This window comes from Paenibacillus sp. 19GGS1-52 (assembly GCF_022369515.1).
Taxonomy (GTDB): Bacteria; Bacillota; Bacilli; order Paenibacillales; family Paenibacillaceae; genus Paenibacillus_AQ.
The window spans coordinates 5,478,440-5,709,125 of record NZ_CP059724.1; the positions used below are offsets into that span (position 1 = coordinate 5,478,440).

Below are 230,686 nucleotides of genomic sequence, written 5' to 3' on the forward strand. Positions count from 1 at the left end.
ATCGACAGTACATGGTCATTACATTGATCCAGAAATAATGTTGCTAATAACTCCTCGTCATATAGCAGAGTGCTCATGTTCCCCGCCGGATAGGTCTGATTTAATGATTTCTCCATTAATATTTGGAAATAGGCGAGATTTTCCGACTTGAATTTTCCCTTTATAAACTCCGGATATACTTTTTGTGAGTCAGCAAAGCTGTGAAAGCCTAATACGTTCATCTCCTCTATTTGCTTATCCACAATAGTGCTCAATTGTTCTATTCGCTTATTAACCTCACTATTAAAACGTTTCAATAGACCATAAGCCATATCACTCAAAAATATATCATTATCCTTGTACATCTCATTAACAAACTTATCAATAATATCATTGAGACCTAACTCCGCAAGTAAATAAAAGCTGTTATATTGCTCATATAACTCCAGCCAGTTCACCTGTTCAAACCACTTTTTTCCATACCGTTCCCTTTCAGTTTCCAAGCGTTTAATGATTACGTTTTTCCGGTGATCATAATACTTATCAATTTCCAAGTGGAATAGTTTAGACCAACTCTCGTTACTTTCAGCATTTATATATTGTTTTTTTGGCTTCAGAAACACCTAATATATCTCTTACCCGCGCATCCTTTATTCCCAAAAAATCCTTCAACAGACGCACCTTAGCGATAATTCGCGCTTCTTTTTCACCAAATAATATTTTTCCGGATTCATTTTTGTTTACCTTAAAGTATTTAGCTTTCTCTACATATTCTCTATCAATTCCTTGTCTAGTAATATCTACCCCGTATCTCATTAAAAATTTCGCAAGCTGCTCCGAGCTCATTCCTTCATTTTCTATGTGTTTTTCCACACCATTCATCCTTTCTCAAAGTGCATTGGAAATATTCCAACATGCTCATTTCATATTTTTATTCTACTAGAATGTAACCTGGTTACCGCAACTCTTTCATACTTAATTTATGAAATTGACGCAAAAAGCCCAAGCTTGTCCCACTTGAGCTTTCCCATCCACTTAAATCTATTTATTGTTCTTTAACAGTACAAACTGATTTTGCCTACCCATCTTTTTAAGCACTAACTGTTCCGAAAATATAACGATTTTACGCTGGAGTTTGTTCACAACGTCTTCACTATATGGGCGACTAATCTCAAGTTATGTTCAATCAGCAAATTCCGGGCCTTAGCATCCCCCTCAGCCATCATCCCTAAGTATTTGCTTTCCTCCTGCTCCGTGAGCGGCTGTGGAAAAGCATTATTCCTTACGTAAGATACCAGCAGCGTCAGTTCTTTGATCAGCAGCGCAATCGTGCTTATAATTCCTGGCAACTTGGCGACACCTCCCGCACATGTACAATGAAACCGGCCGTTTGCTTTACGGGTTCATGGTCATTTTATTGTATGTGGGCAGGAGCCTATAAGTGCCTGTACGGGGAAATTGTACGAGGCATAAACGAAGAATACTGTATTAATCATCTTCTACTACATCTATGTAAATCCCACCCCCTTTATAAACCCAAAGGATGGACCCATCTGACATCGCTATCCTTAAGCTTCGGAATCCAACCGTTTGGAGGCGCTTGATCTGAGACGATAATATGCACATCGTGTAGATCAACAATTTTGGCTAATGTTCGTTTAGCGATTTTTGACTCATCCGCAACTACTATCACGGTCTCTGAACAACGAATTAATTCCCTTGTGAGTACTGCTTGCTCGTAGTCGTAGCTTGTAATCCCATACTCTAAGGAAACACCATCAACAGAAATAAAGGCTTTATTGACATAGAAATCTTCCATAATTTTCTCAGCAATTGGACCCGATACCCGCAGATGTTTCACGTTGACTTCCCCGCCTATCAAAATAATCTTACCGTCGAAGGACCCGCGTTTTTTATGTTCGATAAGTAACATAAGCGCGGGGATAGAGTTGGTCAATATCGTTATATTATGCTTGCCCTCTAAGAAATGAATGATTTGCAGCGCAGTACTTCCTTCATCTACTATGATCACATCATTGTCATCAATTAACTCCGCGGCCAGAGACCCAATCTTGCTCTTGGCCTCTGCGTTAATTAATTCTCTTTCATACAGCGGAGGCTCAATTTCTACTTTAAACTTAACCGCACCGCCATATATTTTTTTTAATTTATTTTCTTTTTCCAGCTCATCGAGATCCCTGCGGATCGTTTCCGTTGTAACTTCAAACAGCAAAGCGAGCTCGCGCGCGATCACTTTCCCCTTCTCATTCAACAGCGTCATAATACTTATTTTTCTGTCTTCACCCGCTAGCGACACCTGGGTCCCTCCTTAACTCACCTATTCTGGCCTTAATACGTTCTGGAATTTCATTATACAGCTCGTTCCATGTAGTATACAGATTATACGGGATAGAGTAACGTACAAATTTCATTGATGGCCTAAACCTACGCCCCTGTAAATAACTAGTAACCATTGTATTGATTTCGTCATTGGTTTCAAAGACACCTTTAAAGATTCCAGGTACAAGCAAACCTCCATCCCCCGCTTCTTCATAAGCTGCACTGTACAAGTTTGGCACTAATTCCATAAGTTCGATCATTGGAGCGAAGGCGTGTTTACCAGGTTGCGAATAGAGCCTTACATGCGTATTATGCTCCAGATTGCTGCGATCTTTCAGTAAAGCCTTAAAGTACCAGCCATGAAAGCTAGCCTCTGCGTCCACAACAGAACCATCTTTGCCTATGTACACCCAGACATGTTCCAATTCATATAAATGGCCGATATCATAGTCAAAATAGATCGCATACTCAATGACATAATCGGTCATTTCATTAGTAAATTCGATATACCGATCTGTGACGGAAGGTGAATTTCCGGGTTCTCTAAATAGGGTAACACCAATTCGCACGGGAAAAAACGGCTCATTCGCATCAAAGTAAATAGATGGACTATAAGTGGCCCAATTCATACTCATTAGGTTATCACCTTGCCGGTTTCTTCATCGAAAATATGAATAGCCTCAGAGTCAAGAGTAAGATAAACGCGTTCATCATACGTTACATTGAGCTCAGTTGGACTCAATATACGAATAAAATTCATCGTGTTTTCACTATCTCCTAATACTACCTTGATCAATTTCTCCCGACCAAGCTGCTCCACCAGAACGACCTTAGCCGGAATTGTATTCTCCTGCGGCACTTTGGAAATCTGAATATGATGAGGCCTTGCCCCTAGGGCTACCTTTGATCCTTTAAATTCACTACTTAATTTTTTGGTCGATTGAATTTTATAAACAAAGCCATCTCCACTTAATATGCGTTCATTGCCGTTACGAAGGAAGTCACATTTTAATATATTCATCGGCGGATTGCCCATAAAGTGCGCGACAAACAAATTAACTGGTTTCATAAATAATTCTTCCGGTGTACCGTACTGCTGAATTTTCCCGTTTTGCAGGATCGCGATTTTATCGGCAACCGCCATCGCTTCTTCCTGATCATGTGTCACTATTATCGTTGTAATTCCCAGTTTCAGCTGCAGTCGACGAATTTCATCGCGGACATCCACCTTTAAGCGTGCATCGAGATTGGACATCGGTTCATCCAACAGCAGGAACAAGGGGTCTTTAGCAAGAGCTCGAGCCATCGCAACGCGCTGCTGCTGTCCACCTGAAAGCTGGCTTGGCATCCGATCGGTTAATTGATCAATTTGCAGCATAGCAGCAATCTCTTGGGCTTTTTGATATCGTTCCTTCTTCTTTACTTTACGTTGCTTTAACGGAAATGCGATATTATCGATCACCGACATATGAGGATAAAGGGCGTAACTTTGAAATACCATACCAATATCTCTATCCTTTGGTTCCACATCATTTACCATTTTTCCGTCAAAATAAACTTTCCCGCTGCTCGGTCGCAGAAGTCCGGCCAGGATCATTAACGTGGTGGACTTGCCGCAACCAGATGGTCCTAGTAGAGCGACGAATTCACCTCGCTTAATATCCAAGCTGACATTTTCAAGCGCCGTTGTATCGCCAAATTTCTTCGATATTGCCTCTAGTTTTATCATACGCCTTTGGAACCTCCTATGGTCACCTTCATCATAGTACTTTGGGTGAATAGATAAAATATGCCGATCGGTATGGTATAGAAGAGTCCAATGGCTGTTATTAATCCAATATTCGTAACCTTATCATCATCCGTGAAAATAACTTTGGCCAAATATCCGGCCAGCGTCAACTTTGTGTTATCGAAAATAAACAGCTTAATTAGCAGCCATTCTCCATAAGCACCCATAAAAGCGTAGATGGCGATCGCAGAAATTCCTGACAGCATATTAGGAAGTATAATTTGATAAAGACATTTGAAACGACTGCATCCATCAATCATGCCGGAAAATTCCAAGTCCCAGGATACTTCATCAAAGAATCCCTTTAGGATATAAACATGCCAAGGAATCATTCCTGCTGCAGATAGAACAACAACCGCAAATACGGTATTGAGCAATCCTAAGTACATCATTATGAAAAAACTTGTGATCAACAGCGTAATGCCAGGAAATGACCCCATGATAAACAGAAATTTCAAAGCAAATCCCTTGCCAAAAAAATTTAACCTAGAAAAGGCATACGCTGCTGGAATAGCGACAAGGAGGTCAATCACCGTGATAAGAAGCCCAAAAACAACTGTGTTTAGCACAATCGGCCAAATGATGGGGAAACTTATTCCTTCAAGTTCAAATGACCTCGTTAGAAACTGCCAATTCGCCCAAGAAAATCTACCTGAGTTATAGTTGTATACAGACGATACAAATAACCAAATGATCATAAAAACGATAGGCAGCATTAAGAGGATCATAAAGAAATGAATCAGGTTCTTTTTGCTGAATTTCCATAAGTTCATTGGGTTTCACCACTCTTATCTAGTTTGGTCAGTCTTCTATCCGGGGAGGACGAATCAGTTTATTGAAATCAAACAAGCGGAACAATAGCAGCGTTAGAAGAAGTGAAATGACCACGACAATGACCGATATGGCTGCGCCATATCCATATTCCAATCCATTAAATGCCTGCTGGTAACCATAAAGAGCCAATGTTGTCGTATCCACCACCGGGCCGCCTCTTGTAGCAAGCAAAATAAAGTTATAACTTGCAAATAACCCAATCGTTGAAGTCACGGTAACGTACATAATCGGCCATTTTAACGCAGGAAGAATGATGTCCCTAATAATCGATCGATCTTTGGCTCCATCTACCCTTGCTGCTCTATATACATCTTCGGGAATGGAATTGATCGAAGCAGAGAATAGAATCATGCCTCCCGAAGCCCCTGAGATCACCCCGGCAATAATAATAATGAGCAGTCCTGCATCATTAAACCACGATATCGGTTGTTCGAGTCCAAAGTACATTACCACTTTATTGGCAAATCCGCCTGGTGTCGGGTTAAATATATATTTCCAGAATACAACATACACTAAGCCAGGCATGGTGCTTGGAATTAGCCAAATGACACGATAAAGGGCACCTAATTTTTTATTCTTCACCAGATACTGTGTGCAAATGGCTAAGAGCAAGCTGAAGGCGACAGTAAGCACTAATGAGAAAAACACATAAATCAACGTTACCTTGATGATCGGCCATAAATTAATATCAGCAAGTATTCTTTGGAAGTTCCCAAACCCGATGAAATCGGCTTTCATCTTACGATCTAAATTGGTTGCGGCCATCCATAACGTTGCTAATGCAGGAATGACAAAGAACAGTAGGGTTAAGACAGCAAACGGTGCCAAAAACAAATAGGGGTAAGATTTTTTTTTCAATCTAGCTAAATTCATTGGCCCCTTCCTCTCTCCTATGTACGACTTGCAATTGGAGAGACTGAACAATCCTCACCTATGCAAGCCGTTGTTTCTTCTATTTTATTTACCGTTATCTATCTGAAAATGACTTGATCCTGCTCAACACCTTGTTTATAATTTCCTTCGAATAACGCATAGGCTTCTTCTACCGTCGCACCTTTAACCATCAGTGCCTCAAGACCTTTAATTTGTTGTTGCAAATAACTAGGGTAGGCAAGATGCGGCGGACGTACTTTGGTATAATCCAACATGTAAGCTACATCATTTAAGAATCTGGACTCACTAAACCGTGGATCTTCCTGCCCCGATCTTGTTACTGGCAACTTACCCGATGCAATGGTATGATCCATTTGTAAATTTGGAGCCATTGCTAATTCAATGATACGTTGTACATAAGGCATTTTCTTCTCATCTACCTTGGAACTTACGTAATACAGACGCGGATTCGCCAGTGAACCCGGTTTACCACCCTTAATTCCAGCCGGAATCAGACTGAAGGTATTGTTGGCATAGAACCAATCCTCGAATTCCTTATCCGATTTCCCATAAGCTTCTTTCATATTATTGTAGGATCCGGTACCACCAATGAAAAACATGACATCCCCATTAACAAAATATCCAAATCCAACATCTTCCAATGCGGCAAAATCCTTCGTGATTGCTCCACTATCAATTCCTTTTTTCCAAAAACTATAAGTATCTGTAATGCCTTTTTTATCAAAAATCACTTTACTTTGTTCCTGATCATAAGGCTCAAAGCCCATGATTTGATTGTTGATATCCTGAACACTGATGTTATCTAGTCCATCACTAACCAGGCCGTATTTCGTCACTTTTTTCTCAACGGCTTCAGTGGCAATGTTCAACATATCATCCATCGTAAAATCACCTTTAAGCACACGATCCGGAAGCCCCTTAATATCAGCATCAGACCAACCCAGTGCTTTCAAAGCTGTTTTGTTTATATACAAAGGGGAAGCATCCATATCCTGGATCGCACCATATACATGTCCTTGGTATTCCATGATATCCCACAAATTTTTTGGAAGTGTTTTAAATACTTCCGAGTCCTTAAGCCAATCAATCGGTTGAATAAGTCCTGCATCCAATTCCCAGCCGATATCCAGACTTGAATTCATGGAAATATCGCGCCATTGACCGGCTTGAGCCTGTAGAACAAGCTCATCATCACCCACGGCTGGCAAGATGTCTTCTACTACTTCAACATTTTTGCCTTCTGCAACTAACTCTGCATTTAATGCTTTAAAAGCGGCTGCATAGTTTAACATCCGAGCGCCGTAATCATCCTCGCCTACGCTAATTTTAATAGTTTCTTTAGCACCAGCGTTTTGCTGAACATCTGCTGCAGAAGCTGTTTGTTCCCCAGTATTGTTATTCGCACTGCATGCTCCCAATACTAAAGTCAATCCTAGCAATACTACAAACAACATGGATAATTTGGTGCGCATTTTCATTTCCCCTTATCTCATTTTTTATACTCTCGTACAATATCAGTATAAGATTGGAGTGTCATAAGAGGATTAATTCCACGTTAAATATATGTTTTCTTGTTGTTTTATTATTGCTTTCTTGTTGTTTTATGCTATTTTCCTGTTGTTTATGGTGTGAAAACTTCTGAAATCGCCTTTTCAATATAATAAAGGGCCTGTTCCAGCTGTTCTTGGGTCGTAATTAGGGGCGGAACCAAGGTTAATACGTTGCCATTAGAAACCTTAAAGCTTAAACCCATCTCCATACAGCGGTACATAACCTTTTCAGCGCCCTCTACTGCCTCTTCCTTCGTTTGGCGATCAGTAACTAACTCAATTGCCGCGAGCATTCCAATCACTCGAACATCCCCAATGACTTCATGTCTATTCTTCATAGCCATCAGCTCCCGCTCTAGAACAACACCCATTCGCTCAGCGTGTTCAAGTAGTCCGTTCTGCTCAATATATTCGATTGTCGCCAAAGCAGCGGCACAACCCACAGAGCTCTTCTCATGGGTATAATGCCCGAGGGAAATATCGTGAGCAACATCCAAGCCTTCACGAGCAATAATGCCCGCCATTGGAAATAATCCGCCTCCAAGTCCTTTTCCAATAACAACAATATCCGGAATAATATCGTAATGCTCGTGAACGAACATTTTGCCTGTTCTCCCGAGTGCTGTCGGAATTTCGTCCAACACTAGCAGAACACCGTATTGATCGCATAATTGACGTAACCGTTGGAAGTACGCTTTGGGTGGAATCTGAACATCTGTGCTGCGGACCGGCTCCATGATGACTGCTCCAACATCGGTCTCCCGCTTCAGCATATACTCGAGATAATCAAGCGTTTTCGAGCCGTCATGATCGGCATCTCCGTAGAAACTGCGATAGGAATTATAGGGCATCATATGCTCTGTTCCTGGTAACAGAGGGCCCATGTGGTTTCGAAATATGCCCTCTCCTCCTACAGAAATCGCATCTAGGCTAGCACCGTGGAAGGAGTCCCAAGTAGAGATTGTTTTGAAATTGCCCGTTGCTTTACGAACAAGCTTCATGGCAATTCCAATGGCACTTGTACCACCAGGTGTGAATAGCACCTTATTCAGATCACCTGGCGCCAACTCAACAAGCTTGCGTGCCAATTGAACCGCAACCGGATTCGTATAACGCCGTGGCAGAAAAGGTAGATCATCCATTTGCTTCTTAACGGCATCGATAACATAACTGTTCTTATATCCAACCTGATGCACGCTGTTGCCGTGAAAGTCCATATATTTGCGACCGTCTAAATCTTCTAAATAGATGCCTTCCGCATTGGTTATCACATTCAGACAAGGCGAAGACATCGATTGATGCAGAAAGTAACGACTGTCTTCTTCTAGAACATCCCTAGTTTGGCGACTTAAATGTGATTCTTGCCAGCGCTCGCGTTCTATCGATAGATTAATATCTCCTTCAGTTCTCTGATATGCTTTAATATCCATGAGGTCTGCCTCCTCCCAGCAAAGTGATGTTAATGGCTTCGATGAGTTTAGGCAGTTGTGACATATCCTCGATGACATAATGCGCTCCGTACTCCATAAACTGCTGCTTGGCTGCTTCAACTAGGTTCTTCAAAGTAGCTGGCTCCATCTCGTTAACTTCTTCCTGCGTCAAACCTAATATAGAGCTGCCTTTAACGATGCCAACTGCCCATACCCCGGCGTTTCTGGCCTCTTGCATGTCTGACTTCGTATCTCCGACTTTAACGATTTGTGAAGGCATACCCAGATCCAGTTGAATCATATTGGCGTAGATCATATAAGGATACGGACGTCCTCTGCCCTTGACCGAATCAGGAGTCAGCCAGTAATCTGGTGCGTAACCGTTCAGCTCTGCCTTGCTTGCGACTATTTGCATCATGGCGTCGTTATATCCTGTCGTCCCACCAATCCGCAACCCTAATCCCCTAAGCTGCTGCACAGTATCGACAACATGCTCAATAGGTTCGGCGAATCGAGGTAAGATTTCAAGCAATTTGGGTTCAAAAGCATCGTGTAACTGATCCACATCGCTATCGGTGAATGGACGCTCCATCTTTTCTTCAAACAATCTGCTTATCCGCGGCATTTCCAGCATCATTTTAATATGATCCCATTTCAAGGACCCCATTGGTGCCCGTACTTCTTCTATTGTTGGTTCGATTCCTATCATTCGGAAAATATCGAAGAACACATGCACGGGAGCCATACATCCATAATCAACCGTTGTTCCTGCCCAATCCAAAATAACACCTTGTACTTTCATAAGTTCTTCGCCCCCCGATTCATTCCCCATTGTTTGTCGCATAGGATAATATTGCCGCACACAGACTTACCATATCTTCTACATGTACATCTCCAATTGAACCGATTCGGAATACCTGTGTGTCGCTTAATTTACCAGGATAGATTACATACCCTTGCTCTTTAAGAAAAAGATACATAGACTCAAAGGTAAAATGTTCTAAGTCCGGATACAAAAACGTGGTGATAATCGGTGATTGCAGCGCTTCCGGCAGGTAGGCCTTAAATCCTGCATGCTCCATTAAACGAACTAACGTTTGTTGATTCTCAAGGTATCTTGCATAACGCCGCTCTACTCCGCCCTCTGCTTCTAATTCAAGCAAGGCCTGATAGAAGGCCCGTACCACATGCGTCGGAGAGGTGAACCGCCATTTCCCCTCCTCTTGATCCATCACTTGCCATTGATCATATAGATCTAAGGATAATGACCTTGCATTATCCTTACACTTGGCCAATTCTTCCTTTTTACTGAGAATAAAACTGAAGCCAGGTACGCCTTGAATACATTTATTCGAGCTGCTAATCAGATAATCAATGCCCCACTTCTCAACTTCTATTGCAAGGCCTCCGAAGCTGCTCATCGCATCTACAATCGCTATTTTTCCGTGCCTCTTTATCGTGTGTACCAGCTGTTCGAGCGGATTTAGAATACCTGTTGTTGTCTCACAATGTACGAAGGCCACATGGGTAATCGCTGTATCCTGCTCCATAACGGCATTCACTTGCTCTACATCAACCCTTTGATTCGGGGCAAATTCTAAAGTTCTGTAACTGATTCCGAGTACCCGCGCAATTTCCTCGATCCGTGTGCCATACACTCCATTAGCCAGAATGAGGAGTTTTCCTGCCTGAGGAATCACTGTGCCAATCGTTGCTTCGATTCCGAAGGTTCCACTTCCTTGCATTAACACTGACGTATAACGGGTTTCAGAGGCCCTGCCTAAATGAAGCAATTTGCTGCGAATCAACTGAACGATATGTTTATAAGTATCATCCCAGGTACACCAATCCTTCAGCATCACTGCTTTGACGGAAGGTGTTGTTGATAGCGGGCCCGGTGTTAATAATAAATAGTGTTCTCTCATTGAAGTACCTCCTACATATTGCGGACAAGATTTCTAGCCCATTTATTCGATCTATATCTGAAATATCCAATTCCAGCCTTCGCAACTTCCTCGAAGACGAACATCATATACACGATCTCGACGGACAGGTGAAAGATATACACTCCGGCAAATACTAACGGCAGGGCAATCAGCCATGTGGTGACCAAAATCAACTTCATCGTGTATAGATTATCGCCGCCTGCTCTGAACATTCCGACAATCCACAGGTTGTTTAAGAAGAACATGATCATGACTACGGCTTGAATAACCATCACATTACGGAATGAGGTTTGTACCGCTACACTAATATTGGGGAATAGATATACAATGTACGGATTTAACAGCAGAATAAGAGCTCCTACGATTACACCCGAATAGAGGGCAATCCGTGTAAATTTACGTGCATAGATAAGGTATTCGCCCGAATCGACTTGACTGAGCTTCTCGCCAATCATGACTCTAGCCGCGTACGCAAATCCGAAAATCCCGATCATGAAATATCCGTTAAACGTGAGGGCTAATTGATAAGTAGCTAGTGCTGCGACTCCTAAATGACCGAATGCTATCGCATATAACATATTCCCAACTGACCACAGGCCTTCATGGAACAAGAGCGGCAGTGTTGTTCTATATATTTCCCGGATAAATGGCCACCGAATGGAGAGTATTTCTGTCAGAGTGACGTTGAAATAATATTTGTTCCAATAGACGTAACCTAATAGAATAATCGCACTGAGCATAGATGACACTAAGCTTGACCAAGCGGCTCCAACAATACCGTACCTAGGAAAACCAAACTTCCCATAAATAAGCGCATAATCTAGTAAAATATTGACGAACATAGCCATAATCCCAACAATCAGAGTCAATTTCACCTTACCAATAGAACCCAGTGCGTTGCTATATACATCCTTGATAGCGTTAATCAGAAAAACGAATGCGATCACAGATAAATAGTGGATGCCATATGCGATGGCCGCTTCATCTTTTATAAAAAGGGAGATTAGCGGTCCTTTAAACATAGACACAAGCATAAATACAATGGATGAAAGAATGAGACTTGAGATAAGCATGAGACCAAACGATTTTTTAACATTCATAAAATCTTCTTTGCCGAAAAATTGCGTAATATAGGCCGAAATCCCATAAATTGCGGTAAGAAGCATCCCGAGAATAAAGCTGATTTGACCCACCGCAGCGGTTATGGCAATCGCAGTGTCCCCTAACCCTCCAACCATTAGCGTATTGATCAAAGAAAATGAATTTCCAAGTAGCATCTGAAGTATGGAGGGGATGACCAGTCTCTTCATGTCTTTACGAAATTGCATATCTAAAGCGTTCATCTATGCCCCTACTGCAATTCATCCGGGAAAATTGGATTGGACCAAGCGATATTCCCTTCGAAATCGATGCATTCCACGCGAATATACTGTTCATCGCCTTTGATCCTGAACTCGCCACTGCTAATGGGAGAAGCATCTTTGTTATATAACGCACGCCCATTGAATGGATGAGTAATAAATTTGATGAACTTTACCGGTGAGCATTTGACTTGTAAGAAGCCATTCTCGACCCGCAAATCCTGAATTTCCGGACCGTTTGAGGAATAGAAATGACCGCTCTTTAGCGAGGAGATCAACGATTGCTGCTCCAGCTTCTCTCCATCGACAGTAATCCATCCACCAAAAAATTCTGAAATAACGTCATCTATTAGTCCCCCATGAGCATCATCTGCAGCAATACCGAACACTTTACGCCCGTTCTTCAATAAATAATCCCAATGGCGAACGCCGTAACCGACCGCTTCATCGATTTCGGACTGATGATTATAAATTTCAACTGCGAAATAGTCTTCTAGCTTCAGCAAATCCTGAGCGAGATTTCTGGACCACTCCGGATGATTCATAATAATCAAATTCCCTTTATCCCTCATCTCATTAATCAGGCTCTGGATCGTATCCAAGCTTTCATAATCCGGCTTCGCATGTTCCTCATCGTGCTCAAATTCACAGTCCGAGCCTAGCGATTTATCGAGAAGCCCGTGGATATGGTATTGTTGGCCGGTATCCTTCCAGCTCATTTCGCAGGCCATTTCATAACCATCCAACATGATAAATTTTTCATCATCATAGCTATCCGATTTGAAATAAATTTCATGATCACTTAAACACATGAAGTCATAGCCCTTTTTCTTATAGGCGTCGATTACAACCTCAGGGGCATATTGCCCATCGCTGCGAGTAGAATGTGTATGGAGATTCCCTTTAAATTTGCGCTTACGCTCGTCTAGATAGATCTTTGATTGCATTTCTATTCCCCTCCCTGCAGTAAATCGGATACAAATATAGGATTGGACCAGGCTACATTTCCTTGGAAGTCAATACATTCCACGCGGATATAATGCATATCCTGTTCGACCTTCATGGACGCATGCGCCATTGGCTCACCACTGTCGAAATTCACCAAGAATGCTCCTCGTTGGGGAAAGGATTTAAACATAATAAACTTACAGGGAGAGCACTCAATCGTGAGTTGACCGTCTACCACTCGCAGATCGTAAATTTCCGGACCACTACTAGAATAAAAATCACCTTGCTTCAAGCTTTTTACGATCTCCTCTGGGTTTAACAATGCCGTTTGCACCTGCACCCAGCCTCCTCCGAATTCAGGAACTTTCCAATCTGGATCATGCTCGTGAGAATCATCTGCGGCAATACCGAATACACGTTTGCCATTCTGCAGCGCATGATCCCAATAAGCTGCACCATAAGAGCTTGTGGTTGACCACTCCGTAGCATGGTTGTAAATTTCTATCGCGAAGAACCCCTCATATTTCACCATATCTTCAAAACGTGTCAAGTGCCATTCCGGATGGTTGAATATGACCAAATTCCCATGCGCGCGCATTTCATCAATAAGCAACTGGGGCGAATGATCCCCTACCCAGGGAATCGGCACAGGAAACTGCTCTAAATGTCCAAATCTATCCAACTCTGCATCTACTGTAGGATCATTTAATACACCGAAATGATATCCTGGATTTTTGTCTGCAATCGGGTTTAATCCCCCTCGTTCCATTCCTGGGAGAGTGACGAAGTCAACCGTGTTGAATTCATCCGTTCTAGCATAAATATCGTGGTCAGTAATCGAAATAAAATGATATCCCTTGGCTTTAAATGCTTCCACCACTTGCACTGCAGGTAAACTGCCATCTGACCATGTTGTATGAAGATGCAGGTTGCCTTTAAATGTAGGTTTTTCCCGGTCTAAATAAACCTTATTAATCATAACGTCTCCTCCAAATTACATACATTGTTTTTGTGTGTTTTTATTTTGTTTGTTGTTGTTTTCATCATACAGCTTGAAGTTAGAGCATTTCAACCGATTCTCTTAGAATTAACAGTGGGTTAACAAAATTCATCATCCGATAATAAAACAAAGAATTTCCGATACAAAAAACGGGTGACATCCTTTTATGGACGTCACCCGTTTCTCGTAGAAAGATAAGGAATAATTTCTATGTGATTTGATTTGATTTGATTATATTGCCTGAACATTTAATTTGTGATTAAGTTCCTCCACCAGATCGATCAACTCGAGTGGGGTACTAATCGTATAATTCGGTACTTCAAGATCGTCCGTAGGGACTTTGGGATATCTTGTCGTCCAGCTTAAAAAGACGCTCGTAATCCCCATTTGATTGGCTCCTTTAACATCTCTGCTGAGATTATTTCCTACCATTATGATTCTGGAGCAATCCCGCTCACTCAGATCCATTGCACCCAGCGCTGCCTTGAACATTCGAACACTCGGCTTGGAGGCTTTTATCGTCTCTGAATAAATCAGCGTTTCAAAGCAATCGTACAGATCATGCTGAGTGAGTAAATTCTTAAAAGATTGAGCGGTTCCATCAGCTACGATGGCAAGTCTGTATCCCCGTTCCGCTAGTGTCTTCACCATCAGATCTGCTCCAGGAATCACCTTTCCACGAATAACGGTATCCTCTCCATCGCGTATTTCGGTTCCCTCATCAATGATTGTATCTCCACAATCCAAAAAAATAATTAAGTTCTTCTGCTCCACATTCGTTGCACCCCTCAGCTTGAATTCTGGAAATATACTTAATTTTATATTACTCCAGTACATTCTTCCAGAGATTAATTGACAGCAATTACAGGCTTACTCGAAGCTCCATGCCAGCGTCTTCTTTCCAGCGTTACCAAGGCGATACCGTGAGTTGCTGTGATGTTTGTATCAGGCTGCCCATTCATCAGCTAGTCGATCAGCGCTGGCGAGAGGGCTTTTTCATAGATACGAAAAGTTCATCCTGCTTGCCCCTTCCCCGCCTTATTACGGATGCCGTCCCCGCCTCAGGTCGAGACTACAAAACCGCCTCAAGACCGTTTTGGTTCATACGGTAAAGCCGTACAATGAATACATAAACATCGGAGGCTTACAGAATACATTCTGGTTCAACCCTATGAGAGGAAGCGATTTGTGATGAAAAAATTATACCGTTCCCAAGGAGACAAAAAAATCAGTGGTTTGTGTGGAGGCCTAGCTACCTGGCTCGGCATTGACGCTACCATTGTAAGACTTCTAACCGCGGCTGTTGCCTTGTTCAGTCTTGGTACAGCAGTTGTTCTCTATATCATCGCTAGTATTATTGTTCCAAAAGAGAATTATAGCGGTTTCAATGGCGGACCAGACTTCTATTAAAAAAATAAAAAACATTCAAAGGAGAGATTATGATGAGTATATTCGATAGAATCGCCACCCTAACCAAAGCAGCAATCAACGAAGGCCTGAACAAATTAGAGGACCCGATCCTGCTGACCGGACAATATCTGCGCGATCTGGAGGAAGGTATCATAACCTTGGAACGCGACGAGCGCGACCTTAAAGCAGCAGCGGCTGTACTTGAGCAGCGTAAACAGGAATATCAACTGCTGGCTGATCGTAGCGAAGCTGAAGCAGTTACGTCGATGGGGCAAGGAAATGAAGATGCAGCCAGATTTGCAGTATTAGCCAAGCTAAAATATATGGAGAGCGCACAGGAATGTGCCACTGGTCTGGAAGAAACCCGTCATAGACTAGCATCTTTGGAAGCAAATATCCATAGCGCCAAAGAAGAGCATACCCGGCTGAAAGCGAAAAGAAACGAATTGGCCGCCCGCGCCCGCAAAGCGGCAGGCAAAACAAGCCCTCCAAACACAGGTCATGGACAAGGCCATAACGTCAGAGGCCGCGTTCATAACTTAAATACCAGTGCGGCCTCGCGCGGCTTCGAGCGAATGGAAGATAAAATTACGGAATGGGAAGCTGCCGCAGCCAACTTATTCCACCCTTCCGATACAACTGCAGAGAGCAAAAATATAAACGCAGATTCCGCCTTGAACAGTGTTGTGGATGCCGAGTTGGAACGTATTCGCGCTCGGAAGAACGACAGTAACAAGTAGGCGATGGCCAAGTATCTATCTGCCACCAGGCTTTCATATAGCTGGTGGTTTTTGCGTGGCGAAACACCAATCTACAATTCCATGAGTCATTTCAACAACTACCGCACGCACCTTGGCGGAATTCCGACTTAGGGTATCCAGAGTTACTTAGGGATCTTCCTCTCATTCCCGAAGAATCCCTTTTTCCTTCGCCGCCTTAAGCCACTGTGGAAATTCATTCAGCAACTGATCATAGAGTTCCTCATCAGACACTTCCTCGATCCGGTCCAGATGTATAAAGCTGGCGTTATCGACCAGCCGACCTGTCATTGTATCCAACTGCTTCAGCACCTCAAAGTCTGAATCTCCGATCCCCACAAACTGCCAGAAGATAGGCTGGACGGAAGAGGACATAATCACTTTGGCTCTTCGCTCTACTGGATGGGTAACGCTGCATAGAAATAGCTTCATAGATACTTTGGTATCCATAGATTCTTAAGGAAATGGTATAAATGGAAAGGGGTAAAGACCGGTTTAGGACCTCTGTGCGGCAAGCGCTGACAGTCGATTTTTGTTAGCGGTCATGTATACCATTGCGATTAAATTGTGGACGTTTCTATACCCGCGTGCTTTTCGTTTGGACGCTTGCACCAATCCATTAATGCCTTCAAGCAAGCCATTGGTCATCCGGCTATGGAACCAACGAAGAATGCCTTCTTCATGTTGCTTTACGGTCTTGGCCAGATCCATCATCGGTTCCAACTGCGAACGTCTAGCCCAGCTTAACCATTCTCGCAAGTAAACGTCAGCAAACACATGTGGAGTTATCCATAGCTCCTGCATTGCTAATTTCAAGCGATAAGCTCGTCCGGTTTTTAAGTTTTGGTCCTTGAGGCTTTGTAGGGTTTCTCGTTGTTCCGCCTTCAAATGAGCTTCATTCTTTAACCATAAAAATTTGCTCCGTTTGAGTCTAGGCTCTTCTTTCTGCTCGGTTTTGCGCACCTCATCTACAGCATCATTAACCATCTTCATGACGTGGAACTTATCAAAAGTAATTTCAACTGTAGGGAAATGCTCTTTAATTCCTCCAATAAAGGAGGGAGACATATCACAACATATTTCCTGTATTTGCACGGGTTCTACGCCTTTTCGAAGGAGATGCTGCTTGAAACGTGCCAGGGTATCTTTCCCTTTTCCTTCCGTTGCGAAAAGTATCGTTTTGGTATCCACGTCCACAAACAAGGTAATATAACGATGACCTCGGCGTGAGGACGTTTCGTCGATGGCGATCCGCCGAACAGAGGTCAAGTCCAGCTCGTTCATGGCTTGTTCAACGTAGTGATGAAAGATTCGCCACATCCGTGTATCGTGCTCTCGTAATTCACGCGCTGCTGCATTCACCGGCATTTCAGCCATTAATCGCATTGCCCAAGCGTCAAAATCCAAAGTGAAATGCGACAACGGACGTGACCACTTCACCGAAATCATCGTGATCTTATTGCATTTTTTGCAGTCGGTTCGAGGAACCCGAGCATGAATATAGGTTTTCCATTTCCAAACATCAAGATGGCGCCACTGCTTTTTTTCTGCATCGTAGGCCTTGCAAAGTGTCCCACAATGCGGACAGGGAAAGAGGGCTCCACGTTCAAAGTCAATAAATAAGTGCCACGCTTCTTCTTGCGGATCATGCTCAATATCCACTAATTTCCATGGTTCTTCCAAGTCTAACATGATCTTGAACACATCATTCATTAGATTATCTTGCTTGCTTAATGGGGTCCACATCTTCCATCCCGCCCTCGTAATTTTCTTACTAGACAGTATGGACACTTTCTCTATTAAACAGACATGTAACATTCACTTTAGCGAAGAAGCATCACTTTCTTGGTGGGCCTCACCACACCTCCATCGTTGATAAAGATGATAAATACAGGTGTTGGATCATTTTCTTCCACTGTATACTTGCGAATGACATCCTCCATCACAGGTGGCTCATTATTACGACCAAACTTGTGAATGGCATTATTGTTCATAATTTGTGTGAATACATATCGGCCAAACTCCTGCTCAGTGACCGGTGGCAAACGGCTAAATTCGGTATCATATACCCATACATCCAGCGAACCGTTATCGTCAAATTTAGAAGCTACAGCCAAAATACGCTCAACCACTTCTTGCACCGTTCCATTATTGTATAAGGTTTTCATCGACCCCGTGATGTCCAGCACAATACCGACCCTAGCGGATACCCCTGTCAACTGCTTCTTTTCTAGCGTGAACTGGACAATTTTTTTGCGTAAATCAATAGAGGACAAGATGTTCTTCCCAGCCACTGCCTGCTCAGGTACAGCTTCTACAATTTCAGTAGCGGCAGCAATCTCGGCAGAATCTGCTTCTTCAAGCTCAAGCCCGTAGTGGGTGCATAATGATGCCAGGCCTCCATTAAATCCACTGCCAATGGCGGTAAACTTCCATTCACCAGCATGCCGATACAATTCCCCCACCACGATAGCTGTTTCTGCTGATAAATCCAACCCATACTCAAAACGGAACAATTCTTCCCCACTGTCATGATCCATAATCCGCAGATAAGGGGCAACCATATCCTTCATGGAATGGCCTAATTTCTCCCCTTCATAGATCGTCAACGATAGTGCTATCTTGGTAATATCTGCGGGAAGCTTAGACAGTGAAATAGTGACAGCTTCTTTATCCCCTTGATTTAAAGCAGAGTGTGCCACCGCCCCATTCGTGGACAACGGATTACCGTAAAATATAAAATTCTCATCCCGTTCACAGCGACTCTGCTCTGATAGTAGAAAAGCTGCCACATCTATGCCGACCTCAGCATTAGAAGTCGACCAACCGAAATTTAAAGAAAGGCTAGATACCTTTCGCCCTCTAGTAATATCTACCTTCTGACCTTTTAAGAGCTGCACTCTGTCATCTCCTTTGTATATTCACTAGATTGTGTTTAGCATCTCACTCCTTTAATATAAACATATATACGATAGATAAGGGGCTTTACTATGGACTTTACAGCAATAGATTTTGAAACAGCTAATTCCAGCCGCTCCAGCGCATGTGCCTTGGGCCTTGTTCAAGTTAGAGCGGGGATAATTGCGGCAGAGCATGACTGGCTAATCGATCCACAACAGCGCTTTGATGGCATGAACATCGCTATACATGGCATTACTCCATCAATGGTGCGTGGCAAGCCTACTTTCCACGAACTATGGCCTGCTATTGAGCCATTGTTGCAAGGTGAAATTGTCGTGGCGCATAACGCCTCCTTTGATATGAGCGTCCTGCGGTATTGTCTGGATGGTGCTTCTTTGACCTACCCTGACTTCCAATATCTCTGCACCTATTTGCTAGGCAAAAAAATACTGCAAGACCTGCCCTCGCATAAATTGAATGTAATCTCCGCACATTTCGGCATCACTCTAAAGCACCACGATGCTCTTGATGACGCCCGCGCTTCTGCCGCCATTCTACTAAAACTTATGGAGCAGGAACAGCATAACGATCCCCTGCTACTAGCCGGCAGCCAAGGCTATAAGAGCGGCAAGATGTACGCAGGCGGCTACAGCGCATTTTCGGCTCCGGTCAAGAAACCTCTTAATAAACAGTCTGCTAAAGCGAAAAGTCTAGTCATTAAGAAAACTTTAATAACAATACCGCATACCCCTTACGAGTTTTAGCCGGAAAAACAGTGAAAGGAAGGCTCAGTATGGATTTCAAAGAGATTAAAAAAGACCTGTTCACTTTGCCAGAAGATTATTACTTGGCTCACTGCATTTCTTCCGATGCCAAAATGAGTGCAGGTATTGCTGTAGAATTCAGAAAGAGGTTTAAGCTTAAATCTCTTCAAGATATAGCAAATCAGAAGCCATTAGAAATAGGTAAATGTTATAGGGTGGGTAGAGCCTTTAATCTGGTAACTAAATCAAAATACTGGCACAAACCTACATACGAAACAATTACACAAGCTCTTATTTCTGTGAAGAATAATTGTCTGGAGGAAGAGATTACTAAACTCGCAATGCCGCAGATTGGCTGTGGTCTTGATAAACTGCAATGGGGAAAAGTCAGAGAGATCATTAAAGAGGTTTTTAGTGACACCCAAGTTGATATTGTAGTGTGTACCTTATAGATATTCATACTATATCGAAAGCACAAAGAAACCTCTTCCCATTTTACTAAGGAAAGGTTTCTTTGTGTATTTCATATTTCAAAATAGATTATTACTTAAATCTTCAAACGATAAACCGCCTTATTCTCCAGTCCCCTGATAAAAGGAGTCCATTCCTCTGTCTCTGGCGTTGTATCCAGTGCATCCTCTACCATCTGCAATTTGGCATCCATGGCATCAATGTGATGCAGAGCTACCGCCTCAGCTGTTTGTGGCTGAACAGGACTGCCCCATTCACCCAGATTATGGTGAGACAGAACCAAATGCTGCAGGCCGAGTACTTTTTCTGAATTCAGGTCAATATTTGAGCGTATAGCTGCTTCTGTAATCCAGCTGGAAGCCATGGATATATGACCGATCAGCTTGCCTTGCACGCTATAATCCGAAACAATTCCGAGCTGTGAGATCATCTCTTCAGGCTTGGCGATATCGTGCAGAATGATACCTGCCGTCATAAGGTCTGAATTGAGAAACGGGCGTTGCTTGCACAGAAATTCACCAATCTCCAGCATACGTACCATATGATAAGCAAGTCCGGCAAAATAAGCATGATGATGTGTCTTAGCCGCTGGGTAATGCATCAGCTTCTCTTCCACCTTGCCCACACAGAATGCGACAATCGTGGCAATTTCCTGATCCGAAATACTGCCCATTGCTACTTTTATAGTATGAACAAGATCAACGGGGCGAACAGGAGCGGAGCGGATAAAATCCGTTATGGCGACTCCATCGGTATCGTTAGCCAGTCTAATTTTGTTAACTTTAATTTGCAGCTTCTCACGATACGTATGTGCTATGCCGCTAACTTTAACGAGTGCCATAGGGAAAAAGGTTTCTTTATCGGTCGTGCTGACATCCCAATACTTCGCAGACAGCTGCCCGCTGGAATCACCCAAAATAAGGTCAAAGTAATCCTTTGGAGGAGTACCGTTTGTTTGTTTGAGTGTCAGCTCTCGTAATAGATAAAAGCCAACAAATTCATCTTGTGGAGATAGCTGATTAATAAGTGTCATTTTTGAAGCCTCCCATTAATAACAGGCTTTGAACCTGCTGTGTATATTATACCTTTGACACGCACCTCCAAAATCCCTTTAAATCACTATACGATCACTTCCCAGAATTATGTGCTAGAGTAAAGGGCTGAACAAATTCAGCCCCTCCTCATCAAACCGTACGTGAGGTTTTCCCTCATACGGCTTTCCGATGTTCGTCATTCATGGGCATGCAGTTTACAATAGCGTTTTTAGTCCATACTGGACGGCAATATATCTAACCTCTGAGAGTGAACCCATCCATCTTCTGCGTTGTCTTTTCTTGGCATACCACCGGGTTAATCGCTGCAAAATATACCAGTCCAACTTGGCTAATCTTTTTTGGCTGTAGTTCGTGTAGTAATAATTTCTCCATCCTTGGATCTTTGGATTGAGCCATTTCACCTGTTCCGCAAACGATTTCGAGCGCATGCTCGGGGGTGCTAATCTTTCTTTGACCACCTCTCGAATGCGTTCCTCTGCCTTTTTCGTTAGCCACTGTTGGGTGGTGTAGTACACCTTACCTTGGGAGGTTTCTGCTTTGGTTTTTCGGTGATGCATCCCTAAGAAGTCGAATCCTTCGTCTCCCGTCCATAATCCAACAATGCGGGTTTTGGTCGGGTGTAGGGTTAACTCCAAACGCTCCATAATTTTGCGTATGAGCTCATACGCATGTTCCGCGTCCTTCTTGGTTTTGCATACCACTACAAAGTCGTCTGCATACCTTGTGAGCTCCCCTACTCCTTTCCCGTGTTTCTCCCACAGTTGGTCGAAGTAATTTAGATAGATATTCGCAAGGAGCGGTGAAATCACGCCTCCTTGCGGAGTCCCTAAATCCGAGCGTCTTACCGTTCCTTCTTCCATAACTCCCGCTTGTAGCCACTTCCTCATTAATTTCAGTATCCTCCTGTCATTGATACGCATCTGCACCAATTTCATAAGCTTCTCTTGATTAATGTTGTCGAAGTAACCTTGGATATCGACGTCGACTACCCAATTCCCTTTACGGTTGCAGGCTTTACGAATACGTTCCAACGCCCCTTTAGCACTTCGTTTCGGGCGAAACCCGAAGGATACTTCCTCAAAGTCAGCTTCAAAGATAGGCTCAATCACTAGTTTGGTTGCCATCTGTAGGACTCGATCCCGCACAGTGGGTATACCTAATGGCCTTTGCTTGCCATCCTTCTTCGGGATATAGTGTCTACGTACAGGTTGCGGATGGTAGTTGCCTTCTTTAAGCTCTCGCTCACATACCTTGAGAAACGGTATTTCTCCTTGTTCCTCAATATCTGCTAGCGTCACGGCATCTACTCCTGCGGCCCCCTTATTGGCTTTCACTCGTTTCCACGCTTCGCACAGTACATCCCACCGATAGATCTTGTCATACAATGCATGGAATTTACGCTTTTTGTTCGCCTTGGCCGCATGACCTAGCTTTTCTTGGAGTTGTTGAACTTTTTCCTTGGGTGTCGTTAGCCGGTTGGCATTCACTCACTCGTACCTCCTCCAAAAGCATAAACAAAGCAGGGCTCCTTCCCTCCCTAAGGTTATGTTGTCCTTAGGTTCTTCGGTACTATGAGCCCCTCGGACTCCCTTCCCACAGACGGTTCACTTCGTCTTTTGGGCTTATAGAGCGTCTCTTTACGGATTCCGAAAAAAAATTCCGTGTGGGGGAGGGTCTCCCCAGTTCACTGCATTATCTTTCAACCCATGCCGTTCCCTCTACGCCGGAGGGTTCTTCACTGTTGTCCCAAGTTCTGCACAGTTTCCTTGGCTTTCGTCTATGTTCGCGAGACTCGGCTCCCTCTTTTCCCCCTTGCAGGGCCTTTTTGACGACGCGGCAGGATTCACTTCATGTTGCGGCCTGGATTGTCGCTCGCCCTGTCTCAGACAGGTACTTTTGTCGATGCGCTTTTACACACAGATTTCGCCATGTGCAAGCATCCTAGCTACCAAGGTGGCTTGGACCCTCCTTGGGTTGGACTTTCACCAACTAGATAATGCGTGCCTCTGGGCACGCCAAGCAGAAAAAAGGGGTTATCCCCCAGCCACTTTTCATGGCTTTTGGGACAACCCCTTCATTTCTAATGAAACGACTTATTTACCAGCTGTTTCAAGTGCGAATTTGATTGCCTCTACTATCTTAGCAGAAACAGCCTTCTCAGCGTCATTATTTCCGAATGCCGCTGCATGGTAGCCATATTTGTGCAAGCTGTTACCATTCGAAGTCGACTCGATCTCGCTCTTCACTGCCAGTTCAGCATCCGTTAATTGATATACTGTTTTTACCTTGCCATTAATATCAAGGTAATAGACAACCATTTTAACAGGAATACCATGTTCAACTGTAACCATAACGTTAACGGTCTTGTCGTTACTTGCACCGATGAAAGTTCCATCGAAGTAAGCCGCTTTGTTCGCTTCTACTAACTCAGCTTTTCCGTAAGCTCTATCAACCGCAGTTTTGAAGCCTGTGCTGCTGTTAGTCGCACCGGAAACTGCGTCTACATTTTGTACTGCTTCTCTTGTACCTGCAGCAAGGAAATTAGTAGTCAGCAATGGAATAGCTTTTTGAACTTCAACATAAGCTGCCTTTCCTAAATCTACAAGGTTCATCCCTACACGAGTAAGTGCAACATTAACAATTACACCATTACGAAGTGTAACGTCAGCTCTGTTAGTTCCTTTATCATAGGCATCACCATAAGCGGTGAAAGTACCGTCTTTATAAGTTCCTTGCACCTTGGAAGCACTTGTTAAAGCATCTGTCAGTGCTGCTCTAGCCGCTGCAGACAACGCTTCTTGACCCTTGATATCAGCTAATTGAACGCCTTTTTCCATCAAGCCAGTGGTTAATTGATCAACCAGTGTTTTTTGTTCAGGAGTCAGCTTATCATCAGCGATCAGCTTCTTGTCAGCTCCGAACAGGCTTACTTTAATGCCAGTTACTTGGTCTGAAGCGATATCAACCAATAACAGCATAGTGGATTTGCTATCAACGCCGCCAAATTTGCCGTCAAAATATTGACCTGCTGTAGGAACCTTCAGAGCTTTTTCAAATGCTCTTTCTACAGACTGGTTCCAACCTTCGCTACTTTCAGTAGCTCCGGAGATTCCATCTACTTTTTCATCATAATTAGCAATATAAGAACCGTTTGCCAGCAATTTAGCTGTCATTGGTGCATTTGCCTTTACAACTTCTGCATAAGCAGTAGTGCCTCTGTCGATCAGGTTAGTTCCCAATCTGAACAATTTAACATCAACAAGCTTGCCGTTGCGAATCACAACGTCAGCTCTTTCTACGCCAACGCTTCTAGCAGTACCGTAAGAGGAATAGAAACCATCTACGTAAGCAGAAGTATTGTTAATTGTTGCGTTCTGTTCAGCATCCCAGAATGCATTAACTGCTGCTTTGAATTCAGCTTCAAGGCCTGCTGTAGCTTGTGCCTTTGTTCCATTAGCAAGTAATGCAGGAGTGATCGCTGCGATTGCTGCTGTTTGTGCAGCAGTGTAAGTCTTCTCATCAACGAAATCTCCAGCGCTGTTTAATGGGTATACCTTAACAGCTGTGAGCTTGGTAGCATCATAAGAAGCGAATACCGCATATTTGCCTTCAGGATCTACACCCATGTGATCGCCTTCGAAATAAGTTGCATCTGCTGGTTTAACTTCAAGCGATCTTTCGAATGCTCTGTCAACCGCCAATTTCCAACCTGTACTAGAGCGAGTTGCACCGGAAACTGCATCTACCGCTGCTGCTCCATCTCTTGTCTTGCCGAGCAGTCTGTCTTTCATTAATGAATAAGCAGGCCATACGCCACTGTAATTGTTACGGGCGTCTCTGTCGATTATCTTAGGACTTGTTCTCAAAAGCTCAATGCTAATGATCTTTCCGTCTTTGATTGCGATTTTGGCACCTTCAGTACCCTTGGAGTAGGCATTGCCATAAGCTACGTAAACTCCATCTTGGTATACGCTTTCTTTTACAGTAGCTGGTTTAGCCGTTGCTACTGGTTTTGCAGTCGCTTTTGGCGTTGCTGCTGGTTTTGCAGTCGCTTTTGGCGTTGCTGCTGGTTTAGCTGTTGCTTTCGCCGTTGCTGCAGGTTTTGGTGTTGCTGCTGGTTTTGCTGTTGCTTTTGGTGTTGCTGCTGGTTTTGCTGTTGCTTTTGGTGTTGGTTTTGCTGTTGCTTTTGGTGTTGGTTTTGCTGTTGGTTTTGCTGTTGCTTTTGGCGTTGGCTTTGGTGTTGGTTTTGCTGTTGGTTTTGCTGTATATACCGGTGCTTCTTCCGAAGCTGCTGATACGGCATCCACCTTCAAGTTAAGAGCAGGTGCATTAATCGTGTAAGCGATTGGCGACAACAATAGTGCCGCGCTGATAGTTAAAGTAATTAGTTTTTTCAATGCTTATTCTCCTTTACCAAATCCCCAGTAATATGTAGCTTTTCTAAAAAAAATTCCACCATTTATGATGTTGCACCTTTATGATGTTCCGCCCCTTCTTATGAAGAAACATATACTCTTCATAAGAGGTCATCCCCCCTCTCACACTCTTGCTAGATCCATCCCACAAACAAAAAAGAATGCATCTATTTCTTCAAATTCTTTTAAAAGGTGAATTAATTCACATAAGAAGATTTACGTCAACATTCGTCAATTTCTGGCTTGATGTTATCAAACTTATCCAACTTTTCTCTGTATATAAAATCACATACCCTATAAGAAAGATCACTATTTGCTATTAACATTAAATACACATATTAATTATCGCTCAAATTCTTCCATCTCCTCCTTCTTATGAAATGAAGAGAGTTAGATTTTTTGTATATTGATAAGCGAGCAAGCCGGCTATACACAGTTTCTCTTACAAGGTATAGACGGCTTATTGGAATGGAATAAACTCTATTTAGAAACAGGTGTGGTCTTAGGCAGTCAATTGTTTGTATTTCTCAGTCAGCTCCTGAAACCACTGCTTATCCTGCAGAGCCAGTGCGAAATCAATCAGCTCCGCGATCTCACCAGGCTGTAATTCGGGTGAATCATGAAAGCTCACCTCAGCCGTGGCATTGGCTTCACCATTGGCACCATCTGCGAAATTAAATGAGAAGCTCAGCTTAATGTCGCTCTCTAGAAATTCGTTACGCAAGAAATACAACACTTCACACATCAGAACGGGTCTAATATGATTATCAGCGAAGACACATTCCATAACCTTTGCCCAATAATGCTGGTTGCTGAGGTGAAGCTTATCATTCGTCAAGAGATATTTCTCATCTTGAAAATCGTTAACAAATCTCAGCTCCATTGGCTCCATTTTAAAAATACCGGCAATTTGCTTTTTTGTAACATTCACGATGTCCTGCGTTTCTAATCTGATCATCTCTCATGCACCCCATCTCTCTTATTTGGACTTTCAGTAACTTCTCTGCAAATTCGCAATTTAATTATAATTTTAATTAATTTAACATTAATATCGTCACTTTGCAGCAGTTTGTTAATATAATTCATAAAAAATGTTTCAAATTATGTTGAAGTGGTTAATTTTCTATCATTTTTTCGAATTTTCAAACTAAATGTATAGTAATTCCTAAAGAAACGGCATTTCGTAGGTTATAAAAGAATAAAAAACGGAATGTTCCCCGCAGCCATTTCTGACGCTGGAACACTCCGTTTCTTGAATAATAAGGTCTGAGATTGAAGAATATATCCTGCAGTCCAATCTTAAGAGGGTAGCTCTTCGCAAAATAAAGGCACTAACTGTATTCCTTCTTCCGGGGAAATTCGTACCAGACCTTTGTCGGATAAGCGCAAAGTTGGAATAACCGCCAGTGCCAACAGGGACAGTGTCATAAATGCATAATTTAGAGTGCAGCCTGCATCGTAAAGCGCTTTGCTGATCGCAGCCGACTGAGCCGCTACAATTTCAAAGAGCTCCGCAGACATTAGACCCGCGATAACGAGTGGGAATAGGGTTACCCCGTTTGCTGTAATAACAGCAACACCACCTTGTGCATCTGCTACAGCGTTAGCAGCCTGGGCCATCAGCTCATCATCATTCCCGATGACAAGCACATTATGACTGTCATGGGCCACGGTCATGGCAATAGCCGCTGGCTCATGGAAACCAATCCCTTCAACCACACCCACCGATTTGTTGCCGATGCCTTTATGACGTTCCAATACAGCGATTTTGCATAGGCCATTTCCCGCGCCCACCTGCAGCATACTCTCGATCACCGGAAGGTTCACAATCAATTCGATGGTCTCCACATGATTCTCCAAGACTTTAATAACCCGAGTAGCTAGAGAACCGGATACAATAGGTGCATGTATTACAAAGTCTTCCGCGGTGGGACGTGTTGGCAAGTGAACAGAGGCCAACACTTCAGTTGGATATTGGAACGAAGGCAGAGCGACCGTCATTACGCCATTCTCAGCAACAACAACACCCGCCGCAATGGTGAGCACAACGTTGACATCTGCCAAGTTTCCGTCCAGCAAAATAATATCGGCATAGGAGCCGGGCGTAATCGAGCCGATATCCCTGCTTAAACCGAAACGTTCAGCCGTATTAATCGTCGCCATCTGAAAGGCGGTGACAGGCTTTACCCCTTGTGAAATGGCATGACGAACTACAAAATCCATATGCCCTTCGTCCCGCAGCGATTCCGAGCTGCGATCATCGGTGACCAGCATCATTCGCCGCGAATCAAGTCCATGCTCCGTATGAGCTGTAATCGTCTTCGCTACATCATGCCAGGCGGAGCCACGGCGCATTTTGGCATACATCCCCAGTCGGACACGCTCAATTACATCCTCCGCAGTAACACACTCATGGTCGCCGGTCACTCCTGCCGCTGCATATACCGGAAGTCTCCAGTCACTGGATGGCCAAGTAAAGTGACCATCTGCATATCTGCCTGCGCGCAGCGTAGCCTGAATTTCACCAAGCATTTTCTCGTCACCATAGACAACTCCGGGGAAGTTCATCACTTCGCCCAGACCAATCACATCTTCGCCCCAGGTATAGGCTTCCGCCACTTCTGCCGGTCCAATGGAGGCTCCAGTTGTTTCGAATTCCGCCCCTGCAGAAGGTACGCATGAGGCTACCTGCATATAGGCGGCCAACGGTGTGCCGCGCATCTCATCCAGCATTAGCTTAATACCCTTTAGCCCAAAGACGTTCGCAATCTCATGGGCATCGAAGAAGCCTCCAGTAGTACCAAGCGGCAGCACTGCGCGGGCAAATTCAGTTACAGTCAGCTGTGTGCTTTCAATATGACAATGTCCGTCTAACAACCCTGGGGCTATATATTTACCGCCCGCATCTATCACCTGTGTTCCTGCACCAATCATATGGGAGACATCTTTGCCAACATACGCGATTCGTCCACCCTGAATGCCGACAGACATTCCTGCAAGGATTTCACCTGAGCAGACATTGACCAGCTTTCCACCTGTTATAACCAACGTTGCCGGCTGATCGCCACGAGCTGTAGCTACAAGCTCGGGTACACAATCTGCCAAAGGTTTTCTTTTAAAAGTCATATCCATTCCTCCTCCGTTATTTCTCATTATATTGAGACCTATAATTTCTTATATTTCAAGAAGAAACGGCTTCAACATCCCTTGCGGGACGAAAGCCGTTTGTGTGCTAAAGTGAGACAGTTCCTTACTGCGGTACTGCCCGATTCATACTCTTCCATCGGCTAGTGTATTCCACCGATTATCTTATGTTTGCCTCATACACGTCAAGTGCTGCCTGAACGGCAAGGCCGTAGGGTAGCGAAACTCCGTGACGCAGCAGAGTGGCTTCGAGTGCACCCAGCACCCGCAGCACGTTGTTCTCACGGCAGCTGAAGCCCATTGTTCCAATGCGCCAGATTAAGCCTTTTAAGGGTCCAAAGGAACTGGCAATTTCTATCCCGAACCTATCCAACAGCATGGATCGCACCGACTCCCCGTCCACTCCCTCCGGGATGAGTATACAGGTGACAACCGTCAGCTTGCAGGAAGGGTCTCCATACAGTTCAAGCCCCATCGCCGTTAAGCCCGCTACCAGCGCCTTCTCATTTAGTACATGTCTGGCAAATCTCTCCTCAAGCCCTTCCTCAAGGGTCAGCCGCAGACCTTCCCGCAGCGCATAGAGCATAGAGGTCATCTCTGTATGATGATTCAATCGCAAAGGACTCCAGTAATCCTGTAACATACTTAAATCGAAATAATTGCTGCGTACAAAAGAAAGCTCTCCCGGCTGTACTTCGCTGGTTCTCAGGCCACGTTCCACCCGTTTGCGGGTTAATAGCTTAGCTTCAGCGCGCTCATTATACGTAATCGGTGCCATTCCCGAGGGGACGGACAAGCATTTTTGCGTACCCCCAATAACCGCGTCCAACATCCAGGCATCCGTCTCTACAGGAACACCGCCAATCGTGGCTACAGCATCCACAATGAACAAAGCGTCCAACTCACGGCAAGCCCGCCCGATCTCTGCCAGCGGCTGCACACGCCCTGTAGAAGTCTCACCATGGACCATCGTTACCACATTTGGCTTAAAGCTGTGCATGGCCGCTATAACCTCGTCCGGTTCAAACACACTCCCCCAAGTCTTCTCTATAACGAACACCTCTGCGCCGCAGCGCTCGGCAATCTCATGCAGCAGATGGCCAAACCGGCCAAAGATCGGGATCAGTACGCGATCTCCCGGTGCAATAAGGCTGACCATTACCGCTTCGATGCCGGAGCGCGAGGTCCCATCAACAGGATAAGCCCACTGGTTGCCTGTAGCGAACAATTCCCGCAGCATTTCCATCGTTTCGTTCATGATACTGGTAAACTCAGGATCAAATTGTCCTAATACTGGAAATGACATCGCCCGCAGTACTCGCGGATCAACCTCCACCGGTCCCGGGGTCATAATGCACCGCAGTGACGGCGACAAATCTTCGTACCGCTTCATGATATCTCTCCCTTTCAATTCTCCAAATAGGCCAAATCATATAAAAGTGCTGTCAGTACATTGAGCCCGGCAGCGAGCTGTTCCGGTGTTGAATACTCCTCTGGGGAATGGCTGATGCCAGCGCGGCTTGGCACAAATATCATCGCAGTGGGACATCGTGGTGCGAAGAGCTGGGCATCATGCCCCGCACCGCTTACCATATTGCGGTATGTCCTGCCCTGACTCTGGCAAATGTCCTCCAGTACTCCGCACAGCCCGAGATCCATAGGAGCCGGAACTGTATTTAGCCTTGTAGTAATATCTATATCCAAGCCACGTCTCGCAGCAATCCCGTTAAGGGTTGCTAGAATGTAGATGCAAAAGTTCTCCAGTTCAGTTGCTTCACTATGGCGTATATCCAATGTAAACAGAACCTCACCCGGTATGACATTTGGTGTATTAGGAAATACCTCCAACCTGCCCGTTGTAGCCACGAGAGGAGCACCTGCTTCTGCTGCGGAGCGTTCCAGCACAACCAGCATTTCCGCTACACCGGCAAGTGCATCCTGCCGCATCGTCATGGGTGTCGTACCCGCATGGTTGGCGGTACCGCCAACCTTGACTACATAACGTCTTTGTCCGACAATCGCCTGCACAACGCCGATCTCTGTGCCAGTCTTTTCAAGTAAAATCCCCTGTTCAATATGCAGCTCCACAAAAGCACCGATATCATCTCTGACACCTGAACTCCCGTCAGTATCCTCATCAGCCTTTATTACTGTGTCGCTTTCCAAGCCGCAATCTGCCATTGCAGTCTTCATCGTTATTCCATCAGCATCGGCGTTATCCTCTGCCTCACTTCCGTTATACATCCCATTAACATAACCAGAGCCCCAGTAAGTAAGTGGAAACCGGCTGCCCTCTTCTTCACAAAAGGAGACCACCTCCAGTGTTCGCAATGGCTGTCCAAAAGTTCGTCGCAGATAATGAAGCGCAGTCATAGCAGCAGCTATTCCATAACTCCCATCATAATCTCCGCCATTCACAACAGTATCGATATGAGAACCAGTTAAGATTACCTTTTCTTCTGGCTTACGTCCATTCAGCCGTCCATACACATTGCCAACCTTGTCAGCCCTAACCTCAAGACCGATCCGGGCCATTCTCTCCTGCAAAAAAGCTTGGGCCTGGCTCCACTCCGGTGTATACAGCAGTCTCGTAACCCCCGGCCCTGGAGCACTGAAGGCTGTCATTTCCTCAAGCAGCTTCAGCATTTCTAGGGTCGGTGCCTGAATTATAGGTGCGTTCATACGTTAAATAATCCCCCCCGTGCTTGCAGCCATTCCCCACTATCCGTCGACACCACTCCATCTTCAGCAGTATAGACAACTGTACCCCGGCAGATTGTAGCAGCTACCTTGCAGGAAAGGGTCATACCAATATAGGGACTATGCTTGTGGCGATACTTCAGGTCCTCTGCAGCAAGCGTATACGATTGTTGTGGATTCAGCAGAACCAAATCAGCATCAAGACTGAGGGCTATGGAGCCTTTGCGATCCTGTAATCCAAAGCGCTTAGCTGGCAACCCAGAGAGCAGCTGTGAAATCAACGTTATCGGTAACCCGCGTACGTTCACTCCTTCATGGAACATCAGCTCCAGACTGCTCTGCGCACCGGAGATGCCACCCCAGGCTTCAGAAAAAGAAAGCCCAGGCGCAACCTTAAGCTCTGTTGGGCAAGGGGAATGATCCGACGCGATGAGGTCAATTTTGCCTTGAGCCAATACCTCCCATAACTTCTCTTGCTCCTCCGTACTTCTCAGTGGCGGTGCGCATTTGGCTACGGGTCCGAGATCTTCCATATGTGTTTCATTCAAGATTAGATAATGGGGACATGTTTCTGCCGAAACATCCAGCCCGCGTTGCTTGGCATCATAAATCATTTCGATGGCTGCGGCTGTACTAATATGAACAAAATGCAGACGGCACCCTGTTCGTTCACTATAGAATAGCGCTCTGGCCACGGCTTCCCATTCTGCTTCAGGCGGACGAGAAGCCACGAAATCGCGCGCGCTGTTCAAGCCATTACGCAGCGCATCTGCCGACAACGCAGCAGTGATATCCTCACTTTCCGCATGCAGGGCCAGAATTCCACCAAGCGAGGCGATTTTCTTCATCCCTTGATATAGGGTATCATCATCTACCTCACGGAACCGCCCCTCACCCTCGCCCCCAGGATTGGACAAAAAAGCCTTAAACCCCGTAACTCCAGCCGCTGACAACTCCTCTAGATCTTCCAGATTGCCGGGAACAAGACCGCCCCACAATACGTAGTCTACTGCGGAGTTCCCGGCTGCGGCTTCTGCTTTGAGGACAAGTGCCGCCTTGTTCACCGTGGGTGGATTCCCATTTAAGGGCATATCCGCATAAGTCGTACATCCGCCAGCCGCCAGTGCCGCCGAACCGCTGCTAAAGCCTTCCCAATGTCCAAAATTCGGTTCATTAAAATGAACATGCATATCTATCATACCTGGCAGCACATATAATCCTGTTGCGTCGATGACCTTGGTATCCGGAGAAATATGAAGCTGTTCGCCTAATGCGACGATCTTCCCAGCAATCACTCCAACATCCAAACCCAGCACTTCATCAGGCAGCACTACATTCCCATTCTTGATTACAAGCTCATACATATCCTTCATGAAGCGGTCATCTCCTTCTTCTAGTATCCTCTAGCTGCCCCGATACGTACTGTACCCTCCGGGAGCAACAAGAAGAGGCACATGGTAATGGTCCATAACGTTAGTTATATTAAAACGAATAGGTATTTGTTCGAGAAAAAAAGGAGCCACAACCTCCATCTCATCTTTAGCACTCGTTGAGTCCGTACCCAGCCTAGACTGGGTGTTGCGAAAATAATCACCAGCCATAAACAACAGCTCGTAGCTTCCAGTTTCCATCTCGGTGCCTTCCAGTAGTGGCTTATCAAGTCTGCCATCAGCATTGGTTACAACCTCAAGCAGTAGCCTTCTTTGACTACTCTCAAGCCACCAAAGCTGAAGTACCAAACCTGCTGCTGGAAGCCCCTGAGACAGATCAAGCACATGTGTAGTCAGCCGTCCGCTCATGATAGGGTTCCTCCATCCATTAGCAGATCCTGCAGGCGGAACTTGGTTATTGCGCCAATTTCATATAGCGCCTGCTCCCATTCCTCCTGTAGCGAACGGTTTACTCTCTCTGATATGGCATTCATAATATCCTCTTTGATTTTACCTCTTACAGCTAAAATGAAAGGAAAATGGAATGTATCTGTGTACTTTTTATTCAAATCATTCAATAACGTGAATTCTTCAGGGGATAGCTGATCTAGACCGGCTCCCTGTTGCTCCGCCGCAGACAACGGGCTAACCTGCAGTTTCGTAGCTAGATCCGGGTGGGCTCTCAGCAGGGCTTCGACTTGGCTCCGTTCAGCTGTCCTTGCTATTTCCAACATAGTGTCATGCAATTGGCCCACTGATCGAAAGGGGCTATGCTGGAAAGCTCCTTCTGCTACCCAGGGCGAATGCTCAAAAATCCCCCCAAGACTTTCCACAAATTCCGTCCTGCTCATGTTATTAATCCTATCCAATGTTACGGAAGATGCAGACATCCCCATATTAAGCCACCTCCGTCACTCATATTATTGAAAATATGCAATTATATTCCTGATTAGATGAAGAAAAATCCAGTTTCTTGTATTCACAACATCTATCAGTATCGCTGCCCAAATCCCGTTAGCCTGCCCTGCTTTTAGATGTACGAAATGCAATTACTGGATTGATAAGTTTAAAACCGTTGTTCGCGAATATAAGGTACTCCCAACGCTTCCGGTGTTCCGGAAGGTTTATTGCGGTTGCGATAACCCAGGTACATTAATACCAATATGGTTACAATGTACGGAATCATTTTGAGGAAATAAGACGGAACCACACTTCCTAACAGTTGGATACGGAAGCCCAGCGAGTCCAATGCACCGAAGAAATAAGCGCAGAATAACGCACGCAGCGGATTCCATCTAGCGAAAATAACCAACCCAACCGCGATCCAGCCACGACCCGCAGTAAGCCCTTCATTCCAGGTTGGTGCGTAAGCCAGCACCATATCGGCACCAGCAAGACCAATTAAAGCCGCACCGGCTATAACATAACTGTAACGGATCAGTTGGACGCGAATTCCCATAACATCTGCCGTAGCGGGGCTATCCCCAACCGCCCGCAAATGCAGGCCCCATGACGTACGGTGAATTAGCAGATGCAGTACTAATACTAACAAGAGGCTGAACCATGTCAAGTAATCCATGTTGCTGAATATTTTTCCGATTACAGGAATCGGCTCCAACCAGCTCAGGTGCAGCTTAGGCGATGTTCCCGGCAGTGGAATACCGCTGATTGGCTTACCCAGATAGGCGCTCAGCCCGCTGCCAAACAAAGTCATGGCAAGTCCTGACATCGTCTGGTTCGCCCTTAGCGTGACACATAAGAATGAATGCAGCAGACCCAGCACAGCGGTCACCGCCACCGTAGCCAGCAATGCGACAATCAGACTACCGGAGCGGATATAGACGATACAAGTGATCACCGCCCCCATCAGCATGAGCCCTTCGGCACCCAACTGGATAATTCCAGCACGTTCGTTCAGAATTCCGCCCAGTGTCGCCAATAACAGCGGCGTTCCTGCGGAAATTGCAGCTATTAATAACTGTGTAGTAAAATCCATGGGTTAAACTCCTTCCTATTGTTTCAAACTATGCGTTCCGGCGTATGCGGAAACGATGAATCATATCGCCGGCAATCAGGAAAAACAGGATGGAGCCCTGCAGCATTTCCGAAATAGACGAAGGCAATCCTATGGTCTGAACACTAAAGCCGCCGACGATCAGGCCACCGAACAGGATAGATGTAACTATTAGGCCAACGGGATTCAGCTTGGCGAGCCATGCGACTATAATAGCCGTGTATCCATAACCTGGAGAGATGCCCTGCATTAGCTTATGGGTAACACCAGATACCTCAGCCATTCCGGCTATACCTGCCAGTCCACCGCTGATTAGCATTACGATAATAATATGTCGTTTGATATGAATGCCTGCATAACGAGCAGCCGTGGGATTGGCTCCAATCAATTTAAGCTCGTAGCCCCACTTGGTAAATTTGATCATCAAATAATAAATAATTACAGCAACAAGACCAAACAACAGCCCTATATGCAGTCTCGACGTTCCGAGAACAGGTAACGACTGGGCATCCGTGAACATGGGGGACCCGGGGAAATTAAAGCCCTTTGGATCTTTCCAGGGGCCAAACACCACATAATCAAGTGCCAGCAAAGCCACATAATTCAGCATCAACGAAGTAATCAGCTCATTGACCCCAAAATGCGTCCGTGGAACCGCAGTCAGTAGACCCCAAAACGCTCCAGCGGCAAAACCGAACACCAGCATCAGCGTGATTGCCCAGAACGAAGGCAAATCCGGAAAATAAATCGTTACTGCCGTCGCAGCCATCGCACCCACTGTAAGCTGACCTTCGGCTCCAATGTTCCAGACCGATATACGGTAGGCTACAGCAATTCCAAGACCGCACAAGAGCAATGGGATCGCTTTAACCATTGTTTCAGTGAATCCATAGGCAGTCCCGAAAGCGCCATGGAACATTTTTTGATATACCGTAACCGGACTCATGCCATTTGCAGCAATAAAGATGGCACACAGCAGCAATGCCAGAATGACAGAGAGAATCGGTGTCCACCATGGGGAGCGAATCCGGCTTGAATCATATTCCAAGCGAAAAGACATCCGTTTTGCGGGTTTTGCGGGAGTAGGCTCGAGTACTGCAGTATTACTTACATCTTTTGGACTCATACTGCGCTCCCCTCTCTGCCCCTAATACCAGCCATTAATAAACCAATGGTCTGTCTATCTGCGTCTTCATGAGTTTCTTCACCAATAATCGAGCCGTTATAAATGACCAGTATCCGGTCAGAAAGCTGAAGCAATTCATCCAGATCCTCTGAGATCAGCAGCACACCGCTGCCCGAGCTGCGCAGCTCCATCAACAGATCATGAACACCTGCAGTTGCGCCTACGTCCAGTCCTTGAGTCGGGTGAACAGCGACCATCAACTTGGGGCGATGACTGATTTCACGAGCGAACAGCAGCTTCTGCTGGTTACCGCCTGACATCTGTTGCACCGGTGTATCCAGCTCGGCTGTTTTGACGTTGAAGCGTTCAACCAGTTCTTGTGACCATATCCGGTTCTTTGCTGCCTTCAGGAACCCGAACCTGGAATGCTCTTCACTGCGGTAGGACTTGAACAACAGGTTATCTACAGAGCCTAGTCGTCCGGCTAAACCACTCTTCATCCGGTTCTCTGGCACATGGGAAATACCGGAATCAATTGCACCCCGTACCGAGGCTGATTTTACTGTATTGCCATCAAACGTAATTTCTCCGTTCTTCCATGTCCTAAGCCCCGTCAACACTTCTGCCAGCTCCTTCTGCCCATTGCCAGCTACACCGGCTACACCTACTATTTCTCCATTGCGTACACTCAGAGACAATCCATCCAGAGCCTTGCGGCCATGATCGGCGAATACATCAAGGTCCTTCACAACAAGCAGTGTTTCACCTTCCGTAATCTCCCGCTCCTGCCGGGTGATCGTCACTTCTCTACCTACCATCAGGCGGGCCAGCTCCAGCTCATCCGTGTCTGCCGTTGTTAGTGTAGCGATCATTTTCCCTTTGCGCATGACGGAAATACGGTCTGAAGAGGCCATAACCTCTTTCATTTTATGGGTGGTCATGATCACTGTCTTTCCTTCACGCTTCATGACCTGCAGTGTCTCGAATAGTTGTTCCGCCTCGCCTGGAGTTAGAACAGAAGTCGGCTCATCCAAAATAATAATATCAGCGCCGCGGTACAGCGTCTTCACAATTTCAACACGCTGCTGTTCTCCTACAGATAACTGCCAGATAGGGCGATCTACCGGGAATTTCAGTCCAAAACGCTCTGCCAGCGCCTCAATCTCTTTATGTTTGTTCTTGATCCATTTGCTTCCGCGCCAGAAAGACGACTTTTCGCCAAGCACGATATTTTCCGCTGCCGTGAGACTTTGCACCAGTCTGAAGTTCTGAAACACCATGCCGACGCCGAGCTGTGCCGCATCCTTGGGGGAACGAATTTTGGCAATTTTACCGTGAATGAGGATTTCTCCTTCATCTGCTCTATATACGCCAGACAGCATGCTCATGACCGTGCTCTTACCTGCACCATTCTCACCAAGCAGCGCGTGAATCTCACCCGCATTTGCCGAAAAGTCGACTTGATCGCTTGCCGTCACTGAACCGAATTTCTTCACAATCCCTTGCAGTTCAACCGAATGTTCCTGCATCAATGAACGCCTCCTTTCCCACTCTCGTTGTAGTACGGGTGGGGAAGGTCCCTGACTATAAGGAACCCGCCCCACCCATAGGTGTGCATAAATATATTATTTGAGACTATTATTGAGGGATGGTTCCTTCTACACCTTTGACAAGCCAGTTCATAGCAAGCACTTCTTCAAGTGTCAGCTTTTGGCCTTCTTGGACCTTAACATTGCCTGCATTGTCGGAGATTGGACCTGTGAAGACATCGAGATCACCACTGATGATTTTGGCCTTGGCCTCCTCTACCAGCTTCTTCACGTCATCCGGAACCTTATTGCCAAAAGGAGCAATATCGATCATACCGTCCGTCATATCGCCGGAGTACTGTTCGCTCTTCCAAGTACCATCCATTACGGATTGTACAGCTTTCACATAATAAGGGCCCCAATTCCATACTGGGTTAGTCAAATAATTGTCTGGAGCGTATTTGCTCATGTCAGAGTCATTCCCCCCGGCAAAAGCACCACGTTCCGCAGCTGCCTGCAGCGTAGCCGGTGAATCCTGATAAGCCAGAAGCACGTCTGCACCTTTGTCCAGCAAGCTGATTGCTGCCTGACGCTCTGTCGTTGGATCATACCAGGTATTTGTCCATACTACGCTTACTTTAACATCAGGGTTAACACTTTGTGCCCCAAGGGTAAAGGCATTAAGGTTATAAATAACCTCGCTGATTGGAAAAGCCCCTACATAACCCAATTGGTTGTTCTTGGTCATTTTTGCTGCTGCAATACCCGTCAGATAGCTGCCTTCATAGTTCTTACCGAAATAAGTACCCATGTTCTCAGATGTCTTGTAACCGGAAGCATGCATGAATTTTACATTAGGAAACTTCTTGGCCACATTAAGGGTAAAGTCCATATATCCAAAGCTTGTTGTGAATACGATATCATGGGATTGTGCAAGCTCCGTGATAATGCGTTCAGCATCGGCACTTTCTGGAACATTCTCTACGAAGTCTGCTTTAATGCCAAGCTCCTTCTCCATATACAGTCGGCCTTGATCATGCTGATACGTATAACCGCCGTCACCTGGAGGACCGATATAGACAAAAGCAACTGTTGGCTTCTTAGCCGCCGGCTCGGTTGTTGCTGCCGGTGCCTCTGTTGCTGCATTTGCTGCAGGCGCTTCGGTCGCATTAGCATTAGACGCAGCGTTATTATTGCCGCCACAACCTGCCAGAACCACCGCCAATAGGAATATTAATACGAAACTGAAAGAAAATACCCGACCCCTTTGTATCATAATTCTCCTCCTCCAATGCAATCTCTCATAATGGCTACAGCCAATAATGTATCTCTACTATACTTACGCATAGTCGCTACGTAAATTTATATAACATACGTTTGTATCATACTATAAAAAAAATCACTTTTCTTGTGCTTTATGCACGAAAGGCGGCGAAAAACTACTTAAAATATGTGATATTTTATAACATTAATCTGGAAATCGAGCTAATCTACCCTCTTTCCAGTTCCTCAGATTCCATTCTTCACAAGTTTCATCGAATTCCCGTTGCATGTCAGCATCCATAAAAGAGTGATTAGAATTTGTCTCCAGAGTAATCCCCTTATAATCAGGCGAATGCAGAATTCCAACTGCTCCATTGTCCCCATCCAGACCCTGAAGCACAGGAAACAGGGCACTGGAGAACAATGTAGGAGGCATACCCGAACCTTGATTAGGGCTAGCTACAAAATCCAGCTCTGGTGATTGTTCAAAGGTTTCTATTAATCGATTCACCAAAGTCGTAGTAATAAAAGGTTGATCCGCTAACGCTACAATAACTGCATCTGGCTGCATAGGCAGCACAGCATTAAGTCCACAGCGCAGCGAGAAAGACAACCCCAAGTGAGCAGTCAGACAAGTTTCAGTACGTCTAGCCCCCATTTTGCCCACAGTGGGGGGCAGCCATGTTAGTGTATCATCGGCCCGTACTACAACAATTAGCGGCTCCAAGTTACATCGGTCCAGTTCACTAAGGATGACGCTCCTGAGAGAAGCCTCCTGCGACAGCTGGAGTAAGATCTTTGACTCTCTCATCCGCCTGTTCTGCCCCGCCGCCAGATATATTCCTGCTATTTTCATGTTTCCCCCTCCTTTATAGAAGTTTACGTGACCTGCCCATCTAACCCGTATCATTCCAGCGATTTTTTCAGTCCCGTCCCAGCATTCTGCGGAACATAAACACTAACTTCAATCTCATTAGATCACTTATTTTTTTGAAATCGACATCCAGCAATTCACTAAGCTTCTCAATCCGGTAGGTAGCCGTATTGCGATGGATAAACAGTTTTTTGGCAGTCTCATTCACATGACCATCATTCTCCAGATAGACCTCCAGCGTGTGCAGCATTTCCTTTACATATTCCGGCTCCCGGCTAAGCAAACCTCGCAGGCTTCCATTGATGTATTTCTCCATAATTTCTGCAGGTAGCTGACTCAGCAGCAGTTCAAGTTCAAGCTGCCGATAATGCACAACGTTCCCGTGTCCACCCCACTTTTGGACCATTCCCATACATTCTTTGACCTCTGCAAAAGCTTCTTTAAGTCCTTCGGGCTTCGTCTTGCAGCTACTGACCGCCGCTCGCGGAACATAGCCATTGTCAAACTTCAGGTTATGAAGACATGTATTGATCAGGTCACGAAATTGCTCTGGACTGTGTCGGTCTCCTGGGTAAAGTGAAAGAAGTCCTTCATCGACAATAACATGTATCGCCTTCATCGTAAGCAGCACAGGGTGTTCGATATACTCTTCCTTTAATCTAAGCAATTCGCTTTGTCGCGCTTCTCCGGTTGCAATCGTATCAGACAGCACAAGCTGAAAAGGTGACGATAGCAACTCAACCTCCAGTTTGACTGCAGCCTCTGCCAATTCCCCGCAGGACATCCCTCCGTTCAGACAACGCCGCAGCAAGCCACTGAATTCCCGATGCTCTGCCTGCTCAAAATAATCCTCATAACCAGATTGGATATGAAATGATATAAGCTCAGCCCCCTGAACGAACAAGCTTTCTTCTACAGGAAGCAGCAAAGGATCAATAGAACAATAGATAAGATAACCGGAGCATTCATCCCCTTGTAGAAGCGGTATACGAAAGCCCGGCTTATCGCCCATACGAAAGCGTTGATTCCTCTTCTGCCAAGGCCAGCCTTCCAGCAGCTGTGGCTCCGTATATTCAGAATTATTATAGACAACGCCACCCCGGGCGCTGATTATGGCAAGCGGATGCTCGATCACCTCAGACACGGATTCAAACAACGGACGATTACGACCAGAACGTAAGGCAAACCGCATCAGCTTTCTCTGTTTCTCCATGATGCTCTGCAGAACATTGGTGCTGCGCGCATGCTCGGCGCGAAACAGCCCATTCATCTGATCGGAAAAGGTAAACTGGAATGGCAGCTCGATCAAAGGAAAATTCAGCATTTCCGCCTCGGCAATCAGCTTCTCCGGCACAGCATTCCAAAAGCGTCCCAGCTTGATGCCCAGTCCCGCGGACCCTCTTCGGTTCAATGTCTGCAGCAGAGCAGAAGCATCTTCCAAATTATCTTTAATCAAATACGCTGTCGTAAGCAGCATTTCTCCTTCCTTGATCCAATCTGAAATGTCGGGAGCATCCATCACATTAATTGACTTGATAATCCGGTGCTTTCCTTTGGATCCGGCAATAAGTTTCGCTTCGGATAAAGGATAAATGGACAACGCTTCTTCAACCGTAAGATGCATGCCACCCCTCCTTATATAAAATCATTTTCAATTATACGTTCCACAATGTTACTTTATGTAACATTATAGAGAAAATGAATCCTATTGAAAAGAGAAAGTTAAAATTATCACTAAATTATGTTAGATAATATTACGTAAGACACACAATATTAGAAAATTCCCTTTGGCAAAACAACCCTTCTTGCGATTCTAAAGCTCTTCTGTTCTGCTGCTGGCTGAATACTTTTTTTATTTTTTCGCAAAAAAACTTCCGAGCTCCACTAAAATAGCGGTGCAGGAAGTTCTATAGAAGGCATTCTTTTAGGTCATTGCCATATATTCTTAACCCAGGACAGCAGGCGTTGATCCTGACCATGTCCTCCAATCACAGAAAGTCCCAGCGGCAGACCACTGTCCGAGATCACTGGCAGCGTGATCTGTGGGAGACCCGCCAACCCAGCGATACAGCTCAGCATCATCGCTCCGCTGCGGTTCTGCTCCAGTTGCTGCAAATCTCCACCGAGCAACGGCGCGGGCCCGGGTACTGTCGGAATCACGAGACATTTCTCCTCCCCGAGCAGAAGCCTCAGCCTGGCTGATATAGTCTGGCGCATCGTCTGTGCCAGACTATGATCCTTACCCGACAGACTGGCTGCCCAAGCGAAGCGAGCAGCAATATCCGGCCCGAAGGTGGGCTTCACCTTCTCAATCCAGGCGCCATGAGTCGCCCATATTTCATCGCCTTGCAGCTCTCGGAAGACATCCATCCAGCCTTTAAGTCCCTCCGGTGCGATTACCGTTTCGCTTGTGCTATCTGCTCCAGCCTGCAGTTGTCGCAGACCTGCACTTAAGCTTGCCGCACTCTCCTGTCCAGCAAGTGCCCAGCAGTCCGTAGCAACAAAAACCCTTGCCATTGTACTCTTCCTTATTTCTTCTGAGCCCAGCAACGCTGTTCCTACCTTCTGCAGCATGTTAACACTATCTGCTATCCAACCTACCGTATCAAAGCCCGGAGCGAGCGGAATTACTCCTTCCATCGATACCGCTCCAAGTGTTGGACGGAAGCCGTATACCCCGCAATAGGCAGAAGGTACACGAGTGGAACCCCCGGTATCTGTACCAAGGGCGAAATCCACGCTTCCAGCCGCTACGGCTACTGCCGAGCCACTGGAGGAGCCACCGGGGATGCGGTCCGATGCACGGGGATTTACCGGCGTGCCGTAATGATAGTTCTCGCCTCCGAGACTGTACATCAGTTCATCTGTATGTGTTGCGCCCTTCAAAGACGCCCCTGACAGCAGAAGCTTCCGCACCGCAGCCGCATGCCCTGATGACGGCCCATGACTGCGCAGCCAGTCTGGATTACCGGCAGAAGAGCTGTGGCCAGCAACTGCGAATACATCCTTTACCGCGAAGATCAGTCCGTCCAGCGTCCCGTGTCCAAGGTTCGGAACCGCAAGCTCTGGCGTTATATAAGCACCATACCGATTGTTCATAAGCGTCGCTTCCCCTCCTTATCTCCCGTAAGCCCGGGGACCCTTCCTTTTGTATCTATCCTTCACATTTACCATCCAATTGCCGCCCCGTCACAACGCGGGTCAGTTCCGCCGCTGCGGTAGCCGTTGCTATCAATGGAGATGATATGGGCGTGGCCGACTATCCCATCATATCCGTCCACCTCACGCACCAGATGTCCAGCTTCCTTAAGCTCTGACAACACTTCGTCAGCCACCCTGTTCTCTACCTTCAGCTCTTGCGTAGGCTCGCCCCAAGTTCTACCCCACACAAATCGTGGTTCATCTACAGCCGCTTGCGGATTCATGCCATAATGCAGCATCCGTGTAAGCAGCAGCGTCTGAGTCTGTGGCTGTCCTTCGCCACCTTGAGTGCCGTATAGAATAGCAGGTTTGCCATCCCGGCATGCCATGGCAGGCATCAGTGTGTGAAAGCTGCGCTTATGCGGCTCCAGCGTATTGATAGACCCAGGATCAAGTGAGAAGAATGACCCTCTATTCTGCAACAGAATTCCCGTATCTCCGGCCACGACTCCTGATCCAAATTCAAAATACAGGCTCTGGATAAAGGAGACCGAATTTCCCTCCTCATCCACTACTGCCGCATAAGCCGTATCCCGGCCAATCGGCTCGCTGCTAAGGTCCGCCGCCTTTTGCAGGGAAATTGTAGCGGCCAACTCGGCTGCATAGCCCTTATCCAGCAAATGATCCAGTGGAATGTGGCTGAACTCCGGATCGGTAAGCACCTTATCTCGATCGCGGAAGCTCAGCTTCAGCGCCTCAATCAGCAGATGATAGTATTCATAGGAACCGTGCTCAATTGCACCAAGATTGAAATTTTCCAGTATATTCAGACTCATCAACCCGGCAAACCCCTGCGAATTAGGGGGGACTTGATAAACCGTATGGCCATGATACTCCGTTGAGATCGGCTCAACCCAGTTGCCCTGATGATCAGCAAAATCATCCCGAGTAAGGAGCCCGCCGGCAGCCAGCATAAAATCACAAATATCCTCCGCGATCTTGCCTTTATAAAAAACATCCCGGCCACCGGCGGCCAAACTTCGCAGCGTCGCCGCCAACTGCCTCTGGACAAAGCGGTCGCCCGACGCTGGAACCACTCCGCCCGGAATATAGATTGCAGACGCTTCCGCTGACAGTGCAGCACCAGCGAGAAGGGTATTGTTTCGTTGGTCCGGTGACAACGGAAATCCATCAGTCGCGTAGCTGATCGCCGGCTCCAGCACCTCTGCCAAGCTGAGTCGACCATATTGTCGCAGCATGGCCTCCCAGCTGTCCACCATCCCAGGAACCGTAATTGCGCTGCTGATTCCCCTTCTTGGGATTGAGGATTGACCGGCATAGCGGCCCCTGTTGACTCCATAGCCTGAGCGTCCACTACCATTGTAAGCCCTGACACGCCCTTCAGCGGCGCTATAGGTTAACCAGAAAGAATCGCCTCCAAGCCCCGTCATATGCGGATACACAACAGCCAGCGTGGCACTGACGGCTACCGCTGCATCAAAGGCATTTCCCCCTAGCTGCAAAATACGTGCACCTGCTGCAGAAGCTAAATAATGGGGGCTGACTACCATCGTCTTCGTGCCTATTACAGGTCTCTTCGTCATTCTTCCCATCCCCCTATGAACGTGTCGCCTAGTTAGTGCTATTTAACATTACATGAAATTCATCTGTCAATCGGTTAAGAGAGAACGTAAATTCCAGCAGCGCTTTTTGTGATCCATGCACAAAGATTCTGTTCTATGTATTGTAATTTCTAGTTAGAATCATACGATTTGTATAGAATAGTTCTAAAGTAGGGAGGTCTCATATGAAATCGATTCACAATGATTATGTAGAATTAACGGTGGCTATGTTCAGAACCGGGATACTCGGCTACGGTGGAGGACCCTCTGTAATTCCTCTGATCCGACATGATGCCGTTACCCGTTACAACTGGTTAAATGATGATGAATTTGGCGATACACTGGCGATAGCCAATGCACTTCCGGGTCCTATCGCTACCAAAATGGCTGCTTACCTAGGCTACAAGCTACTGGGTGTAAGAGGTGCTATCCTGTCTGTCCTGGCCCATATCCTGCCCAGTTGTATTGCAATGATCGCATTACTGTCAGCTGTCAATTATTTAAGTGGCTCTAAAGTAGTGGCCGGGATGATTGCGGGGGTATCTCCTGTAATCGCGGTGATGCTTGGAATGATGGCTTACGAATTTGCGCAAAAAGCCTATAAAGGCTTGGGGAAAATTATGGGTATCTCCTTATTCCTGCTCGCCTTGCTATTACTTGAAGTGCTGCATGTGCACCCGGCTATTGTCATTCTGCTCTATCTCGCTTACGGAACGGTCCATTATCGAATACTTGCCAAGAAGAATCAAGGAGGGACATCATAGATGGAATGGCTAAAACTGATTTACGGCTTTTTCATGGCTAATCTGCTCGGTTACGGCGGTGGCCCCTCTTCTATTCCACTGATGTATCAGGAGATTGTTCCACATTATGGCTGGCTCACCAATGAGCAATTTTCCAATATGCTGGCACTAGGCAACGCCCTGCCCGGTCCGATCGCTACCAAAATTGCCGCTTATGTGGGCTATGATGTTTATGGCTGGATCGGGCTGGTCGTCGCTTTACTGGCTACCATCGTTCCTTCTGCAACGGCGCTTATCATTCTGCTCCAAGTGATGCAGAAATATAAACAATCGCCTGTAGTTAAGGGAATGACCTTGCTGGTACAACCGGTGATTGCCGTGATGATGGCTGTGCTAACCTGGAAAATGGCCAAGGGTCCCGCGGACTCCATCGGAATTTGGCAGACTCTGATTATCGCTGCGATTGCTTTCTGGGCCATGAAGCATCTCAAGCTTCACCCTGCGTTAGTGATCCTTGTCGCTTTTGCCTATGGCGGGCTTGTGCTCCGTTATACTGTATAGCTGCTATTTCAATATATAATGCGATAGTACTGCCTGTACCTCGTAGATATTCACAGATTTATTGAACGTCTTCTTTACCGGCACTGTACTGCTGGAGATATAGAGACATAACTCCGCATCCAGGTCGAAGTGTCCGGCAGTCTCGACAGAATAATGTGAAATACTTTTGTAGGGGATGGAATGGTATTCCGTTTTCTTCCCGGTTATTCCTTGTTTATCTACCAGAATAAGCCGCTTATCCGTAAAAATAAACATGTCTCTAATCAGCTTATAGGCTCGTTCAATCTTCTCCTGCGGGGCAAGAATCTGTGCATATTCTTGTTGTACTGCAGCAATATCCACCTGAGAAGCGTTACCGAGCAACCCGTCAAAAAGTGCCATTGGTCATCCTCTTTTCGCCTAATAGATTTAGCGGGTTGTCCTCCGCCATAGAACCATATTATTGTAAATATAATAATATATGCAATGGAAATCTTCTTTATTTGCAAGAGATAGAATCGATTTTCAGCTTTGCCCCTTGCTTATTATGTGATAATTGAATAATATGAATATAAATTTATCAAGAAGGAGGTGTGGTAGGAATGGATCATAATTGGACCAACAGTGTTATTAGCCGGCTGCCGATAGCTATGGCTGGCATCGTTCATGTAAATGGTACTAACGGGAGAACTCTGTCCATTTTCAAGAATCCAATAACACTAAACAATTGTGAAATACCTTTCCTGCCTTCACCTCGACGGATCTAATAACCGGAGAATGATCAGGCCGTGGGGAAATTTCCCTGCGGTCTTTTTTATATTCAATTACGGACTAGAGCAATATTTCCACTTTGAGGGATAGATCACAGAGAGAGGGTATTCCTAAAGGAGAATCCTAATGATTATTCAATGTCAAAATGTGCAAAAATACCATGGTGCTCAGCTCGTGCTGAACGATATTACCTTCGATATTCGCCAAGGCGAAAAAATCGGTCTCATCGGCCGCAACGGCTGCGGCAAAACTACGCTCTTCCATTTGCTGAATGGTGAGGAGCGGCCTGATCAAGGGCAAATCTCGCTTCGCCGAGGTAGTGTAATCGGACTGCTGTCGCAGATCCAGGAGGTTAGTGGACAAGAAACTGTATATAGCATCTTACAGCGAAGCTTCGCTGAACCCCTGCAATGGCAGAGCCGTCTGCGGGAGCTGGAGCAAGAAATGTCCGCTTCGAATGTGGAAAATGACCAACAAAGCTGGAACAAGCTACTGCAGGAATACGGCAGCCTACAGGATAAATTCGAAACTGCCGGCGGTTATGAGATTGAATCCTCCATCCAGCGTATATCTGCAGGTCTCGGGATTGGAACCGGGTATTACGACCGCAGCTTCGCCTCCCTCTCCGGTGGTGAGAAGACGAAGGTAGGGCTTGCAGAGCTGCTGCTGCGCAAGCCTGATGTCCTGCTATTGGATGAGCCAACCAATCATCTTGATATGAACGCTATCGAATGGCTGGAGCAATTTCTACAGAGCTATGAGGGTACCGTGCTGGCCATATCTCATGACCGCTACTTTCTGGATGCAGTAGTCAAAAAAATCATCGAGATTGAAGACGGAGAGGCTGTTACTTTTCATACGAATTACAGCGGTTATCAAGTCGAGAAGGAAACCCGATTGCTGCTACAGTTCGCTGACTATCAAGAGCAGCAGAAGAAAATCAAGCAAATGCAGGAGAGCATCAAACGACTGATTGAATGGGGAAACCGTTCCAATCCGCCTAACCCTTCCTTCCATCGCCGAGCCGCGTCAATGCAGAAGGCACTGGATCGGATGGTCAAGGTCAAGCGCCCTATTCTGGAGCGCAAATCCATGGATTTGCAGCTGGAGCAGAAAGACCGTTCTGGAAATCAGGCCGTTATATTAGATCGAATTTCTAAATCTTATGGAGATCGTTGCTTGTTTCAGGGAGCCAGTGAAGTACTGCGATACGGGGAGACTACTGCGCTCATTGGCGGCAACGGTGCTGGCAAGAGTACGCTGCTGCGCATTATTCTTGGTCAGGAAACTCCGGACAAGGGGACCTGCACACTCGGTTCACGAGCAGTCATTGGTTATCTCGCCCAAGAGGCTGTTCCGGACGATAGCGGACAATCCGTATTGCGCTATTTCCGTGAGGAGGCAGGACTGGAGGAGGGGGAGGCTCGGGGGCAGCTAGCTAGGTTTCTCTTCTATGGCAGTGATGTATTCAAAGATATTACTAATCTCTCCGGTGGAGAATGGACCCGGCTGCGTTTCGCAATATTAATGCACCGCCGCCCAAATCTGTTGATCCTTGATGAGCCGACTAACCATCTGGATATTGATTCTCGAGAGGCACTTGAGGAAGCACTGGAGGATTTCCCCGGCACCGTACTGGCCGTGTCGCATGACCGTTATTTCATTAATCGCCTCTTCCATAAGCTCTGGTCTATTGATGAAGGCAAATTCACCGCATTCTCAGGGAATTATGAGTATTACAAGGAAAAGCAAGCAGAGAAAACTGAAGCTTCCCAATATCTAAAAGAAGCGAGCTATAGCAAACCTGCTTCTCAGTCAGCGAGTCTGCTTGTAGCTCAGGCTGACAACTCTGCTCGTATGGAGCGAGCACAGAGAAGTAGTTCTGCACGAGCCTCTTCCCTTGCATCCCGTAAGTCACGCTCTCAGACCTCCTGGGAGCAGGATATCGCAGAATCCGAGCAGCTTCTGGGCATGATCGATACCGACATGCTTAATCCCCTGATTAGCAGCGACGCTGAAGGGCTGACCCGACTCCAGCAGCAGCGGGATGCCGCGCAGGCAAAGCTTGATAAGCTTTATACAAGCTGGTTAAACGCAAGCGATACTGTGGAATAACGGTAAAATAACGCAAAAGCTGCTTCTTCTATACGAAGAGGCAGCTTTATTTTATAATTCTGTTCATAATTTATAGTAATGTTCGGTAGTTTAGCGCCAAATCCTCATAAACCAACCTATTAACGAGATCCATAAAGGAATGCTGATTAAGATGCCCCATACCAGCCCAGTGGCAATATTACCCTCTGCAGGACGCAACACACCTTCCTGTTGTAATGGAAGTCTCAACTCTTCTTGTTCCATGCGATCCCCTCCTAAAATATGTATCGACAATTCAGAGGAAAAAATGTAGACCGCTTGACCCAAAAATCAAAGAAATTAATAATTTTTTTAGATATAAAGGCTCAGCGGTTATTAATGTAAGTGCTTTCGTCCAACTATTTAACCATAATCTCTCTCATTAGAAACAATTCTCTTAGAGCAGCCATATATTATATGTACTACCTCTAGTCCAATATAACCGATTTATCAGGGTTGTGTAAATATTGAAATAGGGTATGCAGCTGTTCCTCCGTATTCCGCTCCTCTGAAAGTTCAGGCAGTTCATCCTCTGCAAAAAACGAAACTCCGCTCGTCTCCAGACCTTCCGCAGCTGCTCCGCCAACAATCCGGCACAGGATAAACAGCTTGTAAATATGATAGGGCTCAGGAGGATGATTATGGAATTTCTTGTCTAGCAAGGCGAGCAGGCGTATAGCTTCGGTCTGAAATCCAGATTCCTCGATAATTTCCTTGACCACTACCTCACTCGGGGAAAGCCCGATATCTGCCCAGCCACCAGGAAGCGCCCATTTTCCGTCCAATTTCTCACGTACCAACAGAATCTTTTCGTCCTGAAAAACAACTCCCCGAACGTCTACCTTAGGTGTCGCATAGCCATCGTCACCTGCAAATACTAGTCTGATTTTCTCTTTGCTCTGAAACGTGTAATTCGCCAGGATATCCACACTCAGCTCGCGCAAAGCCTGATAACGCTCTATATCATATACATCCTTGCCATAGGCAAGCCCTGTCTGCGCAATCGCCTGAATCTCTTTGGCCCAAGATAACCATTTCTGCTCCATAACTGCACCTCTCGATTAATATCCTATAGTCTATTGGCAAAGCATTAAATGACGTGAGAATAAGCCTTTCTTGGCCACACAACGGTCAATAATCGTAAATCCTGCTTCTGTAATCATCTCGTCCATCGCTTCAATCGCCACAATCACAATCCGATCCGTAATCCGACGGGCATTAACTAGAATAGACAGCTGTTCCTCTGGTGTAATTCGGGAGTATAAATTATAGGGCATATCCACAATTGCTGCGTCATAATGCTCCGTAATGTCAGCAATATCACCAAGGGTTACCTCCGCGGTGAACCCAAAATGCTCGATATTCGTCCGTGCTCCAGCAGCAATCTGCGGATTAATATCACGGCCTACTATATCCATTTCCATCGAGAGTGCTTCTACCATCACCGTCCCAATTCCGCAGCAGGGATCAATAACCCGGATACCTGTGGGCTGCGGCACGGCAATATTGGCAGCAGCCCGCGCTACACGTGTACTGAGTGCTATAGAGTAGCTGCGCGGTTTTTTCATATGCCTGAACCAGGTCGCCTTATTCTTGTGATAGGTCCCAAAGTACCAACGGCCCCCCAGCGTTACAATACCATATACCAGTTGCGGGTGATTTACATCTGCCGCTCCTTCGATGTGCAGGCCAATTTCCCGCTCAATCACTCTGCGCTCATCATATTCTATTTTGTCTGCAGGAGACAGGTCATTCGTCTTTACGAAAATAGCTTTGAACGTCATACCATTCACTTCCACCTGCTCCACTTGCGTATAGATCTCGGACAGGTTATCTCCTGCATACCACACGTCAATCCTTTCCTTGATAAAGGGACTGCGACTGACATCTATCTCAAGCTCACTTGCAAAAATAGAGGATGACACCTCCTGGCCGAACAGACAACGCAGCTCCATCTGACATAAAGAGACTTCATCCGCCGAACAGGCGTAGGTATATATAAATGCGGGTTTTATAACTTCATTAAGCAATTTGATCTCATCCTTATCCTTGTAAAATGTTCTATGCTGCTGCCCTTTATTCCGTTCCTACAGGTTCATGCTGACTATCGTAGACGGTACGTGCTTCAGCGATTGCTGCCCGATTCCCGTTAACCCACTCCACAAGCGCCTGTAGCGGATAAAGCAGCGATTCCCCGAGTGCTGTGAGACCATATTCGACGGTTAATGGCACTGTCGGCGTCGCTTTACGCCAGACCAACCCGTCCCGTTCTAAATGGCGAAGGGTCTGGGTCAGCATACGTTGTGAAATCCCACCCGAACGGCGTTGCAGTTCCTTAAAACGCAGACTCTGCACACCCAGATTCACAATAATAAGCACGCTCCATTTATCCCCAACCCTATCCAGAATCTGGCGGGTGATTGTACAGTCCTCAAGAATCGACAGCTGCCCGTATGATTGATCTAATGTATTGTCCAAATGAGGTTACCTCCAAGTAACTTAAGCATGTAATAGTGCCTTCTTGCTGCTTTAGTTCACTGTAGTCTATCATGGTTACTGATCGTAATCAACAACCTGAAGGGAACTGATAAACAATAACAACTCAAGGTCTCAATATTGAAGCTGCAGCATTTCCAGCCGACTTGTACAATAAAGAGTAATTGGCTACTGCCTTCCATGCGATTAAAGAGAGATATGGGTTTATCGATGTGCTTGAATTCAGCCCGACCAGCGGGAACTGCCCGCCCACTCCTGCATCACAAGTCACTGAAGAGCATGCCCTGGACGTTTTTCAAGGTCTGGTTATAGCAGCCATCAGAAGCGTCGAGCAAGTATTACCAGAGATGTTGGAACAGAATAGCGGAGCTATTTTATTCACAACCGGTCTTTCCTCCATTTATCCCATACCCATGATGGACAATATCGGTATCGCACTCAGCGGATTGAGAAACTATGCTCACAACCTGCACAGTGATCTGGCTCCAAAAGGCATTTATGTCGGCCATTTGGCCCTGGGAGTATTCATCAAACCAGGTACCTCGACAGATCCGGGGCTCATTGCTGATGTTTGGTATGACATGTACCTGAGCAAAAGTGTGCCGGAGGAAACCTTTCCACATGGTGTAACACCGGAAACCATCGTGTGGTAAAGCTCCTTCGCTAATCATTTTGATCCATAGTAAGTTCTCCAGTATAATGGTGCGTATAGATTGCTAAATTGCTTTAGCAAAACTTCAAGGAGGTACATACTCACTATGTCATATGAAACTTATTTTCAGGAGCAACGGGAAGCGCATCTAGAGGAACTGAAACAATGGCTCACTATTCCCAGCATTTCCGCTTTGTCCGCTCACAAGGATGATATCCAAGCAGCAGCACATTGGCTGTTGGATACGCTGAAGCGTGCCGGTCTGGAGAACATTGAACTTTACCCGACAGCGGGACATCCCGTTATATATGCCGATTATCTTCATGCTCCAGGAAAACCGACCCTTCTAGTCTATGGCCACTATGATGTACAGCCAGTTGACCCACTGAACCTGTGGACAACTCCACCTTTCCAACCGGAAATACGTGATGGCAAGCTCTACGCGCGTGGAGCAACGGATGATAAAGGGCAGGTATTCCTGCATATCAAGGCTATCGAAGCGATTCTGAAGCAGGAAGGCACACTCCCGGTCAACATCAAGCTATGCATTGAAGGCGAGGAAGAGATTGGTAGTGTGAATCTGCCTCCATTCCTGGAAGCTCACAAGGAGCAACTAGCTGCAGATGCGGTACTTGTCTCGGACACTTCTCTGTTGGAGCGCGGCCGCCCTGCTATCTGTACCGGTCTGCGCGGACTATGTTCTCTTGAAGTTAGCATAAATACCGCTTTAACGGACCTTCACTCCGGCTCTTACGGCGGCGGAGTTCCGAATGCACTGCATGCGCTGGTTTCTTTGTTAGCTTCTCTGCATGACGACAAGGGCCGTGTAACGGTAGAAGGCTTCTATGAGGGTGTTCCAGAGCTTTCCCCACAACTGCGCGAAGAATTTGTGAAGCAAGGCATAAATGAAGAGAACATCCGTAAGAGTTTGGGACTTGTTGCTTTATACGGAGAAGAGGGTTATTCCTTCGTAGAACGCGTAGGCGCTCGTCCAACACTGGAACTTAATGGTGTATATGGCGGATTCCAAGGTGAAGGCAGCAAGACCGTTATTCCGAAGGAAGCACATGCCAAGATTACCTGCCGTTTGGTTGGAGATCAGGACCCACAGCATACTCTCGATGCCATTGAAGCTCATCTGAAGGCTAATGTTCAAGCCGGAGTACAGCTGCATGTGAAACAATTGGAGAAAGCACGCGCCTTCAACATTGACCCGTCGAATCCTATTTTGCAGACTGCGGCTGACGCATACGGCAAAGTATACGGTACTCGTGCCCTCTTCACTAAAGACGGTGGCTCCATTCCAATTATGGAAAGCTTCTCCCGCGTTCTGGAAGCGCCGGTTGTTCTGATGGGCTTTGGCCTCGATGATGAGAACCTGCATGCTCCAGATGAACACTTCAACCTGGAGAATTTCGATAAGGGATTACTTACTGTTGTTGAGTTCTTGAAAACTGTGTAAGCAACCGATCAACTGTTCATTTTCAGTCTGTATCAGGCTTCCGCTTTCGTAGAATTAGGTTGTACAATAAAAGCCAGGCATCCCAACATTTTGGGCAGCCTGGCTTATTTTTTGAAATAGGGGGGGACAGCACTTGCTACAATTAAATAATAATGAAATTTTGCTAACCAAAAGGGAGGCAACCTATTATTTAAGCATGGGTTATCAGGTTTTCGGCGACTTGCATGTGACCAATCAACGCACTATTTTTGCACCTAAATTGCTTCGCAACAAACAAGGGGACTATATTGAATTTCTGAATGCTGAAATTAAGAATGTTGAGACATTCAACTCTTTTCGCTATGTGCCTGATGGATTAAAAATAACTTTACATTCTAATCAGGAGTATAAGTTTAAGCTGTTTGACAGAGAGCATATTCTAGAAAAATATAGAATTAATAATGTTGCTATAATCCAAAAATAAGCAAAGAAAAAACCCTTGCATCACAAGGGTCTCAACACATTAGAAAGGATAAGCGGGTGATGGGAATCGAACCCACGCTATCAGCTTGGAAGGCTGAAGTTCTACCATTGAACTACACCCGCAACTCAAGTGAACACAAAAAATATTGTAGCACCACTCGATATAAAAAGCAACTTTCTTACGTTCAGGAAGGCATGCCCAGTATAGGCTGCTTCAGAAAAAACATTTCAAATTCTTCCGCTTTTATCGGCTTACTAAACAGAAATCCTTGAGCATCATGACAGTGCTGCTGCCGCAAGAACTGCAGCTGTTCCTTGTTCTCAACGCCTTCAGCTGTGACCTTCAATTTGAGGTGATGCGCCATCGAAGTAATGGTAGACACAATTGCCGCGTTATTAGTATCCTCCATCACGTCGGAAACGAAGGATCGATCAATTTTCAGCCGATCAATCGGCATATTTTTTAAATAATGAAGAGAGCTATAGCCCGTGCCGAAGTCATCTATACTTATAAATACACCAAGCTCTTTTAGCCGTTTCAGCTGTTCAAAGGCCATCTCTTTATCCAGTGTCATGCTTTCCGTAATTTCCAGATCGACATAACAAGGATCCAAGCCAATATCTTTCAGAATAGTTCCAATCTTACCAGCCAGATTGGGCTGCAGAAACTGGCGCATCGACAGGTTAATGGAGACACACATCGGACGGTAACCTGCTAGCTGCCATAGTTTATTCTGTAGGCAGGCTGTTTTCAGAACCCACTCCCCAATGGGAACAATCATTCCGCTCTCCTCGGCGATCGGAATGAAATCCACTGGTGAGATGAGACCACTTTTGGGATGATTCCAGCGCAGCAATGCTTCCATCCCTACAATTTCTTCCGTTTCCAGGTTTACCTGCGGCTGATAGACTAGATAGAATTCCTTGCGTTCAAGTGCTCTCCGCAAATCATTCTCCAGCTTCAGTCGTTCTTTCGCCTTCATCTGCATAGCAGGTATATAGCGGCGAATTTCAACGCCTTGATCTTTAGCATTATGCACAGCGGTATCCGCATTCTGAATGAGCTGTTCAGCAGTATCTCCGTCCTCTGGGTAGATGCTCATGCCCAGACTCAGTGAAATGTGATATTCTCCTGATTCCAGACTAACTGGCAATTCGAACAACTGCAGCAGCTCTGAAGCCCGTTGCATGCAGCCTTCAAGGCTGGCTCTCTCCAGCATCAGAAAGGCAAATTCATCCGCTCCCATGCTGAACAGCTCTTCATTATCCCTGGCCTCAATAGCGATCCGCTGTGATACCTTTTGCAGCAAATGATCCCCGGCATAATGTCCGAGAGAATCATTAATATTCTTAAAATGATTGATATTCATAATGACTAGCGCTGAGAAGCCTTGATTACTATCCTTCTCTCCAACCGCAGTCACAATCATTTCTTCTACACGTTGCATCAGATTGCGTCTGTTCGGAAGTCCCGTTAAATCATCATGATAAGCCAAGTAATTCATCCGATCTTCAACTTGTTGCTTCTCATGAAAAGGTTCTTCAATCGTCAACCGGTATACTCCAGTAAGCAGTAAATAGTAGGCAACTCCACTGCACACCATACCAAAGAGCGGGTCCACATCACCAAGGCGCAGAGGGTTCATAAAGAAAGCTTGGCCCAGAGCAAAAAAGATAAGTGAACGGATAATAATAAGCATCGAGGCTGACTTTTCAACTTTGCCTGGATAAACAATGACCGCAACACCTATCAGATAGATAAAGAGCACAGCCATATCAACCAACCGCTTCAGTGAATCCGTCCACTCTTGGCTATGCAGTTGTGGAATAACCGAGTGGCCGAATACGAATATAACCAAAGAGACCACAATCAATAGTAGGGCAATTCTAAATACCTTTCCCTTCTCAGAGATAGATACCGGCTTATCCACTCTACTAAAAATAAACAGGATGCCTAGTGCACTGGAGAGACGTGAGAGCGCAAGTAGCCAGAGCGATTCCTCAGAGCTGACAAATGAAGATATCCATGGAATTCCTACAAAGCTGAGCGTGTGCAAGAAATCAAATGTACATACCCCTAAAAAAAGCGCAGAGGCATATAATCTTGCTCTTGATAACCGATCGGAGAAAAATAGCCAACCCTGCGCAAAAATTGCAAAACCAAACGCAATATTGCAGCATCCGGCAATAAGGTATAATGCTGAAATCAGATCCCAGTCATCAATCTGGTCTAGTGGTGTATGGAAAATCTGAATTAGAAGGAACAATATACCCCCTAAAATAGCCGTTCGAATTGTCTTTTTCTCTTCTTGTCTCATAAGTCCCTCGCGTCTGAAAATGATATCTATCATATTATTGGATATATTTATGTCCTATGTATAAATATCGGCTGAATGGGTCACGAAAGTTACAGCGTTCCCCTACAATATAAAAGAAAGCACTGCCCCCATACTCAGAGATCAGTGCTTCTGTAAAAAAAACTATTTATTTTCACCAAAAGTAACCTCGGGTGTTGTAAGCAAGTCATAGAACTCAACTGCTTTATCCTTATCTTCCGATGAACGAAGGGCCATAGCAGAACGTGGATGCTCGTCCAGCGTACCTGTGATCATATAAGGAATAATATATCCCCACTCCTCCTTCTCGCGCAATGGAGTCATAAGACGTTCAACGACATCCAGCACAGGACGAAGATTGTAATGTGTGTTTTTCAGATGAGTAACAAGCAGTTCAGTAGGACAATTGCCAGCTGCACGCCCCATGCCATAGCAGGAAGCATCCAATAATTCCACACCTTTTTCGGCTGCAATTAGTGTATTGGAGAAAGCCAATTGCAAATTGTTGTGGGTATGTACTCCCAGGCGTTTGTTGGGCAAATGCGTTTTGAACTTATCAACCAGATAAGTGATATCGTTATGATCCAAGCTGCCATAAGAATCTACTATATATACAACGTCAACAACGCTCTCGCGGATCTGTTCGAAGGCTTCAAGTAGTTCGTTATCCATAACATTCGACAGTGCCATAATATTGATGGTCGTCTCATAACCTAGATCATGAAAAGTTTGCACTAGCTGCAGAGCTTTGTCCACATCCTTGCTGTAGCAGGCTACACGGATCAAATCCAGCATACTTTCACTTCGTGGCAGAATGTCAGTCTCATCCACGCGGCCGATATCCACCAAAGCGGAAAGCTTAGTATGGCCTTTTTGCGGAATTACTTTGCGCAGGAAGTCATCGTCAAGGAATCGCCAAGGTCCGGCACCTTCAGCGCCTTTAAGCAGCTTCGGTGAATTCTTGTAACCAATTTCCATATAATCAACACGAGCTTCATTTAAACCGGCATACAAATTCTGTACAAACTCCACACTAAAATCCCAGTTGTTCACTAGACCTCCATCACGGATGGTGCAGTCAACAATTTTGCTTTGATTCGTCTTCACAATTTATTCTCCCTTCAACTGTAAGCAATCATAATTTCCTTGATCCTAAGCTTTACTATGCAATTATTATCGCTTAATCATACTTTAATGATGAATACAATGTAAAGAATATTCGCCGCGCCCTCCATAACCGTTTGCAATATAACTACGCAATGACAAATATCACTGCTATTCTTTGATTATCGTGCTACAGTACAAGAAAACAATTGAGATTGATTATCAGTCTCTTGTCGGAGGGATTAAAATGGCTTCTACTTCCTGCTCCTTGCTGCGCTTACAGCCAGGTTCTACTGGTTCCATCCATAGAATTGAAGGAATGAACCCCATCTTACAGCGCCGACTAGCTGATCTCGGAGTGGCGGAAGGCGTTGTCATCCGTCTTAAGGGAAAGGGACCCTTTCTAGGACCTATTACGTTAGAATGCAACGGCCAATTGTTCGCCATCCGCCGGAAAGAAGCTTCCATGATTGAGGTGAATGTATCTTGAGTTCTATAGCGCTCGTAGGTAACCCGAACACTGGTAAGACTTCGCTTTTCAATACGTTAACCTCATCCTATGAATATGTAGGGAACTGGGCGGGTGTAACCGTTGAGAAAAAGGTCGGCAGCCTAAAGAACGGTGCTGGCAAGCTGATCGATTTGCCTGGCATCTACTCCCTTCACCCACTATCGCGCGATGAGGGCGTTGCTGCTCAATATCTGATTGAAGAATCACCTGAAGCACTCATCAATATCGTTGATGCGTCACAGTTGGAACGAAATCTGCTGCTCACACTCCAATTACTGGAATATGGTAAGCCGACTCTATTGGGGCTGAATATGATAGACGTGGCCAAAGCGCGTGGTATTCATGTCAATGCTGAAATCCTGCAAGCCCATCTTGGTATTACCGTCCTCCCGCTTGTAGCAAGAACCGGCAAAGGCACTGGTCAGGTACTTAGCATTCTGGAGAAATCCTCAGCTATCCCGCCAGTAACCTTTAAACTATATTATGGAGAATTTGTTGAAGAAGCCATCTCTTCTATTATAAAAGAATTGCAGCATACTCCGGGTTTACCAACCCTCCGCTGGGTTGCTCTACAGCTGTTGGAGCAGAATCCCGTCATTCTCCAGTACCTAAAGAAGCGTGTGGATATCACTCGATTGCTGGCCATCTGTGATGCCTGTCAGAGCGAATTGCAAATCAAAAAACTTGCATTGACGCTTCCCCAATGGATTCGCTCAACCCGAATGGATTATATCCGTTCTTTATGCGATGCAGCACTTGATACCTCTGCACAAAAACCACACAACCTGACTGAAAGATTGGATTCCCTGCTGACTCACCGCTTTTTGGGATTGCCTCTGTTCATTGTCTTCATGTATGCGCTATTCAAGACAACCTTTGACTGGGCAGGTGGACCTTTATCGGATCTTGTCGATGGATTAATATCCGGCCCCATCAGTGACGGAACCGTTTCTATGCTGCAGTACCTTGGGGCCTCCAACTTTACACACGCCTTGATTGTGGATGGCATTATCGGTGGTGTTGGCGGCGTACTGGTTTTTGTTCCCCAAATCTTCATTTTGTTCCTGATTATCTCCTTTCTTGAAGATTCCGGTTATATGGCGCGGGTCTGCCTGCTGATGGATAGTACCATGGAACGAATGGGACTTAATGGAAAAGCGTTTATTCCTTTCATTATTGGCTTTGGCTGCAACGTACCGGCCATTATGGCTGCACGCAGTATTGAGCAACCGAAGGATCGGATGCTAACTACACTGCTTATGCCACTGATGTCTTGTTCTGCAAGATTGCCAGTCTACCTGTTGTTCGCAGCAGTATTCTTTCCGGAGCGGCAAGCAACAGCAGTTTTATCCATGTATGTAATGGGGATTGTGTTCGCACTGATCCTGTGTAAAGTATTCTCTAAATATTTGTTCAAAAATGAATCCTCAATCTTCATCATTGAGCTGCCTCCCTATCGCTTACCGCAAATCAAGACACTATCGCGCAGCACCTGGGAAAAAGGCAAAGGGTTCCTACGCAAAGCAGGAACGATTATTCTTGCAGGTTCCGTAATTATCTGGCTGATGTCCTATGCCGGACCTGGTGGGTTTGATGTAGCCATGGACAGTAGCTTTCTGGCTAAATTCGGCGGTATGATTGCACCACTGCTAGCGCCGCTCGGCTTTGGAACATGGCAGGCTGGTTCCACACTGGTTCCCGGATTTTTAGCTAAAGAGGTTGTAGTCTCAACCATGAATATCATCTATCATGCGCCGGATTCTGCCGGACTGGAAAGTCAGATTTCACAAGTCTTTACACCACTCAGTTCTATCAGCTTCATGGCCTTTATTCTACTCTATATTCCTTGTCTGGCAACTGTAGGCGTTATAAAGAAGGAAACTGCATCCTGGAAATGGACTTTCTTCTCCATGGGCTACTCCGTTGTTCTAGCGTATAGCGTATCTCTGATTATTTTTCAAGGTGGTAAACTATTGGGATGGTCATAATGCTTTCGTTATATTTTCGAATATATACTTAAAGAAAGCGGGTTACAACAATGATAAATGTTCTGATTATAGCACTTGTATTCGGATATTCAGGTTGGATGATCTACCGCCATGTTCAGAAGGGGAAAGAGGGCGCTTGTGCAGGCTGTGACAAAGGTAAGTCTTGCTCGGCAGCTTCTCTCGATTCTCCCTTTTCCTGCAGTGGAAAAGCTGCTGACAGCAAACATTAGAGTATAAATCCAACCAATCTATAAAGACAGCACCAAAGCTCACCTTTATCAGGGGCTTGGTGCTGTTTTTGGGTAACCACATATATTATTTCTCTTCGTTTTGACTTAACAGCCATTCCAGCAGGGTACGAACCATAACACCGGTAGCTCCCTTGGGATTAACTCCACGCTCCTTGGACAGGAAGGCCGTTCCGGCAATATCCAGGTGAATCCACGGCAGCCCTTCAGCGAACTCACCAATAAACAAGCCGGCTGTACTGGCTCCACCATATCTTCCCGCAGCATTGCGAATATCCGCAACCTCACTTTTTATCATTTCACGGAATTCAGGATACACAGGCAACTGCCATATATATTCCCCTGAATCTCTGGAGGCTGCTATTAATTCCTGCAAAAATGTCTCGTCATTTGTTACCGCACCTGTAGCTATATCTCCAAGTGTAGTAAGCACCGCACCGGTCAGCGTCGCCAGATCAATAATCCGCTCTGCACCCCATTCCCGCGCATATGTGAGTGCATCCCCTAATACAACTCGGCCTTCAGCATCTGTATTCAACACCTCTATCGTCCGCCCACTAAGCGTAGTAATAATATCGCCAGGTTTAAAAGCATTCGCTGATGGCATATTTTCTGCAGACGGAATGACCATAACAACATTAATCTGCGGCCGTAGTCTGCCCAAGGCTTCCATAACTCCAAGCACAGCGGCAGCGCCGCCCATATCACTAATCATTTCTTCCATGCCAGGCGCTCTCTTTAATGAGATTCCACCTGTGTCAAAGGTGATCCCTTTGCCGACCAGACCTATAACATGATCCCATTGTTCTCTGCCCTGATAGCGAATAACGATCATTCGCGGAGGATTAACGCTGCCTTTGCCGACTGCCGTCAATCCCCCCATTCCTTTTTGCTCGATCTCACGCTCATCCAGCACCTCGGTTGGCAAGCCATAACGCTCTGCAACCTCTACAGCCGCCACCGCAAGATCGGAGGGGGTCAGCAGATTTCCAGGGATGTTGGTCAGATCCCGCGCTAGATTAGTCGCCTCAGCAAATGCCTGCCCCCGCTGAATACCCTGAATCCAGCCTTCACGCTCTACTTCATCGGTCTGTTGCTCTATATTAAAAGTAACAGCGGCCAAGCCCGTATAAGAAGCCTGCTCCAGCTTATAGTGTCTGCGGCGGTACGCTCCAAGCATTAACCCTTCCGTGAGCGCACAGGCGATTGTAACTAGCGTCTTCTCCTCAGTACGAAGCGTTATCTCCCCCGGCAACTGAAATACAATTTTCTCAGCTTTTAACCTGAGCGCAGCACGAGCAATATTCGCAGCCATTATACGCAGTTGATCAGTAGTTAGCAGCCCGTCTCCGCAACCGCACAGTATGATGACGGGAAAATCGTATTGATTCTCCAAAGGCAGGACATAGGTCTGGTTCAACTTGCCTCCAAACAGTCCTGTTTTACCTAACACAGCAATTTTATCATTCCACTGGGCAGCTAAGCCCCCTTGCTCAACATTTGATTCAGATACAATCAGAACTAGCGCATCCGCTGTTAGTGCATCTAATGCTACTCCACTGCTATAATCAATATTCAATTTTCATTACCTCCGTTTGTCGTCACACGTTAAGTTTCATATTTATTGTAGCATAGCTAAGGCTGATCTCCCGCAGCGATAATACACCACAGGAATCAGCCTCTAAAGAGAATTTATTATTAACAGATATTATTCAATCTGTTAGTGTGTAAGCGGTAGAGAGATCACAAAACGTGTGCCTTCATTAATCCTGCTGCTGACAGAGATACATCCGCCGTGATCCTTGATGATTCGATCACTCACAGACAAACCAAGTCCCGTCCCATTCTCCTTCGTCGTAAAAAAAGGATTAAATAATCTGTCTAATGTGCAGGCATCCATCCCTTTACCATTGTCGGAAATAAAAATCCGAACCTCTGCGCCTTCTCTCCGCGCTCCAACCTCAATCTTCCCCAGTTCATTATCAGCTTTCTCCGCAATCGCTTCCATTGCATTTCTAATCATGTTAAGGACTACCTGCTTTAATTGCTTTACATCTACCGATATAATCAGCTCACTCTGAAGTGGATGCAGATTAATCTGACAACCTTTCATCAAAGCTTCGCTCTCGGTCAGCAAAACAACCTCCTTGAGTAATGCCGAAACTGGAATTGCGCCAACTTGAGGAACAGAGGGTTTAGATGAATTTAAAAATTCATGAATAATATCGTTCGCACGATCAATTTCTGCCAAAATAATCTTTGCGTACTCCTCTTTCCCCAACTGCTGCAGATGAGGGCGGAGCAACTGAATAAATCCCCGAATCGCAGTTAACGGATTACGGATTTCATGAGCAATCGAGGCCGATAATTTGCCCAGCATAGCCAAGCTATCATTCTGGTAGGCCGTTTGCTCGATAAGCTTGTAATCAGAGATTTCTTTGACTGTAATCAAAGAATAACCTTTTATTTGCTCACCAGCACTCAAGGTGACCCGCCAGTAACGCCCATATTCGTCTACAAATTCATATTTGGGCTTTACCTTACAGACCAAATCCCGGTAGCCGCGCAGCAATTGCTTCTTCTTGAAGCGGCTTAACTGGATATGGGATAACAGATGAACCATAGAGCAGCCCAAAATAGAGTGACGCTGCATTTCGAGTATGGCATACATTTGTTTATTGGCAAAACTCAAAATTCCTTCTTCATCAAAAAGCATAATCCCACTATCAAGGTTTTCCAAAACATCCTCATATGTAGTATCCATAGGTCCGGAGTGAAACGTTCTTGCTGATAAAAGCAAGCTTTCCTGGTATTGACTTATCACGATACGAAGTTCCCCCTTTAACTGCATTTGACGAAGACGCTCAAGTGACATCAAATTACTATGTATTTGAGTATATGACGAAGACGCCAGAACATTCGGTAATCGCTACTATTATCCAACCATTTCAACTATATTCCAATCATATCCAAGTGGAGAAGACAACGCAATCAGAGAAAGTGTCGAATGGCTAAAAAAAGGATAAAAATGATTCCTAAGTCACATTATTTTACTGTAAAAGAGTTGTTTTATAGATCCACCAATTTTCAAAAACATACGTGCAAAAGAGCCTTCGCAAATGCGAAGGCTCTTTTTGACGAACTATTTTGTGCTGACACCAGCATCGAGAATAATCGGTTCTTCCTAAGCTTTCTGTTGCAAGCGGTGACGCCGCTGGCTCATCACAGCCAGTCTCTTCTTCAGTTCCCGTTCCCACTTTGTGTCCCCGATCTGCTTGGCAACTGCCAACAAATCAAGCGCCATATCAATCTGGCTACGCACAATGGTTAGAGGATCTTCACTCTCGACATTAATAACATTCTCAAAGATCGCCGTTTCGTCCTCCAAGACATAGTCTTGAAAATCCACATCCGTAACTCCGTCTCCATGAGCGTATTCTGCGAGAATCTCATATTCATTTTCGACCTTGTAATGAACCTCTACCCGGTGACATACCGGACAAAAAAGCAGGGGAACATTATGAACTTGCGTACGATAATGTTTAAGGGTTCCCTTTGTTCCTACCATACTTGCTCCACAGCAAAAGCTCATGCTTGTTCACCCTCCTTGGTTGATTCCAATGTTTTCTTATTATTGTATTACACTATGTCTCTGGAGATTCCTCTCCTTGAAGCTATTCATTAACCTTTACGCCCATTTTCAAACAATAATCTTGTGAATTTAGATTGTATCTTTGCAAAAAACCCCCTTGGCGGGTTAATGCTCCCGCAAGGAGGTTCTCATTAGTATCTCAAAGATCATTTTGAGGGACTGGAATTTACAGGTTCTTGTCGCCCGGTTTCCAGTTCATAGCGCATAATCCACCGGATTGCAGAGCTTGCAGAACACGAAGAGTCTCTTCTACGCTACGGCCAACGTCATTATGGTTAACTACTTGATATTTAAGTTCGCCTTCAGGATCGATAATGAACAATCCGCGAAGTGCGATACCTTCTTCTTCAATTAGAATGCCATAGTCACTCGCAACCTTCTTCGTGATGTCAGATGCAAGAGGGAAATTGATTGGGCCAAGGCCATTGGAATCCTTAGGTGTGGTGAGCCATGCCTTATGACTATGGATCGAATCGATGCTGGCACCAAGAATTTCTGTATCAAGTGCTGTGAAATCAGCTGCAGCGTCACTTAATGCTGTAATTTCGGTTGGGCATACAAAAGTGAAATCTAGTGGATAAAAGAAGAATACAAGCCATTTGCCGCGATAGTCGGACAAACTCACTTTACCAAAATCCTTGCCATCGCCCGATACTGTTTCCAATGTAAAGTCCGGAGCTGGTTTACCTACTAAACGTTCTGCCATTGCTTAAATCCTCCTTTGATTATGTAAGAAAAACAATCATTCGCTTTTCTTGATAGTATGGTTTAGCTAATGTCTTTCTGCTATAACCAAATGTTATCATCGTACAAAATCAAAGTCAAGATTATATTCATTACTTATTTATAATAATTATAAATAAGTAACCTTTTGTGACATTTTCTTTTTTCTGCATCCCCTTAATGGCGTTTAAGATAGACCGAGGTAATTATGCTTTGCGAATAGCCGCAACAATTAGATCGCCCATTTCAGTTGTGCTTATCGCCTTGCTCTTGTCTACCGCGATATCACTAGTGCGGTGACCTGCATCCAGCACTTCTGCCACGGCAGCTTCAATCGCTGTTGCTGCATCCTCATAACCGAAGGTCATGCGGAACATCAGTGCCACGGACAATATAGTTGCGATTGGATTCGCAAGACCTTGTCCTGCGATGTCAGGTGCGGAGCCATGTACCGGCTCGAAGAGACCGTAGCTACCTTCGCCCATTGATGCCGAAGCTAGCATTCCGATAGAACCTGTCAGCATAGCTGCCTCATCGCTCAAGATATCTCCGAACATATTCTCCGTTACGATTACATCAAAGCTGGAAGGACGGCGCAACAGCTGCATTGCACAGTTGTCTACCAGGATATGCTCCACCTCTACGTCCGGATATTCCGGAGCAAGCTTATTCACAACCTCACGCCACAAACGCGATGTTTCAAGTACGTTAGCTTTATCCACACTAGCCAGTTTCTTGCGGCGTTTGCCGGCAATTTCAAATGCCTGGCGGACAATGCGCTCCACTTCCATAACGTTGTATACGCAAGTATCAACTGCTTCCTCACCGAACTCGCCTTGACGACGCAGCTTCTCACCGAAGTAGATCCCGCCTGTCAGTTCACGCACAACCATAAGGTCTGTACCTTCCAAAACTTCCGGTTTTAACGTCGAAGCATCCTTCAGACAATCGAACACCACTGCTGGACGCAGGTTAGAGAAAAGACCAAGTGCTTTACGAATACCCAGCAGGCCTGTTTCCGGCCGCAGCTCCTTTGGATTGTTATCCCATTTAGGTCCACCAACGGCCCCAAGCAAGACTGCATCCGCACTGCGACATATTTCTAATGTATCCTCTGGCAGCGGTGTTCCTCTCTCATCAATGGCGATTCCCCCAAACAGTGCATGCTCTGTTTCAAAGACATAGCCGAATATTTCTTCGGTTACCTTCAATACTTTTTCCGCCTCAGCTACAACTTCAGGTCCGATACCGTCTCCAGCAATTACGGCGATTTTTTTTACTTCACTCATTTAAGTCACTCCTCAAGTGTTCTGCGCTTAAGCAGACATAGTTCTTCTGTATATTGTTGTATCATAACGGGGAACAAAGGACAAAGATATAGATTCTATGGAGCTGATAGTCAAAGCCTATAAGTAGAAGAAACAGCTATTTGCCCTTGTCTCTCAAGTTGGTTACAATTAATAAGTAGTTGTTATAATTATCCTGATTATAAATCCATTGAAGGAGTGGTTGCGAAGTGCAATACGCTAAACTTGGCAAATCCGGCCTGAAGGTTAGCCGGCTTTGTCTGGGAACGATGAATTTTGGTCCAATTACGGATGAGAAGGAAGCCTTCCGTATTATGGATGCTGCGCTGGATGCCGGAATCAACTTTTTTGATACCGCTAACATTTATGGCTGGGGCAAAAATTCCGGACTTACAGAAACCATTATTGGCCGCTGGTTTAAGCAGGGTGGCGGACGGCGGGAGAAGGTCGTACTGGCCACCAAAGTTTATGGTGCAATGAGCGACACCCTTGACGGTCCTAATGATGAGGGTGGCCTTTCCTCCTACATTATCCGCCGCCACTTGGAGGGATCGCTACAGCGGCTACAGACAGATCACATTGAACTCTATCAGATGCACCATGTTGACCGTTCAGTCCCTTGGGACGAGCTGTGGGGCGCTTTCGAGCTTGCTGTGAACCAAGGCAAGATCGGTTATGTTGGTTCCAGTAATTTTGCGGGCTGGGATATCGCGATAGCACAACAAGAAGCTAAAGCGCGTGGTTTCCTTGGCTTGGTATCGGAGCAACATAAATATAGCCTAACTTGTCGTCTGCCTGAACTTGAAGTATTGCCCGCTTCCAAGAGTCTCGGACTGGGCATTATTCCATGGAGTCCACTTGATGGAGGACTTCTTGGGCGCAATGCTCTCAAGAAAATCGAAGGCAGCCGCAGCGGCGGAAACTCTGAGCGTGTTGAGCAATACAAGAGCCAGCTCGAGGCCTTCGCAGCTTTAAGTATGGAGCTTGGCGAGCCGCAGGATAATATCGCCCTGGCTTGGCTGCTGGCCAATCCTGCTGTAACCGCACCGATTATCGGACCACGCACACAAGAGCAATTCGAAAGTGCTTTGCGCAGCCTTGAGATTATACTGGACGAATCTGTAATGAAACGTCTTGATGAAATATTCCCTGGTCCGGGCGGAGAAGCCCCCAAAGCTTACGCCTGGTAGGTTCTAAAAAATAAATAAGAGGCCACTATTCACAGTATGCTTCACAGCTGTGAATAGTGGTCCCTTATTCTTCATAAGAAGAATTTGTTACTTTGCAGTGTCCACTGTCACGCTTCCATTGCTTGTAGACAGATCAATCGAATGAGTACCGCTGCCAAGCAGTGCCGTCCCATGACTATCACCATCACGGTCCCAGGGCAGATTACCATTCAGCGAGCCATTACTCGTATCTGCTGTGATCTTGGCATCGTTCACTGCCGGCAATTCAATTACAATCTTGCCATTGCTTGTTGTGCATTTCCAGTCACCCGTCACTGCTGAATTCACACTGACTTTGCCATTGCTGCTCTTGGCTGACAGGGAGCCATCAATATTACTCAGCGTAACCGCTCCGTTCGAGCTGACCAGTTCTACCTTCCCCTGAATATTTTGCACAGTAATAGTGCCGTTACTAGAATGTGCCTCCACACCACCGGCAATATCATGAATATCCAAGACTCCATTAGAAGTATCAGCCTCTATACCTGATTTCAGACTTTGGGCTTCAATAGAGCCATCACTGGTTTCTACCTCTACGGCCAGATTGCTCGGCACCGTGACATTCAGGAAAGGATTCTTACTATAGAACCCAAACTGAAGATTAGAGAGCCAGTTCGACTCCTCATCCAGCTTCATGACCAGTGTATCTCCATCCGTCGTGACTTTCCATTTTTTCTCCAGTGTGCTTGCAGCTTCGCTTTCAGAACTGCCGGAAACGAGCAAACTGCCCTCATAATTCAATGTGCTTCCGTCAACACCATCTACCTTTACTTTTCCGTTAGGGAGTACAATCTTCACTGTCTTTATAGTCGCTTTCACCTCTACGGTTCCGCTAAGGGGGGCAAGCTGTTTATTATTAAACAAAGAGCTCAGTGAGCTATCTCCTAACAAGACCGACTGTACTCCGCTTGCTACAACTAATAAGATGATTAGAAGGACAGCCCAGCCACTCACGCGGCTTTTGACATCCGATTTGATAAAGAGCCTGATTAACATTTCCAACCCAAACAGGATTAGAAGTGCGGGCCATACATAGCTCAGTGCTGCGTAAGTTACTACATCATATTGGGCAAGCCCAACAATAACCCCCAGAGCAATACAGCCTAATGCCGCCGTGAAACTCCCGATTTTCCATCTCCCCATAGCGAATTCCCCATTTCCCTATACTCTCGAATTATTCTTCAGCATCCTCAGTCCATATCCGATTAAAGCTAATGACAGCAGGATAGTTCCGATATTGATCTCAGTGAGTATTCTCCACAGTGTTGGGAAAGCCGTAATCAGCAGCAGTAAAAAGCCAGCTACGACGCATCCGATGCCCACCCAAGCCGGGTTTACCTCATCATGTGGATAACCTGGAATCGAATGCATATCCATGCTCCAAGGCGCTCCGAAATTGTCCGGATGAAACATCATCCGCTCATGCTCCTCCGCAGATAATTTCATCCAGGTCGCTTTTTGTAGCGCATCAAACAATTGATAAAACCACAGAGCGGCTAGTGCAAAGGGAAAGACCATGGGCATGGACGGAATAAAAATAATGCACACAAATGCCCCGATCATAAACTGCATCCCCTGTTTTTTGAATCCTAAGTACAAATGGCCTACTCCTGGCATCATAGCCAGCATAAAGGTAAGCCAGCGCTTCTTCTTGATCATAAAATACCCTCCTAAAAGTTTTGTAAGCATTTGCTTCACTGATATTACTTCGTACAAAACTACTTCGAAAGCATGTGCTTCTCTATTTTGAATATCTGTTTTATTTCCCTTGAGGACCAAACAACGCAGTGACCGAACTCGACATCTGACCGTTGATTTCCGTAATCCCATATGCCAAATGCTCAAACACACCAAACTGCATTAACAAAAAAGTCAGACAAGCCGCAACGCCATAGTGTATCCATGAAGTTCTGGGGGCAGAACGGCGTCTTGCCATCGTCGCTTTAACGGTACGCTCTCTTCGCCCATTCTCCAGCAGATCAATTTGCGCCATTACACCAGCCGTCAGATCGGGAAAGTCCATAAGCTCCAATTGATCCTGATTAGAATCCATTTCCACCCATAAAGCTGACAGTTCACGGGCTTCCTCCAGCCACTGAGCACAGTTAGGACAGGATTCTATGTGCAGTTGGATACTCTGCTCCATCTCAGAAGACAGTAAACCTTCGATATAATGTGGCATCCATTCTTTCACTATTGCACAATTCATCGCCATTCCTCCCCTTTCCCACGCATCATCTGTCTGGCGCGATATAGCTGTGATTCAACGGTTTTGACTGAAATCCCCTTTTGCTCGGCAATTTCCTGATAGGAATTCCGCTGAAAATAATACAGCTGCACGACCGACCGGTACGGTTCGGCAAGACTGTTTAGATTCTCGCCTAGTTCAGCGGATGCCTCTTTACGAAGTACCACATGTTCAGGCGTTTGCGACGTTACCCAATCATTCTCTGTATAATCTGCCGTGCTGCGGTGCTTCCATTCCCTGTCATTCGCCCGTTTCCAGTCTAAGCAGGTTCGATAAGCTATCCGATACAGCCAGGTGGAGAAAGAGGATTGCCCCCGGAAAGAGGGGAGGGCTTTATAGGCTTTAATAAAAACCTCCTGGGCCATGTCCTTAGCCGACTCGGCTTCTCCAGTAATCTTAATGCATACTCTATACACCATGCCCTGATAGCGCGTCACCAAAGGCCCAAAAGCCTGATGCTGACCGCTTAGCACAGCTGAAATCAACTCCGCCTCTTCCAGTTTTCTCCCCTCCTCCAGCTACATAAAGTTAGACGCCGGTTAAGCGAAATCCCCTGCAACCCACTTAAATTATTTATGAATAGCTGAAGACAGCTTCTAATTTGTTGTAATCTGTATTTATTATGGCAAATAGAATCGTAAATAGACATAGCAAATAGAGCTGCCCCTAAATAGAATTCATCTATTGTAAGGACAGCTCTAGGAATATAAACAATCTATACCGGCTTAGAGGCTAGCATGATCGCGCTGGGTATAGGTTTTACGTTTCTCCAGCAGCTTATTTAGTGCATTCAGATAGGCTCTGGCACTCGCCTCCAGAATATCGGTGCTCAGTCCACGGCCCTGTGCGGCAACATCTCCCTGCGACAGTACAACATGAACTTCACCCTGTGCGTCCTTGCCGCGGCTGACGGCTTTGATCGAGTAGTCTCCGAGGGTAACTTCCTCTCCGGTAGCCTTATCAATAGCATTGTAGATCGCATCAACCGATCCGTTACCCTCAGCAACAGCAACAATGGGCTGCGATTCCGGTCCGTTAATAATAACCTTGGCCGTTGGTGTCGCTTCATTGCCATAAGTGACATAGATGGTCTGTAAACTGAATACTTCCGGCGTATCAATCAGTTTCTCTTCAATCAGCGCCAGAATATCCTCGTCAGATACTTCTTTTTTCTTGTCTGCCAGATCTTTGAACTTACCGAATGCCGCATTCAGCTCTTCTTCAGACACATCGTAGCCCAGATCACTTATCTTATCGCGGAAAGCATGGCGCCCGGAGTGCTTGCCTAGTACCAACTTACTCTCTTTAAGTCCGATCGTTTCAGGAGTCATAATTTCGTAAGTGGTCTTCTCTTTAAGCATACCATCCTGATGAATACCCGATTCATGGGCAAAAGCATTTGCGCCTACAATCGCCTTATTGCCAGGAACCACCATCCCGGTGAGCTTACTCACCAAACGGCTTGTGCGGGAGATTTCGGACAGCACAAGGGAAGTTTTTGCCCCGAAAAATTCATTGCGAGTCTCCAGTGCCATCGCCACCTCTTCAATGGCTGTGTTGCCGGCACGTTCACCGATTCCGTTGATGGTTCCTTCGATCTGATCCGCACCGTTCTGAATAGCAGCGAGTGTATTCGCCGTTGCCATTCCGAGATCATTATGACAGTGTGCACTAAGCTGCACCCGTTCGATGTCAGGCACATTTTCCTTCAGATATTTAAAAATCGCTCCATATTCGGCAGGGTTCAAATAACCGACAGTATCCGGAATATTCACAACGTTAGCGCCTTCACGAATAGCCATTCCAACCATTTCAGCCATGAAATCCAGCTCCGTACGGCCGGCATCCTCCAAAGAAAATTCCAGCTTGGAAAAATACTTTTTGGCATAACGTATCGATGCTTGTGCGGTTTCCAGCACCTGAGCCTTATCCATCCGCAGCTTGTGCAGCCGGTGAATAGGTGAAGTAGCCAGGAAAATATGAATACAAGGGTCTTCTGCTCCTTGCAACGCTTCTCTTACAGCATCGATATCTCCCTCTCTTGAGCGGGAAAGGCCGATTACTGTAACTTTTTTCACCGCTCTGGCTACCGCGTTTACTGCGGCCAGATCGCCCGGTGAGGCAGCAGGGAAACCTGCTTCCATCCGGTCAATCCCCAGCTTTTCCAGCTGATAAGCGATTTCTACCTTTTCACGCGTGTTAAGGTTCACACCCGGCGACTGCTCTCCGTCACGCAGCGTCGTATCGAACACATATATTTTGCGCATGCTGAGCACCTCCTAGAGATTGTGCTAGAACCTTCAAATGCGGCTCGCATATGTACGGCCGCATCTGAAAATTACAATATAGGTTTGATCTTTATCTTAAATATATGTTATTACTTCTTGATCCAATGCATCATTTCACGCAATTGTCCGCCAACTACTTCTACCGGATGAAGAGCTTCGTTACGGCGTGTAGCCGTCAGGAAGGCACGTCCTGATTGGTTCTCAAGGATAAAGTCACGAGCGAATTTACCTTGTTGAATATCGGTAAGCACGGCTTTCATCGCTTTTTTAGTTTCACTTGTGATTACGCGTGGACCAGATACATAGTCGCCATATTCAGCTGTATTACTGATGGAATCACGCATCGTAGCCAAGCCACCTTCGTATACAAGGTCAACGATTAGCTTCATTTCATGCAAACATTCGAAGTAAGCCATTTCTGGAGCATATCCGGCTTCAGTCAATGTCTCAAAACCTGCTTTGATCAATTCAGACACACCGCCACACAGAACGGCCTGCTCACCGAACAAATCTGTTTCGGTTTCTTCACGGAAGGAAGTTGCGATAACGCCTGCACGGGTACAACCAATCCCTTTTGCATAAGCAAGACCGATTTCTTTCGCTTTGCCAGTTGCATCCTGCTCAATAGCAATCAAACCAGGAACGCCAAAGCCCTCTACATAAGTGCGACGAACCATGTGACCCGGTGATTTTGGTGCAATCAGCAGCACATCAGAACCTTCTGGGGCAACGATTTGACCAAAATGTACGTTAAAGCCGTGGGAGAACATAAGAGCTGCTCCACTTTTAAGATTTGGTGCGATATCATTCTTATACACAGAGGCCTGTGTTTCATCTGGCAGCAAAATTTGCACTACATCTGCACGTGATACTGCTTCAGCTACTGAGAGTACTTCGAAACCGTCATTCTTGGCCGTGTCAAAAGATTTACCTTCACGCAAGCCGATGACAACCTGAAGACCACTGTCACGCAGGTTTTGCGCTTGAGCATGTCCTTGGCTACCGTACCCGATTACCGCGATCGTCTTGCCTTTCAATACACTGAGCTCTGCATCCTGTTCATAGTACGTTGTCACTGCCATTGTCAAAATCCTCCTTTAATTTGGGACCCATCATAAAGAGCGGGTGCTTCAAGAGCGCTAGACAGACAGAATTCGCAAGCGGCTCTTCAAGCTCCCGCTCTTTAGGCGGGAATTTCCGTTCATCAACTAACCAATGTAATGCCAAAAAGCAGCAATTCGCTAAAGCCGTAAAATAAAATGTTAACCATTACCCCGAATCATCGCTGTAACACCGGTACGCGAGAGCTCCTTAATTCCATAAGGCTTAAGCAGTTCAATCATCGCGTCTATTTTCTGAGTATCTCCTACGGCCTGAACCAGCAGGCTTGTACTGCCGATATCAACAACCGAAGCTCGGAAGGTTTCGATTACCCCCATAATTTCCGGCCGCTCTGCTGGCTCTGACTTCACTTTAATCAGAGCAAGCTCGCGAGCAACCATAGGTCTCGAACCAAGATCGACTACCTTTATAACATCAATCAATTTATACAGCTGTTTCTCGATCTGTTCTAGTGTGCTTTGGTCTCCTAGAGTCACAATAACCATTCGGGATAAACCTACCTCTTCAGACTGTCCCACCGTGATGCTCTCAATATTAAAGCCCCGGCGTCCAAACAAGCCCGATACCCGCTGCAGTACACCTGGCTGATCATTTACAAGCACAGCAATCGTATGTTTCATCACTGTTATTCATCTCCCATCAGCATATTATCGATGGTCGAACCCTGAGTTACCATCGGGTAGACATTCTCGTCTTTGGGAACAACGAACTCCACCAATACTGGACCTGGTGTTTCCAGTGCTTCCTGCCATGCTGCATTTGCTTCCGCTTTATTCGTGGCCCGAAGGCCCTTCACTCCATAGGCTTCAGCCAGCTTCACAAAATCCGGGCTGCCTCCTAGGTCAGTATAGCTGTAGCGCTTCTCATAGATGAGATTCTGCCACTGACGAACCATGCCAAGCACCTGATTGTTAATAACAACTATTTTGACCGGTATATTATTAATAGCACAAATAGCGAGCTCTTGCGAACACATCTGCATGCCGCCGTCACCATTAATCGATACTACCAACCGTTCGGGAAAGGCCATCTGTGCACCGATTGCTGACGGAAATCCGAAGCCCATCGTACCCAAACCACCCGAGGTAATCCAGGAGCGCGGTTTATTAAATTTATAATACTGCGCGGCCCACATCTGATGTTGTCCTACATCTGTAGTAACGATTGCTTCCCCTTTAGTGGTTTCATTGATCATCTCAATAACCCATTGCGGTTTAAGCTCCGTCTCTGAATCCTTATAACGCAGTGGTTGATCCTGCTTCCACTGAGCAATTGTCTTTCTCCAGGCATCCGCTTTCGTTGCGCGGCCAACCTCAGGATTCAGCATTTCCAGTACGGTCTTCACATCGCCAACAATCGGAATATCAGGCGATACGTTCTTGCCAATTTCAGCCGGATCGATGTCGATATGAACAATCTTGGCTTTAGGTGCAAATCCGTCCAGCTTGCCGGTAACACGGTCATCAAACCGGGCTCCGATATTAATCAGCAAATCGCATTGCTGAATGGCATTATTGGCGGTATAGGTACCATGCATGCCCGGCATTCCCATCCACAAATCCTCTGCACTCGGGAAACACCCAAGGCCTAGCAAAGTAGTCGTAATCGGGATCTCCGTTTTTTTCACGAACTCGAACATTGCTTCATGCGCTCCGGAGTAGATAACCCCGCCGCCTGCTATTATAATCGGACGTTCAGCAACAGCGATCGCACGCACAAGCTTATCAAGCTGCAGCTTGTTCGGAACAGTACGCGGATTATAACCACGCAGATTAACCGTTGTTACTGGAGTAAATAATGTCTTTGCTGCAGAGACATCCTTCGGAATATCGACAAGTACCGGTCCTTTGCGGCCTGTATTAGCAATATGGAATGCTTCATGAATGACACGCGGCAGATCCTCTACATCCCGTACCAAGTAGCTATGCTTCGTAATCGGCATTGTTATACCCGTAATATCCGCTTCCTGAAAAGCATCTGTTCCAATCAAAGAGGAGAACACGTTACCTGTAATCACAACCAGCGGAACAGAGTCCATAAAAGCCGTAGCAATACCCGTAACCAGATTTGTTGCCCCTGGTCCTGAGGTCGCTATACAGACACCCGCTTTTCCACTCGCTCTAGCGTAACCATCAGCGGCATGAATTGCCCCCTGCTCGTGACGTGTCAAAATATGTTTGAAATCCGTGAAACCATGCAGAGCATCATAGATATACAATACAGCCCCACCAGGATATCCGAATACAGTGTCTACTCCTTCCAGTACAAGACTGCGAAGCAGAATCTCCGACCCAGAAATCACCTCTGGCTTATTCCATTTCTCACGTAATTCCTCTGTAGACCGCACTTCCGGTATCTGCGCGCTCATCCAAATTCCTCCTCTGATATTTAACATTCATTATGCAAACGACGAGCCGTCTTTTATACATCAGGTGAATGAATGGACTTTCTTGACAACAAAAAAACCTTTCGCCTCCCACGCACAGACTTAGCGCGTGAGGGACGAAAGGTTGATCTTCCGTGGTACCACCCATGTTTGCATTACATCTCACGATGCAACGCCTTATCAGGTATACAAAAATCCATCGATGTAGGCTGGGCCCAAATCTCTGTAACCTGAAGTCCCTAACGCGGACTAAACGATTCCCCCTAATAATTCCACCACTCTAGCCAGTGGACCTTTCAGGGAAACAGCTCCGAGGTGAGCTCGTATATAAGGGGTTTTGGTGGAGGTTGCAGCAAATCCTCTCACTCTCTGATCAAAAGAGCCCTTAAAACTTCGTCCTCTTCATAGCTGATACATGTATGATCGATAAAATGTTTAGACACATTATATGATTCCTCACACGGTTAGTCAATACCCATATTTTAAAAATCGTCACAACTACTTATTCTATGGGGTCTGGAACGCCCAGCTCTTCGTCAACATATGATGTACGACAATGCGTGGAAAGGGGGCGCTTTATGATCCGTTTTCGTAGACCCAAACAGGACGATGCAGTTATCCTCGATTTAATCGAGAGTCAGCTTGTACCCTTGTCTCATCTGCCACATTCCGTGATCAGTCAGGTCCGAAAAGATTTACCTCGGCGTATGGGTCACGGAGTCACCTTGGTAGCTTGTCCCGACTATGAAAGCGATCCACTGGGGTTTGTCCACTTTATGCTGCATGGTGATCTGCTCTACATCGATATGCTGGCCATAGCACCCGCAGCTCGTCGCAAGCGCTGGGGAAATCTGCTCATGGTCCGAGCTGAGCGGTTTGCACTATCACGCGGATGTCAGCGGGCTAAGGTAGCCGTTGATATAGGCAATACGGCTGGTCTTGTCTTTTATCAAAAATTGGGCTACATCGTAGCCCGTTATCAACCACAAAACTTTTGTTACGAACTGGAGAAACGTTTCTCTTGAATGCAAAAGCTCTATTTATTTCTTAAAAGAATCCATATGGAGGGTAGGGTGCTCCGCCATAGCCATGACCGCCACCGTATGGTACTCCACCATAACCGTAACCGCCACCGTATGGTACTCCGCCATAACCATAGCCGCCACCATAAGCATATGGTGCAGTGCCCACAGCCAGCAAATCAAATAGCACTAGTGGAATGATTGCTTTCGTTTGCACTCTTTTACCATTTGTACGTTGTAAAATAAGGCGGTTTCCAGAAATCCGCAGCAGTTTTCCTGTTACCCTCGTGCCGTCTTTTTTTATCGCAACAATATTTTTTCCCACCAGCTTCATGACCTGCTTCTTCGTCACCGCTTGTGTCATAATATCCCTCCTATAAGATTTACTTAACAGCATATCTTCCTCTTCAAAACAGTCTATTCATTGGAAAAGCCTTTGGCCTGTTCATCAGCCCACTTTTTGTGATAACACAAATAAAAGCCGCATCCCCGGAAAAAGACCGGAAAAGCGGCTTTCGAAAACATGATTTTCATAAAAAAGATAATCTGGACTAGCGCTTACCAGGATCGTAAGGCTGGCCCAATGCACTTGGAGCCGAGGAGCGTCCTACAGCACTTACAAGCACGATAATGGTCAACACATAAGGAATCATGAAGATGAATTCCTGTGGTATATTTTTGGACCATTCAAACAATTGGACATAATTACGGATAGCTTGGGAGAAACCGAAAAAGACTGCTGCAGCAAAGGCACCAAGCGGATTCCATTTACCAAATATCATCGCTGCGATCGCAATAAATCCCTGACCTGAAATAGTATTGTGTGCAAAGGTGCTTGTAGTCGTTAAAGTGATCGTGGCTCCGCCCATTCCAGCAAGCATACCACTCAGCATTACGCCAATATATCTCATCCGATTAACATTGACACCCAGCGTATCTGCAGCACTTGGATGTTCGCCGACAGCGCGTAGACGCAGACCAAAAGGTGTCTTGAACAGAACAAAATAAATAACTAATACCAGCACAATTGCCAAGTAGGTTGTAGGATAGGAATCAAAAATCCCTTCGCCGATGATTGGAATTTTAGAGAGCCATGGGACTGAGATTTTGCTGAAGCCATCGATCAGCGGAGTTTCGCCTGCACCATCAAATAACAGCTTGACCATATAAAGCGTACTGCCTGCAGCTAAAAAGTTAATGACCGTGCCACTGATTGTCTGGTCAGCTTTGAAGGTGATGGACGCAACGGCGTGAATCAATGAGCCGAGCACACCTACAGCCATAGCGCATAGGACACCAATCCAAGGAGCCCAAGCCCCCATCCCTGCATCTTGAGCGTAATAGCCACCCACTGCAGCTGCAAAAGCACCAAACATCATCAAGCCTTCAAGTCCGATGTTTACAACACCGGAGCGTTCAGAGAAGATGCCGCCGAGTGCGGCAAAAATAAGCGCCGTGGAAAATACAAGCGTAGTATTCAGCAATTGGCCTAGAACATCCATCTATAACACCTTCTCTTTCTTGCGCTTGAAGTAAAACGGTTTGAGCACCCAACGTACAATACCTTGTGCTGCAATAAAGAATATGATGGAACCTATAACGATGCGGATAAGCTCAGGTGGTACATCAGCACCGAAGCTCATGCCTGCCGAACCATAGGTCAACGTACCATAGAGGATCGCAGCCAGAATAACTCCTAGTGGATGAGTTAAACCCAATAGAGCAACAGCAATACCGTCAAAACCATAACCCGGAGATGCTGCAAAAACAGATTGATAATGGAATACGCCCAATACCTCTCCTGCCCCTGCCAGACCTGCAAAAACACCACTAATGAACATTGCCTTCACAATATTACGGCCAACATTCATTCCAGCATACTCAGCAGCATGCGGATTCAAACCCACTGCCCGCATTTCGTAACCCTGCTTGGTCTTCCATAAGAATATATAGAAGAAGATAGCTGCAGCAATGGCAATTAATGTACCCCAGTGCAAACGGGCATTATCGAAGGTCGAGTTCAGGAAGGTCATAGATAGTGAAGCTGGGATATTCTCGGAGCGATTCTGACCCGGAAGCAGTAGAAACGTTCTTACGATATAATTGGCCAAAAAGAGCGCAATCCAGTTCATCATAATTGTTGTGATAACTTCATTAATCCCGCGTTTAGCCTTTAGGTAACCTGCAAATCCAGCCCATAGACCCCCGCATAAACCCGCTGCAATGACTGCAAGTGGAACCAGAAGGAATGAAGGCAGGAAAGCCAGCTTGATGCCCACAACGGTTGCTGCGGTCATACCAATCATGACTTGGCCGTCCGCACCAATATTGAACATGCCGGAACGAAATGCAAAAGCTACAGCCAGACCCGTTAGCATTAACGGAGTCATCTCACGAACAGCTTCTCCGAAATCATAAGGGCTGCCAAATACACGTTTAAATAGGGCAGCATAAGCAGCGATTGGATCATATCCGCCAACCAGCATAACAATAGCCCCAACGAGGAAACCCAATACAATTGCGACTAAGGGGACAATATAACTATCCGTGGTAAATATCTTTTTAAGTCTATACACCCGCATTACCTCCCCGCTTCAAGCTGCCTGCCATCATAAGTCCTAGCTCTTGATCGTTCGTATCCTGCGGGAATACTTCACCAACAATTTGTCCTTCATAAATAACGACAATTCTGTCGGATACGTTCATAATCTCATCCAACTCAAATGAAATGAGCAGCACTGCTTTGCCTTTATCACGTTGTTCAATCAACTGCTTCTGGACGAATTCAATGGCCCCCACATCAAGACCCCGTGTAGGCTGGGCCGCAATCAGCAATGTCGGATTTTTGTCTATTTCCCGCGCAATAATCGCTTTCTGTTGATTACCGCCTGACAATGAACGGGCTTTGTTCTCAATAGAGGCTGTGCGAACGTCGAATTTCTTGACTAGTCCCTCTGCATATTGATTGATGACTTCATTGTTAAGAAAACCATTTTTGTTATACGGACTTTTATAATATGTTTCCAGTACCATGTTCTCACTCACAGTGAAATCAAGTACTAGACCGTGCTTATGGCGATCCTCAGGAATATGGGAAACATTCATCTCCGTAATTTTACGAGGAGATAAATTAGAAATTTCTGTCCCAGACATATTAATAGAGCCGGAATCAATTTTGCGCAGTCCCGTTATGGCCTGAATCAGTTCACTTTGTCCATTTCCATCCACACCAGCGACGCCTAATATTTCCCCTGCTTTAACTTCAAAGCTCAACCCATTCAGCACCGAGACACCATCTTTGTTCTTACTGCTGACATCTATAAGCTTCAGAACGGCTTGTCCAACAGTTGGTGGTTTTTTCTCCACCTTGAACGTAACATCACGTCCGACCATTTTCTCTGCCAGTTCATTGGGATTGGTCTCCGAGGTTTTAACCGTATCGATAACTTTCCCACGGCGAATGATGGTAACCCGATCGGAAATCTGCATAATTTCTTTCAGCTTATGTGTGATCAGAATAATAGATTTGCCCTCTGCAACGAGCCGCTTCATAATAGCCATCAGTTCGATAATTTCCTGCGGCGTTAACACAGCAGTCGGCTCGTCGAATATAAGTATATCCGCTCCGCGGTATAGGGTTTTCATAATTTCTACCCGTTGCTGCATGCCCACCGAAATGTCATGGATTTTGGCATTCGGATTGACTTGAAGGCCGTACTGCTCCGATAGCTTGCGAACCTGCTCCGCAGCGGATTTATAGTCGATTTTAAGACCTTTCTTTGGTTCCATGCCAAGGACAATATTTTCAGTTACCGTAAACGGATCAACAAGCTTGAAATGCTGATGAACCATACCAATGCCAAGCTCAATTGCTTTGTTGGGATTATCAATAATAACTGGTTTCCCATCGATTTCGATGCTGCCTTCATCGGGCTGGTAAAGTCCGAATACGATATTCATCAAGGTAGATTTGCCTGCCCCGTTCTCACCAAGCAGCGCATGTATCTCCCCCTTCTCCAAAGTCAGACTAATGGAGTCGTTGGCGATAATACCGGGAAAGCGTTTTGTGATTTGCTTCAACTCTACGACAGGAGCCGCAGCACTCATGGAATCACCCTCATCACAGAATATATTACCATGTAGACACGGCTGTACCGCCCCTTGCGGGACGGTAGCGCTATGCCATACTTATGCCAGTACTTTAACAAGGAACAAGGCCAGCACTAAACCGGCCTTGTTCCTTGTTCATTATTTGTAATGCAAGAAAATAGTTGAGGCGATATTACTCGGAAGGAACTGTGATTGTTCCAGCAATGATTTGTGCTTTATATTCTTCAACTTTTGCCAGAATGTCAGCAGATACATTAGCTTTAGATGTTTCCGGAAGACCTACACCGTTATCTTTCAAGCCCAGTACTGTAGTAGTACCACCTTTGAAAGTACCATCGACAACTTCTTGGGAAACTTTCTTAACCGCTTCGTCAACATGTTTGATCATTGAAGTCAAAGTAACGTCATCGCCGAATTCCAAAGATTGGTCTTTGTCTACGCCGATAACCCATACTTTAGTTCCGCCTGCTTTATTACGGGATTTGGCTTCATTGAATACGCCATTTCCTGTTGCGCCAGCAGCTGGGAAAATGATATCTGCGCCATCATCATACAATGTAGCAGCCAAAGATTTACCAGTGTCTGGCTTGTCATACGCACCTGCATAAGTGATCTTCACTTCAGCAGATGGGTTAACAGCTGCAACACCAGCTTTGAAGCCTACTTCAAAACGTTTGATAACTGGGCTTTCCATACCGCCAATGAAGCCTACTTTGTTAGTCTTAGTTGTCAGACCTGCAACAACACCAACCAAGTAAGAACCTTCATTCTCCGAGAAAGTAACAGATGCAACGTTTGGAGCATCTACTACGCTATCGATTATAGCCAAGTTAGCAGTAGGATTCTCAGTAGCTACTTTAAGAACTGCATCCCCAAGGTCAAAACCAATACCCCAAGTCAGGTTATAGCCATCTTTTACAAATTGGTTAAGGTTCGGCTCGTAATCAGCATTTGATTTACTTTGCAGATATTTAACTTCAACACCTGCTTCAGTTTTAAGAGCTTCAAGTGCTTCCCAAGCGGATTGGTTAAAGGATTTGTCGTTAACTCCGCCTACGTCAGTAACCAGGCCGACTTTAACATCAGTCTTAGGAGCATCCGTTGGTGCTTCTGTTGGTGCATTAGTTGCTGCATTAGTATTTCCTTCTGCGGCATTGCCAGTGTTAGCGTTGTTGTTGTTTCCGCAACCCGTTAAAATAACTGTGAATGCCAGCATCGTAACAAGAGATAGCTTGAAAATCTTTTTCATCGATAGTGATCCCCCTTAAGAATTGGATGTCTTCTGTGTTCTGCTTGGACATTCCATTAGAACAAATTATAACTGCAAAAAAGCCTAAAATCCAGTGCATAAATGACCTCAGGTCAATAATAATTTGCATTTTTCTGCAAGAAAACGCTTTCTATGACATTGCATGTTATTATCATGTCGGAAACGTGTTAGAAAACCTCGAAATTCCTCTGCTGCCGTATATATATCATTTATATTATTGCACACTGAAGTGTTTTCTATTATTATGAGTGCTTAGTAATTGTACTGAAAGGAAGTTATCGGAATGTTAAACGAAGACAACAAATTAAAAGAAAAACCTGCTTTCAAATACTGCCGTGAATCACGCGTATTTAAGACTGGCCGAGTCTTCCCAAATGATGTAAATAACCATAAGACTTTATTTGGCGGCAAACTTATGAGCACTATTGATGAAGTTGCTTCTATCTCTGCTATGCGCCATTGCCGAACTAACGTTGTGACTGCTTCTTCTGATTCAGTTGATTTCTTACGGCCGATCAGACCTACAGATTCCGTTTGTTTCGAATCCTTCGTCTCCTGGACAGGGCACACAAGCATAGAAGTATTCGTAAAGGTTATTTCGGAGAATCTATATACCGGAGAGCGTGCCGTCGCTGCCACCTCTTTTATAACCTTTGTGGCCGTTGAGGAAGATGGCACTCCTTCTCCTGTCCCAGCCATCATACCTGAGACGGACGAAGAGAAGCTAATCAGCGAGTCAGCCAACGAGCGTTCTGAACTGCGTAAGGTGAGACGGACAAGCAGCAAGAAATTAGCCTCTCAGCTGAATACAAGCAAGTACTGGGAATAGGCTAGCAAGCTAGCCAGCATTACATAAACCAGCCTTGATCTATATTGCCTGGTGTGGCTCAATAATGGACCTCACACCGCACAAAAAAAAAGCACCGCTGCACGGGCAATCCGCAGGCGGTGCTTTTCGGTTATATTATAGGATTCTTACGCGTTAATCTTCTCTTTAGCTACAACAGCCAGTGAGTTGAATGCGTTAAGATCATTTACAGCCAAGTCAGCCAGCATCTTACGGTTAACTTCTACACCAGCCAATTTCAGGCCATATACAAGTTTGCTGTAAGACAAGCCGTTCAAACGTGCTGCTGCGTTAATACGCACAATCCACAGTCTGCGGAAGTTACGTTTAGTCTGACGACGGTCACGGTAAGCATAAACCATCGATTTCATTACTTGTTCTTTAGCAGTTTTAAAAATGCGATGCTTGGAACCGAAATAACCCTTTGCCAGCTTCAATACTTTTTTATGTCTACGACGAACTACAAATCCGCCTTTAACTCTTGCCATATTAATAAACCTCCCAAAAATGTGTGATAATTATCTCTTTAAGTTAGCCAAACCTTGTCTCAAACGTCTTACATCCCCAGGGGCCATTACTGGATTACCATTCAGAACACGCTTAGCGCGTTTCGATTTGTGGGACAGCAAGTGATTCTTGTGAGCTTTGTAACGTAGTACTTTACCAGTTCCGGTAATTTTGAAGCGGCCTTTAAGGCTGCTATGTGTTTTCATTTTAGGCATGGTGTTTCCTCCTTGAATATTATGCGGCGTCAATTTGCTGGGCAAGTGACTCCATATTTATTGGGCTTTCGGAGCCAAAATCATAATCATGCTGCGGCCTTCTAGCTTAGGTTGGCGCTCAACAACAGTAATATCAGCCACTTCGTTCTTAACACGCTCTAAGATTTTCTGGCCGATACTTGCATGTGTAATCTCACGTCCGCGGAAACGTACGGAGCACTTCACTTTATCGCCTTCACCCAGAAATTTAAGTACATTGCGGAATTTAGTTTGATAATCATGTTCCTCAATGTTAGCACGGAACCAGACTTCCTTGATATCAACGATCTTCTGGTTTTTGCGTGCTTCCTTCTCTTTCTTCTGTGTTTCATAACGGAACTTGCCGTAATCCATGATGCGGCATACCGGCGGTTTTGCCTGTGGCGCAACGTTGACTAAATCCAGATTAAGATCAATCGCCATTTGCAACGCTTCGCGGATCGGTTTAATTCCGATTTGTTCACCTTCTGCACCAACCAACCGAACCTCTTTGGCCCGAATTTCATCATTGAGCATATGTTCCTTACTGATAACTCTCCACCTCCGGATCTTCTTAAACGCTTTGCTGTAATTCTCCATAAAAACGGGGTGCCGGTAACTCCCGACACCCCATTTGATCAACGTTCATGAATTCTAACATTCATAAATCATTGAGATCAAACCAGCTGGCAAATGACCAGGCAGGTGAGAAGCCGGTGCTTCTTCTTACAATCTCTATGCTTTTGACACTTGATTACTATACACCTCTGAACACATTGTGTCAACACTTATTATACTTGTTTACTCTGAACTTCTTCAAGTCTTACGACACGCGTATGCTTGGTGTGGCTCCATTGCTTGTTGTTCTGCGTAAAGAACGCATAGAACGTGATTGGATACCAGGAGATCAGGTAAATAGGGAATAGCAACAGATAGAAATATACTTTTTTGTACTTGACCTTCTCCAGTGCCATTGCAAGGATGAAGGTAAAGATATTAGCGCCAACTGCTATATAACTAAGCCATATAGGTAGATGTCCATAAATGTTGGCGATATTAGGTCCATTAAACATTGTTATATCAATGAACATTACCGCAGGCATCAGAAAGGTCAATAATACAATATAAACATTTGCTCCATACAGAGCAAGGTCAAACTTCGTCAAGCTGCGCTCTTTAATACTCTGCCACAGCAAAGGGAAAAAATAGCGGCGAGCCACCGTAAAGTGCCCCTGCATCCAGCGCAGGCGCTGTACGGATGAAGCCTTGAACGTCAAAGGCTTCTCATCGAATACCTTGGCATCATAATTAAACCTCGGGAAGATACCCTTGGATGCACTGCGCATCGTGAACTCCAGATCTTCAACCAGGCTTGTAGCTCCCCAGCCAATCTCCTTTAGAAGCTTGGTCTCAAAGCACATTCCGGTTCCACCAAGGAAGTTGGCCATCTGCAGATTATGACGTGACAGCTGCCATAAACGGTTAATATACCAATACGAAACGCCGTAAGCAGCAGTAATCCAGGAATCTTCCGGATTCTTCGTATCGATATATCCTTGGATAACTCTTGCGCCTGAACAGAGATCATTATTCATCTCCAGCAGGAATTCCGTATGCGCCAGGTTGTCGGCATCGAACATTACAACACCATCATACTGGCGCTCCATGCCCCATAGTTCTTTGAGCATCCACTCGATGGCATATCCTTTGCCTCGCAGATTCGAATTGGTACGAACACAAGCATTCATGCCGTGCTCCCGTACAATTCGGGCCGTTCCGTCTGTACAATTATCGCAAATAACAAATACATCGTACAAGTCAGCCGGATAATTCAATTGCTTCAGATTCTCCATTAACGCGCCAACGACTTGTTCTTCGTTATGCGCCGCAACCAACACAGCAAAAGACTTTTCTGGCTTGAAATGCGCCTTTTTCTTTTTCTTGTGCAGTCCGAATAACGAAAATGAAAATTGATAAACTGCAATTGCCGCCAAGATCACTTGGAGCGTAACAAACAGTGCGTCTGTCATGATCTTTTGATGCCCCCTTTTTCAATCTTTGTGTTCTTTTTTTTCTCTCTGAACTGTTTTAGTACTGACCCTTTTGTTGCATCCCTTACAATAGACCAAGTGCATTCCCATATTGTTGGTAGGCTTCTGAAAATTTATATAATGTTTAAAAGGCTGTACGGATTCATCATCTTTTGGAATCCCTTTATTTCTCTGTATCCTTTTAAACCTGTTTGGCCTGCTTGAATCATTGTACGGCGTAAGGGTGCCGGAAGTCAAAAGTGGCAACTTTCGAGCAAAGTCGAGCTTTTTCTTGAAATGAAGCACTCTAAAAAAGTATGATGAAGACAGTTGTATGCTAAAAACGGATTGTCGCAAGAGCGCCTAATATCTGTAGCCGAACTAACGGAGGGTCAAGATATGAGACATTTATTCATGAAGTTGCATCTCTGGGAGCGGCATCTTTTTCAATGGATTAACGGACGAATGCACAATCGATTTTTGAACTTCTGGTTATTTTATCTCACCCATCTGGGAGGAGCTACAGGCGCAGTTGGCATCAATGTTCTCCTGTGGGCATTTGCGCCTCAGCCTTTGAGAAACACAGCGCTGCAAGCGCTAGTAGCTCTAGCTATCAGCCACCTGCCCGTTGCGGTCGCCAAGAAGCTGTATCCGCGCATGCGCCCGTATCTGGCGCTTCCGGGCACCCATACGTTCCACAATCCGCTGAAGGATCATTCTTTTCCTTCCGGCCATACCACTGCTATATTTGCCGCTACAGTACCTTATATGGCTGCTTATCCGGCCCTGACCGTTATTCTGTTGCCGCTAGCCTGCACTGTTGGTTTCTCCCGGATTTATCTCGGATTACATTATCCTTCCGATGTTATTGCGGGTGCGGCCATAGGGACCAGTGTGGCAGCAGGCACACTAGCATTATGGATCTGAGACCTACGGCTACAACCGTGAAAACCTTTGGGAACAGGTGAATTAAACATTGCGCAAAAAAAGAGTGTTATTACTATCAGAAGGCTTTGGCGCAGGTCATACTCAGGCAGCGTACGCGCTATCCAGCAGCCTGCGCAAATTATCGCCTAATGTACAAACCAAGGTGCTGGAGCTAGGGAATTTTTTAAATCCCAAGATGGCTCCACTTATTGTATCAGCATACCGTAAAACCATTACCACTCAGCCCCGACTGATGGGCTACGTATACCGTCATCAGAAATCATTCAATCGTCTTACAACGCTTGCCTTGCATCGCATCTTTTATACGCATACCAAAAATATTGTAAAACAGTTGAAGCCGGATCTTATTATCTGCACACATTTTATTCCGAGCGCAGTAGTTTCTCGTCTGAAGCGGCTGGACCCTGCCTTTAAAGTTCCGCTCGTGACGGTGATTACCGATTATGACGCGCATGCCAGTTGGATCAGTAGAGAAGTTGACCGGTATCTGGTATCCACACCAGAGGTGAAATCCAAGCTGCGCCTGCGTGGTGTTTCTGCCGCAGCCATTCAGGTAACCGGTATTCCAGTGCACCCAAATTTCTGGGAACATCCCGGAAGAAAGGACATTCTGGAGAAGTTCAAGCTGCATGATATGCCGACTGTTCTAGTCATGGGCGGTGGCTGGGGAATGATGAACGACGAAATCGTTAATTCTTTTCTGGCTGGCTGGCGGGAACAGATTCAAATCGTCTTTTGTCTTGGCAATAATGAAAAGCTCCTGCTCAAAATGAAAGAGGACCCGCAATATAACCATCCTCATATCTCACTGCTCGGCTTCACTCGCGAGATCGATAAACTTATGGAAGTATCCGATCTGCTGGTCACGAAGCCCGGTGGTATGACTTGCAGTGAAGGACTAGCCAAAGGCATTCCCATGTTATTCCATCATCCACTGCCCGGTCAGGAAGAAGAGAACTGCCGCTACTTTACCGCCGCGGGAATCGGAGAGCCCATCGACTCTCTAGATGTTGTCGTCAAATGGATGAAGCGGCTGTTAAACAACTATGAAGATGTGCAGAACACACGTAACAGCAACCTTAAGGTAATTGACCGCTATCATCCACTGCAAAGCGCGCAAAGTATCATCGATATGCTTGAACTATAAGAACCTGTTAGAAAAAAATGCTGCAGGGCCCGAAATACAGAATGGCAGTCAAGGAGTAACTACCTTGGACTGCCATTTTTCACGAACTATAGCCTGTATTTCTCCAGTCTATTGGCTTGATAGAGTTCGAGCGCCTCTGCCCCCACGATCGCCTCACAACGGTGAATATTGACCCCACGACCCGTAAACTTCGTCTCGTATTCGGTCATGACATGTTCCTCGTTAATAATGCCATCCGCATGTAGGTCTAGCGAAATGTTCTTCATCTGCAGCCCGTAATCAGCAAAAGCATTCAAGGAGAATTCGAAAAGACTTCTTGAATCTGTCTTCAGATGAATTTCGCCGAGAGTACTGAGCAGCCCGCGGTATTTGTCGAGAAAGCGCGGGTGCGTCAACCGGCGGCGCGCATGCTTACCCTTAGGCCAGGGATCGCTAAAATTAAGATAAATGCGTTCAAGCTCTCCAGGAGCAAATACTTCCTCTGCATAATTAATATTGGCGAGGGCCAGCTTCAGATTCGGCGGTGTCTCTTTCCCTGCTGGCTCCCATACTGCTCTAGCCTTCTCACCTGCTCTGCGGACCAGCTCATCATACATATCCACTCCGATAAAGTTAATATCAGGATATTTAAAGCTCATCTGGCTAATAAATTGTCCCTTACCCATTCCGAACTCCACATGGATCGGGTGGTCATTGCCAAACAATTCAGACCATCGTCCCATAAGACTGCGAGGGTCAAGAATGACCAAATCAGTCTGTCCTTCCAGACTTTCACGTATTCCTTTTCTTCCACGTAAACGCATATGGTATTCCTCCGCTTATCTCTAATGCTATAACTATCACTTGCAATATTGTGCCGAACTTGTTCCCAAAAGTAAAGGGATAAAAGTAAAAAAGAGAAAGAAACTCTCCCGCCAACACCGCAAAACGGCGGGCAGAAGAGTTCCTTTCTTGTTGTATTTTGGAATTGGGGTCCATTATTTCAACAGTCCATAGTCTACCTTGCTGGAGGATTAAAATCAAATTTCTTCTCGAATGCGCTGCGGATCTTGCGCTGTGCTTCTATCTTAATCTTATGGTTGCCATTAAATTCCACACCTGTCAATGAAAGAGCTTCATCGGGAGTTAACAGCACCTCAATCGAACCGTTTCCCTCGGCTACTACTGTTTGAGAATTCATCGTTATCACCTCACGGTTATTATTATGGACCGGACGACACGAAAATATGAATTCAAGAATGAATTTCCTTTGGCTGCAGTGGCTTTTGATACTTTGAATATAACATAATGTGTAAGCATTTACAAGATGAATCCACCTTTCTCAGGACCTATTTTCAGCAGGGTTTCAGGGAGTAAATGTTACGCTATGCGCTGATTTTTGATACAATAGATGGGATTCAGAAAGGAGCTACCCATGTCTAACCTTTTACAGACTTCCTCTGCGCTATTATGGGGGGATAAACGTTTCCATACCTGGAATTACGAAATGCGCGAAGAAATGGACACGAAGGTGTTCAAAGTATCGCTTGATGCAGGTTTTACCTGTCCGAATCGTGACGGTTCTATAGCTAAAGGAGGCTGCACGTTTTGCAGTGCCAGAGGCTCCGGTGATTTTGCTGGCAGCCGCCGTGACGACCTTGTTACACAATTTAATAAAATACGAGACAGACAGCATCTGAAATGGCCAAACGCTAAGTATATTGGCTACTTTCAAGCCTACACCAACACCTACGCACCTGTAGAGGAGCTTAGAGAATATTACGAAATTATTTTGCAGCAGCCAGGTGTTGTTGGACTAGCCATTGCTACGCGTCCAGACTGCTTGCCGGATGATGTTGTTGAATATCTGGCAGAACTTAATCAGCGCACCTACCTTTGGGTAGAAATGGGCTTACAGACGATCCACAACTCCACCTCGGAGTTAATCAACCGCGCTCATGATACCCAATGCTATATAGAGGCTGTTGCGAAGCTACGGCGGCACGGCATCCGGGTCTGTACACATATCATTCACGGGCTTCCACAGGAAACGCATGAGATGATGCTGGATACGGTATCCGCCGTAGCCAATATGGGTGTGCAGGGCATCAAGATCCATCTGCTGCATCTTATGAGCAAGACCCCAATGGTCAAGCAATACGAAGCTGGACTGCTGCGTTTCATGGAACGGGATGAATATGTAAAGCTAATCGCTGATTCGCTGGAAATCCTGCCGCCAGAGATGATCGTACATCGCCTGACCGGGGATGCCCCACGAGAGATGCTGATTGGACCCATGTGGAGCCTCAAGAAATGGGAAGTGCTCAATGCCATTGACGATGAGCTGCTTGCCCGTGATACTTGGCAAGGTAAGTATTGGAGGAAAGGCTAATGGGCTTCTTGTCCGTTCTTAGCTATGCTCATAAACTAACCACCGAGCGGCTAGCGCTCGGTGATCGCGCGATTGATGCGACCGTAGGCACGGGTGCAGATACGCTTTTTTTGGCAAAAACAGTCGGAAAACGCGGGGCTGTATACGGCTTCGATATCCAGGCTGCTGCGCTTGGGCTGGCCAATGAGCGCCTTCGGCTTGCCAGAGAGGAAGCCCCTCTGGCAATCTCTTCAGTGACCTTGCTGCAACGCAGTCACGCTGATATGCTGGAAGCTATTCCAACTGACTGGGCGGAAACGGTCGGTGCCGTGATGTTCAACCTTGGCTATCTGCCTGCAGGCGACGCCGATAGGAGCATTATCACTCAGCCAGACAGCTCCCTTCAAGCTCTGGAAGCCGCGCTAAGGCTCCTTCGTCCAGGGGGGATTATCACAGCTGTGCTTTATCCGGGTCACGCTGGAGGAGAATTGGAAGCCGCTGCCGTAGAGTCATGGGCGGCGGCCGTTCCTATCCATGTAGCGCAAAGTATTATTTATCGTCAGTTGCAGCGTGCCGATGCACCTTATTGCTTGGCGCTAGAGAAGAAAAAAAGCAAGGACCATTAAATTAAATTTGATAAACGGAAGGAAGTTGTAAAAATGACATTACCTTATCCTTTGAAATTTCAACCTGAATTTAAAGAACGTGTCTGGGGAGGCCGAGCATTGGAGAAATTCGGTCTGGACTTGCCCGAAGGACATATTGGTGAAGGTTGGATGATTGCCGATCATCCTAACGGAACCTCTTCCGTAGTTAACGGAGAATTGGCTGGACAAGGCCTGGACCAAATTCGCGAGCAATTTGGCCACGAATGGTTCGGCAGCAAAGGAATTTCGGAAGCTGGTGGAAGATTCCCGCTGCTGATCAAACTGTTGGACTGCAATGACAATCTATCCATCCAGGTGCATCCTACGGATGACTATAAAGGATTGCCACAAGGAGAACTGGGCAAAACAGAAATGTGGTATGTGCTGGACGCCAAACCAGATGCCAAAATCATTTACGGCCTCAAAGAAGGCGTAACCCGTGAGACCCTGAGGGAAGCACTGGAGAAGGGTACTGTAATGGACAGCCTTCAGGAGGTATCCGTCTCCGCTGGTGACTCATTCTACATCCCAGCCGGAACCGTTCACGCCTTATGTGCTGGTGTTGTCGTTGCGGAGATCCAACAAAACTCAGATACTACATATCGGATTTATGATTATGACCGTCCCGGCCTTGATGGCAAGCCGCGTGAGCTTCATATCGAGGATTCCCTCAACGTTACGGCTTACGAAGGCGCAGGAGCTACTTCGATGAAGACCGACAATGCGGTTCCTGGTGAGTGGCTGCAGCTCGCAGCTTCACCTTATTTTATTGTGGAAAAGGGACTCGTGCTTGGAGAATGGGATCTTTCCACTACACCAGACAGCTTCACCATTCTAGTGATCTGCGAAGGCAGCGGACATCTGAAATGGAACGGCGGCTCCCAGCCCTATGCTGCAGGAGAATGTTATTTATTGCCTTCAAGCCTAGGCTCCTACTCGATCGAAGGCCAGTCCACCGTGCTTCGTTCGTATTTACCATAAGCCATAACTTTCAGGAGGAAAGGCTATGAGGGAAAATAGCTTTACTATGACTGATCCCGTAGGAGTAACCATTCATGTCTATGAATGGTTGCCGGACATAGAAACACCCGTCAGGGGAATTGTGCAAATTTCTCATGGCATGTGCGAAACGGCTGCCCGTTACGCTCGCTTTGCGGCCGCATTAACTGGGAATGGCTATGCAGTATATGCCAATGACCACCGGGGCCATGGCCAAACTGCGGGTGAAGTCGATCTGCTAGGCGATACTGGAGAGAACGGCTTCTACTGGATGCGGCGCAATGTGCTCCAGCTCTGCGCCATTGCCCTTTCCAGACATGTTGGACGACCCATTTTTCTCTTCGCACACAGCATGGGTTCCTTTCTGGCCCAGAAGATGATGTGTGAAGAAGGTAATGAGATCTATGCGGGTTATATTCTCAGCGGGACCAACGGCCCACGCAGCATGCTGCGGCTTGGCGAGTCGCTGGCTGATATACAGTTAAGGCTCCAAGGTAATCGTCATCGCAGTGTTTTACTAAACGGCATCGTATTCGGTGGTTACAACCGCGCCTTCCTCCCGATAAGAACAGCGTTTGATTGGCTAAGTCGTGATGAATCTGAAGTAGATAAATACATTGCCGATCCCTTTTGTGGTGCGATCTGCACCACCTGCTTTTTCCGTGATTTCTTCCGGCTGCTACGTGATATCCACTCGAGGAAATCTCTGCGTACATTACGTACAGACAAGCCTGTATATCTTTTTTCCGGAGCAAAAGACCCCGTCAGCACAAATGGTCAGGGGGTCCTGCGTCTTGTAAAGATATACAAGGAGCATGGGATCTCGGATGTGGAACATAAGCTCTATCCAGAAGGCAGGCACGAAATGCTGAATGAGGTGAATCGGGAACAAGTCACGGTTGATGTGCTTGACTGGATCGCCCGACATCTCCCCTCAGAAGAGAAACCGCAAACGGCGGGTGTAATAACCTCCTAAGCAGGCTAAAGACAGGCCATTTCAGCTTTTCCGGAATGCCTGTCTTTTCTTTTATATGCTACAAATCTACTAATGATCCATTTTTTAACAAAGTCAATATGATATAATTTAACTGTACAACACTGCATGTTTGAGTACCCGGTCATCCCCTTAATAGGGAGGTGATAGAAATGGAGGTACGTGATGCAATTGCTTTAATGTTCGCATTCGGCATGTTTATATTAGCGCTTCTTGCCTATATCAAAAAGAAATAGACCGCCCCGGCAAGGTAACGGTCTATCTCATCCGCAAAACTAACGACCGGCTGCTCATTCAGCAGTGGTTGTACGTGGGGCCATGCTCACGCAAGGCTCCTTTTTATACTTATTATAACATAACCCATTTTATTACAGAAACACAACATATGCGCTCAACCATTCAGTTGACTGCTACTCAATAAGGAAGATGGTGCAACTATGGACATTACCCAAACCGAGAAGCAACAAATTCTGGATTTCTATAACGCTGGAGCAGAACAGGGACGATTGGAACGTGGGATCGGGGTCATCGAATGGGAACGAAGCAAGGAAATCATCAGCCGATATCTTCCAACCAGTAAAACGGTCATCTACGATATCGGTGGCGGAACAGGTGCTTATTCCAGATGGCTGGCGGCCTTGGGCCATGAGGTCCATATGTTTGAGCTAGCACCTGAAGCTGTTCTTTACGCACAAAAGCAACAAGCCTCAAATGATATCCCGGCTATACATACCATCGAGGTCGCTGACGCACGCCATATCGCAAGAGCTGATGAGAGCGCTGACTTGGTACTCCTTATGGGTCCTCTCTACCATTTGCCAGACCGAAAAGAGCGGCTAGCCGCTTTGCATGAAGCCACAAGATTACTTAAGCCAGGTGGAACACTGCTCGTCGCAGCAATTTCCCGGTTTAGCTCTACTCTGTGGGGGCTATCCGTATTTGGTGGTCAGAATAATCTAATCGATGAGGCCGCGTTCATGACAATGATCGAGATGGAGCTGACAGAAGGCCAGCATATCCGGCCCGCAGAGTACCCTAAATTTATCTCACGCGCATTTTTCCATCTTCCGGCAGATTTACGAAACGAAATTGAAGCGAGTGGATTAACGCATCTGGCCACGATTGGTGTGGAAGGTCCGGTGTGGATCGTACCTGCCTTTACTGAAAAGTGGGAGAATAAGCAGAGCAGAGAAGCCTTACTCAAAATAAGCTCTCTTGTCGAAGACCAAGAGAGCTTACTGGGGATGAGTCCACATATGTTGGCTGTGGCTAGGAAGAAGATATGATATCCTACAAAAATTTTAAATTACAAGGACGAACCCATGTAGAATTATTTAACATGAATTACTGCTGCTAATATGAGTCATGTAGCTCTTGAAAGCTATTTAACATGAATTTCTGCCTCTAATTCGGGTTTTGGACCCTGATTTCCTGAATTCGTAGGAAAATAACGGCATAATTTGTTGTTAATTTAATGTTCAGGGCATGAATCCATCGATTTAGAGGCATAAAATGCTGTTAAAAAACACTCCTAAAGCTCACCTAACGCTAAGGAATATTCGCCCTTGTAGGATCACTGTACTTCCTTACGTTCGCAGTCAATCCCCCCAAGGAACAATCTGCAACTCTGGCCATAACTTCTTCCATTTCTGTGCTTTGCTGAAATATATGCTTTCGTTTATGAGCACTTTATTAGGTCTGACAATCAGGCCGAATAAATCTCCCAAGCCAAATGGAGCGTATATGTGCCAGCTGTCATCATCATTTAACCTCGCGCCAAGACAAGTGGCTGTAGTCGGCCACTTGTCAATTGCGGACTCCAAAGAGCGATAAGGCTGAAGATCAATCCCGAATTTTTCACGGTACCATAGATGTACTCGGGCTTGATTCTTAATGTCCACCGGAAACGGAGTCCCGGCAAAAATCTTTTCCCCCTTCGTGATCATTGCATCTTCTGCATCGTAGCTGAGATCAGCCTCATCATAATAGATGATGTCTATATCACCAATGCCATATTCCGGTGGGCGTTCCGTTAGCTTATTCCATACAGTCTGCACAAGACAGCCTGCTCCAATGTAATAGGGATGTGGGCCTAATGACCTCGCTTCTCGGAATAAAGACATTAGCGTTTCATTCTTAGTAAAAATATCAATCAGCCTTTCCTTGTATTGCTCTTCATACAAGGATAGGAAAATCTGTTCCTTCACGTCCAAGGCCCCCTGTATTATAGCGGCAGCGTATAATATTGCGCCCGCTGGCTCTCATCCTGCTGGTATAGCACGATGAGCAGTGTGTTTCCGGTTCCAACTATGCTGGATGGTGCTTCAGCTACAGCTGTAGAGACACCATCCACCATCGCAGCCGCAAACGTGATATTCGCCTCGCTGCCTGCTAATGCTGTGACATTATCGCTTTCCAACTCACCGCCGGAAAGGGTGTCCACGAAAGCTGGAGCCTCAGCTCCAGCCCTCATGCCGCTGATGGATTCCAGCACCGTCTCCAGTGAAAAAGGCAGCACCTCGAGCATAATAACCTTTTGCAGTTCCCGTTCATTCAGCTTGGCCTCTGCCAGTTTCGCCGAGATCAATTCCGGGTGGCTGACAATCTCCCTCAAATGTAGCGACCAATCCGCTTTCTCGAGTGTGTAATCCCACCAGATTTTACGCGGCTTATATTTGTGTCCAAGGAAATAATCGAGCTTCATAAGTCCTGTTATAACCTCCATGTACGGCGTCCCCCGGTCAATCAGGAACGACTGCAGGCGGGTGAATAGATCCTCCAGCTGATGGCCGATCTTCTGCCAGCCCCGCTCTTCCCAATAATCTCCGAATTCCTGAAAGAAATCGAAGGGCGATTCGAAAACATGGCGGATCAAATATTTGGCCGTATGGTCGAGTCTATGACTGTTCCAGTATTTCTCCAGCACATCCTCCAGCCGCTTCAAGCGGATAATATCAGAGAAGGGCATCATATGGCTGCTCAGAATCTCATAGGGTGCATGCTCCATGTAGGTATAGTCATATTTTGCTGCCTGAGCCCGCAGCCCAGTACCACGAAGCATCTTCAAGAAGCCCAGTTGCAGCTCTTCCGGCTCCATGGCGAAAACATCATTGAAGGTTTTGCGGAAGGTGGAATAATCCTCCATTGGCAGTCCGGCAATCAAATCCAGATGCTGGTCAATATTGCCGCTCTCCTTAATCTTCATCACCGTGCGGGACAACTTCGTAAAGTTCTGGCGGCGTTTGACCAATTCATTGGTCTCGTCATTGGTGGACTGCACGCCAATTTCGAATCTAAACACTCCTGGCGGGGCATTATTGGACAAAAAATCCAAGACCTCCGGCCGCATAATATCGGCTGTTATTTCGAACTGAAACACACATCCTTGGTGGTTATCGATTAGAAATTGGAACATTTCCATGGCGTAGCTACGGTTGATATTGAAGGTGCGATCCAGAAACTTAATGATCTTCGCGCCATTTTCAATCAAATAGAGCAGATCCGACTTTACACGTTCAATATCATAGTAACGTACGCCTACCTCTATACTAGACAGACAGAAGGAGCAACTGAAGGGACAACCCCGGCTGGTCTCAAAATATACAATACGTTTGCCCAGATCCGGCAGATCATCGGCAAAGCGATGCGGCGTAGGTAAGGTGTTGAGATCACTTTTGGGGCGCGGCGGATTAACAATCAACTCTTCCCCCTGACGGTAGGCAGCTCCAAATACAAAGTGGAATTTGTGGTCATCGCGCAGCTCCTGCAGCAAGTGGTGAAAGGTTTCTTCCCCGTCTCCGTTAACAACAAAATCAATACCGGATTCCCGTTTCATCCAATATAGCGGCTCGTACGATACCTCTGGTCCACCCAAAATAATCTTCACTTCAGGCATAACCTGTTTGAGAATACCGATCAGCTTGACCGTCTCCTCGATATTCCATATATAACAGGAAAAGCCGATCACATCCGGCCGTTTCTGAAACAAATCCGACACGATATTCATCAAGGGATCTTTGATGGTGTACTCTGCCAAAAGAATATCCTTAAATTCATGTTCACTGTAAGCCTTAAGGAGACGGATCGCCAGCGAGGTATGGATATATTTAGCATTTAATGTAGCCAGGATGATTCTCATGCTTATGCGACCTTCTTTACATTTCATTTTGGAAAAAATCAAGGAATTCCTTGCCGTACTTGCGATACTTCACTTCCCCGACACCCTTCACTCTCAGCATTTCACTTTCTGTCTGCGGGCAAATCACACTCATCTCACGTAAGGTCGCATCATTAAAAATGATATAGGATGGCACATGCTCCCGACCTGCCAGCTCCCGCCGGATGAGGCGCAACTGCTCGAATACGGTCTCATTAACAGCTGAGGGTGACAGATCGTGGCCACGGCCGCGATCCCGCGAACTGGAGGCTCCCGTGCGGGAAGGCCGAGCCACACGCTGCAGAACCTCACGCTGGCCGCGCAGCACTTCAGCAGCAGGGAGCTGCAGCCGCACAACTGGATATTGCCCTTCCGACAAGGCCAGATAACCTTCCGAGATCAGCACATTGATGATCTCGGAAATCTCCTTCTCGCTCTTGCTGGACATCATGCCATGTGTGGGCAGCTTGTCGAAACCATACTGCACCACCTTCTGATTACGGGAGCCCTTTAGTACCGAGGCTACCAGTGCCACACCGTAGCGCTCCCGCATGCGGTGAATGCAGGAGAAGATTTTTTGCGCATCTACGGTCATATCGACCAATTCCCGCTCATCCGTGCATGAGCTGCAAATCCCACAAGGCTTGTCCTCATGCTCTTCCCCGAAATAATCCAGATGTGCATTACGCAGACATCGGGTGGTATAGCAGTAATCAATCATCGCTTGAAGCTTGCGGTATTCGTTGGCTTTGCGCTCCGGGTCTTGCGGGTTCTGCTCAATCAGGAACTTCTGTGTCATGATATCCTGCGCACTGAACAACAGAATACATTCACTTGTCTCTCCATCTCGACCCGCACGTCCTGCTTCCTGAACGTAGGCCTCCATATTCTTCGGCATATTATAGTGAATAACGTAACGTACATTAGACTTGTCGATCCCCATGCCAAACGCATTCGTCGCCACCATGACCCTGATATCATCATAGAGGAAACCTTCCTGACTATCGGCCCGTTCCTGATCGTTCATTCCGGCATGATATCGGCCTACTGCTATTCCAGCAGCCTGCAATCTTTGATGCAGATCATCTACATCTTTGCGAGTAGCGGCATAAATAATGCCTGGCTGATGTGAATGTGTTGCCGCGTAGTCCATAACGAACTCCCGCTTATTCTCACCTCGCAGCACTGACATCGCCAGATTGTCCCGTCCAAGTCCAGTCATGAAGACACTCGGCTTGCGCAAACGCAGCAGGCGGACCATATCCTCCATTACCTCCGGCGTTGCGGTTGCGGTAAATGCAGCCAGAATAGGCCGGTTGGGCAATTCCTCCACGAACGGAGAAACGGAAAGATAACTCGTGCGGAAATCATGTCCCCATTGCGATACGCAGTGAGCTTCATCGACAGCCACACAGGAAATAGATAGTCCCGCCATTTCCAGACGGAACCAGTCCAGTTCCAGCCGTTCTGGCGCAACATAAAGTAGCTTCAACTCGCCCCGGTGGGCGGCGCGAATCCGCTCGTTGACTTCCTTTCCGCTCAGTGTGCTATTAATAAAAGCTGCCGGTATGCCGGCTGTGGTCAATGCGTCCACCTGATCCTTCATTAGCGAGATCAGCGGTGAGATTACAAGCGTCAAGCCCGGCAGCAGCAGCGCCGGAACCTGGTAGCAGATCGACTTCCCACCTCCGGTTGGCATAATGCCCAGCGTATCTCGGCCTTCCAGCAGACTCTCAACTATCTTTTTCTGACCCTCGCGGAAGTCGGAATAGCCATAATATTTTTGCAGTTCAGCCTGCGCCTGTTCCATAGTAGGGGCTTGCATCTTCATCTCTATCATAACTCCTTAAGCGTTTCTATCTTTAGTTTAGCGGGCAACGGAGCAATGAGCAACCGCCGGAGCTATAGAAGCTGCTTCTCCTTATAAATAATTACATAAATAATGGAGTTCTGAGGAACTCTTTATAGTGAGACCGCTAATGAGTAAATCGAGGGCGCTAACGGACCAAAGAATGGTGTCTACTGTATTGTTACCTAGGTGTAACAGGAATCGAACGGAGCGTAAATATGATCAATGTATACAGTTATATGGCCATGGTACTTCTGTTCTCCGGGCTTATACTGCTAACGATCGACAGTAAGATCTATAGTGTCAATGGATGGGTCCGCGAAAAAAAGGCGGCTTCTGTAGTAGGCTGGATCTATAGTGCACTTTCCCTATTAGTAATTATTTTCGTGCTTTTTTTTATGTAAAAAGACTCTAAAGGCCTATGGTCCTCTCCATAGTAATTCTTCCCCACCCATGGTATATTGAGGAGTACAATATCAGAGGACGGAGAATGTAGTCATGAATACAAGAAGAAATCCTAAAGAAGCATCCAAACGAGGCGCGAAGCCCGATTCCACAACAAAATCACAGTCTAAATCTAAATCAAGTGTTAGAAATAGCAAGTTTAATGATAAGTCCAAAGCCAAAACAGTAACCCCGGTTAAGCCCTTTATAGTAAGTGAGCCCTCTGAGTTGCTGCCTTTTTTACTGACTCATATTACTGGTCATGGACGAAATGCGATCAAATCCATTCTTTCGCGTGGACAAGTGTCGGTGAATGGTAAAGTTGTGACACAGCATAATCTCCAATTGCACTCCGGTCAAACGGTGGCTATTGATAAGGAGAAGCCAATTCAAGCAGAAGAAATGATTGGGCTCACCATTGTCCATGAAGATGATGATCTGATCGTCATTCAGAAGGATGCAGGTTTGCTGTCCATCGCCACTGCGGAGGAGAGTGAATTGACGGCTTACTACCAGCTTATGGAGCATGTGCGTCTCACTAATTCCAAGAACCGAATTTTTGTCGTGCACCGTCTAGACCGGGATACATCAGGGTTAATGATGTTTGCCAAAAGTGAAGCTATTCAACAGACCCTGCAAAACAACTGGAAAGAAACGGTAAAAGAACGCTCTTATGTGGCGCTTGTGGAGGGTGCGGTTAAACGGCCCGAGGGTACGATCAGCTCTTGGCTAAAAGAAACTTCCACCCTCAAAATGTATTCCAGTCCTCATGAAGGTGATGGACAACATGCGATCACTCACTATAAGCTGATTCAGATGAACCGCCATTTCTCCTTGTTAGAAGTACATCTGGAAACAGGACGCAAGAACCAGATTCGTGTGCATATGGCGGATATTGGACATCCGATCGCTGGCGATAAGAAATATGGTGCGGAAACCAAAACAGTTGGCCGGCTGGGACTGCATGCCCGTGTGCTCTCGTTTATTCATCCGACGACTGGTAAGCTATTGACCTTCGAAAGTCCCATTCCCAAGACCTTTTTGAAATATACCGCTCCTTCAACTACGCCGGCGCCAGCAACACCAAAGAGTCAGCAGTAGTCACACAAAAAACTAACGATAAGAAAAAGGCAGTTCAAGGGACTTTCCCTGAACTGCCTTTTTCTTATCGTTTTGTAATAAATTCTCCAATCTCCAATAACGGCGGGCTCACCTGTACCGTGTCGGGATATTTGATGCCCGCACCGGTATTTAGCACAACGACCGTTTCGCCTTCTTTGATCCAGCCTTGATGCGCCAGCTTGCGTGCCGCCGCAAAGGCTGCTGCGCCTTCCGGACAAATAAATGAGCCTTCCAAGCGGGCTATTTGGGCTTGTTCGAGGCTCATCTCATCGTCAGAGACAGCAATAGCCACGCCATCCGTCTCATAGATGGCCTTCAGCACCAGAAAATCTCCGAGCGCCTTCGGTACGTTGATCCCGAAAGCGACGGTAGTGGAATCCGGCCAGAACTCCGACCGTTCTGCCTTCTCTTGCCAAGCCTTGACTATAGGCGCACAGCCTTCGGCCTGCACGGCGACGAGTCTTGGCAATTTGCCCTCCACCCAGCCAATTTCCTGCAGCTCCTGCAAAGCTTTATAAATACCAATAAGTCCAACTCCACCACCGGTAGGATATAAAATAACATCCGGCATTTTCCAGCCCAACTGTTCAACAATTTCAATGCCCATCGTCTTCTTGCCCTCAATACGATAGGGTTCTTTCAGGGTAGATGCATCATATAGTCTTTGGTCCGCTACCTCTTGGGCTACGATTTTACCAGCATCGCTAATCAAGCCGTTTACCAGATACAACTTCGCTCCGGCCAAAGCCACTTCACTGCGGGTAATCTTGGGAGCATCCTGTGGCATAACAATGGTAGCTTCAATACCCGCCCTAGCTGAATAGAGTGCCCAAGCAGCACCAGCATTACCGTTGGTTGGCATGGCCAGTTTCTCTACTCCCAGCTCTTTCGCTTTAGATACCCCCACCGCGGCGCCGCGTGCTTTAAAGCTGCCGCTGGGTACAAGGCTTTCATCCTTCATTAATAAAGTAGTGATGCCATAATCGGCACCCAGCCTCGGAAGCTCCAACAACGGCGTCATTCCTTCACCCAGAGTCACTACGTTATTGCTGTCCAGCACTGGGAGAAGCTCATGGTAGCGCCATAAGTCGGGTTTCCGGCCCAGCAAGGCTTCACGGCTCCATTCCTCCTTCAGATTGTCAAGCTTATAACGAACCAGCAGTGGTGAACCGCAGACGCATAGCTGTTGAATCGAGTCTGCCCCGTAGTTCTCCCCGCATTGTGGACATTCTAAATGTGACAAATAGCTGTAACTCATGCTACACTCCCGCTTTCATTGGTTTAATATAGAAGATACATCCATTCACTATAGAATAAATCAGTTCTTCGCAGGTGGCCAAATTTCATCCATACAGTTACAGTATCAGGAACATTTTCACTCCTTTTTACGTCATGGTACAATAAAGAGAAACAAAACTGAGAAGGTGCCTCTATTGTTCCATCCTACTGTCTTTGATAATATAAAAACCGCTTTCGAGAATCAAATCTATGATCTAGATAATCTAGAAGGAACGCTCATGGTTACGGATCGCACAGATCTCTTGGATTTGGCTATCATGTCCAGAGAATTTAGTCTCTCCTTCCAACTGACCGAGGGCGGGAATGTAACAGCCGAAGTTGTACTTCATTCAACACTCAAGGATTTGGGCGACGAAATTCTGGAAACGCCGGATACAACTCCAGGTTGTAATCTCCTGCTTCGCTTTTATATGGAAATAGAGGATGATGAAACGGAATGCCTAGCTATCCAAAATATCCTGAGTTCCATATGGGGGCCGGAGCTTACGCCAGTGCAATCCTTAAGTTTTATTTATGGTCAAGACAGTGAAACTTATAATAATTGCATTGAGCTTAAATTCAAACGGCAAATTACTGAGGAACAAATGGAAGATATTCCAAATCTGCTGAAGCATCTGCTGCAAAGTGCAGAGGAGTTAGAATCGTTATAACTATCGAAGGGGTGAACAACTAATGGAATTCATGCCTCCTACCAGAAGCTCGCGCTGGTTCCTCTGGATACCGTGTTATGCTTTACTGCTATGGCTGCTCTTCATTCTGCACCGGTACGTCTTGCTCGGACAGACGGCAAACGGGACCTTTCTGCTGCGCTTCGCCCTATTATCCCTTGTCATATCCACGATTCTTAACAGCTGTGGTTGGCTGGGTGCAAGGCTGCTATGGCTGATTACCACGGGCGGGATTATTATCGGACTGGGGCTTATGTTCATCTATTCCTATAGGGACATGTCTGGCTGGGAGGACCTTGCGGGCTTTCTCACCTTCGCCATATTTATGCTGGGCGGATTTGCACTCGGCTTATTGGCGGAAGTCGTTCAATGGTTGATGAAACGGCTGCGGAAATCCTGACTAATGATGAGGTGGTGTACCTTTGTCCAATTCCTTCCTGACCAAAAAAGCGCTCGCCCAGTCCTTGAAATCGCTGATGGAGCATATTCCACTGAATAAAATATCAGTCAAGCATCTTGTAGATGATTGCGGGTTGAATAGACAGACTTTTTATTATCACTTTCAGGATATTTTTGATTTACTGGGCTGGATTTATAAGACCGAAGCTGTGGAAAGTATTGCCCAGTATCGCAGCTATAGCACGTGGACGGACGGCTTCTATAGAATCTTCTGTTATATTGAGAGCAACAAAGCCTTCTGCTACAACACCCTCGATTCCCTCGGCAGAAATCATCTGGATGCCTATCTTTATGAAGTGACGAATGACCTGATCATGGGCGTCATTAACGAACTTTCTTCCAATATGACAGTCAGTAGCGAGGATAAACGATTTATAGCCAACTTCTATACTCTGGCCTTTACTGGTCTCGTGATCCAATGGTTGAGAGATGGCATGAAGGAACAGCCGAAGCAGATTATAGCGAAGCTCAGCGAGCTCATTGAGGGAAACTTCCTCAAGGCGCTGCATAGATATGAAGATAAGCCGTCGTGACCCTTGGGGTACGCGGCTTTTTTTGCGGAAACTGACCGAAAACTAGACACTTTGCCCCAAATGACTAAATACCTTACACTGCTCCGGTATTGCTTATACCTTCCATGTCCTCATAGGTTTACATTAAGAGCATGAAGAGCAAGCAAGTAATATACCCTTTGGAGGCGACAGTTGTGAAAAAAGAGTACGGTAATAAACAGGTTTATTTTGTCGGTGGCGGAATTGCATCACTTGCGGGTGCAGCATACCTCGTCAGAGACTGTGACTTTCCGGGACAGAACATTCACATCATTGAAGAAATGAAAATTCTCGGCGGCAGCAACGACGGTTCTGGAAATGGCGAGCAAGGTTATGTCATTCGCGGTGGCCGGATGCTCAATGACGAGGCTTATGAGAATTTATGGGAGCTGCTGCAGTCTATTCCTTCCATTGATCATCCGGAGAAATCGGTTAGAGAAGAAATTATAGAATTCGATAATGCCAACCCGACTCATGCTAATGCCAGATTGGTGAATCGTAAAGGCGAAATAGAAGATGTTTTGTCCATGGGCTTCGATATGGCGGACCGACTGGCGCTGGGCAAGCTGATCATTACACCGGAAGACAAAATGGGCAAAGCTCGTATTAATGATTGGTTCGGCCCGCATTTCTTCCAAACTAATTTCTGGTATATGTGGGCGACTACCTTCGCCTTCCAGCCTTGGCACAGTGCGGTCGAGTTCAAAAGATATATGATCCGCTTTATGCATGAATTTCCAAGAATTCAAACTCTGGAAGGCGTAACCCGCACACCTTATAACCAATACGATTCTATTATTCTGCCCATGCACAAGTATCTGGAACCACATGGTATTGATTTCACCTTAAAATGTACGGTAACCGACCTGCAATTCAAAGATGGTGATGGGATTACTGTTACCAAGATGAATGTGCTGCGCCAAGGGGTAGCGGATGTGATCGAAGTCAACGAAGGCGACCTTGTGATCGTCACAAATGGCTCCATGACTGAAGGCTCTAGTATTGGTTCCATGACCAAAGCGCCACAATTAAACGGTAAGGGAAGCTCATGGAAACTGTGGGAAAATATCGCCAGCAAGAAGCCGGGTCTAGGCAATCCTTCCTCCTTCGATGACCATGTAGACGAATCCAAATGGGAGTCTTTTACCGTAACGTTCCAGGACTCCAAATTCTTCGATCTGATGGAGAAATTCTCGCGCAACCGGGCCGGTACTGGCGCCTTGGTAACCTTCAAGGATTCCAGTTGGTTCATGTCCATCGTCTTGGCCTTCCAGCCACATTTCCGCAACCAGCCAGAGAATGTGACCGTGTTCTGGGGCTACGGACTGTATCCGGACAAGGTCGGCGATTTCGTCAAGAAGCGAATGAGCGATTGTACCGGGGAAGAAATTATGGAAGAGCTGATCGGTCATCTTCATTTTGAAGAATCTAAAGAGGAGATTATGGCTTCCGCCAATTGTATTCCTTGTATGATGCCTTATATTACCTCCCAATTCATGCCTAGACTGAACAGTGACAGACCCAAGGTTGTTCCGGAAGGCTCTACCAATCTGGCGTTCATCAGCCAATATTGTGAGATTCCCGACGATGTTGTGTTTACCGAGGAATACTCCGTAAGGGCGGCAAGAACGGCAGTTTACACGCTGCTCGGCATGAACCGGCCGATTGAGCCGATCAACCAGTATCAATTCGATGTCCGGACGTTGTTCACGAGCTTTGTGACTTCATTCCGCTAAAAAAGCAGCTATATAAGTTGAACTTAAGATTTTGCTGAATCGGCTTTAATCGTAACTGCAGTGAATGTTTGGACTTCCGGCCGCTGTTGTCTCCCGATTTCTTGATTTTATTCCGCTTTAGCGGATGAAATCCGGAGACTGCCTATGCTTTCGAAGCGAGCTTTCCTTTGGAAAGCTTTCAGGCGGTCGCTATCGCTCCTACAGTTCCAAAATTCCCTTCCGTTACTTTTGCCTTTTGCTAAGTTTTCCAGTTCAACATGTACAGTAAAGGCAGCCTCCCCCCGGTACTTTTCCGGAGTGCGGCTGCCTTTTTGTGTATAAACCTTTTTAGCAATAAAAATCAGGCTGGGCGCCATAATCAGCGCTTGACCCAAGCGTAACTAGTTAAAACGCACATAGAGCCACTTCCAACAAATGTAGCAGGGTCACTACACCGAAATAGAAGGAAATTCTCCCCCTAATTATAAGGGAATCAAGCTATTTTAGAGATTAAAGGGAATTTATCCCTTTAAATTTGTCCGTTTGTACATAAATGAGCCATTCGAAAGGAATTAGAGGGGGTTTTGATAAAATATAGAGGGAGAAATTCCCTTTATCTAAAAAGTACGGGCTCATTTATCGGGAGTATAAATAGGATCTGAGGTCATGTGAAAAAGTTACACACTGCAAGACCCGTCAGAACAGCCATCATCCGTTGAGACCTCGGACTTGCCCGTGCCGACTACTTGCAGAACCGGAGCATTCTGCTCCTCAGCCCATACGGTATCTAGTACTTCAGTGAATACAGGACCAGGCTGAGCGCCGGAAACAGCATATTTATTATTAAAGACAAAGAAAGGAACACCGGTAATATTCAACCGCTGGCCTTCGGCAATATCTGCATTTACTTCAGCCTTGTAAGCCTCGGATTCCAGCATCGCCGCAGTAGCAGCCTGATCCAAGCCGACCTCGGCAGCAAGAGATACCAGTACAGAGCGTTCACCCAGATTCAGCGATTCCGTAAAATAAGCCTGCAGCAGCCGTTCTGTCATTTCCGCCGCTTTCCCTTGCGAACTGGCATAATGGCTCAAGCGATGGCTGTCAAAGGTGTTAGTAGACTGCATCGTATCAAAATGAAAATCCAAGCCCACTCCTCTAGCCTGCTCAGCCAGCTGTTCGTTCATCGCCTTAGCCTTATCACGGGTCATTCCATATTTTACGGCCAGCAAATCATGAATATCCTTATCGCTCTTTACAGCAGCGGTAGGATCAAGTTGGAAGCTGCGATACACCACTTCTACCTTGTCACGATTAGGAAACTGACTCAGCGCGTTTTCAAGCCGTCTTTTACCTATATAACAGAATGGACATGCATAATCGGACCAAATATCTATTCTCATGATATATACCTCCTGAATGTTGTATAAGCTTATACTTCTGTACCATAACGCAATAACAAAGCAATAACTATAAATACGTCACTTACTATTATATAGTTAATAGCTCAAAATTACAAATTTATTCTCATAGCTATTCTGAAGTTTACCCTTTGCTCATTCCGCCATATCCTGTAGTTTTAGTCAGTAACGTCATCATTGCAGCTTAATAGGAGAGATAATCATGAAAGAGGTTTCGCAAGCGCAGCACAAAAACTGGCCAATCGTACTATTGCTCCTGCTAATGTATATTATTGTGGCGATGAGCGACAACTTTAAGGGGATTTTCTTCCCTCTGTTTAAAGAGGATTTCGGAGTGAGCAATTCGCAGATTGGTTATGTATTAACAGCTTGCCTGTTAATGTATGCGCTTTTTCAATATATCGGCATATCGGCGGGATTCTGATCGAGAAAATTGGCTACAAATCCATCATCTCGCTCGGCTTTATTATCTCGATGGGCTCTTTGGTTGTGCTGGTCACCTGTAAATAATGTTCAATGTGGGGGTAAATACGTTAGGACCGGCGATGAACGTAGCTTCAACTGCTGTGCTGATGAATTTTGTCAATTTCTCCTATGGCACCGGGAATACGGCGATGCAGCAGGTGACGGGAACCCTGTTGAAGCAAGGCGTGCGCTGGCAGACCTTTTATCTGATAATGCTGTTCTGCTGCGTCGCTTTATTCATCTATTTGCTGCTGTTGCGAATTCCCTACAAGCCACAAACGGGTGATGGAGCCTATAAAAAAAGTCATATTTTTCGCAATAAGCTGCTCTAGGCCTATATTGCTGCAGTCGGGTTCTATGCTTTGGCGTATCCTTCTCCTTCTACATTGTAGCGGTCTGTCTGATCCTCAGCACGATCGCTGTTCTACCCATCCGCAAGCAATCTGCAGCAATGTTGCAGAAATCAAAACATATAGTACATAGATTACAAAGGCGCCGTCAATTTGGGTGCAAAGCCATCCCCTAAGCGCAATGTAGTCAGTTCGGCTCCAAGCCCTAAGCTTTCCAGCAGAAGATTGTTCAGCTTGGCACCAATAATCTCCTCGGAATAATTGGAGCGGACAATTTGAAAGGCGGCCTCGCCCAGCTCTGAGCATAAAGCGGGATCGCCCAGCAGCTTACTAAGAGATGCAGCAAGGGCGGCAGGATCCAGATTCTCCGCAAGCAGACCGTTCACACCATTCTGCACCAGCCCTCTTACCCCCATGACATTAAAAGCAACTGTTGGCAAACCGCAGGCGCTGGCCTCCAGAATGACGAGCGGCAGCCCTTCATAGCGGGAAGGTAACACGAACAGCTCGGAGGCATTATAATAATTCGCCAACACTTCTTTATCACGAATCGAGCCCAGTAGAATTATTTTGTCTTCCAGACCTTTTTCTCGAATCATTTCCTGCAACCTATGTTCATCAGGTCCGTTGCCGGCGATTAGAATCTTGAGATCCGGAATATCCTTGAGCTGCTGTACAGCTTCAACAAGCAAGGAATGCCCTTTCTGATGCTCGAACAGACGGCCTACAGTAATGATGTAGCGACTGCCCGGGTCAAGTCCAAGCGCATGAAGTGCATGTTTTTTATCCCGGCGGTAAAAGATTTCCGAATTCACAAAGTTGGGCAGCAGTCGGATCCGGTCTGACAGCCATGGGAATTGTGTAACCATGCTAAGCTGCTCATCTTCATTAAGCGTAGTGAGGAAAGTTGCCTTATGCAGCGTTCGTTTCTTAATCGGCATAATCCATTTATGAATACTGCCACCGTGATACGCGGCTATAATCGGTATATTCAATTTCTTGGCGATAGAGGCCAGCCGTTCGAATCGTCCTGAGGCATATTCCTGGGCATAGATAAGATTGATTCCATCCGCGCGGATTATTTCGCTTAAATCCTTATGAATAGTAGACACATATTGAGAGATAAACTTCCCAATCGGGGTCCGATGAGATAAAGGAATGGCATGGTAGGCTCTATAAAGTGCGCCGAGCGGAATAAACTTTACCGTGCAATCCACAACCCCATGCTGGTAAGTTCGTACCTCATTGCCACTGCGTACAAAATTGTAAATGGTCGTGTGTATGCCGCTCTTGCCCAAGAGACGCGCATAGTCGAAAGAAAAGTCATTATGGTATGAATTCACGTATTCCTCTTCAGTGAGCCCCAATCCCTTAACGAAGAAATCCTCAAAGTAATTAGTATGCATAAAGATCCCGACATGCATAACGTTGCCTCCCTTTATACTACCGAATTGTTGATGGGCCACTGATGTCATTCCATTATAAACCCTACAGAACTAAATAAAAGTAAACGAAAGTGGTATATACGTCCTACTTCAGAGGGGAGTATTATTGGGATATTAGCTTTTGTCGGGAATTTGTACATTAAAGCGGACGAAACAGTCGTCCGGGAAGGAGTCAGCGAAATGCATGATGTATCTATAGTAATTCCTACCCGCAACCGGATAGAAGACCTAAGACTATGTATCGAGTCCATTGGCAGGCAAACTGAGCTAGAGGATATATCCATCGAGTTGCTTATCGTTGACGACGGTGAACTTCCAGAGAATACGCTGAAGTATTTCCGTAAGGTACTGGCCGGAATGCCCCAAGCTGAATTGAAATATTACCGTAAGACTAAACCCGGTGTCTGGCTCTCCCGTTATGAAGCCCTAGGACTGGTAGATGGTGAGATTCTACTGACCTTCGATGATGATGCCGAACTGGACGATCCCCTCTACATTCGCCGAATGCTGGATACCTATGCTGCGGACAAGTCTATTGTGGGTGTAGGCGGCATAGCTAAAGGTCTCTCCAGCAGCCGCTCTGGCAAACTGCTTGGCATGCTTACCTGCCAAATGTCAGGCTCCCCTGGAAGACTGTCTGCAAGTACACTCGCAGGCTCCCTGCTGCGATGGGGGGAGACAGAAAATACCTTCGAGACCGATTTTTTTCACGGCTGCAATATGTCATTCCGGCGTACGGCCCTGCAGGATATGAAGCCCTACCCGTGGATGACCAGCTATGCTGTTGCTGATGATATTTACATGTGCCACTTGGCCAGTCGTTACGGCAAGCTTGTAATTAATCCGGAGATGAAGATCACCCATCATGAATCTCCTAGCTCACGTGACAAGGCTGGACGTGTCGCCCGAGCCACCGCGATCAATCATTACTATCTACTAAATTTGCGAAAGGCTCCGGTGAGGAACTATGCGGCCCTACTCTGGACATTGTCTTATTTAACAGGGAAAGCAACACTTAAGCGGAATTTCAATGCGGTATCCGGTTATGCCGGGGGTATTCTGTTTGTACTTAATCCCCGCAAAAATAAATATAGAGAATATATGCTCGATTAACCTACTAGGCACGTTATTGCTTGTTCCAGCTCCGCTTCGAAATTTGGGGTGCGGAGTCTTTTTATGTCCCAATTTGTCATGAATTATAGTTTCCCCCGTCCCTCATCTGGGGTATGATAGTAAAGATGTGGTCAAGAAACTAACTTTATGGATGGTGGAACATGTTTAAGAACAAGAAATTGACGCTAATCCTCGCCGCTCTCGTCATTATCCTCGTCATAGCTGTCAGCGTCTGGCTATTTGTTGGCAATAAGAAAGACAGCACTTCTGAAACTCCAAACGGAGCAACGGTAACAAAAGAAGGCGATACAACCTCTATGTCACAGACTTTCTATATTTATGATACGGTTGTAAATATCAAAGTTTATGGTGACACAGTAGCTCAAAAAAATATGGATCATATTCAGCATATGCTGGAGCGAATGGATAAGGAGTTCAGTCGCACCAAAGAAGATGGTGAACTTTATGCCGTCAATAAGGCAGCCGGAAAAGAAGCAGTTGTTGTTTCCGACGAAACCTTGGATATTGTCAAGCAATCGGTGAAGTATGCCGAGGAGATGGACGGGCTGTTCGATCCTACCATTGGCCCCCTCGTGGATCTCTGGAATATCGGCAGTGGAGGCGACCATGTCCCTCCTCAAGCGGATATAGACAAGGCAAAGAGCCTGATCAATTACAAAGATGTTATTATTGATGAAGCTGCCAAGACTGTGAAACTGGCTAAAGAAGGCATGATTCTTGATATGGGCGGTATCGGCAAAGGTTATGCTGCCGACCGGGTCGCCGACTATTTGAAGGCACAGGGCCTAGACAGCGCTATGATTAACCTCGGCGGCAGCAGTATCATTGCCCTTGGCAACAAACCGAATGGGGCGCAGTGGAACATTGGCCTGCAAGACCCAGACCAAAGCCGTGGTACACAGCTTGGTACGATTAAGATTACTAATGAGGTTATCGATGCTTCAGGTGTATACGAACGCTTTTTCATGCAAGACGGGGTCCGCTACCATCATATTCTTGATCCGCGTACAGGCTTTCCTTCTCAGAATGGCCTAAAAAGCGTGACGATCATGAGTCCGAATGCTACAGATGCAGATGCCTTGTCCACCGGAGTATTCCTGATGGGTGAAGAAGCTGGCATCAAATATCTAGAAGCACTTCCCGAGAATGTAGAAGCTTTCTTCATTACCGATGACAATAAGATTTATGCAACCTCAGGGATAAGACAAAGACTGCAATTGACTGACCCTACGTACAGCTTTGCGAATTAATATTTCTATGCTTGGTGCTTTAACTTTCTAACAGCACTTGCACAAAAAGGGTTAGAGCCATAGGCTCTAACCCTTCTTGTCGTCCGTCACACTATAGGCAGCTTGCTGAATTCCTCATAGTCAGTGAAAATATAGCTTGGTTCTTGGTCTGTTGCCGGCTGTCTTCCTCGTGGGTTGTACCAGCATACCCTCCAACCAGCGGCAAGAGCCCCAACCACATCATTAGCCCATGTATCTCCTATATAGATCGAATTCTCAGCTAAAGTTCCTGTCATGCGGTTGACGTGAGCAAATAGTTCCGGGTTCGGCTTGGCGATTCCCACAGCATCAGAGATAAAGATTCTATCCAGCGGGATGAGTTGATCCACACCCAGACCGATAATCTTCTTCATCTGATGCTCTGCAGGGCCGTTCGTAATAATACCTACAATATGCCCATTTGCAATAAACCGTTCCAACTGCTCCCGCACGCCTTCGATCATCTCAATCTGGTATTGACGACCGATATAGGATGCTTGGACCCTTGACGCCTTATCCCGATTAAGGGGTAGACCAAATTCTGCAAAAGCAAGCTCTAGTCGCAGCACCCGCGTCTCCTCAAGTGGAAGCTCCCCACTTAGATACTTCGGCCACAGCAAATCACTGTGATGCCTTACGATGTAGAATAATTCTGCATAATCCAGACTGCTCTCATCTGGAGTCAGAACTTCACGCACCGCTTCCCGAAAAGGAACCAGATGATCATACAGCGTGTCATCCAAATCAAAAAATATAGCTTGCTTGTTGCTATTTACCAAGTTAACTCTCCTCATTATGTCTCTATCTATTATTTAAAAAAGAGATTATAGGTATAAAATTCGTCATCCTTTATATAACCTTGTCTTTCATACAAGCGCTGGGCAACAAAATTATCCGTCATTGTGGTTAGTGACAAGCCCTTGGTGCCTGTACTTACAGCAAAATCGCGAGCTCCCTTCAACAACAGGGAACCCAATCCAAACCCGCGTTGCGTTGCAGATACAAACAAATCATTGAGTATCCAGAGCCGCTGCATAGTCACCGATGAGAAAGACGGATACAGCTGAGTAAGGCCACCAGCACGTTTATTGTTGCCTTCACCCTCTACTGCCATGAATATAACGGATTCATCATGCTTTAGCCTTTCCGTCAAAAAGGCACGGGCTCCTGTCGGATCGGATACCTGACCATAAAACACCCGGTATTCATCAAACAGTGGAATAAGCAGCTCCAGATCCTCCAAACCCGCCCGCTCCATACGATAGTTCTGCATCATAATCGCTCACTTTCTTGGCTTCCGCCTCTTTTACGGTTATTTTAGAACCATTAAGAAGCTCTGCACATGGAGAAAACGCTGCAAAATTTGGACATTTCCCCTCATCTCTTGGATTCATAGAATACATGGCGGGCGCTGACTCTACCTTCTTCTATATCCAGCAAACCGAACGAATATAATTTCTCACGCCGTTTATCCGTTGGAGAGCCCGGATTGAAGAGCAAGATGCCATTCTGCTTATGAAGCAACGGCTGATGCGAATGACCAAACAGAATGACGTCCACCTGTTCATCGGCAAATGCCAGGAGCGCATTCCCGTCTGTACCTTTGCCTGAGTAAGGCGCATGTCCATGTATCATTCCAATACGTACTCCCCCCAGTGTAACGATCTTGCGCTCACCAAACCGCGCAATAATCTCGGCACCATCATTGTTACCGGCAATTCCTTCCACTGGAGCTAACTCCGCCAGCAGATCATAGATCTCTAAGTCTACCCAATCGCCAAGATGTAGAATCTGGTCCACCTTGCGAAATTCTGCAATAAGCTCCTGCGGCAAAGACTTCTCATTCTTGCTCATATGTGTATCTGATACTACTCCAATTCTCATCTTGTCCAGCTCCTAATCTATCCTTGGTGATGATACCCCTTTTATTTGAACTTCTTCCAGTCCTGACTGCTATTATCCAGCAAATGGGCAAAATCATTCTCCAGCCGTTTCTTCTCGGCAGTACGCTGATCTTCCACTACCTTACGGACAGCTTCTTTACGGTCGTTCTCCTCAGCCTTCAACTCATCAGACTGCGCTTTAAGCTTGCTTAAGACATCGCTGCTGAGCAGGTCCTTCAGCGTAGCGGGACCATCTACCGCAGCAGGGCGCGGAGTAGTTGGAAATTTCTTCTTTTTAGCCATATATATCACCTTTTCTGGTTGTGTTATAGTTCAAATTTGTTTTAGTTATAGGTCTTTTCGTTTATAATGACAATAAGAGGTGAGCTTTATGAAATCCACAGATCTGTGTCCACGGTTACAAAAAAGCATGGATATTATAGGCAGACGTTGGACAGGCCTGATCATCTATCAGTTACTGCAAGGACCACAGCGTTTCGGTGCCATTGAAGCTTCTCTTCCGATCAGCGGCAGACTGTTGTCTGAACGGCTCAAGGAACTGGAACTGGAGGGTATTGTCCATCGGGAGGTCTTCCCCGAAACACCCGTAAGGATCCAGTACTCCTTAACGGATAAAGGTCTTGGACTGGAGCCTGTCATTCGGGATTTGCAGCACTGGTCAGATGCATGGATCGAACCCGTAGCCGAATCTATCGAACCTTGATTTCTTATGATCCCAATTTACGTCCGATGATGACTAAATCACGCTCGATGCCGTCCATTTCGGCAATTCCGGGCAGTAAACCCCATCGTTCAAAGCCGAATTTCTGCAGCAGTTGCAGGCTTGGCTGATTATGGCCAAATACAAAGCCAACGAGATTTTTTACGCCTAGGCGTGGTGCTTCCTCTATTGCCTTGTTCAGCAGCAGAGTTCCGGCTCCACTGCCGCGAAAGTTCTCATTCACGTATACACTGATTTCTGCAGTTCCATTATAGGCAGGTCGGCCATAGAACGACTGGAAACTGAACCAGGCGGCAATCTGTCCCTCTTGTCGCAGCACCCACAGCGGACGATGATGGCTGTTATGCTCATGGAACCACTGCTGTCTCTCTTCTATAGTGACCGGTTCCAGGTCGGCGGTTACCATCCGACCTGAAATTGTAGAATTATATATTTCTACAATTGCCGCTAAATCTTCCAGTGCTGCATCTTCAATACTACCCTTCTGCCAATCCATACATTCATTCCTCCACATTGTAAATGATAATTCCCTACACAGAATTCACTTCAAGCCAACCTGCTCCAGACTCCATTGCCATAATCGCCCAGCCTCTGCTGTATTCTCAGCTCTTGGAGACAGCTCCTTGATCTTGCGGCGGTAATAATACTGCCCAGTCACTTCACGCAGCTCCGGTGCAGTCGCCAGATAAATCGCTGTATCCGCACCCTGCTCAGGAGTCAGAAAGAAGAACGACACCAGCTTCAGAATCGAGCGGCCAAAGCCGGTCTCGCGGTTCACACCGATGTTGGTTCCCACTGCTCCCGGATGCAGACAGTTGGCAGTAACCCCTGTTCCCTGCAGCTGTTTAGCCAACTCTTTAGTGAACAGAATATTGGCTAGCTTGGACCTGGCATATCCTTTGGCCGGGTTAAAGCGACGGGATAGGGTAGGGTCTTCATAATGAAGGGCACCGAGCTTGTAGGCGCCCGAGGCAACTACAACTATACGCCCCTGCTCTGCTGCCTTAAGTGTATCCAGCAGGAGATTAGTGAGCAGAAAATGTCCCAGGTGATTCACACCGAGATCCAGCTCAAAACCGTCAGCCGTTAGCTGGCGTTTAATAGCCACTACTCCGGCATTATTAATTAACACATCCAATACGGAATAGCTTGCCTTAAACTCCTCAACGAAGCTGCGGATGCTCTCAAGCGAGGCCAGATCGCAGAGCATCAGCTCAATATGGTCTGAACCGCTTTTCTGCTTGGCGTAAGCAAGCGCATCTTCCCCGCGCTTACGGCTGCGGCAGGCCATAACAACCTGTGCCCCCCTGCGCGCCATTTCAACTGTTGTAGCCAAGCCCATACCGGAGTTTCCTCCGGTTACAATCACGATTTTACCCTTCATGCTTAGTACCCCTTCCTAACGGAACCTACCAGCCTGGATCTATCTAAGTTGAACTTAAGATTTTCCTGAATCGGCTTTAATCGTAACTGCGGTGAATGTTTGGACTTCCGGCCGCTGTTGTCTCCCGATTTCTTGATTTATTCCGCTTTAGCGGATGAAATCCGGAGACAGCCTATGCTTACGATGCGAGCTTTCCTACGGAAAGCTTGTGGGCGGTCGCTATCGCTCCTACAGTTCCAAAATTCCCCTCCGTTACTTTTGCCTTTTGCTAAGTTTTCTAGTTCAACTTATATAGCCTAATCTTTTCAGATACTATGTTCTAAGATAATGTTACATCATTTTATAAGCTGGAGATAGTTTGGAATTAACTTTAAGGCGTGAACGTCTCCTACTTCTCTATGATGTGCACCCTCGTTAGTTATGATCTATAATAGAAACATTGCAGTTTTTAACGTGAATCTGAGAGGGGAACTACTGAAATGAACGATGCACTAAAAAGTCTTGAACAAAAAATGATGCCTGAGGGCCTTGATGCTCTGCTCGTCACAGATCCCAAGCATGTCTACTATTTGACGGGGTTTGCCAGCAATCCACATGAACGCTTTCTTGGTTTACTCCTAATCAAGGGAGAGGAGCCTGTACTGATCGTTCCGGCATTAGATGCAGAAGCGGCCCATGCGGCCTCGGCGGTTACGAAGATTCTGACACATAGCGATACGGATAATCCCTACCTCCTGCTTAAAGAATGTCTTGGCAGCACAACTCTGAATACACTCGGTATCGAGAAGGAGCACTTCTCCGTAGCGCGTTATGAACTGCTGGCTGAGTCCATAGCGGCGAAGAGCTTCCACGATATTGGTCCATTACTGCGCAGCATGCGCGCCAAGAAGACCCCTGAGGAAGTCAGCCGCATGAAGCATGCCGCTGAGCTTGTAGAAGAAGTTCTGCGCCGCGGTCTTGAGCACGTAAAGACTGGTGTAAGCGAAATCGAACTGGTGGCCGAGCTGGAATATCTCATGAAAAAGGTTGGTGCCTCTGGCCCCTCCTTCGATACCATGGTGCTCTCCGGTCCGAATACTGCCCTGCCACACGGCGTACCGGGCAGCCGAATGATCCAGCCAGGCGATCTCCTCATGTTCGACCTTGGCGTGTATGCTGGTGGATATGCTTCCGATATTACTCGCACCTTTGCTGTGGAAGAGATGGATGCCAAGCTTATGACCCTCTACACTACAGTGCTGGCTGCCAATGAAGCCGGTATTGCTGCTTCCGTCGCAGGAGCTACCTTTGGTTCAGTCGATCAGGCCGCACGGGAAGTGATCGCTGCGGCAGGCTTCGGACCTTATTTCATGCATCGTGTCGGCCATGGTCTCGGAATGGATACACATGAATACCCTTCTCTACACGGGTTGAATACAGATGTTATTGAGAATGGGAACGTGTTTACCGTAGAGCCCGGTATTTATGTTCCAGGGCTTGGCGGCGTACGGATTGAAGATGATGTATTAATTACTGCGGACGGCCCTCAGACACTCACAAGCTTTCCGAAAGAATGGACTGTTCTGCATTTGTAGGCAGTGATCTTCTAAGTTATGCATCTGATATTTCAAGAAAGAGCCACGCAAATTCGCGTGGCTCTTATTACTGTCTAGGAGGAGATATGGGTATCCGCTGCTCTCTGAACTGCAGACTCCTCCTCAGCAAACTTGAAGGAACGAGCGATGTAAAGGATTGGCGTACCTGCTGCAGTCAACAAGAACTTCGCAACATAAGTTGTGAGCAATATCTGAACCCATACCTTCCATTCATACGTGCCCGCGAAGGCAATCGTACAGAAGATGAGTGTATCCACAAAGGAGCTGACCATCGTACTGCCATTGGAGCGAATCCATAGCTGACGGGATGTGCTGTAATATTTTCTTATCCACGAATATAACCGAACATCGAGAAACTGGCTGATAAAATATGCTGTAAGGCTACCCAGTGCCAAGCGTGGCATAAGTCCAAAGATTTTTTCCAGGGATTCCTGAGCGAAGTCGCTCTCATCCGGAGTGAACTTCAGCGCCATCTGCATAATAACCGTTGTCATCAGCAAGGTGAAGAAACCGAACCAGACCGCCGTTCGCGCCTCTCTCCGCCCGTACTTCTCATTGATCAAATCGCTGGTCATATATAGAGTCACATACATCGTATTTCCAAGGGTCATAACAATATTTGGTGGCATGGAAATTGTTTTTGTGACCTGAATGTTAGCAATAACCGTAGCAACGCCTACCCAGGCATATAAGCCTTTTTTGCCAAATAAGCGGTAGCAGAGAAGAAAGAAAACAAAATTGACAATAACAAACCCAATTCCCCATAACAAGTTAAACATTCTACTGATACTCCTCCTAGTTTTGTTTACGCGGGATGGTTACGAACCGCGGCTTCTTAGTCTCTTCAACAAAATATTAACTCTATCATAATAGCGATAGACATTCTATGAAAACCTTAAATTTTTATGAAAAAAAGCTCTTTTTTGCGTCATTTTCTACAATTAAGAAAAGTATTAGACAATAATCCATCTTTTTCAGAAAAAAATGCGGTACAACACACAACTTTCACTATTCAACCTGAGGTTAATTCTATAGAATAGTATCAATCACGTTGTCTAACCCCAAGCTACAGCTTGATATATGACCTAGACCCATGGAATATATTGCTGCTCTGCCAACTCCCAGCGGTTGGTATGGGATTAAAGATGCATGCTACAGAAAAGGAGAGAATGATATGTTTAGTTTCAAGCATTCAATCAGTCGCAAGTTCACGCGTTTGTTGTTTATCGTTCTGTTACTCACGTCTCTTTTGTTAAGTGTCAGCTTCTACTTTATATCCATTAATACAATCAACAGTTATGTCATGCCACAAATCAATAAACTGCTGACAGCAGCCGCACAGGATGTGTATAAGAATCTAAATGCTACCTTTGCCCAGCAAACGCTTGGCAAGAACGAGCAGGCTTCTACGAATGTTGAATTCTATTTCCAGGATAAGCGGAAGCAGCATGATGTAGAGACCATCTTCCTGATGGAGCTAAAGGATGGCAAGGCGGTTACTCTGATTGCAGATCACGGTTCTAAGCTGAAAGCTCAGGAGAGCCTTGAAGTATCACCAGCAATGGAACAAGCCTCTAAAGGAAAAAGCGGACTTAGTGATATCTATAGTGATAGTCACGGTATACATAAAACAGCGTATGTCGGCATCCCCGGCAGTACGATGATTATCGGTGTAAGTGCTGATGTCGGTTTTGTTAAAGAAAAAATGAGCAGTATTCTCTGGACCAGCGCAGGTATTACACTAGTGGCCTTAATTATTGGTCTGAGCGGTGCTATGTTCATGAGCCGGCGAATTACACGTCCAATAACTCAACTCGCAGCGTACAGCAACAAGTTGGCAGAAGGGGATTTCACACAGGAACTAACCATAAAGGGCACCGATGAAGTAGGACAGCTCTCCGAAAGCTTCCGGACGATGACCCTGCGGCTGAAGGAAATGATCGGGCAGGTCCTAGATACCTCAGGCTCTGTAGTTGCAAATTCCAACGATTTGAGAGAACGTGTACTCATCATGAATGATATGGCAGAGCGTTCTTCATCATCGGTTATAGAAATAGACAAGGGCAGTATCGCGATCGCGAGCAGTGCCCTGGACAATTCAAAAGCGATGGATGAGATCAATCTGGGTATTCAGCATATTGCTTCTGCAGCAGGCGAGGTTACTGAGCAGATTGGCGAAGCTTCTGAAAAAGCCGTGGGTGGCAATGATATTGCCCAAATTGCGGTTGAGCAAATGCGCCAGGTTGAGCGAACCTCCAAACAATCGCTGAAACAATTTCAGACTATGAATGAACGTTCTCTACAAATCGGTGAGGTGGTACAGGGTGTTTCTGAAATCACCAAACAAATTCAAATGCTGTCGCTTAATGCTTCCATTGAAGCGGCTCGTGCCGGAGAGCATGGACGTGGCTTTGCGGTTGTAGCAGGAGAGGTTCGCAAGCTGTCCGAACAGTCCAAGAACTCTACCGAACAGATCCGCGACTTCCTGCTGGGTCTACAGGAAGATATGAAGCGTTCTGTCACCGACATTAACCACTTGCATACTGAAGTTGCTTCCGGCGTGGGCAAGGTGGCGGAGGCGGGCGATGCCTTCAATCATCTGCTAATTCTCATTCAAAGCATCGATCACAGTATTCAATCTGTATCAGCAGCCACACAGCAAATCTCGGCAGGAACTGAGGAGGTTAGCGCTTCAGTTGAAGAAACTGCCCAAATCACCGCCAAATCACAAGCTAGTGCGGATATGCTTACGCAGAACTCCGAGCGGCAGCGTGTAGAGCTCGAAGGTCATTCCCAGACGGTAGAGGAGCTGCATGAACAGGCAGTGAAGCTGCAGGAAGCCGTGCAGCAATTTAAGATTTAACTTAACTGGATAAGCATATTGCAATCAACAAGAAACAATCTATACAGTAAGGGGCTGTCCCATAAGCCATGAAATGGCTGCTTGGGACAGCTCTTTTTTGGAGTCAGATAGACATTGCGCTTGTGAGGACGCTCCGCGAACGGACCGTTGTTTCAATCGCTGTGGTCTCCAGATTTTTTTCATTCCCCTTAGCGGTGAAAATCCGGAGACCAAGGCGAACGCTATCGCTTTTCCACAATCGTTCCGTCCTCTCCGCTGTTTAAGCGGGACTCGTATCTACAATCCTTCTAAAAATCATAAAAAAAGAAACCTTTCTTTGTTAAAATGGAAGTGCGACCAACCATTTTAAATCAAGGAGAGGTTTCTTTTGTACATTCAATATACCATGGACCAACTTTGCTTGCCAATGGATTTAGAGGACGACATTCCAGAACATCACCTCGTTCGTATCGTCAATGCCGCCGTTAACCGGCTGGACGACGGCATTTTTGACGCGGCCTACCCAGGTGGTGGCCGTGACAGCTACCATCCTAAAATGCTGACCAAAGTCATTATTTACGCCTACACGCAGCGCATCTATTCCTCTCGCCAAATCGCCAAATCCATTCGGGAGAACATCCCCTTCATGTGGCTCGCCGGTCGGCAGCGGCCAGACTTTCGGACGTTGAATCGATTTCGTTCCCAGCGGATGAAGAACGTTCTCGAAACCGTATTTACCGCCGTGCTTCAGTTTCTGGCTGACGAAAAATACGTTTCCCTAGAGCATTACTTTGTGGACGGAACCAAAATCGAGGCGAACGCCAATCGCTACACGTTTGTTTGGGGGAAAGCCGTCAGTAAACACAAAGTCAAACTGCAAGATAAGGTGCAGGCCCTGTTCGCTGACATTGAAACGGCAGAAGAACAGGAAGAACAAGAGAATTCAGGCAAAGACCTGGCTGAACTCGGCACAGATTCCGAAGTGAGCAGCGTGAAACTTGAACAGGTGGTGCAAAAGCTCGAAGCTCAGCTGGCCCAAAAACCGAAAGACAAGCCCTTAAAAAAAGCTGTTCGGACGCTGCGCAAGGATTGGCTTCCCCGACTGCTGAAGTACGAACAATACCAAAAGCTCCTTGGTGACCGGAACAGTTTCAGTAAGACAGATCCAGATGCAACGTTTATGCGGATGAAAGAAGACCACATGCGAAATGGCCAGCTGAAACCGGGATACAATGTGCAAATCGGGACCGAAAACCAATTTATTTTAGCCTACAGTTTACACCAAAGACCGACCGACACCCGCTGTTTAGAGCCGCATATGGAAAAAGCGCAGCAGATCCTCGGAAAACTGCCAAAGACAGTCATTGCGGATGCAGGCTACGGCAGCGAAGAAAACTACGCCTATCTGGAAAAGAAAGAGATTCAGGCGGTGGTGAAGTACGGCAGCTACCACAAGGAAAAGAGCAAAGCCTGGAAAGCGAATGTTGGTAAAATCGAGAACTGGACATACGATGCAGCCGAGGATAACTGGACGTGCCCCGCCGGGGAAATGCTGCATTTCCGCAGAGAAAGTAAGGAAATCTCACAGAGTGGATATGAAATTCACAAACGTCATTACCGAAGTCAGAGCTGCGAGGGCTGTCCGTTGAAGGAACGCTGCACGAAGGCAGCTGGAGATCGGGAAGTGGTTGTTAGTATGGAACGACTGCGTTACCAAAAGCAGGCTCGGGAGATCTTGCGAAGTGAGGAAGGTTACGCCCTGGCCGTACGCCGAATGACGGAACCGGAAAGTGTATTTGGACAACTGAAAAATAACCGGGGCTTCCGGCGCTTTCTGCTTCGCGGCATGGAAAAAGTGACGCTTGAGGTCGGGTGGCTTTCGCTTGCCCACAATTTACTGAAGCGAGCAGCCATAGACCAAAAACATAGAGCAGCACACCTCCAATAACAGGAGGTGTGCTGCTCTGTTGACTTTTATGCTTTTGAAATTGAAGGTGGCCTGTCTCTGCTTGTAGAAAATCTACTTTTGAGACAGCCCCTTTTTGTGCTGTCCGATGAATAGACACACTCGTTTAATAGTGGGTTACCCCGACCCGCGATTTGAACGGCAAGAGTTTTGCTGTCGGCAGTTGCAGGTTACCAGGCGTAAACGCCCTTCTCATTCAAGAATTCGCCGTTATGACGTTGGCCATCTGTCGCATACCCTACTATAATCGCAGCGGCGGCTTCTTTCGATTTACCGCCTGGGGCATTGCCGTTAAGATCTGTTGAGGTGAATCCAGGTGTTACCGCGAATACTTGAGCGTTGCTGCCTTTGACTTCATAAGCCATTGAAAGTGTCATGGCATTGTTTGCCGTTTTAGATGAGTTATAATCGAATGCGTTTAAAGTAAATTCAGCATTTTGCATATGGTCCAGAGAAGCCATATCAGTCGATACATTGATGATTGTGCCTTCGTTATCTTTGATTAACGGGAACAACCGCTGGTTCAAACGGAAGGTCCCGAAAAAGTTAACTTCGAAGGCATTCCGCAGATCTTCCTCTTTGGTATCTGTAAAAGAAGGGGAGAACGCGCCAGGCATACCCGCGTTATTGATCAGAAGCAATAAGTCCGGATATTTCTTGCTGATCGTATCGGCTGCCTGTTCGATGCTTTTCAAGTCACCCATGTCGATTTGTATAAATTCTACGTCTAAGGAAGCTAACTCGGAAACTGCTGCTTCACCCCGTTCAGCACTGCGTGCGCCAAGGATGACTTTCCAGCCTGCTTCACTTAACTGCCTAACGATTTCAATTCCAATTCCTTTATTTGCTCCGGTTACAAAGGCCGTCTTTTTCATGCGAATCCTTCTTTCCCCAATTTGATTTTTCTTTAACAATTTATAAGTTACTATGCTACACTTAGTGTAGGTCAACAAATATTTTTTTATAAAAGAGGGCTAGTATGTTAACGATTGGAGAAGTGGCGAAGGAAGTCGGGATCAATATTGGAGCGATCCGCTTTTACGAAAGAAAGGGACTGTTGAAACCTGCTGCCCGAAGCGAACAGAATAACCGTCTTTATACGGATAATGATCTGAGCTGGCTGGTTTTTATCAAATGTCTTCGCGAAACCGGGATGAGTGTGGAGGAAATCAAAAAATATTATGATAAGGTGAACGAAGGAACCTCAACCCTGTCGGAGAGAATCCAACTAATTGAAGATCAAAAGCAAAAGCTTCTGGAAGATATGGAGAAGAAGAAAGCGCAGCTCGTTCATTTGGAAGAAAAACTGAAGCGCTATTATCGCGGGGAAAATTATTAATATAAGCATATAAGCCGGGTTATGTAGACTAAACTTTTAAATCTCATGTAAGAGCAAGTAGCATAATGATGTTATCCGCGTGGGATGGTCAAGAACTATGGATGTCTTCCTCCAAGTCCATTGGTAAGTTTTTGTTGTTTTAGTAAACGTTCCTCGTTAGTTTAATCATTCTCCCCAGAGAATGTACATTCAAAACGCTCGACACCAGGGTATTTTTCTCCTAGACTCATTATCTTGAACCCTAGTTTCTTATAGAACCCCTCAGCATTACAATCAGTTTCAGCTTTCATTTTTACTATATTATTGACTCGAATATATTCATGTACCAATTTTCTGCCAAGACCTTTCCCTCGATATTCTTGGTGTATAGCGATATGTTTTAGCTCCACTTCACCGAAAGAGCCATGTTTTATACCAATTAATCCCACTAGCTCATTTTTAATGAAACTACCATAAAGCTCCCTTGACTCCTCCTTAAGATATTTAGTGGCCTCTGCATTCACCCTCTCTTCGTCAGGCCACATGCATTCAGACAATAGATTTTTCACTGCGCTAAAGTCACTAAAATCTTTTAGATTCATCATAAAGGTCACCGCCAAGTTAATTTGTTGGTTTCGTCCTTTCGTTTTATACAATTCTCGAAGCTTACCACGTTAACCTGCCCGGGAGCTTTGTGCAGTTTCACGTCTAAAACTAAATTTTCTCAGTCAATGTCTTGGAGCCCACAGCATAACGGATACACCGATCACGCAGATTACAGCGCCTACCCAGTCATAAAGATCCGGCGTCTTCTTATCGACAAGCCAGCCCCATAACACCGCCAGCACGATAAATACACCACCATAAGCCGCGTACACTCTCCCGAAGGAAGGAAACTTTTGCAAGGTGGGAATAATGCCATAACCGATCAGAATTATTGAACCTACCAAACCATACCAAAGCGGGCGTGATTCTCTTAGCCATAACCAGACTAAATATCCACCGCCAATCTCAGCAAGACCGGCAATAATAAACAGTAGAACCGCGACTGCCATTGTAATTCCTCATTCCTGCTTGGGTTCAACGCGAAGCGAAATAATGCTTGGCGAATAATTGAGTGAGAAGTGGGGGCTGAAGTCGGTTGGTGGACAGTAGAGACCTTATTTATGTGCAATCGCTGTTTGGGAAACAGTCGCGGACACAGGTTCCGTTATTCGTGGCTTATGCACCTTATTTAAGCTGATTTCTGCTCTATAACGGATTCTCTGTCCGCTTGGATACGTAATTGAGGGCATTTCTACGAAATAGTGGCTTGTGTGTCCGACTAAACCAACTTATCGAGGAAAAATCCACGCCCACGCCCACGCCCACGCCCACGCCCTGACTATTTCCGCCTGTATGTGTTATTTCTCTTCAAATGTCATCAAAGCCCAAATTTCATTTTCTTGTTAAACCCATAATTTCATAGATAGCGCTCATGTTCAAGCTCTCGCGCGCGGCAGCAGCTAGACGATCGAACTCCTGCTCGCGAAGATCAGCGGCTGAGAAGGTCAGCTCTAGCGGCTCTAATCCTTTGGCTACCCGTATTCCATCCAGCCAGGCTCTGCGTAGAACGTCGTTATGAAACAGGCCATGTAGATAGGTGCCCCATACTTTTCCGTCCAGCGTTCCCCAGCCTTCCGACTGTATCGTCCCTGCCGGTTCGGTCAGATTGAACAGACTGCGTACAGAAGCCTCACCATGGTTCGTGGTTATGCCCATATGAATCTCATAACCGGTAACGGGGATATCTGTTACGATCTCCGGTAAACTACCCTTCAGTTGCAGAGGATGATCTGTCGCCAGGCTACCGCTGACACGCACCGTAGTCTTCTCCTGCAGAAAGACAGTCGACAGCGGAAGATATCCCAGGCCTGCTGTTTCTCTCGGCTCACTACTCTCTACCGCATCTGGATCGAGCAGCTTTACCCCTAACATTTGATAGCCACCGCAAATTCCTACAAGTTGACGCGCCCCATCCTTCAACGCAAGCGTAATCGCTGCTGGGAAACCTTGTTCTCTCAGGTATGCCAGATCGGCTGCCGTATTCTTCGTTCCTGGCAAAATAATAACGTCTGGCATCCCCAACTCCTCTGCACGGGTCACATAACGCACGGTGGTATCGGGTTCGTCGACCAGCGGATCGAAATCCGTAAAGTTAGAAATTCGCGGGTAGCGGATCACGGCAATGTCTAGTTCTTTGCCTTTATCGGCCCGGTGTTGACCCGACGTTCCTTCTAGTACTACGGAATCCTCCGCTTCAATCCGAAGCTGTGGCAGAAAGGGCAGCACACCTAGTACAGGAATGCCTGTGCGCTCTTCCAGCCAATCAAGTCCGGGCTGCAGCAGGGATAGATCGCCACGGAATTTATTGATAATGAAGCCTTTGACACGGGCCCGTTCATGTGGCTCTAATAGCTCCAGGGTACCGACTAGAAAAGCGAATACGCCGCCACGGTCGATATCAGCAACCAAGAGCACCGGGGCATCCGCCCAGCCGGCTAGATTCATATTCACAATATCCCGTGACTTTAGATTAATCTCAGCCGGACTGCCCGCCCCCTCCATCAGCACAACCTCGTAAGTTTCCCGCAGCCGATCGAGTGCATCCATCACTGTACTTTTGGCTTCCGGCAAGAATTTCTCACGGTATTCCCGTGCACTCAGCGCTGCATGCGGTACTCCGTGTACAACGATTTGGGCAGTCATTTCACCTGAAGGCTTCAGCAAAATGGGATTCATATCCGTGGTAGCCGTTATGCCGAACGCTTCCGCCTGCATCCCCTGGGCACGGCCGATTTCTTTGCCGTCAACGGTGACGTAGGAGTTCAGTGCCATATTTTGTGATTTAAAAGGAGATGCAAGGTACCCGTCCTGGGTCATAATTCTACCCAGGGCAGCAGTAAGCAAGCTTTTGCCCACATCGGAGGCCGTTCCTTGGATCATCAATACAGCCGCAGGCTTTCCCTTGGAATTGGCTGATGTTACGTCGTTATCTTCCATGTTTATTTCCCTCGCTTTCTTCCTGCTGTCCCAAGACAGGTGATCAGGTTGCTATAGAGATAGAGAAGCGTATATGACCCACTCTCCCTAGCCTGATTCAATGGGCTACGTTTGTTACATCAGGTTATACTGGATCAGCACGAGCGCTAGCAGCAGCACGGTCTCCAGCAGCTCGTTCAGCGCGCCGTAGATATCGCCGGTGAGCCCGCCGAGCCGGCTGCTCGCCCGGCGCGCCGCCCAGGTGCCGCAGGCCAGGGCAGCCACCGGCAGCAGCACAGCTGCCGCCAGATGCTGCGGCCACGCGGCCAAGCCTGCGCCGAGCGCCAGCGGTACCGCGGCGGCGGCCAGCGAGAGCAGCGCCGCGAGGGCCAGCGCGCGGCGCTCTTGCGAAAGGCCTAGGCCGGCGAAGTTCGCGGCCAGGCCTTCATCGCCGCGGGCTATGGGCAGGCGAACCATCGCCCGCACCATGAACCAGCGGCTCCAGATCGGCGGCAGCAGCAGCAGCGGCAGCTCATAATACTGTCCGCCATCAAGCCATGCGGACAGCAAGGAGGCCTTCAGCAGCAGCAGCAGGACGCAGGCCAGCACGCCCATGGCTCCCACGCGGCTATCCTTCATAATCTCCAGCATCCGCTCCCGAGAGCGGTAGCTGAGCAGCCCGTCGGCGCTGTCCATCCAGCCGTCGAGATGCAGACCGCCGGTGAGGGCCACCCACAGAATGAGGGTGATCACGGCGGCGGGCAGAGACGGCAGCACTAGGACTGATACTGCAGCACCTGCAGCCACACTACCCCCGATGGCTGCTCCTACCAGCGGATAATACACAACACTTCGGCACAGCAAATCTCGGGAGAAGCCTGGGTCACTCTTGACTGGAAAGCGCGACAGAAACTGAAACGCAGAAGCGACAGCATCTCTACGCTCTCTCATAATAGATACTCCCTGCTCTTCAGCTCGATTGGAATGCCAGCAGTAACCAGAAATACCTGAGCACAATGCTTGGCCAAGCGCGCGTTCATGCGTCCGGCCAAATCACGATACAGCCGGCCAAGCGCATACTCCGGCACAATACCGTCCCCTACTTCGTTCGTGACCATAACTAAAGTCCCTTGAAAGGAGCGTACACTGTGCTCCAGTCTTGTAATTTCCTGTTCAACAAGCACCTGTCTATCTGCAGCATCTTCCACGGATAGCAACACATTGGACAGCCATAGAGTTAGACAATCTACCAGTACCGCTTCCTTGCCGGAGTATCGTTCCAGTAGGCCGGGCACATCCAGCGGCTCCTCAAGCGTAGTCCAGGTAGCGCCACCTTCCGCGCGCTGGCGCTGGTGCAGCGCTATCCTTTCCTTCATCTCTTCATCAAAAGCTTGTCCGGTAGCTACATACAGCGCCCGCACGGAAAGCGACAGGGTCAGCTTCTCGGCAAAACCGCTCTTCCCGCTGCGTGCGCCGCCCGTTACAAGAATGCTCATTTCTGCTCGGCTCCAGAGATTCCCGCGCTATCAAAGGTAGCCATCTCGCTCATAATGCGGCAGACCGCTTCAATCAGATGCAGACTCAGCACTCCGCCGGTTCCTTCGCCGAGTCGCAGTCCAAGATTCAGCAGTGGCTCAAGTCCAAGCCGCTCCAGCATTAGCTTATGCCCCTGCTCTCCCGAGACATGCGAAGCAATCATATAAGCGGTCGATTCCGGTGCCAATGCCTTGGCCACAAGCGCTGCTGCTCCCGAGATAAAGCCATCAAGAATAACAGGTGTCCGGCTGGCTGCCGCCCCAAGGATCAAGCCAGTCAGGCCGGCAATTTCCAAACCGCCCACCTTAGACAGCACATCCAGTGGGTCAGCCGCTTCAGGCTGGTTCACACTTAAAGCCCGTTCTACTACAGCTATCTTATGGCGCAGGCGTTCATCGGTAATGCCGGTTCCGCGGCCTACAGCCGTCTCTGCTGATACATTACCCAAGACACAGAGAATTGCCGCACTTGCCGTAGTGTTGCCGATGCCCATTTCGCCAGTGACAAAAATCTCCGTCCCACTGCTCACCGCTTCCTGCGCTACCCTTACACCTACGAGGATTGCACGCAGCGTTTCTTCGCGGCTCATGGCCGGACCTTGTGCCATATTATCCGTGCCTAGGCGTACTTTACGGTCAATCAGATCCGGATGACTGAGGTCTCCGTTAATGCCTATATCTACAAACTTCACCTCTGCGCCAGCTTGACGAGCCAGTACATTTACGGCCGCTCCGCCGCTGAGGAAATTGTGAGCCATCTGCAGCGTGACCTCCTGTGGAAAAGCACTGATCCCTTCGCTGCAAACGCCATGGTCAGCAGCCATCACTACGACCGTGCGCTTCGTGTAGCTAGGCTGCGGCGTTACAGAAATGCCGGCCAGCCGAACAGCAAGTGCCTCCAACTGCCCGAGGCTGCCTGGCGGCTTGGTCAGGTTGTTCAGGCGAAGGACAGCCTGCAAGGTGGCTTGTTCATCGGGTGGGGCAATCACTCCCGTTACTTCTTCAATCGCTGAAATCATAAGTATATCCTCCTGTTTCATCTCTAAGTATTTGTCTATTCCATAGATAAAAGAAAAGCCCCATCTCGAAAGAGAGGGGCCTTCCAACTGCTGCGGCCAAAAGGCCAATTATATAGCATATCCCTATTTCTTCCTTTAAGGATTATAGGTGAAAACTAGTAATCTTACAATTACATTTTTACCTTCATGAACCCTTCCATTCGCTCGAGCGCCTCGGTCAGCTTCTGGGTTGAAGCCGCATAGGAGACGCGGATATACCCCTCACCGCCCGCTCCAAAGACATGGCCAGGCACGGCGGCAACCCCTGATTCATGAAGCAGCTGCAGGGCAAAGCGCTCTGAATTCAGGCCGGTATGGGTGATTGAAGGAAAGGCATAAAATGCACCATGAGGTTCATGACAAGGCAATCCGATGCTACGAAGTCCAGCAACGAGCAGCCCTCTGCGCTGATCAAAACATTCCTTCATGGCATCCTTATCTGGAAGTCCATGCCGCAGAGACTCTATAGCAGCGATCTGCCCGAGCACTGGGGCACACATCGCCGTATACTGATGGATCTTCAGCATAGCCGCCAGCAGCTCCCGGTTGCCGCAGGCATAACCCACTCTCCAGCCGGTCATGGCAAACGCTTTGGAGAAGCCGCTGATCACAATAGTCCGCTCCTGCATCCCGGGAAGAGAAGCAATACTTGTATGCTTTCCGCTATACGTAAGCTCGGCGTAGATTTCATCCGAGATGACGATTAAATTATGAGCTTTGGCTATGTCCGCAATTGGCAGCCAGTCCTCATAGGTCATCACTGCCCCTGTCGGATTATTCGGAAAGTTCACCATCAGCAGCTTGGAGCGTGGAGTGATGACCTTCTGCAAAGCCTCTGCGGTAAGCTTGAAGCCCTGCTCTGCCGCTGCTTCAACCTCTACGATCACTCCACCATTCAAATGGGCCATCGGAGAATAGGCAATATAACTGGGAGCAGGAATAATCACCTCATCGCCTGGAGCAGTGAATGCCCGCAGTGCCAGATCCAGCGCTTCGCTGCTCCCTACCGTGACAATCACCTCGTCAGTAGGCTCGTAACAGAGATTGAAGCTATTTTGCAGATAAACCGCGATTTCCTCTCTTAATTCCGGCAGTCCGGCATTCGGTGTATATCTCGTCTCTCCCCTATTCAATGCGCGAATACATGCCGCTCTGACATGCTCCGGTGTAGCGAAATCCGGTTCTCCTACTCCGAGCGAAATGATATCAGTGTTGCCTGCGCTAAGCTCAAAAAAAGCCCGTATCCCTGAAGGGGGGATGTCTCGCACCCGTGGTGAAATATGCTCACTCAGCATATACGAAGCCCCCTTTTTCCTTGCTCCGTTCGTTCAGCGAACAAGAGATAATCCGGTCCAGCAAACTGCTGAAGCTTAATCCTGCGGCTAGCGCACTTTTAGGCAGCAGACTGTTTCTCGTCATCCCAGGCAGCGTATTCACTTCCAGTACACAAGGAATGCCATCGCTGAGCAGCATATCGATCCGCGCATAGACAGAACATTTCAGCGTTTGGTAGCAGGTTAAAGCTGCGGCACGCACTCGCTCATCCACCTCTGGGGATAATTTAATGACCACTTCCTCCGCCCCGCCTACCTCATATTTGGCGCTATAATCGAACCACTCGGCTTGAGCCGAAGTGATGCCAAGGATGGGCAGTAGTTCTCCGTTTAGAATGGAACAGGTAATTTCTTGACCTTGAATATAACGTTCGATCAGAATCGAGTGATCACACTCAAAAGCCTTCCGCACAGCACTCAGCAGATCCTGCCCACCGCTCACTTTTTCCATGCCGATACTTGAACCGCCTGAACACGGCTTCACCATAACCGGATAGCCCAGCTGTTCCACAGCCTCCGCCGAGAATTCCTCCATACTGCTCCAGCACAGCCAGTCGGGCGTCTGTACACCTGCACTCTGCAGCAGTTTTTTGGAGAGGTGCTTATCCATGCACAAGCTGCTAGACAGTACCCCAGACCCAGTATATGGAATACCTAGCGTTTCCAGTGTTCCTTGAACTGTGCCATCCTCGCCATACGTTCCGTGCAGCGCCAGCAGCGCCAGGTCTATGCCTTTCATTTTATCGATTAGCTCCTCACGCTTCGTTAACACGATTGGAATGATTTCATATTGAGCCGGATCTAAATGGTTTAACATTTCTCTGCCTGTGTTCAGCGACACCTCAGCTTCGGACGATACGCCGCCCATAATTACGCCTACCTTCATCATCATCCGCACCCCTTCATCCCATGAGTTCCCGTGCCGTCCTGCCTATAATCTCGATCCCCTTGCGGATATCCTCATCCGCTACTCTGGAGAAACCCAGCCGCAGCGTATGCTGACCTTTGCCGTCTGTGAAGAAGATATCTCCCGCTGTAAAAATAACCCCTTGCGCAAGACAAGCATTAAGCAGCACCCTTGTATTAAAGCCCTCCGCAAACGTTACAAAAAGATGCAGTCCCCCATCCCCCGACAACGCCGTATAAGGAATATATTCCTTACAGCATTGCAGGGTTAGCTCGTATTTCCGTTTATATTCCGCTTTGGCCCTTTTCAAATATTTCTCCAGATTGCCGTTGTATAGATATTGGTAAAGGATGGACTGGTCCAGCGTCGAGGTATGAATGCTGCGCGCCCTTTTGATACTTTCGAGATAATAGATCAGCTCCTGATCCGCCAGCACCCAACCCACCCGCAGTCCCGGAAACAGCACCTTAGAAAAGCTCCCGAGATAGACGACACTGTTGCCTGCGCCCGCCGTTGCGATTAATGGCGCCACATGCGAACCCGAATAACGCAGTTCCTCGTTGAATCCATCCTCGATGACCGGTATCTTATAGTTGGCCATCAGCTTCATCAGGCCCAGTCTTTTCTCAGGAGACATCACAATCCCGGTGGGATTATGATAGGAAGGAACGAAATAGGCACAATCGTAGGCGCCTTTCTCTAAGGCCTGCGTAAGCTCTCCCAGATGGATACCATCCCGCTCCATGGTAATTCCCGTAATATCAAAGCCGTGCAGCTTGAGGTTCTTGATCGCTGTATGATGAGTCGGATTCTCGCTGATCACCGCGCTATTCCCCGTGCTGAGGGCGGATAATACGATATCAAAACCTTCCGTAAACCCGTTGGTGATCAGGATATCCTTGCCCTTCATATCCACACCCTTGTGCTCCATATACTGCCGCAAATAGTCTATTAAAGGCTTATACCCTTTGGCATAGCCGTAATTCAGCAGAACGTTTCCCTCCACGGACATGCGGTCCATAAAAGCCCGCTTCACATTATCGAGATCAAACAGATTCTCATCGGGAGCAATACTGGTAAAAGAGATCGTGCCCTTCGCTGCGCGAATCCCACGCTTCATGATATCCAGCTCTTCCGCTAAACGGGCATGCCCGTTCATGCGTGCTTTCCAATCCATGCTCCATGAGGAATCCGCCGCATGGACCGAAGCGTTAGCTTCTGATGCGACATAGCTCCCTTGGCCCTGCACTGCATAAGCGAAGCCGTCATCCTCAAGCCCTGTGTAGGCGGCAATGATGGAATTACGACTAACCTTTAGCAATACGCTAAGCTCCCGTGTGGAGGGCAACTTTTGCCCACCCTGCAGGGCACCCTTTATAATTAAACGCTTCATATAATCTTTCACTTGGATATAAACCGGACGTCCGGCTATAAGCTTAAAATCCTTAAACATCCTGCAATCGCCCCCATAGCTATCATGGCACAGACGTCCGTATAACAAAAGAACCACAGCCCCGGATTATTTATCCAGCTGTGGTTCTTGAACAGCATCATGTACAATCTGTGCTGCTAATCAGACCTATGAATATGAAAATGAATATATATATATATATCAATTTTTCCCTATTGCACTCTTGATCATAAATTTAGTCCGCTGATTAATGGACACTCGGCGGTTGTGAATCAACGGTGATTTCCAAAACTGCGCCCATACCCGCAAGCCCAGATTACGGGAGCGGCTGCAAACCAGATACCATTTCTGTGCTAACTGTTTCGTAAATGCAGGCTCCGCATATATACCCTGAGCATTGTTGGCTGCCTGCAGCTTCATCAGCCAATCGTGGCAACTCTGTAGAAATGCCTGATCCGGCGTGAACGGCCACGCTTCAAAATTCAATCTCCTGTGTATGACAATCTCAGCCTCTGACGGCTGAATGCCAAGCCGGTTCAGATAAGGAACAAACACCTTGCGGTTATTGTAGCTCTGCTCATCCTCATATAATCGGCTGACACTGTTGTCATTCAGTCTGTAGTGCAGCAGAATTTCCTGAATATTGAAGAGTTCATGCTCCATACTGATATGGGACCAGAACTCCCAATCCTCCACATGGGTATAACGCGAATCATAGCGAAGTAACGGATCATCCAAGATGCTCCTGCGGAGGGTCACACCGGGGTGGGAGATACAATTCTCGAATAGGAGCCGGGCTTTGATCTCTTCATGTCCCTTCGGGAATTTCCAGATATGTCCGGCATCCTCTCCGATCATATCCGCCCAGCAGCCGCAGACAGCAATCTTTGGATTGGCTTCCAGAGTTGCCACCTGCCTCTCCAGCCGCTGCGGTGCGCTGATATCATCCGCATCCATCCGGGCCAAATATTGGCCTCTCGCCTCCTCAATGCCTTTATTCAGAGTGGCAATTAACTTCAGATTCTGCTCGTTATGCAACAGTCTGATCCGTTCGTCCCCATAAGACTCAATAATCTCAACGGACCGATCCGTCGATGCATCGTTAATGATCAGAAATTCAAAATCGGTAAATGTCTGGTTCAAAATACTGTCAATTGCTTCCACCAAATACTTCTCACCATTGTAAACAGGCATCAGTACAGTTACTACAGGGTCCTTCTTCATCCAGATCTCCTTTACGCCCGTGTTGGGGATAATGCTTACTTCCGCTTCCCGCGAAGTGTATTGTTTCAAACATACGAGTCACCTGAGAATTTCACAACCCTCTAAAGTAGGTAATAAGAGATATTTTAGTAAATTTCCTATTATTATTCATAATTCGTGCCTATAACGCCCCACTTTCCTTCTCGCCACCGCAGCCGCAAAAGTGTTACGGTACCCGGAGACGGTGACTCAGCGTTCCGAAATGTAACCATGGGTACCGTATGCGCCAGCAATTCCCTGATCACACCACCATGTGTCACTATAAGCACCCGTCGAGGCAGCTTCACCTTTGGAAGCGGACGTGGAGCGTCAGCAGCTGCTCGTCCCAACTCTGACCAGAAGCTGCGCAGTCGTGCTTCGAACTGCCTCCACGACTCTCCACCTGGTGGTGTAACCGCGTTAGGATCATCAAGCCAGCTGCAATACTGCTCATTGTCCTTTAACTGTGCATAGGTACAACCTTCCCACTCACCGAAGTTCATTTCGCGCAGCCGGTTATCATAGACAGTGGATTGCTCTAATGACGGCGCAAGGTAAGCCAAGGTCTCTCGGCATCTTAGCAAATCGCTGCAATATACGCGCCAGAATTCCCCTGACAGCTCAGGCTGGGCTTTTAGTACAGACAATTCCACCAGCGTTTGCGGAAGCAGCGGAAGATCCGTATGACCTAAGTAACGTCGTTCAACATTCCACTGCGTATATCCATGGCGGATGAGGGTCAGTTCAAGCTCTATAGGATGATTCTCTGTTCCGTTGTCCATAGCTCTTCTGTTCAGCCCCCTCATCTTAGTACCATGCCACCACTGCGCAGAGGCAGACAAATATTGAAGAGCAGAGAAACATTAACCGTGAGGTACGGATGATATCCTCCGGCTCAAGAGGCCGCAGCGGATCACCCATGTATGCTCGAAAAGAAGCAACGCCGTGGTACACGTTCTCGCCTCCCAGCCGGATGCCCAGTGCTCCGGCAACGGCGGATTCCGGATAGCCACTGTTAGGGCTGGGATGACGGTGGGCATCGCGGCGAACCGTGCGCAGGCTTCTCCGCCAGTCCAGCCGCAGCAGACAAGCGCATAGTGCCAGCAGCAATGCTGTGATTCGCGCCGGAATCAGATTGGCGACATCATCCAGCCGCGCAGATGCCCAGCCGAGCTCGCGGTATTTTTCATTTTTGTAGCCAACCATGGAATCCAGTGTATTGACTGCACGATAGGCCATCGCTAGCGGTGCCCCACCAAGGAGCGCATAGAAGAGCGGAGAAATGATCGCGTCCACGATATTTTCCGCTACCGTCTCCACCGTGCCGCGCACAACTTCAGGACTGTTAAGAGTGGTCGTATCACGCCCTACAATCATACTTAGCGCCTTACGGGCAGCGGGAAGATCACCTTTATGCAATTCTATGTACACTGCCATACCTGCATCCTTTAATCCTTTAGAAGCAATTGTGGTCGAGATCAGCCATGCCTCTGCCAACCAGACCAGCCAGGGTGAAATTAAAGACAGCAGCCATAGTAACAACGCCGTCAGCAGCCAAGCACCACCCACCACGATCAGCGGCAGCAGTATTCCAGCAGCCCGCAGACTTTGCGGCCGAGTAAAGAATCGGCGAATCATCTGTTCTACCGCATGAATTGCCTTTCCCATGCCGATCACAGGATGGGGAAGACGCTGTGGGTCGCCTACGATCCGGTCAATGACATAGGCGGCCAGTAGAACCAAAGAAACTGTCACACGAGCTCACCCCTGAAGCATCTGTTACTCAACATATTCAATTGCCAACTGTTTATGTACTTCCACTTACTCTGGCTCATTGGCTGTTCTTCCTTGTCTGCTGGGAATACGCGGCCTGCACGGACTGCAGACTGCCCGTCACCGCACGGTACACTAAGCGCCCGATAGCCCCGCCGAGATCGGTAGCCGTTCCGGCGTAGACATGCTCTGCGCCGTATCGCCCACTCTGGCTCACGCCGAGCACAATAGCATCGGTGGTTGTGCCGGTAGCCACCAAGCCATTTTCGGAATCTGTGATACCGAGATCGGCCAGCGCAGCCGCTTTGGCCTCCGTTGCTGTCATCACGGCATTAACCATTGCTGATGGTGTCAGTCGACCGTCAATCCCCAGCATAATATTAATCGTGCCCGGGCGGTAAGCCTTCAGCACGTTACGTTTCACACCTGCGCGTGCCGCATTGCCCGCAGCAGCGGTGACGCAGCACATTATGCCGGCTGAACCGGTGTCCTCTTCCGCGACCGCTGCATGCTCCAGCGGGACTGCCGTCATGAGTCCGGCAACTGCAGCTAACGGATAACCCCACTCGCGCAGCTTGTTCTCCATATCCCTTACGGGGTCGCTGCATTCATAATCACGGCTGACGAATAAATTCACCGCCCGTTTCAGGCGGACCATTCCTCCACCGTATACCGCACTCGACAAACCATCCGCCTCTACCGGAAACTCCAGCAGCAGATGATCTCCCTTCAGCTCCAGCGTCAGCCCCGGCCATACCTTTGATTGATAAGGGAATATAGTTGCTATAGGATTAAATGGCAATATTATTGCATCCATTCTGATCGTTGCTCCTTTCAATTTAGCTTATAGCTGAATTTATTAATTAACCTGCGCAGCTTCCCAACAAATGGGAGCATTGACCCGCACATCTGAATAGCGGGAATTCCTCCCTCTAAATTTGCCCATCTGGCCATAAATGGGGGATTTGTCTACAACTTAGAGGGATTATTTCCCTCTATACCGCTAAAATTGATTATTTACTCTAAATTAGAGGGAGTAATTCCCTTTAATTTCAAAGCACAACTTCTCTGAGCAAAAATAGGACTGTGGGCCGTTTTTCTACTAAAAAGTAGACTTGAGCAAGTTGACATCGTTTCAAGAGAAAAGACCGAACCGGACACAGAAGCCCTTATTTGCATAAAAACAGGCTATTTGCAGGTTTGGCGGACTCCAGTGCTGTTAATAACTGATTCCCACCAGAAATCAGGCTAGTTTGGAGTAAATAGCGTCTCCTGAGTCCTCCAAATGATCCAACACACGGATTGCAGAGCAAATAGCGGATATACAGTCCGCAGCACAGAGGATTACTTTAAAAAAGTCGATTTGCGGAGTAACTATGGGTTGACTGTTTAAGTTAACGTTGAATACTCCCTCACCTATCGAGGGATGTCTTCTCAGTACCTCCCGCGCGCACCAGATCCAGATCCATCTCCCGGCCCCGTCGCCAGGATCTCCCCCATCTGCCGCAGCAGAGTGGTACAATCCTCGCGGCCTTTAACCGCAACGCGGATATGCTCCGCTCCAAGGCCCGGATACATCGCGCAGCTGCGCACCAGAATGCCGCAACGGCCGAGCCGGGTCTGCAGCTCGGCCGCGCTCCACGGCGCGGGCAGGCCGCAGAGCAGGAAGTTGGCTTCGCCTGCTGGAACGTCGCAGCCAAGCTGCTGCAACCCCTGCCGCAGCAGCGCGCGCTCTGTGATAATGAGCTCGCGGGTGCGCTGCTCATAGTCCGCTCCGCTTCTAAGGCAGGCTTCGCCTGCCAGCAGCGCCAAGCCGTTCACGCTCCAGGTGACCTGCTTGCCGGTCATGGCTGCGGCAAGCGCTGGATGCGCAATGGTGAACCCGAGGCGCAGCCCGGGGATCGCATAGAACTTCGTCATCGAGCGCACCAGCACCGTATGCGGGTAATGTAACAATTCCGGCAGCAGCGAGTTCCGCTGCGCTGGCGGAATAAAATCGATAAAAGCCTCATCCACCGCCAGATAGGTGCCGCAGCTTTCCGCTTTTTGGGCCAACACTCTCAACTCTTCCAGAGAATACTGGACGCCATTAGGGTTATTCGGCTGCCCCAGAAACAGCAGTTCCACCTGCTCCAGCAGTTCAGAGATGGCCTCCACGCCTGCTCTGAAACTCTGCTCTCTTGTGCCCTGCACAGACAATACTTGCGCTCCGAATTGCTCCGAGAGCTGGCGGTATTCGGAGAAGCACGGCTCCACGATGCCAACTGTCCGCGGGGCTAGCGCCAGCAGCAGCAGCGCCATAGATTCAGCAGCTCCATTAGCTATAGTCAACCAGTTGCTGTCTGTTCCGAGATTCTCAGCCAGCAGTGTCTTTAAGCGCCGGTGCCCGGGGTCTGGATAAGCAATCACCGCTGGCAACGCATGCTGCAGTATCTCCAGCACGGCGGGCGGAGGCCCAAGCGGATTGATATTAGCGCTGAAATCGAGAAAAGCGCCACTCTCGCCCCCATAAAGTTCCGCCGCGGTCAGCACATCGCCGCCATGACCATATTTTTCAAGCATACCTACACTCCCTCTAATCTTTCTTGTTCTAATTCACTCAAGCATTGTTCCTGTCGTAAATTAATCATCCTTCTTACCTAAATCACTCTAATCATCTTCGGTCAGATATATGTATCTCAATGCCCCATTATTGCGTCAAGGGCAGAACAACGTCAATGCTAACGCCTGTGGCGAGGCTTTCTCTTTTGTGAAAATCCCTCTTTTAGTTTACAATAAATGCTGTATCCAATCATGCTGCAACGGAGGAATTTCACGATGATTTTTATTGATAATACAGGAATTACTGACGCCTCTATCAATTTGGCGATTGAGGAATATGCACTTAAACATTTGCCTATGGACGATAGCTATCTGCTCTTTTATATCAACAGTCCATCCATCATCATCGGCAAACATCAGAATACCATCGAAGAGATCAATCAGGAGTATGTGAAAGACAATAATATCAAGGTTGTGCGGCGTTTATCCGGCGGCGGGGCTGTATATCATGATCTTGGCAACCTGAACTTCAGCTTCATTACCAAGGACGACGGACAATCCTTCCATAACTTTCTGAAATTTACCCAGCCGGTCATCGACTATCTGCAAGCTATGGGTGTGAATGCCGAGCTTAGCGGACGTAATGATCTTCAAGTCGGTGAGCGCAAAATATCCGGCAATGCCCAGTTCTCCACGCGCGGATGCATGTTCAGCCACGGGACGTTGATGTTTGATCTGAACCTGGATGATGTACAAGCTTCGCTGAATGTGAATCCGGAGAAATTCAAATCCAAGAGCACCAAATCGGTGCGCAGCCGCGTAGCGAACATTAAAGAATTGCTCGGCACCGACATCACGATTGAGGAGTTCCGCGACGGGCTGCTGCGTTCGATCTTCGGTATGGAACCGTCCGAGGTTCCACAGTACAAGCTGAAGCCGGACGACTGGCTGAAAATAGAAGAAATCTCCAAGGAGCACTATCAGAATTGGGAGTGGAACTACGGTCTTTCTCCAAAAAGTAATGTGAAGCATATGCGTAAATTCCCGGCAGGTCTGGTGGATATCCGAATGGACATTGAGGATGCGCTCATTCAGGAGATCAAAATCTACGGCGATTTCTTCGGAGTCGGTGACGTAGCCGATGTAGAGAATGCGCTGCGCGGCAAACGTTATGCGGAAGTCGAAGTCAGACAAGCATTGGCTGAGCTGGATCTGGGACATTACTTCGGCCGCATTGAGCCGGAAGACTTCATTGGTTTGATTTTTCTGGAGGAATAGTTTCTGAAGGGAACAGACTGTCATCTAAGCAAAAGGCTCTCTACTGCATTTATGCAGCGGACAGCCTTTTTTTTCACCCATAATTAGCACTATCCCACCTCACGAAATACCCCCACAATAGGTTGCATCATTTCATGCATTCTCTCCCGCAAATTGTACTCTCCGTTATGCAGACACCAATCGTAGATCAAGCCCCTGGCAACAATAAACAAAAACTCGGTTATATATTCAGGCGACTGGGACGCGGTAATTTCACCTTTTGCTTGGCCTGTACTAATCATTTGAGTTAAAAAGACCTGCATTAGCCTGCCCTCATGGATAAACAGACTGTTGTTGGAATTATACAGCTGCTTCATCGTACCAATCCCTGTACTGACGTTAAAATTCGCGTAGAAGTCAAAGTACTCCACTATTTTGTCGGGCATGGAAGCTTCAGTTAAGTGAGGCATAACCTCTTGTTCAAAATATTCATCGGCTCTGGAGTAAAGCTCAATCAGAATATCATTTTTGGATTTAAAATAATTGTAAAAAGACCCGACAGATACGCCTGCCTTACGGCAGATTTGCTCAATCGTAATTTGATCATATCCATGCAGCTCCATGAGTGAGAGGGATGTCTCATAAATTTTGTTTTTGGTCTGAATGGCCTGCAGCTGCCGGCTTGTTAATTTAGTCATAAGGTTACGTTAAACACTCCTGTCCCCAAAGCTTGATACTTTAAATTATTGAAGCTTGCGCATAGAAAGTCAATCTTTTCGCTATTAAGTGAAATAAATCACAATATTAATTCGTAGCGACGAATATAATGATCTCATTCGGTGAATGCATTCACCCAAAATAAAATAGAATAGCTGAAGGAGTTTTTTCTCGATGAATAGCAATCATGAAATTCTTTTTCAACCGCTCAAAATCGGCAAGCTGGAAATCAAAAACCGTTTTGCCATGGCCCCGATGGGTCCCGGAGGGCTCTGTGACATAGACGGTACGTACAATGAGCGCGGAGTCGAGTATTATGTGGAACGCGCCAAAGGTGGCACCGGACTAATTATGACCGGGGTTACGATGGTCGAGAACGACATTGAGAAATGTGCTTTGCCTTCTATGCCCTGTCCAACCTTGAGCCCGCTTAACTTTGTGAAGACAGGACTGTTGATGACCGAACGAGTTCATGCTTATGGCGCCAAAATATTCCTGCAATTATCCGCCGGGTTCGGCAGAGTCAGCATTCCTTCTATCGTAGGAAAAACGGCTGTCGCTCCTTCCCCTATTCCCCATAGATGGCTGGATGGTGTAACTTGCCGCGAGCTGACGATCGAAGAAATTCATACCTATATCCGCAAGTTCGCCGAATCCGCAGCCATTGCCAAAAAAGCGGGCTTCGACGGTGTCGAAATCCATGCCGTTCACGAAGGTTATCTGCTGGATCAATTCGCGATTGCCATGTTCAATCAACGAACTGATGAATACGGCGGCAGCCTGCGCAACCGCCTCCGCTTCGCGGTGGAAATCGTGCAGGCCATTAAGGCCGAATGCGGACAGGATTATCCGGTATCCATTCGCTACAGTATCAAGAGCTTTATTAAGGATTGGCGACAAGGCGGCTTGCCTGGCGAAGAATTCACCGAGATGGGCCGAGACATTGAGGAAGGGATCGAAGCCGCCAAAATCCTCGAGGAAGCGGGTTATGATGCTTTTAATGGTGACGTAGGTTCCTATGATTCCTGGTATTGGTCCCACCCTCCAATGTATCAGAAGAAAGGCTTGTACCTTCCCTTCAATGAAATTCTGAAGCAGCATCTGTCTGTGCCAATTATTACGGCAGGCCGCATGGAGAATCCTGATCTGGCCAGCGCGGCCATTCTTAACGGCATGACCGATATGGTCGCTTTGGGAAGACCGTTGCTGGCGGATGCTGATATCCCCAACAAAATAAGAAAAGGACAGCTCAGCCAAATTCGTCCTTGTCTATCCTGTCAGGAAGGCTGCATGGGCCGTCTGGCCAAATATGCCTCCATCTCTTGTGCGGTCAATCCTGCCTGCGGCCGGGAGAAGGAATACGGTATTGAGCCGGCCCGTAAGATTAAGAATGTCCTGATTGTGGGTGGAGGTATTTCCGGCTGCGAAGCGGCAAGAGTAGCCGCCATCAGAGGCCACCATGTTACGCTGCATGAGCAGAACTACCGTCTCGGCGGCAATGTAATTGCGGGCGGTGTGCCTGATTTTAAAGAGGATGACCACATGCTGATATCATGGTATGAGGAACAATTAAGTGAGCTGGGCGTGGATGTCCGGCTGAATAGTGCCGTAACCAGGGATAGCCTGCTTGAGGCTGCTGCGGATGAGATTATTGTCGCTACCGGTTCAACACCAAGAATGTTAGCCATCGGCAATGCGGACAATGTGTATAGCGCCGAAGACGTTCTGCTGGGTAAAAAAGACGCAGGCCAATCTACAGTAATTATAGGCGGAGGGCTAGTTGGCTGTGAAACCGCCTTGTGGCTGGCTGATCAGGGGAAACAGGTTACCCTAGTTGAATTGCAGGCTGATATTCTCACCGTTGGCGGTCCACTCTGCCATGCGAATGAAGATATGCTGCGGGATTTAGTCGCCTTCAAAAATATCAATCTGCGGACCAATACCATGGTTAGTGGAAGTACCACAGACGGCTTCACCCTCAAATCGGGAGAGGTGGAAGAACAGATCGCTGCGGATTCGGCCATTGTGGCGATCGGCTATCTTCCGCAGAAGGCTTTGTACGAAGAGGTTTACAAGGACTTGTCGGTGAATGTTCATCTGCTGGGCGATGCCAGACAAGTGCAGAACATTATGTATGCGGTTTGGGATGCCTATGAGGTTGCCCGCAACCTGTAGAACCTAACCTTTCTTTTGACAAACTACAAAATCATGCCCTCACCAGCCGTCCGAATCATGAACGGCTGGGTGAGGGCTATTTTGCCTAAGAACTAGCAACAACGCTTCTTATGAAGAAAGAACAAATACATAAATAACCAGTACCAGGGTAAGCAAGATACAACTTTTCTCGAAGGCACTCCCCTTCTTGGTCCCCGTGCTCATCAGCTTCAGACGCAGCTTGAAGGGCAACGGCGGCAGCGGTGTAATGCCGCGCTGGGTAAGCGAATCGGCCAGCAAATGGAGCGCATAGGACATGCCCCCGGCAATCCAAAGGCTGCCTCCGTCATTCATGCTGAGTGATGCGTAATACAGCAGTGCACTCCAGCCGGCAACGCCGTAAAGCGTATGCGTCAGCCCGCGATGGGGGACAACCGCTGCTATGGCGAGTGCGCAAGCAGCAATGTAGTTCCAAGGATCGTAAGCATCAGCGAAGGCGAACAATCCCAAAGCGATCAGCAGCATAACTAAATGCCGCAATCGTCTGCCTGGCAGGAAAGAGACACTGCCTACGAGCAGCGCCAGAACAATATTCCAGGGATAAGGTACGATACCCGCGAAATAAAGGTATATAGCCGCGCCTATCAAGCCAATCTGCAGCCCTCGGAGCAGGAAATTAGGAATGGCCTTGCGCACTAACAGCGAATTCGGCTCATCAATATCCGGCAGCAATGAACTAAGTGCCGCCACAGCGAGGGCCGGGATTGTGATCTCATAGCCCAGCAGACTCATAACCGATAGGGTAACCCCGGTGCTAATTAACAAATGGGATTTGCCCATCATAGTGGATACCGCTCCTTTCTAAGGTGTCAAAATAAGAACAGATGTGCGGTTATCGAAGTATACCAAGGCTGTTTCTTTTTGTCCAGACTAAGTATGAAAATCCCTATTCATAAAGGACGGCGAAGCCATTTCTTCTTGTCGTCCACTTTATAATAGGATACAATTTGAGGAACTTCTGATCTTAGGAAAGGATGGCCGATGTGAGTCGCTCCCGTATGGCTGATTTAAGTCTTTTACTGGTAGCGATGATGTGGGGTTGTACATTTCTGATTGTACAGAAGGCCGTGCAGGTATTGCCGCCGTTCGCTTTTAACAGCATTCGATTTACGGGTGCAGCTCTGCTGCTGGCCTTGATTACCGCTGTGTTTTACCGCAAAGAGTGGAATCAGCTAAGCTGGAAGATGGTGTGTCATTCCCTGCTGCTAGGCCTGTTTCTCTTTATGGGCTACGGCTTCCAGACGATGGGACTGCTGTATACGACTACTTCTAATACCGGCTTCATTACCGGGTTGTCGGTAGTGCTCGTTCCGTTCCTGTCTCTGGCATTACTACGTCACGCTATCTCACGGTATACCTGGTTCAGCGCATGTTTGGCCGCAGCAGGACTTTATCTGCTCACCTTCACAGGCTCTGCGCTGTCCTTGAATAAGGGCGACGGACTTATCCTGCTCTGCGCCGTTGCTTTTGCACTCCAGATCGCCTATACCGGCGTGTATGCTCCCCGTTATCCGGCGCTGCCGCTGGCTACGCTACAATTGGCTGTTGTTGGGCTGCTTAGCATCGCCGCTTCATTGATCTTTGAAGGAAGCAGCACGTTAGCTCATAGCGGTGAGCTTATCGGAAAGCCGGATGTACTATGGGCCCTGCTGATCTCCATTGGTCCCACTAGCGCTTTTGCCTTCTGGATTCAGACCGCCTGCCAGAAATACACTACGCCTTCACGGGTGGCTATCATCTATGCCATGGAGCCGGTGTTTGCCGCCGGAACAGGACTTGTCTTTGGTGGGGAGACTTTGGGCATATCCGCACTGCTGGGTTGCCTTTGTATCCTGGCCGCTATGCTTATGGCGGAGCTTAGTGCTGAATCTAGCGGATACAAGAACATGTACTTTTTCAGCTTGCGTGTATTTAGAAAGAAATAAAGAGAAATAAGGAGAGAAACCAAACATGTACAAACTGATCGCTATCGATATTGACGACACACTGATTAATGATGACAAGGAAGTCACACCCGCCACCCAGGCTGCACTCGAACAGGCTGTCGCTGCTGGTGTTGTTGTAACACTTGCTACAGGCCGTGCTTACGCATCTGCTCAAGCGATTGCCCGCCAGACCGGACTCAACGTGCCGATCATTACTTACCAAGGTGCACTCGTGAAGAACCTGCTGGATGAACAAGTTCTCTATGAACGTTATGTGCCACAGGATGCTGTACGCAAGCTGTTCAACTACTGTGTGGAGCATGATTTGCATCTGCAAACCTATATTGATGACAAGCTGTATGCCCGCGAAGAGAACCAGAAGCTGAAGGACTATTCTACCTTGAACAAAACGCAATATTTTATTGAGCCAGATTGGGAAAAGCTAGTGCCTCAGAAGACTCCCAAAATGCTCATTATCGATGAGCCGGACTTCCTCGATGAGCTGGCGCCCAAACTGCGTGAGCTGCTAGGAGATTCTGTACACATTACGAAATCCAAGCCTTACTTCCTCGAAATCATGCATCATGAGGGTACTAAAGGACTTGCGCTTGAGTTCCTCGCTGCCCATTTCGGCTGTGACATGTCCGAGACTATCGCTGTCGGCGATTCCTGGAACGATCACGAAATGCTGGAAGCTGCCGGTCTGGGCATCGCCATGGAGAATGCCATTCCAGCGCTGAAGAAAATCGCCAATTTCATCACGCTCAGCAACAATGAAGACGGCGTAAAATACGCCATTGATAAATTCATTCTGCAAAGTGCCGAGTTGGAAGCTTAAGCAACGGATTAGGGTCATAAATGAAAGACTTGGGACCATTGTTATGAAGAAAACTAACAGTATACGGACCAGAGTCTCTGTTCTGAGAAGATATCATCTGGTCAACCACCGGATTCCGGTGGTTTCTACATAGAGGTAAATTATCCCTCTATTATAGATAATTTACCTCATATTCTAAATATAGAGGGGATTCATCCCTTTAAATTCGGGTATTTCTCCAAAATAAATGTACAGAGTGCAGCTAAACATAGGACAGACAGCAATTAAAATTCTTCTTCTATATGAATTACAGGACCTTACAACTATTCTTTTCCCAGCGCGCATTGTACTGCACTGCCATGCTTCAAGTGGAGGGCTGCCTGTCTTTTCCCATATTCCTTAGTTAGCGCAGATCCAGAAAGGGGTGCCTCAGACCATGATCTCTCATGGCCTTGAGGCACCCCTTTCCTATCCTTCAGAAGATTCCAGCCCGAGCAGGATTTATCTCCTTGCAGCTCCTTCTGCTTCTACCTGTCCCTAGACTCCAGCTTCTGCTGCTACCACTTCAGTTCTCGCACCCTCTGCCCCTACTCCCGTCATTACCGCAGTTACTTCCAACTCCTCTTCCTGCTCCAACTGGGAATAATACAGCTTATGGTACCTGCCTTCAGCAGCAAGCAACTGCTCATGTGTCCCGCGCTCCACAATTTCACTGTTCTCCATCACTAGAATAAGATCAGCATTCTGTACTGTCGAGAGGCGGTGGGCAATGACAAGTGTCGTTTTGTCACCCATGAGCTTGCGGATCGCTTGTTGCACCATTTGTTCCGATTCATTGTCGAGCGCAGCCGTCGCTTCATCCAGCAGCAGGATAGGCGCATCCTTCAGGATCGCTCTGGCAATGGAGAGACGTTGGCGCTGACCACCCGACAGTCGAGAACCTTCCTCACCAATATCCGTGTCTAATCCCTGCGGCAGCTCCTGCACAAAATCATAGGCATTCGCCTTGCGCAAAGCTTCCACAATCTCAGCATCGTCTGCCTCCGGCTTCCCATTCCTGATATTGTCGCGGATACTTCCAGTGTATAAGCTCGACTCCTGTGGCACATAGGCAAAATAACTTCTCAACGAAGCCAGACTCATATCTTGAATTGAATCTCCATTGATCAAAATATCACCTTCATTAGAATCATAGAATCCCAGTAATAACTTGAATAGCGTCGATTTCCCACCACCGCTCGGTCCAACAATTGCCATTTGCGACCCTTGCTGAAGCTCCAGACTAATCTTGTTCAGGCTCTGCTTCTCGGCTTCCGGGTAAGCAAACGAGACCGATGACAGGACCAGACTCCGAAAGCTAGGCTGTTCTGTGATTGGCTCCGGAAGAGCCTTGAATTCCGCTGTACTGTCCAGTACTTCGAAGATCCTTCCCGCTGCACCCAACGATTGCTGCATGGCAGCCACGAGTCCCGGCAAAGCCGAGAACGGCGCCACCAAATAATTCATAAGTTGAATGAACGCGAGCATTGCACCTACCTCAAGCGACCCATTCGCTACATAATAAGCAGCAACAACCAGCGCCAGCAGAAAGGTGAAGTTACCTAGTAATGAGGAGATCGCCCCGGTCGCCCCTTCAATTCTGCCACGCTTCAATTCCCCGGAAATAATACTCTCACTGTGTCCTTGATACAGCTTCAGCAGCCTGCGTTCAATAGAGAAGGACTTGAACACCATGCTGCTGCCCAGAATATCATTCAAAAAGGAAGTCGTCTTACTCATATTTTGCTGGATCTGCACACTGTTCACACGCATCGCTTTACCGAATATTTTGCCAGTAAGGAACAGCAAGGGCCCCATGGCAAAACAAATCAAAGCCAGCAGCCAGTTAATATAGAGCAAGTATCCAAAGGCGGCAAGAGCAAGCAGCGGATTTCGCAGCAAACCAATCAGTACCTGCCCGCAGGCCTCGCCGACCGATTGATTATCATTGGTAAAGCGGGACAGCAGGTCCCCCGAATGATTGCGGTCAAAATAGGATTGTGGCAGCGACAGCGTGTGATTCATCATATCCAGACGCAGCTCATTTCTGATTTTGGCGGAAATATTGTTCTTGAGATTGGCATCCACATAATTATTAAGCCCAATTACGAGCAAAAAGATAATCCCCAATCCTGCCAGCCCTTTGAGGGCATCCACATCAAGGCTGACTGCCGCAGCCGTAATTCCTGACAGGAACCAAGCCATCATTAAATCCAAAGCTATGCTAAGCAAAGTGGTAATTAATAAGACGGAGTATAATAGCTTGTGCCTTAGCATGTATTTACTTAATTTTGAGAACACGCCTTGCTGCTTCAAAAATCAACCTTCTCTCCTTAAAATTCTGCCCCACGCACCTTGGCATAGACCTTACTATCATGCAGTTCCCCATCCTGTCCGCGGCGGTTGCTGCGCAGGATTCCATCAAGCGTATAACCTGCTCGCTCGGCTACGGCTGCACTTCGGGCATTTCGAGTACTACAGCGAATCTCGATCCGGTTGGCGTTCAGCGTATGTATAGCAAACTCAGTAATTCCGTTAACTGCCTCCGTCATATACCCCTTGCCCGCACAGGTTGTTCTAATCCAATAACCGATCTCAAAGTTGCGGATATCCCAGTCGATATTATGCAGGCCGCTGCAGCCGATAAAACTTCCGGTAACTTTATCATAGATGCGCATATGCAGCAGAGAGCGCTTCAAGTAATCCAGTCGTGCCTCACGTGTGAATTTCTCAGATTCCTCTACCGAGGGCATGTCTTGGGCAAAAGGCATCCACGGTTTCAACTCGGCGAGACTCTCGCCAATAGCTTCATTCATAACTGCACCATCCCCCACAGCGGTGCACGAATACACAGACGCTCGGTTTCAAAGCTTTCTGGAAAAGAAAGCAAGATCGGATCAATAGGCTTAGCCACAAGATACCCTCCAATGTTCTGATTGATAATTATTCTAAATATGTAATTTAAAATCCAGTTTCTTATTTTGATTATAGATTGATTTGGTTAGGTTGAACATCAGTAAATTTGTATATCTGGACACAGAAAAATGCCCCGGCGGGAGCATTATAAATAGTGGATACTATGTTTTAGCCACCTTAAATAAAATAAAAAATTGACTTCGTGTGTACTCGAAGCCTTAAACTATCTTCTATGGTCGAGCATGAACTTTTGGCGCTGATTTGATATGTTCCGGTATATCGTACTTTTCTCCACATTCTGCATTATTGTTAACTGGATTCCAGGTGTCGTTCAATTGACCAGCAGAGACACTTTCGTAGTAAGCCTTCTTATCTTTAATGTGCATTAATTGAAGGTTGTACTCACGGATCTTCGCTTCGAGTTCTTTTTCTTGTTTTGCAATAAGTTCAGCCCTTTCAGGAATCGTCTCATCACCCTGCAAACACATTACTATGTAATGTTTGACTTCTGAAATTGGCAATCCTGAAATTCGAAAGGAGTGTACCATTCGCAACCAATCCAGATCATGGTCAGCGAATAAACGATTATTTCTGACGTCTCTCGAAACAAAAGGTATTAATTGTTGGTCATCATAGTAACGGATCGTATGTTTTGTAAGACCAGTTATTTCAGATACATCCTTTACCGTATACTTAGGTTCATGTAAGATGGAGAGAGCAATAAAGACTTCTAAAGTAAGCGAGCTTGAGCTTCCCGATAAACTTTGGTATGTCATTCAAGCTTCAGGACCATGGTTTACAATCGAAGAATATCTTTATCGTAGGACTTGTCCGTCCGAACCATAATAAAATAGAAATAGAGCTATCCATTCCATAGAATCGAATGGATAGCTCTATTTTTTAGAATTTTTTGAAAACTGCATATACAAAGAAATAAATTCCTTCACCACCTCAGCAGAGTTCCTAGCCGCCAGCTCCAAGTGAGATTTGAATAATCCGGCTGCTTCAGACCCAGCAATATCCGAGATGGAGCGGATGTTTACGAAAGGAACGCCGAATTGATAAGCCGTTTGGGCAATAGCGGCCCCTTCCATATCCGTTGCTTTCACTTCAGGGAATTGAGTACGGATATATGCCGCCCGCTCCGGATGACTAATAAAAGAGTCTGCCGTTGTAATCAATCCGGTAACAATACGTTCCTCTCGCGGTCTAAGATCAATAACCTGCTGCGCCAGAGCTAACAGATTTGGAAGAATCGCATACCTCTTTGGCATTTGCGGAACCTGTCCATACACATAATTGAATGCAGTTGCATCCACATCACTATAGGCCAGCTCTGTAGCTATCACGACATCCCCCACCTGCAGCTCAACATCCAGACCACCGGCAACACCGGTATTAATGATCAGCTCACATTGGAATCGCTCCAGAAGCACAGCCGTTGCTAACGCCGCATTGACCTTGCCGATGCCGCAGCACAACAGCACTACTTCTTGTCCGTTCAGCTGGCCCGAGTAGAAAATAAGACTATTTGCTGCACTCAGACTGCTTCTATCCTGCAGCTCTGATCGCAATAATTCTATTTCTTCTTCCATAGCTCCAATAATGGCGATACTCATGAGGCCTCTACTCCCTGGTTTCTAGCATCTTTACGTTGTCCCGCTATGTAATCCTCCAGTTGTTGTATAGAGTCAGCCACAATATTAGCATGGATCTCCCCGGACATCATATGAATGGATGCTCCTTTCTCTGTCGCGCGTTCTCCCAGCTTCAGTAGGTCTTCACGTGTCAGGAAATTCAGCCCCATATCCTCCAGACTAGCAGGCAAGCCAAGCTGCGTGTAGAACGGCAGCAGAAAATCAATTTCCGACCAATTCTCCTCCAGCGCCAGCTGGACCAGCACACCATAGGCTACTTTATTCCCGTGCAGAAGGTTATGCGCTTCGGGTCGACTCGTTAGTGCATCGTGAATAGAGTGAGCGCCCGCCGTGCGGCCATAGTTCTCGCCGAAGCCACCCACTAGACCTGCGACCATGATGTTCGTCTCCACAATCCGGATCAAGGCATCATTCAATTCGCCAGTCCGTAACGCATCAAGTTCCTGCTCACTGTAGGCTAGCAGATTATCACGGCATTTCTGCGCTGCGAACCAGGCTAGCTCTACTTCAACTGGTGGCTTATCCAACTGGCGGATGATGACGTCAGCCTCATACCATTTGGCGAGTGTATCTCCAATGCCCGCAACCAGGAACTCTGGCGGTGAATTGGCAATCACCTGCGGGTCCAGCAGTACAAGGGCATTGCTGCGCGGAAATACCTCAAAGCGGATGAAGGCTCCGTCTGTGTCATACATTACGCTCAGTGAAGACCAAGCTGCGCAGGTTGAAGCAAGTGTAGGCAGAATTATGGCTGGTAAATGCAACAGGGCGGCGGCTGATTTTACCAAGTCCGTAATTTTCCCTCCACCCACACCAATCACAGCCTGTAGCTCATGCTTTGCAAGATAAGCAGCAATCCGGTCCCGCTCCTCGTAGGTGCATTCTCCGCTGTACACATGGAGGTGTACTTCTGTTCGTTTAAGCTCGGGAAGGTAGGGCGCTGCCGCTGTCCATGAACGAGTACCATGCACTATAAGCACACGTCCAATCCCTCTCTTCTCAAGGTGCTGCTCCAGATCGTTCCAACTGCCTGCTCGGCAAATGAACTCCTGCGGGGCTGCGCGGACGATGATGTCTTGCAACATGTCAGAACCCTCCTTCTCTCTTGCTCCTTATTCTTTCACTCGTTTCCACTTATTCTATTAATCTCGGCGGGCTTTGCGGGCCAGCCGGTTGCCGGCAGACTGAATACCCTGTACGAAAATAATCAGAATAACAACCGTAACGATCATCACAAAAGTATCAAACCGCTGATAGCCATAATTAATGGCCAAATCGCCGATCCCCCCGCCGCCAACTGAGCCGGCCATAGCGGTTGCCCCGACCAGCCCGATCATGGCTGTTGTCATGGTCAGGATTAACGAGCCAAAAGCCTCCGGCAGCATAAAATGCCAGATCACCTGGAATGTAGTCGCGCCCATCGCTTCCGCTGCCTCCAGAATTCCTGGATTGACTTCAAGCAGGGAATTCTCCACCAGCCGCGCTATGTACGGAGCAATATATACCACTAAGGGTACAATGGCTGCGCTAGTGCCAATCGAGGTGTGAACAATCGCGCGTGTAAACGGAATAATGGCCACCAGCAATATAATAAAGGGCAGCGACCGGATAACGTTAATTACCGGATTCAACACTGCATACACATACTTATTCTCCAGTACGCCTCCCGGACGTGTAATGACCAGAATAATTCCGATAGGAATCCCGAGCAGCGCTCCGAACAACAGGGCAACTCCAACCATAACTACCGTTTCATTAAGAGCCTGAAACAGCTGCGCGGAGGTAATCGTTGTATCCATCATTAGGCTTCCACCTCCTTGATCTGAACACCTTGGCTGAGCAGAAACGCGGCTGCCTGATCGATGATCCCGTTATCGCCGTTCATCTGCAGGATCATGCTTCCTAGTGTCGTATTCTGAATTTCGGTCATATTGGCGAATAAAATATTCACATTGACATCATGATTGCGGATTAGCGTATTAATAATCGGTTCTGAGGCGGTTCCTCCAACAAATTTCAGTTTGAACAGACGCCGTCCAGTTTCGGCTTTCAGGTTATGCAGCACACTTGGCGGTACACTGTTATGGATGACGGTCTGGACAAAGCTTTGCGTAGTCGGATGGCTGGGATTTCCAAACACTTCGAGCACATTACCCTTCTCAATAATCTCTCCCTGCTCCATCACCGCAACCTTGTTGCAGATCTGCTGGATCACCCCCATTTCATGAGTAATGATCATAATGGTGATGTTGTACTCTTCGTTGATTCTTTTCAGCAGCTCCAAAATAGACTTGGTGGTCTGTGGATCAAGCGCCGAGGTCGCTTCATCACAGAGCAGAATGGAGGGATTGCTGGCGAGCGCCCGGGCAATGCCCACACGCTGCTTTTGTCCGCCTGAGAGCTCCTTCGGATAACTTTGGGCTTTATCGCTAAGCCCGGTGAATTCCAACAGCTCGCTGACCCGCTCGCGGATCTCCTGTTTACTTCTCTTGAGCAGCACTAGTGGAATCGCGATGTTGTCGAAGACCGTTTTGGATTCAAGCAGATTAAAATGCTGAAAAATCATCCCGATTTTCTTTTTCACCTTGCGCAGCTCTGCGGGACTGTATTTATCAAGAGGTTCACCTTCCACAAATACCTGTCCTAGGGTCGGCCTTTCCAGATAATTCACCAAACGAATCAATGTGCTTTTGCCAGCGCCACTATAGCCGATCACACCATAAATGTCCCCTTTCTCGACATGCAGGCTGACCCCTCTCAAAGCTTCTATCGACTGTCCCTTGCGTTCAAAGGTTTTGTATATCTCCCTAAGCTCGATCATGCCGTGTACCCCCTAATTTGACAACAGCGCAGAGCCGCTGAATATGCCTGTTCGCGCAATGCGCTCCACTGCTTCACTCAACCGTTCCTCACTGTTTACAAGGCTCACTCTTACGTAAGCGCGGCCCTCTGTGCCAAAGCCTTCTCCTTGGGCCACAGCCACATGTGCTTCCTCCAGTAGTTGCGTGGCAAAAGATTCGGAGGTATAACCCTCCGGCACTCTGAACCAGGCAAAAAATGTCCCCTGCGGAGAGGGAACATTCCAGCCAATGCTGCGCAGTTTATGGACGAGCGTATCGCGACGCCGCTCATACAGCAATCCAAGCTGCTGCACCGATTCCTGTGAACCGAGCAGAGCCACAGCCGCCGCATCCTGTACAGCACCAAAGATGGTGCTGTACGCCTGCGTATGATAATGCTTCAACGCCGCGATAATGGACGCATTTCCTACAGCAAACCCGAAACGCCAGCCCGCCATGTTATACGTCTTGGACAACGTGTACGTCTCTACCGCGTATTCTTTCGCCCCAGGCGTCTGCAGCAGGCTCAGTGGTTTGTGCCCGTCAAAGCCAAAGGCTCCGTAAGCAAAATCATTCAGCACAGGAATCTGCTGCTTCGCTGCAAACGCAATGGTCTGCTCCCAGAATTCCTCCGTCGCAATCGCTCCTGTCGGATTGTTCGGATAATTCAGCAGCAAGAGCTTCACCTGCCGCAAGATCTCTTCTGGAACGGTTTCGTAATCCGGCAAGTACCCATCCTTCTCATAGACGGGTATCGTCTGGACTACGGCCCGCGCCAGTGAGGCTGCTGCATAATAAGCGGGATAAGCCGGGTCTGCAGTCAGCAGAATATCCCCGGGATTCAGCAGGCTTTGCGGGATGCCTACAATGCCAATCCCCGATCCGTTAAATACGGCGATCTCCGTTTCTGGATCAAGCTCCACCTTATATTCACGCTTATAAAAGGTGGATATAGCTTCCAGTGTGCTTTTTTTACCGTAAAAGGGTGGGTAGCCCTGATTCTCCGGCTGATCAATAGCCTCCTTCAAGGCTTGAATGATGGGCTCCGGCGTGGGTTGGTCCGGATTCCCGCTGGCCAGATCGATGACATCAATGCCTTTACTACGATACTGAGCAATCTTCTCCTTCATCGCGTTGAAATAATTCCCAGGAAGCTCATTAACTACGTTGGAGGGTTTAAAGTCCATATGGATTGCACCTCTTTATTTGAAATAACTCGGCAGCTTATAACCTTCATAATCCGGATTGGATTTGATATATTTCTGGAATTCAGCGGAATGGTAGCCTTCGATAATGTCTTTGACAAACTGCGCATCCTTATTCTTACTGTTCACCGCAACTATGTTAATAAACGGGTCTGTCATCTTCTCTAATTGCAGCGCTGAGGTCAGCTTAATATCATTGGATACAGCGAAATTACCCTGAATGGCCGCAAAATCAACATCCTCAAGCGTACGTGGGCCCTGTGCCGGATCGGTGGCAATAAATTTCAGGTTATGTGGATTGGAGGTAATGTCACTGAGCGCAACCTTCAGTGGATCAAGATCATCCTTCAGCGTAATCCAGCCTACCTCTTTCAGAATATTAAGGGCACGGAGCATATTGACCGGTTCATTCGGAAGACTCACCTGTGCACCATCACTGACCTCATCCAGGCTAGTGTGTTTGTTGGAATAGAGTCCCATCGGTGGTGTTGGTACCTGTACCGCCCCAATCAGATCAATCTTCTCTCTTACATTAATAGATTCAAGGTATAAAGAATGCTGAAATACGTTCGCATCCAGCTCGCCATTGGCAACGGCCACATTAGGCTGAATCCCGTCTGTAAACTCCTTATAAGTGATCTCATACCCTTTTGCCTCAAGGAAAGGGGCCACACCGTTCTTGAATTCATCACTATAAGGTCCGGGATTAAAGCTGATGTGCAGCGTCTTCTTGGCTTGAGCGGAGGAATTACTACCTGAATCGGAAGCATCCTTGGAATTGCCGCAACCGGCAGTGAATAAAGCGACGGCGACGACGATAAGTGCGGAATGGATCCATTTTTTGTTCATATTGAGTTTTCTCCCCCTTAAGATAAATCTCTGTGCAAAACAAGAATATGTATTAATCCTAGTAATTACATCAGAATTTAATTGATTCATATGTTACAAGGCATTAATATTCATGTCAATACATTTTTAATCAATACCCGAATAAAATAGTAGGAATACTGAGAATAGCTATTTACTTCTATTTCTCTTTATGATAGTTTGATATGAAAAGCTTGAGAGGAAGAGTAATCATGGCGAAAGTTGAGAGTTTTCAGTTGGATCACACGAAAGTAAAAGCACCCTACGTGCGAATTGCGGGTACCGAGAGAAATGCGCTCGGCAGCACGATTCAGAAATACGATTTACGCCTGCTGCAACCTAATGTAGATGCCTTGCCAACGGCTGCTGTTCATACCCTGGAGCACTTGCTGGCTACCTATTTGCGGGACGAACTAACCGGTATCATTGATATTTCCCCAATGGGCTGCCGCACAGGTTTTTATCTGATTATCTGGGATGAACATGATCCTGCCGACGTTGCAGCAGCCCTCACTAAGGTACTGCATAAGGTGCTTGAGACTGAGCATGTTCCTGCGGTCTCCGCTCTCGAATGCGGCAATTATAAAGATCATTCTTTGTTCAGCGCTCAGGAATACGCCAGAATTGTGCTCGAAGCAGGCATTAGTGATGACCCTTTCCGGGATTAAGAATGAAAGGATCTGTAACTTATGCTGAGTATTGATTTCACTGGCAAAACATTAGTTGTAACTGGCGGTCTAACCGGAATCGGCAAAGGCATAGCGGATTTGTTCCTAGAAGCCGGAGCCAATGTTGTGGTCGGGGATATTGCCTGTACAGCGGGGGTTGAGGTTGTCCATGAACGGCTTGTGAATATCCAAATAGATGTCACAGCGATTGACGATGCCACACGGCTCATTAATTGTGCCGTGGAAGCTTTTGGGCGCGTTGATTTTCTTGTAAATAACAGCGGAACCTCGACCATGGACTTTGCCGTGGATATTAAAGAGGCAGACTGGGATAAAGTCATGGATATTAACGCCAAAGGGGTCTTTCTGGTCTCCCAAGCCGGGGCGAAGCAAATGCTGCTGCAAGGTGGTGGCGGCCGGATTATCAATATTGCTTCACAGGCGGGTAAGAATGGCTACCGCTGCATGGGCAATTATGTGGCTTCCAAGCATGCCGTACTTGGCTTCACCAAAGTGATGGCACTGGAGCTGGCCCGTGAGCAAATTCTAGTGAATGCGGTCTGCCCGGGCATTGTGGAGACAGATATGAAGCGCCGTGAACGAATTGAAGGTGCAGGCTTGCGTGGAATGCTGCCAGAGGATATCTTGGCGGAGGACCGCTCACAGGTTCCACTTGGCCGCACGGCTGAGCCGGAGGATGTCGCTAATGTTGTGCTGTTTCTGGCAAGTCCATTCTCTGCTTATATGACGGGTCAGGCCATTAATGTTACTGGCGGAATGACTATGAATTAATGGAAGCATGAAGCAGAATAATGAAATAGGGACATTTCTCAGCTACTTGTAGGCTGAGGAATGTCCCTGTTGGTTTTTATATAATTAAGATGGCTCTATCTAAAAATCAGGGGTTGACTAAACGTGCAGATTGAGCGGAGGGTCGGAGGGATTCTGGAGAAACGAAGGGGGCGCCTTTAAAGCCCGATTTCACCCTATATTCATTATTCAATCGGGAAATCGGGCTTTAACAGCGATCGTAAGAACCCTCCGAACCGTAGCGGCTCTACTTACAACAGGTCAACCGCTGATTTTTGCTTTGAGCCATTAAGATGCCGTCATTCTTCATTTGCCTCTTCAGGCCTCCGAATGCCCAAGCCGTAGTTGCAGCCCCGTACGTGCCAGCGTTACATTCTCTGGTAAAATATACGATTTGCCCAGATCAACGTCATGCGACATATGCGTGTACACAGCCCGATGAGGTTGTACCACCTGCAGCAGCTCAGCCGCTTCGGTCATGTCGTACACGGAGCGGGTAGAGAGCTCAGCAGACTCATAATAAAAGCTTGTCCCCAGCACAAGCAGATCAGCCCCATGCATGAGTCGTGTCTCCTCAGCCCCCAGTGAGATGGAGTCTGGACAGTAGACCCACGTATAACCTTCCTTCTCCAGCCGATAGGCGTAAGAGTATCCGTTCTTTCCATGGTTCACTTTCCAAGTCGATATTTGCCATCCATCCAGTATAATGCCATCATCGCAAGCAATCATCTGAATGTGCCTGCTCAGCCACGGATACTGCCGCTCAATAATGGGAATGACCTCTGCAGGAGCATACAGCTCTCCCTTGAAGCCCATCCACCGGCAGGCATCCGCCCATTCCGGCAGCCCACCAATATGGTCGAAATGAGCATGGGTCACCAGCAGCCTGCGCATCTCGCGAATACCCTGCGCTTCCATTTGCCGCCGCCAATCGGGACCACAATCAATAACCAATACCTCAGTGCCGTTATCTATGAGCACAGATGAGCGCAGGCGGACATTCTCTCCAGTCGCTCGCGCTTCCGTGCAGGTCTCACAGCTGCAATATACTCGGGGCACACCCATAGCATCGCCTGTACCCAGAAAAACTAATGTATCCATAGTAACTCTCTCCTTTACGTCCCTTGTGCGGAAGTTCATGTAACGTCCATTATAAAGCAGACCTAGGTAATATTTCAAAGAGGTAGGGCTATCCGCTTTGTCGCCTTTTTTCACACACTAAAAGGTTATTGCTTTTTAGGAGGAGAATTGGGAGAATTAGTATGAAAAGGCTAAGCTCAAATCAGGAGGTTATACAATTGAAGCAAAATATTTATGACAATCCGCTATTTTTCGAAAAATATATTTCTTTACGCAATAGTGGAGTAACCTATAATGATTTTGTCGAACAACCGGCAATGAAGTCTGTAATTCCAACGCTCCATGGGAAATTAGTATTGGATTTAGGCTGTGGGGCGGGTCACCTTGCGAGATATTGTATAGAGAATGGTGCTTCGAGGGTTATAGGTGTAGACATCTCAAAAAACATGATTGAGCAGGCTAATAAAGAAAACAAGCACGAGAAAATAAATTATATCCGCATGCCCATAGAGGACCTGGAATTGCCAGATTATAAGTTTGATCTCATCATAAGCTCATTGGCAGTACATTATTTAGAAGATTACCCAACTCTGGTTGAAAAGGTCAGCAAATTATTAAATAAGGGCGGTGTATTTCTATTTTCAACCGAACATCCCATGGTTACCGCTCGAAGAGAGAAGAATAACTGGATTAAGGATACAGAGGGGAACAGATTATATTACGCAGTGGATCATTATCAGGAAGAGGGAAAGAGGGAGGAGCATTGGTATGTTAATGGTGTGATCAAATACCATAGAACGGTTTCAACCTTACTAAATACACTTATAAACAATGGGCTAATACTGGAAAAGATTATTGAACCTCAATCTATCCCCGCTGGATTGGAGATCATGCCTAAATTGATACATGAAGCACGAAAACCCAGCTTTATGATTATTAAAGCATCCAAAACGTGAGGGCCGCCTCTTCTTCAACTTATCCTCCAGAGAACGGCCTTCCATACAGACTTTAGTATCATATTCCGGCCAGTACTTGATACCAGATCCCTCGCTTAGAATAAAGCGTACTGCGCACCTCATCCCAACCCCCCAGATAATTGATATCAAAAAGCCCCGCAGGAATTGGATAGTGGCTCTCGTTCGCAGCATAAACTTCCTTATTGACCGGACGAAAACCATACTTTGCAAAGATCTCTTGCGCTTCTGGCGTCAGCAGATAATCAAGCAATGCCTCCGAGGCTTTACGGGTTCCGTGCTCATCTGCATATTTAGCAACAACTGCAGCCGGATTCTCAATAAGAATGGTATCCTTCGGAATAATGACCTCATATTTGATCCCTTGGGCAATTCGCGCCAGGAGCTCATTCTCATAAGTAACGATCACATCGCCAACCCCATACTCGAACGCTGCCATTGAGGCTCGGCCGCTTTTATCCAGAGACTCTACGTTCGCGTGTATGCTCTCCAAAAAAGCTTTAGCAGCAGCAGGGTCCTTTACTCCTTCTTGCTCCTCAGAACGCTTCAGGCCCGCCCCATAGATGGCGTTGATATCCCATTGTGCTCCACCTGAGGTCTTCGGATTAGGATACAGCACTTTAACCCCCGGCTTCGCCAGATCGCTGAAATCCTTAATCCCCTTTGGGTTGCCTTCGCGGGTTCCAAGGGCCACTACTGACCGTGTCACCATCCCATTCTCACCGCGGTCTTTCCATGTCGGCTCGACGAGTCCTGCTTTGACCAGCTTCTCGACATCGCCCTGCATGGCCAGCAGCGTAACATCTGCTTCGAATCCGCCAACTATGGCCCGGGCCTGAGTTCCCGAAGCCTCGTAAGATTGCTGGAATACGATAGTCTGTCCTGTATCTGCCTTCCACTTTGCTGCAAATAGCGGCAGAATATCGCCCATTGCATCCTTCGCCACGCTATATGCGCCGACTACGAGCGTAAGATCGCCTTGCGGCTCAGCTCCCGCCGCGGTGTCGGTCTTTTCACTCCCGCAGCCGACTACAGTCAACGCAAGTATTGCCAACATTAGGGCAGCAGGCCATCCGTGCAGTTGTCTGCTCCTTTTGAAAAGCTTCATTGCAGCCCACATCCCTTGAGGTTGATGATATTAGATAAATACCGGCATTGGATCTTCTTTGAGATTATTTTCCTGAATCCAGCTCCGCTCATCGTTAAAGAGATAAGCACGGTGCACAAGCACAGAGATATCCTGTCCCGGCTGCAAAGTTTCTTTCTCCAAAGAACGGTAGGTGGTCAGCTTGTGGCCGTTTATTTCTACTTCAACCAGCCATTCGCTGCCGCGGAAATGCAGATGCTTCACGATGCCCTGCTCCGTAGCGGAGGCCATTTTGAACTCATGCAGACTTCCAACCTCGATATACTCAGGACGGATCAGTGCTTTAGTCGGCTTACCGCCGCCAGCTCCTTTAAAGCCCTTCAGCTCGGAAGCATTCTCAATCAGTGTCGATTCCCCGATGAATGTCGCCACGAATGGCGTCTTCGGCTCTTTATAGATATCCCAAGGCGTACCTTTTTGCTCTACACGCCCTTGGTTAATAATCATGATTTCATCCGCTACTTCAATAGCTTCATCCTGATCATGGGTGACAAAGATGGAGGTAATGCCCACGCGTTCAATCAGCTCGCGCAGCCATGACCGCAGCTCCTGACGGATTTTGGCATCGATAGCTGCAAAAGGTTCATCCAGCAGCAGCAACTGCGGCTCGGGCGCGAGCGCCCGGGCGAAAGCCACACGCTGGCGTTGTCCACCAGACAGCTGATGCGGATAGCGGCTCTCAAAGCCTTTTAACCCTGTCAGCTCAACCAACTCTGTAACACGATCACGAATCGCCGCTTTGCTCGCTTTCTTGACCTTTAGTCCAAACGCAATATTCTCATAGGCGGTCATATGCTTGAATAGCGCATAGTTCTGAAAGACGAAGCCAATCCCGCGCTCCTGAGGCGGAAGATTGTTAACCGTCTGTCCGTGAAAAATAATCTCCCCGCTATCCGGTGTCTCCAATCCTGCCAGCATGCGCAGAATCGAAGTCTTGCCACCTCCACTCGGACCAAGCAGCCCAATTAGGTGACCTTTGGTAATCTCGAAATTGACGTCCTTGACCGCATGAAAATCTCCAAAATGCTTATTTAATCCCCGCACTTCTACATGCATATCAATGCACTCCCTTTCTTCTCTTGGTCCATTCCATCAATAGCAGCAGCCCTACAGAAAATGCAGCCAATACCAGCGCCACACCACCCGCAGCCGTTACATTAAAATTCTCAACATCCTGATAGACCAGCGTGGTCGCCGTCTGGGTTTTGTTCATAATGTTGCCCGAAACGACGAGCACTGCGCCGAACTCCCCAAGTGAACGAGCAACAGTTAGGATAACACCATACATGACTGCCCAGCGGATTGAAGGCCAAGTGACTCGCCAAAAGGTAGTCCAGGCGCGAGCACCCAGTGTCGAAGCAGCCTCTTCCTGCTGAGAGCCTATTTCCTGAAGAACAGGCATGACCTCTCGCACCATTAAAGGGAACGTCACGAACAGAGTGGCAATGACCATTCCGGGAAAAGCATAGACGATCTTCAGTCCGATTCCTTCAAAGATTGCACCCAAGGCACTATCAGGACCGAGCAGCAGCACAATCATCAGCCCTCCAATTACAGGCGATACCGCATAAGGCAAATCGACAATGCTATTGAGCAAACCCTTGAGTCGCCGATTGATCCAATTCGCACGAACAAGATAAAGAGCCATCATCACTCCGAATAAGGTATTCAGCAGCGTAACTACAACTACGACCAAGCCGGTCATGAGTAGTGCATGTTGCGCCTCAGGCCTTGTAAGGGCTGCCCAGAAGCCGCTAAAGCCCTCGCTGAAGGCACCGGTTGTCATCTTGCCTAGCGGGGCGATAATGAGTAGAAAGAACACCAGATACGTAATTCCGATCCATAATCTTCTCATGATCTTCTCCCCCGCATCTGCAGCATGTTGATCAGCCAGAGAATAGCAAAGGACAAGGTTAACAGAATGATGGAAACCGCAGCGGCTCCCACCGGATTATCACTTTCTACTTCACCGAAAATAAAGACGGAAGATACAAGCGTACGTCCAGGAATATTGCCCGCCACGAGGACTACGGCACCAAATTCAGCCAGCGCCCGCGAGAAGGCGAGCATCCCGCCGCCAATCATACCGGGAGCCATCGAAGGCAGGATAATCCGCAGGAATACCCGACTCCCTTTGGCCCCCATAGTGTAAGCCGCCTCTTCTTCAGACGGGTCTAATTCCTCTAGTAGCGGCTGTACCGCCCTAATTACAAAGGGAAAGGTTACGAAGATCATGGCGATAACGATAGCTGGCTGGTGGAAAACAATCTCGAAGCCCAGCGCTTCCACTATACCGCCGATGAGACTGCCCGGACCCAGCAGCAGCAAAATCATTAATCCGCCAACTGCCGTAGGCAGTGCAAAAGGTAAATCCACGAGACTGTTCAGCAGCGCCTTACCGGGGAATTTATAACGAATGATGACCCAGGCAATCATTGTTCCTAAGAAGACATTAATGACAGTAGCGATAATTGCCAGCTTCAGCGTTAGCAGCACCGACTTCCAAGCAATCGGGTCACTTATGCTCTCGATAAAGTTGCCAAATCCAAGCGAAAATGAATTGTAATAGACCCCTAGAATTGGCAGCACGATCAGCACTACAAAATAAAGCAGGATCGTACTCCGAAAACCCCAGGTCCATCCCTTGTGTCTTAGCAGCGAATTCAACGATTATGTCCCCCCACCTCCGGCTAACCGGTCGGTATACTAGCTCATGCAATTATTCCTATTAATATACTTGGTTTTATATTATCACTACTTTACCAAAAACGTTTGGCTACAGTCAATTACTTTCCGGCCATTTGGGGGTAAAATATATTAATACTTATTAAGAGAGGGGAATTAATATGTTGCACACGATTGAGATCTCAACTAGCAAACGGGATGAACTGCGGGATATTACCCGTGAAGTGATTTCCTTTGTCAAAAAAAGCGGAGTACAAAACGGAATTATTGTCGTTTATTGTCCGCACACTACGGCAGGAATTGCCATCAACGAAAATGCTGATCCCGATGTGAGGCATGATGTACTCATGCGCCTTAATGAGGTCTATCCCTGGGAGCACCCCAAATATCAGCATGCAGAGGGCAACACCGCCTCGCATCTGAAATCCATAACGGCTGGCCCATCCCAGAGTATCATCATCCATGAGGGTGAACTGCTGCTCGGTCGCTGGCAGGGTATCTATTTTTGCGAATTCGATGGACCTAGACGTCGGCAATGTTATCTGAAAATTGTAGCTGGCTAGAACATAAATAGGGCCGCACCGGCAATTCCTACGGAGCGGCCTCTATCCATTTCACAACACTTTCGCCAAGCGCCGGACTAATGTTATACCAATGCGCAGCTGTAAAGCGTCAGGCTATAAAAAAACTGCAATTTATAAATTGCGGCATAATACCTTGATATGAGAGACTGCTAGAGCCTTAACATCATCAAATGAAATTTTGTCCTGAATATAATAAGAAACAAAGCCATGAGCGGATAAGAACAAAGTCAGCGGCACATTCTGCCAGTCCTCTGTAACATAACCCTCTTCCTTCATATGACTGCGAATTATACTTGCGAACAGATCAAAACATCTCCCTTGTTCTGCTCTACAATAAGCCAGCAACTCCTCATCACGAATCATAAACATAATCTCATATTGATACGGATGATCCAATCCGAACTTGATAAATTCCATAATCAGCTGTTCGACCCGAGTCATGCCATCTTCTGGGGCCTTACTCATTGCCTGGCTCAACAGTGCAGCCACATAATCAAAATCTTCGACAACAATGGCGTAGAATAACTCCGCCTTTTCCTTGAAATGATAATAGAGTGAGCCGTGGCTGTATCCCAAATGCTGTCCGATGCTGCGCATTGAAATGGCCCGGTACCCTTTGGTAATAAATAGATGCCTCGCTGCTTCCAATATTCTTTCCCTCGACAACTCCTGCTCCACTGCTCTTCTTGCCATGTCGTTTATTCCCCTTCGCTGTAGTAAATCCGCCGCCCTTCCGATACTAAGGCTTGACCTTGGGTTAAATCTGTTATCCATGCCATAAATGCGTCACCCTCATCATTGCGGGGTAGACAATTCAGCGTCACTTTATCAGTGAACACAGTATCGCCAGTCTGAATGCCACGTCCTCGAAGCTCATTCTCGACCTTGCCCAGCCAGGTATAATCTATTTCGACAAATACCTCACGCCGTAGTACACGGGTAATTACCTCTCCTGCCTCTAGCGCAAGTACAGCGCCATCCGTATAAGCCCGGATCAGTCCGCCTGCACCCAGCATAATGCCTCCGAAATAACGAGTGACAACAATTGCAACATTTTTAACGCCTTGGTTACGGATTACTTCCAAAATCGGTTTGCCGGCTGTCCCACTCGGTTCACCGTCGTCTGATTGCCTCTGAATCTCGTCTCTCTCACCAAGCGAATAAGCGGAGCAGTTATGTGTAGCATTCCAATGCTTCTTCTTGATGTCTTCAATAAATACAACCGCTTCTGCTTCATTCTCAATCGGCATTACATGACCGATAAAACGTGATTTACGAATTACGACTTCCCGGGAGCCGGGAGAACGCACCGTCCGGTATTGTTCCAGCATCCTTATTCCAGTCCTTATTATGCATATAATGGCTTGATATAGTATAGGAGCAGCCCGTGGTATTGGATTACCTATGGACTGCTCCCGTGTGAATTGCTCTAGTATGAAGGGTCTGTGAAGTACTGCAATACTACTCGGTAAGTCTGGCTTCCAGCTCTGCTTTTTCTTTCTCATAGCCCGGTTTGCCCAGAAGCGCGAACATGTTCTTCTTGTAAGCTTCTACGCCTGGTTGGTCAAATGGATTGACGCCCAGCAGATATCCGCTGATTCCGCAGGCTTTTTCAAAGAAATACACCAGATAACCAAAGGTATAAGGAGTTTGATCAGGAATGGTAACGATCAGGTTCGGTACTTGACCGTCCGTATGCGCCAGCATTGTGCCCTGGAAAGCCTTTTTGTTAACGAAATCCATAGTCTTGCCAGTCAGGAAGTTCAGACCGTCCAAGTCGTCAGGATCGCTCTCAATCGTTACATGATGCTCCACGTTCTCCACTTGGATAACCGTTTCAAAAATGTTGCGGTTGCCCTCTTGGATGAATTGGCCCATGGAGTGAAGATCGGTTGAGAAATCAACAGAGGAAGGATAAATCCCCTTGTAGTCCTTGCCTTCGCTTTCGCCAAACAGCTGTTTCCACCATTCGGATACAAAATGCAGGGAAGGCTCATAGTTCACAAGAATTTCTGTTGTCTTGCCTTTGCGGTACAAAGCATTACGTACAGCGGCATATTGATAACTTTGGTTGGTTGCTACATCCGGATTGTTGAATTCATCGGCTGCTGCGGCTGCACCTTGCATCATTTCTTCAATGTTAATGCCTGCAACCGCGATTGGCAGCAAACCAACAGGTGTCAGTACTGAATAACGTCCACCTACATCATCCGGAATGATGAACGACTCATATCCTTCTTCAGTAGCAAGTTTCTTGAGTGCGCCTTTTTCCTTATCAGTAGTAGCGTAGATGCGTTTGCGTGCTTCTTCTTTACCGTATTTCTTCTCCAGCTCTGCACGGAAAATACGGAATGCAATAGCCGGTTCAGTCGTTGTACCGGACTTGGAAATTACGTTCACGGAGAAGTCTTTGCCTTCAACAAGATCGAGCAAATGTGTGATGTAAGTTGAGCTGATGTTGTTACCGGCAAAATACACTTCCGGCGTCTTGCGTTTGTCTTTAGAAAGATTATTGTAGAAAGAATGAGATAACGCCTCAATGGCTGCGCGTGCTCCCAGGTAAGAACCCCCAATGCCAATTACGATTAGCACTTCGGAATCGCTTTGGATCTTCTTGGCAGCTTGTTGAATGCGAGCGAACTCTTCCTTGTCATATGCGGTAGGTAGATCAATCCAGCCAAGATAGTCTGAACCGGTTCCGGTCTTCTCATGCAGCTGTTCATGGGCTAGTTTAATTGGAGCGGCAAAGTAATCAATTTCATGCTGGCTGAAGAAGGAAAGAGCTTTGCTGTAGTCAAAATTAATCTTTTTAGACATCGGTAATGGTAGCCTCCTGTATATCTCTTTTAATTTGACACCGTTTGTTACAACTTTATAATAGGATACTTTAATTTGCCGTGACTGGCAAGGTCTTAGGGCACATCTTGGGCTACAAAACCATGTTTTTGCGAGTTTCGTGGAAGCGTTTGCCGAGTGCAGCCTGAATTCTGAACTGTGGAACCTGTCTGAGAGCCGTGTTAGAATGAAGAAAAGTGATCCTAATGTGAAGGTGGACATGCAATGAAACAGATTGGCTTTATCGGGCTTGGAACAATGGGAGCGCCTATGGCTTCCAACTTGCTGCGCGGCGGATTCAAGGTTACCGTATACAATCGCACCGCATCCAGATGCACACCACTTGTAGAAGAAGGCGCACAGACTGCTCCTACTCCACGGGCCGCTGCTGAAGGCAAGGATGTTATTATTACCATGGTCAGCAATGATGATTCCATTCGTGAAGTGTTTTACGGAAAAGATGGAATACTTGACGTTCTGCAGCCTGGAGCGGTAATTATCGATTCCAGTACCATCTCCCCGGATTTGGTGCGGGAAATTGCTGCAGCCGTGGAAGAACGCGGCGGGAAATTTCTCGATGCACCAGTTACCGGCAGCAAACCAGCGGCTATTGAAGGCACATTAGTGTTCATGGTCGGTGGCCGTGCAGAAGTCATTGAAGCGAACCGTGATATATTCGATACACTGGGCAAGAAATTGCTGCACATGGGTGATAACGGCAGCGGTGCAGTAGCCAAGCTGGCTCATAACGCTATGGTGGGTATTCATAACGTTGCACTTGCCGAAGGCTTCGCAATTGCTGTGAAATCCGGCGTACCCGCGGACAAGTTCCTGGAGCTGGTTCAGGCAGGCTCAGCAAACAGCAGACAGGCAGAACTCAAGGGCCGCAAGATCATCGAAAATGATTTCAGCAACCAGTTCTCACTGGCATTAATGCTAAAGGATCTTAAGCTTGCTTCCTCTCTCAGCGACTCCACAGGCGTACCTTCACCGATGCTCGGTCTGGCTAAGAGCATGTTCCAGGCTGGCTATACACAAGGCCACGGCGATGAGGATCTTTCTGCAGTCGTCAAATGTTATGAGGAATGGATCGGACAAAAAATAGGCGATGACGCAGGCAAGGAATAATCTCTGAACTTCATGGTTCTCCTATTCACAGGGGCGCAGCTGGTTTATCCAGGCTGTGTCTTTGTGTTCTGTCCTAATCATCACATTCTAAACGGAGGAACAACAGATGCTCATAATAGACAAAGCAGTTGCCCAAGACGCATCCATTCTGGCCGAAGTGCAAAAAAGATCGTTCGACGAGGATATAAGCCAGTTTCAGCAGGAAGAAGCGACTGGAGGCCCTCCAGGATATGATTCAAAACTGTGGCAACTTGATATGATGAAGGCAGGTCATTATTACAAACTGACAGAGGACTCTGTCATTATCGGAGGAATGCTCATCTTCCCATCTCCAGACCATGAGAAATGCCATCTGGGTCGTCTATTCATAGACCCCCTCTATCAGAACCGTGGTTACGGACAGGCCGCAATGCAATATTTGTTCGAGCAATTTCCCCGAACACACAAGTGGTCACTGGATACCCCTTCATGGGCAGTCCGAAATCATTATTTTTATACGAAAGCCGGCTTTAAACAAACAGCACAAAGTGAACCCGACTCTACTGGACTGATATTGTTTATGTATGAACGTAACACTTCTGATTCACAAGTCTAAGTCATGCGGCTAAGCCACTCTCTTGTCAGCCCGTTGAAGAGCTCGGCCTGCTCCAATTGAAGATTATGCCCAGAACGGTCCAACACTGCAAAAGTAGCATGGGGATAGTTATCCATGAGCTTCCATGCATCCTTGAATCCCACCAGCGAATCCTGCCGTCCGACAAGAATTAGAGTTGGCTTATCCAAAGGAAGGATGTCATCTACTTCGAAACTAAAGGGGTAACCGCCAGTGACTCTTATCTGCTGCATAAACGCTTCATCAGCAAGTGGCAGGCCGCACATGATTTCCTGATTAAAGCGACTCCATGCCTGCCTATTCTGCACAACCGATATCGAACAGAACTCCTCCCGTTCTATCTCACTCAATTCATCAAGCAGTTGCTCGTCGCTATACATAACTTGATGTGGTGGAAGCTCTCGTTTATCCGATTCAGCAATAATACATGGGCAGAGCAATAACAAACCTTCAATCCGCGAATGATAATTCCGAACCAAACCCCGCGCCAAATATCCACCATACGACTCTCCTACAACAGCAAATCGTTCCTGAGGAATCAAAGCTTCAATCATCATACCCACTGCCTTCAGCATATCATCCGATGACGTTATCCAATTCGCCGCCGGTGACTTCCCCATTCCAGGTAAATCCACATAAATTCTTCTAATGAAATCTTGTTCAGAAAATACGGGCTCCATGCAGCCCATCATCATCCGGTGGTCAGGGCCATTTCCATGAAGTATGAGCATCGGCCGCCCCTCTCCGCGCACTTCATAATTAAACGTAATATTATTATCGGAGTACAGCAAAATTCCCCACTCCTGTTCTATATAAACAAATAAGAATGTATGTTCGTATTTAATATTACCAAAGGAATAGTTCGATTGCAAGGACAAAAAAAGAAAGCCCCTTGATAACAAAGGGCTTTCCGAGGTCAACATAATGAATTACATAATGGGGTAAGTACAGCAATAATCAGTTAGCTCAAATACCTCAAGAGCAAATTTGGAATTGCCGGGAACATGGAATGTCTCTGCTCCTTTGATTTCCTGCCATATCTCTGAACCAGGAAGCAGTACTTTGAGATCGCCGGACAGAATTTCCATAGTCTCAGGACCTTCAGTACCGAATTCGTAAACACCCGGAAGCATGATACCAAGTGTTACCTTAGTTCCGTCCTGCAAAAATAGTGTACGGCTAGTTACTTGTCCACCATGATAGATATTGGCTGCTTTTTGAACGGTTACGTTGTTGAACTCACTCATAGATTTGTTCTCTCCTCCTGTACTTACATCAACCTATTATAGCAGTGCTTTCACACGGCTAACAACATTCTCTACCGTAAAGCCATACTCTTTGATTACAGTATCGCCAGGTGCGGAAGCTCCAAAGATAGTAATGCCAAGAATATCGCCCTGATCGCCTGTATAACGTTCCCAACCGAAGGTTTGCGCCATTTCGATGGCAAGACGGGCTTTAACTCCTGGCAGGATAACGGAATCACGGTATTCCTTATCTTGCTTCTCGAATAGATCCCAGCTCGGCAAGCTGATAACACGTACATCAATGCCTTCTTCAGCCAGAGCAGCCTGTGCCTTCACAGCTAGCTGTACTTCAGAACCTGTAGCAATAATCTGTGCTTGTGGTGTAGCATTTTTAGATTCAGAAACTACATATCCACCGCGTTTGATATTGTCACGCACGCCTACAACTGTACCTGGCAGAATCGGCAGGTTTTGACGAGTCAGCACCAATGCTACCGGATTCGATTTATTTTCCATCGCATAAGCCCATGCTGCCGACGTTTCATTGCCATCAGCCGGACGAATAACAGTAAGGCCCGGGATAATTCGCAAGGATGCCAGTTGTTCGATAGGCTCATGGGTAGGTCCATCTTCACCAACAGCGATACTGTCATGTGTCAGAACATAAGTTACAGGCAGCTTCATGATTGAAGCCAGACGAACTGCCGGACGCAGATAATCAGTGAATACGAAGAACGTGCCGCCGAATACTTTTAATCCACTATGCAGCGCGATACCGTTCATTGCAGCCGCCATCCCAAACTCGCGTACGCCGAAATAAATGTTACGGCCATCATAAGATTCAGAGGTATATGTTGACAGACCATTTAGATGCGTCATTGTGGAGCTCTCAAGGTCAGCCGATCCGCCCACTAATTGAGGAATTCCAGCGGTAAGTCCGTTCAATGCATTACCGGAAGCAATACGTGTCGATACAGCTTTATCTTCAGTAGTATAAGTTGGAAGCTGTGCATCCCAGCCCTCAGGAAGATCACCATTGATCGCTGTTTCGAATTGCGCAGCCAGCTCTGGATAGGCATTTTTGTAGGCTGCAAATTGCTCGTCCCATAATTTATTGGCCGCAATTCCACTTTCCTTAACAATGGCAAAACGTGCGCGAACTTCGTCAGGCACATGGAAGTTTTCTTCGTATACCCATTTGTAGAAATCCTTCGTCAGCTTTGCTTCGTCCGCTCCAAGTGGGGAACCGTGCGTACCGCCATGGCCACCTTTACCTTGTTTATTAGGACTGCCGTAGCCGATTACCGTCTTCACTTCGATCAGTGTCGGTTTGCTGCTGTCCGCTTGTGCTTCTGCCAAGGCTTGTTCCAGAGCCGGAAGATCGTTGCCATCCTCTACACGCAGAACCTGCCAGCCATAAGCTTCAAAACGTTTAGCTACGTTCTCGGAGAAGGATAAATTAAGTTTACCATCAAGGGAAATGTCATTGGAATCGTACATTACAATCAATTTGCCCAGTTTCAAATGACCGGCAAGTGAAGCAGACTCGGAGGAAATCCCTTCCATAAGGTCGCCATCGCCACAAATTGCAAAGGTATAATGGTCAACGACTTTATGTTCATCTTTGTTATAGGTAGCAGCCAATTGAGTTTCAGCCATCGCCATGCCCACTGCCATACCGATACCTTGACCCAACGGACCTGTTGTCGCATCAACGCCAGCGGTATGACCAACTTCTGGGTGACCTGGAGTCAAGCTGCCCCATTGACGGAATTTCTTCAATTCTTCCATTGGCAGGTCATAGCCGCTGAGGTGCAGCAAGCTGTATAGCAACATAGAGCCGTGTCCTGCTGACAGCACAAAACGATCACGGTTAACCCAGGTCGGGTGATCGGGGTTATGTTTCATTGTCTTAGCAAATAATTGATAGCCCATCGGGGCTGAACCCATTGGCATACCTGGGTGGCCGGAGTTTGCTTTCTCGATCGCATCGATCGCCAGGGTTCGAATGGTTGTGATCGCCAGGTTGTCAACTGTAGAGTTTTCTTCCTTTTGAATCGCTTGTTGTTGTTCAGTCATTAATATAATCCTCCTCTAAAATCTCAAGAATGTCATTTTGACTCTTATTGTATCACTAGTGTGGAAGCATTTCCAATTGTTTTTGTAAACTCTATATTTCAACAGCTTAATTTCCACTATATTAGCAAATTTCATACATATGAAATTCATAATACAATCAACCTAGGGCCAGTTCTTACTTGGCCTTAAGTCTAGTTTCAAGCTCCGACTAAAGTTTGTTTAATAAACCTGGAATATACAGTAAGATGGAGGTACTCAAGAGACACGGTTACGGATTATCCAATATTTTCTGCAGAGAGGAATTCGAACATGACCTTACAAAAGGATATCTATGTTGTGCTTACCGGGACAGGCACTGCCTTCAGCGGTGTTATACGATGGTTCACAAGGGCGGATCTAAATCATGCTTCGATTGCCTTTGACAGTGAACTGCGGGAAGTGTACAGCTTCGGAAGAAAAAGAAGACACAATCCTTTTGTTGCCGGCTTAATTCAAGAAAACTTTATTGACTCTTTCTATAGTGATGCCGATTGTGCCGTTTACCTGCTGCGGGTAAGTGCTAAGGAATATGATACGATGTATGATCACGTGCAGGGTATGATGCAAAATCAGGAACGCTATAAGTACAACCTGTTAGGCTTGGTGGGAGTGCTGCTGCACATTAAAATCGATAGAGAAGATGCCTATTTCTGTTCTCATTTTGTAGCCTCTGTCTTTGAAGAGACCAAGGTTCAGCCTGTAGACAAGCCCTCTTGCTTCGTTACCCCTGAGGATTTTGCCTTGTCGCTGTGCGCTTATAAAATATTCAGCGGTAAGCTGTCTTATTATTTGGGCAGAGCCGAGCTGACCTCCGATCGTTCAGCAGCCTCCGTGGCTGCCCAGCTTATGAGAAACAATAAAGAGCAGGCTGAGCATATCGTAAACGATACTATCCAACCTGCGAATAAACAATCGTATCTTTCGGAGAATAAGATCCCTCTAAATGTATAATTAATGCATAAGTGCATTCATTCAAGCTAATTATTTTACCCGATGATTCTGAAAATACTCTGACCAGTCTTCGGAGATCACCACAGTCACCGTATCAACTTTAGTGTTATATTCATTTTTTGCTGTAAAGGTAAAAGAAACAGGGCCATTCGGCAGACTCTCGAAAGAGAAATCATACAGCGAACCGGTCCAAAGCGTTTTATCGTTGTTGGTTGAATTGAGCTTCGCAGTATATCCCCCAGTCATCGTGACCTCTACGGTATCCGGAAGCCCAGTTGCAATTCCCTGCAGGACAAAGCGCTCGCCGGCCCAATACACGTTGTATCCTCTTGGACTCTCTTCACTACCGCTCTGCTTCAGATTGTACCCTTTACGATTGTTATTCCACTCTTCCGTATGCTGTACCCCGCCTTTAATACTCAGAAGATTGACCATGAAATATTTGCGTGGCGACACGCTGCTCCAGTTGTAGCCGTCAAAAGCTTCAACCTCTACTGCATACTTTTCATTTTCGATTAGCGAGCCGGCGGGGACCTGCCATTGTTTAGCGCTGGATACCTGCTCACCCGACTGCACTTTGATAGCGCCTGTGGCTATATTGATAATCCGCACCTTATACCGCTGTTGCAGATCTCCATCCTCATCTTGATAATTCCATTTCATGAGGGGAGTGAGTGTATTGGCAACGGTCGGATTAGCCTGAGTATCACTAGTCGGATAAGTGATGCTTACTGTAGGAATACGGTTCTGCACAGTGATACTCTGCGAAAGCTCGCGGAACAGTCCCAGAGAGTCCATCACGACCTGCCGCAAAGTAAAGGTACCATTCGTCGTAAACTGCTTGGTGAAGCCAGTCTGTGTACTAGCCAAACCTTCCGTTCCACTGGCTGCTTTCAGATAATATTGATAGCTAAGGCTATCCCCTTTGGACTCATCCAGATCGGTAGCGGTGCTCTTCATGTTCAGAATATCTGTCCGGTAGATCGGAACCTTTGTTGCATCCCGTCCGGTATCTGTAATTAGCGTCATCCCCGGTTGTGGCGGGTTATCGATGATAAACGCTTTTTCATTGGATACTTCTGACCAGGAACCTTTAGAGTAGCTGCGGCCATACAGATAGAAGTACTGAAACCGTTCAAACGTCAGGTTTGGAACCTGGTACTGCCGCATGGAACCGCTGCTATCTGCATTCTCTACCGTCTTCGAGAGCAGGTCATCTTTGGTGAAAAAGAACTCCAGCCGGTATTTTTCCTGGGGATCATTCTCCGGATCAGCGTAAATCCACTGGATCAATGGGTCACCTTGCAGCTCCGCATCGAGAACAGATGGGCTTGCGGGTGTCCCCACTGGTGCGGTCAACGATATAGAAGGCGCTAGATTCTTGGTGATACTCACTTTTAATGTAGCTATATTCGACTTGTCACCAATCTGGTCTACTACCCAGTGCTCCAGCGTATAGACCCCAGTTTCCAGGAAATCTACTTGGATATTGGCTGTACGATAGGAATTCGTAACGCCATCACTATCCGTTACTTTCCAGTAATACTGCAAACTGCTTACATCAGAAGAATCCAGGTCTTCATCTGCAGAGGTATACGGTATCGTGTCATACTGAAAGGCAGTTTCCGGTCCACTGATAGCAGCTGTAGGAACGTGATTCTTAACCTCAAAGGAATGGGTGGCATAGGAGTTCTGTGCACCATCTGACGCGGTAAGAAGCATCTCCCACCCTTCAGATATTGCCTTCTTCGGTGTTATCCCGTTCTGATTGATCAGATCCCGAATGGTCATGACCTGATTCCGGTTGCTTCCGGCGTAATAATAGGCTCCGCCATTCAACCTTCCATTCCATGTGTAGGATAAATTATCGCCATCTTCATCCGGATCTGGCGTTAGATTGTCCATGGTAATGACCGTATCTCGATACACTTCTGGTGGCATATAAAAAGCTGCTGCTGGAGGATGATTCAATACCTGTACAGACTGGCTATACGGTTCGGACCATAACCCCCGATTGTCATGCACCTGTAAGGTAATCAGATAGTTTCCTATCCCATAAGCCGCGATATCAGGTGGGGTAACAGCGCCGCCCCAACTACTCCAGACCTGCTGCCATCCATCCTTGATTACGGTCCAGCTATACACATCCAAAGGATCATTATCCGGATCAAAGGACTTGTCTACGATCGCTGTCGCTTTTCGGTAGGAAACGAGCTGAGGCTCCACGGTAAACATGGCTACCGGAGGCAGATTGATAGAGCTGCCCACAGTCCGCTGACACCAATCGCTCCAGGCCCCAATGCCATTCACACCGTCAACGTCTTGCACCCGCAGGCGAATATCATATTGTTCGGTTGAAGGGAGTTGCGCTGGTGGTGACCCTTCCGTCCATATCTCGGATGAAGTATTCTTGTATTGCCACTGCCACGTTGTAATTCCTTTATTGGCTGCCGTGGTATGATCCAGATCGTAAGAGCTGTCCGTTAGTTGCAGCCCTCCATTCACCAGTTTGGCGACAAATAGTGCAATGGGCTTGCGGTGAACTAAAAAGGTCATGGATGACAGATTATCCCTACCCCAAATTCGGTAAGGGTCAAATCGGTCGTCATTTTTGGGATTATCCTTGGCTTGAACTGAAGAGACATACACCCCACTGTAGGGAAAGGATGGATACATCGTACTTCTCCATAGCCCACTATCCGCTAGCCTTCCCATAGAGTTATCGAAAAAATTGGGATCATGCTCGTATTTGTAGCGCAAGGCATACTGCGGATCGCTTTCATAGTCGCTGAAGGTTACCCCAATATTCACTGGACTGTTGACCAGCACAAAGGACTTGTTTTTTAATCGAATCGTCACATTAAGGGTTCGAGAAGCTTCTGCTTTTACATTGAAAGGATCGACGACACTCACATTAATGTTATAGGATCCAGGTGGCAAGCTGTCTTCAATGGCATCGATGGGGATATTGAAGTATTTCCCCGACCTCGTAGCAGTTACTTTAATCTTCCGATAATACACATTTGGAATTTCCACCATGACATCCAGATCATCGTTATCGGGGTCTTGAGCGTACCCCTCAACATTATAAATGTTCATTCCTGGCTCATTTTGAATAGTTGCACCATTTTGCGATATAAGGGATAACGTTGGTGCAGCATTTTTTTGCAAATAAACATCGAATTGATTTCGGGTCCAATGTGATCCAATCGAACCCCCACCTTCCCAAGCAGAAAAAGAAACTGCATCACTAATTGTGTAATTAAAGTGGAGGCGTGTTGGTTCATCGGTTAAATCATAATTCATAAGTACACTTGTATCATCACGGGGAATTGTCGCACCTTCCACAAAATTTCCAGATTTAACAACATGCATGTATGCTTGGGGAGTATCATAGTAAACCCAAGGTGCAGCGTAATATTGGTAATTATAAAATACATAGCCGCTACTTGAATACATCGGGTCTGCTGCTTTAGCAACATTTATCTGCAGACTGGCATTGAAATTCCACTGGTACTGACTCTCCCCAGTTGCAGTACCTTCGACTCTGTAAAGGTCAACATTATAGCTTAAATTATCTACACTATATTTCATTCGGTGAGTTATTTTATTGTAGGTGATATTGGTGATTTTAAATTCTGACCATTGATAAGTCAGAGTATTGTGCATCGCAGTTGATGAATATGTCCCTGAAATCTGGTAAGAGTCATTTTCAACTCCCCAGGCAGGGAGTGTAATATCGGCGTATTGAATAATATTAGTATCGAGTGCTGCCACCTCAGTTGTCCCCGGGACAATTCTCGGGAACGTTGAAATCAGCATACATAAAATGAGCAATACGCATAAGATCCGCTTTACCATGTCCAGTCTCCTTCAGTAGCAAAGGTAAACGGTTCATCTACTTTCTCCTCTACACTCTGGTCAGTTGTGTCTGCGGATCTCCGGTCCACCGAGGTGACATAATCATCAACTGTTGGCTGACCAAAACTGTCACTTGAAGAGGCACCCATCATACTTGAATTTCTCCTTTATATTTATATAGTTGCTGATTGCTCTGATCATTCTCTTACACTTTTACCAAGACCAATCGATTTCAGGTGCACGGTTTCGAACATCGACGATCTTCTCGAGCACATTCTGTGTGCTTGAATCTGCCCATTTCCGATCTGCTGCGGTTACAAATTCATCAATGGTCGGTTGGCCAAATTCTTCAAATACGGTGAGCTTCACTTCATATCGGCCAACACTATTCACGATTATGTTCAGCCTATTTTTATTCTCATTGCTATAAATCACCCAAGACTCATCACTGAAATCCCCATCATTATCGGAGTCATAACGATATTCCCACAAATGCCGATCAACGATATCTGAATCGGGAGAATAGGACATATCATCTATAGAAATAGAGGCTTTATTGCCATCATCAGGATTGCGATAAGTTATTCCAGGCATAAAAAAATACACGAAAGGTACTTCATCCGGGGCAATCGCAAATGTAACGGATTGGGTCGCTTTGTAGCCCAAGATATTCTCTACCGAAATGGTTGCTTTATAAGTACCTGGCTGCTTAAACAGGACATCTTTATCCTTTACGCCACTTAAGGTCCCGCTGTATTTGATATCTGAGCTTGTCCCTCCAGAAACGGCTGCAATGGTAATTTGGGTCAACGCATCATTTAACGGATAATGTTTAGGACTACTGCTGTTGCTATGTATTGTCACCTTCCGATTCTGCTTCTTCGTCCCTTGTATCTGCAAACTCGCTACCGGAATGGGTTCGATTACGTTAATGATCCCACTCGTACTACCGGTCATGCCATCATTATCTACAACCGAAAGTCCTATATTGTTTTCACCAATACTGCTAACGGGGTACCAGGTTGTACTACTCGAACCCATGACCACATCACCAATACCTGGCGTGTTCCACAGGTAGGACTTTATGGTTCCATCCGGATCGTAAGAACCGCCACCGCTCATCGTAAATTCCTCGCCAGCCTTAACAGTATCCGGAGCGATTAACACAGCTACTGGGGGTTTACCTTGGGGAACATCCGGTTGTATAGGAGATACAGGTAAAATGTCAGGCGGGATGGGGATGGTATAAACCTGTACGATAGCGGTCAGTGGCTGACTTAAAGATGTTATTGGTCCATTTTGGGTCACTACCGGATTTTTAAAGCGAACGGTAACGGTCAAGGTATATTCTTGCCTGTAGATATTTCCAGTTAACTTAGCTTTGGGAATAGTAAAGTCAAACATCTTATTGCTGGTGAGCGATTTGGTTGGGTCCTTCTTTGTTTGTAAAGTGCTGTCTACACCCTTTTCCTTGGCATAAAACACCCATTCCTCGATGTTAGAGGAATCCGTATAGACTATCAGGTTTCCTTTCAAGGAAAGTTGCACGGGAACATCGCTCTTTTTATCGGATTGGGTGGGATTGGGGTTCGGCTTTACTACAACCACATTGCCCGTTAGTGTAGGTTCGGTGGGAGGATTGTAGTCGAAGGTGATTTTTCCTCCGTAGCTGTAGGTGGTTAGTTTGGCGGTGGCTGTGTAGTAGTAATTGACAAATGCGGAATAGAAACGGCCTTGTACCCAGCCTGTAATCGGGATAGTGGCTAAAGCAGTATCATCCCTAAATTGAGAGATAACATTGGGATTATTAGGATTTTCTTTAGGTCCAATTATATAATTTGTGATGATTTTCCCGTTTTGAAACTTGGGTTCCCCTTTGAGATAAGAAGATCCTCCAGCAGGTAGGAGCTTTATCGTAGAAGCAATAACGTACTGACTATCCACTGGTTCCGTTTCAGTTATGAACCATTTCCTCCCCGCTATGCTTTGATCGGATGCAGCCGCTACGACTGTTTTCGGCGGATCTGCAGAAGGTGTGGTAAAGTCTGCCGCTTTGACATCATGAGAATACAGTGAATTAGTACTCTCTTTATACTCATTAATCTGCCATCGTCTACCGTCTGAATATAGCCAGATAGAGTTCCCGATATTTGTTCTGAAGGGCCATTCAAAGTCATCATTATAACCTTTTACCTCAACTGTTTTCTGATTTGCAATTCCCTTTAACGTCACTTTCAGTTTACCGTTTTCAATGGTGAGGCTGCTTGCCAGCTCATTACTCCCACTATATTTTAGGCTGCTTGCCTTTATAGCGGACGTGCTCACACCACTCGGTAGATCAAATGTATAGCTTTTCGCACTGTTATTACTTCCCATAAGACCAGTTGTTATAGGGATAGAAATAGATCCGGATTGCGCAACCGCCGCTTGCGCGGCGGTTACATACATCGGTACCAGCATCACTGTCACCAAAAGTAATATAATGAACCTTTTCATTGTTTTACCACTGGTCTATTTACTATATATTTTTTTACAGACTCACCATTAAAGCTTAGAAGAATGCCCAAATATTTAAAGTTACCTTTATAATACATTGCTTGGTACGTTATAAGCGACTCACCGGGTTGTAGTTTAAAATCATACAACGCTTGTTTACTATTTAGGTGAACTTTCTCCGAAAGAGCGTCAACTAGAACAGCCTCTCCCCCATTTTCAAAGAACAATCGCCACTTAAACAGCATATCTTTATTGCTATGTTCGATAGTTTTATTAGATTTATTTGTTATAGTAATTTTCGTCCAGATTAAATATTGGGGATCAACAATCGCTCCAAAATAGTCAACAAACTTGTACTGTTTTTGTAGTGAAATAGCTGTTGAAGAGTTAATATCATATATCATTACCTTATGCAGCGTATAACTCAGCCCTCCAGCCGTTACCGTCACCGGCAACTCCACATCCTTCTTCAACCCATACTTAGACAGATTATCGGTCATCACCGGAGCTGGCGTAGTAGTCTTACCGGCTGCTGGTGCTGGTGTTGTTGCTGCCGCTGCGTTTATAGGTCCTTCCGAACCTAATGCCACACTAACTAACATCGTTGCTACAAGAATTGCTTTTACAATTGTCTTTTTCATCCTGAATCTCTCCTTCTATCTATCTACTCATTGAACCTGTACTCCTGAATTGCCGGCACCGTAATTGCTTCCTGCGTCTTAGTTCTGGATATCAGCACCGGATGTTCTGTCTGAATGACGGCGATAACCGAAGGGCCTTGTATGTATTTGGTGATGCCATAATTACTATCCTCGTAGAGGAGTGGAAAAGTAACGCCGGACGATTCATCGACAATATCAAACTTAATGATCTTCACTTTACTCCGAAAGCGGCTGCCCGCTTGGGGAGACAAGTTGTCATCCAGTCCTAAATTGCTCTCTAGTGAACGCTTCAGGGTAGCATAAGCTTGTTCAGGATCAATAATCAGTTGGCCCTGCGCCCGAGCGGCTTCATCCAGTTCTTGTACGGCATCATGGACGGCGATATTATTCGCATCTTTAAGCATGCTACGCAGCGTGTCCCACTCCTGGTTCTGGATCTGAAAGAACCAGGAGTAGACAAAAATCAGCAGCACAAAAGCCAGTTTAATAACGTAATCCATAGATTAGTTTCAACTCTCAATCAGTCAAGATATTCGCTCATAATTGACCCGTGTCCATAATACTGTGTCGGCTGAGCCACAGCGGAGAAATTGTAGGGAAACAGGTTCATCCGTGGTGCTCTTACATAAACATCAATTCGCTGCTTGCGCTCCTGCACTGTTTCAGTGCTGCTAGTAATTTCAATGGAAGCCTCAGGGAATCCGATAGCCTTCAGGTTAGAGACCACCTCACTTCGCATCGAAGCCGTTACCATCCCCTCCGTTGCTGCTTTTTGCGTGATATAGGACGTGTTGGCCTTCACCTGTAAATCCAGCAAATAATCTATGTAGGTGAAGATAGGCTGCAGAATAATAAACAGGACAAGCCACATGAACAATGCCCGGAGAACGGTCGCCTTCAAAGGTAACGCCTCCTTCTAATATTGCTCTACTTGCTTGGTATGTGTGATGATATCGTCCTGGCTGCTGCCGATGATATTTGTTGCTGCTGAGATAAAGATCCCGGCGATAACAAAGCCAATAGCGAGAAACATGGCGACGGAAATAGAGTCTTTTTTCATAGCGGGTTAAGCCACATCCTTTGAGACAGGAGGGAAGACAGCAATTAGGCTGGAATCCAGCGGTTGAACGAAACTTACTCCTGGAATAGTCGGTCTGTTATCATCCGCATCATCCATCACATCACGAACAACTGGAATCAAAATAGCAATTACGATTGCGACACAGAGAAATCCGATAGCGATAAATAATCCGGTAGAAATAGCATCCTTTTTCATTGTTAATATCTCCCTTTAATTTTATAATTTTATAATATTCTTGAATATATAAAATTTCACTGAAACATGCCTACTCCGTTAAAATTGCCTTTGATGAGCATAATGTACTGCATAGCCAGCGACACGATCATCAGAAAGGTAGCAATCGACGGAATAACATTAATGATTGTCGAGATATCTCCGATAAAAGACCATTTTTTTAAATACTGATCGCTGGATATTTTGGAAATGATTTTCCCCTGCTCACGCAAATAATTAGCGGCCTCTGTGTCATCATCCATACTTTCCGTAGCCAGCAATATGGAACGAATGTCGTTAATAAAACCATGATTCTCCGGAAATTTGCTGCAAAACCATTCAATCGCCCGCTCGGCACCATCATCAACCGCTCGCTCCGACAGCTCGTACAAATCTTGACGGATGTACTGAAAGTGTCCGGCCGTGCTTGCGCAAAAAGCACCAAACTGCACATAACCACGCTTGCGCAGCCGATTGTTCTCATAGAGACGGATGAAGGAGATCAGCTCGCCATCTTTTTGAATAATCGTCTTCTGATGCAGCCAGGTCAGCAGCCACCCCAGCGGAAGATAACGCAAAGGACTGGTGATCACCAGTATTAGAACGGCAATAAGCAGGTCATAGATGGAGAAAGGAATGGTGCGGATGAAGTCTCCAACAACCTGTAGGGTTAAAAAGATTAGCGCTGCCGCATAGCGGAATAATGTGATTTTGCGGGCACTCACGGATATTCCACTGTTATTCAATAATTGCTGCAGCCTGCTGTCCTGTATCCGTTCTCCCAGTGCGTTCCAGCTTAACCCAAGCCGGAGAATATAACGTTCCTGTTTACTACTACTGCTCACAAAGACAAGCAAGGCGACATATACAATGCCGAATACGGCAACTAATAACAATAATCGATCCATAATTCATCACCTCAGTGGTAGTCCAGTTTGGGTCTGGAGAGAATAGTGCTGATGACAAAAGATAAAAAGAGACCTGTAATAATGACCATCAAAAAAGTTAGCCCCACAGACGTTTGGAACTGCAACTGGATGTACACATCTGGCTTTAGCATATAAATAAAGGTTCCTACCGAAGAGAACAGTACCACAAGATTCCCGTACAGCCCCAGACTAATCGCATCTCTGCTATTGGCTTTTACCGTTAAAATAGTCTCCCTTTGCTGCTCCATAGAGCGATTCAGCATCATCAGCGAGCTTTTTAGGTAACGGGTTCCCTCCTTCTCGGCATAGAGCAGATCTGAGACAAACTCTACGGCAAAGGTGGTTCCAATCGCTCTGGAGAAACGCCCCGCCTCCTCATTCAGCTCTTTTTCATGACTATAATTGCCAAAGGCCGCTCCTAGAAGCTTCAGTGGAGTCTTCAGTACATTACCGTCTGTCAAAAAATCAGCTGCTTTATTTAGAATGGCATCGACCGATAAGTGAGTGAATTTGGTGGAAATCTTGACCACATCGAGCAGATCATAACTTCCCCGCACCTTCCTTTGGGCATAGGTATATCTCATTTTAAAATAAGGGATAGTCGCTGAGATCACTGCAACGAAAAGTGGAAAACGCCAGGTGCCTTGCATCGGCCGACTGTTATCGAAGGAAATCCCCTCCATAAAGGGATTATTAAAGTTTAGATGCCCAGGAAGCTCACTCAGAGTCAGCAGTCCTGAGAGGAAGACCGCAACGAATAGAAATCCCATACGCATTACAAACCTCAGGACACTGATTCCCGGCTCATACTTCCGGTGCACGAAATACAGCAGATTATCCAGGTGACGGTAGATCCACAACCTTCTCTTGAATTTGTTAACCTTTTTGCCAAAAACACTCCTTCCGCGTTGAATTCGATATTCCAGCTTCTGCCCTACCTGCCGCAAATGCCGCTCGACAAGCGGCTTAACCATAAGCCACAGTCCCCACGCGACCAGTAAATGAAAGACAAAACGCAGGATGTAAAATAACAGCACCAAACCTCTCACCTCCTCACTCGTTCAGAACGATCTTTGACTTCAGGCTTTCCTTTAAGGGTTCTGCCATGGGTTTGGCGACCGCCAGTCGTTCAAGCTCCTTCAACAGCTTGTGTGCAGCTTCCGAATCCTTCTTCTTCATTTTCTGAACTAAGCCAGCTGTCAGCTTATCATTATAGGTCCAGCCCGACTGCTCTGGCTCCCAGCGCATGAGATCATTCGCGAATACTGAATTTTTGTTTTCTTCATAAAAAACCTCTGATATTCGCGTCAGCCGTTTCTTCCCGTTCGGAACACTTTCCAGAATAAATACCAGCTCGCAGGATTTCAGTGCAGAGATCAAATGTCCCTTTAGACTGCCTCCAATCCTTGTAGATACGGCAAAAGCTCCTTGGTACGGAATATCCTCCGAATCAACGGTATGGAAGGTGCCCGTTATGCCGTCATACCCTTTTTCCCCGCTCCACAGATAAAATTCCCATTCGTTATAGCGCATTTCGGTCATATATAAAATATTGGGATCATGCCGCAGCGACTCTACGCCAACCTCCATCAGCTCTTCGTTAGTGGCCTGAATGGGAATAATCCGATGCCCTTTAATCTGGTAAGGCAGAATGGATTCGGGATGTTTCTCAATCATAACTACCCCCATGCAGGATGTAGAGCCAAGCAGCTGTTCACCCACAATGGTATTGGCAAAGGTTGTTTTCCCAGAACCTACTGCTCCCGCGATAATCGTATTGCGGAACGTGGCCGACAGGGTCCGGATCAGCTCGATCGCTTCCGCGGGAATACATTCGGTGCCAGCCTGATCTTCCAAATCGAGAAATTCAACCACCTGGCGGCGCAGTGAAATTGTAGTGAATCCCTCCCATACCCGAGGCGATACCCAGATTGCCAGTCGAATGAAGCGGCCGGGCCAGAGCGGATCATCCATTTTGAATTCCACCGAAGGGTTGTCCTTGTTCAGCTTCTTGTTAGGATCACTCTTCAGCAAAGAGCGCTTCAACTGCTCGACCCTATCTAATGAAGGCATATCGTATGGATAAGCTACGAATTTCCCTCTACGGTTATAAAAAATTTGTCGTCCGATCATCTGTAGACCGGTTGATTCGCTGTAGGCCCGGTCGGTGAACCAGCGATAGGCAGGTCCGAAGCCCTTCCATTCATGAAATAATGCTTCTGCTGCCGTCCGATAGGCTTCCGGGACTCTGCCGGTGAAGGGTGTTCTCCGCAAGTATTTTTCAATCTCATTCATGAAAAAGCTGACCGCCTGCGGATCGCCAATCAACGCCTTGGCATTCAGTTCGAAATAAGAATCGTCCTCCCGTTCCAGACCCACGTTCATCTCACTTTTCATTTTTTGCAGGAATGCATAGAAATCTTCTTTCCCTGGCTTGCTAGTACGCAGCACACTTTGCTTGAGGGAGAACAGCCGCTGAACCTTTGGCATTTGCTGCATCCATTGTTCATCATGCTGCTCCAGTTCTTGGTATTCGATCATATAAACATCCCTTTCTTGCGGGCTTCCGTCGCCAAACCTAGTGACACCAACAGGGCGTGCACCTTATCATCTACATGCTGAAGCTCTTTTTTGCCCAGGGGCAGACTCTCTTGAAAGGGTTGGTAGTACGGAAGTTCCAAAGCAATTTCACTGCCATAACGGAGCGCCAGGTTCTTGGAGGAAGTCACCTCTTCCACATTGCTGCGATTGATAATGAACTGGAAATCCTGGGGATGCAGATCCATATGTCCGGCCAGCTCCAGCAGCGGCTCCAATCTGTACTCGTGCTTCGGATGAGTGACTAGCATATGCAGCACCGATTTAAACATTCCTACGTACCAGGCAGCACTCTCCGGGATAGACCCGAAGTCGGCAATCACCACATCAGCGTTCTCTCCAGCTGTATTCAGCAAATATTCAATCTCCTCCTCCTGATAATCCTGAGCGCTTAGATAGTCGTAGTTGCCGGGGAGGTACAGATACCCTTCTTGTTTGACGAATTGTTCGAAGTCCTCAGCATGAATCAGCTTGCCTGTGATCTTAGGCCTTAGCCTATCCAGACTTATCGCTGCTTTGCGATCATAGCCGGGATCATATAAGTCCATTCCCAGCAAAATCACTCGGTGACCTGCCGCGGCAATTCGCCGTGCAAACAACTTAGCCACACTTGTACAGCCGATGCCGGGGCCTGAGCCAAAAAAACCGACCAGATTACAGCGCTCGTCTGAATCCTCATCCAGAATAAAGCGGATCTTCTCCACTACCGCTGACGAGGTGCAGCGCGGAGGCATGAAATATATCCCCAAACTTTCACAGAGCATATGTACGGCGTGATAGCCGCGCACTCCCTTTTGCAGATAAATATAGAGAATAGTTGTATTCGTATATTTGCGGCGCAGCTCGCTTAATCCCGGAACCGGCACCTGATCACTAGTAACCATCAGCATTTGACCTTCCGTATGGGTCGGTTCAGGCAGGACATTTTGTGTAATTACAGTAAACCCGGCACTTTTGAGCTCATTAACCGTCAATTGCTCCATACCCAAACTGAATATTTTCAAGACTTTCCCCCTCCTACTCGACCCTTACGATCCACAGCTTCTTGCCCTGCTCCAAATATTGCCCTAACAGCTGGCCATCACCTTTCTTTAGCTTCAATTCGGGTGAAGCCACCTTACCGGTTGACGTAAAGCGATTGTTGTCATTCCCCTGCTCCGAATCGAGCACATCATTATTGTCTTCCGTGCGCACATAATTAACGGTTACTCCGGTCAAAAACACCTGCTTAGAAGGTGCACTGGGCAGATTCGCTGGATCTTTCACAGTTGAGCTTGAGCGCTCACCTTCCACCAGATAAATATCTACCTTGTCCCGGCTGCGCAGCGAACCGTTAATGGCATAAATAGCTTCCTTCGGAATCGGAAAAATCCCTTCATCCTGCAGCGGTTCCAGATTACTTACATCCACTAATGATGCTGTCAAAATACTGCCGTCGGTCAGATTAACGTTCGTAATTTTGTGCTCTACCTGCCGGATATCAGTGATGACTCCCGAAGGGATATCCTTGGTCTGGACAGAATCCAGATACAGATCACTCGGCTTCAGCTCATAGTTCTTAGGCAAGAATTGACCATCCACCACCTTGATCTTGACCACAGTTTGAGATAACACATAAGGTTTGAAATAAAGGTCATAGCCCAGAAGCCCGCCGAAGCCGGTAATTAAGATTAGTGCCGCGAACAAGTAATTGCGTTTTAATAGCACAGACAAACCCTCTGCCTCCTTCAAAATACGTTTTTTGCACATGACAAAATACACTTTGGCCTAAGTATCCAAAATGCTGGTAAAATGCTTTTTTACCTGTAGGGGTTATGAAGAGTATTAGATTATCCGTTTGGGGTCACATGCTGAGGATGATTTGCTGTGGGATCGGCATCCCGACTGAAGAAGGATTCCAGTGAAAAACAAGCTACTTACCCGCATTGTCTTCCACTGGAAATTAAAGATTTAATTAAATACGACTGTCTTGTTATGATGAACCAGAATGCGGTCTTCAATATGCCATTTCACAGCTCGGGCCAGAACAACCCGCTCAATGGTACGCCCGATACGCTTCAGTTCGGTTACATCATCGCTGTGGCTAACTCGTTGCACGTCCTGCTCGATAATGGGACCTCCGTCAAGCTCTTCGGTAACATAGTGAGCTGTCGCGCCGATAATCTTCACTCCACGCTGATAAGCCTGGGCATACGGCTTACCGCCCACAAAAGCAGGCAAGAAGGAATGATGAATATTGATGATCCGGTGCCGGTAATGTTCAATGAACGATGGCGAAATAATCTGCATATAACGAGCCAGAATAATAACATCGATATCGTCCCCGATAACCTCAAGCTGACGTTTCTCTGCTTCATCCTTGGTAGTAGCACTAACCGGGATATGATGAAAAGGAATGCCGAAGGATTCAACGTAAGCCTTCATGTCCAAGTGGTTGCTTACCACGAGCGCAATTTCGGCATCCAGATCACCAGCCTGCCACTGCCAGAGCAGCTCGACGAGACAGTGATCTTCTTTGGAGACGAAGATTGCCAGCCTTTTCTTCTGACTCACATTGAAGATTTGCCAGTTCATCTTGAAGCGCTCCGCCACCCCGCCGAATATGGATCGCACCTCTTCCAGACGCTCGTCCAGTTTAGGAAGATCAAATTCCACTCGCATAAAGAACATGCCGCCATCAGGATCCATCGTATATTGATCTGATTGAACAATATTGGCGCCGTGCTGGTACAAAAAGTGTGATACAGCCGCCACGATCCCTGGTCCATCGGGACAGGAAATGAGCATACGCGCCCGGTTCGGATATTTTTCTTCACCTGACGAATGATCTCTCTTTACATGTAACTCCATAATTCTCTTGCCACCCTCTCATCTACTTGCGCAATCTATAGTTTAGCTTAGGCGTTAATAAGCAATTGTTTCCCCGCGAGCCAAGCGATCAGACGGTGATTAATAGCTTGCTCGCTGAGCTGCGGGAACAATCCGGCATTAGCAACATTATCATATAGCCGTTCAAGCGGCTCACGTGGATCTGCCTTCTTAGCCTTGGCATCGTTCTTCAACAGCTCCCAGACATCCAGCACATATTGACGAGAATCAAGCTCCTGCTTGGCGAAGAAGACATGCAGCATTTCAACCTCCTGCATAAACTCCGGTCCAAACCGTTCCGCTACATCTCCACGCAAGAGCGCGATTTCCACCTCATACATCGGACGCAACGTCTTGGCATCCTTGCCAATCCAAGGTGTCTCCAGAATGAACGGCAGGCCTGCCAACGCTTCATGATGAACGACCTTATTAATCGTCTCGAAGCCAATCCAGCCAGAGCCAATCGGAGTATGACGGTCCTTCTGTGCTCCGCGTGGATTCTTGCTGTCATTCAGGTGAATGACACCCAAGCGGTCTAGACCGATAGTCTGGTCAAACTGCTGCAGCACACCATCCAGATCATTAACGATATCATATCCCGCATCATGAATGTGACAGGTATCCAGACATACCGAAAGCCGTTGGTTGAATTCAACCTTGTCAATGATGGAGGCAAGCTCCTCAAAGCTGCGACCAATCTCAGTACCCTTGCCAGCCATGGTTTCAAGCGCAATATGAACCTCCGTCTCATCCGTGCCACCCAGAACCTCATTTAGTCCGTCGGCAATCCGCTGAATGCCGAATTGGGCATCCTTGTCCGTAAATGCGCCGGGATGCAACACAATATGCTTAACCCCAAGTGCGTGTGTACGGCGGATTTCTTCCTGCAGGAAATCAACAGCCAGTTGGAAAATGCTTTCCTTGTAGGAGCCGAGATTGATTATGTATGGCGCATGGACAACGATCTCCTCTACTCCATTGGCCTGCATCGCCAGCTTCCCTTCAATAGGGTACATTGAATCAATCGGTTTGCGGCGTGTATTCTGCGGCGCACCCGTATATATCATAAACGAGCTGGAACCATACTCATTTGCTTCATTGGCCGCGCTCAAGAGACCTTTGTCCGCGCAGGACACGTGAGAACCTATTTTTAGCATACTCTTACCTCTTTCCTTCACGAATTAACACTTATTCTACCGTGATCGGGAAAATAAATCTAGGCAAGGCTGATATGCCCGCTTATGCTACGCAAAACTATAGAAATACGCTATACTTTAGATGAAAGATGAATTTGTGATAATAATCATTGCCCAAAGGTGGTATGCCCATGGCTACACAATTAGGACTAGGCTTGTTATCCGCAGCACCCAGCAATTGGTTTATGAACACCATCGCATTCTGGACATTTTTGCTGCTAGGCACCATGTGTATCGGCGGTTTTTTTATGTTCCGCAAATTCTTGAAAGTACTGCCCAAAGCTGACGGGAAATCCAAGCTGGACTGGCAAAACTACTGGGTAGAGCGCAGCCGTCCGCTGTGGGGAGACGAGGCAAAGGCTTTTCTGGACCTGCTTGTTCAGCCTGTACCTTCACCCTTTCGCGACATCGCCAAACATTCCATTGCAGCCGAAATTGGTAAAATCGCCATCGAAGCTGATGCTTCGGAGGTAACCCGTGATCACTGCATCAAAGGCTATATTGTCGCCACACCACGGCGGGATAACCGCTTTCTCGTTCATTTTCTGGAGAAGAACGGAATTGATTACTCCCCTTACCGACATATGATTAAATAAAAAGAGCGGAGGCAGCAACAAGTGAAATATTTGATATGCGGCGGCACCGGCTTTATCGGCAAGGAGCTTACCAAGTACTGGCTGCAGGCAGGACATGAAGTTATGATTGTCGGACGGAAACTGCCAGAGGCCCAAACATCCCAGCCTAAGCTCAGTTATCATACCTGGGACAGCCTTGCTGCTAACCCCACACCCGCAGAAGGCACTGATGCTCTGATCAATCTTGCTGGCTCTTCTCTCAGTCAACGTTGGAGTCCCAGCGGGAAGAAGTCTATCATGCAATCCCGTCTTGAAACCGTTACCGCAGCAGCCAAGCTATTGAAATCCTTGCAGAAAAAGCCTTCGGTTCTGATCCAATCCTCTGCTGTAGCCATTTATGGCACTTCGCTGAAAGACACCTTTGACGAGAGCTCTCCGGTCCATGTCATGGATTTCCCATCTGAGGTTGTTAAGACTTGGGAAGCGGCTGCTGACGATGCCTATCAGGACATCCGGCTGATCAAACTGCGTACCGGAGTAGTACTTGGGAATGAAAGTGGAGCTTTCCCCAAAATAAAACTGCCCTACCTCTTGGGCTTCGGTGGAAAAATCGGCAGCGGGCAGCAGTGGATGTCCTGGATTCACTTTGCGGATATCGTGGCTCTGATTGATTTCTGTATTCAGAATCCCGGCATTTCTGGGCCAGTTAATGCTACTGCCCCACATCCGGTGACGAATGAGGAATTCGGCAGAACCATTGGCAAAGTGTACAGTCGTCCTCATTGGTTTCCTCTGCCAGCCTTTTTGCTAAAAGCAGCAGTGGGTGAATTATCCGAAATATTGCTGGAGGGCCAACGTGTCATTCCCGCCAAAGCCTTGGTACACGGATTCACCTTTACCTATCCAACACTTAAGCAGGCTCTGCAACAGCTGAAATCCCAATAACATTTTGCCGCCGCATAAACACCTAATCCTTTACTTAGTCCCTAGGCTATGTGGAAAGTGTATTTCCCTTTAACTATCATGAATGCAGCCCCTTCGGTCAGTGGGTATTCCTTATAAGGAATCATGGCCTCCCCCTGAAAAAAGGTGCCATTTTTAGAGTCCAGATCCTTTAAGATGTAACCCTCTGGGCTTCTGGATATTTCAGCGTGCACTCTCGACGCTCCTTCTGATATTTCTACATACTGAGATACCTCGGCTGATCGGCCGATTATAAAACTGGTGCGATTCAGCTCAATTTTCTCCATAGCTTCTCCATTCTCGGCATCACATCTTTCGAGGTATGGAACATTACGTTTCATTCTTTCAATCTCATGCCCCTTATTCGGCACTTGCTCCTGTGGCAGTAAAGCCGTTGCCGCGATCGGTATCGGTGCCTTGACTCCATAAGGAATAGATTCCTTCTTGCTGGCTCCAAAACTGTCAATCTGCGGAGATTCTACGTTGTTTGAAAGCTTAGGCGATTCCCGAGCGATGATAGGAGAGGCTGCTGGATGAACAGAAGTCACAGGATTTCTACTCGAATTCCTTACCAGCTCCTTACGGATCATATTCCTGCCTATATCGGCTGGCTCCTCCTCCATATCCTCCTCATCTTCAGAAACTCCCAGCCTGATTCTTCCGCTCCAAACCAGCCCGCTCAGGGCCGCCAGTATTAAGGTCACTACTCCACAAACCACCAGCCAGAGCAGCTTCGTACTATTCAGGTAAAGGAACTTCCAAATCAGCGCATCTCCCAAAAGACAAGCCAGAACAATATAGGTTCTAGAGCTTGAGGATTGTTGTTTAAAATCAGCTTCATCACCTGTGCTATTGATCGGTCTCTGCTCTTCTTTTATTCCAAGACTAGGATAACCGCTTATCCATGGTGTTGGATTATGCCTCGCTGAAGCCTGACTTCCCTCATCATGAATTGAAGCTTTCCTCACGGGAGCTGCCGCTTCTTGCACCGAAAGCTCACTCACGCGCTCATGGGGTAATTTCCCTGCTACTGCTTGCTCCACAACTGTTGAAGGGTTGGTAAGCGAAAGAACAGAATCTCCTTCCGTCATCAGCTCCGCCACCAGTTCTCGGAATCCCGCAGGAGTAAAGCCATCCTCCCCACAGTATTGCAATATTCTCTGAACTCCGTTACCCACAAGCTCTGTTATGGACATCAATAGCACCATAATCAGCGACCTAAAGCCCTCTCCGGGACGTACAGAAGATTCAGTATTCTCTAAAGGAATGTACGTGAGATACACTTTACCGTTCTGCAGTGATCCTTCAATGAAAATATAATCCTCATGCAGTGCATACTGTTCTGCCCGCAGCATAAACAACCTGCCGTCCTCCATTCCCCGAGCTATTTGCAGCAGCAAGCCGAAGAATGTAGTCATGCTGAGCTTTTCACTTTTGAGCAGATGACTGAGCATTTTTTTACGGGACACAGCATATTCCAAAGTAATATCCAGATCCATTTCCTTAAGCAGCAGCCGCAGATGATGCGGAATACTGGAGTTCATCAGCATGCGGGCCTGTACCATATTCAGCTTGTCTGCACGCAGACTATCGTGCTTACCAAGCGTCATAAATATACCGTCCTGCTGCATAAAATCACGATTTAATCCAAACAACAAGTTGCACCTCCTAAGCTAAAAATAGAGATATGCACATACCGAACCGGGGATTACCGCCAGCATAAAGGGAAACCTTAACATCTCACTTCTATTCCCCTTTAAGATACCCGGACTCTGCAGCAGCATGAACCCTGTAACTCTACTGAAGACTTTACGTAAACGGCTTCCTGTTTCCTTTCTCCTCAGAACAATAATCCAACCGATCAATGCTCCGAAGAATACGGAATACATAAGGACCTGCAGCGTAAATAATATTCCCGTCCAAGCCCCGATTCCCGCAAAAAGCTTAACATCGCCAGCTCCAACCGCCCCTATCATGTACATGATCAGGAGCAGTATGAACCCCGCAGCTGCCCCACCACCAGCAAACAACAGACCCTGCCAGCCATTCATTATACCCTGCACAAGCAGACCCGCGATCATCGCAGACACGGTGATCCGGTTCGGGATTCTCATGGAGAGGATATCTGTAACAAACGCCGCTGCCAGAAAGGGCAGACAGCCCCAAAATGCCCACTCCGTCATCGAATATGCTCCTTTTTCCACCACTTCATTTCACTAGCCACTTCCCCTAGCTACAACTGTAAATTTCACTTCAATGGATCTGCCGTCCTCCAATTGAATCACAAACTTCCAAACGCCTGGAGTGGTGTTAGAGCCAATCGTCCATTCCCACTCAATATATCCGTCTTTATCCGCCTGTTTCCAGCCTAAATATTTAGCTGTGCTTAACCCGGTTTTATAAAAAATCGAAAGGTTCGCAGATGCGCCAGCTGGAATTTTGGCCCGGATCTTGCCCTTCTGACCCGCTACCCCTGGATTTGGCTGCTCCAAGACCACAATGCCTTCCTCGGCATTCTCAGGCTCCTCACCACTATCCTTTGCGGTTTCTCCCGTATCCCCAATCCATAATCGTTCAACCGCACTAGCTTCAAGTACGATACGCTGATTCAGAAAAGGCACCTTCATCGGCAGCTCGTAGCTAACCTCAAGTCCGAAATAGGGATTCGTTCCCGCCTTCAGGTCCGGAACAATAATATTGGATACATGGATGCGGTCGTAATCTAATAAATCTGAGGATAGATAAGGCTTCATTAAGGGCTTTACCGCAACATCCAGTACACTCTGTGAGGCTTCAGCCTGCAGCTCCTGCAGAGGGCCCTCCCCCTTCTGTAGAGCGGCCATCACCCACTCATCCATAGGCTTCGGCAACGCTTCAGCATATTCTCCGCCCCAATCGGTAAGTGACAGGCGAGGAATACTCCAGGTGGTAGCTGCAGCTGAGTCGGCAGACGCCCCATCTATATCAGTTGCCTCTGATTCTTTACCGTCACCGCTCTCCGTCCCCCATTTCTGTGCCGCCAAAGCTGCAGGATACATATGTGTTGAAATGACTTTGACGGTATCGGAGGCGGTGCTCTGCAAGGCGGTTGAATATAAGGTCATCTGCACGATAGAAATTAGAAACAGAACGAACAACAGAAATATAGGAAGTACCATGGCCGCTTCCACGACCATGCTGCCCTCATCCCTCGTCCCCCTACTTCTCCGATGCCAGCGCTGCCGCATTCTCCTCACAACCTTCCGTTAATAAGAGAAATCAGCCTTAACAGCTCTGTAATAGACTTTACCTTGCACATCACCGGAACTCCCTCCACCATAGTTCAGCAGTTTAATTACACCGGGCAAGAACCAAAGCCGCATGCCGAGTTTAATATCCGCAGCGACATAAGTGTTTTTTTCGGCAGGGTTTATTCCCGTATTTAAGCGAATTAAAGCAAGCATCCGGGAAAGCTGACTCTCTCCACTACCATGCAGCATCATAAACAGACGCAGATGATCGCGGTAGCTGAGCTGTGCGGGCATATATTTGGATAAGGGTACAGCATCCTTTTCACAGAGCAGCAGCATGTCCTGAACCGCCTGCTCAATACCGTATAGCAGGGCTGCAGCCAGGATAGCCAGTGGATTGCCAAGTGCTGCCTTCTCAATAAAACCTTCCATTGTACGGATGGCCAAGCGCATCCCGAATATTTCGCCATAAGCTGCCGCCACATTGCCCACAGGATTATGAAATCCGTAAAGGATATATTCCAGTTCTTGTGCTTGCGGATCAAGTTGGTCAATTAGCTGCTGAGGTGCTGTACCTTCGGCATCCAAGGTTAATGCGGCCAGCTTGGTAACATCAAAATGCTGAAAATACAGTGCTGAATATTCCGTCTGAAAAAGCCTGTCTCTGGCCCCTTCCATGATGCTGCCCATTGCAGCATAGATCCCGTCCATGCTTGACATGGCAGAATCGCCAGCCGCATAAGGATCAGTCTCTGACTGGGCTGCTTGTGAGGTTTCCGACTCTAGTCCTTCATTAAAAGAGACACTATCCTCGTAGTATTGATTCAGTGTTTCATAGCGTTCTAACGATTCCCCTGCCTGATCTTTCAGATCTTTGATCTTGTCCAGCATTTTCATTGCATCGCCCAGCTTGGACTTAGCTTCACGCTCTGTTTGCTTACGCTCTTTATCCGAGCTGCGATGCTCCTCAATCTGAGCAGTCTCGCTGGCAAGAATGGCGCCATGCACACCGTAATTCTGCAGATAGCTATCGATAATATGGGAAGCTCCCAGAACAGCAGCAAACATTTGTGAGTTGTCTCCGTTAATTCCCGATGCTTGAGAGAGTACGTTAAGCAGTACGTTAACTAATGGAGCAATAGCTAGATATGCCTGTCCCTGTGTCGATAGATTATTCTCCATACTTCCAAAATCAGCAGAGGAGAGAATCAGTGAGTCCTCCTGTTCACGAAGTTTCATTAATATATCCGTGCTCATGCCATCGGAGCTTCCCGGAATGTCCCAATTCGCAGTCTGATCCTGACCGCTACCCACTCCGTTGCTTCGAGACTGCTCCAGCACTGCTTCCATTTCCTCATTGAGTTCCCGAGCTCTCTTCAATGCGTTCTGTGCTTCCTCTATTAATCGTTCGTGATCTGTACGGAATGTTAGAAACGTAGTAGGAATCCGTGAGCGAATCTCCGCCGACTGTCTTAAGTAGCTAGCTAGCTCGTTGGTATACTGAGGCCTCTTCTTACTGTCACGATACATGTCGGCGTAGTACTTCCCAATATAGTCATTGTATTGCGCAGCTATATCTGCAGCAGAGGTGACATTGCCCAAAACGCTGGGAACAATGCTATCCTGAGGAGGATTCATGATCAATTGAAGCAAAGACTCTCCACTTTCTGCTGCTTGTCTGCGCCGCTCCTGCATAAGATCCAGCGCTTCTTCACGCGCATCGTAGAGTGGCTGCAGCTTGCTGAGCACCTTCGTTGCTTGCGAAGCCTCTCCCATCGCTGCCGATAACGGTTTGAATTTCCCAGCCAGCTCCAAGGCGAAATCAATCGGGGCTTTGTACTTCATCTCTTCATTAATCTGCCGGCGAAAAACATCATAGCTTCCAAGCGAACGACTAAAGTTCAGGGAAGATGATTCCAGCCCAAGCGTCAAAGGATTGAAGCCATCTTCCCGGCCGCTTTTATGTAGATTATCATTTAACACCCGCGACAATAGCAGACTGCCATCACTGTCTCCAAAAGCGAACAATCCATAGTTCTCCCGCAATTCCTTATCGTACGCTGACAGTACTGATCGGGCACCCGCTCTTGCTAAGCGTTCACCCTGTACGTGCATAGCCGCAATCCGCGCATAATCAATCAATACTGTGGCAAACAGAAACACAAAAGCCAGTACCATGATTAAGAATATCGAGACAGAACCCTCAATTTCGTGATACCCCCACCTGCTCCGGCGCCTTCCATTACTATAAGAACGGGCAACGGTTCTCTTCATTTCAGCCTCCAAAAAATCATTTTCCCTGAAGCTTGGTCATCATTGCGGAAGCATCCTTCTTCTCCATAGCAACTGCAGCCCCACCACTCTGTGAACCTGACCCCGCCTTGAACTTGGCGCCATAATACCGCATCAGGTCGACCGTACGAATAAATTCCACAGGCTCTGTAACAACAGATTGTGCCTTAACTACTGGTTTAGCTCCATCTGCCAGCACATCATCCAGCACGGGTAAATCCAGCATACGCTTCAGTTCTGCGCTTACTCTGCGTCCAGTTAGGCTGTATGTGTAATTCATCTCTCCCAGCATATTATCCGGAACCATACTTGAGGCATGCTCAAGCTTAAGCAAAGGCAACACGCTTGTTCCGTGAGTCTCTGCAGGAAGTTCGAGCTTTTGTCCGCCACTTGCTGCTGTACCGCCAAATAATGAAGAGAGCAGTCCATCCTCCCCTATTCGCCAATACAACGAATCATATTCACCCGCAGCAAAGGAGCCTCCCACTTCTTTATGGCTATTGTCCCAATCATACGCTGCACGTTCAGTAGCAGCCGAGGCTACCTGCAGCAGCATCGATTGCTGGTAACTATACAAGCAGAAGAACAGGAGCAGCATCGTAATAAACATGATAATGGGCAGTAAAAGAGAGGCTTCGATCGTGAAGCTGCCACGGTCATCCTTAAGCGTACTCATTCAAAAACTTTTTGGCTCTTTTCACCAGCTGTATCGATTAGAGCTTCCACTACCTCTTGAATTTTTTCTTTAAAAAGAAGTACCACCGCAATCAGCACAGCTATGATCAGAATCATCTCCAACGTGCCCAACCCTTCTTCATCCTTCCAAAAACCTTTCATACTTCCTACAATACTCATCATCATTAGCTCATCCTCCTACATATTTAACATCATGATTGCAGGTGTTCCCACCAGCACAATAACAATTAAAAAAATAACAACCATCGGAAAGACCAGCTTTGAAGACGCCTGCTCCCCGCGTGTCCGGCTAAGTGCTTTCCGCTTCTCCCAGAGCATCCGCGACAGATCACGCAGCGACAATACGAAATCCCCACCGCCCCGGCGATAATTAAGCAAGACTGTCGTCGTAAACAGTGAAACCTCCTGTACAGCACAGCGCTTGCTGAAGTTCTCAAAAGCCTGCTGAAACGAATAGCCACTCTCCCATTCACCCGTCATCATCATAAGTTCCTTATACAGCGGATGACTGGTGTCTCCCTTGCGGCTTTCAACACAGCGGAGAATAGCCCGCTGCACCGTCTCCCCAGCACCAACCAATAATACGATGCTGTTGAGGAGCTCAGGCAGCTCCATCATAATCTGCTGTTCTCTCAGCCTGACCTTTTTATGCAGATCACTGGCCAGGGCAAATGGTAGAGCTACCGCTAGTATTGAACCCAGTAGTATTCCTGTGCGTTCCCCATTAAATAAGGTGAGCAGGCTACCACCCAGCAGCAACAGCCAGCTATAGCTAAGCATCTCACCCATAAACAGTAAGGTTCGCTCAGCGCTATAACGCATGCCGTAATTCCGCTGTAAGGACCGTTGAATTTTGAAAAATAACGACGGGAATCTGCTTCCCAGCCCTATTCTTTCACCGAGCAATAGTATCGGTTCCCCCAGCCTGCGCAGGCGTAGTCCATCCATTGGAATTCTTCGCAGCCCGGCATACCGGCTTCCACATTTCAAGCGCAAGATAATCCAACCTGCTGATAACCCTACAATAATTGCCCCGCATATCCATCGCATGACCTCTCCATCCTTCACAGCGGAATGTCCATAATCTTGGAGGTCCAGAGGTAACAAAGAAACAACGCCGCCAGGGCCAGCGTAGATATGGCGATACCCGCGCCAGTGTACATAGGTTCCATATAGTCACCTGCCGTCAAGCTCATGAACATTACCATGACAAGCGGCGAGATTAGCAGCGCTTTAGCCTCAAACTTCTTCTGGGCAATACTCACCGCGATATCCTGCTCTATATCCAGCTTCTCACCAATGATCGTTGATGTCCGACGCACAACTTCGACGAGATCACCGCCCGTACGTTTACATACCGAGAACACGTCTGCGAAACGTTCAATGTCTTCCATTCCTGCGCGTTCACTGAAATTATGCAGTGCTTCTTCTACCGGCTGACCATATTCCATCCTTGCACAAATAATGTTCAATTCGGAGATCATATCGCCCCCGCCCTCCTGATCCAGCATACGCAGATCCAACACAGCTTCCCGAAAGGCATTCTCAACCGAACGTCCTGCCGATAAAGACGATGAAAGGGAAAATAACGTTTGCTTAAACTGCAGATTGAGCACTGAACGACGCCGTCTCAGAAGGTAATCACGCAATAGCCGTGGTGCATAGGCACCGCCTGGGGCAAGCAATAAGGACAGCAGCCATTGATGATAAAATAGATATCCGATGCCAAACAGCAGCAGACTGCCTCCACTAATCGCCAAGATTTTTTGTACCAAGGTTAGCACATACACTTTGTAATCAGGTAATTGCGCTGCCCCACTGACAGACTGAACTGCAGCAAGCTTCATTGCAGAAGATCCAGCCTTGAACATTACAAACTTTTTCCCAAAAATAATCAGATCACCACCTCCCCCTTCTTGAATTCAGCTTCGCTAGTAACAGCAGACAGAAGAGTAATACCAGCCATCTTCAGCTTGTCCGTATGGCACAATAGATTTCCACTTGCGTTCAGACTGCCTTGTACCCGTCCCGCCTGTTCTCCCAATTCCTGAAATTCATATAAAGAATTCAGCACCACCTCTCCATCCTTCAGACCAATAACCTCACTAATGCCCATCACCCGGCGGGAGCGGTCCCGCAGCCTGGACAAATGCACGAAAATATCAATTGCCGAGGCAATTTGCTGGCGGACAACTACTACCGGCAAATCCGCAGCACTTAGCACCATCGTCTCCAGACGACTGACCATATCGCGGGCACTATTACTATGGCCAGTAGATAAACTTCCATCGTGTCCAGTATTCATTGCCTGTAGCATATCCAAGCACTCGGCCCCACGCACCTCGCCAACCACAATCCGATTGGGCCGCATCCGCAGCGAAGAACGAATCAGGTCACGGATCGTAATCTCCCCTTTACCTTCTGTATTAGCGTTTCTCGTCTCCAAGGAGACGAGGTTCGGCACAGTCACAATTTGCAATTCGGCGGAGTCCTCCACCGTGATGACTCGCTCGTGGGCTGGAATGAACTGGGACAATGCGTTCAGGAACGTTGTTTTGCCAGAGCCGGTACCTCCGCTTATAAAAATATTATATTTGGCCGTAACCAGCGTCTGCAGCAGCTCTGCAGCTTCCGGGCTTATGGCTTCCCGCTTCACCAGCTCACTCATTGTCATCGGCGTCTCTGGGAATTTGCGGATGGTCATCGCCGGACCCTTTAACGCCACTGGTGGCAGCACGATATTGACCCGGGAGCCATCCTTCAGCCGTGCATCCACAATGGGTGAGGAATCATTTACTACCCTGTTCACCTCAGATACCACCGTCTGGATAATATCTTCCAGCCTGCTGCTGGATTCGAACGCCAGTGACAGGCGGCGGATCTGGCCGTCCTCTTCAATGAAGATTTCTTTATAGCTGTTGATCATAATCTCTGTAATCGCCGGGTTATCCACCAGCGGTTGCAGCACATCGAGTCCCCGAAAAGAATCGAATAATCTCTTCACAAGCTCATGCTTCTCCTGTGCTGTTAAATAACTAAGACTCTCCCGCTCCAATATCGTTCGTTCAATGTAAGCAGTAAGTTCCTTGTTCCCTACAGCCGAAGTAACATCAAGCCCTGCCCGAATATCACTGCGTAATATCCTGAACATCTCATCATTCATATTGGCCCTTTCCGGTAAATACCAATGGCAGAGCAGGCTCGATAAACGCCTTGCAGAACTGGAGAATCTCGCGCTGGAATTGTGGAGAGTTCAGACAGAGTTCCTCCCGATGCTGCAGCGTCCAAGTTGGAATAAAGGGCAAGACACAATCAAAGGTTATTCCTTCGGGCGGCAAACTCCCCTCCATAGAATCCGTAGCCAGATTCACTACGAATCTGCTCTTATCCAACAGGTTTGCGGGCATATCTGAATGTGGAGCAGTGCAATGCGCTAGCCACCTTACCGTCTTATGCAAGCTAATATCATCATGCTTAAGCACCCAGAGCAGCATGCCACATCGTTGCAGCACAGCCTCGGCCCGCTCCTCCTCAAGACTCCCTGTATCAACAATTACAACATCATAGCCCCCTGCTGCCAGCCGATCCAACAAATCAAGCGTATCCCTCTTGGTCATCTGCAGCATTTCTTTAACATTGCCTACCGGCCTAAAGACATCACTCCGCAGATCTTCATGCCTGAGAACATAACGTCCTAAATCAACATCGCCTGCTTCCTTTCCACGGGAGGCCTGGATCTCATAGAGCAACCTTTCTAACCCTGGAGCATTACCAATAGGCGGTCGGAGGAATAAGCAACTACTGTCCACACTTTCAAGATTCAGATAAAATACAGACAGTCCTATTCCGCCAAGCTGTTTGGCCAGATTCAGAGCTATTGTTGTTTTGCCGTTGCTTCCACTACTGGAGACAACCCCCAACACCAAAGTCTCTTCCTTCACAGAAGGAGAAGTCCTAACGCGGCTGATTTCACATAGCTGGAACATGGATTCTAGTAGTGAAGGCAGCGCCTGATACTTGGCGATCATTACGCCGCCTGCCAGTCCCCCAATACTTTTACCGGAGTAGCCCACATCCTCACTTAATACCGCCCATGGAACTGTAGTTCTTCCTTCTACGAGCCAGGCTTCGATAAAGGATGCATCTCCTACAACCGCATCTGGAACCTCCTCCCCTTTCATAAATTCCACAAAGGCAGCCATCTTACTAAATGCTGAAATACGCAGCATATCCCCATATTCACTATGATGAGCATACTGCAGCACTGGTTCGATATATTGACTCTCGCGCACGGCGAGTACGATCCTTACCGCCATGAAATCACCCTCCTCCCCTCAAAAAAGAACAGCAAAAAAGCACCGCCAATAACCGCGACAAACGGTTATTGAACGGTGCTTCCGTTACTGTTCCTTTAATTTACAGCTATAGTAGCATATATATAATGAGGCAGCAATAAGTTTTTTCGCACATTACACTCGCATCGAATCTTCCCGCCAGTTCTGCACAGCAGAGAGGATGTCTTCGGGTTTCATCTGTTCCACTACTGCTCGCTGACACAATGCAGGAAATTCATCATCGCCCGCATAGCGCAATGCAATAATCTGGGCAAGACTAAGCTTAGTGCTGAGCGTACCTCCAGTGAGTCGGTAATAGCGAAACTGCTCTTCCATTCTCACAATACGGTCCTGACTCTTGGTAGCATACTTGCGAATGCGGCCCGCAGCGAACACTAAGCATAAGGAAGAGATGAACAGCAGCACTGACACCGTTAATTCTCCACCATCCTGAAGTACGAAATACAGATGTATCGCAGACCAAATCAATAGAATAAGTGCGAGTGGCAAGGTTACAAAATGATATGACCAATCAAAGCGCATAAATCCGTTTCGTTTTCTTTTGTCCATAAGTCCCCCCATTAGTAAGCTATAGAAATCTTCGTCGGTTCTCCGGTGTTGGCAGCGAACACTGCTCATCACGTCCGAACCAGCGGTAACGGTTCCTTGCTACAAGCCTGTAAAGCGCGTTGCGCAGCGGTCGAGGAACAAGTATGAATACATAAGCAACAGGATACGGAAAACGCAGCCTGCGGGCTATCCGCAGCACGGCAGCAGACTCCGTGTAATACACGCCTTTTTCTAACAGCACCACTGTGCTCAATTCGTCCGGCTTCAGCCCCCCGGCATTCAGTAGCCTTTGAGATACCTCGTTCTGTAAAGGTGCGAACATAAAATGGCCTTTGGGATCATGTGGAATAATGAAACGAACCAAACCCTGGCAAAGATGGCATACACCGTCTATCAATATGATTGATTTACCTTCGATCTGTTCTTCATTCAATCCACCCGCCCCCTCTCTAACAAATATCTCTCAAAATAAATAAAGAAAAACGCGGGATAAGCTCCCGCGCCAACATGATCCGTCCATTTATTTATTCGGCAATTGCCTTCTCAATCCATTGGTTCCCAATCATTTGTCCTTCGAGATCAGGAGTGAATGCTTCCATACATTTGCAGATGAAATCCTTGCGGCAAATGGGACATGGTGTTTTTAGCAGGCGGCTGATGTTCGTCATTTTCCATTCCGGAAACCGATTATAAAATACGCGGCACTCCGTTCCATCAGCAAGCTTGATAATGAACTCGAACAATCCTTCCTTATCATTGCTGCTGGCTTTAGTCACATTCGTAATACTCGGTTTGTAGGACATCTTCATCACCCATTATTTAAATTTTTTTGTTTGTTTATAGCACACGCGACATATACAGATACTTAGACATATTAAAGAATTTTAGGGGTGATGTCAACCAATGTACTCTTTGTAGCAACCTAATTATTACTCTTTCTTACTGACACCGTCTCTATTTAGCCATTATTGCCAAGAATGCTTAACCATACCCGCCAAGAAGAAACGGCTTCGCCGTCCTTTTATGGACGGCACCCGTTTCTTCGAGAAATATAAGGATAAGCTATCATGTGAACATATAAATTCTTATATTTCTAAAAAGACCAGACCATTATTGCCTGATCTCATCTAGCCGCATAGTGTTTATCCTGTAACAATCGCTCTACTCTACAATGTTTAATTCAACCTCAATATTACCTCTTGTGGCTTTGGAATAGGGGCAGAAATCATGAGCCTTCTTCGCCAATCCCTCGGCAATCCCGCGTTCAATGCCCGGCAGCTTCACATCTAATCTTACAGCCAGTAAAAAGCCGCCATCGCTCTCATCCTTGCCTATCGACACATTAGCAGTCACTTCTACATCCTGCAGCTTCACACCCTCTTTGCGGGCGATATTAGCCAAGGCACTTTCATAACAAGCTCCATATCCTGCAGCGAACAACTGCTCTGGATTAGTACCCAAACCACCGGGACCGCCTAGTTCTTTAGGCATTTTTAGATCATGCTTCAAAGCGCCATCTGAAGATTCCACGGAACCTTCGCGTCCACCGTGGACGGTTGCTACTGCTGTATACAAGGCTTTCATAAATAATTCTCTCCTTCACTCGAGCTGTATTTTGTAAGCACTCTCCATAACCTTAAACAATAAGGAGATTTTGAAACGATTACATTTGAAAAATGACACAACGTTAATAATTGACTCCGCACATTAAGTGGCGTACAATTAAATTGTGATAAATTATTGATCGGAGGCATAATCCATGAGTATTTATGATTTTGAAGCCAACACCCTGCGTGGCGAAGAAGAATCGTTGTCCAAGTACAAAGGCAAAGTATTGCTCGTTGTGAACACCGCCAGCAAATGTGGATTTACTCCCCAATACAAAGGTCTCCAAGAAGTATACGAAAAATTCAAAGACCGTGGGTTCGAAGTACTCGGCTTTCCTAGCAACCAATTTGCAGACCAAGAGCCTGGGAGCAGTGATGAAATTTCAGAATTCTGTGAAATCAATTATGGTGTAACCTTTCCGATGTACGAGAAGATTGATGTAAAGGGCAATGAGGCTCATCCTTTATTCGAATATTTATCTAAAGAAGCCCCTGGAATCCTTGGCTCGAAGAGCGTCAAATGGAACTTCACCAAATTTCTGGTTGATCAGGAAGGTCACGTTCTGAAACGCTTTGCTCCAAAAACAACACCGGATCAGATCGAAGCCGATATCGCTAAACTACTGAATAAATAAAAATACAAAAAAAGGATACCCTGCCCGTACAGTTTTTATACTGTGCGAGAGAGTATCCTTTTTTGTGACGAACTACTTTTACACGACTGCAAAACCTACCATTGAAAAAGGACGGCAATTATCGCAACTAGGGCTGGTAATGCCTGCACGTAAATGATCGATTTCTTGGCAGTCAGACTGCCCACAATACCTGCAATCAGTACACAAGCAAGGAAAAATAATTGAATATGTCTTCCGGCAACAGCATCCGGATACAACAAACCCCAGATTAATCCCGCAGCAAGAAATCCATTGTACAACCCTTGGTTAAAAGCAAGCGACTTCGAATCTTTGGCTACTTGTTCCGTAGTACCGAAGGTCTTCATGCCTTTAGGTGTAGCCCACATAAACATCTCCAGATATACGATATAAATATGTATTGCTGCAATAATACTAACTAAGATAATGCTTATTAACATTAGCTTACCTCCAGTCTAATTTTTATTGTGATTATAACATTTTTTCAACTAGAGAACTTGTCACAACATTTGCTGCATGAAAAACAAAACAAAAAAAGCCTTGCAGCGCAAGGCTTTCTTCAAAGTATGCGGTAGAGAGGACTCGAACCTCCACGGGTATACACCCACTACCCCCTCAAGATAGCGTGTCTGCCATTCCACCACTACCGCGCGGTGAGTATAACTTGATACTTGATACTTTGTTTGAGGCCAACATTTATTATTATAAATCCCCTCATCTTAAAAGTAAAGACGCATATTCAGGAATTCTCATCCGCCGCTTTACGCTTACGGTATTCAGTGAAAGCTATGTACTCCTTAATAAATTCCTTCTCTTTGGGAAGCAATTCAGCATTTTGGCAATTCAATTGCCCTATGTGTTCAAAAAAATAATTTTCCCTGTTCTCACGCAAAATTTCCGTTGTATTCTTGCCGAGAATAATCCAGTCAAGACTGACATCGAAAAAGGCGCTAATCTCAATCAACTTATGTGTACCCGGAGTAGACTTTCCGCGTTTCCAATCTCCCATGTTACCTGTACTGATATTTAACTGCTCACAAAATGATTTCTTGGTAATGCCTTTTTGTTTAATCAAGTACTCTATACGCTCGTATATGGATTGCATTCATAAACCGCCTTCCACTATAATAAAAAAGCTTATTTAAGCTATTAATTGTTGAAATATGACTTAAAAAAGTATATAATTAACTAATATTAGGTCTTATTCCATTATATCATATGCCTGGAATGTCGATAAGAGGTGAACCTGTTGAACGTCAAACGCCCTATAACCCCATACGGCTGGGTAATCAAGCAACGCCTGACAGAGTTACATCTGGATCAGAAGGATTTTTGCCAGTTATACGGAATTCCCACTTATCGCTTGTCCAATGTAATTCATGGAACACGTAGAGCCGAGCGCTATCGCCGCCAGATCGCAGAGCTTTTGGGCCTTCCCCCATCTTAGCATTCCATCCTGATCGATCACAAGGAGCGATAACCTTTGCCAGAAAGCTTATCCACTTCCCTAACCGATTATTTTGATACCCTGCCACAAAACGTCCTGCTTATCAATAGATCCGGAATCATTCTATACACAAATAGCAGTTGGAGTGCATACCGGCACGAATACGGTCTTTCTTCACTGAAGGAAGGGAGTGGAGCTAATTGCTTTGAGCTATTGCAAGAGCTAATTAAAGAGCCTGCTCCTATCGCAATTCTGCGCCAGTCCTTGCAGTCTATCCTTCAAGGTGAGCGACTGGTATTTAGCTCGGAATTCTCGATCCCTACTAATAAAGGGCTCAGAAGATTCCGGTCTGAGATCTTCCCCCTCATCTCAGACGATCCCTCAGCAAGAGAACTCCTTATGATTTCCCTATTTGATGCTGGAGCTGTTAAAGAACAACGTACTCTTACAGCATTCAGACCCCCCAGCGCTTCGCGTAAGCCTTCACATAAGCTCATCCCTATCTGCGCTTCCTGCAAATCCATTCGCAACGCTAAAGAGGAGTGGAACACGATTGAGCATTTCTTGCAGCAGCATCTCTCCATGCAATTCACACATGATATCTGCCCTGATTGCATAAGGCTGCTCTATCCCAAATATGCAGGCGCCTTAAAGGGATCGGCTGGACATTAAAAAGAAGCAAGAAAACCTCTGCGGAGCACAGGATTTCTTGCTTCTTGTCTGTGATAAAGGGATCGTCCATAAGTGGACGATCCCTTTATCTAGTATGCGGTAGAGAGGACTCGAACCTCCACGGGTATACACCCACTACCCCCTCAAGATAGCGTGTCTGCCATTCCACCACTACCGCATATGAGAGATGACCCGTATGGGATTCGAACCCATGTTACCTCCGTGAAAGGGAGGTGTCTTAACCCCTTGACCAACGGGCCATAATATAAAATGTTCTTTTCACAACAAAAATGATTATATCAAACTTCATTATTTTTGACAAGCATTTTTTATAAACATGGCTCTGTGTAGTTAGATAACTTTAGGGAGCCTATTAAATAGGCTCCCTAAGTACCGTACTAATAGAAGCTATTAGAGTAAAGAAAGATTTTACTTACGGATTAACTTTAGCTTCGAATGTTTGTTTACCATCAACAAACTTCAGAACTACAGCTGCTTTAACTGGGTCATGCGTTTCGTTCATTGTGATTTTACCAGTAGCCAATTGCAGATCTTTCGTAGCAGCTAGTGCATCTCTCAGCTTCGTAGGCTCTGTGGAATCAGCGCGTTTGATACCATCAACGACTAGCTTCACAGCATCATATCCAAGTGCAGCCATGCCATCTGGGACGAGATCGCTATTAGCAGCCTTGAATGCGTCAACGAATGATTTAACTTCAGGTGCACTATCTTCAGGGGAATAGTGATTGGACATGAACGTATTATTGAGCGCATCTGCTCCGGCAATTTCCACCAGTTGTGGAGAATCCCAACCATCGCCACCCATAAATGGAACGGTAATGCCCATTTCACGTGCTTGCTTCAGAATCTTACCAACCTCTTCATAGTAACCAGGTAGGTAAATAACATCAGGGTTCGATTCTTTAATACGAGTCAATACGGCTTTAAAGTCAGAATCCTTTTGTTGATAAGACTCTTCACTTAAGATCGTACCACCATTTTTCAAGAATGTTTCTTTAAAGAAGGTTTGCAGACCTTTAGAGTAGTCACTTGAAGTATCGGTGTAGATTACAGCCGTTTTAGCTTTAAGTGTGTCTGTAGCATAGTTAGCCATTACTTGTCCTTGGAACGGATCGATAAAGGAAGCGCGGAATACCCATTCATTCAATTTTCCTGTACGTTCGTCAACAGTTACTTTTGGATTGGTGGCCGAAGAACTGACCAACGGAATTCCCTTTTCCTGCGCAACAGGTACAATTCCGAGTGTATTCGTAGATGTAGTCGATCCAATGATGGCTACAACTTTATTGGTTGTAATCAGCTTTTGTGCTGCACGTGTCGCTTCTTCAGACTTGGAAGCATTATCCGCTTCAATCAGTTCAATTTGCTTGCCGAGTACTCCACCTGCGTCATTAATTTCTTTAACCGCAAGTTTGGCCCCTTTGAGTGCGGAGTCGCCGAAAGAAGCTTGACCGCCTGAAAGCTCAACATCCATCCCAATCTTGATTGTCTCTGCAGTGGAATTTCCACCGTTTGCAGCCTTGTTGTTATCTGTGTTGTTGCCACAGCCTGCTACCAAAGCGGCAGTCAGCACCGTTGTCAAGATAATGGCCCCGATTTTCTTCATTCTCTTCCAGCCTCCTAAGATAATATATTTATATGATGATTCTGTGATACCGCAATAAATGAATGGAAGATTAGTGACCCAGATAAGCCATCTTAATCTCTTCTGAATCTGCCAGCTCCTTGGCATCCCCTTCAAGCACCACTCGACCCGTTTCCAGTACATAAGCACGATGAGCAACTTTAAGTGCCTGATGTGCATTCTGTTCAACAAGCAATACGGTTGTTCCGGCCGCATTTACTTCCTGTATAATCCGGAAAATATCCTTTACCAGCAGTGGAGCAAGGCCCATGGAGGGTTCATCCAATAGCAGCAGCTTCGGATGTCCCATCATAGCGCGACCCATGGCGAGCATTTGCTGTTCTCCACCGGATAATGTTCCAGCTAGCTGTTTCTTTCTCTCCAGAAGACGGGGGAAAGTAGAATATACCTTCTCGAAGTCAGCTCCGAGGCTATCCGAGTTCTGTAAATAAGCTCCGAGCTCCAGATTCTCTTCCACAGACATATTGGCAAACACCCGTCTACCTTCTGGACAGTGGATAAGTCCCTGCTTCACGATGGACTGTATGCTTTGATTCGTAATCGATTTGCCCAAAAATTCAATACTGCCTGTCTTCGGTTTAAGCAACCCCGAAAGCGTCTTGAGCAACGTTGATTTGCCGGCGCCATTGGCGCCAATCAGGGTTACGATCTCACCTTCATTAACGGTAATGCTCAAATCCTTTATAGCATGAATAGCTCCGTAATATACGTTGATTCCTTGTACTGTAAGCATAGTCCGCTACGCCTCCTGTCCCAGATATGCTTCGATGACCTTAGGGTTGTTCCGTATTTCAACAGGTGAGCCATCTGCAATCAGCATCCCGCGGTCCAGCACATAGATTCGGTCGCATACCCCCATAACCAGTGACATGTCATGCTCTATTAACAGGATGGTGAGATCGAATTCCTCACGAATCCAAGCAATTAGATTCATCAAATCACGCGTCTCATTCGGGTTCATGCCTGCAGCTGGTTCATCCAGCAGCAGCAGCTTGGGACCCGCAGCAAGCGCACGAGCGATTTCCAAGCGCCGCTGGTTGCCATAGCTCATATTGCCGGCTAACTCGTCGAATTGATCGGCCAGATTAAATATTTTTAGAATATCCATTGCCTTCTGGGTAATTTCTCCCTCACCGCTGAAATGCTTAGGCAGACGGAGCATCGATGTGAACATCGAATGTTTGGCATGCTGATGAAAGGCAATCTTGACGTTATCAAGGACCGTCATAGCGGTGAATAAACGGATATTCTGAAAGGTACGTGCCGCACCTTTTCGATTAATCCGGAAAGGTTTCATACCGCCTACAGACTCATTATTCAGAATAATACTGCCGCTAGAAGGCGGGTAAACACCAGTCAGCAGGTTGAATAGTGTTGTTTTGCCGGCACCGTTCGGTCCAATAAGTCCAATCAATTCACCTTTATTAATATGGAGGGACACCTCACTCAGCGCCTTTAGTCCTCCAAAGGAACGACTGGCTTGTTGGACATCAAGAAGCACTTCAGCTGTTGATGCTGTCACTTGGCTTCGCCTCCTTTTTGGCAAATTTCTTGAATGAGAAGCCTGTGCTGCCCAAAAGTCCTTTCGGACGGAAAATCATCATCAGAATTAGAATTGCGGAATAGATAATCATCCGTAGCTCTGGGTATTCCTGTAGTGCAGTGAAGAGTACTGTTAACACAATTGCGCCTACGATTGCTCCAGACGTACTCCCCAATCCGCCTAGTACAACCATAACCAGAATTTCGAACGACTTCAGAAAGTTAAAGCTGCCTGGATTAATAACATAGAACTTATGAGCGGATAGACCACCAGCTATGCCTGCGAATAATGCGCCGAGAGCAAAGGCAATGATCTTGTACAAAGTGGTATTAATCCCCATAGCTTCGGCGGCAATTTCATTCTCCCGAATGGCTATACAAGCCCGACCGTGGCTGGAATTGATGAAGTTATTAATTACAACTATCGTAACCAGCGTGAAGAGAAACATAATCGTCCAGGTCGTCTGGGTTGGAATACCGCTGAGGCCCGAAGCACCGCCAACATATTCCGTATTGAGCAGCACAATTCGGATAATTTCACCGAAGCCGAGTGTAGCGATCGCCAGATAGTCACCATTAAGCCGCAGTGTCGGAATACCGATCAGCACTCCGAAGAATGCAGCTACCAGTCCCGAAATCACAAGCGCCAAAACGAAAGGAACATCAAAATTCAAGGTCAAGATCGCTGAAACATAAGCACCAATGGACATGAATCCGGCATGGCCGATCGAAAATTGACCCGTTATCCCATTAATCAGGTTAAGAGATACTGCCAGCATAACGTTAATGCAAATCAGAATAAGTGTAGATTCCATAACATCATCAAATATTCCCGTTGTTAGAAGAATCTGAATGGCTCCGTAGAGAACCAAAGCGAACACAATGCCTATCCAAAAAGATTTATTTAGCTTCTTCATCCGGTTATCCCACCTACACTTTCTCGCGGACATTTTTACCAAACAGTCCGGACGGTTTAAAGATAAGGATAAGGATCAATATGGCAAAGGCCACGCCATCACGCCATGAAGAATACCCCAGTGAAGATATTTCTGTTTCTACCGTACCTAGAAGTAGACCCCCAACCAACGCACCTGGTATACTGCCGATCCCGCCAAGTACAGCCGCTACGAAAGCTTTCAGTCCTGGTAGCACACCCATCATCGGGTCAACAGCATTGTAAGTCATTCCAAAAATCACACCTGCTGCTGCGGCTAATGCAGAACCGATAGCGAATGTTGCTGAAATCGTCCGGTCTACGTTAATACCCATAAGTTGCGCTGCCTCCATATCGAAGGAAACTGCCCGCATTGCCTTACCTATCTTCGTTCGGTGTACGATATACTGCAGGATGATCATTAGCACAACTGTTGTGACTAGAGTCATCATTTGATTAGAATCAACCTGAACTGAACTTCCAAATAAGTGGAATTGGTGCTTATTGATAATCTCCGGAAAGCCTTTGGCCTGTGGCCCGAGTAAGTACACCCCAGTGTATTCCAGAAGAAAGGAAACCCCTATTGCTGTAATAAGTACGGCGATACGTGATGCTCTACGCAGTGGCTTGTAAGCCAATCGTTCAATCGTGATGCCAAGCAACGCACTGACAGTCATGGAAATTACAAGCGACAATATCAAGACGATAACCGGAGGGAAACCCACCGATGCAAAATATTTGGCACTAAAAAGTCCGATAAACGAACCTACCATAAATACATCGCCATGTGCAAAATTGATCAGCTTGATAATTCCGTATACCATGGTGTAACCAAGAGCGATCAGAGCATAAATGCTGCCTACGGAAATCCCGTTAATTAACTGCTGAATGAAATACTCCATCGCCATCCCCTTTTCCCATAATAATCATAATTCCCCTTTCTCTACCTTACATTCTCTTTTTTCCTTTATGATGTTATTTATATTAACACAGGGTTATTTCTTCGTCACTAATATTTATGCTTATTTAATACAAAATTCGAATTTCAAGGTTAGGTTATATAACATTAACTGTAGTGTATTTGGGATGTATCTGAACATATTTGATTATTTGCGAGGAATGATGAGAATAACGAAGTAAAATGGAGTTCGTCAACATTTGAATTTATTTCCTTTTTTAATACAATACTTTGTTTTCCCGTAAATAATATAACATTTGTCTCTTTACAGCTTCTATCCGTCAATTAATTAAAGGATTAATGAGTTGCACCATTGAATTATTCGCTAATATTAGTGTGAATTTCACCCTTTTGTTGGAACTAATTATTAAAAAAACGCAAAAAAAGAGCTCCCAGTCGGGAGCTCTTTCATATATTGAAGACTATGTATATTTTGCTAAGTGCCACAAAATGTGGCGGAGAGAGAGGGATTCGAACCCTCGCACCGCTTACGCAGTCTAACCCCTTAGCAGAGGGTCCCCTTATAGCCACTTGGGTATCTCTCCAAGAAAATGGCTCCCCGAACAGGGCTCGAACCTGTGACAACTCGATTAACAGTCGAGTGCTCTACCAACTGAGCTATCAGGGAATAATAATTCATGTCAACATGAAGTAATTTATCATGATTTTGTAGTCTAGTCAAGCGCTCTCAATACCATTCTCCATCTTGCAAAAGGGTGACCCGATTTAGCAGGGCCTCCTGCTCCAACCGTTCCCGCAGGTTCTCCCGGGTGACCAGACAATGGTTGATCGTATCCATGTGAACAGCAATAACCGATGTATAGGGTGCATAGCTGCACAGCTCCACTACGTCCTGTTCATCCATCGTAATAGGTCCACCTGTCAAGAATCGTGCACCGCCAGCATTGATAATCGTCAGCTCGGGATGATTATCATCCAAGGCCTGCTTAACCTCGTCACACCAAATTGTATCTCCAGTAAGATATAACGTAGGTTCGTTTTCTGCCTGAAAAATAAAACCCGATACTTGTCCCATCCGTTTCCCAATCTCACCCGTTCCGTGCTGACCTTTTGTTCTTGTAAGGGTTATATTAGAAATCTTATGTTTGTGGTTAATTTCTGTAATGTGTTCAAAGCCCTGTGCCGCTATTTGCGCCTGATCTCCATCCTGGCACAATAATGGAATATCACGAGAAAGCATGGATATTGCCGCCGTATCCCAGTGATCGGCGTGAAGATGCGTCAGGAGCAGAACATCCGGTTGCAGCCATTGCTCTGCCGGTCCAGGTAAAGAGACCAATGGATTTCTGCGGTCATTCTCCGAATTTATAATGGGTGGATTCGCGCCCTGCTCACTAAGCATCGGATCAATCAAAAATGTAAGACCACCATATTCCAGCCATAATGTCGCATGCCTGATTAGTTGAATTTTCATTCTCTACCCTCTTCCTTTTATATATCTTCTGCTACAATCAATTATAGGTGGATTGATACACAGAATACATGGATAGCAGAAAGAGTTTACCTTGATTTACTTTCATACTGAAAGGAATTATACGATAATGAACCGTACCCTGATAGATGATGTGGATTTTCGCATTTTGCAGCAGCTTATTAATGATTCCACTCTTAGCCACAAAGAAATTGGATTGCAGGTACATATGACAGGCCAGGCAGTTGGCGCACGTATCCGCAGAATGCGCGACTGTGGCATCATAGAGGGCTATACTGTCCGCTGGAATCCGGATAAAATAGGACATGCCGTACATGCTTTGATTACCGTATTTCTGAGCTCCAATACTGTCCATCCGGCCTTTCAGGAGTTCGCCAAAAGCAACAGCAGCGTTGTGGAGACCTACCGCGTCAGCGGAGAGGGCTGCTACTGGATGCGTGTTCACACGGTTAACCAGCAGGATCTTAACGCTTTTCTCGACCAGTTGCTGGAGTTTGGAAATTATAGAGTCAATCTGGCGATGGGCCAGATCAAATAAGCTGCATATATGAAGAAAAAGGTTATAGATAAAGCCGCCGTGAAGGGTACAACTCCTTCACGGCGGCTTTTGTCATACATACACAGATCAGTTATTGAGCAGTTTAGCCCCAATCAACAGGCGATTAAGAATTATAGCTGCTTCCGCGCGGCTTGTATCGCTACTTGGGGCAAAGTTCCCTGCGGATTGCCCCTTCATAATGCCACTTACTTCCAATGTGTCCACAGCTTCCTTCGCCCAAGAGGAAATACCTGCTGCATCATTGAAAGTATGTGATCCGGAAGTAGTTCCTTTGAGCTCAGCTTCTGCTGGCAACAGCTTCAGAGCTCTCGCAACCATGACAGCCATTTGCTCCCGTGAAATCGGGGCATTCGGACGGAAGGAGCCATCCGCATAACCCTGAACCAGCCCTAGTCCGGCTGCTGCTCTGGCAGCCACTGCAAACCAGGAGCTGTCCTGCACATCGTTGAATGAGCTGTTTGCTATCGCTGCAGGGTCAAGCTGCAGATCCAGCGAGCGGATCAGCATGGCTGCGAACTCCGCCCGGCTAATCGTTGTCTCCGGTGCAAAGCTGTCCGCAGATTGGCCGTTCACGATGAATCTGCTGGCCAACCGTTCAATCTCAGCCTGTGCCCAGTGTCCCGAAATATCCGGGAAGCTAACAGGATGTTGCGCGACGGTAAACACTCCACTCGCCATGCTGCTCTTAACGGTAACTGTAGTCACTCCATTCGCAGAATCAAATACTGCGGGTACATAACGGAAAGACCCAGTTTTATCATCATAGAGAAGAGCTACAGCCGTTGCATTATCCAATACTTCATTAACAATGAATGTCCGCTCCACGTGCTCGGTTCCAAAGCTTCTGACAGGAACGGATGTTGTGCCATCCGTTACGTTCAGCGTGAAACCAACCGGAGTTCCATGCAGCTTAAGGCCTTGCTGCTTCGCACTCCCTGTCAGCTGCTCCAATGCGGCTCCGCTGTGTGGAGTAAGCTTGAACTCCAGTGTTCCTTTTGGCAGACTGGCATTATTCAGCACGGTCTCCATTTGTCCCAACGGGAAACGATACGTCATATTGCCACTTTGGATCACTAGCATTGCATCCGGACTAACCGCAGCCGCGCTCCGCAAGGCTTCTGCGCTAAAGCGGACCGTGCCGTCAGCATTGGCTGCAAGTTCGATAACGGCTTGACCCGCAACTGTCTTAGCTTTAAGCAACGCATCATTATTACCCGTAGCCGTGGTTACCGGATTAGTTACAGGTACATTTGGAGTAGTAGGAGTAGTAGGATCAGCAGGCGAGAATACATCCACTGTATAGATTCTCTGGTCAACTCCAACGGTTACTGTGAGAACTGTACTTCCTACCTTAAGTGCCTGCAGTTTTCCTTCTAATAAGGAGGCTGTGTTGACGTTCTCAAAGACAAAGGTTGCTTGAGAAGTGATGTCGGTACCCTCTTTGTCCAGTACCTGCAGTCCAACTGACTCTCCTTGCTTCATGACAATAGGTCCACTCTGTCCATCTGCAAGCTTTAAAGAGAAAGATTTGGCCGCGCTGGCAATGCCTTGATTACGCTGAACAATATTGAATGCAGAGGATGGATTAGCTAACAGATTCATCCGCTCCCCACGGATAATAAGGTTATCTACGAGCAGGCTTCCCTTCAGCTCTGGCGTAACTTCCACACCGCTCGTACCCACTCTGTCAATGACATTATTCGTGAGGACTACCCCAGTCATGTTCAGATTGCCATGCGCTATTAAGCCAGAGTAGGTACTGTCTAGTGCCGTATTATTCCGGATTAGAACAGTACCATTGAGATCACTCTCACCCGCGTATAGCCATAACGCCCCCAGATTCACTCCATAACCGGAATCGTAGCTGCCGGTGCGCAGCATTGTGTTGCGTTCCACGAGGGTCGTTCCTTGGAACGGCTCAGCGGAAAAGCGGGTGGATACGGCAATACCTGCCCCGTTGCTCACGGTATCCTTTACTACATTATCCTGGATTTTGTTATCCTTGCCGCCAAAAACAACGATATTATCAGCTAGCCACGGTAGGGATACCGTGTTAAAGCGTGCCGTATTATTAAAGCTTGGTGTTCGCTCATTGCCATTCACATCATTCAGCTTGGCATCTGTAAATGACCACATAGCAATCCCATCATCCCCTGGATAGCGGATATCGCTTTGTTCTATCATGCTGTTCCCTGTACCTACGGCGAAGTTGACACCATCCGCCATAAGATCACGAATACGAAGTCCTACCATATGAAGACCATCTGTCCGGACTTTCTCACCCACTGGCTGTGTGAGCCATAGGCCTGCTTTGGTGTGCTCGATCCAGACGTTCTGGATTACCGAGCCTTGGCCGAAGGCCCCATGGAAGGCATTGGTGTACGCTTCATCCTCACGCACGTTGATGCCGCCATCAATCAGTAAATCATACACACCAATTTCCTCTCCGTGACCATAGAACTTAGCACCGTTCAGCGTCGTATACCACATGCCTGCACCACGGATCTCAGCGGCATTCAGGTCCAGCAGTCCGTCCCCCACATTAAAGGCTCCGGATGGAAACCAGACTCCTGTATTTTGCTGATTCGCTTCGGCAAGCGCCGCCTTAAAGGCTGCCGTATCATCACCTTGATCATTTTCAATAGCTCCATAATCGGCAACAGAGACAAAACCCTCCGGCATAGTTAACGCTGGAGCAACCTGCTCCATATCAGCTAAATCCAGGGTGTAGGAGGCTGCATGATCGCCAGCAGTTTTCTCCAAGCGAATCGTTGCTCCAGCTGGTGCATTGCCAATCAACGCATGAATCTCGTCAAAGAAGCGATGCCCGCTGCCTTGGCGAGGGTCATTCGACCACGGGTAGCTGCCGTACTCCCAGGCATATTTTGAAGTCAGATGAAGCTGTTGCTGGACGCCATTCACATATAGTGACAGCGTATCCTCTGCACCCGTTCCATCTGGACTATCCGGAATCGAATAGCGGAGAACGATGGAGTTAGCCGGATTAGCAAGCTTAAATTCCACGTAGTCTCCTGTGTTCTTCAACATCACGGCTTGGCGTCCGGAAGCCTCCGAAGCTATGCTGAGATATTTTCGCGAAGGGCCGATAATCGTTCCGTTCGTATCCGCGTCCTCAGCCTCATAGCTGATATAAGGTAACGTTGCTCCGCGATATGTTTTATTCACACTGTTTAAAACGGTTAACGTATCAATGGTCAGTCTGTTCCAGACCGTGTTCTCGCCAGCGCTAAACGAAACGGTATTCATTCCCGCCCGCAGCTTTAGCTTTAATGACACAAACTGTCCAGCAGTAGAAGACTTCAGATTTAGCGTATTTCCCTGCTCCAGACCGTTCACCTTAACTATTAAGGAAGCATCCGTAGCGGATTCATTCTTATAGTGAATGACTGCAGCATATTCATCCGCCAAATTGGCATTCACCACAAACCGAATGACTCCTTCTCCCTGAAAAGCCTCTGCCCCTGCATAAACAACATTCTTAGGTACAGGCAGAAAGCTCCACAAAACATGATCGCCAGCAGCTGCTGTGCCAAGTTCAATCGTGGACTCTCCCTGTGTAAGCAGGCCGCCCTCATCAGCGCTCAGCAGTTGTTTATATCCAAGCTTCTCTTCCAGTACCCATCGGGATGATTCCTTGTCCCCTGCGGCTAACATGACAGCTTGGTTTGCTTCATTTAATGAAAGATAATGATTAGTCTGGACATTCATGATCCGCTTGCGGCCATTGTATTCTTGCACAAGCCACTCTATAGATGCAGTCTTGTCAGCAGGATCAGCATAAATAACCTTGCCCGCCTTCTCAGCCAGCACTTTGTTGCTTTGTCCTTTCGGCACGATAGTCACAATGTTGGTATCATTCTGGGTCGGAGTTGCGGTATCTATGTTCCGCGGTTCTCCTGCTGGCGTATTGAACGTTTGACCTGCCGTCTCCAGCGTCCATTGAACGGAGCTTTCACTCTCCAGCAGCAGGCCGCGCTCTGCATACCCAGTATGGTTCTCTACATTAATGAATTCATCGTTGTACTCCCCGAACTGGCTGCGGATGGTGTAATGTTTGTCATCGGAAGCCAGACTGACAGCCCAGTCAGAGGAACCGTCAACAGCAGGTTCGGAACGGCTGCTCTCCAAGAAGGAATAATCCCCGTTCAAGGTTAGATAATGTCCTGTTGCCCGGTTAACGATCGATTGCTTGCCAGCCTGCGTAGATATGCTCCATTGTGAATATCCATTATCTGCTGACGGTTGACCATACAGAACAACGCCATGCTCATTCTCATACAGATATTCTCCGCTGTTGGCATTTTTGAATCTTACCGGATAGGCCGGTACTGGAGGTGCAACTTCAGCGACTGCTTCAGCACTGAAATGTGCACTCTCCTTATCCGCTGCATCTGCCGCCTTGCTGATTCTAATCACCGGATTACCATGATCATCTGGGGCACCGTACATATAATGACCTGCCCATGCGCTTTTGAAGGTTGTTAGGCCTGATGGCTGCATATCAACAATCCATTTAATACTGCCCCATACATCGTATACCGTCTGCAAGGATTGCACAGCTACGTCAGGATCAACCTCCTTCACCGCATTACCGATATGCTCAAGAGAAAGATAACGTCCTGTACCTCTATTCTTAATCTTCACAGCTCCGTTACTGCCCTCTATCTCTTGCAATTGCCAGACAAAAGAATCGTCATTGAGGTTAAGCGGACCATAGGTGGCCTGCCCAACGGTCATGTCCTCTGCAGCTGAGGCATCGGCCTGTACCAGTGACTTCTCTTGTGAGGCTGCAGTCTCTGTCTGTTGCTGCGAATTATAGACTACTTCTGTGACCGTCTTCTCTTCTGCCTGGTTCCGAGCACTACTAGGCGCAGCAAGCAAAGGTCCATCCTTTAAATACTGCTCCGCTCCATTTACGGAATTTAGCTTAAAGCGGAATAAATCCTGTTTTTTCTCCGTAACTGCGACGAATTTCCACTTAGGGCTGCCCCAGTCAGGGTTAATCACACCATACTCCGCATACTTGGTTAGGTTTTGGAGTGAGATATACTTCTCTGGACGTTTGTTCGGCTCCTTGTCGACAACATTGCTGATCACATAGGTATTGTCGCCTGTGTTTTTCCCCGTCCAGATGTAGCCCGGATCTACAGCATTTTTGTCCGGCAACTCCGTAACCTGAAGGTGTCCGTCCGGCATATTCACCATATTCAGGTAATGGCCCGTTTTCTTGTTCTTGAACAGCTTGCGGCCATTGTATTTCTCAATCAGCCACTGGTCGGAACCATCCGCCTGCATATTGCCGTATTTCAACAGTCCATCGCTGTTCTCATACCAGTAAAATGACTTCCACCCATTCTGTATCCGGTAAAAATGTTCTGAGCCATCCGTAGGCGTGTTCGGGTCCAACAGCTGCCACTGGGCAGCAAGCTTCGTATTATCCGTGCCCGCTCCGGCATTGCCGTTCCCTAAGGTAGCAAGGTAAGTACCTCTGTTCCCAATATTCTCAATCGTCTGGTAATCATCATAATCATCAGATTCATTGAAGACCCACTGATCCGTGGGTTGACTCTCAAGTAATTGCTGCGCCTTGGCGGTGCCTTTAATAGAAGTAAGATAATGATTCGTTGCCGCGTTACGGATACGCTTATGGCCGTCATAGTCCTCGACAAACCACAAGTAATCCGCTGCGTTGACCGCATCAGCAACAATAACACCGTGCTTAAGCTCACCACCGGTCGCTTCGTATAGGAAATCCGTAGCTGCCTGAGCATCGGTATACGTAGCCAGACGAATCGGCTGCAATTCCGAGATCGGCACTGGCGCTGTACTAAGGTCAACAAAAGCCCACTGCGGGCTCTCAAAGGTAATATTGATGTCCCCGCTCACTTGAGCAAACCCAAGCTGATTCTCCTCATGGATGACGAGCTTCCCCTCCGGGGCTGTCGCGCTGCGAATCACCATATAGCCGCTTCTGTTCGAAGTATCAATCAGCCATTGATCCGTAATGCTGCCTGCTCCTGAGATTTCTGCTGCTTTAAGCGCATCCTCTTTGCCCGTATTCCCGGCAAGTGTAATGTAGTGGCCTGTCTTCACATTTTGAATCCGCGACACCCCAGCCATGGTTACTACAGTCCAATGGGATGAGGTGTCTGCCGGATTCGTCATGCCGTAGCGTACCTCGCCAGTAGACGTTTCGTATAGAAAATTACTTTTCCACTTATTCTTAATGAGCACTGTACCTGTTGAAATCTGACCCGCCCCAGTACCTTCGTTTACTCCGGTTCCTGCAGAATTGCCACTGGCTCCATAAACAGGCAAGCCTGAAAAAATCAGCAGCATCGCCAGCAGACCCGCAACCGCGGACCTGAATCGCTTCATAAATGCGCCCCCTCTAACTAATATGGACTTCCTCTCCAGTTTAGTTTGGTAGCGTTTACAAAACGATGTGCGATTTTATCCAGACAAAGGTGCATTTGTACGGATATGAATAACCCGCCTCGTTGTCAGGATGGTTGACAAAACCCCAGATTCCCACGATAGTTAACGCACAGGGAATAGGAATAGACTCGCTAGTATTGATTATTGTAATGGAGGTTCGCATGAAACATAAGATTGACCCGCCCAAAATTGCCGACAACATTGCTTTACCCCCGCAGGAAATATTCTCACTGCAAACGAAGGATGAGTTCAGCTTTTGTTCCATAAATGACCAGTTCATTGATAGCCAGGAAGCTGGTAAGGTTTCGTTCGAGAAGGTGCTGTTTAGGAATGTTACCATTACGGAGTCGTCCTTGAGCGGGATTGAACTTACGGATGTTATCTTTGAAAGATGTGATCTGTCCAACGTTAATTTCTCCGATGCCTTCGTTCATCGCACAGAGTTCAGAAATTGCAAGTTGATTGGGACAGACTTTACCAGAGGAAGATTCCAGAACGTTCTGTTCACAGACTGTATCGGGGATTACGCTACATTTCGATTTGCTAATTTCAAACAGGTTGCTTACGTAGACAGTTCGCTCATTGGCGCTGATTATTATCAATCCGTCCTGCAAAAGATCTCATTTAATCGCTGCAATCTGGATCAAGCCATGCTGTCAGGGACAAAACTGAACGGAATCGATCTTAGCGACTGCGAATTCAGCGGTTTACATGTAGAGATCGAAGACTTATATGGTTGTATCATTTCAGCGCAGCAAGCCGCCTCATTTGCGGGTCTGCTGGGTTTGGTGATCAAATAGCAGGCTTGCCCCGCTTATTCTATTTCCAAGGTTTGCAGCTTGAGCTTACCTGCACAATTCCCGCAGCGATAGCGCTTGGGATCAACCTTTCGCTTGCGTGGATACTCGGTAGCACAGGCTGTGCACACGAGCTTATACCGGTAAGGCAGCGGTTTGCGCGCCTTCATTCCCGGTAGAGACTGGCAGTAGCGGCTCCCGCCGACCTGTGCCAGCAATCTTTTGAAATCGGCATCACGGTGCATATACCCTCTCTTTGCCAGATGCAGGTGATAGTGGCAGAGCTCATGCTTAATAATTCGCTCCGTTTCCTCACGACCGAACTGGGTCAGTTGAAGCGGGTTGATCTCAATATTATGACTTTTGATAAAATAACGTCCGCCCGTTGAAGATAATCGGCTGTTAAAGGTAGCTTTGTGCCGGAACGGTACCCCAAAGTTGTCCCGCGATACCTGTTCAATCCACAGCTGCAGCTCATCGTTGCTCATACTTTCCATAGCGTTCTCTCACAAGTCCTTTCCACGGGAAAATAGATCTCTACTTGAATTGTAACTTGTGCATAGGCTAAACTGTCAAGAAGGAAGATAAGAAAGTACGGAGGGAGAATGACCAATGCCGAAAATGCGATATGTAATTTTGCAGCAAAATAAAGAACTGCAATTCGTAGAAATGCCGGAGGAATATGCTTACCAGCTAAGCGCACTCAATCTTCGCCTCAATAAAGAGATCGATAAGCTGACCGCCGACAATGTGCCAGACCTGCCTTTGGCGATCGCCGAATGCGACTCGCTGGACCTGCTGCGTGAAGAACATTCACTGCAATCCGGCCTGGAATATATTAATCTGCTGGAGAGCGCTTTTGCCTCCATTCAGGAACAGAACTATCCGCTCATCTCACTGCTGACCGAAATTCGCGCACTACAGGCCCAGTTGGAGCAATGGTATGAAGAGGAAGAAGAAGGCGTGCTGTAGCTGACAGGCTTGACTCATTCCGTAAAATCACAGAACAGGCTGTTGTATTCCGCATTTTGTTGCCGCACCATTAGGCCCTCTTCCCCATATGCTAACTTACGTAAGCATGCTTAGAGGAGGGATTTCCTTGCCGCAGTGGCTCTGCCATCAGCTGATGAAAGCTTATTATAAAAAAGACCGCCGTCAGATTAAGCTGCTGAACGAGTGCTGGTTCTTTTACCGCAATTCCGCGGAATCACCGGGTTCTATACAAAGAAAGCTGTAGGAATAGTCAGTTGCATAGCGTAATTCAAAAAACCATCCCTTCATTCGGGATGGTTTTGTTTAGATTTCATATGGTTAGAACTTCGGAAACACATATTTAACTAAGAAAAACAGAACTCCAAACGTGATAATGATATAAGTTGCATATCTGATAAAGGTAATAGCGACCGCACTGGAATCCGATTTCTTTTGTACCTCGGTGTGCTGGACTTCTACACTTCTATCACTGTGATTCGGATCCATAACAATCTCTCCCCTCGAAACTTAATCTATCTATCATTAACCGAAGGTTCGACTGGTTGAAACAAATAGCCGCATCATTGTTCAACCTCAATGTATCTGAGTGAGCAATGATGCGGCTTAACGTTACTATACTTAAGATTAATCGAAGCTGCGGCGTGAGGGCCAAGAGCCCTGCAGCTTACGAACCAAGACGATCTGTCCGGTGTGATAGGCATCGTGCAGGATAAGACTCATCACTTCTTCGCCTGGCGCATGTCCTGAACCGCCCCAATCATACGCGCCTTCTTCAAGCGCTTCAATGACTTCCCGAAGCGAAGCGTGAACGGTCTTCAGCGCAAGCACTGCCTTCTCCCACTCTGCCTCCCCGGTAACCTTGACAGTAAATGTATCGTCATTGCTCTCCACATCAGGCAGCTGTGGCAAGCCCTTTAGCTTCTTAAGCAAACGTTCCTTATAATACGTCAGATGATTGACCGTCTCCCAGATAGAGTTAGCAGCTCCCCCCTGTGGCTTCCAGCTAGCTTGCAGATGATCCACGCCTGCAAGTGCATCGCTTAGCGGCGGTGACCAATCCTCAACATCCATACAATAATCCCAATTCTGCAGCAGTACTTCGCTAATTTTATTGTGCATGATAACCTCCAGAAAGAAATATGTAATCCTCAATCGTAACGGTCTAAAAACTAATAATAGGTATTCTTAAAATGTAGCATATTATACTCCGACGTCACGTGCAACCACTCAAAGCGATATGTATGATGATTAAGCTGGCGGCAATCTGTTGAAGGTGCTCCGTTTTCTGGCGCGAGGAATCCCGGGGCGGGTAAAGTAATCTTATCCCCAAAAAATCCCTTTATTATCTTTATCGACGATCTCTAATTGTTTAGAAAAATCTTCATCCGGCAATATGTCATCAACAAAATGCCATTTCTCTTTACTGTCTCTCCAATACACTTTCCACTTCCCTTGATTCAATCTAAATTGAGCAATATCAAATTGAGTCCATATATCACTCTTATATCCTGGTCTCTCTTCAATTAACGTAATATTCTCCCCTCTGATCTTGTAGCTCAGCTTTATCTCATTTTGAATACGCTTGGGAATTTTATTATTCGTATAATTATCCATGATCTTTATAATTCGCTTCTTTGTAAATTCATCCATTGTTTCTAACTCCTCTCATTTTGTTTATGTAGGTATATTTCAAGCCACACTCCCGTCTTTACCTAACCTAGCACCGTTTGAACGCTGGGTAAGACTTACTATAGCTTAGCTGCACTCTGTACAGCTATTCTGGGGAAATGAACCGATAAAGTGACTTTAGTTGTATTTCGTGCAGCTAAATTCCGACAAAATCCCGCTTCACAGCAAGTTAGCGACAGCCTCCTGATTTATATTCATTTGCGTAGAATGCAGCCACTTTCTTAAGCACGGCCTCATCTTTCAGGAGGTCCGTCAATATTTAATATGCGTTCTATATAAATGGGATTTAATCTTTCTTTTATGCTGGTTCTCATCGTCGGTGGTGTAATTAGGCAGATCATCGAGCAACCTGCCAAATCTTTGATTCGTTTAGTTTGTAGTACACCTTTCCATTTTATGTATGTAATCTTCCACCCTACAACGCCTTCCGTACACTCAATATATACTTCGCCTGATCGAGCGGGTTCACGCCTCGGCGGGTGCGCTCGGCGGTTACGTCTGGAGGGCATTTCTCATAGCCGGCAAAAAAAGAAGAGAACGTGCTACGCCCCTTCGTGTAAGAGCTTAAGTTCACGGGGTATTCGAGCGACGTCGCCAAGGGCAGACGTCCTTCGATCACCATTCGGTCACCGAGCAGTACGGGTGGCTCAAACATGCCGCGCATCTGCACGAGTTCGTTCATCACACGGCCGCCGTTCTCCTCGGGGACCACGATGCGGACTTGCAAGATCGGCTCTAGCAGTGTGGTTCCTGCATTAGCCAACCCGTTCATGATCGCCATCGGTGTCGCGACGGCGAAATCCAATGGATGAGTATGCTATACATGATGCTGCCCCTCAACTAGAGTGATCTTGAGGTCGGTAACCTCCCAACCGTAAAGACCCTGCTGCAGAGCCTCCGGCACCCGACGGGCTGTCTCATTCTGATATTGCGGCAGCAGATCGGAGCTCCGTACTACCGAGTCATAGACCAGCCCACTCCCCGGAGGGCCAGGTTCAATATGGAAGCGCAGAATCGCCCAGCATGGCTTCGGCATCAAATACGCGATGAAGCCCTCGCCTATGCGGCTTGGCGTCTCTTTATATATTACGGATGGTTGGCCAAAAGTAACCTTTAGTCCATAACGCTCCACCATAACACTGTCCAGAATCTCCAGTTGAATTGGCCCCATCACTTTGATGTGCAGCTCCCGTTCATCCTGCAGCCACTGGGTATCCAGCAGCGGATCTTCATCTGCCAGCTCCTGCAGGGCTACGATCACCTTATGGTCATCGGTATCGACTGCCCAATGTACACGCACCGTAAGCAGTGGCACAGCAAGCTTGGCTTCCTGCGGGATCGCCTCAGGATGGCCCAATACATCGCCGACCCGCACCCCGGACAAGCCATAGACTACAGCGATATCTCCTGCTTCAAGCGCTCCAACATCGTCGACACGACCGCCCTCCACCTTGCGGATTTGGGTCACCTTTCCTTGAATGTCCTGTGAATAATTCAGCAGTGTATCACGGTTGCGAATCGTTCCTTCATAGAGGCGGACAAAGGCCATCCGCCCCATATTCTTATCCCGTTGAATGTTGTACACGATACCGGACACCGGGGCTTCTGCATTCCCTCCGGCTCGCGGGAAATAGTCAATCATGGCATCCAATAGCGCCGTAATACCCAGCCCTTTGGCCGCTACTCCATAGACCAGCGGAAATATCCGACCTGTGGCTGTTTCCGCGCTCATATGGTTTTTCCATGCAACAAGGTTTACGGTTCGACCTGACATATATGTCTCCAGCCATTTCTCGTCCCGCTCCGCTAACGCCTCCAACAGCTCCGTCTGCGCGGCAGTCTCTGCACCGGTTTCCCATAAATCCGCAGCTCCCCGATAATTATGCTCTTCACCCATCGGACACTGCACAGGAATAATATCAGTTGACAAATAGTTGCGTGCCTGGGCCAATACAGCGTCAGGATCTGCACCTACCCTATCCATTTTGTTCATCAGAATAAGCGTGGGGATCTCCAGCTTCCGCAGCGCATTCCAGATCATTTCGGTTTGTGCCTGCACACCCTCCACCGCCGATAATATGAGCACCGCGCAGTCCATCACCCGCAAAGAACGCTCTACCTCAGACAGAAAATCGACATGCCCCGGCGTATCGACCAGATTGATCTGCACCCCTTTCCAGGCAAAAGATGCCAGTGCTGCCCGTACCGAAATACCCCGCTGCCGTTCAATATCCATTGAATCCGTTAATGCCGTTCCGCTATCTACACTGCCCAGTGCACGAATGCGTCCGCTCTCATATAAAATATGCTCCGTTGTGGTCGTTTTTCCGGCATCCACATGAGCAAATATTCCAACATTAATCCGTTCGGTCTCTTGCTGTTGACTCATCTATAGATCTCCTGTCATTGGATTTAAAAAGCTCCCGTTCCACCGCCACCGCCTCCGCCTCCGTCACCACCGCCAGCACCACCGCCTCCTCCGTCAATACTTCCACTTCCTCCCGATGAAGGGAGCGGTGACATATAGGCTATCGTCTGCTGAGAGTAGAGGACTCCTCCAAATAGAGCTAGATTTCTTAAGGTGGAAGGCTCAGTATTAGCTACAGTCCCTCTTACCTGTGCAGACTTCAGAAAAGAAGCTCCAGCATCCAATGTGAGGGCAAATTCACTGGCAAGCGTAACTGAATCTGCTCCGTTCGATACTGCATGAATTTGGCCCTTTTTAAGTTGTCTCCGCCACACTTTAAGTGCTGAACGGTACCAGGCCGCTTCTGGAGAGAGGATATTCCTCGGTATAATTACGACAAGCAGTACTGAACAAAGAATGCAAAGAAGATAGGTCAACACTGCATCTATATTTGTCAGCACAATCATCGAAAGTGAACAGGCGCCGAGATACAGGATCATCAACCATCTCCGAGTATAAAAGATCATCGTAAGCACGGCTCCCAGTGTTAACGGTACAGCCATAGAGCAGAGAATAAGCCAAGAAGTTGCATCAGCGTAAAAAAGACATAGTACGAACACAAGATGCAGCAAGGATAGACCTACCCAAAGGGGGCGCCACAGAGTATTTCTGTAGGCACTTTCCCGGAAAGAATCCTGCTCCGCGACCAGCAAAGACCAATCTTTAAATTTCTTGTCAACATTCAATGCTTTTTCATGATATTTTTTTTGCTTGCTGCGCCTATTCCGTTCCATAGACGTTGGTCCATTGACGGATTCCAGCTGAAATTCCTTGCCTTGGTTCTGAAAAAAATGAGTTACCATAAAAAGGTCCACCGGATTTAACAATTTACGGGCGCCCTGAAACAGAAATTTGGGCATAAACTCCGGTGCTTTAGCATCGTCCTCGAAGCGCGCCGGTGTCGCCCCTTGCTTCATAAGGACCAGCCCACGCTGCCGCATGGAAAATACACCCGCAAAGAGATCTCGTTTCTTCAATCGTCCATTTCTGTAGATGTAAGCTGCCAGCAACGGATCCATCTCCCCCAGCCGAGCTGGCGTAAGCTCACTCCTCCTCAGGAATCCCCTTATTCGTCGCGGTGCGAAAAGATAGAGTAGACTAACAGCCAGAATGAGCCCCGTAATTAGGTACAACATCTTGTCCAATAACGAGAAATATTCCGTCCGTGTGGAGATCAGATGATCTCTTGCCTTTTCTTGGGCCAGAACCTCCTTGACTAGCAAAGCCGATTCGCTAGCAGGAATATCACTCAACCAACTATCAGGAAATAATACTCTCATCCGAACTGTGCCTTTCTTAGGCAGGCTCTTATTATGATAATAAAGATAGGAAGCCGAATCGGTGCTGTTCTTCTTTAAGGACAGCACTCCGCCCCCTGTACGGTCCCGCAGGAAGAAGTCTACGCCGAGATTGTCACTACTTTGCGGCAGGAACAGCTGAAGGTTAACCTCTCCTACCTTTTCGTTGTTGTGTGTCAAGAAACTCCAGTAAAGTTCGCCTGTATCCGAATATCGGATCGCTGCCTTATCGACCCTATATCGATAATATACCCGTTTCGTTTCATCTTTTGATGCCGTATAGGCGTAATAGGTATCACTTTTGGAATCAAGCTCCACATCCAGCTCTTTCAGGCTGTCCTCTGTAAAATCGCCGATCAGCTTATCTTTTGGCGGTATGTAAGCCTCGAAATATTCAACAGCTTTCTGCCCTTCCGTATCCAGATACCGAGTAGTTCCGTTCCAGCTTCCGTTAAAAGTATAAGTGAACATCTCTTGTACCATCAAATCGCCGTCTGTCAGCAATTCCGCCTTAATATCTACCCGATCTATCGCATACTCTTTGTCCTTGTTGAATACAGTTTGAAGACTTGTCGCTATTATTATTATTATTATCATTATCAACACAATAATAAAAGAGTAATAGTTCCACTTTCTCATTCGAACATCACCCCTTTATTTCGTAAATCTATTATTTATTTAGATTACCCTGTAACATTTCGGGGGAAACAACCATCTAAGTATATAGAGGTGATACACAATGAACAAACCATTCTTGAACCACGCTACAAAAATGACTGTAGCGTGCGGTATTCTGGCAGCAAGCCTGTCCTTCGGGACATCGGCATTTGCGTTCTCCGATTTGAAAGGTGATCCTGCTGAAGCAAAAATTAACGCATTGCATGACGCAGGTATTGTTAACGGGGTAAGTAACGACAAGTTCGCTCCTAAAATGAAAGTGACTTTTGCACAAGGGTTACAATTTATCGTCAGCGGGCTTACGCTGTCTCCGCAACCCACAAGTGGCAGCAGTTCTACTAAAGCTAGTGATTTCTTCGATAAGGTAAAAGACAAAGCCTGGTATGCCTCAGCATTCCTGATCGCCAAACAAAATGGCCTTTCCCTGGACCGGGCCGTGAATCCGAACGGAACCATTACCCGTGCCCAGTTCGCCAATTTATTGACTCAGGCCTTGCAGAGTAAAGGGAATTTCCCTGTAACGATGATGTATGTCAATATTGCTGATGGAAGTAAGCTGACTGCAGAGGAATCGAATAGCCTGCAGATCCTGCTTAATACGCATATTGTGACATTGGAGAACGATAAATTCCGACCAAATGATGCCGTTACTCGCTCGGAAGCCGCTGTCTGGATTCATGACGCAGCAGAGTTTGCCAAACGTGTGATTATACCTGAGGATAGCTCCACGGCTCCAACTTCTAATTACGAAACAGAGGTTACGCTCGAAAAAGCCGCCGAAGGCGTAAACAAAGCTACGCTGACCGTTAACAATCTGCCAAATCCGGGCTATGGCTTGGTAGTGGAGAGAATCGAATTTGGCAAGGACAAGACAGCCGTTATTTATTTCAACATAACCAAACCTGATCCGGATAAAATGTATCCACAGGTCATTTCCAAAGCCTCCGTGGTTACTTACCTGCCAGATGGCTACAAAGCATCGGCCCAACCTGTACAAGGCTCCAGTTCAGCAGCTTCTTCCAGATAGAAGTAACAAAACAGGCCACGTCCTCCCCATAAAAGGAGAGCGTGGCCTGTTTATTCTGCATTTTAATCTGCTGCTATCTTCAGTTAGTTGATAAACTGAGTGTATTGAAGAAAACGTTTCAACATGACAGCGGCCTGTGCACGAGTTGCATTTGCTAATGGAACAAAGGTAGTATCTGTCATCCCGGAGATAATCCCCGCTTGTACGGATTGCGAGACGGACACCTTGGCCCAATTGCTTATTTTCGAGCTATCACTAAATTTATTCAACGGTTCAGCTTGACTGCTGACTGTTTTTCCAGCTGCAGTGATGGCTTTGGCTATCATCACCGTCATTTGTTCACGAGTGATCGGTGCATTAGGTTTGAAAGAGCCATCTTCATAGCCACTTACAAGATTAGCTTTAACAGCAGCTCCAATGGAGCCTGCAAACCAATCAGTTGCCTTAACGTCTTTGAAGGTCGCTGCTGCCGCATCAGAATTTAAAGCCAGCGAACGTACGAGCAAGGCGGCAAACTCCGCACGAGTAATATTATGATCTGGGGCAAAGTTCGTAGCTGTTGTACCACTAACGACCATTTTGGAAGCCAGTAGCTCGATATCAGCTTTAGCCCAATGTCCTTTTATATCCGTAAAAGATTTGGAAGAGGTTACTACAGCGTAAATACTATTTCCGTTTCTCTTAATGGTTGCTTGGGTAGTTCCATCCGTATTTTTCACAAAAACAGTCGGCACAAAGGAAATCTCCTGATTGGCCGGGTTATACAGAATGCCTGTGGTAGTTAACGGATCTATGGCTTGCGAAAAAGTAATACTCCGCTCCACATAGTTGGTTCCAAAGTTATTCAACGCTACCGATTTGCCATTACCTTCAGCGGTCACACTGAAATCAACAGAATGGCCTAGGGATACAGCTCCTTTTCCTCCAGCACTAACTTGAATCAGCTTCTCGATATCCGTTCCCATGACCGCAATGTTAATATGCAGGATCACACTAGAAATGTCTATGCCTAATGACTGGGCGATAGTGTTAAGATCCAGCACCTGCAAGGGGAGAGAATAGGATTCGTTGCCTGAGAAAATCTTAACGACAGCATTCGGAACACTCTTCATTCCTTCCAGCAGTAAAGAAGCGGGGAGAGAAACGTTGGTATTGCCGTTCGCCGCAATATCGCTAATTCTTATGGCAATAACTGGCGCTCCATCAGTCTTCCCTTGATCCTTCAGTTGAGTGAACGCATCGCTCAAATATTTGTTATCAATAGTTACCGTAGTCGTAATCTTGCCGTCAGGGGCAGTTACTGTATTGGAAGTAATTGCAGCAGGACTCACTTCTACATTAGCAGGAGTTACAATATTGGTGCTTGGGTTACTGTTGCCTGTAGGCGTTGTTCCCGATGGTGTTCCTGGATCAGTTACTGGCGGTGTGGGAGCAGCTGTAACTATAAGATCTTCCGTGTCTACAATCTCACCTTGTCCAACAACTACTTTATAGGTTCCGATGGACTCACTGCTTCCCAGAACAAATGAATCGGAGAATACTCCATTGATGACTTTAACAATATTAAAGAAGACAATGCTTCCTGTTGGACGGATTACCTTCACGATGACTTCCGAATCCGTTGACGTTCCGGAGATGGTCACTGTTCCGCCGGGATGAATAGCTGGAATGGCTGACATTACCACTTGAGACATGGCGGGACTTGCCGAAGCCGATATCGGACCTAATGCTGCACTGGCCAACACTATAGAAAGAGCAAGTGATGAATTCATAATTAGTTTTGGTATGTTCACGTTGTTCGTTCCCTCACTTTCAATAGTTGAAACTGCCCCCAAAGGGCAGTCCCAACCTAAATTTAAATTAATCTTGGTTATGATTGTTTTGAAGCAAATCATATTCCGCTTCAGTAATCTGAGAAGCAAGATTCAGTCCAACCGACAACGGATTATTGCTGTATTCGCTCACGACGAAAGCTCTTACCGTATAATTAGGATTCGTCAAAGCATCGGCTACATTGAAGTTTGCCGTAAATGTTCCAGCGTAGAAATTGTCCGATTCTGCAGCAACAATACTAACCGGTGTTGCCCCATTCATCAACTGGAAGATGACGTTCAGATGACCTTGGGATTCATTTTGTAATATTTTTACTTTTGCGGTGATTCCACTAGCTGTATCCATAACAACCGGCGTCATAAAGTAGGAATCCTGGCTTTGAATAGCAGTCATACTATGTGAATAACTATAATTGAATCCATCAGCATAAACATAAATCTCGTAATATATCCCTTCCTCTAGAACTCCTTGATGAATCGTAAGTTTACCAGCACTTAGTGTATATTCATCAGGCGATAATGTTCTCTCTGTCCAGTTTCTTGCGTACTCTTCCAAAACAACCTTTTGAATTTTACCTCTCCATAATGGATTGTCTTCAAAAGTCAGAACACTCGGTCCATTGCTGAAGAATGATCCCGTTAAGGTTGGAGCATAATTTGTATATATATCCTCTGTTACTATGGAAGTTTGTAGAATATTACCCGAGGTATCTTTCAACGTATTTCCGGCAATTTTGATTTGCAGGTTACCCTGAACGACATTCTTAAAATATACAGTAAGGTAATTATCATATAGGGTTACTACATCACCAGCCTGCAGAGGCGAGAAGGTTTTCCCTTTATCCGTTGAATACGTTACAGCCGCTTTTAAAGCGGTACCTGTTACATCTCCAGTATTATCCATTAAGTTATTATAGAAATATACCCCTGCTGTATGACTAGAGATCAGACGAGCTTCATGATACTCTGGAGGGTAGAGATCATTTGGCGATAACCTTTCTGTCGAAATGACATCGCTCAAAATATTATTTAGCTCATCCGCAATCACGTTAGCGGCAATATGAACACTGATATTATTATCTACTAGCGGTGTCCAGAAATGGAGCACCAATTTATTATCAATAATTGTAACTGAAGTAGCAGGATCTAAAGCTTTGGCACCAGCTCCATTTATCGATAATGTAATGGCAGCTTTAAGCTCATCTAGCGATGCTGTAATGTTTACGATGTTTTTGTCGAAAAAGAGTGTCCAATCCTGGTTTTGATTATCTAGGGTCGAACCTAGATATTGGGGCGGAGCAGTTAGCGACACATCAATAATACTCGTTACAACTCCAGAATTTTGTACATTGTTAAACTCATCTCTCAGAGTACCAGAGTCGATGGAAATTCTATTATAATTTCCACTGAGTGCTGTTTCCAAGGTTACGATTACCTTATTATTGGAGATTTCGAGGATATCATTAGTGCTTAAATTGTAATATTGGTTAAAGTTATTTCTTGCTATATGGAGGTTATAGCGCAGACGTTCAATAGAATCTCCATTTTGTCTTACCCCGAATTGGTCGTTATAGCGACCTGTTTGTATATAGATATTTTTATCAAATGTCAGTGTCACTATCTTGCGATTCTCACTGACCTCTACCTTTTGGTAGACCGGCCCAGTAATGTCACTAATCGTAATGGTATTGTCATCAGTATCGATTGTCGTTAATTCGCCAGCGACAATACCAATGCTGCTCTTCAGTGCATTAGCTGCAATTTTCACCTTGTAGTTGCCTGGTGCTAACGGTGTGAAGAAATGTAGGTTAAGACTGTTTCCGTTGGGAGCGCTGAAATTACTAAAACCTAAATTAAAATTAGTAGTAGTAGCCGTATCATTCACGCCCAGCGCTGTATACGGACCATCATCTTTGGAGATCGTGATTGCTTCTTTTAAGGCGTCATCGCTAAGTGTATTATTAAGGATACCTTGAGTGAAATAGAGACGCAACTCTGAATTATTATCGATATTATAACCAGAATAAGTTAGCGGGTTAGTATTCACATCAGTATATATTTCATTATTCATGCTTTCATTTGCACTCTTTACAGCGCCATTTAATACTTGAATTACATTATCTCCGCTTAGTGGAGCAGCAAAGGAAAGAATGATTTGATTACCACTGATAGAGATAATATCCTCACTGTTCAACGGCAGGTAATCTGAATTTTCCTGTAGATTATTAATTCTGACATAGTCGTCGTGCAGATTTACATTATAGATTTCTGAATCTCTCAAATAGGTTGCTGTCTGAACTGTCGTGTTCATCGTTAAAGTGACCTGTTTCAGATCGCTGCTGATCGTTGTACTCTCAAGGTAAGGAATCATTAAATCATGGGCGGCGATGTTCCCGCTGACCAGGTCGGAAGACAACACATAGCTGGAATCATTGCTGCCTCTTAAAGCGCCGGCTTTAACTCGGAGCTGGTTGGAATTCCCTACTAGAGGTCTAATGAAGTGAACCATTACAGTTCCATTAGATATTTGCACAGTGTCACCATTTTCTCTGTTAAAAAGAGAGTTGAACGCGCCATCATTTGTCCCTTTTATCTCAATAGATGACAACAAATCCTGATTTTCCGCTACAGGCACATTGAAAGATAAGGCTACATCTTGGTTGTTATTGCTGATAACAGCACTCTGTAATGTAATCTCAGAACCCGGTGCTGCTAATGCTTGCGCTGTAGATGAAAAACTTGTACTAAAGGGCACAATAGCTAGCGTCAACGCTAGTGCAATAGATAAGACTCTTCCCGTTACTCGCTTCATTAATTGTTTGCTGTTCTTAGCCATGGAATAAAGTCACTCCTATCATATTTTTCTTATTTCACAAATTAACTACTCCTACTATGATATATCTCACACCCGAATAAAGAGACTAACTAAAGTTATAATTCCAAAAATAAAGTCGAAAACGGCAATATTAAGGCTGAATACGCGAAACCTCCCCAAACTAAATAGGCCA

The 230,686-nt window shown here is 46.7% G+C and carries 224 protein-coding genes, 6 tRNA genes, 4 pseudogenes and 1 riboswitch (1 of these 235 only partly in view); of the genes and pseudogenes, 62 read left to right on the forward strand and 172 right to left on the reverse strand.

What is annotated here, in order from left to right; all coding sequences use genetic code 11:
* The 16 genes and pseudogenes from H1230_RS25310 to H1230_RS25385 form a co-directional block, all read right to left on the reverse strand.
* Window positions 1–602, reverse strand: the 5' portion of a protein-coding gene (locus H1230_RS25310; RefSeq protein ID WP_239712599.1) for a hypothetical protein. 373 nt of this gene lie to the left of the window's left edge; 602 of the gene's 975 nt are visible here — the first part of the coding sequence; it begins with the start codon at window positions 600–602; its stop codon lies beyond the left edge, outside the window.
* Window positions 565–852: a hypothetical protein gene (locus tag H1230_RS25315; RefSeq protein WP_239712600.1), complete on the reverse strand. Its 288-nt coding sequence runs from the start codon at window positions 850–852 to the stop codon at window positions 565–567. Before H1230_RS25315 ends, H1230_RS25310 begins: the two co-directional genes overlap by 38 nt.
* A gap of 275 nt (window positions 853–1,127) precedes the next feature.
* Window positions 1,128–1,328: pseudogene (locus H1230_RS25320) on the reverse strand (RNA polymerase subunit sigma-70); the annotation flags it as partial.
* A 179-nt stretch (window positions 1,329–1,507) separates the two neighbouring features.
* Complete coding sequence (locus H1230_RS25325) at window positions 1,508–2,296, reverse strand: DeoR/GlpR family DNA-binding transcription regulator (protein WP_239712601.1); 789 nt, start codon at window positions 2,294–2,296, stop codon at window positions 1,508–1,510.
* Window positions 2,280–2,954, reverse strand: coding sequence for a hypothetical protein (locus tag H1230_RS25330; protein ID WP_239712602.1), 675 nt, complete (start codon window positions 2,952–2,954; stop codon window positions 2,280–2,282). The genes H1230_RS25325 and H1230_RS25330 overlap by 17 nt, the downstream gene beginning before the upstream one ends.
* Window positions 2,954–4,048 (reverse strand): ABC transporter ATP-binding protein, encoded by a 1,095-nt coding sequence (locus H1230_RS25335; protein WP_239712603.1) that lies wholly within the window; start codon window positions 4,046–4,048, stop codon window positions 2,954–2,956. Before H1230_RS25335 ends, H1230_RS25330 begins: the two co-directional genes overlap by 1 nt.
* Window positions 4,045–4,881, reverse strand: coding sequence for a carbohydrate ABC transporter permease (locus H1230_RS25340; RefSeq protein WP_239712604.1), 837 nt, complete (start codon window positions 4,879–4,881; stop codon window positions 4,045–4,047). The genes H1230_RS25335 and H1230_RS25340 overlap by 4 nt, the downstream gene beginning before the upstream one ends.
* Before the next feature lie 28 nt (window positions 4,882–4,909).
* Complete coding sequence (locus tag H1230_RS25345) at window positions 4,910–5,815, reverse strand: carbohydrate ABC transporter permease (protein WP_239712605.1); 906 nt, start codon at window positions 5,813–5,815, stop codon at window positions 4,910–4,912.
* 98 nt (window positions 5,816–5,913) lie between these two features.
* Window positions 5,914–7,308, reverse strand: coding sequence for an extracellular solute-binding protein (locus tag H1230_RS25350; protein ID WP_239712606.1), 1,395 nt, complete (start codon window positions 7,306–7,308; stop codon window positions 5,914–5,916).
* A gap of 149 nt (window positions 7,309–7,457) precedes the next feature.
* A complete protein-coding gene (locus H1230_RS25355) occupies window positions 7,458–8,816 on the reverse strand; it encodes an aspartate aminotransferase family protein (RefSeq protein WP_239712607.1) in 1,359 nt (452 codons plus the stop codon).
* The gene (gene phnX, locus H1230_RS25360) at window positions 8,806–9,618 is read right to left on the reverse strand and encodes a phosphonoacetaldehyde hydrolase (protein WP_239712608.1); all 813 of its coding nucleotides are present in this window, start codon (window positions 9,616–9,618) and stop codon (window positions 8,806–8,808) included. The genes H1230_RS25355 and phnX overlap by 11 nt, the downstream gene beginning before the upstream one ends.
* A gap of 19 nt (window positions 9,619–9,637) precedes the next feature.
* A complete protein-coding gene (phnW, locus tag H1230_RS25365) occupies window positions 9,638–10,741 on the reverse strand; it encodes a 2-aminoethylphosphonate--pyruvate transaminase (RefSeq protein ID WP_239712609.1) in 1,104 nt (367 codons plus the stop codon).
* 11 nt (window positions 10,742–10,752) lie between these two features.
* The gene (locus tag H1230_RS25370; protein ID WP_239712610.1) at window positions 10,753–12,105 is read right to left on the reverse strand and encodes an MATE family efflux transporter; all 1,353 of its coding nucleotides are present in this window, start codon (window positions 12,103–12,105) and stop codon (window positions 10,753–10,755) included.
* A gap of 8 nt (window positions 12,106–12,113) precedes the next feature.
* A complete protein-coding gene (locus H1230_RS25375; RefSeq protein ID WP_239712611.1) occupies window positions 12,114–13,070 on the reverse strand; it encodes a CehA/McbA family metallohydrolase domain-containing protein in 957 nt (318 codons plus the stop codon).
* Window positions 13,071–13,072: 2 nt separating this feature from the next.
* On the reverse strand, window positions 13,073–14,050 hold the full coding sequence (locus H1230_RS25380) for a PHP domain-containing protein (protein WP_239712612.1): 978 nt from the start codon (window positions 14,048–14,050) through the stop codon (window positions 13,073–13,075).
* A 252-nt stretch (window positions 14,051–14,302) separates the two neighbouring features.
* Window positions 14,303–14,845 carry an HAD family hydrolase gene (locus H1230_RS25385; protein WP_239712613.1) on the reverse strand — a complete coding sequence of 181 codons (543 nt, stop codon included), beginning with the start codon at window positions 14,843–14,845 and terminating at the stop codon, window positions 14,303–14,305.
* 417 nt (window positions 14,846–15,262) lie between these two features.
* Between H1230_RS25385 and H1230_RS25390 the strand changes: the two genes are divergently transcribed.
* Entirely contained in the window at window positions 15,263–15,481 is a 219-nt protein-coding gene (locus tag H1230_RS25390) for a PspC domain-containing protein (protein WP_239717554.1), read from the forward strand.
* Window positions 15,482–15,510: 29 nt separating this feature from the next.
* The gene (locus H1230_RS25395; protein ID WP_239712614.1) at window positions 15,511–16,221 is read left to right on the forward strand and encodes a PspA/IM30 family protein; all 711 of its coding nucleotides are present in this window, start codon (window positions 15,511–15,513) and stop codon (window positions 16,219–16,221) included.
* 162 nt (window positions 16,222–16,383) lie between these two features.
* On the opposite strand, the pseudogene H1230_RS25400 reads toward H1230_RS25395, so the two are convergent.
* The 4 genes and pseudogenes from H1230_RS25400 to H1230_RS25415 form a co-directional block, all read right to left on the reverse strand.
* Window positions 16,384–16,620, reverse strand: a pseudogene (locus H1230_RS25400) (VWA domain-containing protein); the annotation flags it as partial.
* 114 nt (window positions 16,621–16,734) lie between these two features.
* Window positions 16,735–17,985 (reverse strand): ISL3 family transposase, encoded by a 1,251-nt coding sequence (locus H1230_RS25405; protein ID WP_239711380.1) that lies wholly within the window; start codon window positions 17,983–17,985, stop codon window positions 16,735–16,737.
* 89 nt (window positions 17,986–18,074) lie between these two features.
* Window positions 18,075–18,515: pseudogene (locus H1230_RS25410) on the reverse strand (VWA domain-containing protein); the annotation flags it as partial.
* A 108-nt stretch (window positions 18,516–18,623) separates the two neighbouring features.
* A pseudogene (locus tag H1230_RS25415) lies at window positions 18,624–19,139 on the reverse strand (TerD family protein); the annotation flags it as partial.
* Window positions 19,140–19,229: 90 nt separating this feature from the next.
* Here H1230_RS25415 and H1230_RS25420 point away from each other — a divergent pair.
* A complete protein-coding gene (locus tag H1230_RS25420; protein WP_239712615.1) occupies window positions 19,230–19,904 on the forward strand; it encodes a 3'-5' exonuclease in 675 nt (224 codons plus the stop codon).
* A 29-nt stretch (window positions 19,905–19,933) separates the two neighbouring features.
* On the forward strand, window positions 19,934–20,356 hold the full coding sequence (locus H1230_RS25425; protein WP_239712616.1) for a macro domain-containing protein: 423 nt from the start codon (window positions 19,934–19,936) through the stop codon (window positions 20,354–20,356).
* Window positions 20,357–20,451: 95 nt separating this feature from the next.
* On the opposite strand, the gene H1230_RS25430 is transcribed toward H1230_RS25425, so the two are convergent.
* Together H1230_RS25430 and ltrA are read right to left on the reverse strand one after the other, a co-directional pair.
* Window positions 20,452–21,408 carry a 3'-5' exoribonuclease YhaM family protein gene (locus H1230_RS25430; RefSeq protein ID WP_239712617.1) on the reverse strand — a complete coding sequence of 319 codons (957 nt, stop codon included), beginning with the start codon at window positions 21,406–21,408 and terminating at the stop codon, window positions 20,452–20,454.
* 216 nt (window positions 21,409–21,624) lie between these two features.
* Window positions 21,625–22,917, reverse strand: coding sequence for a group II intron reverse transcriptase/maturase (ltrA, locus tag H1230_RS25435; protein WP_239711336.1), 1,293 nt, complete (start codon window positions 22,915–22,917; stop codon window positions 21,625–21,627).
* Window positions 22,918–23,280: 363 nt separating this feature from the next.
* Here ltrA and H1230_RS25440 point away from each other — a divergent pair, with 363 nt between their 5' ends.
* The gene (locus H1230_RS25440; RefSeq protein ID WP_239712618.1) at window positions 23,281–23,427 is read left to right on the forward strand and encodes a hypothetical protein; all 147 of its coding nucleotides are present in this window, start codon (window positions 23,281–23,283) and stop codon (window positions 23,425–23,427) included.
* Window positions 23,428–23,523: 96 nt separating this feature from the next.
* On the opposite strand, the gene H1230_RS25445 is transcribed toward H1230_RS25440, so the two are convergent.
* From H1230_RS25445 to ggt, 16 genes are all read right to left on the reverse strand, one after another.
* Entirely contained in the window at window positions 23,524–25,827 is a 2,304-nt protein-coding gene (locus H1230_RS25445; RefSeq protein ID WP_239712619.1) for an FMN-binding protein, read from the reverse strand.
* Window positions 25,828–26,347: 520 nt separating this feature from the next.
* Window positions 26,348–26,803: an IDEAL domain-containing protein gene (locus H1230_RS25450; RefSeq protein WP_239712620.1), complete on the reverse strand. Its 456-nt coding sequence runs from the start codon at window positions 26,801–26,803 to the stop codon at window positions 26,348–26,350.
* 341 nt (window positions 26,804–27,144) lie between these two features.
* Window positions 27,145–28,971 (reverse strand): adenine deaminase, encoded by a 1,827-nt coding sequence (locus tag H1230_RS25455; RefSeq protein WP_481857095.1) that lies wholly within the window; start codon window positions 28,969–28,971, stop codon window positions 27,145–27,147.
* A gap of 178 nt (window positions 28,972–29,149) precedes the next feature.
* Window positions 29,150–30,382, reverse strand: coding sequence for a pyridoxal-phosphate-dependent aminotransferase family protein (locus H1230_RS25460; protein WP_239712622.1), 1,233 nt, complete (start codon window positions 30,380–30,382; stop codon window positions 29,150–29,152).
* Between the two features lie 14 nt (window positions 30,383–30,396).
* Window positions 30,397–31,671 (reverse strand): Zn-dependent hydrolase, encoded by a 1,275-nt coding sequence (locus tag H1230_RS25465; RefSeq protein WP_239712623.1) that lies wholly within the window; start codon window positions 31,669–31,671, stop codon window positions 30,397–30,399.
* Entirely contained in the window at window positions 31,668–33,062 is a 1,395-nt protein-coding gene (gene allB / locus H1230_RS25470) for an allantoinase AllB (RefSeq protein WP_239712624.1), read from the reverse strand. The genes H1230_RS25465 and allB overlap by 4 nt, the downstream gene beginning before the upstream one ends.
* Window positions 33,063–33,092: 30 nt before the next feature.
* Window positions 33,093–33,488 (reverse strand): hydroxyisourate hydrolase, encoded by a 396-nt coding sequence (gene uraH, locus H1230_RS25475; protein ID WP_239712625.1) that lies wholly within the window; start codon window positions 33,486–33,488, stop codon window positions 33,093–33,095.
* On the reverse strand, window positions 33,485–33,970 hold the full coding sequence (gene uraD / locus H1230_RS25480) for a 2-oxo-4-hydroxy-4-carboxy-5-ureidoimidazoline decarboxylase (protein WP_239712626.1): 486 nt from the start codon (window positions 33,968–33,970) through the stop codon (window positions 33,485–33,487). Before uraD ends, uraH begins: the two co-directional genes overlap by 4 nt.
* 215 nt (window positions 33,971–34,185) lie before the next feature.
* The gene (locus H1230_RS25485) at window positions 34,186–35,115 is read right to left on the reverse strand and encodes an ABC transporter permease (RefSeq protein ID WP_239712627.1); all 930 of its coding nucleotides are present in this window, start codon (window positions 35,113–35,115) and stop codon (window positions 34,186–34,188) included.
* A gap of 28 nt (window positions 35,116–35,143) precedes the next feature.
* The gene (locus tag H1230_RS25490; protein ID WP_239712628.1) at window positions 35,144–36,259 is read right to left on the reverse strand and encodes an ABC transporter permease; all 1,116 of its coding nucleotides are present in this window, start codon (window positions 36,257–36,259) and stop codon (window positions 35,144–35,146) included.
* Window positions 36,256–37,788 (reverse strand): ABC transporter ATP-binding protein, encoded by a 1,533-nt coding sequence (locus tag H1230_RS25495; RefSeq protein WP_239712629.1) that lies wholly within the window; start codon window positions 37,786–37,788, stop codon window positions 36,256–36,258. Before H1230_RS25495 ends, H1230_RS25490 begins: the two co-directional genes overlap by 4 nt.
* Window positions 37,789–37,897: 109 nt before the next feature.
* Complete coding sequence (locus tag H1230_RS25500; protein WP_239712630.1) at window positions 37,898–39,064, reverse strand: BMP family ABC transporter substrate-binding protein; 1,167 nt, start codon at window positions 39,062–39,064, stop codon at window positions 37,898–37,900.
* Window positions 39,065–39,256: 192 nt separating this feature from the next.
* Window positions 39,257–39,907: an NTP transferase domain-containing protein gene (locus tag H1230_RS25505; RefSeq protein ID WP_239712631.1), complete on the reverse strand. Its 651-nt coding sequence runs from the start codon at window positions 39,905–39,907 to the stop codon at window positions 39,257–39,259.
* Window positions 39,908–39,974: 67 nt separating this feature from the next.
* Window positions 39,975–41,549 (reverse strand): PucR family transcriptional regulator, encoded by a 1,575-nt coding sequence (locus H1230_RS25510; RefSeq protein WP_239712632.1) that lies wholly within the window; start codon window positions 41,547–41,549, stop codon window positions 39,975–39,977.
* Window positions 41,550–41,854: 305 nt separating this feature from the next.
* Window positions 41,855–43,024: an amidase gene (locus H1230_RS25515; RefSeq protein WP_239712633.1), complete on the reverse strand. Its 1,170-nt coding sequence runs from the start codon at window positions 43,022–43,024 to the stop codon at window positions 41,855–41,857.
* A gap of 68 nt (window positions 43,025–43,092) precedes the next feature.
* On the reverse strand, window positions 43,093–44,670 hold the full coding sequence (gene ggt / locus H1230_RS25520; protein WP_239712634.1) for a gamma-glutamyltransferase: 1,578 nt from the start codon (window positions 44,668–44,670) through the stop codon (window positions 43,093–43,095).
* A gap of 203 nt (window positions 44,671–44,873) precedes the next feature.
* Between ggt and chrB the strand changes: the two genes are divergently transcribed.
* Together chrB and chrA are read left to right on the forward strand one after the other, a co-directional pair.
* Window positions 44,874–45,452, forward strand: a complete 579-nt coding sequence (chrB, locus tag H1230_RS25525) for a chromate efflux transporter ChrB (protein ID WP_239712635.1) — start codon at window positions 44,874–44,876, stop codon at window positions 45,450–45,452.
* Complete coding sequence (gene chrA, locus H1230_RS25530) at window positions 45,453–45,992, forward strand: chromate efflux transporter ChrA (RefSeq protein ID WP_239712636.1); 540 nt, start codon at window positions 45,453–45,455, stop codon at window positions 45,990–45,992.
* Window positions 45,993–45,995: 3 nt separating this feature from the next.
* Here the strand turns inward: chrA and H1230_RS25535 are convergent, their stop codons facing one another.
* Entirely contained in the window at window positions 45,996–46,373 is a 378-nt protein-coding gene (locus H1230_RS25535) for a PH domain-containing protein (RefSeq protein WP_239712637.1), read from the reverse strand.
* A gap of 200 nt (window positions 46,374–46,573) precedes the next feature.
* Here H1230_RS25535 and H1230_RS25540 point away from each other — a divergent pair, with 200 nt between their 5' ends.
* Window positions 46,574–46,738, forward strand: coding sequence for a hypothetical protein (locus tag H1230_RS25540; RefSeq protein WP_239712638.1), 165 nt, complete (start codon window positions 46,574–46,576; stop codon window positions 46,736–46,738).
* A 130-nt stretch (window positions 46,739–46,868) separates the two neighbouring features.
* Window positions 46,869–48,857 (forward strand): ribosomal protection-like ABC-F family protein, encoded by a 1,989-nt coding sequence (gene abc-f / locus H1230_RS25545; protein WP_239712639.1) that lies wholly within the window; start codon window positions 46,869–46,871, stop codon window positions 48,855–48,857.
* Window positions 48,858–48,947: 90 nt separating this feature from the next.
* Here the strand turns inward: abc-f and H1230_RS25550 are convergent, their stop codons facing one another.
* The 4 genes from H1230_RS25550 to H1230_RS25565 all read right to left on the reverse strand — a co-directional run bounded on the left by H1230_RS25550 (window position 48,948) and on the right by H1230_RS25565 (window position 51,353).
* Window positions 48,948–49,100 (reverse strand): hypothetical protein, encoded by a 153-nt coding sequence (locus tag H1230_RS25550; protein WP_239712640.1) that lies wholly within the window; start codon window positions 49,098–49,100, stop codon window positions 48,948–48,950.
* 203 nt (window positions 49,101–49,303) lie between these two features.
* Window positions 49,304–49,921 (reverse strand): NUDIX hydrolase, encoded by a 618-nt coding sequence (locus tag H1230_RS25555; protein WP_239712641.1) that lies wholly within the window; start codon window positions 49,919–49,921, stop codon window positions 49,304–49,306.
* A 30-nt stretch (window positions 49,922–49,951) separates the two neighbouring features.
* Window positions 49,952–50,905 (reverse strand): TRM11 family SAM-dependent methyltransferase, encoded by a 954-nt coding sequence (locus H1230_RS25560; RefSeq protein WP_239712642.1) that lies wholly within the window; start codon window positions 50,903–50,905, stop codon window positions 49,952–49,954.
* 46 nt (window positions 50,906–50,951) lie between these two features.
* Complete coding sequence (locus tag H1230_RS25565; RefSeq protein ID WP_239712643.1) at window positions 50,952–51,353, reverse strand: winged helix-turn-helix transcriptional regulator; 402 nt, start codon at window positions 51,351–51,353, stop codon at window positions 50,952–50,954.
* 182 nt (window positions 51,354–51,535) lie between these two features.
* Between H1230_RS25565 and H1230_RS25570 the strand changes: the two genes are divergently transcribed.
* The 3 genes from H1230_RS25570 (at window position 51,536) to H1230_RS25580 (ending at window position 53,948) form a co-directional block, all read left to right on the forward strand.
* Window positions 51,536–52,024: an SDR family oxidoreductase gene (locus tag H1230_RS25570; RefSeq protein ID WP_239712644.1), complete on the forward strand. Its 489-nt coding sequence runs from the start codon at window positions 51,536–51,538 to the stop codon at window positions 52,022–52,024.
* A gap of 105 nt (window positions 52,025–52,129) precedes the next feature.
* A complete protein-coding gene (locus tag H1230_RS25575; protein ID WP_239712645.1) occupies window positions 52,130–53,485 on the forward strand; it encodes a dipeptidase in 1,356 nt (451 codons plus the stop codon).
* A gap of 133 nt (window positions 53,486–53,618) precedes the next feature.
* Window positions 53,619–53,948: a GRAM domain-containing protein gene (locus H1230_RS25580; protein ID WP_239712646.1), complete on the forward strand. Its 330-nt coding sequence runs from the start codon at window positions 53,619–53,621 to the stop codon at window positions 53,946–53,948.
* Window positions 53,949–53,999: 51 nt separating this feature from the next.
* On the opposite strand, the gene H1230_RS25585 is transcribed toward H1230_RS25580, so the two are convergent.
* From H1230_RS25585 to H1230_RS25595, 3 genes are all read right to left on the reverse strand, one after another.
* Window positions 54,000–54,070: transfer RNA gene (locus H1230_RS25585), tRNA-Gly, on the reverse strand.
* A gap of 62 nt (window positions 54,071–54,132) precedes the next feature.
* Window positions 54,133–56,214 (reverse strand): putative bifunctional diguanylate cyclase/phosphodiesterase, encoded by a 2,082-nt coding sequence (locus H1230_RS25590; protein ID WP_239712647.1) that lies wholly within the window; start codon window positions 56,212–56,214, stop codon window positions 54,133–54,135.
* Between the two features lie 213 nt (window positions 56,215–56,427).
* Window positions 56,428–57,390, reverse strand: coding sequence for an aldolase catalytic domain-containing protein (locus tag H1230_RS25595; protein WP_239712648.1), 963 nt, complete (start codon window positions 57,388–57,390; stop codon window positions 56,428–56,430).
* 244 nt (window positions 57,391–57,634) lie between these two features.
* Between H1230_RS25595 and H1230_RS25600 the strand changes: the two genes are divergently transcribed.
* Genes H1230_RS25600 through H1230_RS25610 form a run of 3 tightly spaced genes read left to right on the forward strand, consistent with a single transcriptional unit; the run spans window position 57,635 to window position 60,116 of the window.
* Window positions 57,635–57,877, forward strand: a complete 243-nt coding sequence (locus H1230_RS25600) for a FeoA family protein (protein ID WP_239712649.1) — start codon at window positions 57,635–57,637, stop codon at window positions 57,875–57,877.
* Window positions 57,874–59,886 (forward strand): ferrous iron transport protein B, encoded by a 2,013-nt coding sequence (gene feoB, locus H1230_RS25605; RefSeq protein ID WP_239712650.1) that lies wholly within the window; start codon window positions 57,874–57,876, stop codon window positions 59,884–59,886. Before H1230_RS25600 ends, feoB begins: the two co-directional genes overlap by 4 nt.
* 50 nt (window positions 59,887–59,936) lie before the next feature.
* Complete coding sequence (locus tag H1230_RS25610; RefSeq protein WP_239712651.1) at window positions 59,937–60,116, forward strand: FeoB-associated Cys-rich membrane protein; 180 nt, start codon at window positions 59,937–59,939, stop codon at window positions 60,114–60,116.
* Between the two features lie 85 nt (window positions 60,117–60,201).
* On the opposite strand, the gene H1230_RS25615 is transcribed toward H1230_RS25610, so the two are convergent.
* The 5 genes from H1230_RS25615 to leuB form a co-directional block, all read right to left on the reverse strand.
* Window positions 60,202–61,713 carry a leucyl aminopeptidase gene (locus tag H1230_RS25615; protein ID WP_345773375.1) on the reverse strand — a complete coding sequence of 504 codons (1,512 nt, stop codon included), beginning with the start codon at window positions 61,711–61,713 and terminating at the stop codon, window positions 60,202–60,204.
* Window positions 61,714–61,854: 141 nt separating this feature from the next.
* Complete coding sequence (locus tag H1230_RS25620; protein WP_239712652.1) at window positions 61,855–62,958, reverse strand: ATP-binding protein; 1,104 nt, start codon at window positions 62,956–62,958, stop codon at window positions 61,855–61,857.
* A 360-nt stretch (window positions 62,959–63,318) separates the two neighbouring features.
* Entirely contained in the window at window positions 63,319–63,726 is a 408-nt protein-coding gene (locus H1230_RS25625) for a hypothetical protein (RefSeq protein WP_154116909.1), read from the reverse strand.
* Window positions 63,727–63,952: 226 nt separating this feature from the next.
* Entirely contained in the window at window positions 63,953–64,492 is a 540-nt protein-coding gene (locus H1230_RS25630) for a peroxiredoxin (RefSeq protein ID WP_154116907.1), read from the reverse strand.
* Between the two features lie 223 nt (window positions 64,493–64,715).
* Entirely contained in the window at window positions 64,716–65,798 is a 1,083-nt protein-coding gene (gene leuB, locus H1230_RS25635; RefSeq protein WP_239712653.1) for a 3-isopropylmalate dehydrogenase, read from the reverse strand.
* 227 nt (window positions 65,799–66,025) lie between these two features.
* On the opposite strand from leuB, the gene H1230_RS25640 reads away from it, so the two are divergent.
* Window positions 66,026–67,006 carry an aldo/keto reductase gene (locus H1230_RS25640; RefSeq protein ID WP_239712654.1) on the forward strand — a complete coding sequence of 327 codons (981 nt, stop codon included), beginning with the start codon at window positions 66,026–66,028 and terminating at the stop codon, window positions 67,004–67,006.
* Window positions 67,007–67,093: 87 nt separating this feature from the next.
* Here the strand turns inward: H1230_RS25640 and H1230_RS25645 are convergent, their stop codons facing one another.
* The 8 genes from H1230_RS25645 to ilvB all read right to left on the reverse strand — a co-directional run bounded on the left by H1230_RS25645 (window position 67,094) and on the right by ilvB (window position 75,071).
* Window positions 67,094–68,188, reverse strand: a complete 1,095-nt coding sequence (locus H1230_RS25645) for a LiaF transmembrane domain-containing protein (protein ID WP_239712655.1) — start codon at window positions 68,186–68,188, stop codon at window positions 67,094–67,096.
* 18 nt (window positions 68,189–68,206) lie between these two features.
* Window positions 68,207–68,704: a hypothetical protein gene (locus H1230_RS25650; RefSeq protein ID WP_239712656.1), complete on the reverse strand. Its 498-nt coding sequence runs from the start codon at window positions 68,702–68,704 to the stop codon at window positions 68,207–68,209.
* A gap of 100 nt (window positions 68,705–68,804) precedes the next feature.
* Window positions 68,805–69,254: an anti-sigma factor family protein gene (locus H1230_RS25655; RefSeq protein ID WP_239712657.1), complete on the reverse strand. Its 450-nt coding sequence runs from the start codon at window positions 69,252–69,254 to the stop codon at window positions 68,805–68,807.
* Window positions 69,251–69,778, reverse strand: a complete 528-nt coding sequence (locus tag H1230_RS25660; RefSeq protein ID WP_239712658.1) for an RNA polymerase sigma factor — start codon at window positions 69,776–69,778, stop codon at window positions 69,251–69,253. The genes H1230_RS25655 and H1230_RS25660 overlap by 4 nt, the downstream gene beginning before the upstream one ends.
* A 240-nt stretch (window positions 69,779–70,018) precedes the next feature.
* Entirely contained in the window at window positions 70,019–71,560 is a 1,542-nt protein-coding gene (locus H1230_RS25665) for a 2-isopropylmalate synthase (RefSeq protein WP_239712659.1), read from the reverse strand.
* Between the two features lie 110 nt (window positions 71,561–71,670).
* The gene (gene ilvC / locus H1230_RS25670) at window positions 71,671–72,663 is read right to left on the reverse strand and encodes a ketol-acid reductoisomerase (protein WP_154116888.1); all 993 of its coding nucleotides are present in this window, start codon (window positions 72,661–72,663) and stop codon (window positions 71,671–71,673) included.
* 180 nt (window positions 72,664–72,843) lie between these two features.
* On the reverse strand, window positions 72,844–73,323 hold the full coding sequence (ilvN, locus tag H1230_RS25675; RefSeq protein ID WP_154117292.1) for an acetolactate synthase small subunit: 480 nt from the start codon (window positions 73,321–73,323) through the stop codon (window positions 72,844–72,846).
* Between the two features lie 5 nt (window positions 73,324–73,328).
* Entirely contained in the window at window positions 73,329–75,071 is a 1,743-nt protein-coding gene (gene ilvB / locus H1230_RS25680; RefSeq protein WP_239712660.1) for a biosynthetic-type acetolactate synthase large subunit, read from the reverse strand.
* Window positions 75,072–75,667: 596 nt separating this feature from the next.
* Here ilvB and H1230_RS25685 point away from each other — a divergent pair.
* Window positions 75,668–76,114: a GNAT family N-acetyltransferase gene (locus H1230_RS25685; protein ID WP_239712661.1), complete on the forward strand. Its 447-nt coding sequence runs from the start codon at window positions 75,668–75,670 to the stop codon at window positions 76,112–76,114.
* Window positions 76,115–76,136: 22 nt separating this feature from the next.
* Here the strand turns inward: H1230_RS25685 and H1230_RS25690 are convergent, their stop codons facing one another.
* The 5 genes from H1230_RS25690 to H1230_RS25710 form a co-directional block, all read right to left on the reverse strand.
* The gene (locus tag H1230_RS25690; RefSeq protein ID WP_239712662.1) at window positions 76,137–76,475 is read right to left on the reverse strand and encodes a hypothetical protein; all 339 of its coding nucleotides are present in this window, start codon (window positions 76,473–76,475) and stop codon (window positions 76,137–76,139) included.
* Between the two features lie 187 nt (window positions 76,476–76,662).
* Window positions 76,663–77,613, reverse strand: coding sequence for an ABC transporter permease (locus tag H1230_RS25695; protein WP_239712663.1), 951 nt, complete (start codon window positions 77,611–77,613; stop codon window positions 76,663–76,665).
* Window positions 77,614–78,687, reverse strand: coding sequence for an ABC transporter permease (locus H1230_RS25700; RefSeq protein WP_239712664.1), 1,074 nt, complete (start codon window positions 78,685–78,687; stop codon window positions 77,614–77,616). It abuts the gene before it with no gap.
* Window positions 78,680–80,218 carry an ABC transporter ATP-binding protein gene (locus H1230_RS25705; RefSeq protein ID WP_239712665.1) on the reverse strand — a complete coding sequence of 513 codons (1,539 nt, stop codon included), beginning with the start codon at window positions 80,216–80,218 and terminating at the stop codon, window positions 78,680–78,682. Before H1230_RS25705 ends, H1230_RS25700 begins: the two co-directional genes overlap by 8 nt.
* A gap of 175 nt (window positions 80,219–80,393) precedes the next feature.
* A complete protein-coding gene (locus tag H1230_RS25710) occupies window positions 80,394–81,470 on the reverse strand; it encodes a BMP family lipoprotein (protein ID WP_239712666.1) in 1,077 nt (358 codons plus the stop codon).
* Between the two features lie 304 nt (window positions 81,471–81,774).
* On the opposite strand from H1230_RS25710, the gene H1230_RS25715 reads away from it, so the two are divergent.
* Window positions 81,775–82,320: an acyl-CoA thioesterase gene (locus tag H1230_RS25715; RefSeq protein ID WP_239712667.1), complete on the forward strand. Its 546-nt coding sequence runs from the start codon at window positions 81,775–81,777 to the stop codon at window positions 82,318–82,320.
* Window positions 82,321–82,466: 146 nt separating this feature from the next.
* On the opposite strand, the gene rplT is transcribed toward H1230_RS25715, so the two are convergent.
* The 4 genes from rplT to H1230_RS25735 form a co-directional block, all read right to left on the reverse strand.
* The gene (gene rplT / locus H1230_RS25720; protein ID WP_036649386.1) at window positions 82,467–82,826 is read right to left on the reverse strand and encodes a 50S ribosomal protein L20; all 360 of its coding nucleotides are present in this window, start codon (window positions 82,824–82,826) and stop codon (window positions 82,467–82,469) included.
* Between the two features lie 30 nt (window positions 82,827–82,856).
* Complete coding sequence (rpmI, locus tag H1230_RS25725; RefSeq protein WP_154116870.1) at window positions 82,857–83,060, reverse strand: 50S ribosomal protein L35; 204 nt, start codon at window positions 83,058–83,060, stop codon at window positions 82,857–82,859.
* Window positions 83,061–83,117: 57 nt separating this feature from the next.
* Window positions 83,118–83,615, reverse strand: a complete 498-nt coding sequence (infC, locus tag H1230_RS25730) for a translation initiation factor IF-3 (RefSeq protein WP_154117291.1) — start codon at window positions 83,613–83,615, stop codon at window positions 83,118–83,120.
* Between the two features lie 254 nt (window positions 83,616–83,869).
* On the reverse strand, window positions 83,870–85,108 hold the full coding sequence (locus H1230_RS25735; RefSeq protein ID WP_239712668.1) for a glycosyltransferase family 2 protein: 1,239 nt from the start codon (window positions 85,106–85,108) through the stop codon (window positions 83,870–83,872).
* 399 nt (window positions 85,109–85,507) lie between these two features.
* Between H1230_RS25735 and H1230_RS25740 the strand changes: the two genes are divergently transcribed.
* Both H1230_RS25740 and H1230_RS25745 read left to right on the forward strand, forming a co-directional pair.
* A complete protein-coding gene (locus H1230_RS25740; RefSeq protein WP_239712669.1) occupies window positions 85,508–86,035 on the forward strand; it encodes a phosphatase PAP2 family protein in 528 nt (175 codons plus the stop codon).
* 49 nt (window positions 86,036–86,084) lie between these two features.
* Window positions 86,085–87,203: an MGDG synthase family glycosyltransferase gene (locus H1230_RS25745; RefSeq protein ID WP_239712670.1), complete on the forward strand. Its 1,119-nt coding sequence runs from the start codon at window positions 86,085–86,087 to the stop codon at window positions 87,201–87,203.
* Window positions 87,204–87,289: 86 nt separating this feature from the next.
* Here H1230_RS25745 and trmB read toward each other — a convergent pair whose 3' ends face one another.
* Both trmB and H1230_RS25755 read right to left on the reverse strand, forming a co-directional pair.
* Entirely contained in the window at window positions 87,290–88,006 is a 717-nt protein-coding gene (gene trmB / locus H1230_RS25750) for a tRNA (guanosine(46)-N7)-methyltransferase TrmB (protein ID WP_239712671.1), read from the reverse strand.
* A 194-nt stretch (window positions 88,007–88,200) separates the two neighbouring features.
* Complete coding sequence (locus H1230_RS25755; protein WP_239712672.1) at window positions 88,201–88,383, reverse strand: hypothetical protein; 183 nt, start codon at window positions 88,381–88,383, stop codon at window positions 88,201–88,203.
* 234 nt (window positions 88,384–88,617) lie between these two features.
* Between H1230_RS25755 and mnmL the strand changes: the two genes are divergently transcribed.
* The 6 genes from mnmL to H1230_RS25785 all read left to right on the forward strand — a co-directional run bounded on the left by mnmL (window position 88,618) and on the right by H1230_RS25785 (window position 93,479).
* Entirely contained in the window at window positions 88,618–89,574 is a 957-nt protein-coding gene (gene mnmL, locus H1230_RS25760) for a tRNA modification radical SAM protein MnmL/YtqA (protein WP_239712673.1), read from the forward strand.
* Complete coding sequence (gene mnmM / locus H1230_RS25765; protein ID WP_239712674.1) at window positions 89,574–90,179, forward strand: tRNA 5-(aminomethyl)-2-thiouridylate-methyltransferase MnmM; 606 nt, start codon at window positions 89,574–89,576, stop codon at window positions 90,177–90,179. Before mnmL ends, mnmM begins: the two co-directional genes overlap by 1 nt.
* A 33-nt stretch (window positions 90,180–90,212) precedes the next feature.
* Window positions 90,213–91,181 carry a type I phosphomannose isomerase catalytic subunit gene (locus H1230_RS25770; protein WP_239712675.1) on the forward strand — a complete coding sequence of 323 codons (969 nt, stop codon included), beginning with the start codon at window positions 90,213–90,215 and terminating at the stop codon, window positions 91,179–91,181.
* Window positions 91,182–91,206: 25 nt separating this feature from the next.
* Window positions 91,207–92,175: an alpha/beta fold hydrolase gene (locus tag H1230_RS25775; RefSeq protein ID WP_239712676.1), complete on the forward strand. Its 969-nt coding sequence runs from the start codon at window positions 91,207–91,209 to the stop codon at window positions 92,173–92,175.
* A 170-nt stretch (window positions 92,176–92,345) separates the two neighbouring features.
* Window positions 92,346–92,429 carry a putative holin-like toxin gene (locus H1230_RS25780; protein WP_154117290.1) on the forward strand — a complete coding sequence of 28 codons (84 nt, stop codon included), beginning with the start codon at window positions 92,346–92,348 and terminating at the stop codon, window positions 92,427–92,429.
* Between the two features lie 201 nt (window positions 92,430–92,630).
* On the forward strand, window positions 92,631–93,479 hold the full coding sequence (locus H1230_RS25785; protein WP_239712677.1) for a class I SAM-dependent methyltransferase: 849 nt from the start codon (window positions 92,631–92,633) through the stop codon (window positions 93,477–93,479).
* 312 nt (window positions 93,480–93,791) lie between these two features.
* Here the strand turns inward: H1230_RS25785 and H1230_RS25790 are convergent, their stop codons facing one another.
* From H1230_RS25790 to recQ, 3 genes are read right to left on the reverse strand one after another with little or no spacing between them, the layout of a single operon-like run.
* Complete coding sequence (locus H1230_RS25790; protein WP_239712678.1) at window positions 93,792–94,400, reverse strand: nucleotidyltransferase family protein; 609 nt, start codon at window positions 94,398–94,400, stop codon at window positions 93,792–93,794.
* A 17-nt stretch (window positions 94,401–94,417) separates the two neighbouring features.
* Window positions 94,418–96,331: a B12-binding domain-containing radical SAM protein gene (locus H1230_RS25795; protein ID WP_239712679.1), complete on the reverse strand. Its 1,914-nt coding sequence runs from the start codon at window positions 96,329–96,331 to the stop codon at window positions 94,418–94,420.
* A 16-nt stretch (window positions 96,332–96,347) separates the two neighbouring features.
* Entirely contained in the window at window positions 96,348–98,180 is a 1,833-nt protein-coding gene (gene recQ, locus H1230_RS25800) for a DNA helicase RecQ (RefSeq protein WP_239712680.1), read from the reverse strand.
* Between the two features lie 236 nt (window positions 98,181–98,416).
* Here recQ and H1230_RS25805 point away from each other — a divergent pair, with 236 nt between their 5' ends.
* Complete coding sequence (locus tag H1230_RS25805; RefSeq protein ID WP_239712681.1) at window positions 98,417–98,602, forward strand: CLC_0170 family protein; 186 nt, start codon at window positions 98,417–98,419, stop codon at window positions 98,600–98,602.
* Window positions 98,603–98,696: 94 nt separating this feature from the next.
* Window positions 98,697–99,743, forward strand: a complete 1,047-nt coding sequence (locus H1230_RS25810) for an RluA family pseudouridine synthase (protein WP_239712682.1) — start codon at window positions 98,697–98,699, stop codon at window positions 99,741–99,743.
* Window positions 99,744–99,807: 64 nt separating this feature from the next.
* Here the strand turns inward: H1230_RS25810 and H1230_RS25815 are convergent, their stop codons facing one another.
* On the reverse strand, window positions 99,808–101,022 hold the full coding sequence (locus H1230_RS25815) for a threonine synthase (protein WP_239712683.1): 1,215 nt from the start codon (window positions 101,020–101,022) through the stop codon (window positions 99,808–99,810).
* Between the two features lie 166 nt (window positions 101,023–101,188).
* Between H1230_RS25815 and H1230_RS25820 the strand changes: the two genes are divergently transcribed.
* The 4 genes from H1230_RS25820 to H1230_RS25835 all read left to right on the forward strand — a co-directional run bounded on the left by H1230_RS25820 (window position 101,189) and on the right by H1230_RS25835 (window position 104,477).
* Window positions 101,189–101,713: a hypothetical protein gene (locus H1230_RS25820; protein WP_345773376.1), complete on the forward strand. Its 525-nt coding sequence runs from the start codon at window positions 101,189–101,191 to the stop codon at window positions 101,711–101,713.
* 22 nt (window positions 101,714–101,735) lie between these two features.
* Entirely contained in the window at window positions 101,736–102,131 is a 396-nt protein-coding gene (locus H1230_RS25825; RefSeq protein ID WP_239712685.1) for a hypothetical protein, read from the forward strand.
* A gap of 22 nt (window positions 102,132–102,153) precedes the next feature.
* Window positions 102,154–102,723, forward strand: a complete 570-nt coding sequence (gene dhaS / locus H1230_RS25830) for a dihydroxyacetone kinase transcriptional activator DhaS (protein ID WP_239712686.1) — start codon at window positions 102,154–102,156, stop codon at window positions 102,721–102,723.
* A 173-nt stretch (window positions 102,724–102,896) separates the two neighbouring features.
* Window positions 102,897–104,477, forward strand: coding sequence for an oleate hydratase (locus H1230_RS25835; protein ID WP_239712687.1), 1,581 nt, complete (start codon window positions 102,897–102,899; stop codon window positions 104,475–104,477).
* A gap of 656 nt (window positions 104,478–105,133) precedes the next feature.
* On the opposite strand, the gene H1230_RS25840 is transcribed toward H1230_RS25835, so the two are convergent.
* The gene (locus H1230_RS25840) at window positions 105,134–105,856 is read right to left on the reverse strand and encodes a DsbA family oxidoreductase (protein ID WP_239712688.1); all 723 of its coding nucleotides are present in this window, start codon (window positions 105,854–105,856) and stop codon (window positions 105,134–105,136) included.
* 220 nt (window positions 105,857–106,076) lie between these two features.
* On the opposite strand from H1230_RS25840, the gene H1230_RS25845 reads away from it, so the two are divergent.
* Window positions 106,077–106,298 (forward strand): hypothetical protein, encoded by a 222-nt coding sequence (locus tag H1230_RS25845; RefSeq protein WP_239712689.1) that lies wholly within the window; start codon window positions 106,077–106,079, stop codon window positions 106,296–106,298.
* A 121-nt stretch (window positions 106,299–106,419) separates the two neighbouring features.
* Window positions 106,420–106,671 (forward strand): hypothetical protein, encoded by a 252-nt coding sequence (locus tag H1230_RS25850; protein ID WP_239712690.1) that lies wholly within the window; start codon window positions 106,420–106,422, stop codon window positions 106,669–106,671.
* Between the two features lie 152 nt (window positions 106,672–106,823).
* On the opposite strand, the gene H1230_RS25855 is transcribed toward H1230_RS25850, so the two are convergent.
* On the reverse strand, window positions 106,824–108,113 hold the full coding sequence (locus H1230_RS25855) for a glycosyltransferase family 4 protein (RefSeq protein WP_239712691.1): 1,290 nt from the start codon (window positions 108,111–108,113) through the stop codon (window positions 106,824–106,826).
* 201 nt (window positions 108,114–108,314) lie between these two features.
* Here H1230_RS25855 and H1230_RS25860 point away from each other — a divergent pair, with 201 nt between their 5' ends.
* On the forward strand, window positions 108,315–109,247 hold the full coding sequence (locus H1230_RS25860; protein WP_239712692.1) for a glycosyltransferase family 2 protein: 933 nt from the start codon (window positions 108,315–108,317) through the stop codon (window positions 109,245–109,247).
* A gap of 161 nt (window positions 109,248–109,408) precedes the next feature.
* Window positions 109,409–110,518 carry an FAD:protein FMN transferase gene (locus H1230_RS25865; RefSeq protein WP_239712693.1) on the forward strand — a complete coding sequence of 370 codons (1,110 nt, stop codon included), beginning with the start codon at window positions 109,409–109,411 and terminating at the stop codon, window positions 110,516–110,518.
* A gap of 86 nt (window positions 110,519–110,604) precedes the next feature.
* On the opposite strand, the gene H1230_RS25870 is transcribed toward H1230_RS25865, so the two are convergent.
* The 4 genes from H1230_RS25870 to H1230_RS25885 form a co-directional block, all read right to left on the reverse strand.
* A complete protein-coding gene (locus H1230_RS25870; RefSeq protein ID WP_239712694.1) occupies window positions 110,605–111,315 on the reverse strand; it encodes an HAD family hydrolase in 711 nt (236 codons plus the stop codon).
* Window positions 111,316–111,344: 29 nt separating this feature from the next.
* Window positions 111,345–111,812 (reverse strand): GNAT family N-acetyltransferase, encoded by a 468-nt coding sequence (locus tag H1230_RS25875; RefSeq protein WP_239712695.1) that lies wholly within the window; start codon window positions 111,810–111,812, stop codon window positions 111,345–111,347.
* 101 nt (window positions 111,813–111,913) lie between these two features.
* The gene (locus H1230_RS25880; RefSeq protein WP_239712696.1) at window positions 111,914–112,420 is read right to left on the reverse strand and encodes a metallophosphoesterase family protein; all 507 of its coding nucleotides are present in this window, start codon (window positions 112,418–112,420) and stop codon (window positions 111,914–111,916) included.
* A 41-nt stretch (window positions 112,421–112,461) separates the two neighbouring features.
* The gene (locus tag H1230_RS25885; RefSeq protein ID WP_239712697.1) at window positions 112,462–112,722 is read right to left on the reverse strand and encodes a YqkE family protein; all 261 of its coding nucleotides are present in this window, start codon (window positions 112,720–112,722) and stop codon (window positions 112,462–112,464) included.
* A gap of 88 nt (window positions 112,723–112,810) precedes the next feature.
* Between H1230_RS25885 and H1230_RS25890 the strand changes: the two genes are divergently transcribed.
* A complete protein-coding gene (locus tag H1230_RS25890; RefSeq protein WP_239712698.1) occupies window positions 112,811–113,143 on the forward strand; it encodes a winged helix-turn-helix transcriptional regulator in 333 nt (110 codons plus the stop codon).
* Between the two features lie 4 nt (window positions 113,144–113,147).
* On the opposite strand, the gene H1230_RS25895 is transcribed toward H1230_RS25890, so the two are convergent.
* Window positions 113,148–113,657, reverse strand: coding sequence for a GNAT family N-acetyltransferase (locus tag H1230_RS25895; RefSeq protein ID WP_239712699.1), 510 nt, complete (start codon window positions 113,655–113,657; stop codon window positions 113,148–113,150).
* A gap of 45 nt (window positions 113,658–113,702) precedes the next feature.
* A complete protein-coding gene (locus H1230_RS25900; protein ID WP_239712700.1) occupies window positions 113,703–114,545 on the reverse strand; it encodes an SDR family oxidoreductase in 843 nt (280 codons plus the stop codon).
* Window positions 114,546–115,024: 479 nt separating this feature from the next.
* Here H1230_RS25900 and H1230_RS25905 point away from each other — a divergent pair, with 479 nt between their 5' ends.
* Entirely contained in the window at window positions 115,025–116,119 is a 1,095-nt protein-coding gene (locus tag H1230_RS25905) for a M24 family metallopeptidase (protein ID WP_239712701.1), read from the forward strand.
* 74 nt (window positions 116,120–116,193) lie between these two features.
* Here H1230_RS25905 and H1230_RS25910 read toward each other — a convergent pair whose 3' ends face one another.
* Window positions 116,194–116,919 carry a queuosine precursor transporter gene (locus H1230_RS25910; protein WP_239712702.1) on the reverse strand — a complete coding sequence of 242 codons (726 nt, stop codon included), beginning with the start codon at window positions 116,917–116,919 and terminating at the stop codon, window positions 116,194–116,196.
* A 10-nt stretch (window positions 116,920–116,929) separates the two neighbouring features.
* Window positions 116,930–116,975, reverse strand: a riboswitch (PreQ1 riboswitch).
* 339 nt (window positions 116,976–117,314) lie between these two features.
* On the opposite strand from H1230_RS25910, the gene H1230_RS25915 reads away from it, so the two are divergent.
* Window positions 117,315–119,003, forward strand: a complete 1,689-nt coding sequence (locus H1230_RS25915; RefSeq protein ID WP_239712703.1) for a methyl-accepting chemotaxis protein — start codon at window positions 117,315–117,317, stop codon at window positions 119,001–119,003.
* A 367-nt stretch (window positions 119,004–119,370) separates the two neighbouring features.
* Window positions 119,371–120,930, forward strand: a complete 1,560-nt coding sequence (locus H1230_RS25920) for an IS1182 family transposase (RefSeq protein ID WP_239712704.1) — start codon at window positions 119,371–119,373, stop codon at window positions 120,928–120,930.
* 188 nt (window positions 120,931–121,118) lie between these two features.
* On the opposite strand, the gene H1230_RS25925 is transcribed toward H1230_RS25920, so the two are convergent.
* The gene (locus tag H1230_RS25925; RefSeq protein WP_239712705.1) at window positions 121,119–121,823 is read right to left on the reverse strand and encodes an SDR family NAD(P)-dependent oxidoreductase; all 705 of its coding nucleotides are present in this window, start codon (window positions 121,821–121,823) and stop codon (window positions 121,119–121,121) included.
* A 104-nt stretch (window positions 121,824–121,927) separates the two neighbouring features.
* On the opposite strand from H1230_RS25925, the gene H1230_RS25930 reads away from it, so the two are divergent.
* Window positions 121,928–122,287 carry a MerR family transcriptional regulator gene (locus tag H1230_RS25930; protein WP_239712706.1) on the forward strand — a complete coding sequence of 120 codons (360 nt, stop codon included), beginning with the start codon at window positions 121,928–121,930 and terminating at the stop codon, window positions 122,285–122,287.
* 161 nt (window positions 122,288–122,448) lie between these two features.
* On the opposite strand, the gene H1230_RS25935 is transcribed toward H1230_RS25930, so the two are convergent.
* The 14 genes from H1230_RS25935 to H1230_RS26000 form a co-directional block, all read right to left on the reverse strand.
* Window positions 122,449–122,871 (reverse strand): GNAT family N-acetyltransferase, encoded by a 423-nt coding sequence (locus H1230_RS25935; protein ID WP_239712707.1) that lies wholly within the window; start codon window positions 122,869–122,871, stop codon window positions 122,449–122,451.
* 123 nt (window positions 122,872–122,994) lie between these two features.
* A complete protein-coding gene (locus H1230_RS25940) occupies window positions 122,995–123,321 on the reverse strand; it encodes a YnfA family protein (RefSeq protein WP_239712708.1) in 327 nt (108 codons plus the stop codon).
* A gap of 382 nt (window positions 123,322–123,703) precedes the next feature.
* On the reverse strand, window positions 123,704–125,308 hold the full coding sequence (locus tag H1230_RS25945; RefSeq protein WP_239712709.1) for a cobyric acid synthase: 1,605 nt from the start codon (window positions 125,306–125,308) through the stop codon (window positions 123,704–123,706).
* Between the two features lie 114 nt (window positions 125,309–125,422).
* Entirely contained in the window at window positions 125,423–126,238 is an 816-nt protein-coding gene (gene cobS, locus H1230_RS25950) for an adenosylcobinamide-GDP ribazoletransferase (RefSeq protein ID WP_239712710.1), read from the reverse strand.
* Entirely contained in the window at window positions 126,235–126,783 is a 549-nt protein-coding gene (cobU, locus tag H1230_RS25955) for a bifunctional adenosylcobinamide kinase/adenosylcobinamide-phosphate guanylyltransferase (protein ID WP_239712711.1), read from the reverse strand. The genes cobS and cobU overlap by 4 nt, the downstream gene beginning before the upstream one ends.
* Window positions 126,780–127,841, reverse strand: a complete 1,062-nt coding sequence (gene cobT / locus H1230_RS25960; RefSeq protein WP_239712712.1) for a nicotinate-nucleotide--dimethylbenzimidazole phosphoribosyltransferase — start codon at window positions 127,839–127,841, stop codon at window positions 126,780–126,782. The genes cobU and cobT overlap by 4 nt, the downstream gene beginning before the upstream one ends.
* Window positions 127,842–128,011: 170 nt before the next feature.
* A complete protein-coding gene (locus tag H1230_RS25965; protein WP_275590983.1) occupies window positions 128,012–129,175 on the reverse strand; it encodes a pyridoxal phosphate-dependent aminotransferase in 1,164 nt (387 codons plus the stop codon).
* Entirely contained in the window at window positions 129,165–130,100 is a 936-nt protein-coding gene (locus H1230_RS25970) for a D-alanine--D-alanine ligase (RefSeq protein ID WP_239717560.1), read from the reverse strand. Before H1230_RS25970 ends, H1230_RS25965 begins: the two co-directional genes overlap by 11 nt.
* A gap of 16 nt (window positions 130,101–130,116) precedes the next feature.
* Window positions 130,117–131,574 carry an aminotransferase-like domain-containing protein gene (locus tag H1230_RS25975; protein WP_239712713.1) on the reverse strand — a complete coding sequence of 486 codons (1,458 nt, stop codon included), beginning with the start codon at window positions 131,572–131,574 and terminating at the stop codon, window positions 130,117–130,119.
* Window positions 131,575–131,733: 159 nt separating this feature from the next.
* On the reverse strand, window positions 131,734–132,825 hold the full coding sequence (locus H1230_RS25980; protein WP_239712714.1) for a glycosyltransferase family 2 protein: 1,092 nt from the start codon (window positions 132,823–132,825) through the stop codon (window positions 131,734–131,736).
* Window positions 132,826–132,899: 74 nt separating this feature from the next.
* Entirely contained in the window at window positions 132,900–133,556 is a 657-nt protein-coding gene (locus H1230_RS25985) for a histidine phosphatase family protein (RefSeq protein ID WP_239712715.1), read from the reverse strand.
* A 25-nt stretch (window positions 133,557–133,581) separates the two neighbouring features.
* Window positions 133,582–134,529, reverse strand: coding sequence for an adenosylcobinamide-phosphate synthase CbiB (cbiB, locus tag H1230_RS25990; RefSeq protein WP_239712716.1), 948 nt, complete (start codon window positions 134,527–134,529; stop codon window positions 133,582–133,584).
* A gap of 76 nt (window positions 134,530–134,605) precedes the next feature.
* Window positions 134,606–135,364, reverse strand: coding sequence for an adenosylcobinamide amidohydrolase (locus H1230_RS25995; protein ID WP_239712717.1), 759 nt, complete (start codon window positions 135,362–135,364; stop codon window positions 134,606–134,608).
* 617 nt (window positions 135,365–135,981) lie between these two features.
* Window positions 135,982–137,109: a pyridoxal phosphate-dependent aminotransferase gene (locus H1230_RS26000; protein ID WP_239712718.1), complete on the reverse strand. Its 1,128-nt coding sequence runs from the start codon at window positions 137,107–137,109 to the stop codon at window positions 135,982–135,984.
* A 255-nt stretch (window positions 137,110–137,364) separates the two neighbouring features.
* Between H1230_RS26000 and lplA the strand changes: the two genes are divergently transcribed.
* Window positions 137,365–138,366: a lipoate--protein ligase gene (gene lplA, locus H1230_RS26005; protein ID WP_239712719.1), complete on the forward strand. Its 1,002-nt coding sequence runs from the start codon at window positions 137,365–137,367 to the stop codon at window positions 138,364–138,366.
* A gap of 89 nt (window positions 138,367–138,455) precedes the next feature.
* On the opposite strand, the gene H1230_RS26010 is transcribed toward lplA, so the two are convergent.
* Entirely contained in the window at window positions 138,456–139,043 is a 588-nt protein-coding gene (locus H1230_RS26010; protein WP_239712720.1) for a TetR/AcrR family transcriptional regulator, read from the reverse strand.
* A gap of 193 nt (window positions 139,044–139,236) precedes the next feature.
* Between H1230_RS26010 and H1230_RS26015 the strand changes: the two genes are divergently transcribed.
* Complete coding sequence (locus tag H1230_RS26015) at window positions 139,237–141,237, forward strand: oxidoreductase (RefSeq protein ID WP_239712721.1); 2,001 nt, start codon at window positions 139,237–139,239, stop codon at window positions 141,235–141,237.
* Between the two features lie 108 nt (window positions 141,238–141,345).
* Here the strand turns inward: H1230_RS26015 and H1230_RS26020 are convergent, their stop codons facing one another.
* On the reverse strand, window positions 141,346–142,059 hold the full coding sequence (locus H1230_RS26020) for a metal-dependent hydrolase (RefSeq protein ID WP_239712722.1): 714 nt from the start codon (window positions 142,057–142,059) through the stop codon (window positions 141,346–141,348).
* Window positions 142,060–142,259: 200 nt separating this feature from the next.
* Between H1230_RS26020 and H1230_RS26025 the strand changes: the two genes are divergently transcribed.
* Together H1230_RS26025 and H1230_RS26030 are read left to right on the forward strand one after the other, a co-directional pair.
* A complete protein-coding gene (locus tag H1230_RS26025; protein ID WP_239712723.1) occupies window positions 142,260–143,201 on the forward strand; it encodes a DMT family transporter in 942 nt (313 codons plus the stop codon).
* Window positions 143,202–143,226: 25 nt separating this feature from the next.
* Window positions 143,227–144,039 carry a Cof-type HAD-IIB family hydrolase gene (locus H1230_RS26030; protein WP_239712724.1) on the forward strand — a complete coding sequence of 271 codons (813 nt, stop codon included), beginning with the start codon at window positions 143,227–143,229 and terminating at the stop codon, window positions 144,037–144,039.
* Between the two features lie 516 nt (window positions 144,040–144,555).
* Here H1230_RS26030 and H1230_RS26035 read toward each other — a convergent pair.
* The 9 genes from H1230_RS26035 to H1230_RS26075 form a co-directional block, all read right to left on the reverse strand.
* Entirely contained in the window at window positions 144,556–146,373 is a 1,818-nt protein-coding gene (locus H1230_RS26035) for an ABC transporter ATP-binding protein (RefSeq protein ID WP_239712725.1), read from the reverse strand.
* Between the two features lie 17 nt (window positions 146,374–146,390).
* A complete protein-coding gene (locus H1230_RS26040) occupies window positions 146,391–146,873 on the reverse strand; it encodes a GNAT family N-acetyltransferase (RefSeq protein WP_345773377.1) in 483 nt (160 codons plus the stop codon).
* A 330-nt stretch (window positions 146,874–147,203) separates the two neighbouring features.
* Entirely contained in the window at window positions 147,204–147,749 is a 546-nt protein-coding gene (locus H1230_RS26045) for a MerR family transcriptional regulator (protein ID WP_239712726.1), read from the reverse strand.
* A 117-nt stretch (window positions 147,750–147,866) separates the two neighbouring features.
* On the reverse strand, window positions 147,867–148,592 hold the full coding sequence (locus tag H1230_RS26050; RefSeq protein WP_239712727.1) for a 5'-methylthioadenosine/adenosylhomocysteine nucleosidase: 726 nt from the start codon (window positions 148,590–148,592) through the stop codon (window positions 147,867–147,869).
* Window positions 148,589–149,716, reverse strand: coding sequence for an iron-containing alcohol dehydrogenase family protein (locus H1230_RS26055; protein ID WP_239712728.1), 1,128 nt, complete (start codon window positions 149,714–149,716; stop codon window positions 148,589–148,591). The genes H1230_RS26050 and H1230_RS26055 overlap by 4 nt, the downstream gene beginning before the upstream one ends.
* Before the next feature lie 57 nt (window positions 149,717–149,773).
* Complete coding sequence (locus H1230_RS26060; RefSeq protein WP_239712729.1) at window positions 149,774–150,433, reverse strand: methionine ABC transporter permease; 660 nt, start codon at window positions 150,431–150,433, stop codon at window positions 149,774–149,776.
* Complete coding sequence (locus H1230_RS26065) at window positions 150,433–151,452, reverse strand: methionine ABC transporter ATP-binding protein (protein WP_239712730.1); 1,020 nt, start codon at window positions 151,450–151,452, stop codon at window positions 150,433–150,435. The genes H1230_RS26060 and H1230_RS26065 overlap by 1 nt, the downstream gene beginning before the upstream one ends.
* Window positions 151,453–151,464: 12 nt before the next feature.
* On the reverse strand, window positions 151,465–152,658 hold the full coding sequence (locus tag H1230_RS26070) for an aminotransferase class I/II-fold pyridoxal phosphate-dependent enzyme (protein ID WP_239712731.1): 1,194 nt from the start codon (window positions 152,656–152,658) through the stop codon (window positions 151,465–151,467).
* Window positions 152,659–152,673: 15 nt separating this feature from the next.
* On the reverse strand, window positions 152,674–153,525 hold the full coding sequence (locus H1230_RS26075) for a MetQ/NlpA family ABC transporter substrate-binding protein (RefSeq protein WP_239712732.1): 852 nt from the start codon (window positions 153,523–153,525) through the stop codon (window positions 152,674–152,676).
* Window positions 153,526–153,755: 230 nt separating this feature from the next.
* On the opposite strand from H1230_RS26075, the gene H1230_RS26080 reads away from it, so the two are divergent.
* Window positions 153,756–154,211 carry an S-ribosylhomocysteine lyase gene (locus H1230_RS26080; RefSeq protein WP_239712733.1) on the forward strand — a complete coding sequence of 152 codons (456 nt, stop codon included), beginning with the start codon at window positions 153,756–153,758 and terminating at the stop codon, window positions 154,209–154,211.
* Between the two features lie 21 nt (window positions 154,212–154,232).
* Window positions 154,233–155,003 (forward strand): SDR family NAD(P)-dependent oxidoreductase, encoded by a 771-nt coding sequence (locus H1230_RS26085; RefSeq protein WP_239712734.1) that lies wholly within the window; start codon window positions 154,233–154,235, stop codon window positions 155,001–155,003.
* Between the two features lie 336 nt (window positions 155,004–155,339).
* Here H1230_RS26085 and H1230_RS26090 read toward each other — a convergent pair whose 3' ends face one another.
* Complete coding sequence (locus tag H1230_RS26090; RefSeq protein WP_239712735.1) at window positions 155,340–156,122, reverse strand: MBL fold metallo-hydrolase; 783 nt, start codon at window positions 156,120–156,122, stop codon at window positions 155,340–155,342.
* A gap of 197 nt (window positions 156,123–156,319) precedes the next feature.
* Here H1230_RS26090 and H1230_RS26095 point away from each other — a divergent pair, with 197 nt between their 5' ends.
* Entirely contained in the window at window positions 156,320–157,057 is a 738-nt protein-coding gene (locus H1230_RS26095) for a class I SAM-dependent methyltransferase (RefSeq protein ID WP_239712736.1), read from the forward strand.
* A 58-nt stretch (window positions 157,058–157,115) separates the two neighbouring features.
* Here the strand turns inward: H1230_RS26095 and H1230_RS26100 are convergent, their stop codons facing one another.
* Genes H1230_RS26100 through cysT form a run of 4 tightly spaced genes read right to left on the reverse strand, consistent with a single transcriptional unit; the run spans window position 157,116 to window position 160,889 of the window.
* Window positions 157,116–158,183, reverse strand: a complete 1,068-nt coding sequence (locus tag H1230_RS26100) for a sulfate ABC transporter substrate-binding protein (protein ID WP_239712737.1) — start codon at window positions 158,181–158,183, stop codon at window positions 157,116–157,118.
* A 30-nt stretch (window positions 158,184–158,213) separates the two neighbouring features.
* Complete coding sequence (locus tag H1230_RS26105; RefSeq protein ID WP_239712738.1) at window positions 158,214–159,278, reverse strand: sulfate/molybdate ABC transporter ATP-binding protein; 1,065 nt, start codon at window positions 159,276–159,278, stop codon at window positions 158,214–158,216.
* 1 nt (window position 159,279) lies between these two features.
* The gene (locus H1230_RS26110) at window positions 159,280–160,077 is read right to left on the reverse strand and encodes a sulfate ABC transporter permease subunit (RefSeq protein WP_239712739.1); all 798 of its coding nucleotides are present in this window, start codon (window positions 160,075–160,077) and stop codon (window positions 159,280–159,282) included.
* Window positions 160,074–160,889: a sulfate ABC transporter permease subunit CysT gene (gene cysT / locus H1230_RS26115; RefSeq protein WP_239712740.1), complete on the reverse strand. Its 816-nt coding sequence runs from the start codon at window positions 160,887–160,889 to the stop codon at window positions 160,074–160,076. The genes H1230_RS26110 and cysT overlap by 4 nt, the downstream gene beginning before the upstream one ends.
* A 179-nt stretch (window positions 160,890–161,068) precedes the next feature.
* Between cysT and H1230_RS26120 the strand changes: the two genes are divergently transcribed.
* Complete coding sequence (locus H1230_RS26120) at window positions 161,069–161,470, forward strand: secondary thiamine-phosphate synthase enzyme YjbQ (protein ID WP_239712741.1); 402 nt, start codon at window positions 161,069–161,071, stop codon at window positions 161,468–161,470.
* Window positions 161,471–161,602: 132 nt separating this feature from the next.
* On the opposite strand, the gene H1230_RS26125 is transcribed toward H1230_RS26120, so the two are convergent.
* The 3 genes from H1230_RS26125 to H1230_RS26135 form a co-directional block, all read right to left on the reverse strand.
* The gene (locus H1230_RS26125; protein ID WP_239712742.1) at window positions 161,603–162,184 is read right to left on the reverse strand and encodes a TetR/AcrR family transcriptional regulator; all 582 of its coding nucleotides are present in this window, start codon (window positions 162,182–162,184) and stop codon (window positions 161,603–161,605) included.
* A 5-nt stretch (window positions 162,185–162,189) separates the two neighbouring features.
* The gene (locus tag H1230_RS26130; protein ID WP_154117283.1) at window positions 162,190–162,822 is read right to left on the reverse strand and encodes a YigZ family protein; all 633 of its coding nucleotides are present in this window, start codon (window positions 162,820–162,822) and stop codon (window positions 162,190–162,192) included.
* Window positions 162,823–162,952: 130 nt separating this feature from the next.
* The gene (locus H1230_RS26135) at window positions 162,953–164,308 is read right to left on the reverse strand and encodes a glucose-6-phosphate isomerase (protein ID WP_154116701.1); all 1,356 of its coding nucleotides are present in this window, start codon (window positions 164,306–164,308) and stop codon (window positions 162,953–162,955) included.
* A 243-nt stretch (window positions 164,309–164,551) separates the two neighbouring features.
* On the opposite strand from H1230_RS26135, the gene H1230_RS26140 reads away from it, so the two are divergent.
* Complete coding sequence (locus tag H1230_RS26140) at window positions 164,552–165,454, forward strand: NAD(P)-dependent oxidoreductase (RefSeq protein ID WP_239712743.1); 903 nt, start codon at window positions 164,552–164,554, stop codon at window positions 165,452–165,454.
* 106 nt (window positions 165,455–165,560) lie between these two features.
* The gene (locus H1230_RS26145; protein ID WP_239712744.1) at window positions 165,561–166,049 is read left to right on the forward strand and encodes a GNAT family N-acetyltransferase; all 489 of its coding nucleotides are present in this window, start codon (window positions 165,561–165,563) and stop codon (window positions 166,047–166,049) included.
* Here H1230_RS26145 and H1230_RS26150 read toward each other — a convergent pair.
* The 3 genes from H1230_RS26150 to tkt form a co-directional block, all read right to left on the reverse strand.
* A complete protein-coding gene (locus H1230_RS26150) occupies window positions 166,046–166,858 on the reverse strand; it encodes an alpha/beta fold hydrolase (protein WP_239712745.1) in 813 nt (270 codons plus the stop codon). The genes H1230_RS26145 and H1230_RS26150 overlap by 4 nt on opposite strands.
* Before the next feature lie 138 nt (window positions 166,859–166,996).
* The gene (gene ppnP, locus H1230_RS26155) at window positions 166,997–167,314 is read right to left on the reverse strand and encodes a pyrimidine/purine nucleoside phosphorylase (RefSeq protein WP_239712746.1); all 318 of its coding nucleotides are present in this window, start codon (window positions 167,312–167,314) and stop codon (window positions 166,997–166,999) included.
* 36 nt (window positions 167,315–167,350) lie between these two features.
* On the reverse strand, window positions 167,351–169,393 hold the full coding sequence (tkt, locus tag H1230_RS26160; RefSeq protein ID WP_239712747.1) for a transketolase: 2,043 nt from the start codon (window positions 169,391–169,393) through the stop codon (window positions 167,351–167,353).
* 309 nt (window positions 169,394–169,702) lie between these two features.
* On the opposite strand from tkt, the gene H1230_RS26165 reads away from it, so the two are divergent.
* Window positions 169,703–170,383 (forward strand): hypothetical protein, encoded by a 681-nt coding sequence (locus H1230_RS26165; protein ID WP_239712748.1) that lies wholly within the window; start codon window positions 169,703–169,705, stop codon window positions 170,381–170,383.
* A 30-nt stretch (window positions 170,384–170,413) separates the two neighbouring features.
* Here the strand turns inward: H1230_RS26165 and H1230_RS26170 are convergent, their stop codons facing one another.
* From H1230_RS26170 to H1230_RS26240, 15 genes are all read right to left on the reverse strand, one after another.
* Window positions 170,414–174,244, reverse strand: a complete 3,831-nt coding sequence (locus tag H1230_RS26170; protein ID WP_239712749.1) for a glycoside hydrolase family 78 protein — start codon at window positions 174,242–174,244, stop codon at window positions 170,414–170,416.
* The gene (locus tag H1230_RS26175) at window positions 174,238–174,396 is read right to left on the reverse strand and encodes a hypothetical protein (protein ID WP_239712750.1); all 159 of its coding nucleotides are present in this window, start codon (window positions 174,394–174,396) and stop codon (window positions 174,238–174,240) included. Before H1230_RS26175 ends, H1230_RS26170 begins: the two co-directional genes overlap by 7 nt.
* 61 nt (window positions 174,397–174,457) lie before the next feature.
* Window positions 174,458–176,740: a PKD domain-containing protein gene (locus H1230_RS26180; protein WP_239712751.1), complete on the reverse strand. Its 2,283-nt coding sequence runs from the start codon at window positions 176,738–176,740 to the stop codon at window positions 174,458–174,460.
* Entirely contained in the window at window positions 176,737–177,381 is a 645-nt protein-coding gene (locus H1230_RS26185) for a hypothetical protein (protein WP_239712752.1), read from the reverse strand. The genes H1230_RS26180 and H1230_RS26185 overlap by 4 nt, the downstream gene beginning before the upstream one ends.
* A 23-nt stretch (window positions 177,382–177,404) precedes the next feature.
* Window positions 177,405–177,902, reverse strand: coding sequence for a hypothetical protein (locus H1230_RS26190; RefSeq protein ID WP_239712753.1), 498 nt, complete (start codon window positions 177,900–177,902; stop codon window positions 177,405–177,407).
* A gap of 20 nt (window positions 177,903–177,922) precedes the next feature.
* Window positions 177,923–178,303 carry a hypothetical protein gene (locus H1230_RS26195; protein ID WP_239712754.1) on the reverse strand — a complete coding sequence of 127 codons (381 nt, stop codon included), beginning with the start codon at window positions 178,301–178,303 and terminating at the stop codon, window positions 177,923–177,925.
* Between the two features lie 15 nt (window positions 178,304–178,318).
* Window positions 178,319–178,462, reverse strand: a complete 144-nt coding sequence (locus H1230_RS26200) for a hypothetical protein (protein ID WP_154116669.1) — start codon at window positions 178,460–178,462, stop codon at window positions 178,319–178,321.
* A gap of 6 nt (window positions 178,463–178,468) precedes the next feature.
* Window positions 178,469–178,678 carry a hypothetical protein gene (locus H1230_RS26205; protein ID WP_239712755.1) on the reverse strand — a complete coding sequence of 70 codons (210 nt, stop codon included), beginning with the start codon at window positions 178,676–178,678 and terminating at the stop codon, window positions 178,469–178,471.
* Window positions 178,679–178,734: 56 nt separating this feature from the next.
* Complete coding sequence (locus H1230_RS26210) at window positions 178,735–179,604, reverse strand: hypothetical protein (protein WP_239712756.1); 870 nt, start codon at window positions 179,602–179,604, stop codon at window positions 178,735–178,737.
* 11 nt (window positions 179,605–179,615) lie between these two features.
* Entirely contained in the window at window positions 179,616–180,665 is a 1,050-nt protein-coding gene (locus H1230_RS26215; RefSeq protein WP_239712757.1) for a hypothetical protein, read from the reverse strand.
* A 13-nt stretch (window positions 180,666–180,678) separates the two neighbouring features.
* Complete coding sequence (locus H1230_RS26220; protein WP_239712758.1) at window positions 180,679–182,166, reverse strand: P-loop NTPase family protein; 1,488 nt, start codon at window positions 182,164–182,166, stop codon at window positions 180,679–180,681.
* Complete coding sequence (locus tag H1230_RS26225; RefSeq protein ID WP_239712759.1) at window positions 182,163–183,227, reverse strand: CpaE/TadZ family protein; 1,065 nt, start codon at window positions 183,225–183,227, stop codon at window positions 182,163–182,165. Before H1230_RS26225 ends, H1230_RS26220 begins: the two co-directional genes overlap by 4 nt.
* A gap of 13 nt (window positions 183,228–183,240) precedes the next feature.
* Entirely contained in the window at window positions 183,241–183,936 is a 696-nt protein-coding gene (locus H1230_RS26230) for an SAF domain-containing protein (RefSeq protein ID WP_239712760.1), read from the reverse strand.
* A 237-nt stretch (window positions 183,937–184,173) separates the two neighbouring features.
* The gene (gene purU / locus H1230_RS26235) at window positions 184,174–185,073 is read right to left on the reverse strand and encodes a formyltetrahydrofolate deformylase (protein ID WP_239712761.1); all 900 of its coding nucleotides are present in this window, start codon (window positions 185,071–185,073) and stop codon (window positions 184,174–184,176) included.
* Between the two features lie 47 nt (window positions 185,074–185,120).
* Window positions 185,121–186,248, reverse strand: a complete 1,128-nt coding sequence (locus H1230_RS26240; protein ID WP_239712762.1) for a deoxyribonuclease IV — start codon at window positions 186,246–186,248, stop codon at window positions 185,121–185,123.
* Between the two features lie 170 nt (window positions 186,249–186,418).
* Here H1230_RS26240 and H1230_RS26245 point away from each other — a divergent pair, with 170 nt between their 5' ends.
* Both H1230_RS26245 and H1230_RS26250 read left to right on the forward strand, forming a co-directional pair.
* Entirely contained in the window at window positions 186,419–186,883 is a 465-nt protein-coding gene (locus H1230_RS26245; RefSeq protein WP_239712763.1) for a DUF2621 domain-containing protein, read from the forward strand.
* A gap of 21 nt (window positions 186,884–186,904) precedes the next feature.
* Window positions 186,905–187,807, forward strand: coding sequence for a TIGR01777 family oxidoreductase (locus tag H1230_RS26250; RefSeq protein ID WP_239712764.1), 903 nt, complete (start codon window positions 186,905–186,907; stop codon window positions 187,805–187,807).
* A 41-nt stretch (window positions 187,808–187,848) separates the two neighbouring features.
* Here the strand turns inward: H1230_RS26250 and H1230_RS26255 are convergent, their stop codons facing one another.
* The 14 genes from H1230_RS26255 to H1230_RS26320 form a co-directional block, all read right to left on the reverse strand.
* Window positions 187,849–189,483: a DUF6382 and FHA domain-containing protein gene (locus H1230_RS26255; RefSeq protein WP_239712765.1), complete on the reverse strand. Its 1,635-nt coding sequence runs from the start codon at window positions 189,481–189,483 to the stop codon at window positions 187,849–187,851.
* Window positions 189,484–189,498: 15 nt separating this feature from the next.
* Entirely contained in the window at window positions 189,499–190,008 is a 510-nt protein-coding gene (locus H1230_RS26260; protein WP_239712766.1) for an A24 family peptidase, read from the reverse strand.
* Between the two features lie 33 nt (window positions 190,009–190,041).
* On the reverse strand, window positions 190,042–191,001 hold the full coding sequence (locus H1230_RS26265) for a TadE/TadG family type IV pilus assembly protein (protein WP_239712767.1): 960 nt from the start codon (window positions 190,999–191,001) through the stop codon (window positions 190,042–190,044).
* Between the two features lie 69 nt (window positions 191,002–191,070).
* Complete coding sequence (locus H1230_RS26270; RefSeq protein ID WP_239712768.1) at window positions 191,071–193,329, reverse strand: TadE/TadG family type IV pilus assembly protein; 2,259 nt, start codon at window positions 193,327–193,329, stop codon at window positions 191,071–191,073.
* Window positions 193,330–193,345: 16 nt separating this feature from the next.
* A complete protein-coding gene (locus H1230_RS26275) occupies window positions 193,346–194,023 on the reverse strand; it encodes a TadE family protein (protein WP_239712769.1) in 678 nt (225 codons plus the stop codon).
* The gene (locus H1230_RS26280; protein WP_239712770.1) at window positions 194,020–194,208 is read right to left on the reverse strand and encodes a Flp1 family type IVb pilin; all 189 of its coding nucleotides are present in this window, start codon (window positions 194,206–194,208) and stop codon (window positions 194,020–194,022) included. Before H1230_RS26280 ends, H1230_RS26275 begins: the two co-directional genes overlap by 4 nt.
* 12 nt (window positions 194,209–194,220) lie before the next feature.
* Complete coding sequence (locus tag H1230_RS26285; protein ID WP_239712771.1) at window positions 194,221–195,093, reverse strand: type II secretion system F family protein; 873 nt, start codon at window positions 195,091–195,093, stop codon at window positions 194,221–194,223.
* Between the two features lie 14 nt (window positions 195,094–195,107).
* Window positions 195,108–195,890: a type II secretion system F family protein gene (locus tag H1230_RS26290; RefSeq protein ID WP_239717562.1), complete on the reverse strand. Its 783-nt coding sequence runs from the start codon at window positions 195,888–195,890 to the stop codon at window positions 195,108–195,110.
* Window positions 195,891–195,937: 47 nt separating this feature from the next.
* Window positions 195,938–197,206 carry a TadA family conjugal transfer-associated ATPase gene (locus H1230_RS26295; RefSeq protein ID WP_239712772.1) on the reverse strand — a complete coding sequence of 423 codons (1,269 nt, stop codon included), beginning with the start codon at window positions 197,204–197,206 and terminating at the stop codon, window positions 195,938–195,940.
* Window positions 197,199–198,359 carry a CpaE/TadZ family protein gene (locus H1230_RS26300; RefSeq protein WP_239712773.1) on the reverse strand — a complete coding sequence of 387 codons (1,161 nt, stop codon included), beginning with the start codon at window positions 198,357–198,359 and terminating at the stop codon, window positions 197,199–197,201. The genes H1230_RS26295 and H1230_RS26300 overlap by 8 nt, the downstream gene beginning before the upstream one ends.
* A 153-nt stretch (window positions 198,360–198,512) precedes the next feature.
* A complete protein-coding gene (locus tag H1230_RS26305) occupies window positions 198,513–198,947 on the reverse strand; it encodes a DUF6526 family protein (RefSeq protein WP_239712774.1) in 435 nt (144 codons plus the stop codon).
* A gap of 19 nt (window positions 198,948–198,966) precedes the next feature.
* Window positions 198,967–199,380, reverse strand: a complete 414-nt coding sequence (locus tag H1230_RS26310) for a thiol-disulfide oxidoreductase DCC family protein (protein ID WP_239712775.1) — start codon at window positions 199,378–199,380, stop codon at window positions 198,967–198,969.
* A gap of 91 nt (window positions 199,381–199,471) precedes the next feature.
* Window positions 199,472–199,750, reverse strand: coding sequence for a hypothetical protein (locus H1230_RS26315; RefSeq protein ID WP_154116630.1), 279 nt, complete (start codon window positions 199,748–199,750; stop codon window positions 199,472–199,474).
* 358 nt (window positions 199,751–200,108) lie between these two features.
* Window positions 200,109–200,531 (reverse strand): organic hydroperoxide resistance protein, encoded by a 423-nt coding sequence (locus H1230_RS26320; RefSeq protein WP_239712776.1) that lies wholly within the window; start codon window positions 200,529–200,531, stop codon window positions 200,109–200,111.
* 175 nt (window positions 200,532–200,706) lie between these two features.
* On the opposite strand from H1230_RS26320, the gene H1230_RS26325 reads away from it, so the two are divergent.
* Window positions 200,707–201,189: a glutathione peroxidase gene (locus H1230_RS26325; RefSeq protein WP_239712777.1), complete on the forward strand. Its 483-nt coding sequence runs from the start codon at window positions 200,707–200,709 to the stop codon at window positions 201,187–201,189.
* Between the two features lie 95 nt (window positions 201,190–201,284).
* Here H1230_RS26325 and H1230_RS26330 read toward each other — a convergent pair whose 3' ends face one another.
* From H1230_RS26330 to H1230_RS26340, 3 genes are all read right to left on the reverse strand, one after another.
* Window positions 201,285–201,647, reverse strand: a complete 363-nt coding sequence (locus H1230_RS26330; RefSeq protein ID WP_239712778.1) for a DUF1304 domain-containing protein — start codon at window positions 201,645–201,647, stop codon at window positions 201,285–201,287.
* A gap of 127 nt (window positions 201,648–201,774) precedes the next feature.
* Window positions 201,775–201,857 (reverse strand) — tRNA-Leu (locus H1230_RS26335).
* A gap of 89 nt (window positions 201,858–201,946) precedes the next feature.
* Window positions 201,947–202,312: a helix-turn-helix domain-containing protein gene (locus H1230_RS26340; protein WP_239712779.1), complete on the reverse strand. Its 366-nt coding sequence runs from the start codon at window positions 202,310–202,312 to the stop codon at window positions 201,947–201,949.
* A gap of 144 nt (window positions 202,313–202,456) precedes the next feature.
* On the opposite strand from H1230_RS26340, the gene H1230_RS26345 reads away from it, so the two are divergent.
* Both H1230_RS26345 and H1230_RS26350 read left to right on the forward strand, forming a co-directional pair.
* Window positions 202,457–202,654, forward strand: a complete 198-nt coding sequence (locus H1230_RS26345; protein ID WP_239712780.1) for an XRE family transcriptional regulator — start codon at window positions 202,457–202,459, stop codon at window positions 202,652–202,654.
* Window positions 202,655–202,690: 36 nt separating this feature from the next.
* On the forward strand, window positions 202,691–203,326 hold the full coding sequence (locus H1230_RS26350) for a PAS domain-containing protein (protein ID WP_239712781.1): 636 nt from the start codon (window positions 202,691–202,693) through the stop codon (window positions 203,324–203,326).
* 95 nt (window positions 203,327–203,421) lie between these two features.
* Here H1230_RS26350 and H1230_RS26355 read toward each other — a convergent pair.
* The 10 genes from H1230_RS26355 to H1230_RS26400 form a co-directional block, all read right to left on the reverse strand.
* Window positions 203,422–203,504 (reverse strand) — tRNA-Leu (locus H1230_RS26355).
* Between the two features lie 10 nt (window positions 203,505–203,514).
* Window positions 203,515–203,586, reverse strand: a tRNA-Glu gene (locus H1230_RS26360).
* 173 nt (window positions 203,587–203,759) lie between these two features.
* Window positions 203,760–204,953: an ABC transporter substrate-binding protein gene (locus H1230_RS26365; RefSeq protein WP_239712782.1), complete on the reverse strand. Its 1,194-nt coding sequence runs from the start codon at window positions 204,951–204,953 to the stop codon at window positions 203,760–203,762.
* 70 nt (window positions 204,954–205,023) lie between these two features.
* Window positions 205,024–205,725: an ABC transporter ATP-binding protein gene (locus tag H1230_RS26370; protein ID WP_239712783.1), complete on the reverse strand. Its 702-nt coding sequence runs from the start codon at window positions 205,723–205,725 to the stop codon at window positions 205,024–205,026.
* A 6-nt stretch (window positions 205,726–205,731) separates the two neighbouring features.
* The gene (locus H1230_RS26375) at window positions 205,732–206,514 is read right to left on the reverse strand and encodes an ABC transporter ATP-binding protein (RefSeq protein ID WP_239712784.1); all 783 of its coding nucleotides are present in this window, start codon (window positions 206,512–206,514) and stop codon (window positions 205,732–205,734) included.
* The gene (locus tag H1230_RS26380) at window positions 206,495–207,451 is read right to left on the reverse strand and encodes a branched-chain amino acid ABC transporter permease (protein WP_239712785.1); all 957 of its coding nucleotides are present in this window, start codon (window positions 207,449–207,451) and stop codon (window positions 206,495–206,497) included. The genes H1230_RS26375 and H1230_RS26380 overlap by 20 nt, the downstream gene beginning before the upstream one ends.
* 13 nt (window positions 207,452–207,464) lie before the next feature.
* The gene (locus H1230_RS26385; RefSeq protein WP_239712786.1) at window positions 207,465–208,370 is read right to left on the reverse strand and encodes a branched-chain amino acid ABC transporter permease; all 906 of its coding nucleotides are present in this window, start codon (window positions 208,368–208,370) and stop codon (window positions 207,465–207,467) included.
* Window positions 208,371–208,879: 509 nt separating this feature from the next.
* Window positions 208,880–208,971, reverse strand: a tRNA-Ser gene (locus H1230_RS26390).
* A 7-nt stretch (window positions 208,972–208,978) separates the two neighbouring features.
* Window positions 208,979–209,054 (reverse strand) — tRNA-Asn (locus tag H1230_RS26395).
* Between the two features lie 60 nt (window positions 209,055–209,114).
* Window positions 209,115–209,861, reverse strand: a complete 747-nt coding sequence (locus tag H1230_RS26400) for an MBL fold metallo-hydrolase (protein ID WP_239712787.1) — start codon at window positions 209,859–209,861, stop codon at window positions 209,115–209,117.
* A 127-nt stretch (window positions 209,862–209,988) separates the two neighbouring features.
* Here H1230_RS26400 and H1230_RS26405 point away from each other — a divergent pair, with 127 nt between their 5' ends.
* On the forward strand, window positions 209,989–210,417 hold the full coding sequence (locus H1230_RS26405; RefSeq protein WP_239712788.1) for an Lrp/AsnC family transcriptional regulator: 429 nt from the start codon (window positions 209,989–209,991) through the stop codon (window positions 210,415–210,417).
* An 87-nt stretch (window positions 210,418–210,504) separates the two neighbouring features.
* Here the strand turns inward: H1230_RS26405 and H1230_RS26410 are convergent, their stop codons facing one another.
* Window positions 210,505–216,837: an S-layer homology domain-containing protein gene (locus tag H1230_RS26410; protein WP_239712789.1), complete on the reverse strand. Its 6,333-nt coding sequence runs from the start codon at window positions 216,835–216,837 to the stop codon at window positions 210,505–210,507.
* 221 nt (window positions 216,838–217,058) lie between these two features.
* On the opposite strand from H1230_RS26410, the gene H1230_RS26415 reads away from it, so the two are divergent.
* On the forward strand, window positions 217,059–217,697 hold the full coding sequence (locus H1230_RS26415; RefSeq protein ID WP_239712790.1) for a pentapeptide repeat-containing protein: 639 nt from the start codon (window positions 217,059–217,061) through the stop codon (window positions 217,695–217,697).
* Window positions 217,698–217,711: 14 nt separating this feature from the next.
* On the opposite strand, the gene H1230_RS26420 is transcribed toward H1230_RS26415, so the two are convergent.
* Complete coding sequence (locus H1230_RS26420) at window positions 217,712–218,182, reverse strand: SprT family protein (RefSeq protein WP_239717564.1); 471 nt, start codon at window positions 218,180–218,182, stop codon at window positions 217,712–217,714.
* 124 nt (window positions 218,183–218,306) lie between these two features.
* On the opposite strand from H1230_RS26420, the gene H1230_RS26425 reads away from it, so the two are divergent.
* Both H1230_RS26425 and cmpA read left to right on the forward strand, forming a co-directional pair.
* Complete coding sequence (locus H1230_RS26425; protein ID WP_239712791.1) at window positions 218,307–218,666, forward strand: hydrolase/acyltransferase; 360 nt, start codon at window positions 218,307–218,309, stop codon at window positions 218,664–218,666.
* A gap of 127 nt (window positions 218,667–218,793) precedes the next feature.
* Entirely contained in the window at window positions 218,794–218,931 is a 138-nt protein-coding gene (gene cmpA, locus H1230_RS26430) for a cortex morphogenetic protein CmpA (RefSeq protein ID WP_239712792.1), read from the forward strand.
* A 74-nt stretch (window positions 218,932–219,005) separates the two neighbouring features.
* Here the strand turns inward: cmpA and H1230_RS26435 are convergent, their stop codons facing one another.
* From H1230_RS26435 to H1230_RS26460, 6 genes are all read right to left on the reverse strand, one after another.
* Window positions 219,006–219,173 carry a hypothetical protein gene (locus tag H1230_RS26435; RefSeq protein ID WP_195724193.1) on the reverse strand — a complete coding sequence of 56 codons (168 nt, stop codon included), beginning with the start codon at window positions 219,171–219,173 and terminating at the stop codon, window positions 219,006–219,008.
* Between the two features lie 138 nt (window positions 219,174–219,311).
* Window positions 219,312–219,806: a DinB family protein gene (locus H1230_RS26440; RefSeq protein ID WP_239712793.1), complete on the reverse strand. Its 495-nt coding sequence runs from the start codon at window positions 219,804–219,806 to the stop codon at window positions 219,312–219,314.
* A 201-nt stretch (window positions 219,807–220,007) separates the two neighbouring features.
* Window positions 220,008–220,337 carry a DUF3024 domain-containing protein gene (locus H1230_RS26445; RefSeq protein ID WP_239712794.1) on the reverse strand — a complete coding sequence of 110 codons (330 nt, stop codon included), beginning with the start codon at window positions 220,335–220,337 and terminating at the stop codon, window positions 220,008–220,010.
* A 454-nt stretch (window positions 220,338–220,791) separates the two neighbouring features.
* Window positions 220,792–221,181 (reverse strand): hypothetical protein, encoded by a 390-nt coding sequence (locus H1230_RS26450; protein WP_239712795.1) that lies wholly within the window; start codon window positions 221,179–221,181, stop codon window positions 220,792–220,794.
* Window positions 221,182–221,193: 12 nt separating this feature from the next.
* Window positions 221,194–222,765, reverse strand: coding sequence for a GTP-binding protein (locus H1230_RS26455; RefSeq protein ID WP_239712796.1), 1,572 nt, complete (start codon window positions 222,763–222,765; stop codon window positions 221,194–221,196).
* A 23-nt stretch (window positions 222,766–222,788) separates the two neighbouring features.
* On the reverse strand, window positions 222,789–224,780 hold the full coding sequence (locus tag H1230_RS26460; protein WP_239712797.1) for a DUF2207 domain-containing protein: 1,992 nt from the start codon (window positions 224,778–224,780) through the stop codon (window positions 222,789–222,791).
* A gap of 100 nt (window positions 224,781–224,880) precedes the next feature.
* On the opposite strand from H1230_RS26460, the gene H1230_RS26465 reads away from it, so the two are divergent.
* Window positions 224,881–225,846, forward strand: a complete 966-nt coding sequence (locus tag H1230_RS26465; protein ID WP_239712798.1) for an S-layer homology domain-containing protein — start codon at window positions 224,881–224,883, stop codon at window positions 225,844–225,846.
* An 83-nt stretch (window positions 225,847–225,929) separates the two neighbouring features.
* Here H1230_RS26465 and H1230_RS26470 read toward each other — a convergent pair whose 3' ends face one another.
* Both H1230_RS26470 and H1230_RS26475 read right to left on the reverse strand, forming a co-directional pair.
* The gene (locus tag H1230_RS26470) at window positions 225,930–227,639 is read right to left on the reverse strand and encodes an S-layer homology domain-containing protein (protein ID WP_239712799.1); all 1,710 of its coding nucleotides are present in this window, start codon (window positions 227,637–227,639) and stop codon (window positions 225,930–225,932) included.
* Window positions 227,640–227,706: 67 nt separating this feature from the next.
* Entirely contained in the window at window positions 227,707–230,514 is a 2,808-nt protein-coding gene (locus H1230_RS26475; protein WP_239712800.1) for a hemoblobin-interacting domain-containing protein, read from the reverse strand.
* Window positions 230,515–230,686: the final 172 nt, after the last annotated feature.

What these genes read in the sequence shown, in the direction of transcription:
- H1230_RS25330 (WP_239712602.1), bottom strand. Translation starts at nt 2,954, where the DNA reads ATGAGTATGAATTGGGCCACTTATAGTCCATCTATTTACTTTGATGCG.
- H1230_RS25335 (WP_239712603.1), bottom strand. Translation starts at nt 4,048, where the DNA reads ATGATAAAACTAGAGGCAATATCGAAGAAATTTGGCGATACAACGGCG.
- H1230_RS25340 (WP_239712604.1), bottom strand. Translation starts at nt 4,881, where the DNA reads ATGAACTTATGGAAATTCAGCAAAAAGAACCTGATTCATTTCTTTATG.
- H1230_RS25345 (WP_239712605.1), bottom strand. Translation starts at nt 5,815, where the DNA reads ATGAATTTAGCTAGATTGAAAAAAAAATCTTACCCCTATTTGTTTTTG.
- H1230_RS25350 (WP_239712606.1), bottom strand. Translation starts at nt 7,308, where the DNA reads ATGCGCACCAAATTATCCATGTTGTTTGTAGTATTGCTAGGATTGACT.
- H1230_RS25355 (WP_239712607.1), bottom strand. Translation starts at nt 8,816, where the DNA reads ATGGATATTAAAGCATATCAGAGAACTGAAGGAGATATTAATCTATCG.
- phnX (WP_239712608.1), bottom strand. Translation starts at nt 9,618, where the DNA reads ATGAAAGTACAAGGTGTTATTTTGGATTGGGCAGGAACAACGGTTGAT.
- phnW (WP_239712609.1), bottom strand. Translation starts at nt 10,741, where the DNA reads ATGAGAGAACACTATTTATTATTAACACCGGGCCCGCTATCAACAACA.
- H1230_RS25370 (WP_239712610.1), bottom strand. Translation starts at nt 12,105, where the DNA reads ATGAACGCTTTAGATATGCAATTTCGTAAAGACATGAAGAGACTGGTC.
- H1230_RS25375 (WP_239712611.1), bottom strand. Translation starts at nt 13,070, where the DNA reads ATGCAATCAAAGATCTATCTAGACGAGCGTAAGCGCAAATTTAAAGGG.
- H1230_RS25380 (WP_239712612.1), bottom strand. Translation starts at nt 14,050, where the DNA reads ATGATTAATAAGGTTTATTTAGACCGGGAAAAACCTACATTTAAAGGC.
- H1230_RS25390 (WP_239717554.1), top strand. Translation starts at nt 15,263, where the DNA reads ATGAAAAAATTATACCGTTCCCAAGGAGACAAAAAAATCAGTGGTTTG.
- H1230_RS25395 (WP_239712614.1), top strand. Translation starts at nt 15,511, where the DNA reads ATGATGAGTATATTCGATAGAATCGCCACCCTAACCAAAGCAGCAATC.
- H1230_RS25405 (WP_239711380.1), bottom strand. Translation starts at nt 17,985, where the DNA reads ATGTGGACCCCATTAAGCAAGCAAGATAATCTAATGAATGATGTGTTC.
- H1230_RS25420 (WP_239712615.1), top strand. Translation starts at nt 19,230, where the DNA reads ATGGACTTTACAGCAATAGATTTTGAAACAGCTAATTCCAGCCGCTCC.
- H1230_RS25425 (WP_239712616.1), top strand. Translation starts at nt 19,934, where the DNA reads ATGGATTTCAAAGAGATTAAAAAAGACCTGTTCACTTTGCCAGAAGAT.
- H1230_RS25430 (WP_239712617.1), bottom strand. Translation starts at nt 21,408, where the DNA reads ATGACACTTATTAATCAGCTATCTCCACAAGATGAATTTGTTGGCTTT.
- H1230_RS25440 (WP_239712618.1), top strand. Translation starts at nt 23,281, where the DNA reads ATGTTGCGGCCTGGATTGTCGCTCGCCCTGTCTCAGACAGGTACTTTT.
- H1230_RS25450 (WP_239712620.1), bottom strand. Translation starts at nt 26,803, where the DNA reads ATGATCAGATTAGAAACGCAGGACATCGTGAATGTTACAAAAAAGCAA.
- H1230_RS25455 (WP_481857095.1), bottom strand. Translation starts at nt 28,971, where the DNA reads ATGACTTTTAAAAGAAAACCTTTGGCAGATTGTGTACCCGAGCTTGTA.
- H1230_RS25460 (WP_239712622.1), bottom strand. Translation starts at nt 30,382, where the DNA reads ATGAAGCGGTACGAAGATTTGTCGCCGTCACTGCGGTGCATTATGACC.
- H1230_RS25465 (WP_239712623.1), bottom strand. Translation starts at nt 31,671, where the DNA reads ATGAACGCACCTATAATTCAGGCACCGACCCTAGAAATGCTGAAGCTG.
- allB (WP_239712624.1), bottom strand. Translation starts at nt 33,062, where the DNA reads ATGAAGGATATGTATGAGCTTGTAATCAAGAATGGGAATGTAGTGCTG.
- uraH (WP_239712625.1), bottom strand. Translation starts at nt 33,488, where the DNA reads ATGAGCGGACGGCTGACTACACATGTGCTTGATCTGTCTCAGGGGCTT.
- uraD (WP_239712626.1), bottom strand. Translation starts at nt 33,970, where the DNA reads ATGAGCAGGACGGAATTTGTGGAAAGTCTTGGGGGGATTTTTGAGCAT.
- H1230_RS25485 (WP_239712627.1), bottom strand. Translation starts at nt 35,115, where the DNA reads ATGGATTTTACTACACAGTTATTAATAGCTGCAATTTCCGCAGGAACG.
- H1230_RS25490 (WP_239712628.1), bottom strand. Translation starts at nt 36,259, where the DNA reads ATGAGTCCAAAAGATGTAAGTAATACTGCAGTACTCGAGCCTACTCCC.
- H1230_RS25495 (WP_239712629.1), bottom strand. Translation starts at nt 37,788, where the DNA reads ATGCAGGAACATTCGGTTGAACTGCAAGGGATTGTGAAGAAATTCGGT.
- H1230_RS25500 (WP_239712630.1), bottom strand. Translation starts at nt 39,064, where the DNA reads ATGATACAAAGGGGTCGGGTATTTTCTTTCAGTTTCGTATTAATATTC.
- H1230_RS25505 (WP_239712631.1), bottom strand. Translation starts at nt 39,907, where the DNA reads ATGAAAATAGCAGGAATATATCTGGCGGCGGGGCAGAACAGGCGGATG.
- H1230_RS25510 (WP_239712632.1), bottom strand. Translation starts at nt 41,549, where the DNA reads ATGCATCTTACGGTTGAAGAAGCGTTGTCCATTTATCCTTTATCCGAA.
- H1230_RS25515 (WP_239712633.1), bottom strand. Translation starts at nt 43,024, where the DNA reads ATGAACAATCGGTATGGTGCTTATATAACGCCAGAGCTTGCGGTTCCG.
- ggt (WP_239712634.1), bottom strand. Translation starts at nt 44,670, where the DNA reads ATGACGAAGAGACCTGTAATAGGCACGAAGACGATGGTAGTCAGCCCC.
- chrB (WP_239712635.1), top strand. Translation starts at nt 44,874, where the DNA reads ATGAAATCGATTCACAATGATTATGTAGAATTAACGGTGGCTATGTTC.
- chrA (WP_239712636.1), top strand. Translation starts at nt 45,453, where the DNA reads ATGGAATGGCTAAAACTGATTTACGGCTTTTTCATGGCTAATCTGCTC.
- H1230_RS25535 (WP_239712637.1), bottom strand. Translation starts at nt 46,373, where the DNA reads ATGGCACTTTTTGACGGGTTGCTCGGTAACGCTTCTCAGGTGGATATT.
- H1230_RS25540 (WP_239712638.1), top strand. Translation starts at nt 46,574, where the DNA reads ATGGATCATAATTGGACCAACAGTGTTATTAGCCGGCTGCCGATAGCT.
- abc-f (WP_239712639.1), top strand. Translation starts at nt 46,869, where the DNA reads ATGATTATTCAATGTCAAAATGTGCAAAAATACCATGGTGCTCAGCTC.
- H1230_RS25550 (WP_239712640.1), bottom strand. Translation starts at nt 49,100, where the DNA reads ATGGAACAAGAAGAGTTGAGACTTCCATTACAACAGGAAGGTGTGTTG.
- H1230_RS25555 (WP_239712641.1), bottom strand. Translation starts at nt 49,921, where the DNA reads ATGGAGCAGAAATGGTTATCTTGGGCCAAAGAGATTCAGGCGATTGCG.
- H1230_RS25575 (WP_239712645.1), top strand. Translation starts at nt 52,130, where the DNA reads ATGTCATATGAAACTTATTTTCAGGAGCAACGGGAAGCGCATCTAGAG.
- H1230_RS25600 (WP_239712649.1), top strand. Translation starts at nt 57,635, where the DNA reads ATGGCTTCTACTTCCTGCTCCTTGCTGCGCTTACAGCCAGGTTCTACT.
- H1230_RS25610 (WP_239712651.1), top strand. Translation starts at nt 59,937, where the DNA reads ATGATAAATGTTCTGATTATAGCACTTGTATTCGGATATTCAGGTTGG.
- H1230_RS25625 (WP_154116909.1), bottom strand. Translation starts at nt 63,726, where the DNA reads ATGAGCTTTTGCTGTGGAGCAAGTATGGTAGGAACAAAGGGAACCCTT.
- H1230_RS25630 (WP_154116907.1), bottom strand. Translation starts at nt 64,492, where the DNA reads ATGGCAGAACGTTTAGTAGGTAAACCAGCTCCGGACTTTACATTGGAA.
- leuB (WP_239712653.1), bottom strand. Translation starts at nt 65,798, where the DNA reads ATGAGTGAAGTAAAAAAAATCGCCGTAATTGCTGGAGACGGTATCGGA.
- H1230_RS25645 (WP_239712655.1), bottom strand. Translation starts at nt 68,188, where the DNA reads ATGGGGAGATGGAAAATCGGGAGTTTCACGGCGGCATTAGGCTGTATT.
- H1230_RS25650 (WP_239712656.1), bottom strand. Translation starts at nt 68,704, where the DNA reads ATGATCAAGAAGAAGCGCTGGCTTACCTTTATGCTGGCTATGATGCCA.
- H1230_RS25655 (WP_239712657.1), bottom strand. Translation starts at nt 69,254, where the DNA reads ATGAATTGTGCAATAGTGAAAGAATGGATGCCACATTATATCGAAGGT.
- H1230_RS25665 (WP_239712659.1), bottom strand. Translation starts at nt 71,560, where the DNA reads ATGCGCAAAATATATGTGTTCGATACGACGCTGCGTGACGGAGAGCAG.
- ilvC (WP_154116888.1), bottom strand. Translation starts at nt 72,663, where the DNA reads ATGGCAGTGACAACGTACTATGAACAGGATGCAGAGCTCAGTGTATTG.
- ilvN (WP_154117292.1), bottom strand. Translation starts at nt 73,323, where the DNA reads ATGAAACATACGATTGCTGTGCTTGTAAATGATCAGCCAGGTGTACTG.
- ilvB (WP_239712660.1), bottom strand. Translation starts at nt 75,071, where the DNA reads ATGAGCGCGCAGATACCGGAAGTGCGGTCTACAGAGGAATTACGTGAG.
- H1230_RS25685 (WP_239712661.1), top strand. Translation starts at nt 75,668, where the DNA reads ATGATCCGTTTTCGTAGACCCAAACAGGACGATGCAGTTATCCTCGAT.
- H1230_RS25690 (WP_239712662.1), bottom strand. Translation starts at nt 76,475, where the DNA reads ATGACACAAGCGGTGACGAAGAAGCAGGTCATGAAGCTGGTGGGAAAA.
- H1230_RS25695 (WP_239712663.1), bottom strand. Translation starts at nt 77,613, where the DNA reads ATGGATGTTCTAGGCCAATTGCTGAATACTACGCTTGTATTTTCCACG.
- H1230_RS25705 (WP_239712665.1), bottom strand. Translation starts at nt 80,218, where the DNA reads ATGAGTGCTGCGGCTCCTGTCGTAGAGTTGAAGCAAATCACAAAACGC.
- H1230_RS25710 (WP_239712666.1), bottom strand. Translation starts at nt 81,470, where the DNA reads ATGAAAAAGATTTTCAAGCTATCTCTTGTTACGATGCTGGCATTCACA.
- H1230_RS25715 (WP_239712667.1), top strand. Translation starts at nt 81,775, where the DNA reads ATGTTAAACGAAGACAACAAATTAAAAGAAAAACCTGCTTTCAAATAC.
- rplT (WP_036649386.1), bottom strand. Translation starts at nt 82,826, where the DNA reads ATGGCAAGAGTTAAAGGCGGATTTGTAGTTCGTCGTAGACATAAAAAA.
- rpmI (WP_154116870.1), bottom strand. Translation starts at nt 83,060, where the DNA reads ATGCCTAAAATGAAAACACATAGCAGCCTTAAAGGCCGCTTCAAAATT.
- infC (WP_154117291.1), bottom strand. Translation starts at nt 83,615, where the DNA reads ATGCTCAATGATGAAATTCGGGCCAAAGAGGTTCGGTTGGTTGGTGCA.
- H1230_RS25735 (WP_239712668.1), bottom strand. Translation starts at nt 85,108, where the DNA reads ATGACAGACGCACTGTTTGTTACGCTCCAAGTGATCTTGGCGGCAATT.
- H1230_RS25740 (WP_239712669.1), top strand. Translation starts at nt 85,508, where the DNA reads ATGAGACATTTATTCATGAAGTTGCATCTCTGGGAGCGGCATCTTTTT.
- trmB (WP_239712671.1), bottom strand. Translation starts at nt 88,006, where the DNA reads ATGCGTTTACGTGGAAGAAAAGGAATACGTGAAAGTCTGGAAGGACAG.
- H1230_RS25755 (WP_239712672.1), bottom strand. Translation starts at nt 88,383, where the DNA reads ATGAATTCTCAAACAGTAGTAGCCGAGGGAAACGGTTCGATTGAGGTG.
- mnmL (WP_239712673.1), top strand. Translation starts at nt 88,618, where the DNA reads ATGTCTAACCTTTTACAGACTTCCTCTGCGCTATTATGGGGGGATAAA.
- mnmM (WP_239712674.1), top strand. Translation starts at nt 89,574, where the DNA reads ATGGGCTTCTTGTCCGTTCTTAGCTATGCTCATAAACTAACCACCGAG.
- H1230_RS25770 (WP_239712675.1), top strand. Translation starts at nt 90,213, where the DNA reads ATGACATTACCTTATCCTTTGAAATTTCAACCTGAATTTAAAGAACGT.
- H1230_RS25775 (WP_239712676.1), top strand. Translation starts at nt 91,207, where the DNA reads ATGAGGGAAAATAGCTTTACTATGACTGATCCCGTAGGAGTAACCATT.
- H1230_RS25780 (WP_154117290.1), top strand. Translation starts at nt 92,346, where the DNA reads ATGGAGGTACGTGATGCAATTGCTTTAATGTTCGCATTCGGCATGTTT.
- H1230_RS25785 (WP_239712677.1), top strand. Translation starts at nt 92,631, where the DNA reads ATGGACATTACCCAAACCGAGAAGCAACAAATTCTGGATTTCTATAAC.
- H1230_RS25795 (WP_239712679.1), bottom strand. Translation starts at nt 96,331, where the DNA reads ATGAGAATCATCCTGGCTACATTAAATGCTAAATATATCCATACCTCG.
- recQ (WP_239712680.1), bottom strand. Translation starts at nt 98,180, where the DNA reads ATGAAGATGCAAGCCCCTACTATGGAACAGGCGCAGGCTGAACTGCAA.
- H1230_RS25805 (WP_239712681.1), top strand. Translation starts at nt 98,417, where the DNA reads ATGATCAATGTATACAGTTATATGGCCATGGTACTTCTGTTCTCCGGG.
- H1230_RS25810 (WP_239712682.1), top strand. Translation starts at nt 98,697, where the DNA reads ATGAATACAAGAAGAAATCCTAAAGAAGCATCCAAACGAGGCGCGAAG.
- H1230_RS25815 (WP_239712683.1), bottom strand. Translation starts at nt 101,022, where the DNA reads ATGAGTTACAGCTATTTGTCACATTTAGAATGTCCACAATGCGGGGAG.
- H1230_RS25825 (WP_239712685.1), top strand. Translation starts at nt 101,736, where the DNA reads ATGGAATTCATGCCTCCTACCAGAAGCTCGCGCTGGTTCCTCTGGATA.
- H1230_RS25840 (WP_239712688.1), bottom strand. Translation starts at nt 105,856, where the DNA reads ATGAGAATAGATATTTGGTCCGATTATGCATGTCCATTCTGTTATATA.
- H1230_RS25845 (WP_239712689.1), top strand. Translation starts at nt 106,077, where the DNA reads ATGAAAGAGGTTTCGCAAGCGCAGCACAAAAACTGGCCAATCGTACTA.
- H1230_RS25850 (WP_239712690.1), top strand. Translation starts at nt 106,420, where the DNA reads ATGAACGTAGCTTCAACTGCTGTGCTGATGAATTTTGTCAATTTCTCC.
- H1230_RS25855 (WP_239712691.1), bottom strand. Translation starts at nt 108,113, where the DNA reads ATGCATGTCGGGATCTTTATGCATACTAATTACTTTGAGGATTTCTTC.
- H1230_RS25860 (WP_239712692.1), top strand. Translation starts at nt 108,315, where the DNA reads ATGCATGATGTATCTATAGTAATTCCTACCCGCAACCGGATAGAAGAC.
- H1230_RS25865 (WP_239712693.1), top strand. Translation starts at nt 109,409, where the DNA reads ATGTTTAAGAACAAGAAATTGACGCTAATCCTCGCCGCTCTCGTCATT.
- H1230_RS25875 (WP_239712695.1), bottom strand. Translation starts at nt 111,812, where the DNA reads ATGATGCAGAACTATCGTATGGAGCGGGCGGGTTTGGAGGATCTGGAG.
- H1230_RS25880 (WP_239712696.1), bottom strand. Translation starts at nt 112,420, where the DNA reads ATGAGAATTGGAGTAGTATCAGATACACATATGAGCAAGAATGAGAAG.
- H1230_RS25885 (WP_239712697.1), bottom strand. Translation starts at nt 112,722, where the DNA reads ATGGCTAAAAAGAAGAAATTTCCAACTACTCCGCGCCCTGCTGCGGTA.
- H1230_RS25890 (WP_239712698.1), top strand. Translation starts at nt 112,811, where the DNA reads ATGAAATCCACAGATCTGTGTCCACGGTTACAAAAAAGCATGGATATT.
- H1230_RS25895 (WP_239712699.1), bottom strand. Translation starts at nt 113,657, where the DNA reads ATGGATTGGCAGAAGGGTAGTATTGAAGATGCAGCACTGGAAGATTTA.
- H1230_RS25900 (WP_239712700.1), bottom strand. Translation starts at nt 114,545, where the DNA reads ATGAAGGGTAAAATCGTGATTGTAACCGGAGGAAACTCCGGTATGGGC.
- H1230_RS25905 (WP_239712701.1), top strand. Translation starts at nt 115,025, where the DNA reads ATGAACGATGCACTAAAAAGTCTTGAACAAAAAATGATGCCTGAGGGC.
- H1230_RS25910 (WP_239712702.1), bottom strand. Translation starts at nt 116,919, where the DNA reads ATGTTTAACTTGTTATGGGGAATTGGGTTTGTTATTGTCAATTTTGTT.
- H1230_RS25915 (WP_239712703.1), top strand. Translation starts at nt 117,315, where the DNA reads ATGTTTAGTTTCAAGCATTCAATCAGTCGCAAGTTCACGCGTTTGTTG.
- H1230_RS25925 (WP_239712705.1), bottom strand. Translation starts at nt 121,823, where the DNA reads ATGAAAAAGACGGCCTTTGTAACCGGAGCAAATAAAGGAATTGGAATT.
- H1230_RS25930 (WP_239712706.1), top strand. Translation starts at nt 121,928, where the DNA reads ATGTTAACGATTGGAGAAGTGGCGAAGGAAGTCGGGATCAATATTGGA.
- H1230_RS25935 (WP_239712707.1), bottom strand. Translation starts at nt 122,871, where the DNA reads ATGATGAATCTAAAAGATTTTAGTGACTTTAGCGCAGTGAAAAATCTA.
- H1230_RS25940 (WP_239712708.1), bottom strand. Translation starts at nt 123,321, where the DNA reads ATGGCAGTCGCGGTTCTACTGTTTATTATTGCCGGTCTTGCTGAGATT.
- H1230_RS25945 (WP_239712709.1), bottom strand. Translation starts at nt 125,308, where the DNA reads ATGGAAGATAACGACGTAACATCAGCCAATTCCAAGGGAAAGCCTGCG.
- cobS (WP_239712710.1), bottom strand. Translation starts at nt 126,238, where the DNA reads ATGAGAGAGCGTAGAGATGCTGTCGCTTCTGCGTTTCAGTTTCTGTCG.
- cobU (WP_239712711.1), bottom strand. Translation starts at nt 126,783, where the DNA reads ATGAGCATTCTTGTAACGGGCGGCGCACGCAGCGGGAAGAGCGGTTTT.
- cobT (WP_239712712.1), bottom strand. Translation starts at nt 127,841, where the DNA reads ATGATTTCAGCGATTGAAGAAGTAACGGGAGTGATTGCCCCACCCGAT.
- H1230_RS25965 (WP_275590983.1), bottom strand. Translation starts at nt 129,175, where the DNA reads ATGCTGAGTGAGCATATTTCACCACGGGTGCGAGACATCCCCCCTTCA.
- H1230_RS25970 (WP_239717560.1), bottom strand. Translation starts at nt 130,100, where the DNA reads ATGAAGGTAGGCGTAATTATGGGCGGCGTATCGTCCGAAGCTGAGGTG.
- H1230_RS25975 (WP_239712713.1), bottom strand. Translation starts at nt 131,574, where the DNA reads ATGTTTAAGGATTTTAAGCTTATAGCCGGACGTCCGGTTTATATCCAA.
- H1230_RS25985 (WP_239712715.1), bottom strand. Translation starts at nt 133,556, where the DNA reads ATGGACAACGGAACAGAGAATCATCCTATAGAGCTTGAACTGACCCTC.
- H1230_RS25995 (WP_239712717.1), bottom strand. Translation starts at nt 135,364, where the DNA reads ATGGATGCAATAATATTGCCATTTAATCCTATAGCAACTATATTCCCT.
- H1230_RS26000 (WP_239712718.1), bottom strand. Translation starts at nt 137,109, where the DNA reads ATGCTTGAAAAATATGGTCATGGCGGCGATGTGCTGACCGCGGCGGAA.
- lplA (WP_239712719.1), top strand. Translation starts at nt 137,365, where the DNA reads ATGATTTTTATTGATAATACAGGAATTACTGACGCCTCTATCAATTTG.
- H1230_RS26010 (WP_239712720.1), bottom strand. Translation starts at nt 139,043, where the DNA reads ATGACTAAATTAACAAGCCGGCAGCTGCAGGCCATTCAGACCAAAAAC.
- H1230_RS26015 (WP_239712721.1), top strand. Translation starts at nt 139,237, where the DNA reads ATGAATAGCAATCATGAAATTCTTTTTCAACCGCTCAAAATCGGCAAG.
- H1230_RS26020 (WP_239712722.1), bottom strand. Translation starts at nt 142,059, where the DNA reads ATGATGGGCAAATCCCATTTGTTAATTAGCACCGGGGTTACCCTATCG.
- H1230_RS26030 (WP_239712724.1), top strand. Translation starts at nt 143,227, where the DNA reads ATGTACAAACTGATCGCTATCGATATTGACGACACACTGATTAATGAT.
- H1230_RS26040 (WP_345773377.1), bottom strand. Translation starts at nt 146,873, where the DNA reads ATGAATGAAGCTATTGGCGAGAGTCTCGCCGAGTTGAAACCGTGGATG.
- H1230_RS26045 (WP_239712726.1), bottom strand. Translation starts at nt 147,749, where the DNA reads ATGACATACCAAAGTTTATCGGGAAGCTCAAGCTCGCTTACTTTAGAA.
- H1230_RS26050 (WP_239712727.1), bottom strand. Translation starts at nt 148,592, where the DNA reads ATGAGTATCGCCATTATTGGAGCTATGGAAGAAGAAATAGAATTATTG.
- H1230_RS26055 (WP_239712728.1), bottom strand. Translation starts at nt 149,716, where the DNA reads ATGTTGCAAGACATCATCGTCCGCGCAGCCCCGCAGGAGTTCATTTGC.
- H1230_RS26060 (WP_239712729.1), bottom strand. Translation starts at nt 150,433, where the DNA reads ATGATGGATACAACGATTACCTCCGCGCAGCTGTTTCAGGCTCTTAAT.
- H1230_RS26065 (WP_239712730.1), bottom strand. Translation starts at nt 151,452, where the DNA reads ATGATCGAGCTTAGGGAGATATACAAAACCTTTGAACGCAAGGGACAG.
- H1230_RS26070 (WP_239712731.1), bottom strand. Translation starts at nt 152,658, where the DNA reads ATGGACTTTAAACCCTCCAACGTAGTTAATGAGCTTCCTGGGAATTAT.
- H1230_RS26075 (WP_239712732.1), bottom strand. Translation starts at nt 153,525, where the DNA reads ATGAACAAAAAATGGATCCATTCCGCACTTATCGTCGTCGCCGTCGCT.
- H1230_RS26080 (WP_239712733.1), top strand. Translation starts at nt 153,756, where the DNA reads ATGGCGAAAGTTGAGAGTTTTCAGTTGGATCACACGAAAGTAAAAGCA.
- H1230_RS26085 (WP_239712734.1), top strand. Translation starts at nt 154,233, where the DNA reads ATGCTGAGTATTGATTTCACTGGCAAAACATTAGTTGTAACTGGCGGT.
- H1230_RS26090 (WP_239712735.1), bottom strand. Translation starts at nt 156,122, where the DNA reads ATGGATACATTAGTTTTTCTGGGTACAGGCGATGCTATGGGTGTGCCC.
- H1230_RS26100 (WP_239712737.1), bottom strand. Translation starts at nt 158,183, where the DNA reads ATGAAGCTTTTCAAAAGGAGCAGACAACTGCACGGATGGCCTGCTGCC.
- H1230_RS26105 (WP_239712738.1), bottom strand. Translation starts at nt 159,278, where the DNA reads ATGCATGTAGAAGTGCGGGGATTAAATAAGCATTTTGGAGATTTTCAT.
- H1230_RS26110 (WP_239712739.1), bottom strand. Translation starts at nt 160,077, where the DNA reads ATGAGAAGATTATGGATCGGAATTACGTATCTGGTGTTCTTTCTACTC.
- H1230_RS26120 (WP_239712741.1), top strand. Translation starts at nt 161,069, where the DNA reads ATGTTGCACACGATTGAGATCTCAACTAGCAAACGGGATGAACTGCGG.
- H1230_RS26125 (WP_239712742.1), bottom strand. Translation starts at nt 162,184, where the DNA reads ATGGCAAGAAGAGCAGTGGAGCAGGAGTTGTCGAGGGAAAGAATATTG.
- H1230_RS26130 (WP_154117283.1), bottom strand. Translation starts at nt 162,822, where the DNA reads ATGCTGGAACAATACCGGACGGTGCGTTCTCCCGGCTCCCGGGAAGTC.
- H1230_RS26135 (WP_154116701.1), bottom strand. Translation starts at nt 164,308, where the DNA reads ATGTCTAAAAAGATTAATTTTGACTACAGCAAAGCTCTTTCCTTCTTC.
- H1230_RS26140 (WP_239712743.1), top strand. Translation starts at nt 164,552, where the DNA reads ATGAAACAGATTGGCTTTATCGGGCTTGGAACAATGGGAGCGCCTATG.
- H1230_RS26145 (WP_239712744.1), top strand. Translation starts at nt 165,561, where the DNA reads ATGCTCATAATAGACAAAGCAGTTGCCCAAGACGCATCCATTCTGGCC.
- ppnP (WP_239712746.1), bottom strand. Translation starts at nt 167,314, where the DNA reads ATGAGTGAGTTCAACAACGTAACCGTTCAAAAAGCAGCCAATATCTAT.
- tkt (WP_239712747.1), bottom strand. Translation starts at nt 169,393, where the DNA reads ATGACTGAACAACAACAAGCGATTCAAAAGGAAGAAAACTCTACAGTT.
- H1230_RS26165 (WP_239712748.1), top strand. Translation starts at nt 169,703, where the DNA reads ATGACCTTACAAAAGGATATCTATGTTGTGCTTACCGGGACAGGCACT.
- H1230_RS26170 (WP_239712749.1), bottom strand. Translation starts at nt 174,244, where the DNA reads ATGGTAAAGCGGATCTTATGCGTATTGCTCATTTTATGTATGCTGATT.
- H1230_RS26175 (WP_239712750.1), bottom strand. Translation starts at nt 174,396, where the DNA reads ATGATGGGTGCCTCTTCAAGTGACAGTTTTGGTCAGCCAACAGTTGAT.
- H1230_RS26180 (WP_239712751.1), bottom strand. Translation starts at nt 176,740, where the DNA reads ATGAAAAGGTTCATTATATTACTTTTGGTGACAGTGATGCTGGTACCG.
- H1230_RS26185 (WP_239712752.1), bottom strand. Translation starts at nt 177,381, where the DNA reads ATGAAAAAGACAATTGTAAAAGCAATTCTTGTAGCAACGATGTTAGTT.
- H1230_RS26190 (WP_239712753.1), bottom strand. Translation starts at nt 177,902, where the DNA reads ATGGATTACGTTATTAAACTGGCTTTTGTGCTGCTGATTTTTGTCTAC.
- H1230_RS26200 (WP_154116669.1), bottom strand. Translation starts at nt 178,462, where the DNA reads ATGAAAAAAGACTCTATTTCCGTCGCCATGTTTCTCGCTATTGGCTTT.
- H1230_RS26205 (WP_239712755.1), bottom strand. Translation starts at nt 178,678, where the DNA reads ATGAAAAAGGATGCTATTTCTACCGGATTATTTATCGCTATCGGATTT.
- H1230_RS26210 (WP_239712756.1), bottom strand. Translation starts at nt 179,604, where the DNA reads ATGGATCGATTATTGTTATTAGTTGCCGTATTCGGCATTGTATATGTC.
- H1230_RS26220 (WP_239712758.1), bottom strand. Translation starts at nt 182,166, where the DNA reads ATGATCGAATACCAAGAACTGGAGCAGCATGATGAACAATGGATGCAG.
- purU (WP_239712761.1), bottom strand. Translation starts at nt 185,073, where the DNA reads ATGGAGTTACATGTAAAGAGAGATCATTCGTCAGGTGAAGAAAAATAT.
- H1230_RS26240 (WP_239712762.1), bottom strand. Translation starts at nt 186,248, where the DNA reads ATGCTAAAAATAGGTTCTCACGTGTCCTGCGCGGACAAAGGTCTCTTG.
- H1230_RS26245 (WP_239712763.1), top strand. Translation starts at nt 186,419, where the DNA reads ATGGCTACACAATTAGGACTAGGCTTGTTATCCGCAGCACCCAGCAAT.
- H1230_RS26260 (WP_239712766.1), bottom strand. Translation starts at nt 190,008, where the DNA reads ATGACGGAGTGGGCATTTTGGGGCTGTCTGCCCTTTCTGGCAGCGGCG.
- H1230_RS26265 (WP_239712767.1), bottom strand. Translation starts at nt 191,001, where the DNA reads ATGGTCGTGGAAGCGGCCATGGTACTTCCTATATTTCTGTTGTTCGTT.
- H1230_RS26270 (WP_239712768.1), bottom strand. Translation starts at nt 193,329, where the DNA reads ATGAAGAGAACCGTTGCCCGTTCTTATAGTAATGGAAGGCGCCGGAGC.
- H1230_RS26275 (WP_239712769.1), bottom strand. Translation starts at nt 194,023, where the DNA reads ATGAGTACGCTTAAGGATGACCGTGGCAGCTTCACGATCGAAGCCTCT.
- H1230_RS26280 (WP_239712770.1), bottom strand. Translation starts at nt 194,208, where the DNA reads ATGATGATGAGTATTGTAGGAAGTATGAAAGGTTTTTGGAAGGATGAA.
- H1230_RS26285 (WP_239712771.1), bottom strand. Translation starts at nt 195,093, where the DNA reads ATGCGATGGATATGCGGGGCAATTATTGTAGGGTTATCAGCAGGTTGG.
- H1230_RS26290 (WP_239717562.1), bottom strand. Translation starts at nt 195,890, where the DNA reads ATGAAGCTTGCTGCAGTTCAGTCTGTCAGTGGGGCAGCGCAATTACCT.
- H1230_RS26295 (WP_239712772.1), bottom strand. Translation starts at nt 197,206, where the DNA reads ATGAATGATGAGATGTTCAGGATATTACGCAGTGATATTCGGGCAGGG.
- H1230_RS26300 (WP_239712773.1), bottom strand. Translation starts at nt 198,359, where the DNA reads ATGGCGGTAAGGATCGTACTCGCCGTGCGCGAGAGTCAATATATCGAA.
- H1230_RS26305 (WP_239712774.1), bottom strand. Translation starts at nt 198,947, where the DNA reads ATGGACAAAAGAAAACGAAACGGATTTATGCGCTTTGATTGGTCATAT.
- H1230_RS26315 (WP_154116630.1), bottom strand. Translation starts at nt 199,750, where the DNA reads ATGTCCTACAAACCGAGTATTACGAATGTGACTAAAGCCAGCAGCAAT.
- H1230_RS26320 (WP_239712776.1), bottom strand. Translation starts at nt 200,531, where the DNA reads ATGAAAGCCTTGTATACAGCAGTAGCAACCGTCCACGGTGGACGCGAA.
- H1230_RS26325 (WP_239712777.1), top strand. Translation starts at nt 200,707, where the DNA reads ATGAGTATTTATGATTTTGAAGCCAACACCCTGCGTGGCGAAGAAGAA.
- H1230_RS26330 (WP_239712778.1), bottom strand. Translation starts at nt 201,647, where the DNA reads ATGTTAATAAGCATTATCTTAGTTAGTATTATTGCAGCAATACATATT.
- H1230_RS26340 (WP_239712779.1), bottom strand. Translation starts at nt 202,312, where the DNA reads ATGCAATCCATATACGAGCGTATAGAGTACTTGATTAAACAAAAAGGC.
- H1230_RS26365 (WP_239712782.1), bottom strand. Translation starts at nt 204,953, where the DNA reads ATGAAGAAAATCGGGGCCATTATCTTGACAACGGTGCTGACTGCCGCT.
- H1230_RS26370 (WP_239712783.1), bottom strand. Translation starts at nt 205,725, where the DNA reads ATGCTTACAGTACAAGGAATCAACGTATATTACGGAGCTATTCATGCT.
- H1230_RS26380 (WP_239712785.1), bottom strand. Translation starts at nt 207,451, where the DNA reads ATGAAGAAGCTAAATAAATCTTTTTGGATAGGCATTGTGTTCGCTTTG.
- H1230_RS26385 (WP_239712786.1), bottom strand. Translation starts at nt 208,370, where the DNA reads ATGGAGTATTTCATTCAGCAGTTAATTAACGGGATTTCCGTAGGCAGC.
- H1230_RS26400 (WP_239712787.1), bottom strand. Translation starts at nt 209,861, where the DNA reads ATGAAAATTCAACTAATCAGGCATGCGACATTATGGCTGGAATATGGT.
- H1230_RS26405 (WP_239712788.1), top strand. Translation starts at nt 209,989, where the DNA reads ATGAACCGTACCCTGATAGATGATGTGGATTTTCGCATTTTGCAGCAG.
- H1230_RS26410 (WP_239712789.1), bottom strand. Translation starts at nt 216,837, where the DNA reads ATGAAGCGATTCAGGTCCGCGGTTGCGGGTCTGCTGGCGATGCTGCTG.
- H1230_RS26415 (WP_239712790.1), top strand. Translation starts at nt 217,059, where the DNA reads ATGAAACATAAGATTGACCCGCCCAAAATTGCCGACAACATTGCTTTA.
- H1230_RS26420 (WP_239717564.1), bottom strand. Translation starts at nt 218,182, where the DNA reads ATGAGCAACGATGAGCTGCAGCTGTGGATTGAACAGGTATCGCGGGAC.
- H1230_RS26425 (WP_239712791.1), top strand. Translation starts at nt 218,307, where the DNA reads ATGCCGAAAATGCGATATGTAATTTTGCAGCAAAATAAAGAACTGCAA.
- H1230_RS26435 (WP_195724193.1), bottom strand. Translation starts at nt 219,173, where the DNA reads ATGGATCCGAATCACAGTGATAGAAGTGTAGAAGTCCAGCACACCGAG.
- H1230_RS26440 (WP_239712793.1), bottom strand. Translation starts at nt 219,806, where the DNA reads ATGCACAATAAAATTAGCGAAGTACTGCTGCAGAATTGGGATTATTGT.
- H1230_RS26445 (WP_239712794.1), bottom strand. Translation starts at nt 220,337, where the DNA reads ATGGATGAATTTACAAAGAAGCGAATTATAAAGATCATGGATAATTAT.
- H1230_RS26455 (WP_239712796.1), bottom strand. Translation starts at nt 222,765, where the DNA reads ATGAGTCAACAGCAAGAGACCGAACGGATTAATGTTGGAATATTTGCT.
- H1230_RS26460 (WP_239712797.1), bottom strand. Translation starts at nt 224,780, where the DNA reads ATGAGAAAGTGGAACTATTACTCTTTTATTATTGTGTTGATAATGATA.
- H1230_RS26465 (WP_239712798.1), top strand. Translation starts at nt 224,881, where the DNA reads ATGAACAAACCATTCTTGAACCACGCTACAAAAATGACTGTAGCGTGC.
- H1230_RS26475 (WP_239712800.1), bottom strand. Translation starts at nt 230,514, where the DNA reads ATGGCTAAGAACAGCAAACAATTAATGAAGCGAGTAACGGGAAGAGTC.